We start from the raw sequence: 230,686 nt of genomic DNA, 5'->3' as shown, positions 1-230,686 counted from the left end.
TGAACAGATCGCGCAGGCGCCGCGCCCGCGCCAGGGCGAGGCTCACGCCGGCGCCGCGAAGGCTCTCGTCGCGCCGCGGCAGCCAGCGCAGGCCCAGCAGCACCAGCACGGTGGTGACGATCTCGACCACCAGCTGCGTCAGCGCCAGATCGGGCGCGGAGAACCAGAGGAAGGTGATGCAGACGCACAGCCCCGTCGCGCCCAGCAGCGTGAGCGCGGCCAGCCGGTGGTACTTGGCCTGCCATGCGGCGGTGACGGCGCAGATGCTGCCCAGCACCCAGAGCAGCACGAAGGTGGGCGAGAGCGCCAGCGTGCCCCGGTCGCCCAGCTGCAGCCCTTGCGTCCAGAGCGGCATGGTGCCGGCTGCGAGCGAGGCCAGCACCAGCCAGAGCATCTGCCACTGCAGCCGCTGGGTGGACAGGAGCTGGCGGCCGGCGCGGCCCGCCTGCGTGAGCAGGGCCATGGCGCCTTCGAAGATCCGCTGGCCGCTGATGCGGTGCATGAGCGGCGGCGCATCCACGTGGCCGGCCTTGCGCTGCCAGCGCAGCAGCAGGTAGAGCGCGATGCCGCCCGCCATGGCGATGATGCTCATCACCAGCGGCGTGTTGAAGCCGTGCCAGATGGCCAGGCTGTATTCGGGCAGCTTGCCCCCCACCACCGGCAGCGCGGCGGCGGCGAGGTACTTGCCTACCGACCAGGAGGGGAAGATGCCGACCACCAGGCAGGCCAGCACCAGCAGCTCGACCGGCACGCGCATCCAGTGCGGCGGCTCGTGCGGCTCGCGGGGCAGGTCGGTGGCGCGCGGGCCCCAGAACACATCGACGATGAAGCGCAGCGAATAGGCCACGCTGAACACGCCGGCGATGGTGGCCGCGATGGGCAGGGCCATGGAGACGAAGGGCGAGGCGTTGATGTAGACCGTCTCTGCGAAGAACATTTCCTTGGACAGGAAACCGTTGAGCAGCGGCACGCCGGCCATCGACGCGCTGGCCACCATCGCCAGCGTGGCCGTCACCGGCATCATGGTGCGCAGGCCCGAGAGCCGGCGGATGTCGCGCGTGCCCGATTCATGGTCCACGATGCCCGCTGCCATGAAGAGCGAGGCCTTGAAGGTCGCGTGGTTCATGATGTGGAAGACGGCGGCCACGGCCGCCAGCGGGCTGTTGAGCCCGAGCAGCAGCGTGATCAGGCCCAGGTGCGAGATGGTGGAGTAGGCCAGCAGGCCCTTGAGGTCATGCTGGAACATGGCCGCGTAGCCGCCCACCAGCAGCGTGCACATGCCGGCGCCGCCCACCAGCCAGAACCAGGGCTCGGTATCGCCCAGCACCGGCCAGAAGCGCGCCAGCAGGAAGACGCCGGCCTTCACCATCGTCGCCGAATGCAGGTAGGCCGAGACCGGCGTGGGCGCGGCCATGGCGTTGGGCAGCCAGAATTGGAACGGGAACTGCGCGCTCTTGGTGAGCGCGCCCAGCAGCACCAGCACCAGGGCCGTGAGGTAGAGCGGATGGTGGCGCACCTGCTCGGCGGCGGCCAGCACGTGGTCCAGGTCGTAGCTGCCCACGATGTGGCCGATCACCAGCATGCCGGCCAGCATGCACAGGCCGCCGGTGCCGGTCACCGTGAGCGCCATGCGCGCGCCGCGGCGGGCGTCCTTGCGGTGGTGCCAGTAGCCGATCAGCAGGAACGAGAAAAGGCTCGTCAGCTCCCAGAAGAAGGCGAGCTGGATGATGTTGCCCGAGAGCACGACGCCCGTCATGGCGCCCATGAAGGCCATGAAGAACGAGAAGAAGCGCGGCACCGGGTCGGCCGCCGACATGTAGTAGCGCGCGTAGAGCACCACCAGCGAGCCGATGCCCAGCACCAGCATGCAGAACATCCAGGCGAAGCCATCCATGCGGATGACGAGGTTCAGCCCCAGCGAGGGCAGCCAGGTGATCTCCTGCCGCAGCACCCCGCCCGCGGCGACATCGGGAAAGCACAGTGCCACCTGCACGGTGCAGAACACCGCGATCGCACCGGCGAGCGTCGATTCGGCATTGCGGGCATTGGCGGGCAGCAGGGCGGCCAGCACACTGCCCAGGAACGGCAGAAGGACGAGGAGGATGAGTGGCATGTGCGTTCCATTCTACGGGCACGCATTTCGGGCCGCTATGAAAACCTGAGCGGCAGACGGCCATTGGCCGCGGGTTGGCGGGGCACTGGAGGGGTCGTGTCGGACAGTGCCTGGAAGCGTCGTCGGCGCCTGGCCTACGGCGGTGGCGAGTGCGGCGCGGAGCGGTCCGAACCCGGTGCGGGCTCTGTGTTGGGCGTGTGGCCCGGGGCTGGGCGAGCGTCTGCGAAGCCCTCGCCGTTGACCGTCAGGCCCTCTGCCGAGAGCTTCCTGGCCGTGCCCGTGCCGATGCCCGGCACGCGGGCGATGAGATCGTTCCAGTCCTTGAAGGCCGCGCTGCGGCGGGCGGCCAGGATGCGCGCCGACGTGGCCGGCCCGATGCCCCGGACGCTGTCGAGCTGCGCCTCGGTGGCGAGGTTGGCCTCCACCGGCGCCGCCCCGTGGACGGCGGCAGCCCAGCACCAGAGGATTGCAGCGGCAAGCGTCTTGGGGTGCATGGCGGCCTTTCTTCCTCGCTTCGGTTCAGGCGGTCCGGGCTCTCGGCGGGGCTGTGCGGAGCTTAGATCGTGAACACGTTCTTACAGCTCTTCCACCCGGCGGGCCGGGTAGCTGTCCCAGCTCTGGCACCCCGGGCACTGCCAGAAGTGCTGGCGTGCCTCGAAGCCGCAGGCGGCGCAGCGGTAGCGCGTGAGCGGCTTGGTGGCGGCGTCGAGCGCGCGCTGCACCTGGGGGTGGAATTCCTCATGGTCGAAGCGCTCGTTCGCCAGCCACTTCGCGGCGGCGACCAGCGAGGGCTCGGTTTCCAGGTGGCGCACATACCATTCGCGGGCGGGGCCCTGCGGGCCGGCGGCGGCCGTGTCCAGCGCGACGATGCCTTCGAGCAGGTCGAGCGAATGGCTTTGCTCGTAGTGGCGCAGCAGCAGGGCGCGCACCTCGGCCGCACGGCCCGTGGCGCCGGCCAGCTCCACCAGCAGCGGCGCTGCCAGCGGCAGGGCGATGGGGGCGTCGTCCGCCAGCTGCAGCAGCGTGGCCAGCGCGCCGGCGGCGTCGCCCCGGCGCTGCAGCAGCCGGGCCAGTTCGATGCGGGCGCGGGGGGCCGCGGGGGCTGCGGCGATCGCTTCTTCGAGCTGCCGCTGCGCGGCGGCCAGATCGCCCTGGGCCGCGTGCGTCAGGGCCTGCTCGCACAGGTAATGCGCCTGGCGCGGGCCGAAATCGCCCTGGTGCGAGCCCTGCATCTTGCTGGCGATGGCGGCGGCCTGGGGCCAGTCGCGCGAGCGCTCGTAGATCGCCAGCAGGGCCAGGCGCGCCTGGTTCTCGAACGGCGTGTCTTCGAGGCGCCGCAGGGCGTCTTCGGCCCGGTCGAGCAGCCCGGCCTTGAGGAAGTCCAGCGCCAGCGCGTGCTGGGCGCGCTCGCGGTCGGCCCGGCTCAGGTCGCCGCGCGAGAGCAGGTGCTCGTGCACCCGCACGGCGCGGTTGTATTCGCCCCGGCGCCGGAAGAGGTTGCCCAGCGCGAAGTGCAGCTCGGAAGTGTCGGGGTCGTTCTGGACGGCCTCGATGAAGGCGTCGATGGCCTGGTCCTGCTGCTCGTTAAGCAGGTAGTTCAGGCCCTTGAAGTACGCCTTGGGCGCGCGGCGGTTCTCTTCGCGCAGCTGGCGCAGGTCGAAACGCGATGCCAGCCAGCCCAGCCCGAAGGCGAGGGGAAAGCCGAGCAATATCCAGCTGAGATCAAATTCCATGGAACGGGGGCTGTGGCGTGGTGAGGGGGGAGGCGGGTGCGTAGGCGCCGGCGGGCGGTGCGCTCAGGTCTTCGGCCGCCGGGGAGGCCGCGGCGGGCGCCTGTGGCTGCGCGGCCACCGCCTTGCGCGCTGCGCTGCGGTGCTTCCACCAGCGCGGCACCATGCCGAGCACGCCCACCACCAGTCCGGCAGCGAAGGCTGTGAGCACCACCAGCACCATCGGCGCGCGCCACTGCGTGCCGAAGAAGAAGTGCACGGTGGCGTCCTGCTGGTTGTTCAGCGCGAAGGCGAAGAGCGTAAAAAAAATGGCTGCCTTGAGCAGCCACAGAAGGTATTTCATGTGTCTCCCCGGTGGAGGGGGCATTCTACGGTCAGCACCCTGGCCCGGGGCGGGCGGGGTGCAGTGCGCGGCCTGGGGCCGGGATCACCAGCGGTGCCAGGGCTTGGAGGCCCTGGGCGCTCGTCCTGTCTGCGCAGCCAGCTATCTTTTCGATAGCGTGACGGTCAGCTGCCGGCGGCGTCTTTGAGCTCGGCGGTGCGCTGATCGACCGCTTCGCGCAGAGCCTTGCCCGGCTTGAAGTGCGGCACGCGCTTTTCGGGGATGGCGACGGCCTCGCCGCTGCGCGGATTGCGGCCCATGCGGGGCGGGCGGCGGTTGACCGAAAAGCTACCGAACCCGCGGATCTCGATGCGGTGGCCGCGCACCAGGGCATCGCCCACGGCGTCCAGGATGGTCTTGACGGCATGCTCGGCATCCCGCTGGGTGAGCTGGCCGAATCGTGCGGCCAGTTCTTCGACGAGGTCAGATCGGGTCATGGGAATGGAGGGCTTCTTTGCAGAACCGTCGGCAGTGCAGGATCTGCCAAAAAATACGGGCGCCCGAGGCGCCCGCTGCGGCCCGCCGACGCTGGGCGCCGGCGGGTTTGAGCCTGCTAGTGAGGCTGCTCCGGCTTACTTGTCGGAGTTGTTGTCCAGCTTGGCGCGCAGCAGGGCGCCCAGGCTGGTCGTACCGGCGCTTTCGCGGCTCGATTGCTGCGACAGGCTGGCCATGGCGCCTTGTTCGTCGGCCATGTCCTTTTGCTTGATCGACAGCTGGATGTTGCGGGTCTTGCGATCCACGTTCACCACCACGGCCGTGACTTCGTCGCCTTCCTTCAGCACGTTGCGGGCATCTTCCACGCGGTCGCGGGAGATTTCCGAAGCGCGCAGGTAGCCGACGATGTCTTCGCCCAGGTCGATTTCAGCGCCGCGGGCATCGACGGTCTTGACCTTGCCGGTCACCGTCTGGCCCTTGTCGTTCACCGTCACGAAGGTGGTGAACGGGTCGCCGTCGAGCTGCTTGATGCCCAGGGAGATGCGTTCGCGGTCCACGTCCACGGCCAGCACGATGGCTTCGACTTCCTGGCCCTTCTTGTAGTTGCGCACGGCGGCTTCGCCGGGCTCGTTCCAGGACAGGTCGGACAGGTGAACCAGGCCGTCGATGCCGGCAGCCAGACCCACGAACACGCCGAAGTCGGTGATCGACTTGATCGGGCCCTTCACGCGGTCGCCGCGCTTGGTGTTCTGGGCGAACTCTTGCCACGGGTTGGCCTTGCACTGCTTCATGCCCAGGCTGATACGGCGCTTGTCTTCGTCGATCTCGAGGACCATGACTTCGACTTCGTCACCCAGCGACACGAGCTTGGAAGGAGCGATGTTCTTGTTCGTCCAGTCCATTTCGGACACGTGGACCAGGCCTTCGATGCCGGGTTCCAGTTCCACGAACGCGCCGTAGTCGGCGATGTTCGTGACCTTGCCGAACAGGCGGGTGCCTTGGGGGTAGCGGCGCGAGACGCCCATCCAGGGATCGTCGCCCATTTGCTTCAGACCCAGCGAGACACGGTTCTTCTCGGTGTCGAACTTCAGGATCTTGGCCGTGATTTCCTGGCCAGCCGTCACCACTTCGGAGGGGTGACGCACGCGGCGCCATGCCATGTCGGTGATGTGCAGCAGGCCGTCGATGCCGCCCAGGTCCACGAACGCACCGTATTCGGTGATGTTCTTGACCACGCCTTGGACGATGGAGCCTTCCTTGAGGGTTTCCATCAGCTTGGCGCGCTCTTCGCCCATGGAGGCTTCCACCACGGCGCGGCGGCTCAGCACCACGTTGTTGCGCTTGCGGTCGAGCTTGATGACCTTGAATTCCAGGGTCTTGTTCTCGTAGGGGGTCAGGTCCTTGATCGGACGGGTGTCGATCAGGGAGCCGGGCAGGAAGGCGCGGATGCCGTTGACCAGCACCGTCAGGCCGCCCTTGACCTTGCCGCTGGTCGTGCCGGTGACGAATTCGCCGGATTCCAGGGCCTTTTCCAGCGCCAGCCAGGAGGCCAGACGCTTGGCGGTGTCACGCGACAGGATGGTGTCGCCGTAGCCGTTTTCGATGGAGCCGATGGCCACGGAGACGAAGTCGCCGACCTGGACTTCCACTTCGCCCTTGTCGTTCTTGAACTCTTCCAGCGGCACGTAGGCTTCGGACTTGAGGCCTGCGTTCACCACGACGAAGTTGTGCTCGACGCGCACGACTTCCGCGGTGATGACTTCGCCGGGGCGCATTTCGGTGCGCGACAACGACTCTTCAAAAAGGGCGGCAAAAGATTCAGACATGTATTTCCTAGAGCCGCAAACAGGTTTCCGGGAGCACCATTGCCACCGTTTCTAAGACTGCCTGCGGAGGTTTTGCGGCGGGGAGCCGCGGTTAGGTTGAAAACCACGGGGGCCGGGCGCGTATGGCGCGACGCCGGCTTGGTGGGCCTCGGTGCAGGGCGACGAGACCCTGCGGGTGCCGGCCTCAGTGCTGCGTTGCAGAAAAGGGCTGGCGCTCCTGCCACCAAGCGACCACCTGCTCGACGGCCTCGTCGATCGTCAGCAGGGAGTTGTCCAGCACCAGGGCATCCTGCGCGGGCTTGAGCGGCGCGACGCTGCGGGAACTGTCCCGGGCATCGCGCGCCTCCAAGTCGGCGCGAAGGTCGTCTATGTTAGCCGAAATTCCCTTTGAAATCAATTGTTTATGGCGGCGCTCGGCGCGGCAGGCGGCGCTGGCCGTCAGATAGACCTTGAGCGGGGCCTCGGGGAAGATCACCGTGCCCATGTCGCGGCCGTCCGCCACCAGGCCCGGCAGGCGCTGGAAGCTGTGCTGCAGCTCGACCAGCGCCTCGCGCACCTGGGGCAGGGCGGACACGCGCGAGGCGTTCATGCCGGCCTCTTCGGTGCGGATGGCATCGGTCACGTCGTCTTCGCCCAGCCAGATGCGGCCGGCCTCGAAGCGCACGGGCAGGGCGCGCGCCAGGGCGGCGATGCGCGCTTCGTGCCCGGCGTCGATCAGCAGGCCCGCCCGCGTGGCGGCCAGGGCGGTGATGCGGTACATGGCGCCCGAATCGAGGAAGCGGTAGCCCAGGCGTTCGGCCACGGCGGCGGCCACGGTGCCCTTGCCCGAGGCCGTGGGGCCGTCGATGCAGATCACCGGAATGCGGGCGGTGGGCGTCCGGGCGACCGAGAACAGGGCCTCGAAATAATCCGGGAAGGTCTTGGCGACGCACTGCGGATCGAGGATGCGCACGGGCAGCCCAGCCGGGTTGAACGCCGCGAGCGAAAAGCACATCGCCACGCGGTGGTCGTCGTAGGTGTGGATGCTGGCGGCGCGCCAGTCGGCCGGCGTGGCGAGCGGCGTCACGCGGATGAAGTCCGGGCCTTCTTCCACCGTGGCGCCCAGCTTGCGCAGCTCGGTGGCCATGGCGGCGATGCGGTCGGTTTCCTTCACGCGCCAGCTGGCGATGTTGCGCAGCGTGGTGGTGCCGTCGGCATAGAGCGCCATCACGGCCAGCGTCATGGCGGCGTCGGGGATGTGGTTGCAGTCCAGGTCGATGGCCTTGAGCGGCCAGGCGCCGCGGCGGATGCGCAGCCAGTTGGGGCCGCTTTCGACCTCTGCGCCCATGGCCTGGGCGGCTTCGACGAAGCGGATGTCGCCCTGGATCGAATCCCGGCCCACGCCCAGGACCTGCAGGCCTTCGGCCCCGTCAGCACCCGCCGCGAGCGCGCCCAGCGCGATGAAATAGCTGGCGGAGGAAGCATCCGCCTCGACGTGGATGCTGCCCGGCGAGCGGTACTTGCTGCCGGCGGGGATGGTGAAACGCTGCCACTGGTCGTGCCGCACGGCGATGCCGAAGCGCGCCAGCAGCTCCAGCGTGATGTGGATGTAGGGGCGCGAGATGAGTTCGCCCACTACGTCGATCACCACGTCCTGCGTGCGCGCCACCAGCGGCAGGGCCATGAGCAGGGCGGTCAGGAACTGGCTGGAGACGTCGCCGCGGACCTGGATGGGCTGGTCCAGCGCCAGGGCCGGAACGCCGTCCGCATGGGCGATGCGCAGCGGCGGAAAGCCGTCGTTGCCCAGGTAGTCGATGCGGCAGCCGAGCTGGCGCAGCGCGGCCACCAGGTCGCCGATGGGGCGCTCGTGCATGCGCGGCACGCCGGAGAGCTCGAATTCGCCGCCCAGCAGCGCCAGCGCCGCCGTCAGCGGGCGCATGGCCGTGCCGGCATTGCCCAGGAAGAGCTTCTGGGGCGACTGCGGCGCGCGCTCGCCCAGGCCGGTGATGCGCACCGTGCTGCCTGTCTGCTGCACGCCGCAGCCGATCTGGCGCAGGCCGTCCAGCATGACGCGGGTGTCGTCGGAGGCCAGCAGGTCGTGGACCTCGGTCGTGCCTTCGCTCAGCGCCGCCAGCAGCAGCACGCGGTTGGAAATGCTCTTGGAGCCCGGCAGCTGCACGCTGCCGGCCGCCGTGGCGAGAGGGGGGAGATCGAGAAAGGCGGTGGTGTACATCAGGAGACGGCTTTGTGCGTGCGCTGCGCGCCCATGCGCCAGTGGGCGCGGGTTTCGCTGGCCAGGGTGATGAGGTTTTCGATGGCCTGGCCGTCGCCTTGCTGGACGGCCTGCTCGAAGTCGGTCAGGGCCTGGCGGAAGTGGGCCGACTGCGCCAGCAGCTCGTCGCGGTTGGCCAGCAGGATGTCGCGCCACATCTTGGCGTCGCCGGCGGCGATGCGGGTGAAGTCGCGAAAGCCCGGGCCTGCGACCGAGAGGAAGGTCTCGCCCTCGGCCTGGGCCGTGATGCCGTTCATCATGGCGAAGGCCAGCATGTGGGGCAGGTGGCTGATGGCGGCGAAGGCGGTGTCGTGCGATTCGGGCGACATGCTCTGCACGCGGCAGCCCAGCGCGGTCCACACGCTCTCGGCCTTCTGCAGCTGCGCGGACAGGGTGCGCTCCGTCGGCGTCAGGATGACCTGCCGGCCTTGGTAGAGATCCGCATCGGCATATTCGACGCCCGAGACTTCGCGCCCCGTGACCGGGTGGGCCGGCACGAAGGAGCCGACCCGGTCGCGCAGGGCCTGGCGCGCGGCGTGCACCACGTCGGTCTTGGTGGAGCCCACGTCCATGACCAGCATCTGCGGCGTGACCAGGTGCTTGATCGCCTTGAGCGTGTCTTGCGTCGCGGCCACGGGCACGGCCAGCAGCACGATGTCGGCGCCGGCAGCGGCCAGCAGGGCGGAGGGCGCCTCGACGTCGATCACGCCCAGCTGCCGGGCCCGGTCGGTGGTGGAGGGCGACTTGCTGTAGCCCACCACGCGCTTGACCAGCCCGGCTTTCTTGAGCGCCAGCGCGAAGGAGCCGCCCATCAGCCCGCAGCCGATGAGGCCGAGCTGTTCAAACATGGCCGCCTCGCGTTTGCGGGCGGCCTGCGACTGCGCCCCGGCTCATGGCGCCACCGGATACGAGCCCAGCACCTTGTAGAACGCGCAGAGGCTGCGCAGCTCTTCCAGCGCACGGCCGACATGCGGCTGCGAGGGATGGCCGTCGAGGTCGATGTAGAAGTAGTACTCCCACTGGCCGGTGCGCGCCGGGCGCGATTCGAAGCGCGTCATCGACACGCCGTGCTTCTTGAGCGGCACCAGCAGGTCGTGCACCGCGCCGGGCTGGTTGGGCACGGAGATGACGAGGCTGGTGCAGTCCTTGCCGCTGGCCGGCGGCGTGGGCAGCGTGTGCGGCAGGCAGATGACGGCGAAGCGGGTGCGGTTGTAGGCGTCGTCCTGGATGGCGTGCGAGACGATGTGCAGGCCGAACTGCGAGGCGGCGCGCTCGCTGGCGATGCCGGCCCAGGCCGGGTTGGTGGCGGCCAGGCGCGCGCCCTCGGCATTGCTGGAGACCGGGCGGCGCTCGGCATGCGGCAGGTGCTTGGAGAGCCAGCTCTGGCACTGCGCCAGCGCTTGCGGATGGGCCAGCACGGCCTCGATGCCGTCGAGCGAGTTCGACTGGCGCAGCAGGTTGTGGCGCACCAGCAGGCTGACTTCGCCCACCACATGGCAGGGCGTGTGCAGGAAGAGGTCGAGCGAGCGCGTGACCACGCCCTCGACCGAGTTCTCCACGCCCACCACGCCGTACTGCGCGCTGCCGGCGGCCGTGGCGTGGAACACCTCGTCGAAGTTGGCGCAATACATCAGGTCGGCCGCGCCGCCGAAGAATTCGACGGCGGCCTGTTCGCAGAAGGTGCCTGCCGGGCCCAGCACGGCCACGCGCTGGGGCGCTTCGAGCGCCAGGCAGGCGGACATGATCTCGCGCCAGATGGCGGCCACGTGCGGGCCCTTGAGCGGGCCGGGGTTGGCGGTCTGGATCTTGTCGATGACCTGCGCCACGCGGTCGGGGCGGAAGAAGGGCGTGCCTTCGCGCTTCTTGACCTCGCCGACCTGCTCGGCCACCAGGGCGCGCTGGTTGAGCAGGGTGAGCAGTTGCTGGTCGATGTGGTCGATCTGCACGCGCAGGCTGGCGAGATCGGAGGAGGCTTGCGGGGTGGTGGACATCGGGTGTGTGTGGGGCGGCGTGAGCGGGCGGGTGGGGCGAGGCGCGGAGGCTTCAGGCGTGCTGCCGCTCGAATTCCTGCAGGTAGGCGATCAGTGCCTCGACGCCTTCCATCGGCATGGCGTTGTAGAGGCTGGCGCGCATGCCGCCCACGGACTTGTGGCCCTTGAGCTGCAGCAGGCCGCGCTGCTTGGCGCCGGCCAGGAAGGCGTCGTTGCGCGACTCGTCGCGCAGGAAGAAGGGAATGTTCATGCGCGAGCGCGCGTTCGCGGCCACCTTGTTCAGGTAGAGCTGCGACTGGTCGATGTAGCCGTAGAGCCGGTCGGCCTTGGCGATGTTGCGGCGCTCGATGGCGGCCACGCCGGTGGCGTCGCCCTCGCGCTGGCGCTTGAGCCACTGGAAGGTCAGGCCCGCGATGTAGATGCCCCAGGTCGGCGGGGTGTTGAACATCGACTGGTTGTCGGCCACGGTCTTGTAGTCGAAGGCGCTGGGGCAGGCGGGCAGGGCGTGGCCCAGCAGGTCCTCGCGCACGATGACCAGCGTGAGCCCGGCCGGGCCCAGGTTCTTCTGCGCGCCGCCGAAGGCCAGGCCCACGCGCGACCAATCGACCGGGCGCGATGCGACGTGCGAGGAGAAGTCGATGACCAGCGGCGCGTCGCTGCCCAGGGCCTTCAGGTCGGGCAGCTCGTGGAATTCGACGCCGTGGATGGTCTCGTTGCTGCACAGGTGCAGGTAGCTCGCGCCGCGGCTCAGCTGCCAGGTGGCGGGGTCGGGCAGGGTGGTGAAGCCGCTGGCTTCGCCGGAGGCCGCCACGTGCACTTCGGCCGCGTACTTGCGCGCTTCCTTCTGCGACTTCTGGCTCCAGCTGCCGGTCAGCACCATATCGACGGTGGCGGCGCGCGAGAGGTTCAGTGGCACGATGGCGTTCTCGGCCAGGCCGCCGCCCTGCATGAAGAGGATCTTGAATTCCGGCGGCACGGCGAGCAGCTCGCGCAGATCGGCCTCGGCCTGCTCGTAGATCGAGATGAATTCCTTGCCGCGGTGGCTCATCTCCATCACGCTCATGCCGCTGCCCTGCCAGTCGAGCATCTCCGCCGCAGCCTGCTGCAGCACTTCGACGGGAATGGCGGCCGGGCCGGCGGAGAAGTTGTAGGGGCGGTTCATGGTCGGTGCTTGCGAATGAAAATGGCCTGCAGCGCTTGATGCATCAGCGCTTGCAGCTATCAATAAAGTAGCGCTCTTCCGGCGGCGCCCTGTGGCGGGCGCTGCCGGTGCGGCGCGGGGCTCAGGCGTCTGCGGGCGGCGTGCCGGGCGTGCTGCCGCCTTCGGCATCGGCGTCGGCGTCGGTGTTCGTGTCGGCATCGGCTTCCGGCACGTTCGCGTCGTTCTCGACGATGCGCTGCAGGCCACCGAGCTTGGCGCCTTCGTCCAGCGCGATCAGCGTCACGCCCTGCGTGGCACGGCCCAGCTCGCGGATCTCGCTCACACGGGTGCGCACCAGCACGCCCTTGTCGGTGATGAGCATGATCTCGTCATCGGCATGCACCAGCGTGGCCGCGACGACCTTGCCGTTGCGCTCGCTCTGCTGGATGGCGATCATCCCCTTGGTGCCGCGGCCGTGGCGGGTGTATTCGACGATGCTGGTGCGCTTGCCGTAGCCGTTCTCGGTGGCGGTGAGCACGCTCTGCGTTTCGTCTTCGGCCACCAGCATGGCGATCACGCTCTGGCCTTCTTCCAGCGTCATGCCGCGCACGCCGCGCGCCGCACGGCCCAGCGGGCGCACGTCGTTCTCGTCGAAGCGCACGGCCTTGCCGCCGTCGGAGAACAGCATCACGTCGTGCTTGCCGTCGGTGAGCGCCGCGCCGATGAGGTAGTCGCCGTCATCCAGGTTCACGGCGATGATGCCGCCCTTGCGCGGGTTGCTGAACTCGTCCAGCGCCGTCTTCTTCACGGTGCCCATGCTGGTCGCCATGAACACGAAGCGGTCGGCCGGGAAGGTGCGCATGTCGCCCGTGAGCGGCAGCACCACGTTGATCTTCTCGCCTTCCTGCAGCGGGAACATGTTGACGATGGGGCGGCCGCGCGAGCCGCGCGAGCCGGCCGGCACTTCCCACACCTTCAGCCAGTAGAGGCGGCCGCGGTTGGAGAAGCACAGGATGTAGTCGTGCGTGTTGGCGATGAAGAGCTGGTCGATCCAGTCGTCTTCCTTGGTCGCCGTGGCCTGCTTGCCGCGTCCGCCGCGCTTCTGGGCGCGGTATTCCGACAGCGGCTGGCTCTTGATGTAGCCGGTGTGCGAGAGCGTCACCACCATGTCGGTGGGGGTGATCAGGTCTTCGGTGGAGAGGTCTTGCGCGCTGTACTCCACCACGCTGCGGCGGGCGCCCAGCTTGGACTGGCCGAACTCCTGCTTGATGTGGCCCAGCTCCTCGCCGATGATGACCGAGACGCGCTCGGGCTTGGCCAGGATGTCCAGCAGGTCTTCGATGACCGCCATGACGTCCTTGTATTCGGCCACGATCTTGTCCTGCTCCAGGCCGGTCAGGCGCTGCAGGCGCATCTGCAGGATTTCCTGGGCCTGGGTGTCGGAGAGGTGGTAGAGGCCATCCTGGCCCATGCCGTATTCGCGCTCCAGGCCTTCGGGGCGGTAGTCGTCCGCGCTCACCACGCCGCCGTCTTCGCGGGTGCGGGTGAGCATCTCGCGCACCAGCTTGCTGTCCCAGGCGCGGGCCATCAGCTCGGTCTTGGCGATGGGCGGCGTGGGCGATTCGCGGATGATGCGGATGAATTCGTCGATGTTGGCCAGCGCCACGGCCAGGCCTTCCAGCACGTGGCCGCGGTCGCGCGCCTTGCGCAGCTCGAACACCGTGCGGCGCGTCACCACTTCGCGGCGGTGCTGCAGGAAGACGACGATCAGGTCCTTCAGGTTGCAAAGGCGCGGCTGGCCGTTGACCAGCGCCACCATGTTCATGCCGAAGGTGTCCTGCAGCTGCGTCTGCTTGTAGAGGTTGTTCAGCACCACCTCGGGCACTTCGCCGCGCTTGAGCTCGATCACCAGGCGCATGCCCGACTTGTCGGACTCGTCCTGGATGTGGCTGATGCCTTCGATCTTTTTTTCATGCACCAGCTCGGCCATGCGCTCCTGCAGCGTCTTCTTGTTGACCTGATAGGGCAGCTCGTCCACGATGATGGCCTGGCGCTGGCCGCGGTCGATGTCCTCGAAGTGGCAGCGCGCGCGCATGATGACCTTGCCGCGCCCCGTGCGGTAGCCGTCCTTGACGCCGTTGATGCCGTAGATGATCCCGGCGGTGGGGAAGTCCGGCGCCGGAATGATCTCCATCAATTCGTCGATGGTCGCCTCCGGGTTGCGCAGCATGTGCAGGCAGGCGTCCACCACTTCATTCAGGTTGTGCGGCGGAATGTTGGTGGCCATGCCCACGGCGATGCCGGCCGAGCCGTTGACCAGCAGGTTGGGCAGCTTGCTGGGCAACACCAGCGGCTCTTTCTCGCTGCCGTCGTAGTTGGGGCCGAAATCGACGGTTTCCTTGTCGATGTCGCCCAGCATCTCGTGGGCGATCTTGGCGAGGCGGATTTCGGTATACCGCATGGCGGCCGCGTTGTCGCCATCGACCGAGCCGAAGTTGCCTTGTCCGTCCACCAGCATGTGGCGCAGGGAGAAGTCCTGCGCCATGCGGACGATGGTGTCGTACACCGCGCTGTCGCCGTGCGGGTGGTACTTGCCGATCACGTCGCCGACGATACGGGCGGACTTCTTGTAGGGCCGGTTCCAGTCGTTGTTCAGTTCGTGCATCGCGAACAGCACGCGGCGATGCACGGGCTTGAGGCCGTCGCGCGCATCCGGCAGCGCGCGGCCGACGATCACGCTCATGGCGTAATCGAGGTAGCTGCGCCGCATTTCTTCTTCTAGGCTGATGGGCAGGGTCTCTTTGGCGAACTGGGTCATGGCGGCTGGGGTGGCGACAGTAAAGATTCATTTTAGTTCCAAGCGTCTGTCGCGGCTTCGCAACATATCCGGCCCATTGCGCTTCTGTCCTACGGCACCCACCCGGTCGAACCCGCCTTTGGGTTGTTACGTATGGCACAATCAAATCAACGTTTTTAGTGATGGTCACTGACGACGTCCCTGATTCGCAGCGCGGCTGCGGCTTTTTCCCCAAGAGGAGAACCATGAAGAAACTGAACAAAGTGGCGATGTTGTTGGCCTCTGCCGTGATCGCGACCTCGGCTGGCGCTCAAGTGAAGGCAGCAGACGGCGGCAAGGTTGTCGACAACTGGCAAAACGGCAGCGGCGAGCTGGTGTGGAAGAACGGCACCAACGAACTGTGCTGGCGCGATGCCAACTGGACCCCCGCCACGGCCGCTGCTGGCTGCGACGGCGCTCTGGTTGTTCAGGCTGCTGCTCCCGCTCCTGCTCCTGCAGTCGCCCCCGCACCTGCTCCGGCACCGGCTCCCGCTCCTGCAGTGGCTTCCAAGGTCACCTACGCAGCTGACGCCTTCTTCGACTTCGACAAGTCCGTCCTGAAGCCCGAAGGCAAGGCCAAGCTGGACGACCTGGTCTCCAAGGTCAAGGGCATCAACCTGGAAGTCATCATCGCCGTGGGTCACACCGACTCCATCGGTACCGAGGCTTACAACCAGAAGCTGTCCGTGCGCCGCGCTGAAGCCGTGAAGGCTTACCTGGTGTCCAAGGGCATCGAAAAGAACCGCGTGTACACCGAAGGCAAGGGCGAGAAGCAGCCTATCGCCAGCAACAAGACCAAGGAAGGTCGCGCCAAGAACCGTCGCGTGGAAATCGAAGTGGTCGGCACCCGTGCCGCTGCCAAGTAATCGATATCCATTCGATCTGGAAAAAAGCCCCGGCAACGGGGCTTTTTTTATGCCCGCGTTTTTCTGATGGGACAATCCTGGCCATGAGCGAACATCTGAATGCAGACCCGGCCGAACTGGCCAAGTTTTCCGAATTGGCACACCGCTGGTGGGATGCAGAGAGCGAATTCAAGCCACTGCACCAGATCAATCCACTGCGTCTCGACTGGATCGACCAACTCGCGTCGCTGAACGGCAAGGCCGTGCTCGACGTGGGCTGTGGCGGCGGCATCCTGTCCGATTCCATGGCGCGGCGCGGCGCGGACGTGACGGGCATCGACCTGGCGACCAAGGCGCTGCGCGTTGCGCAGTTGCATGCGCTCGAAGCTGAAACACCGCGGATACAGTATCGTGAGATCAGCGTGGAGGCCCTTGCACAAGAGCGCCCCGCGTCCTTCGACATCGTGACCTGCATGGAAATGCTGGAGCACGTTCCCCAGCCCGAATCGGTGGTGCGGGCCTGTGCGCAACTCGTCAAGCCGGGCGGATGGGTCTTCTTCTCGACCATCAACCGCAATGCCAAGGCTTTCATGCTGGCCATCGTCGGTGCGGAATACGTGCTGAAGATGCTGCCCAAGGGCACGCACGAGTACGCCAAGTTCCTCAAGCCTCGCGAACTGGCCCTGGCTTGCAGGCAGTCCGGTCTGGATGTCTCGCAGACGCGAGGCCTGGAGCACAACCCGCTGACGGGTCGCTACTGGCTGAGTGATGACACCAGTGTGAACTATCTTTTCGCCACGCGGCGTCCGGCGCAATGAGTAAGCCAGCGTTCCAAGGGGTGCGTGCCGTGCTGTTCGATCTGGACGGCACCTTGGTGGATAGCGCGCCCGATCTGGGTGCCGCGGCCGACAAACTGCGCGTGGAGCGTGGCTTGCCTTCGCTGCCGCTGGAGCAATACCGGCCGCTCGCCGGGGCAGGGGCCCGGGGCATGCTCTCCGTGGCGTTCGGCATCACGCCCGAGCATCCTGATTTCGTGGAGCTGCGCGATGCGTTCTTCGCCAACTACGAAGCCTGCATCCTGGAGCGAACGGACGTCTTCCCGGGCATCGCGCAGATGATCGCGCAGATCGAAGAGCGTGGCTTGCCCTGGGGCATCGTCACCAACAAGGCCACGCGGTTCACGCAGCCGCTGATCCAGGCCATGCCGCTTCTGCGGGGTGCCGGCGCCGTGGTGAGCGGAGACACGACCCCCCATTCCAAGCCGCACCCGGAGCCGCTCCTGGAGGCCGCCCGCCGGCTCGGCGTGGAGCCCAGCAGCTGCATCTATGTGGGCGACGACGAGCGGGACATCGTGGCCGGCGAGGCCGCCGGCATGAAGACCGTGGCGGCCGTCTATGGCTATCTGGGGACGAAGACGCCTTCGGCCTGGGGCGCGGACGCGATGATTAATTCTCCGGACGAGCTCTTGAAATTGCTGGGGCCGGACTAAAATACGAACTCTGGGGCTGCCCTGGTTTCGACGTGGGTTCGGAATCGGTGTGGTGCATGTCGAGCTTGATTGGCGCTCGTAAATCTGCATTCAACAAACTAACTGCAAACGACGAACGTTTCGCACTCGCCGCTTAATACCGGTGAGCCTTGCAACAGCACGCTGATGGGCTGGGCAAGGGGGTCGCAAGACCTCCCGGCTGCAAGGTAATTCACGTCAGCTGGCTTCAAACCGGGTGCCTTGGTTGGGAGCAAGATTCAAGGGCACTGGCCTTTGTCATAGCGTGCGGCTGCGCGATGACCGAGGTGAGATCCAAATCAGACCGCTAAACATGTAGATCTGCCCGAAGAAGGCTTGCGGACGCGGGTTCAATTCCCGCCAGCTCCACCACCCAAGACACCGCCACACTCTGGTTTTTCCAGGCTGTGGCGGTTTTTCTTTGTGCGCCGCGTTCCGGCGCCGGCATGCCGAAGGCCGCCGGCCCTGGTCGCTACCGCTGCCTATCGCACCATGCAAGGCCGCTTGTTGTCGAACTTCCAGCCAGGCATCAGGTACTGCATGGCGATGCTGTCGTCGCGTGCGCCCAGGCCGTGCTGCAGGTAGAGCTGGTGCGCGCGTTCGACGGCGTCCATGTCCAGTTCCACGCCCAGCCCGGGACGGGTGGGCACCTGCACGTAGCCGCCCTCGATCTGGAGCGGGTTGCGCGTCAGGTGCTGGCCGTCCTGCCAGATCCAGTGCGTGTCGATGGCAGTGACCTGGCCGGGGGCGGCGGCGGCCACGTGGGTGAACATGGCCAGCGAGACGTCGAAATGGTTGTTGGAGTGCGAGCCCCAGGTGAGGCCCCAGGCCTGGCAGAGCTGGGCCACGCGCACCGAGCCGGCCATGGTCCAGAAGTGCGGGTCGGCCAGCGGAATGTCCACCGACTGCAGCGACAGGCTGTGGACCATCTCGCGCCAGTCGGTGGCGATCATGTTGGTGGCAGTGGGCAGACCCGTGGCGCGCCGGAATTCCGCCATGACCTCGCGGCCGGAGAACACGCCTTCGGCGCCGCAGGGGTCTTCGGCATAGGCCATCACGCCGTGCAGGTCGCGGGTCAGGCGGATGGCGTCTTTCAGCAGCCAGCCGCCGTTGGGGTCCAGCGTGACGCGCGCCTGCGGAAAGCGGTCGTGCAGCGCGCGGATGGCTTCGACTTCTTCCGCTCCGCGCAGCACGCCGCCCTTGAGCTTGAAGTCGGCAAAGCCGTAGCGGGCATGGGCGGCTTCCGCCAGGCGCACGATGGATTCGGGCGTCATGGCGGGTTCGTGGCGGATGCGCTGCCAGTCGTCGGCTGCGCCGGGTTCGCTGCGGTAGGGCAGGTCGGTGCGTTCGCGGTCGCCGATGAAGAAGAGATAGCCCAGCATCTGAACGGCATCGCGCTGCTGGCCTTCGCCCAGCAAGGCGGCCACCGGCACTTCCAGGTGCTGCCCGAGCAGGTCGAGCAGGGCGGATTCGGCGGCCGTGACAGCATGGATGGCCACGCGCAGATCGAAGGTCTGCAGGCCCCGACCGCCGCTGTCGCGGTCGGCGAAGCGCGCGCGCATGGCGTTCAGGATGGCGTGGTGCGCGCCGATGGGTTGCCCCACGATCAGCTCGCGCGCGTCTTCCAGCGTCTGGTGGATCTTCTCGCCGCCGGGCACCTCGCCCACGCCCGTGTGCCCCGCGCTGTCCGTGAGGATGAGCAGGTTGCGCGTGAAGAACGGGCCATGGGCGCCGCTCAGGTTGAGCAGCATGCTGTCATGGCCGGCGACCGGAACGACGCGCAGGCCGGTGATCTTGGGGGTGTGCGAGGGGCTGGAGGGCATGGGGTTGCGAAGAGAAGGAAAGAGCGCCAGGAGTGTGGGAGTTGAGCTGCGCCGGGCGTGCGTTGCAGGGCCCGCCCGGCGCAGCGCGCTTCATTGAGGGCCCAGCTTGTCGATGAGCGCCTTGAGCTGTTCCATCTCCGCGGGCTTCAGGTCGGAAAGCGGCGCGCGCACCGGGCCGGCATCATGGCCGACCAGCTTGGCGCCGGCCTTCACGATGCTCACGGCATAGCCCGGCGTGCGGTTGCGCAGTTCCAGATAGGGCATGAAGAATTCGCGCAGCAGGCGGTGCTGGGTGGCCTGGTCGTCGCTCGCGACGGCGTGATAGAAATCCATCGCCGTCTTGGGGATGAAGTTGAACACCGCCGACGAATACACCGGCGTGCCCATGGCCTTGTAGGCGGCGGCATAGACCTCGGCCGTGGGCAGGCCGCCCAGGTAGGCCACGCGGTCGCCCATCTTCATGTAGATGGAATTCATCGCCTCGATGTCGCCCACGCCGTCCTTGAAGCCCACCAGGTTGGCGTTGCGGTCGGCCAGGCGTGCGAGCGTGTCGGGCGTGAAGCGGCTCTGGCCGCGGTTGTAGACGATCACGCCGAAGTTCACGCTCTTGCAGACCGCCTCGACGTGGGCGGCAAGGCCTTCCTGGCCGGCTTCGGTCAGGTAGTGCGGCAGCAGCAGGATGCCGTGGGCGCCGGCTTTCTCGGCGGCCTGCGCGCACTGGATGGCGAAGCGCGTGGGGCCTCCGGCGCCCGCGATGATCGGCACCTTGCCGCGGCAGGTGTCCACTGCCGTCTGGATGATGGCGGGGTATTCGTCCGCCGTCAGCGAGAAGAATTCCCCCGTGCCACCGGCCGCGAAGAGCGCGCTGGCGCCATACGGGGCCAGCCATTCCAGGCGCTCGGCATACGAGCGGGCGTTGAAGTTGCCCTGCGCGTCGAAGTCGGTGACGGGAAAGGACAGCAGGCCGGAGCCCATGATGGTCTTGAGTTCTTGAGGTTGCATGGCGGTGTGGGAAGGGCTGGGTACGGGAAAGGGAAGGGATGCGTGGGGATGCGGCAGGGCGTGGGCTTTCAGTCCAGGCGGATGGCGGCGGCCTGCACCACGCCGGCCCAGCGCGCGCGTTCCTTGGCGAAGAAGCGGTCCTGCTCGGCGGGCGTCATGGTGACCACCTCGGCGCCCTGGCCGGCCAGGCGCGAGCGGATGTCGGCCGAGCGGATGACGCCGATCAGCGCCCGGTTCAGCTGCTGCACGATGGCCTCGGGCGTGCCCTTGGGCGCGAGGATGCCTTGCCAGGTGCCGGATTCGAAGCCGGCCACGCCTTGCTCGGCCAGCGTGGGCACGTCGCCGATCAGCGGCATGCGCGTGGCCTTGGAAACGCCCAGCACCTTGAGCTTGCCGCTCTGCACCTGGGGCAGGGTGGCCAGCATGCCGTTCATGAGGATCTGGGTCTGGCCGGCGACCGTGTCCTGGATGGCGGTGACGCCGCCCTTGTAGGGCACGTACTGCCAGCGGGCGCCGCTGGCGCGCTCCAGCGCCACGCCGGCCAGGTGGGGCGCGCTGCCGGTGGCCGTCACGGCGAAGTTCAGGTCTTCCTTGCGCGACAGCGCCACCAGCTCCTTCAGGTTGTTGGCCTTGACCGAAGGGTGCACCACCAGCAGGTGGGGCGAGTAAGCCAGCATGGTCACGCCGCGCAGGTCCTTGGAGGGATCGAACTGCAGCCTGGTATAGATGGACGGGCTGATCGCCAGCGCGCCCACATCGCACAGCAGCAGCGTGTAGCCGTCGGGCGCGGCCTTGGCGACGGCGTCCGCCCCGAGGTTGCCGTTGGCGCCGGGCTTGTTCTCGACGATGACCGGCTGCCGCAGCGCTTCCGACAGCGGCTGGCTGATCGAGCGCGCGATGATGTCCGAGCTGCCGCCGGGCGGGTAGGGCACGACCAGGCGGATGGGGCGGGAGGGCCACGCCGCCGGCTGTGCCATGGCGGCGGTGCCGCAGAGTAATGCGGACAGGCCGGCGAGCGCCAGACGACGGGTCAAAGTCATGGATGTCTTCTTCATTTGGGCTTGTTGTAGGTCATCATACAACTGATGAATTGAAGACGGCAAGGCAGTGAAATCCCGTAGCTGAGGGGTGGGTGGCCGTCGCAGGCGGCGATGCGTGGAGGGGCGGAAGGGGGCCCGATGCCGTGGGTGTGCGTCGCGCCCCGGCGCTGGAGATGGTTGATCGCCTTGTGCAGGCCTGGCTGGATTGCGCGGCGACGGCGCTACGACGCGATGCCGGGCCCGTGGATGGCTGCCGGTGCGCGGGCTGCGGCAGCCATTGCGCCCGTCGCCTCTGCGTTTGCTATTAAATCAAGAGCGCTATGCGCTTGATCCACCTGGGCCCCGGGCACTTTGGGCTCTTGATGCCGGAGAGGGAATGCGGTGCGGCGCATGCCCCGCAGCACTCGGTCGCCATGCCTGCTGCGGCGTGGGTGCGTGGGTGCGTGGGGCAGCGCGCTGCCCGCCGCCTTCAACCCGCCTTGGCCGCTTCCTGCGCCAGCCGCAGCCGCTCGCGGCTGTTGGTGAGGTGGATGCGCATGGCGGCGCGGGCCGATTCCGCATCCTGCCGGGCGATGGCCATGAAGATCTCTTCGTGCTCGCGGTTCACGCGCTGCAGGTAGGCGTCGCTCGCCGGCGCATTGCGGATGGCCGGGATGCGCGTGCGCGGGATGAGCGTGGTGCCCAGGTGATTCATGATGTCCGCGAAGTACGGATTGCCCGTGGCCTGTGCGATCTGCAGGTGGAAGCGGAAGTCGTGCGCCACGGCGTCGTCGCCCTCGGCCATGCTGCGCGCGAAGTCGTCGAGCGCGCTGCGCATCGCCGCCAGATGCTCGTCGGTGCGGCGCTGCGCCGCGAGGCCGGCCGATTCCGTCTCCAGGCTGATGCGCAGCTCCAGCACGGCGAGCACATCGACGGAGGCGGCGAGTTCCGATGCGTCGAGCCGGAACACGCCGCCCGCGCGGGGCGGCAGCACGAAGGTGCCGATGCCGTGGCGCGTTTCCACGAGGCCGGCGGCCTGCATCTTGGAGAGCGCCTCGCGCACCACGGTGCGGCTCACGTCGTGCACGCGCATCAGCTCGGTTTCGGTGGGCAGCTTGTCGCCGGGGTTGAGCACCCGGTCGCGGATCTGCGCGCAGACGTTTTCGACCAGCACGTTGGCCAGCCCGCGCACCCGCCGTGCCGGGGCCGGCGCGGCGTGGGGGCCGGCGGCGGCTTCAGGGGGAGATGCGGGTAATCCCGTTGGCGACGTGCTCATGGTCTGATGATAATCCCGTAGAAGTTGTACGACAACATATGACAAACCAGGCGTTTGAACCTTCCATGACCACTGTATCCCGCCTTCCCCGCATTCTGTTGACCGGCGCAGCCGGCGGCCTCGGCCGGGTGCTGCGCGAGCGGCTGCCGGCCTTTGCCGATGTGGTCCGCCTTTCCGACATCGCCGCCGTGGAGCCCGCCCGCAGCGCGGCCGAAGAAGTCGTGGCCTGCGATCTGGCCGACAAGGCCGCCGTCGATGCGCTGGTCGCGGGCTGCGACGCCATCGTGCATCTGGGCGGCGTGTCGGTGGAGCGGCCCTTCGAGCAGATCCTCGAAGCCAACATCAAGGGCGTGTTCCACATCTACGAGGCCGCCCGCCGCCATGGCGTGCGCCGCGTGGTGTTCGCCAGTTCCAACCATGTAATCGGCTTCTACCGGCAGGACGAGCGCATCGACGCGCTCTCGCCGCGCCGGCCCGATGGCTACTACGGCCTGTCCAAGTCCTTCGGCGAAGACATGGCGAGCTTCTACTTCGACCGCTACGGCATCGAGACCGTGAGCCTGCGCATCGGCTCCTCGTTCCCCGAGCCCAAGGACCGGCGCATGCTCCACACCTGGCTCAGCTTCGACGACCTGACGCAACTGGTGCAGAAGGCGCTCTTCACGCCGGGCGTGGGCCACACCGTGGTGTTCGGCGTATCGGACAACCCCGACGCCTGGTGGGACAACCATGCCGCCGAGCACCTGGGCTACGCGCCGCGCGACAGTTCCGAGCGCTTCCGCGCCCAGGTCGAGGCGCAGCCCGCGCCGGCCGCCGACGATCCGGTGGCCGTCTATCAGGGCGGCGCGTTCACGGCCCAGGGCCCGTTCGAATCCTGAGGCGGGCCATGCCGATACACGCTGCTCACTCTGCCGCCGAACTGGTGCTGGATGCGCGCTGCGCCACGGGCGAGAGCCCCGTCTGGCGCGCGGACGAACAGGCGCTCTACTGGGCCGACATTCCCGCAGGCGTGCTGCACCGCTGGTCTGCCAGTGCGGCAGATGCCGGCGCCGCCAGCCGCCACAGCCGCTGGCAGGCGCCCGAGATGCTGGCCTGCATGGCGGCGGTGCAGGGCGCCGCCCGCGATGCCGGTGAAGGGCAGGGCGCTGCCGCCCGCCGCTGGATCGCGGGGCTGGAAAGCGGGCTCTTCCTGCTGGAGGTGCCGCAGGGCGCATCGCCTGGCGCAGCGGGCGATGGTCACGGCTGCGGCGAATGCGAGCTGCTCGCCGCCCACCCGCTCGCCGCCGTGGCCCATGCCCGCCCCGGCATGCGCTTCAACGACGGCCGCTGCGACCGGCAGGGCCGCTTCATCGCCGGCACCATGCTGCAGGACATGAGCGCCGCCGCCCGCGTGGGCCGCGTCTATCGCTTCGGCCCGCAGGAGGCCGCGCAGGGCGCGCTGGCCGATCTGGCGCTGGGCGAACTGATCGTGCCCAACGGCATCGCCTTCAGCCCGGACGGCCGCACGATGTACCTCTCGGACTCGCACCCCGAGGTGCAGTCCATCTGGGCCTTCGATTACGACACCGACACCGGCACGCCCCACAACCGGCGCCTCTTCGTGGACATGCGGCCCTTGCCCGGCCGGCCCGACGGCGCCGCCGTCGATGCCGACGGCTGCTACTGGATCTGCGGCAACGACGCGGGCCTGGTGCACCGCTTCACGCCCGATGGCCGGCTGGACCGGTCCCTCGCCGTGCCGGTCAGGAAGCCCGCCATGTGCGCCTTCGGCGGCCCGGCGCTGGACACGCTCTACGTCACCTCCATCCGCCCCGCGGGCATCGATCTGTCCGACCAGCCGCTCGCGGGCGGCGTGTTCGCGCTGCGCCCCGGCGTGCAGGGCCTGCCGGAGCCGGCCTTCCGCTTCGCGGGCTGACGACGCGGCGCGCGGATTTCCTGCTTTCGACAACGACACGTTTCCTTCCCATTCCCAACCGACAAGACAGAGGCAGACAAACATGACGCAATCGACCTTCTTCAAGCGCACGCTGGCTGCGGTGGCGGCCGGCCTGATGGCCTTCGGCGCGGGCGCCACCGAGTTCCGCTCGGCCGACATCCACCCCGACGACTACCCCACCGTCACCGCCGTCAAGTTCATGGGCGAGCGGCTCAAGGAGCTTTCGGGCGGCAAGCACTCCATCAAGGTCTTCAACAACGGCGCTTTGGGCAACGAGAAGGACACCATCGAGCAGGCCAAGATCGGCGCGCTGCAGATGGTGCGCGTGAACATCGCGCCCATGAACAACATCTGCCCCGAGACGCAGGTGCCGACCATGCCCTTCCTCTTCCGCTCGGTCGATCACCTGCACAAGGTGCTGGACGGCCCGATCGGCGAAGAGATCCTCAAGAGCTGCGAGAAGCAGGGCTTCATCGGCCTGGCGTTCTACGACAGCGGCGCGCGCTCGATGTTCACCGCCAAGAAGCCGGTGCGCAGCCTGGCCGACATGAAGGGCCTGAAGGTGCGCGTGCAGCAGTCGGACCTGTGGGTGAGCATGATCGAGGCCATGGGCGCCAACGCCACGCCCATGCCCATGGGCGAGGTCTATACGGGCCTGAAGACCGGCCTGATCGACGCGGCCGAGAACAACTACCCGACCTACGAAAGCTCGCGCGCCTTCGAGGTCGCCAAGTACTACACCAAGACCGAGCATTCGATGGCGCCCGAGATGCTGCTCTTTTCCAAGCGCGCCTGGGACCGCCTCTCGCCCCAGGAGCAGGGCTGGATCCGCCAGGCGGCCAAGGAATCGGTGCCCTACATGCGCAAGCAGTGGGCCGAGCGCGAGATCAAGTCGCTGGCGGTCGTGAAGGCCGGCGGCGCCGAGATCATCGAGGTGGACAAGGCCCCGTTCCAGGCCGCGATGAAGCCGGTCTATGACAAGTTCATCACCGACGCGCGCCTCAAGGACCTGGTCAAGCGCGTGCAGGACACGAAGTGACCCGCCCCGCCATCTGCTCCTGAATCAATAGCTGAATGCGCCCTGCAAACGGGCGCTGCAGGCACTTTTCACCCTGAATCTTATGTACACAAGACTGTGTCGCGCGCTGGCGCGTGCGTGCATGTGGCTGGGCATCGTCGGCCTCGTTGCCGTGATCTGCGCGGTGAGCTGGCAGGTGTTCGGCCGCTACGTGCTCAACAACACGCCCACCTGGGCCGAAAGCCTGGCGCTGCTGCTGGTGCTCTACGTGACGATGTTCGGCGTGGCGGTGGGCGTGCGTGACGCCGGCCACATCGGGCTCGAATCCTTCCTGGTGCTGGCGCCCGACTGGCTCCGCCTGAAGATGGAATACCTCATCCACGCGCTGATCCTGGTCTTCGGCGCCGTCATGGCCTGGAGCTGCGCCTCGCTCGCCGAATCGGTGTGGAGCTACCGCCTGCCCACGCTGTGGATCTCGGAGGGCTGGAAATACGTGCCGGCCTCCATTGCGGGCGTGCTCATCGTGATGTTCTCCATCGAGCACATCATCGCGCTGGCCCAAGGCCGCGAAGTCGAGCCCGCCTGGGGCTGAAAGCGAGACACGCCATGACCATTCCACTTGTGATCCTGTGCCTGTCTTTCACGGCCTTCCTGCTGCTGGGCGTGCCGGTGGCCTTCTCCATCGGCCTCTCGGCCCTTGCCACGCTGCTCTACGAGGGCCTGCCGCTGGAAGTCGGCTTCCAGCAGATGACCTCCGGCATGGGCATCTTCTCGTTCCTCGCCATTCCGTTCTTCATCTTCGCGGGTGAGCTGATGCTGTACGGCGGCATCGCCGACCGCATCGTCAACTTCGCGCGCAACCTGGTGGGCCATGTGCGCGGCGGGCTGGGCATGTCGAACGTGGTGGCCTGCACGCTGTTCGGCGGCGTCTCCGGCTCGCCGGTGGCCGACGTGTCGGCCATGGGCGCGGTGATGATCCCGATGATGAAGAAGGAGGGCTACCACGCCGACTACGCCGTGAACGTGACCACGCACGCGGCCCTGGTCGGCGCGCTCATGCCCACCAGCCACAACCTCATCATCTATTCGCTCGCGGCGGGCGGCAAGGTGTCGATCGCGGCGCTGATCCTGGCGGCGCTGGTGCCGGCCCTGGTGCTCACCATCAGCAACCTGGCAGCGGCCTATCTGGTGGCCGTCAAGCGCGGCTATCCGGCCGGCACCTTCCCGGGCTGGCAGATCGTGGGGCGTTCCTTCGCGGCGGCGCTGCCGGGCCTCTTCATCGTGGTGCTGATCCTGGGCGGCATTCTCTCGGGCATCTTCACCGCCACCGAATCGGCGGCGGTGGCCGTGCTCTACGCGCTGGGGCTCACGATCTTCCTCTACCGCACCCTGACGTGGGAGCACTTCATCAAGGCGGCCTCCAAAGCGGTGCGCACCACGGGCGTGATCCTGCTGCTGATCGGCATCTCCAGCACCTTCGGCTATCTCATCAGCCTCTACGGCGTGGCCGAGCTGACGGGGCAGATGCTGTCGCAGGTGACCAGCACGCCGTGGGTGATCTTCCTGCTCATCAACATCATCCTCTTCGTGCTGGGCACCTTCCTGGACATGGCGGCCACCATCCTGCTGTGCACGCCCATCTTCCTGCCCATCGCGCAGCACTACGGCATGAGCTCGGTGCAGTTCGGCATCGTCATGCTCATCAACTGCGCACTGGGGCTGAACACGCCGCCCGTGGGCACCACCCAGTTCGTGGGCTGCGCCATCGGCGGGGTGTCTGTGGGCACGGTGATGCGCACCATCTGGCCGTTCTACGGCGCGCTGATCTTCGCGCTGGCGCTGGTCACCTTCGTGCCCTCGTTCTCGACCTGGCTGCCCAGCCTGTTCATGGTCGTGAAGTAAGGGGCAAGCGCCAGCCAGCCGGCGGGCACGGGCAGCCGGCAGACACCAACGACAACCGCAGGAGACACGACCACCATGCAACGCAGATCGCTTCTCGCCACCGCCGTGCTGGCCGCCATGGGCGCATCGTGGGGGCTGCCCGCCGCCGCGCAGGGCCAGTGGCCCACGGGCAAGGCCATCACCTACCTGGTGCCGTTCGCCGCGGGCGGCACCACCGATACGCTGGGCCGGCTCATCGCCCAGCGGCTGGGCACGGCCCTGGGCACGACCGTGGTGGTGGACAACAAGGGCGGGGCCGGGGGCAGCGTGGGCTCGGAGATCGCCGCGCGCGCCGCGCCCGATGGCTACACGCTGCTGGGCGGCACCATCAGCTCGCACGCCATCAACGTGAGCCTCTACCCCAAGCTGGGCTACGACCCCATCAAGTCGTTCGCCCCGGTCACGCTGATCGGCACCAACCCCGTGGTGCTGGTGGTGGCCGCCAGCAGTCCCTACAAGACGCTGCAGGACGTGCTGAACGCCGCCAAGGCGCGGCAGGGCGGGCTGTCATCGGCTTCGGCCGGCACCGGCACCTCGCAGCATCTGGCGCTGGAGCTGATGGGCTACAAGGCCGGCATCCGCTTCACCCATGTGCCCTACAAGGGCAGCGGCCCGGCCATCCAGGACGTGATCGGCGGGCAGGTGGACATGATGTTCGACACCACCGTGGTCGCGGCCCCGCACATCCAGAGCGGCAAGCTGCGTGCCATCGCCGTCACCTCGGCCAAGCGGCTCGCTTCCCTGCCCGACGTGCCCACGGTCGCCGAATCCGGCGTGCCCGGGCTGCAGGATTTCGAGGTCGTGTCCTGGCAGGCGATCTTCGTGCCCGCGGGCACGCCCGCGCCCATCGTCACGCGACTGCACGACGAGATCCGCAAGATCCTCGCCCAGCCCGAGATGCAGGCGCGGCTCAGGAGCTTCGGCATGGAACCGGCCGACATGACCACCGCGCAGATCGCGGCCTTCCAGAAGGCCGAGGTGGACAAGTGGGCGCAGGTCATCAAGGCGGCGAACATCAAGGCGGAGTGACGGGGCGGCGCCCCACGCGCGCCGCCATTGCATGAAAAAAGGCCCCGTCGGACGGGGCCTTGTCGTTGGTGGGCGCGGCGCGCCCCGGGGGGGGGCGCTCAGGCCGTGGTGGTCTGCACGCGCAGCGACGAGGCGTCGGTCGCCAGCGCGTTGAGCGAGCCGTCGCCGCCCATGCGGAAGTAGGCGGCCGGGCTGTTGGCCATCAGGATGTAGGCGCTCAGGCAACTGGCCGGCAGCGTCATCGTGCCGACGGCCTCGTCCTCGCTCATGTGGAAGGTCGCGGCGGGCAGGTCGGAGGCCAGCGTGAAGCCGATCAGCAGCACGGTGGCGCGCGTGGCCACGCGGTTGCCGATCACCTCGATGCAGCCCACGGCCTGGCGCAGCACGTAGTCCCGGTCCGAATAGGTGGCCTGCCCCGAGAGGGCGATGACGCGCACGCCCCGCACCTTGATGACCTCGCCACCATCCCAGGTAGGCGAGAGATCGAGCGGGGTGAATTGCTGGAGTAGCCCCTTCTGCTGCCGAGTTCTCTGTGGATAGTTTCCCATGGTGTTCGCATTCGTAGAGCCGACGGCTGGGTTCGCTGAGGGCGCGCCTGGTCGGCGGGTGGGCATGCGAGCGTTTGGCCAGCATGCCGTGAGGTGTTTCCGTGGAAAGTCAGAAATTGCAAAGTCGTGTGAGCGACTGCTAACGAGTCTCAGGGCGGCGACCGCCAGGCTCTGTGGGAACCGTCTTACAAAGGGGTCAGGGAAAGTTGATGGGGCGTAACGAGATGAGACAGTCTGTGACTTTCTTAAGAATGTTTCTGTAGCTGGCCGCCTGAATGGTGCGCTTTCGAGGGTTTCAGGGTATTCCTGCGCGGCGGAGTAGTGGGCACTCCCTAGAATCGATCGAAGAGAAACCAAGACGGGCGACACGCCCGAGGAGCCCCAGCTGTGCAAGAAGAATCCCATTCCGCCCCCGAGGCCTCCACCGCACAGCGCGTGATCAAGAAGTACCCGAACCGCCGGCTCTACGACACCTCTACCTCCACCTACATCACGCTGGCCGAGGTCAAGCAGCTGGTGATGGACGGCGAGTCGGTCTCGGTGCGCGACGCCAAGACCGGCGACGACCTCACGCGCAGCATCCTGCTGCAGATCATCCTGGAAGAGGAAGCCGGCGGCGCCCCGATGTTCACCGAGGCGGTCCTCGCCAACATCATCCGGTTCTACGGCCACGCCATGCAGGGCTTCATGGGCGCCTACCTCGAAAAGAACGTGCAGGCGTTCACCGAGATCCAGGCCCGCATGACCGAGCAGTCCCAGGCCATGACGCCCGAGATGTGGAGCAAATACATGCACCTGCAGTCGCCCATGCTCAAGGGCATGATGGGCACCTACGTGGAGCAGTCCCAGGCCGTCTTCGCGCAGGTCCAGGAACAGATGCAGAAGCAGACCGAACAGATGCTGGGGGCCTTCGGCATCAAGCGCTGAGCGTGCCTGGCGCGTGGCCCGGCACGTCCCGCAGCCCTGCTGCGGGCAGAACTGGGACAATAGCGGGATGAGCGAAGTACTCTCCCCCACGAAAACACCCAAAGTCGGGTTCGTCAGCCTGGGCTGCCCCAAGGCCCTGACCGATTCCGAACTCATCCTCACGCAACTGAGCGCCGAGGGCTACGAAACCTCCAAGACCTTCGAGGGTGCCGACCTCGTCATCGTCAACACCTGCGGCTTCATCGACGATGCCGTCCGGGAAAGCCTGGACACCATCGGCGAGGCGCTGGCCGAGAACGGCAAGGTGATCGTCACCGGCTGCCTGGGCGCGCGCTCGGGCGAGGGCGGCGGCAACCTGGTGCGCGAGATGCATCCCAGCGTGCTCGCCGTCACCGGCCCGCATGCCACGCAGGAGGTGATGGACGCCGTCCACCTGAACCTGCCCAAGCCGCACGACCCGTTCATCGACCTGGTGCCCGGCGGCTTCGGCGTGGCGGGCGTCAAGCTCACGCCCAAGCACTATGCGTATCTGAAGATCAGCGAGGGCTGCAACCACCGCTGCACCTTCTGCATCATCCCCTCGATGCGTGGCGACCTGGTCTCGCGCCCTGTGGGCGACGTGCTGAAGGAAGCCAAGGCCCTGTTCGAAGGCGGCGTCAAGGAGCTGCTGGTCATCAGCCAGGACACGTCCGCCTACGGCGTCGATGTGAAGTACCGCACCGGCTTCTGGGACGGCAAGCCCGTCAAGACGCGCATGCTGGAGCTGGTGCAGACGCTGGGCGAGATCGCCGAGCCCTACGGCGCCTGGGTGCGGCTGCACTACGTCTATCCCTACCCGAGCGTGGACGAGGTGGTCCCGCTCATGGCCACCGGCAAGGTGCTGCCGTACCTGGACGTGCCGCTGCAGCACAGCCACCCCGACGTGCTCAAGCGCATGAAGCGCCCGGCCAGCGGCGAGCGCAACCTGGAGCGCATCCAGCGCTGGCGCGAGGCCTGCCCGGAACTGGTCATCCGGAGCACCTTCATCGCCGGCTTTCCCGGCGAGACGGAGGAAGAATTCCAGCACCTGCTGGACTTCGTGCGCGAGGCGCAGATCGACCGTGCCGGCTGCTTCGCCTACAGCGACGTCAATGGCGCCGCCGCCAACGAGCTGCCCGGCATGCTGCCCATGGAAGTGCGCGAGGAGCGCCGCGCGCGCTTCATGGCCGTGGCCGAAGAAGTCTCCATCGCCCGCCTGCAGCGCCGCGTGGGCGCCACCATGCAGGTGCTGGTGGACCACGCTCCCGCCCTGGGCCGCAAGGGCGGCCGGGGCCGCAGCTATGCCGACGCGCCCGAGATCGACGGCGTGGTGCATCTGCTGCCGCCCGAGAAGATCAGCAAGCAGCTGAAGGTGGGCGAATTCACGCGGGCACGCGTGGTGGGCACCCAGGGGCACGACCTGGTCGCCGTTCCCGTCTGACGGCGGGGCCGGGCAGGGGGCTTGCGCAACGCCCCTGCCGGCTGGCTGATCGCCCGGCGCTGTCAAGCGCGCCGTGCCTATTGCGCACATAAGAATCGGCAGCCCCGCGCAGCGTTTCGGGCGCGGGAGGCGTGCCTATCATCAGGCATGTTCTTCCGCCTGCCCCGTACCGCCACCGCTCCCTTTTGCCCTTCCGAAGTCACCGGCAGCGTGACCATCGACCCCGGCCTGCCGCTGCACCGCAAGCTGCTGCGCTACGCCGGCCCGGGCCTGCTCGTTTCCGTGGGCTACATGGACCCGGGCAACTGGGCGACCGACATCGAAGCCGGTTCGCGCTTCGGCTACGGGCTGCTCTTCGTCGTGCTGCTGGCCAGCCTCGCTGCCATGCTGCTGCAGACGCTGTGCGTGCGCCTGGGGCTGGTCGCGCACAAGGACCTAGCCCAGCTGTGCCGCGAGCGCTATTCGCCCGCGGTGAACCGCTTTCTCTGGGCGGGGGCCGAGCTGGCCATCATCGCTTGCGACCTGGCCGAGGTGCTGGGCGGCGCGCTGGCGCTGCACCTGCTCTTCGGCGTGTCGATCCCCGTGGGCATCGGCATCACGGCCTTCGACACGCTGCTGGTGCTGGGCCTGCAGGGCGCGGGCTTCCGGCGCGTGGAGGCCATCGTGCTCGCGCTGGTCGCCACCATCGCCGGCTGCTTCGCGGTGGAGCTGTTCTTCTCGCAGCCCGTGTGGCCCGAGGTGGCGATGGGCTTCGTGCCCAGCCTGGAGCGGTTGCAGCAGCCCGGCGCGCTGTATCTGGCCATCGGCATCGTGGGTGCCACGGTCATGCCGCACAACCTCTACCTGCATTCGTCCATCGTGCAGACCCGCAAGGTGCCGGGCGGCGATGCCGGCCGGCGCGAAGCCATCCGCTTCTGCACGCTGGATGCGGTGATCTCGCTGTCGCTCGCGCTGCTGGTCAACGCGGCCATCATGGTGCTGGCGGCCAGCGCTTTCCACGGCCATGGCCGGCAGGACGTGGCCGACATCGCCGATGCCTACCAGCTCATCGAGCCGCTGGTGGGCAGCGCGCTGGCTGCGGCGCTCTTCGGCATCGCGCTGCTGGCCTCGGGCCAGAGCTCCACCTTCACCGGCACCATCGCCGGGCAGGTGGTGATGGAGGGCTTTCTCAACCTCAAGATTCCGTGCTGGCAGCGGCGCCTGATCACCCGCGTGCTGGCCCTGGTGCCGGCGTTGCTGGGCGTGTGGTGGCTGGGGGACGACGGCGTCGGCAAGATGCTGGTGCTCAGCCAGGTGGTGCTGAGCTTCCAGCTGCCCTTCGCGATGTGGCCGCTGCTGCGGTTCACCGAAGATCGCGCCCTGATGGGCGACTTCGCCAGCGGGCGGCTGGTGCGGGTGCTGGCCTGGGCGCTGTTCGCCGTGATCACGGTGGTCAACGTCTGGCTGGTGAGTTCGGTGCTGTCCGGCTGAGCCGGCATGGCGCAGGGCCGGGGCGGGCGGGCGCCGGAAAATTGCAGGCCGATGCCATGGCACGTCACACCGGGGCCTCAACCTGCGCTTTAATTCTGTTCTCTTCACTTCGGAACGCGCAGGGCAGTTCGGATCATCTTGCCTTGGCGGTTCTTCCCCCGATGTCTTCCTCCCCATCCCTGTCCACGGCAGCTTCCGCCAGCGAAGCCGCCCATTCCGCCGCGTCCTCGTCCAAGGCGGCCACCGTGCTGCGCGTGACGGGCGGCAACTTCATGGAAATGTTCGACTTCTTTCTGTTCGGCTTCTACGCCACGCAGATCGCCAAGGCGTTCTTCCCCTCGGGCGACGAGTTCGCGTCGCTGATGCTCACCTTCATGACCTTCGGCGCGGGCTTTCTGATGCGGCCGCTGGGCGCGATCTTCCTGGGCGCCTATGTGGACCGGGTGGGGCGCCGCAAGGGCCTGATCGTCACGCTGGCGCTGATGGCGATGGGCACGCTGCTCATCGCCTGCGTGCCCGGCCACGCCACCATCGGCCTGGCTGCGCCGCTGCTGGTGCTGGTGGGCCGGCTGCTGCAGGGGTTCTCGGCCGGCGTGGAGCTGGGCGGGGTGTCGGTCTATCTGTCCGAAATGGCCACGCCCGGCCACAAGGGCTTCTACGTGAGCTGGCAGTCGGCCAGCCAGCAGGTGGCGATCGTCGTCGCTGCGGCGCTGGGCTACTGGCTCAACGTGACCTTCATGCCGCAGGAGATCGCCGACTTCTACTGGCGCGTGCCGTTCTTCGTGGGCTGCCTGATCGTGCCGGTGCTGTTCGTCATCCGCCGCTCGCTGCAGGAGACCGAGGAGTTCAAGGCCCGCAAGCACCGCCCCTCCACGCGCGAGATCTTCCGCTCCATCCTCGCCAACTGGGGGCTGGTGATCGCCGGAATGATGATGGTGGCGATGACCACCGTGTCGTTCTACCTCATCACCGTGTACGCGCCCACCTTCGGCAAGAGCGTGCTGCACCTGAGCACCACCGACGCGCTGGTCGTCACGCTCTGCGTGGCGGTGTCCAACTTCTTCTGGCTGCCGGTGATGGGCGCGCTCTCCGACCGCGTGGGCCGCAAGCCGCTGCTGGTCGTCTTCACCGTGCTGACCGTCTTCACCGCCTACCCGGCGCTGAAGTGGCTGGTGGCCTCGCCGGGCTTCGGCCGCATGCTGGAGGTGGAGCTGTGGCTCTCCTTCCTCTACGCCAGCTACAACGGCGCCATGGTGGTGGCGCTGACCGAGGTCATGCCGGTGGACGTGCGCACCGTGGGCTTCTCGCTGGCCTACAGCCTCGCGACGGCGCTGTTCGGCGGCTTCACGCCGGCCGTGGCCACCGGCCTGATCGAATGGTCGGGCGACAAGGCCGCGCCGGGCTGGTGGATGACGGCCGCCGCGGCCTGCGGCCTCACGGCCACGCTCTGGCTCTATCGCCGCTCCGCGCAGCGCTGACGACGGAGCGTGCAGGGGGGCTGGCGAGGCCATCATCCGGCGTCCCGGTGATCGGCCTCTCCCGCCTTCCAGTAGCCCTTTGCGCTGACGCTGTGCCGCGGCAGCAGCCGCTCCTCGATGTAGTGCCGCTTCAGCGTGCGGACGGCGGCGGATTCGCCCGCCAGCCACACGTAGCCGGGGCCGGGCGGCAAGGGGCGGTGCAGCAGCGCCCTGGCGAGGCCCACACCCGGCTGCCCCCGCAGGCCATGTATCCATTCCAGCCGTAGCCCGGCCGGGCTGTCGATGGGCTGCCGGTCTTCGTCCGAAGGCACTTCCAGATAGGCCTTGGCCTTGATGCCCGCAGGCAGCCGGCTGGCGATGCTCTGGATGCCGGGCAGGGCGGTGGCGTCCCCGGCCAGCAGCACCCAGCTGGCATCGCCTGGCAGCAGGAAGCCGCCGCTGCGAGGGCCGGCGATGGCGAGCGTTTCCCCCGTGCGGGCCTGGGCCGCCCAGGTGGCGGCCGGGCCGGCATCCGCCCCTTCGCCGTGCATCACGAAGTCGATGTCGAGCGTGCCCTGGCGGTGGTCGATGCGGCGCAGCGTATAGGCGCGGCTCTCGCCGGAGGGCAGGAACACCTTGACCCAGGCTGCCGCGTCACTGGCGCCCTCGGCGTTCAGGAAAGCGGCGATCTCGCTGCCGCCCAGCGTGATGCGCTGCATATGGGGTGTGACCCGTTCGACGGCTTGCACCGTGCCCGTGGCACGCACCGTGCGGGGCTTCAGGGCGGTATCAACCATGATGGGCTCCATGGGCATGGGTGGCCTTGCGGGCCGGCGCCCGCAGCTGCAGCGCCACCAGCACCGACGATGCCACCGCCAGCGCGCCCACCAGGTACACCGAACCCAGGCCCCAGGCGCCCGCCACCGCGCCGAGGGCCGGCCCGGTCAGGCCCAGGGATATGTCCAGAAAGGCCACATAGGCGCCCATCGCCGCGCCGCGGCTTTGCGGCGGCGCGCGCCGCACCGCTTCCACGCCGAAGCCCGGAAAGGCGAGCGAGTAGCCGAAGCCGGTGAGCGCCGCGCCCGCATAGGCCACGGCCGCCGTGTCCGCGCCCCAGATCAGCAGCTGCCCCACGGCCTCGACCAGCACGCAGACCAGCGCCACGCGCGCGCCGCCCAGCTTGTCGGGCAGGTGGCCGAAGAAGAGGCGTGCGCCGATGAAGGCCAGGCCGAAGGCCGTGAACGCCAGCGATGCATTGCCCCAGCCGCGCTCGGCGAACAGCAGCGCGATGAAGGCGGTGATGACGCCGAAGCCCACGCTGGACAAGGCCAGCCCCAGGCCCGCGCTCCACACCTGGCCCAGCACCTTGTAGAACGGCGTGCGCCGCGCAGCCGTGGGCGCCACGGCCCGCACGCTGGCCACCAGCAGCAGGGACACGAGCGGCAGGATCACCGCCGCCACCGCAATCCCGGTGAAGCCCCAGCGGCCGTTCACGGCCACCCCCGCCGGTGCCCCGACGGCGTAGGCGCCGTACATGGCGATGCCGACCCAGGCCATGACCTTGCCCGCGTTCTGCGGGCCGGCCAGCCCCACGCCCCAGCTCAGGGCGCCGGTGACGACCAGGCTTTCGCCGCAGCCCAGCAGCACGCGCCCGAGCAGCAGCACCCACACCGATGCCGTGGGCGAGGCGACGAAGCCGAGCGACGCCAGATAGGCCACGCCCGAGGCCGAGGCCGCCAGCAGCCCCATGACCACGGCCCGCTTGGCGCCCTGGCTGTCGGCCACATGGCCGGCCCAGGCGCGCGAGAGCAGCGCCGCGGCGAACTGCGTGCCGATCACCAGGCCCACCACCAGCGTGCCCATGCCCAGCGCATCGTGCAGATGCAGCGGCAAGACCGGCAGCGGCAGCCCGATGGTGAGAAAACCGATGAATACCGCCAGCGTGATCGGCAGCAGCTTGAGAAAGACATTGACGGCGGGCGGCGTGTGCGAAGGCGACGCATGCGGGGCCGCCGCTGGGGTGCGATGAGGCATAGGGACTCTCCAGAACATGAGCATGGGCTCGATGTCTGCAAGAATATGAGCCATTGCTCGCGTTGAATACTCGTGTTCGGAGCCCCTCCATGCAGCCCCTGCCTCAACCCCGCCGCGTACCGCGCCAGGCCCGTTCGCGGGCGCTGGTCGAGGCCATTCTCGAAGCCACGGCTCGCGTTCTGACCGAGCAGGGCTACGCCGGAACCAACACCAATCTGGTGGCCGAGCGGGCCGGCGTGAGCGTCGGCTCGGTCTATCAGTACTTCCCCAACAAGGATTCGCTGGTCACCGCGCTGCACGAGCGCCATGCGGCGCAGATGCATGTCGCCATCGACGAGGTGCTGGCCGGCGCGCAGTCCGTTGGCCTGCGCGGCCACCTGGCTGCCATCGTCCATGCGCTGCTCAAGGCCCATCAGACGGCGCCCGAACTGCACCGGGTGCTGGAGAAGGAATTCCCGTTCTTCGACGCCCCGCGCGAAGACAGCCCCGCCGACCGCAGCATCCACCAGCGCATCCGCCAGTTGCTGCAGGACCATCGCGACGAGGTGCTGCCGCCGAACCTGGACCTGGCCGCCTGGATCGTGCTGCAGACCATGGAGTCGCTGATCCACGCAGCCGTCATTCCCCCCGGCGCGCCGCACCCGGTCGCCCAGGTGGAGCAGGCCATCGTGGACGTGCTGGCGGGCTACCTGTGCGGCGGGCCCGTGCCCCCGGCTGGCAGGGCACCGCGGTAGCGCACGGCTGAACCGTTCAGCGCCGGCAGGGTGCCAGCCGCCAGCCGAAGTTCATGCCCGCCACGGCGACCAGAATCGCGGCCGCGCCGCCGATCTGCACCGGCCCCAGCCAATGCCCGAAGGCCCAGGCATCGACCAGCACGGCGACGATGGGATAGATGAACGACAGCACGCCGACCGCAGACGTCGGCAGCTTCTGGATGGCGCTGTAGAGCAGGGTGGACATGAGGCCGGTGTGGATGAAGCCGATCACCACCAGCAGGGCCCACACGGCCGGCGCCGAGGCGCCCGCAGGCGCGCTGGCGAACGGCAGCAGCAGCACCGCGCCCACGCCGAGCTGGATCAAGGCGATCACGCGGGCCGGCACCTCGGGCATGGTCTTGGTGAGGGCTGCCGCCACGGCGTAGAAGAACGCCGCGGCCAGCGCGAGCCCGAAGCCGGCCAGGTAGGTCCGCGATGCCGTGCCGGACGCCGCCGTGCCGCCGAGGACGATCAGCACCAGCCCGGCGAATGCCAGGCCCAGCCATCCCGCCTGCGAGGCCGTCATTCTTTCGCCGAAGAACAGTGCGCCCAGCGCCGCCAGCATGAACGGCTGGACGTGGTAGCTCACGGTGGCGATCGCAATCGAGGCATGCGCGTAGGCGGCGAACAGCAGCGCCCAGCTGGCCGCCAGGGCCACTCCGCCCAGGGCGGCCAGCCCGGCCTGGCGAAGGCTGATGCGGGGGCCGCCTTGCTGCGGAAGCGCCAGGCAGATCGAGGCCAGCGCCAGCGCGCCGAACGCGCAGCGCCAGAACACGACCGCCGTGGCCGGCATGCCGGTCAGCAGCACGCACCAGCCCACGGTGCCGGCGATGGCCATGGCCGCGGCCATCTCCAGGGTGCCGGCAGTTCGTGGATGCATGGGCGGGCTTTCGGGCGTGTCGGTATGGTTCCGCGCAGGGAGGGGCGGAGCAGGCGGCTTCGTTCATCAAAAAGAACGAATGGACGATATGATGAATATTCTCCATTCGTTCGTCAAGTCGAACGATCGTTTGCTTTGATGGATTAACCGCATGCCGACTTCACCCCATCCCGCGCCCATCGACCTGCTGGCCGCCGCCCTGCGGCGCGAACGCGAGCGCCTGGGCCTGTCCGTGTCGGAGCTCGCCAAGCGCGCCCAAATCGCCAAATCGACGCTTTCGCAGCTGGAGGCCGGCAGTGGCAACCCGAGCCTGGAAACCCTCTGGGCGCTGGCGACGGCCCTGGGCGTGCAGGTGACGCGCCTGATCGCCGAGCCCCGCAGCCAGGTGCATGTGATCCGGGCCGGCGAAGGCGTGGCGCTGGCCTCCGAGCAGGCGAACTACGCGGCGACCCTGCTCGCCGTCTGCCCGGCGGGGCTGCAGCGCGACCTCTATCGCCTGTCGGTCCAGCCCGGCGCGCCGCGCACCTCGCAGAGCCACCTGCCGGGCACCGTCGAGCATGTGGTGCTCTGCAGCGGGCGGGCCCGCCTGGGGCCGGCCGGCCAGCTTGTGGAGCTGGCCCCGGGCGACTACGCCAGCTATGCGGCGGACGCGGCGCATGTGTTCGAGGCGCTCGAGGCGGACACCACCGCCGTCATGCTGATCGAGCACCCGTGAGGCACGCGCCTGCGCGGCCCCGGGCGAGAGGGCGAGATGGCGGGGCGGAGTCAGGCAAAGAAAAAGGCACCGGCCACGGATGGCGGGTGCCTTTTGCTGGGAAGCGATGCATGCGCGCCGTTCGGCGCGCCAGCCCGCTCAGACGCGCTTGCGGTATTCGCCCGTGCGGGTGTCGATTTCGATCTTGTCGCCCTGGGCCACGAACAGCGGCACGGCCACTTCGAAGCCGGTGGCGATCTTGGCGGGCTTGAGCACCTTGCCCGACGTGTCGCCCTTGACGGCCGGTTCCGTCCAGGTGATTTCGCGTTCGACGCTGGTGGGCAGTTCGACCGAGATGGCCTTGCCGTCGTAGAACACCACTTCGACGGCCATGCCGTCTTCCAGGTAGTTCAGTGCGTCGCCCATGTTTTCGGCTTCGACTTCGTACTGGTTGTATTCGGTGTCCATGCAGACGTACATCGGGTCGGCGAAGTACGAGTACGTGCATTCCTTCTTGTCGAGGATGACGTTGTCGATCTTGTCGTCGGCCTTGTAGACGTTTTCCGTGCCGAAGTTGCCGATCAGGCTCTTGAGCTTCATGCGGACCGTGGCGGCGCCGCGGCCACCGCGGGCGTATTCGGTCTTGAGGACGACCATCGGGTCCTTGCCGTGCATGATGACGTTGCCGGCGCGGATTTCTTGAGCGATTTTCATAGCAGATTGCTGGGGTTGGAGCCGCTCTACGTGCTGGAGCGCTCAGGAGCCCACCGTGTGGCGGGCCCGGCGCCAGCGCATGTTCCGCGGCGGGGTGCGCCGGCTGGGCACCCCCGGGTTCAGTCAGGAAGTGCGGCCTTCGATTGGCGCAAAGCCGTGCATTTTAGCTTTTTTCGGCTGTGAACCCGAGCAATTGCGTCAGGAGATCGCCTTGCGCCAGCAGCCGTGCGCGGGCGGCGCGGGCGCAGTCGCGCCACGCCGACAGCGTGGGCGCGTCGATCGCGGGCAACGGCTCGTGCGGCGTGAGGCCGTTCCAGACGGCGTGGAAACGGCGCAGCGACGCGGGGGCGCTCAGCCAGTCCAGAAAGGCCTGCAGCTTGGCGTGGTGGGCGTCGTCGTCCTGCGGGTAGATGTGCCAGACGAAGGCCTCGCCCGCCCAGAGGGCGCGCACCAGCGAATCCTCGCCGCGCACGCAGTTCAGGTCGCAGGCCCAGAGCATCTCGTCGAACTGCGGCTGGGGGCAGGGCGGCAGGTAGTGCGCGCGCAGGCCGGGGTGGCGGGCCTGCAGCGCCTGCACGGCGGCCGTCGCGCGGCCGGGCGTGACCAGGAGCTGCGCATCGCTGCGCGCAGCGAGCTGCGCCAGCAGGCCGGACAGGCCGGCGGGTTCGTAGCAAAAGAGCGAGACGGCCACATCCTGCGCGCCGATGCCGTGGCGCGCCCGCCAGCCGGCACGGTCGAAGGCGGCCTGGCGGGCGGCGAGGTCCGCCTCGCGCAGCAGCCCGCCCGTGCGGGGCGTGAAGCCGGGGTAGAAGAACCAGCGCGTGCAGCCCGCGCCTGGCCCGCTCGACAGCAGCGAGGGCAGGCGGTGGCTGCGCTCCACATAGCCCTCGGCCGACAGGTATTCGAGGTTGATCCACAAGGGTTTTCGGCCTGCAGCGATGGTGGAATGAGCGATGGATGCTGCGAAATCAGGAGCGATATCGCAGCCGAAGGCTTCGACCACCACATCGCCCGGGCCGTCTGCCGGCGCGTGCTGGGGCCAGGGCAGCACCTGCACGCCGGGGTGGCCGGCCGGCGCCATCCAGGCCAGGGCGCTGGCGTCGTCCGTCCAGAGGCGCACCCGCTCGCCCTGCGCGGCCAGCTGGCAGCACAGGCGCCAGCACACGCCGATGTCGCCGAAGTTGTCGATGACCTGGCAGAAGACGTCCCAGGTGCGGGGGAGGGTGGGTATGGCGTTCATTCTGTGGTGCTGGTTTCGGCCGGAGCCTGGGCGCGCAGGTGATCGACCAGCAGCCGCGCCACACTGGAAGGCGATTCGCCGGCCCGCACGCAGAGCGACAGGCGGCGCTCGGCCCAGGTTTCGTTCAGCGTGACGATGCGCACGGCCAGCGCGCCGCGGTAGAGCTGCGCGCTGCCGCGCGGCATGACGCCCACGCCCAGGCCTGCCGAAACCATCAGGCAGAGCGCGTCGTAGCCCGTGACCTGGATGCGCAGGCGCAGCGGCCGCTCCAGCTCGGCGGCGGCGCGCGTCAGCACGTGGTTGATGGCGCTGCCCGGGTGCATGCCGACGAAGTCGCAGTGCAGCGCATCGGCCAGCCGCACGCTGCGCCGGCGGGCCAGCGCATGGCCGGCGGGAACGACCAGCACCAGCTCGTCGCGGCGGTAGGGCAGCAGGGCCACGCGGTCGCCGTAGCTGCCGTGGTTGAGGATGCCCACGTCCGCCGCGTTCTCGGCCACCGACCGGGCCACGGCGGTGCTGATCTGTTCCTGCAGCTGCACCTGCACCTGCGGGTGCGCGGCCATGAAGCGCTGGAGCTCGGCCGGCAGGAACTGGGTGATGGCCGAGATGTTGGCCACCACCCGCACCTGCCCGCGCAGGCCGGCGCGGAAGTCGCGCATCTGCAGGGCGATGCCGTCCAGGTCGTTGAGCACGCCGCGCGCCAGGTCCAGCAGGGCGAAGGCGGCGGCGGTGGGTTCGGTGCCGCGATTGCTGCGGCTGAAGAGCTCCACCTGCAGCGCGGCCTCCAGCTCGGCCAGGCGCCGGCTGGCGGCCGAGGGCGCGATGTGCTCGCGCGCCGCGGCGCGGGCGATGGCGCTTTCTTCCATCACGGCGACGAAGAGGCGCAGGGAGACCGGGTCGAGCTTCATGGGCCGGGATGGTAGCGCCGCGGCGGGCCGCCATGCCGGTTTGCGATGGCAGCGTCGCGCATCAGCGTTTTGGCGCGGTGCCGGCCGGCGGCATCATGCATCGCCAGATGAAGATGCAGACACCCCGGACCCCATGACGACGATGCAAGACCACCCATCAGCGGCCAGCCGCTCCACCCCTGCGGCGCTGGCCGGCGTGCGCGTGATCGAGATGGGCCAGCTCATCGCCGGCCCGTTCTGCGGCAAGACGCTGGGCGAATTCGGCGCCGACATCATCAAGATCGAGGCCACCGGCAGCGGCGACCCGCTGCGCAATTGGCGCATGCTCAAGAACGGCACCTCCGTCTGGTGGCAGGTGCAGTCGCGCAACAAGCGCTCGGTGGCGCTGGATCTGCGGCTGCAGGAAGGGCAGGATATCGCCCGCCGGCTGATCGCCGAGGCCGACGTGCTGATCGAGAACTTCCGCCCCGGCACGCTGGAGGGCTGGGGCATGTCGCCCGAAGAGCTGCATGCGCTCAACCCGGGGCTCATCATTTTGCGCATCTCGGGCTACGGCCAGACGGGGCCATACCGCGACCTGCCGGGCTTCGGCGTGATCGGCGAGGCCATGGGCGGGCTGCGCCACCTCACGGGCGAGCCAGGACGCGTGCCGGTGCGCGTGGGCGTCTCCATCGGCGACACGCTGGCCGCGCTGCACGGCGCCATCGGCGTGCTGACGGCGCTCTACCACCGCAAGGCGAACGGCGGCCAGGGCCAGGTGATCGACGTGGCGCTGCACGAGGCCGTCTTCAACGTGATGGAGAGCCTGATCCCAGAATACAGCGCCTTCGGCGCGGTGCGCGATGCAGCGGGCAGCGCGCTGCCAGGCATCGCGCCCAGCAATGCCTACCCCTGCACCGACGGCTGGGTGCTGGTGGCGGGCAACGGCGACAGCATCTTCAAGCGGCTGATGGCCGCCATCGGCCGGCCCGATCTGGCCGATGCGCCCGATCTCGCCAGCAACGCCGGCCGCGTGGCCCGCGTGGGCGAGATCGACGCCGCCATCGGCGCCTGGACCGCCACGCGCACCGTGCAGGCCGTGATGGACGCTTTGGCCGCCGCCCGGGTGCCGGCCGGCAAGGTCTATACGGCGCGCGACATCGCCGAAGACCCGCACTACCGGGCGCGCGAGATGCTGCTCAGGCAGACCACCCGCGACGGCTACGAGGTGGAGGTGCCGGGCATCGTGCCCAAGCTCTCGGCCACGCCGGGCCGCATCCGCTCCAGCGCGCCGCACCTGGGCGACGATACCGACGCGGTGCTGGCCGAGGCGGGCCTCTCGCCCGAACAGATCGCGCTGCTGCGCAGCAAGGGGGTGATCCAATGAGCGCCGCAGTTCAGCCGCAGACGCAGACGGTGTGGGACGGCGCGGGCCGCCGCATCCACATGCAGGAAGTGGGCATGCGCGACGGCCTGCAGATGGAGGCCGTGTTCGTGCCCACGGACGACAAGATCGCGCTGGTCAACGCGCTCTCGGCCACGGGCCTCGCGAAGATCGAGGTCACCTCGTTCACCTCGCCCACGGCCATCCCCGCGCTCAAGGATGCGGAGATCGTGATGCGCGAGATCGAGCGCCGCCCCGGCGTGGCCTATGCCGCCCTGGTGCCCAACCAGCGCGGCGCCGAGCGCGCCATCGAATCGCGTGCCGACGAGCTGAACCTGGTGATGTCCGCCAGCGCCACGCACAACATGGCCAACCTGCGCATGAGCTGCGAGCAGTCCTTCGCCGCGCTGGCGCAGGTGGTGGCCACGGCGCAGGCGGCGGGCGTGGCGGTGAACGTGTCGCTCTCCTGCGTGTTCGGCTGCCCCTTCGAGGGCGACGTGGCCGAAGCCGCCGTGTTCGGCTGGGTGCAGCGCTTCGCCGATCTGGGCGTGGGCGGCATCACGCTCTGCGACACCACGGGCATGGCCCATCCGGCGCAGGTGGCGCGCATCACCCGCGCGGCGCGGGCGCGCTGGCCGGGCGTGGTGTTCACGCTGCACTTCCACAACACGCGCGGCATGGGGCTGGCCAACGTGCTGGCGGCCATCGACGCGGGCGCGGACCGGTTCGACGCCTCGCTCGGCGGGCTGGGCGGCTGCCCCTACGCGCCCGGTGCATCGGGCAACGTCTGCAGCGAAGAGGTCGTGCACGCCCTGCAGCTGATGGGCTACGACACCGGCGTGGACCTGCCCGCGCTGATGGCTGCGGCGGCCCGGCTGCCCGCGCTGATCGGGCACGACATTCCCAGCCAGATCGCCAAGGCGGGCGAGCGGCTGGCGCTGCACCCGGTGCCGGCGGATTTCGAGGCCATCCGCGCAAGGGCGCTGGCCCGCTGAAGCACGGTAGAACGCAGAAACCACACAACAAACCACGACAGGAGACAAGACATGCCGAAGAACCCCATCCACCCCCGAGCCACCCGCCGCCAGGCCTGCGCCGCACTGGGCGCGCTGCTGCTGGCGGCAGGCGCGGGCAGCGCCCTGGCCGATGCCGCCTATCCCACCAAGGCCATCACCCTGGTCGTGCCGCAGGCGGCTGGCGGCGCCAACGACGTCATCGCCCGCGTGGTGGCGCAGCGCCTCTCCGAGCAGATGGGCCAGCCCGTGATCGTGGACAACCGCCCCGGCGCGGGCGGCACGCTGGCCACCGCCGCCACGGCGCGGGCCAAGCACGACGGCTACACGCTGCTGCTGACGGCCGACAGCGCCCACGTCATCGGGCCGGCGCTCTACCGCAACCCGGGGTTCGATCCGGTCAAGGATTTCGAGCCTGTCGCGCCCGTGGCCACGGCGGGCTATGTGCTGGTGGCGAACCCGTCGTTCCCCGCCAACAACGTGGCCGAGCTGATCGCTCTGGCCAAGGCGCGGCCGGGGCAATACGCCATCGCCTCGGCCGGCAACGGCACGCTCAACCACCTGATCGGCGAGCAGCTGCAGAAGGCGGCGGGCATCCAGCTGCAGCACATTCCCTACAAGGGCTCGGCCGCTGCCGCGACCGACGTGGTGGGCGGGCAGGTGCCGCTGTCGGTGCAGAGCCTGCCCTCGTCCATCGCCTTCATCAAGGGCGGCAAGCTCAAGGTGCTGGGCGTGGTGAACGAGCGCCGCGTGGCGGCGCTGCCGGGCGTGCCCACCATCGGCGAGACGCTCAAGGGCTTCGGCCAGGCGCCCTGGTATGCGCTCTTCGCGCCGGCCGGCACGCCCGCGCCCATCGTCGCCCGCCTGCAGGCCGAAGTGGCCCGCGCGCTGGATCAGAAGGATGTGGTGGAGCGCCTCGCCAGCGTGGGCTGCGAGCCGTTCAAGGGCACTTCCGCCCAGCTGGCCGCGCTGGTGCAGTCCGACCTGCCCAAGTGGGCCCGCGTGGTGAAGGACACCGGCGCGACGCTGGACTGAGCCTGCGCCGCGCCCGCAGCGGGGCCGCCCCCTGGGCCCCGTTCCCGGACCAGAGAAGAAGAACGAACGACGAACGGCCACGCGCCGAGGAGACATTCGACATGACCCCCCATTCATCGCTGCCGATGCAGCGCCGCGCGCTGGCCGCTCTGGCCCTGTGCGCCGCGTGCGCGGCCCTCACGCCCCTGGCCTGGGCCCAGGCGCCGTACCCCTCGGCCCGCCCCGTGACGCTGGTGGTGCCCACCGCAGCGGGCGGCACGACCGACCTGTCGGCCCGCATGCTGGCGCAGGCCCTGGCGCCTGTGCTGGGCCAGTCCGTGGTGGTGGACAACAAGGGCGGCGGCAACGGCAACATCGCCGCTGCGGCCGTCAAGCGCGCCGAGCCCGACGGCTACACCTTGCTGATGCAGTACTCGGGCTACCACGTCATATCGCCCTTGCTGGCGCGGCAGAAGCAGTGGGACCAGGGCGACTTCCAGCCGGTGGCGGGCGTGATGTCCGCGCCGCAGATCATCGTGGTGCGCGACAGCCTGCCGGTGAAGACCCTGGCCGAGCTGATCGCCTACGCCCGTGCCAACCCCGGCAAGCTCAACTACGCCTCGTCGGGCAACGGCTCGCTGCAGCACGTGACGGGCGCCATGCTGGAGCAGCAGGGCGGCGTGAAGCTGATGCACGTGCCCTACAAGGGCACCGGCCCGGCGCTGCAGGACCTGCTGGGCGGGCAGGTGGACCTGACCTTCGGCACCGCGCCGCCGTTCATGCCGCACATCCAGTCGGGCCGGCTGCGCGTGCTGGCCGTGACGGGCAAGGAGCGGCTGCCCAGCCTGCCCGACGTGCCCACCACGGCCGAGGCCGGCTACCCCAAGGTGGATGCGACCTCATGGTTCGCGCTCTTCGCGCCGGCCGCCACGCCCCGGGCCGTGGTGGACAAGCTGGCGGCCGACGTGCGTGCCGTGGTGCAGAGCCCGGCCTTCCAGCAGAAGGCGCAGGAGCAGGGCGCCGCGGCCGACTATCTGGGCCCGCAGCAGCTGGGCGCGCGCGTCAAGGGCGATCTGGCCAATTGGGCCCAGGTGGTCAAGGCGGCGAACATCCAGGCGGAATAGGCGAGCGGCGGGCTGCGCCTTCCCAGGGCTTTCCCCGGCGGCCGCGTGCCGCATTTCAGGGCCTCCATGCACTGCATGGGGGCCTTTTTCGTTCTCGGCCGCACCAGCCGGGTGCGCTATAGAAATTGCTTTGAATGATTGAATTTTTTCTTTAATATGACGGTGTTGTAAATTCTTTATCAAATTGGCGCGCCGATCTTTCGCTCGGTTGCCAGACCTTCTTCCTCAGCCCATGTCCGTCCTTCCAGACCCTGCCGGCGACACCGTGTCCATCGCGATCCGCATCGGCCGTGCGCGTCCCACGCTGACGCGCTCGCACCAGCAGATGGCGGACTACGTGCTCGCGCATCCGCTGCAGGCCGCGACCATGCCCATCGACGAGCTGGCGGCGGCTGTGGGCGTGTCCATCGCCACGGCCAACCGCTTCGCGCGGGCCGTGGGGCTGGACGGCTACCCCATGCTGCGGGCCGAACTGGTCAAGGGCTTCGAGGCCATGCTGGCGCCCATCGAGAAGATGCGGATCAAGCTGGAAGAACCCGCCACCATCCGCGACGTGTTCGCCGCCGCGCTGGAAGAAAGCCAGCGCAACATCGCCGCCACGCGCGAGGCGCTGGACCCGGCCGCCTGCGAGGCCGCCGTGCAGGCCATCGTGGGCGCCAGGCGCATCTATCTGGCGGGCTTCGGCGCCAGCGGCTGGCTGGCCGGCCTGCTGCAGCGCGGGCTGGACGCGCACTGCGACAACGTCCACCTGCTCGCGGGCGTGGCCGGCGCTTCCTACGGCGGGCGGCTCCTGTCCCGCATGGGCCCGGACGACCTGCTCATCGCCATCACCTATCCGCGCTATGTGACCGACACCATCGTGCTGGCGCAGGGCGCCTTCGAGCGCGGCGTGCGCGTGCTGGCGCTGACCGACAGCAAGCAGTCGCCCCTGGTGCCGTTCGCCCATGGCTGCCTCTTCGCGCAGACCGAGAACCAGTACGCGGCCAACTCCGAATCGTCGGCGCTGGCGATGATCGAGGCGCTGTCGAGCGCCGTGGCCCACCAGTCGCAGGAGTCGGTCAAGACCGCCGCCCGCATGACGGAAACGGTGCTGCCCTGGCTGTACGAAGGCTCGCGCAGCCGGCTCGTGGCGCCGGCGGAACCCGCGCCGTCCACCGCATCAAAGGGATCTTCCAGCCGCTGATCCGTTGCTCCTTCACTGGGGCTGCCTGCCGGATCGCGCGCCTGCCGCCGGTCCGCTGGCTCCCCTTCATTTGAACTCCGTCTTCGGCATCCATCCGCCGCAGCCCCTCCCATTGCCTGCCGTTCCCGCTTCTTGACCGCATGACCGTTTTCGCCGCATCTTCCGCCGCCAGCGCTGCCAGCGCCGCTCCCGTGATCGCCATCCACGGCGGTGCGGGCACCCTGAGCCGTGCCCACATCAGCCCGGAGCAGGAGGGCGCCTACCACGACGCGCTGCAGCAGGTGCTGCTGGCCGGCCAGGCCGTGCTGGCCCAGGGCGGCACCGCGGTGGACGCCGTCTGCGAAGCCGTGCGCCTGATGGAGGAATGCCCGCTGTTCAACGCCGGCCATGGCGCCGTGTTCACGTCCGAAGCCACGCACGAGCTGGACGCGGCGCTGATGGACGGCGCGACGCTTGCCGCCGGCGCGGTGGCCGGCGTGGCGCATGTGCGAAACCCGGTGATGGCGGCCCGCGAGGTGATGCGCCAGGGCCAGCACGTGCTGATGGCCGGCGTGGGCGCCGAGCGCCTGGCCCGCGAGGCCGGCCTGCAGATGGTGGTGCCCGCGTATTTCTCCACCGCCGCGCGCCGCGCCCAGCTGCACGCCGCACGCGCCAGCCAGAGCGGCGCCGTGCTGGACCATGACGGCGCCGCCGCCCTGGCCCAGCGCCCGCTGGCCGAGGACCGCAAGATGGGCACGGTGGGCGCCGTGGCGCTGGACGCGCGCGGCCACCTGGCCGCCGCCACCTCCACCGGCGGCATGACCAACAAGCGCCCCGGCCGCGTGGGCGACAGCCCGCTGATCGGCGCCGGCACCTATGCCGACGACCGCACGGCGGCCGTCTCCTGCACCGGCCATGGCGAGAGCTTCATCCGCGTGGCGGCGGCGCACGATGTCTGCGCGCGCATGGCCTACGGCTGCCAGAGCCTGGCACAGGCCACCGACGACGTGGTGCACGGCGCGCTGGCCGCCATCGGCGGCACCGGCGGCCTGATCGCCGTGGACCGCCGCGGCAACGTCTGCCTGCCGTTCAACACCGAAGGCATGTACCGCGGCCTGGCCCGCGTGGGCGAGCAGCCCCAGACCTTCATCTACCGCTGACCGGCGGCCCCCTTTAGCCCCCTGCCGCGCACCACCACCGACCGTTTTCCTTTCACGGCCCCCATGAAATCCAACGCTTCGAAATCTCCCTCGACCCTCGTCCTGCCCGAGCAGCGCGTGCTGGCCGTGGATGACCTCACCATCCGCTTCGCCAATTCCGAGCGTACGGTGGATGCCGTGCGCAATCTCTCCTTCCACGTGGACCGGGGCGAGACCCTGGCCATCGTGGGCGAATCGGGTTCGGGCAAGTCCGTCACCTCGCTGGCGCTGATGCGGCTGGTGGAGCACGGCGGCGGCAAGATCATCGGCGGCTCGATGGCGCTGCGCCGCAGAAGCGGCCAGGTGCTGGACGTGGCCCGTGCCAATAACGCCGTGATGCGCGACGTGCGCGGCGCCGACGTGGCCATGATCTTCCAGGAGCCCATGACCTCGCTCAACCCGGTGTTCACCGCGGGCGAGCAGATCGCCGAATCCATCCGCGTGCACCAGGGCAAGGACCGCGCCGCCGCGCGCGCCGAGGCGCTGCGCATGCTGGAGCTGGTCCGCATCCCCGAGGCGCGCAACGTGCTGGACCGCTTCCCGCACCAGCTCTCGGGCGGCATGCGCCAGCGCGTGATGATCGCCATGGCGCTCTCGTGCAAGCCGCAGCTCTTGATCGCCGACGAGCCGACCACGGCGCTGGACGTGACCATCCAGGCGCAGATCCTGCAGCTCATCCGGCAGCTGCAGGACGAGATGCACATGGGCGTGATCTTCATCACCCACGACATGGGCGTGGTGGCCGAGGTGGCCGACCGCGTGCTGGTGATGTACCGCGGCGACAAGGTGGAAGAGGGCGCCGCCGACACCATCTTCGCCGCGCCGCAGCATGCCTACACCCGCGCGCTGCTCTCGGCCGTGCCCAAGCTGGGCGCCATGCAGGGCACCGATCTTCCGCGCCACTTCGAGCTGCTGCGCCCCGACGGCACCGTGGCCACGCCGACGGCGCTCGAATCCCGGCCCGCCGACACCCGCCCCGAAGGCGCGCAGCCCATCCTGCGCGTGAAGGACCTGGTCACGCGCTTCGACCTGCGCGCCGGCCTCTTCAACAGCGTGAAGCGCCGCGTGCATGCGGTGGAGCGCGTGAGCTTCGACCTCTACCCCGGCGAGACGCTGGCGCTGGTGGGCGAATCGGGCTGCGGCAAATCGACCACCGGCCGCTCGCTGCTGCGCCTGGTCGATAGCCAGAGCGGCGCCATCGAATTCGGCGGCCGCAACATCCTGGACCTGCCGACCTCCGAGGTGCAGGCTCTGCGCCGCGACATCCAGTTCATCTTCCAGGACCCGTTCGCGTCGCTGGACCCGCGCCTGACGGTGGGCTTCTCGATCATGGAGCCGCTGCTGGTGCACAAGGTCGGCACCCGCGCCGAGGCGCAGGCCCGCGTCGATTGGCTCATGGCCAAGGTGGGCCTGCCGCCCGAGCATGCGCAGCGCTACCCGCACGAATTCTCCGGCGGCCAGCGCCAGCGCATCGCCATCGCCCGGGCCCTGGCGCTCAACCCCAAGGTGGTGGTGGCCGACGAATCCGTCTCGGCGCTCGACGTCTCCATCCAGGCGCAGATCGTCAACCTGATGCTGGACCTGCAGCGCGAGCTGGGCGTGGCCTTCCTCTTCATCTCGCACGACATGGCCGTGGTCGAGCGCATCAGCCACCGCGTGGCGGTGATGTTCCTGGGCCAGATAGTGGAGATCGGCCCGCGCCGGGCGATCTTCGAGAACCCGCAGCACCCCTACACCAAGAAACTCATGGCGGCCGTGCCCATCGCCGATCCGGCGCGCCGCCACATCAAGCGCTCGCTGCTCGAAGGCGACATCCCCAGCCCGATCCGCGCCGTGGGCGACGAGCCGGCGGTGGAGCCGCTGGTGGCCGTGGGCCCGGGGCATTTCGTGGCCCGCCACTCCATCGCCAACCTGTACTGACTTGACGGCGGCGCCAGCGCCGCGGCCCTTTTCCCGTTCGCCTCTCCTTCCGCCTTTCTTTCCGTCGTTCCTTCCCTACCGGAGTCCACCATGAAGAAGACCCTCGCTTCCCGCCGCATCGCAGCCAGCCTGCTGGCCCTGGCAGCCCTGTCCGGCACCGGCGCCGCGCTGGCGTCCGGCAATGCCGTGCTGGCCATCTACCAGCAGCCCGAGACGCTGGACCCCTACAACACCAACACGACCATCACCACGGCCGTCACCAAGAGCTTCTACGAAGGCCTCTTCGCGTTCGACAAGGACATGAAGCTCAAGAACGTGCTGGCCGAGAGCTACGACGTGTCCAAGGACGGCCTGGTCTATACCTTCAAGCTGCGCCAGGGCGTGAAGTTCCACGACGGCACCGACTTCAACGCCGCCGCCGCCAAGGCCAACCTGGACCGCGTGATGGACCCGGCCAACCGCCTGCTGCGCGCCAACCAGTTCAACCGCGTGGCCAAGGTCGAGGCCGTGAATCCGCAGACCCTGCGCATCACGCTCAAGCAGCCCTTCGGCCCCTTCATCAACACGCTGGCCCATGCATCGGCCGCCATGATCTCGCCCACGGCGCTCAAGAAGTGGGGCAGCAAGGACATCGCCTTCCACCCGGTGGGCACGGGCCCGTTCGAGTTCGTGGAATGGAAGCAGACCGAAGCCATCGTGGGCAAGAAGTTCGCCGGCTACTGGCACAAGGGCTACCCCAAGATCGACCAGATCACCTGGAAGCCCGTGACGGAGAACAACACCCGCGCCGCCATGCTGCAGACGGGCGAGGCCGACTTCGCCTTCACGCTGCCCTATGAGCAGATCGCCACGCTGAAGAAGAGCGACAAGGTGGACGTGGTGACCGCGCCCTCCATCATCCAGCGCTTCCTGACGTTCAACACGCTGCAAAAGCCCTTCGACAACGTCAAGGTGCGCGAAGCCATCGGCTACGCCATCAACAAGGAAGCACTGTCCAAGGTGGCCTTCAACGGCTACGCCTTCCCGGCCCAGGGCTTCGTGCCGCAGGGCGTGGAATACGCGGTGAAGATGCAGCCGATTCCCTACAACGTGGCCAAGGCCAAGGAACTGCTGAAGGAAGCCGGCTACCCCAACGGTTTCGAATCGACGCTGTGGAGCCACTACAACAACACCACCAGCCAGAAGGTGATCCAGTTCCTGCAGCAGCAGCTGCAGCAGGTGGGCATCAAGGTGACGGTGGAGGCGCTGGAGCCCGGCAAGCGTGTCGAGCTGGTCGATGCCTGGCCCGATCCCAAGACCTCCAAGCTGCGCATGCACTACGTGGGCTGGTCGTCCTCCACGGGTGAGGCGGACTGGGCGCTGCGCCCGTTGTTCTCCACCGAATCGTGGGCGCCGAAGCTGGCGAACTACGCCTTCTACAGCAACCCGGTGTTCGACGACGCCGTCGCCAAGGCGCTGGTGACCACCGACAGCTCCGAGCGCGCCGCGCTCTACAAGACCGCGCAGGAACAGCTCGCCAAGGATCTGCCGCGCATCCCGCTGGTGACGGAAGAGGTGCTCTACGCCCATTCCAAGCGCCTCTCGGGCGTCTATGTGATGCCTGACGGCAACATCAACAGCGACGAGATCTCGCTGAAGTAAGCCCCTGCGGGCTCCCGCGCGCTGCGGGGGCCTGGTCCCGATTTCCGTTTCCCCCTCGCTGCGCACTGCAGCGCCGCATCCATGCTGAACTATTTCCTCAAACGACTGCTGGGGCTCCTTCCCACGCTGCTGATCGTGGCGGTACTGGTGTTCCTGTTCGTCCACATGCTGCCGGGCGACCCCGCGCGCCTGGCCGCCGGGGCCGACGCCGACGAGGCCACCGTGCAGGTGATGCGCCAGGAACTGGGCCTGGACAAGCCGCTGCCCGAGCAGTTCGTGCATTTCTTCGCCCGCATGGTGCAGGGGGATTTCGGCAACTCCATCCGCACCCGCCGGCCGGTGGCCGTCGAGATTGGCGAGCGCTTCATGCCCACGCTGCTGCTCACCGTCGCCGCCATGGCCTGGTCGGTGGTGCTGGGCATGGGCATCGGCATCCTGTCGGCCGTCTATCGCAACCGCTGGCCCGACCGGCTGGGCATGACGCTCGCGGTTTCTGGCATCTCGTTTCCGGCGTTCGCCCTGGGCATGACGCTCATGCAGGTGTTCTCGGTGCAGCTCGGCTGGCTGCCCACCGTGGGCGCCGACAGCTGGAAGCACTACATCCTGCCCTCGATCACGCTGGGCGCGGCGGTGGCCGCCGTCATGGCCCGCTTCACGCGCGCCTCCTTCGTCGAGGTGGTGCAGGAAGACTTCGTGCGCACCGCGCGCGCCAAGGGCCTCAACGAGCGCACCGTGGTGCTCAAGCACTGCCTGCGCAACGCGCTGATCCCGGTCATCACCATGATGGGCCTGCAGTTCGGCTTCCTGCTGGGCGGCTCCATCGTGGTGGAGGCGGTCTTCAACTGGCCCGGCCTCGGCCGCCTGCTGGTGGATTCCGTGACCATGCGCGACTACCCCGTCATCCAGACGCTGGTGCTGCTTTTCTCGCTGGAGTTCATCCTCATCAACCTGGTGGTGGACATGCTCTACGGCTTCATCAACCCGACCATCCGCTACAAGTGAAGCGGACGGACTGGAACCTTCCCACGGACGAAGACACGGTATGACCACGCCCTCCATTCCCACGCCGCCCGACGCCGCCCAGATGGCGGCCGCCTCGGTGGCCCCTGCCGCCGGCAACCCCTCCACGGTGCGCACGCCCTGGCGCGAGTTCTGGCGCAAGTTCAAGAAGCAGCATGTGGCCATGGCCGCGCTGGTCTTCGTCGTGCTGCTGGTCGCGGTGGCCGTGCTGGCCCCGGCCATCGTGCCGTTCGACGCGGAGAACTACTTCGACTACGACCGCCTGAACGACGGCCCCTCGGCCATGCACTGGTTCGGCGTAGATCCGCTGGGCCGCGACATCTTCAGCCGCATCCTGATGGGCGCGCGCATCTCGCTGGCGGCGGGCTTCCTGTCGGTGGCCATCGGCTGCCTGATCGGCACCACGCTGGGCCTGCTGGCCGGCTACTACGAAGGCTGGTGGGACCGCATCGTGATGCGCATCTCCGACGTGCTGTTCGCCTTCCCCGGCATCCTGCTCGCGCTGGGCGTGGTCGCCATCCTGGGCAGCAGCATGACCAACGTGGTGGTGGCCGTGGCGGTGTTCAGCGTGCCGGCCTTCGCGCGGCTGGTGCGCGGCAACACGCTGGTGCTCAAGCAGATGACCTACATCGAGTCGGCGCGCAGCATCGGCGCGTCGGACTGGACCATCATCGTGCGGCACATCCTGCCCGGCACCATCTCCTCCATCGTGGTGTATTTCACGATGCGCGTGGGCACCTCCATCATCACGGCGGCGAGTCTCTCCTTCCTGGGCATGGGCGCGCAGCCGCCCACGCCGGAGTGGGGCGCCATGCTCAACGAGGCGCGTGCCGACATGGTCAATGCGCCGCACGTGGCGCTGTTCCCCAGCCTCGCCATCTTCCTGACGGTGCTGGCCTTCAACCTGCTGGGTGACGGCCTGCGCGACGCGCTCGACCCCAAGATCGATCGCCAGTCATGACCGCCGCCGGACTGCCTGCTAATCTGCCGCCGCGCATCGGCCAGCTGGCCTGCGGTCCGCTGGACGCCATCACCGACGTGCCCGGCGTCACCGTGGGCCACGTGACGCTGGACGACGGGCCGGTGCAGACCGGCGTGACGGTGATCCACCCCCATGCGCTGGACCCGTACCGCCACAAGGTGCCGGCCGGCGCGGCCGTGATCAACGGCTTCGGCAAGAGCGTGGGCTTGGTGCAGCTGGAAGAGCTGGGCCAGCTGGAAACGCCCATCGCGCTCACCAACACCTTCTCCGTCAGCGCCGTGGCAGAGGCGCAGATCCGCGACTGCGTGCGCGCCAACCCCGAGACCGGGCGCGCGCTGCCCACCGTCAATCCGCTGGTGCTGGAGTGCAACGACGGCTACCTGAACGACATCCAGCGCATGGCCGTGGGCGAGGCCCACTACCGCGCCGCCAGCGATGCGGCCGGCCTGCAGGTGGCCCAAGGCGCGGTGGGGGCAGGGCGGGGCATGTCCAGCTTCCAGCTCAAGGGCGGCATCGGCACCGCGTCGCGCCGCGTGCCCCTGCAGGGCGGCGGCCACTGCACCGTGGGCGCGCTGGTGCTGGCCAATTTCGGCCGCCTGCCCAACCTGGTCTGGGCCGGTGAGCCGGTCGGCTCCTGGCTGGCCCCGGCGCTGGAGGCCGAGGAACGCGCCGCAGCTGCCGCAGCCGAGAAGGGCTCGATCATCATGGTGCTGGCCACCGACGCGCCGCTGGATGCGCGCCAGCTGCGCCGCCTGGCCGGGCGCGCCGCTGCGGGGCTGGCCCGCACCGGCTCGGTCTATGGCCATGGCAGCGGCGACATCGCGCTGGCCTTTTCCAGCGCCTACACCCTGCCGCATCTGCCCGACGAGCCCATGCCCGCCGTGGCGATGGTGCACGAGGGCCGGCTCGATGGCCTCTTCCAGGCCGCGGCCGACAGCGTGGAGCAGGCCATCGTCCACGCGCTCTGGCATGCGCAGCCGGTCACGGGCCGGGACGGGCACCACCGCCGCAGCCTGCGCCAGCTGCTCGATCTCGCCGCCTGACACCGGCCCCTTTTTTCTTTGCTCTTCCTCCTCTTCATCCATTCCCGCCCCCTGCGGTGCGTCCCATGAAAATCCTCATCTCCGTTGACATCGAAGGCGTGGCCGGCGTCTATCACCCCGAACAGGTGCGCCCCGGCAACCCTGAATACGAGCGTGCCCGGCGCCTCATGGCGGCCGAGGCGAACGCCGCCATCGAAGGCGCGTTCGAAGGCGGCGCGGCCGAGGTGTTCGTCAACGATTCGCACGGCGGCTTTCGCAACATGCCGCCGGAGCTGCTCGATCCGCGTGCCCAGGCCATCCAGGGCAAGCCGCGCTACCTGAGCATGGTGTCCGGCGTGGAGCTGGGCGTGCACGGCGTGTGCTTCATCGGCTATCACGCCCGTTCGCGGGCGCGGGGCATCCTGGCGCACACCATCAACAGCTTCGCCTTCGAGCGCATCTCCCTCAACGGGCGCGAGCTGGGCGAGGCGGGCATCTACGGCGCGCTGGCCGGGGCCTACGGGGTGCCTGTGATCGCCGCCTCAGGAGACGACGCCTTCATCGCGGAAACGCGCGACCTGTTTCCGCATGCGAGCTTCGTGCAGACCAAGCGCGCGACGGGCGCCGGCAGCGGCATCAGCCTCTCGCCCGAGCGAGCCTGCGCGGCCATCCGCGAAGGCGTGGCCCAGGCCGTGGCGCGTGCCGGCCAGGCCCGCCCGTTCTGCATCGACGGGCCCGTGACGGTCGTGCTGGAGGCGCAATCGGTGGCGCTGGCCGACCTGTTCTGCCAGTGGCCCACGCTGGAGCGCATCGCCCCCGACGCGCTGCGCTTCACCGCGCCCGACACCGAGTCGGCCGTGCGGATGATCAACTGCCTCTCGGCCATGTCCAGCATGCTGCGCTCCTGACACCATGACCTCTGCCTTGCTGAACACCAATGCCGGGGCGGTCGCCCCGGAAACGTCTTTCGCGCCGCCGGTGCGCACCAAGACCGTCGGCATCCTGGCGGGCATGGGGCCCGCGGCCGGCGTGGACTTCGCGCGGCTCTTCGTGCAAGCGTCCGAGCAGTGGCTGCGCGCGCACGGCCAGCCGGTGCGCGACCAGTCCTTTCCCGAACACTGGATCGCGCAGGTGCCGGTGGTGGACCGCACGCAGGCGCTGCGCGACCCCTGGGCGCCGCAGCCGCTCGAAGGCCTGGCCACCGCGCTGCAGCGCCTGGCCACGCTGGGCGCCAACGCCGCGGCCATGTCCTGCAACACCGCCCATGCCTGGCATGCGGCCTTGCAGGAACGCGTGCCGGCCCTGGAGCTGCTGCACATCGCGACCGAAACCGCCGCCGAGCTGCGGCGCCGGGGCATCGGCCGCGCAGCCCTGCTGGCCACGCAGGGCACCTATGCGATGGGGCTCTACGATGATGCGCTCGCCTCCCGCGGCATCGAATGCGTGCTGCCATCGGCCCAGGCGCGCGAGTGGCTGATGGAGGGCATCTACGACGGCGTGAAGGCCGGCGACCTGCCGCTCGCGCGCCGCCGCTTCGCCGACGTGGGGCTGCAGCTGAGGGCCGAGCACGGCGACCTGCCGCTCGTCATGGCCTGCACCGAAATCCCGCTGGCGATGCCGGACGCGCCCGAGGCCGAGGGCTGGACGCTGATCGACCCCTCCGAGATCCTGGCCACGGCGCTGGCCCGCCGCGCCTACGGCGACGCTGCCTGAGGCCCCAGGCCGGTGCGGCCGGCCTGTGTCACTGCCAAGCCAGGCCAGGCCGGGGCAAACACCCGCTGCGCTCGCGGGGCGCGGGCGCCGGCCACAATACGCGCATGTCCGATGTGCACTCCGATGAACTGCTCGCGCAGGTGGCCTCCTTGCCGCCGCTGCCGGGCGTGTACCGCTATTTCGACGCCCAGGGCGGCCTGCTCTACGTGGGCAAGGCCCGCAACCTGAAAAAGCGCGTCTCCAGCTATTTCACCAAGACCCATGGCGGCACGCGCATCGGCCACATGGTGGGCAAGATCGTGCGGCTGGAGACCACCGTGGTGCGCTCCGAGGCCGAAGCGCTGCTGCTGGAAAACAACCTCATCAAGTCGCTCAACCCGCGCTACAACATCCTGTTCCGCGACGACAAGAGCTACCCCTACCTGAAGATCACCGGCGTGGCAGCGCGCGACGGCAGCGGCGAGCAGCCGGGGCAGCTCTTTCCGCGCATGGCGTACTACCGGGGCGCGGTGGACAAGCGGCACCGCTATTTCGGTCCCTATCCCGGAGCCTGGGCCGTCAAGGAAACCATCCTGCTGCTGCAGAAGGTGTTCCGCCTGCGCACCTGCGAAGACACGGTGTTCGCCAACCGCACCCGGCCGTGCCTGCTCTACCAGATCAAGCGCTGCTCCGGCCCCTGCGTGGACCTGATCTCGCCCGAGGCCTACGCCAGCGACGTGCAGCATGCCGAGGCGATGCTGCGCGGCGAGACGCAGGAACTGCTGCAGGCGATGGAGGCGCGCATGCTGGAGCATTCGGGGCGGCTCGAATTCGAGCAGGCGGCCGATGTGCGCAACCAGATCACCGCGCTCTCGCGCGTGCTGCACCAGCAGTCCATCGAAACCACCTCCGACAAGGACGTGGACATCCTGGCCGTGAAGGTGCAGGGCGGCCGCGCCTGCGTGAACCTGGCCATGGTGCGCGGCGGCCGGCATCTGGGCGACCGCGCCTACTTCCCCGTGCATGTGGAAGACGCCGCGGCCATCTTCCAGGCCGAAGACGCGGCCGAGGCCCCTGTGGCCGCCGAGGCTCCTGAAGCCGCGGCAGGGGAGGGCGCGCCTGCTGCCGCTCCGCCGGCCCCGGCACGCCCCATCGAGGCCCAGGTGCTGGAAGCCTTCATCGCCCAGCACTACATCGCCGTGCCCGTGCCGCCCGTGCTGGTCACCAGCGAAGCCGTGGACCGCAGCCTGCTGGCGGCGCTCTCGGAGCAGGTCGGTGCGCGCATTTCCGCCGTCCACCAGCCGCGTGAGCAGCGCCGGGTCTGGCTGGAGATGGCGCAGAAGAACGCCGACATCCAGCTCGCGCGCCTGCTGGCGGAAGAGGGCTCGCAGCAGGCCCGCACCCGCGCGCTGGCCGAGGCGCTGGACCTGGAAGTGGAAGACCTGGCGACGCTCACCATCGAGTGCTTCGACATCTCGCACACGGCGGGCGAATCGACCCAGGCCTCGTGCGTGGTCTTCCATCACCACAAGATGCAGAGCAGCGAATACCGCCGCTACAAGATCGAAGGCATCACCGGCGGCGACGACTACGCCGCCATGCGCCAGGTGCTCACGCGGCGCTACAGCAAGGTGGCCGAAGCGCAGCGCGAGGCCGGCGGCGCCGAGCCCGCCGCAGGCCAAGCCCGGCTGCCCGATCTGGTGCTGATCGACGGCGGCAAGGGCCAGGTCAGCATGGCGCGCGAGGTGTTCACCGAGCTGGGGCTCGACCTGACCCGCATCGTCGGCGTGGAAAAGGGCGAGGGCCGCAAGGTCGGGCTGGAAGAACTGGTCTTCGCCGACGGCCGCGAGAAGGTCTATCTGGGGCGCGACTCCGCCGCTCTGATGCTGGTGGCGCAGATCCGCGACGAGGCCCACCGCTTCGCCATCACCGGCATGCGCGCCGCACGCGCCAAGGTGCGCGTGGGCGGCGGCCAGCTGGAGGAGATCAACGGCGTCGGCCCCAAGAAGCGGGCCCGGCTGCTGCAGCGCTTCGGTGGCGTGCGCGGCGTGGCAGCGGCCAGCGTGGAGGACCTGGCGACGGTGGACGGCATCTCGCGCGAGCTGGCCGAAGAGATATACCGCGCCCTGCGCTGACCGCCGCTGCGGCGGCCCGGCGCGTGACACAATCGCGCCCATGTTCCTGACCATCCCCACCATCATGACCTGGACGCGCATCGTCGCGATACCTTTGATCGTGGGGGTGTTCTACGCGCCGCTCGAGCCGGCCACGCGCAACCTCATCGCCACCGTCATGTTCGTGGTGTTCGCCGCCACCGACTGGCTCGACGGCTACCTGGCGCGCAAGCTCAACCAGACCTCGTCCTTCGGCGCCTTCCTCGATCCGGTGGCCGACAAGTTCTTGGTCTGCGCATCGCTGCTGGTGCTGGTGCATCTGCAGCGCGCCGACGTGTTCGTCGCCCTCATCATCATCGGCCGCGAGATCGCCATTTCCGCGCTGCGCGAATGGATGGCCCAGATCGGCGCCAGCAAGAGCGTGGCGGTGCACATGCTGGGCAAGGTCAAGACTACGGTGCAGATGGTGGCCATCCCCTTCCTGCTCTACGACGGCCGGCTCTTCGGCGTGGTCGATACCGGCCTCTGGGGCACGGGCCTCATCTGGGCGGCTGCCGTCCTCACCGTGTGGTCGATGGTGTACTACCTCCAGAAGGCGCTGCCCGAGATCCGCGCCCGCGTGAAGCGTTGAGAATGCGTTGACGATCCCCGGCGAAGAGCGTTGCAAGCGCGCAGCGGTGCTGCCTGTAACGGGGTGCAAATGCGACTAGAATCGCGTCCCACGCCACAGCTCTGCGCCTGTCTTCGTATTGACACCCGCAAACCCGATGGCTCTAATCTCAGCAGCCTGATTGCTGCTGCTGCCTTCACCTTCACCCGCCGTCATTTCCACCCGCCCAGGGGCGCGGGCGAAGGCCAGATTTTGCAAAAGACATTTACTCCACTCTTTTCCCGAGAGGCTTCTTGTGAATAAAACCGAATTGATTGAGCACATTGCAACCAACGCCGACATCTCCAAGGCGGCCGCAGCGCGCGCCCTGGAGTCCACGATCGAGGCGGTCAAGAAGACCCTGAAGAAGGGTGGCACGGTGTCGCTCGTCGGTTTCGGCACGTTCGCGGTCGGAAAAAGGGCCGCTCGTACCGGCCGCAATCCCCGCACCGGCGATACCATTAAGATCAAGGCTGCTAAAGTTCCAAAGTTCCGTCCAGGCAAGGCATTGAAAGATGCCCTGAACTGATGGGTAAGTTCAGGTGGGGTGCTTAGCTCAGTCGGTAGAGCGGCGCCCTTACAAGGCGTAGGTCGGCGGTTCGACCCCGTCAGCACCCACCACCATCCCTTAAAGGCGAACGAAAGTTCGCCTTTTCTTTTGCCGCATTGAAAGATCGATCATGTTCGAATCCATCCGCAAGCACTCCAAGATCGTGATGATCCTGCTGTTCTTGCTGATCATTCCGTCTTTTGTGCTCGTCGGCATCGACCACAACTACTTTTCCGAGAAAAGCCCCGTGGTCGCCAGCGTCGATGGCCACGACATCACTCAGGCCGAGTGGGACAACGCGCATCGCGCCGAGACCGACCGCATCCGTGCCCAGTCGCCTCAGATCGATGGCAAGCTGCTCGACACGCCCGCCGCGCGCTATGCCACGCTGGAGCGCATGGTGCGCGACCGCGTGCTGCAGGCCGCGGCCAAGAAGATGCATCTGGGCGTGAGCGATGCGCGTCTGGCGCAGGAGCTGCAAAGCATCCCCGCCATCGCCAGCCTGAAGCGCCCCGACGGCTCGCTGGATGCCGAGGCCTACCGCGCACTCGTCGGCGCCCAGGGCATGACGCCCGAGGGCTTCGAGAACCGCGTGCGCAACGACATCGCCGTCAACCAGGTCATGGGCTCGGTGATCTCGTCTTCGTTCAGCGGCAATGCCGAATCCAAGCTCGCCCTCGACGCGCTCTACCAGCGACGTGAGGTGCAGATCGCGCGCTTCACGCCCGCAGCGTTCGCGGCCAAGATCACGCCGACCGACAGCGAGCTCCAGGCCTACTACCAGGCGCACACCGCTCGCTTCCAGCAGCCCGAACAGGCCAGCGTCGAATACGTGGTGCTCGACCTCGACGCCGTTCGCGCCGGCATCACGCTGAGCGACAGCGACCTGCGCAGCTACTACCAGGAAAACCTGGCGCGCCTCGCCGGCAAGGAAGAGCGCCGCGCCAGCCACATCCTGATCAACGCACCCAAGGACGCGCCTGCGGCCGAGCGTGAAAAGGCCAAGGCCCGTGCCGAGGCGCTGCTGGCCGAGGTCCGCAAGAACCCGGCTTCGTTCGCCGCCATCGCCAAGAAGGAATCGCAAGACCCCGGCTCCGCCCCGTCCGGCGGCGACCTGGGCTTCTTCGGCCGCGGCGCCATGGTCAAGCCTTTCGAAGATGCGGTCTTCGCGATGAAGAAGGGCGACATCAGCGACGTGGTGACCAGCGATTTCGGCTACCACATCATCCAGCTGACCGACATCAAGGCACCGCGCCAGCCGAGCTTCGAGGAAATGCGCGCCTCGCTGGAGAACGAGGTCAAGCAGCAGCAGGCGCAGCGCAAGTTCGCCGAAGTCGCCGAGACCTTCGCCAACAGCGTGTACGAACAGCCCGACAGCCTCAAGCCCGTGGCCGACAAGCTCAAGCTGAAGATCCAGACCGCCACCGACGTGTCGCGCCTGCCCAAGCCCGGCGCCACCGGCCCGCTGGCGAACAGCCGCTTCCTCGAAGCCCTGTTCCAGCCGGATTCGCTGCAGAACAAGCGCAACACCGAAGCCGTCGAGATCGCGCCCAACACCATGGCCGCAGGCCGTATCACGGCCTACACGCCCGCACAGACCTTGCCCTTCGACAAGGTGCGCGATCAGGTGCGCGACATGTTCATCGCCGACAAGTCTGCCGAAATGGCGCGCAAGGAAGGCGAGACCCAGCTGGCCGCCTGGAAGGCCGCCCCTGCGACCGCCACCGGCCTGGGCGCGCCCATCACGATCGCCCGCGATCAGATGCAGGGCCAACCCCGCGCCCTGGTCGCCGCCGCGCTGCAGGCGCCGGCAGACCAGCTCCCGGCCTGGACGGGCGTGGACCTGGGCGCACAAGGCTATGCGATCGTGAAGATCGATCGCGTGATCGAGCGCACCGCCCCCGATGCCGCCACCACCCGGCAGCAACACCAGCAGTACCAGCAAGCCTGGGGCTCGGCGGAAGCACTGGCCTACTATGACCTGCTGAAGCAGCGCTTCAACGTCCGCATCAAGGCGCCGAAGCCGGCTGCGGAATGATTTCGGAAAGAATCGGATCAGCCCGAATTTTCGGGCTATAATTCAATTCTTCGGTGGCTGTAGCTCAGTTGGTAGAGTCCAGGATTGTGATTCCTGTCGTCGTGGGTTCGAGTCCCATCAGCCACCCCAGATAAATAAAGCCGCTACAGCTCTCAAAGTTGTAGCGGCTTTTCTGTTTGGTGCCCGCGGTTGGCATTCGTGCGGGAGGTACTCGCTCTGTGAGCGGCGCAACGACTCGCGCAAGTCGCTGAGGCCGAACCGCTTCGCCCACCCACCCACAAGCCTGCAGCAGCGCGCGCTGCTGGATAGCTCAGCGGATAGGCGCCAGCGCCAAAGGCGTTGCGCTGCCCGCCACGGAGTCCAGAGCCGTGGGCGCCTCGAGCAGTGCCTCATACAACGCGACGTACTGCTGAGCCGCATGATCCCACCCGAAATCCTGCTGCATGCCGCGCCGCTGCAGCGCCTGCCACGCCTGGGGTTGCCCCCATAGCTCCATCACCGCGTTCAGGGCGGCATCGAAGGCGGCCTGCGTTGCCTGGGGCATGACGAAGCCGGTTCCGGTGGTGGGCGATGCGGTGACGTCCGTGACGGTGTCCGCCAGTCCGCCCGTGGCGGTGACGACGGGCGGGGTGCCGTAGGCCTGGCTGTACATCTGGTTCAGGCCACAGGGCTCGAAGCGGGATGGCATCAGGAAGCAGTCCGCTCCGGCTTCGATCTGGTGTGCGAGCGCTTCGTCGAAGCCCAGCGTGACATGCACCTGCTGCGGGTAGGCCTGGGCCAGTTGCAGCAGCGATGCCTCCAGCTCCTGATCGCCCTTGCCCAGCACGACCAGCTGGGCGCCCTGGGCCAGCAGGCGCGGTGCGCCGGCCACCACCAGATCGACGCCCTTTTGCTGCGTGAGCCGCCCCACCAGGCCCAGCAGCGGCCGGTCGGTTTCCGCAAGGCCCGCACGTTGGCGCAGGGCCGAGCGGTTGCGGGTCTTGGCGGCGATGTCATCGGCGCTGTAGTTTGTCGCGATCAGCGGGTCGCTGCGCGGGTTCCATACCGAGGTGTCGATGCCGTTGAGCAGGCCGTGCAGGTGCTCGGCGCGGCTGCGCAGCACGCCGTCGAGGCCGAAGCCCAGTGCGGGCTGCTGGATCTCCTGGGCATAGGTGGGGCTGACGGTGGTCAGTGCGTCGGCCAGCTGCAGGCCGGCCTTGAGCATGGAGAGCTGGCCCCAGAACTCGGCCCCGCCCATGCCGCGGTAGGCCTCGGGCACGTCCAGCAGGTCGGCGGCGGACATGGGGAAGACGCCCTGGAAGGCCAGGTTGTGGATGGTCATCACGCTGCGGGCGGTGGGCGCGTGGCCGGCCTGCCGTGCGTGGTGCAGGTAGAGCGGCGCGAGCCCGCAGGGCCAGTCGTTGGCGTGCACGATGTCGGCCTGCCAGTCGAGCGGGCTGCGGTCGGTGGCCAGCGTCGCCGCCACATGCGAGAGCAGCCCGAACGGCAGCGCCGCGTGCGGTGCGGCGTCCGCGCCGGTGGGTCCGTAGGGCGAGCGCACGCTGGCGAAGGCCCATGGGCAAGAGAGCAAGAGGAAGCGGCCGCCGTCCGCCTGTTCGACCTGCAGCAGCTGCGCATCAGGCCAGCGCGCCGTCTGCGGCACCTGGATGACGCGCTGGACCGCACCGTCGATCGGCATGCCGCCGTAGGCGGGCATCAGCGTGAGGACGTCGTGGCCCAGCGCGCGCAGGGCGCGGGGCAGGGCGGCGGCGACGTCGCCCAGTCCGCCGGTCTTGACGAAGGGGGCGCACTCGGGGGTGACGAACAGGATTTTCATGCGTCGCTTTGTACCGGAATCAGCACGGCAAATGGCAGCCAAGGCAGCCGTGCCGTGCCGTCATTGCAACTTCCCAGCAGGGACGAAAGCGGCCAGGGTCGGTCCGTGCCGAAGGTTTCGCCGGTCAGCCAGTTGAGCCAGCGGCCCGGCTTCGCGAGCGCCGGATGGGCCTGGGCAATGTCGAGCGTTGCGCCGGCGACGGAGCCTGTGCCTTCTGCCGGTGGCTGCTGCGCCATCAACCGCGAGCTGACGACCACGCAGGCCTCGCCCTCGCGGATGCGGGCGAAGGCCAGGGCGCGGGCATCCGCGGCCTCGTCGCCGCCATCGATGGACAGAGGCAGGTAGGTCGAGTCGCGGAAGAGCGCCGGGAATCTCTGGCGCAGTTGCAGCAGGCGCCAGCTGACGAGCTGCTTGGCGGCATCGGGCATCTGCGCCCCGTCGCCCAGCACCTGCCGCCATTCGGCCGGCGTGGGGAAGCGGCCCTGGGCATACATCGACTGCACGGAGGCCAGCGAATCGGCGAGCGGCCCGAACTGCACCGGGCGGCGGTTGTCCGGGTCCACCAGCGAGAAGTTCCATACCTCGCAGCCCTGGTAGATGTCGGGCACGCCCGGCACGGTGAGCTTGAGCGCCAGCTGGCACAGGCTGTTGCGAAAGCCTTGCGGCGCCACGCGCTGCACGAAGTCTTCCAGCGTGCTGACGAAGCGCTCCGAAGACAGCGTCTTCTCGATGTATTGCGTCACCGCGCCTTCGTAGGCTTCGTTGGGGAAAAGCCAGTTGGTGGCGAGCTTGGCCTCGCGCATGGCCTTGACCATGTATTGCTGCAGGCGCTCGACCAGCGACTTGCGCTGCTCGGCCGTGGTGCGCTGCACCGGCCAGATGCCGACCATGGCCTGGCACAGGCTCCAGAGGTCATGCCGGCTGGGCGCGTCGATGCCATCCACCGTGTTGCCGAAGCGCTGGCCCAGCGCTTCCAGATCGTGCACCAGAGCCTTCCAGGCATGCGGCATTTCCGAGAGCACGTTGAGCCGGGCGCGCACGTCCTCCGATCGCTTGCTGTCGTGGGTGGAGGTGCCCAGCATGCTGTGCGGCAGGTAGCGCGCGCGCTGCTGGTTGGCCTGGTGGAACGCGGCCACCGAGAGACCGAAGCGGCGCGGCTCGGCGCCCACGTCGTTGAGCGACACCAGCCGGGTGTAGCGGTAGAAGAGCGTGTCTTCGATGGACTTGGCCATCACCGGAGCGGTGAACTGCTGCCAGCGGCGGATGAACTTCGCGCGCAGCTCGGGCCCGGCGCCTTCCTCGCCCAGCAGGATGGACTGCAGATAGGCCAGCACCCCGCCTTCGGAAGTGCCGATGCGGCGGCGCGCAGCGGCGATCGCCCAGGCGATGTGGCGGCGGTCCGCCTCGCTGGCCGGGCCCTTGCCGGGCACGATGTAGGTGCGATAGACGGGAAAGAATGCGGCCACCTCCACCAGCGCCAGCCGCAGCTGGTTGCGCGTGAAGTCGCACACGGCCCGGTCGGCGCGCGTGATGCGGCTGAGCGTATCGACCAGCCAGTTCAGGTCGCAGGCCAGCGCGCTCTGGATGATGAGCCGCTTGCATTCGTAGCCCGCTTCGTCGAAGGCCTGCGTGTCGCCGGTGAATTCCGCGTAGTGCGCGTCGAAGTCCGCCTGCGCTTCGGCCGCGATGAAGAGGCCCGTGACCAGGGTGCTGAAGCGATAGCCCGTGCCGCCATGCACGCGCCAGTCGGCGGGCAGCGGCTCGTGGTCGGCCATGATCTTCTCCACCAGCACGTAGAGCGCGCGCGGCTGGGCGACGCCTGCGGCCTGCTGCAGCGCCAGGTGGCGGCGCTGCAGCCGCTCGAAGTATTCGGCCGGGTCGGCCAGCCCGTCGGGGTGGTCGATGCGCAGGCCGGTGAGCTTGCCCTCGGCGGCCCAGCGCAGCGGCAGGGCATGCACTGCCTCGAACACCTCCGGGTCTTCCATGCGGATCGCCGCGAGCGAATTCACGTCGAAGAAGCGGCGGTAGTTGATGTCGTCGCCGGCCACGCGCCAGTCCGCCAGCCGGTAGGCCTGAGCGCCCAGCACGCGGTCGAGCACGTCGAAGCTCGCGGGCTCGCCCACCGTGCCGTTGATGCGGCCCAGGCAGGTGCCGATCCAGCCGGCCACCCAGCCATTCGCTACGGCCAGGCGTGCCAGCCTTTGCTGCAGCAGCGGTGCATCGCGCAGCCGGGCGGCGCGTTGGCCGGCATCGGGCGTGTCCTGCGGCGGCAGGGCGGCAAAGGCGTCGATCAGCGATTGCAGCTCGGCCACGGCGGAGGCTGCGATCTCCGGCCCCGGCACGGGCAGCGGAATCTGCCCCAGCAGGGCGCCATAGCAGCGCGGGTCCAGCGGAATGCCGCGCTCCCAGTACGCCAGATGCAGCTTGCCGGCCGCCTCCTCGAAGCGCACCTGCAGCTCGCCGGCTTCCAGCACCCGGCCGTAGTGGTCGCCCAGCACGGGCAGCAGCACCCGGTGGCCGGTCTGGGGCGTGGGCGGGTTCCATTCGATGTCGAACCGGGTGGCATGGGGCGATGCCTGGCCGTGCTCCAGCACGTCCTGCCACCAGCGGTTGGCGGCGTCGTCGATGCCCATGTGGTTGGGCACCGTGTCCAGCACGTGGCCCATGCCGCGTTCGGACAGGGCGGCGCACAGGGCCGTGTGATCGGCCTCGGTGCCGATCTCGGCATTCAGGCGGGACGGGTCCACCACGTCGTAGCCGTGCGTGCTGCCGCGCGCAGCCTGCAGGTAGGGCGAGGTGTAGAGGTGGCTGATGCCCAGCGCCTGCAGGTAGGGGACGATGGCGGTGGCGTCCTGGAACGTGAAGCCCGCATGCATCTGCACGCGGTAGGTGGCGAGCGGCACGTCGGCCGTTTCCAGGGGCGGCAGCTCAGGCTGGGCGGCGAGGGCTGGGCGCGCGCGCTGCGCGCGCACGGCCGTGGTGATGGCCACGAAGAACGGGTCGGCCGCCAGCTGTTCCAGCGGCGTGCCCATGCGGCGGCGCCAGTTGGGGTGCACGTCTTCCATCGTTCCGGGAACGTTGGGCTGGTGCAGCTGCCCGGTCAGGTCTTCGAGCTGCACGCCGACGAGTTGGCAGGGCGTCGTGGCGAGCAGCGCGTGCACGGCGGCGGCCAGTGCGGGCGTCATGGTCGGCGCCGAATGGGGATCGAGCGTCAATCCCTCGGGCAGCAGGCCGGCCGAGTCCAGCGCGGCCAGCAGCTGCGTGCGGCCTTGCGCGCGTGCGACCAGGGCCTGCACATGCGCATCGCCTTCGTTCAGCCAGCCCAGGCGGTGCTGGATGGCGATGTCGTCCGCGGCCCAGAAGCCCGTCAGCGTGGGCAGGTCGTGCGTGGTGACCACAGCCAGGGCTTGGCGGTGCCATTGCTCCGGCGGGCGGAATGCGCCGTCTGCCAAGCGCTCGAAGATCAGGGGGCGGTACGAGAGCACGTCGTGCTGCGCCATGGCGTCGCGCATGGCGGGCGCCACGTTGCCCAGGTCTTCGCCGATGACCATGCAGCGCAGACGGTGGCTCTCCACCCGCAGGACGGCGAGCTGCGCCTGCAGCGGGTAGTGCACATAGGTGCCGCCGTGCGCGCCTTGCCAGTACAGGCGCATGAGGCCCATGACGTGGTCCAGCCGCAGCGCGCCGCAGTGGCGCATGGCCGTGCCGATCAGGCGCCGCAGTGGCAGCAGCTCCGCATCCAGCAGCGCCACGGGGTTGACCGGGGGCAGGCCCCAGTCCTGGCCTTGCAGGCTCAGCGGATCGGGCGGGGCGCCCACGTTCATGCCGCGCGCATAGAGGCCGGGGTTCATCCAGGTCTCGGAGCCGCCGTCGCTGGAACCCACGGCCAGATCGCAGTAGAGGCCCATGGGCATGAGCGCACGGGCGCGGCCCGATGCCTGCGCCAGCTGTTCGTGGGCGATCCACTGCAGCCACATGCGATGGGCGACGGCGTCTGCATGTTCGGCCTGGAAGGCGTGGGCGCCCGCGCCGGCCGGGTCCTTCAAGGCTTCGGGCCAGGCGGGCCAGCCCCAGATGGCGGCGTCCTGCGCGCGCAGGTGCAGCTGGATCGCCTCGTAGAGCGCGTGCAGGCCCAGGGTACTGACGTGCTGGCGCGCGAAGGCCTCGAACGCGCGGCCGCGCTCCGTGCCCTGGCGCAGCTCCTGCGCCGAGAAGTGGGCCCAGAGCTGGGCGAGCGCAGCTTCCTTCAGTGCCGCCACCTCCTCGTAGCGCACCGTGTCGCTGGCCTGCACCTCGGCCAGCCGCTGCTGGAAGCCGGCGCTCTGGATCAGGTCCTGCGCGGGCTGGCACTGCGCCAGCTCGGGGACAGCCATCACGTCGATATGGAGCAGATTGAGCGCCAGCCGGCTGCTGGGCGCGTAGGGACTGGCCTGGTGCGTCGCATCAGGCCGCAGCGCGTGCAGGGGGCTGAGGCCGATGAAGGCTGCGCCCTGGGCGGCGGCGATGCCGGCGAGCGCCGCGAGGTCGGTGAAGTCGCCGATGCCCCAGCTGGTGGCCGAGCGCAGCGAATACATCTGCGCGGTCACGCCCCACCAGCGCTCGCCCGAGCGCAGCGCCTGCGCCATCCAGCACTGCGCGGGCGCCACGATCACCAGCCGGTGCGGCTCGCCACCGGCGTGCAGGCGGTAGTAGCCGGCGGGCAGGTCTGCAGGCAGCTGCGCCTCGTGGCCGTAGCCTTGGGCGATGGGGTGGGTGGTGTTGTCCTCGTCCGCGTGCAGGGACCAGGCGCAGTCGGCTGGAAAGCCCACTGTGGCGGCGTTGCCTTGATCGACCACGACGGGCTCGGGGTGGCGCGGCTGGGTGTGTTCGCCCATGGCCGTCAGGGCCTGGTCGAGCACGCTGTCATCGACCTGAACGTGATGGCCCCAGAAGTCGGCGTATTCGGTGGCGATGCCGGCTTGCGCCGCGCGTTGGGCCAGATCGGCGGTGGAGAGATGCATGGGGGCGGTCTGGGAGCGGCGTCGTTGCCGTCAAGGAGGATTCAGCAGGGTCCAGCGGGCAGACCAGGCGGGCCAGAGGCCTTCGTCGCCGCTGCCGCGGTGGTAGGAGAAGATGGCTTGCGCCTTGTGCTCCGTCGGCACGCCCGGGGCCGCCACCTCGATGGCCGCGCTGCCGAGGTTGACCTCCAGCTGCAGGCGGGCGCCGCCGGCGTAGCGCCACTGCACGCGCAGCGCCTGCGGGCCCGTGCGTTCGGCGGTGTGCCCGGCGCCTTGCAGCCGCTGCGCCAGGGGCATGAGCCACTCGCGCCGTGCCTGCAGCGCGCGGCGGACGAGATCGCTGCGCGCCTGGCCGGCGGGCGATGCGGCTTCGTCCCAGCGCAGCTGGCTGGCGTGCAGCGAGGAGATGTCGCAGGGGGCGGGCAATTCGCGGCCGGGCGGCACTTCGTGGCTGAACTCGCGCTGCCGGCCTTCGCGTACGGCCTGGCACAGGTCGCCTTCCCAGTTGGCGAAATAGAGGAACGGCGTGGAGGCGCCGAATTCATCACCCATGAACACCATGGGCACGGCCGGCGTCAGCAGCGACAGCAGCAGGGCCAGCTCCACCGCATCCGGCGAGGGCGCCAGGCTCGCCAGCCGCTCGCCGAAGGCCCGGTTGCCGATCTGGTCGTGGTTGCCCATGAACTGGACGAGCGCGCCCAGCGGCGCCGGCGGCGCGGTGCTGGGCTTTCCGTGCTGGAAGGCGAAGCCGTGCGTGAACACCTGGCCCAGCAGGGCGACGGGGTCGTCACCGAACTTGGCGTAATAGCCTTGCGTTTCCTGCGTGAGCGCGACATGGACGCTGTGGTGGAAGTCGTCGTTCCACTGGCCGTCGTAGAGGCCCGGCCGGGCGGTGGTGGCCAGGCGGCGGGCCTCGTTGCGCTCGTTTTCCAGCACCAGATGCAGCGGGCGGCCGCAGCGCGGGGCCAGCTCGCGCACGCGGGTGCTGAGCTCTTCCAGGATGTCGGGGCTGCTCTCGTCGGCGATGGCGTGGACGGCGTCGAGCCGCAGGCCGTCGGCGCGGAATTCCTGCAGCCAGTAGAGCGCGTTGTGGATGAAGAAGTCGCGCACCGTCTCGCTGCCTTGCCGGTCGAAGTTCAGCGCGGCGCCCCAGGGGCTCTGGTGGTCCTTGGAGAAGAAATGCGGGGCGTAGGCGTGCAGGTAGTTGCCGTCGGGCCCGAAGTGGTTGTAGACCACGTCGATGAAGACGCACAGGCCCAGGGCGTGCGCCGCGTCGATGAAGCGCTTGAGGTCGTCGGGCGAGCCGTAGGCCGGGTGCGGCGCGTACGGCAGCACGCCGTCGTAGCCCCAGCCCCATTCGCCCACGAAGGTGGCGAGCGGCATGAGCTCGATCGCCGTGAAGCCGAGCTCGGCCAGCCGGGGCAGGTGTTCCTGCGCCGCGGCATAGGTGCCCTCGGGCGTGAAGCTGCCCACATGCAGTTCGTAGAACACCAGCTCATGCCAGGGCCGGCCGGACCACTGCGTGCGCCATGGGAAGGCCTCGGGGGCGATCACTTCGCTCGGCTGGTGCGGGCCGCGCGGGTTGTAGCGCGATGCCGGATCCGGCGCGCGCAGCGTGCCGTCGATGCACCACTGGTAGCGCGTGCCCGGCGGGCATTGGGGCAGCTGCGCATGCCACCAGCCGCCGGACTCGCGCCGCGCCAGCACCCGGTGGGGCAGCTCGCCCTCGGCCGTGGCGCCGCCGTGCATGAGGGCGACTTCGCGGGCTGCCGGTGCCCACAGGGTGAAGAGCCGGCCACCTTCATGGGTCGGCGTCTCGCCGAAGGGCATGGGATGGCGTGGGCTCATGCGGCGTCCGGCAGGGTGTCGTCCTCGGCCGCGGGTGCGACGGGCGGGGCCGTGAAGACGGCCATCGAATGGGGCTGCAGCGTCCATTGGCCACCCGCGTCCGCCTGGGGTGCATCTGCGGCGCCGGCCGGGTGGATGCGGGTGTCGCGCGTGTCCAGCCGCAGCTGCCAGGCGCGGCCTTCAGGCTCTGCAGGCAGGGTGAAATGGGCTTCCTCGTTCGATGCATTGAACAGCAGCATCACCGAGTCTTCGCCCGCCATGCGGCTTTCCATCAAGGCGGACACGCAGCGCACGGCCGGGTCGTCCCATTCCTCGGCGCTCATGGGCAGGCCCCACACGCTCTTCCACTCCACCGTGACCAGGGCCGCTTCGCCGGCGCCATGGTGCGGCCATTCGCTGAGCCGCACCACGGGCAGCGAGTGCCGCAGCGCGATCAGCTCGGCGGTGAAGTGCTGCAGTTCCTGGGCGAAGGGCTCCTGCGCCCGCTGCCAGTCGTACCAGGAGATTTCGGAGTCCTGGCAGTAGCCGTTGTTGTTGCCGCCCTGCGTGCGGGCCAGCTCGTCGCCGCCCAAGAGCAAGGGCGTGCCGTGCGAGAGGAACAGGGTGGTTAGCAGGTTGCGCGTCTGCCGGGCGCGCAGGTCGATGATGGCCGGGTCGTCGCTATCGCCTTCGGCGCCGCAGTTCCAGCTGCGGTTGTGGTTCTCGCCGTCGTTGCCGCCTTCCTGGTTGGCCTCGTTGTGCTTTTCGTTGTAGCTGACGAGGTCGGCCAGGGTGAAGCCGTCGTGCACCGTCACCAGGTTGACGCTGGCCGTGGGCCGGCGGCGGCGCGGCTCCAGCATGTCGGCCGAGCCGCAGAGGCTGGCCGCCAGGCCCGGAAGGCTGGCGTCGGCCTGCGCCCAGTAGTCGCGCACCGCATCGCGGTAGCGGCCGTTCCATTCCATCCAGCCGGTGGGAAAACCGCCCAGCTGGTAGCCATCGGGCCCCAGGTCCCAGGGCTCGGCGATGAGCTTCACGCGCGAGAGCACCGGGTCCTGGGCGATGGCCGCGAAGAAGGGCGCGCGCCAGGTGTAGGCGCCTGCCGCATCGCGGCCCAGGGCGGAGGCCAGGTCGAACCGGAAGCCGTCCACATGCATTTCCGTGACCCAGTAGCGCAGGCTGTCGAGCACCAGGCGCAGGGCGGGCGCGTTGCTGGTGTCCACCGTGTTGCCGGTGCCGGTGTAGTCCACGTAGAAGCGCGCGGATTCCTCCGACAGGCGGTAATAGGCCGTGTTGTCGATGCCCTTCAGGCTCAGCGTGGGGCCCAGATGGTTGCCTTCGCCCGTGTGGTTGTAGACCACATCGAGGATCACTTCCAGGCCTTCGGCATGCAGCGCCTTGACCATGCGCTTGAACTCTTCCACGCCGCCGTCGGCGGCGCCGGGCGCGGCGTAGCGCGGGTCCGGCGCGAAGAAGGCCACGGTGTTGTAGCCCCAGTAGTTGGCCAGGCCCAGTTCCACCAGGCGCTGGTCGTCGATGAAGGCCTGCACCGGCAGCAGCTCCACGCTGGTCACGCCGATCTTCTTGAGGTGGGCGATGGCGGCCGGCGAGGCGAGGCCGGCATAGGTGCCGCGCTGTGCCTCGGGCACGTCCTGCAGCGTCTGCGTGAAGCCTTTGACGTGCACTTCGTAGAACACCGTGTCCTCTGCCGGCACGCGCGGGGGCTGGTCGTCGCCCCAGTCGAACCTGGAGCGCACCACCACGGCCTTGGGCGCGGTCGCGCCGTTGTCCACGTCGCCTGGCACCAGGTCTTCGTCGTCCTGGCCTACTGCGTAGCCGAACTGGTCGATGCTGCCGACGATCTTGCGGTCCAGCGCCCGGGCATAGGGGTCGATCAGCAGCTTGGCCGGGTTGCAGCGCTTGCCGGCCTCGGGCTCATAGGGGCCATGGACGCGCAGGCCGTAGCGCTGGCCGGGCTTGAGGCCCGGCACGTAGCCGTGCCAGACATCGTCCGTCAGGGCCGGCAGGGTGATGCGCTGGATTTCGCGGTCGCCGTCGGCATAGAGGCAGACCTCCACGCGGTCGGCCACGCTGGAATACACGGCGAAATTCACGCCGTTGCGGTCGGGCGAGGCTCCCAGGGGCCAGGGCTCACCGCGTTCCACGGTGTACTGGGCCGCGCGGGCGCGGCGGCCGCTTTTGCTGGCGGCCGTGGCAGCTCCGGTGTCGGTGCGCATCATCATCATCATCAGGCGATCAGTTCGGCGTCGGCCGGGCAGGCGGGGATGGAGGTCGGCAGCGGCAGGCGGCCGGGCTCCACGCCTTCGGCGGCGGCATCGCGGCGCTTGATGGGGAAATAGCAGCGGGGCACGACGACGATGCCGCTGGGCGTGACCGGGAAGCGTTTGCGGTCGGCTTCCAGATCGAAGCCGATGCGTTCGCCGGGCGGAATGTCGTTGTCCTGGTCGATGATGGCGCGGCGCACGTGGGCGCCGTGGCCGATGCGCGATCGCTCCATCACGATGCAGTGCTCCAGCCGCGCGTTGCGCTCGACCAGCACCGAGCGGCGCAGCATGGCGTGGTCCAGCATGGCGCCGTCCACGATGCTGCCGGAGCCGACCACCGAGCGGTGGATCACGCCTTCCTCGATCTGTGCCGACTCGGCCTGGTCGGGGCTGGCGTAGATGGGCCACTGGCGGTTGGTCATGCGAAAGCGCGGCGTGGCGCCCAGGGTATCGAAGTGGGCGTCGAAATACGCGTCGATGGTGCCCACGTCACGCCAGTAGGCGTGTTCCTCGTAGGGCTCGGTACCGGGGATCTCGTTGGTCGTGAAGTCGTAGGCCATCAGGCGGTGGGACTTGAGCATCGTCGGCAGGATGTCGCGGCCGAAGTCGCTGTGGCCGGTGGCGTGCGCCTTCTTGAGTTCTTCCAGCAGCACGTCGGCATTGAAGAGGTAGTTGCCCATGGAGGCGAGCGCATGCGTGCTGCTGCCCGGCATGGGTTCGGTGGTGGCGGGTTTCTCGACGAAATCGCGGATGCGGTGGTTCGCGTCGATGTCCACGATGCCGAACTGGTTGCTCTGCGACAGCGGCACCGGCAGGGTGGCCACGCTCACATGGGCGTTGTTGGCGATGTGGAAGTCCACCATCTGGCGCACGTCCATGCGGTAGATGTGATCGGCGCCGAACACGGCCACGATGTCGGGCTGGAAGGACTCGATCAGGTGGATGTTCTGGTAGACCGAATCGGCCGTGCCCTGGAACCACTCGGGGCCGTTGCGCATCTGCGGCGGCACCACGGTCACGAAGTGCTCGGGGATGAAGCGCGTCATGGTCCAGGACTGGCGGATGTGCTCGATCAGCGACTGCGACTTGTACTGCACCAGCAGGTAGATCGAGTAGATCTCGGAATTGACGAGGTTGGAGAGCACGAAGTCCACGATGCGGTGCTTGCCGTTGAACGGAACGGCAGGCTTGCAGCGCTCGGCGGTCAGGGGGTACAGGCGAGATCCCTCGCCTCCGGCCATCACGATGGCGAGAACATTGCGTGTGCGAGACATGGCGAAACTCCTGTGAGATCAGGCCCGGACGGGACGGTTAGACAATAAAAGCGTGGCAAGGGGCGGCACCGTGAGAGTGACGCTCCAGGATTCGTGGGACAGAGGCTCAGCCGGCACGCCGCCGGCATTGCCCATGCCGCTGCCGCCGTAGCAGGTAGCGTCGCTGTTGAGCAGCTCGTGCCAGTGGCCTCCCGCCGGCACCTGGACCTGCTGGCCGTGGAAGGGGCGGGGCGTGAGGTTGTGGACGGCCAGCACGATCTCGCCGCCGTGCTGGCGCAGGAAGGCGAGCACCGTCGCATCGGGCTGGGAGAGCTGGGCCCAGCGGAAGGCCGAGCGGTCGAAGTCGGTGGCGTGCAGCGCCGGCAGGGCGCGGTAGATGTGGTTCAGGTCCGCCACCCAGCGCGCTACGCCCTGGTGGCCGGATTTCGCCCAGAGGTGCCAGTCGAGCGTGCGCTCGTGGTGCCATTCCTCGACTTGCGCGAACTCGCCGCCCATGAAGAGCAGCTTCTTGCCGGGGTGCGACCACATCATTCCGTAGAGCGTGCGCAGGCCGGCGAAGCGCTGCCATTCGTCGCCCGGCTGGCGCATGAGCAAGCTGTGCTTGCCATAGACGACTTCGTCGTGCGAGAGCGCCAGCACGAAGTTCTCGTCGAAGGCGTAGGCCGCGGAGAAGCGGATGTCGTCGCCGTGCCAGGCGCGGTGGATGTGCTGGCGCTCCATGTAGCGCAGCGTGTCGTTCATCCAGCCCATGTTCCACTTCATGCCGAAGCCCAGGCCGCCGTCGTGCACGGGGCGCGAGACGCCGCTCCACGAGGTGGACTCTTCCGCGATGACGTGCACGTCGGGGAATGCGGCATACACCGCCGTGTTCAGATCCTGCAGGAAACGCACGGCCTCCCAGTTCTGGTTGCCGCCGTCCGCGTTCGGAATCCATTCGCCGGGCTTGCGGGAGAAGTCCAGGTACAGCATGGACGACACGGCATCCACGCGGATCGCGTCGAAGTGGTACTTCTCCAGCCAGAAGAGCGCATTGCCGATCAGGAAGTCGCGCACCTCGTAGCGGCCGTAGTTGAAGATCAGGCTGTTCCACTCGGGGTGGAAGCCGCGGCGCGGGTCTTCGTGCTCGTAGAGCGCCGTGCCGTCGAAGCGGGCGAGGCCGTGGGCGTCGGAAGGAAAGTGCGATGCCACCCAGTCCACCACCACGCCGATGCCGTGCTGGTGCAGCGTGTCCACCAGCGCCATCAGGTCCTGCGGCTCGCCGTAGCGCGCCGTAGGGGAGAAGTACCCGGTGGTCTGGTAGCCCCAGGAGCCGTAGAAGGGGTGTTCCGTCACCGGCATGAGCTCCACATGCGTGAAGCCCATGGTTTCGCAGTGGGCCGCCAGGCGGCGGGCGACTTCGCGGTAGTTCAGGAAGCTGCCGTCTTCGTGCCGCTGCCAGGAGCCCAGATGGACTTCATAGATCGATATGGCCGAATCCTGGCTCTGGCGCCTCGCGCGCGACTGCATCCAGGCCTGGTCGTTCCAGGCGTAGTCCAGGTGCCAGATCTGCGAGGCTGTGCCCGGGGCGAGTTCGGAGCGGGTGGCGTAGGGGTCGGCCTTGTCGAGGGACTGCCCGTCGGCCGTGTGGATGCGGTACTTGTAGAAGTCGCCGTGGCGGGCGCCCGCGACCTGAGTGGTCCAGCGGCCCGAGCCGTCGGCCAGCCGCTCCATGGGTTGCGGCTGCCAGCGGCTGAAGGAGCCGATCACATCGACGTGGGCGGCGTTGGGCGCCCAGACGGTGAACGCCGTGCCTTCGGGGGCCGGGTGCGCGCCCAGGCTTTCGAATTGGCGCAAGTGGGATGGGACACCGCCGGAGGCGGGTGTCTGCGAGGAGGGGCGGTGTGGTTGGGCCAACATAGATGCTGAATCGCATCCTCTGTTGCAGCGCACAACTCCCCTGCAAGATCGTGCCGCCACGCTCCGTAGGTGCCGGACTACGGTGCCGGAGACTGCCCAGTTCCGTCAGCAGAATGACAGTGATGGCGCGGCTAGAAACTCCCTGCGCGGCTCTGCGGCGCACCCCTGACGCGGGTGCTTCAGTCTGCGGCAAAGCGCCGGCTGGGCCCGGCGCCTCGGCTCTTCACCACTCGGCGAAGCTGCCGTCCTTGTGGCGCCACACGGGGTTGCGCCAGCGGTGGCCCTGCTGGGCGCGTTCGCGCACATAGTCTTCGTTGACCTCGATGCCCAGGCCCGGGCCGCGCGGGATGGCGACCATGCCGTCCTCGTAGGCGAAGACCTCTGGATTGGAGACGTAGTCCATCAGGTCGTTTTCCTGGTTGTAGTGGATGCCCAGGCTCTGCTCCTGGATGAAGGCGTTGTAGCAGACGGCATCGATCTGCAGGTTGGCCGCCAGGGCGATGGGGCCGAGCGGGCAGTGCAGCGCCAGGGCCACGTCGTAGGCCTCGGCCATCGAGGCGATCTTGCGCGTTTCGGTGATGCCGCCGGAGTGCGACGGGTCGGGCTGGATGATGTCGGCGTAGCCCTCCTGCAGCACGCGCTTGAAGTCCCAGCGCGAATAGAGCCGCTCGCCCAGCGCGATGGGGGTGGAGGAGATGCGCGCGATCTCTTTCAGCGCCTCGTGGTGCTCGCTGAGCACGGGCTCCTCGATGAACATGAGCTTGTAGGGCTCCAGCTCCTTGATGAGCACCTTGGCCATGGGCCGGTGGACGCGGCCGTGGAAGTCCACGCCGATGCCCACGTGGGGCCCCACGGCCTCACGCACGGCGGCCACGTTCTGCAGGCAGCGCTCGACCTTGTCGAAGCTGTCCACGAACTGCATCTCTTCGGTGCCGTTCATCTTCACGGCGGTGAAGCCCCGGTCCACCGCATCGCGGGCCTGGCGGGCGGTCTCGGCCGGGCGGTCGCCGCCGATCCAGCTATAGACGCGGATCTTGTCGCGCACGTTGCCGCCCAGCAGGTCGGACACGGGAACGCCCAGGGCCTTGCCCTTGATGTCCCAGAGCGCCTGGTCGATGCCGGCCAGCGCGCTCATGTGCACGCCGCCGCCGCGGTAGAAGCCGCCGCGGTAGAGCACCGTCCAGTGGTCTTCGATGTTGCGCGGGTCCTTGCCGATCAGGTAGTCGGCCAGTTCCGCCACGGCTGCGGCCACGGTTTCGGCGCGGCCTTCGAGCACGGGCTCGCCCCAGCCGACGATGCCTTCGTCGGTCTCGATCTTCAGAAAGCACCAGCGCGGTGGCACCAGGAACGTGGTCAGTCGGGTGATCTTCATGGCGGGGAAAGGGAAGGGGAAAGGGAAGGTGTCAGGAAACGGAGGCTGCGGTGGAGGGCAGCGGCGCGGGCGCCGCTGCTGCGGCCTGCCCGCAGGTGCGGGCCATGCCGTAGGCGTCGTGCCAGGCCTGGATGAAGGCCACGGCCTTGCGGGCCACGTCGGCGGCGCTGTTGCCGGGGCGGTAGAGGGCCGAGCCCAGGCCGAAGCCGCTGGCGCCGGCGGCGGCATAGGCCGCGATGCTTTCGGGCGCGATGCCGCCCACGGGCGCCAGCGCCACGCCGGGCGGGATCACGGCGCGCCAGGCTTTCAGCACGGCCGGGGGCAGGGCCTCGGCCGGAAAGAGCTTGAGCAGGCTGGCACCGGCGGCGAGCGCCGCATAGGCCTCGGTCAGCGTGGCTACGCCGGGCGCGCAGGCCAGGCCCGCGGCGCGGGCGGCGCGGATCACGGCCGGGTCGCTGTGAGGCATGACGATGATCTGCCCGCCGGCCTCGGCCACGTCGGCGCAGTCCTGGGCCGACAGCACGGTGCCCGCGCCCACCACGCAGTCGGCGGGCAGGGCGCCCCGCAGTGCGCGGATGCTGGCCAGCGGCTCGGGCGAGTTGAGCGGCACCTCGATGATGCGGAAGCCCGCGTCGTAGAGGGCCTGGCCGACGGGCTCGGCCTCATGGGGCTGGATGCCGCGCAGGATGGCGATGAGGCCGCAGCGCTGCATGGCGTGGAACAGGGTGTGGTCGATGGTGGTCATGCGGCAAGGCTCTCTGCGGATGAAGGTTGCGGCGCGCCCGGCACCAGCAGGCCGGCGGCCTGGGCGATCTGCCAGAGCCCGGTGGGCGTGGCCTGGGCGGCGATGGCGGGCTCGGCGAAGCCCTGCAGCCGCAGGGCGAGGGCGTAGCGGCGGCACAGGTCCGGCTCGCCGCAGAGCAGCGGCTGGACGGGCGCTGTGCCACCAGTGCCACCGGGCGGATGCACGCGGGCGAGGGCGGCGATCTCGTGGCCGATGAGCAGGCCCGAGAGGTAGTCGGCCTGGGCGCTGGCGGGCAGAACGCCGGTGAGGCCCAGCGTGCGCGTGCTGAAGATGTGCGAGAGCAGGCCCAGGCCGGCATCGCTGCCGCTCGCCACCTGCAGGCCGCGCACGAAGGCTGCTTCGTCCTGCGCTCCTGGTGCTGCGGCTGCGGCCATGGTCTTGCCCAGGATGGTGTGGCCGCGCAGGGCGGCGAAGACCTCGCCGGTCATGAAGGTGTGGAAGCCCTCGATGCCGCCGCGCTGCGCCACCACCCACTTGCTGTGGGAGCCGGGCAGTCCGACCAGCCAGGGGCCGGCGTCTTCTGCGAGCCGCAGGGCCAGCACGCCCAGCACCTGGGTTTCCTCGCCGCGCATCACGTTGGGCAATTCGCCGGGCTGCAGCAGGCCGGGCACGATGTGCAGCGGCTGGCCGCTGGGGCGCTCCACGCGGGTGAGGCCCTGGGCCAGCGCGTCTAGCGAGGTGGGGGTGTGCAGGTAGCGCGCCTCGCGCCAGCCCTGGGCGCTGCCGACCATGCCGCAGGCCAGCAGGGGCAGGGCGGGGTCGGCGGCGAGCCAGTCGCCGCAGGTGTCCTGCAGGGCGCGCTCGAAGGCGGCTTCGGGGCTGGTGTCGGCGCCGGCCGGCGCCGGGGGCAGATGCATGATGCCCCAGGGGCGGTGGCGCAGTTCCAGCACGCGGGCCCCGTCGCCCAGGCGGTAGGCGCGCAGCGAGCTGGTGCCCCAGTCGAGCGCGACGAGGCGGGTGCCCTGGAGGTCGGCGGCGGAGTCGTTCATGGCTTGCAGCTCAGCGGGCCCAGCGCAGCACCAGCGGATCGAGCCGGCGAGCGATGTCAATCAAACCGCGCCGCACCTCGGGGTGCATGGGCGGGAACGGGTGGCGGCCGGCCTCGCAGGCGATCACGCCGCCAGCCTTCATGAGCGCCTTGGCCGTGAGGATGCCGCCCTGGCGGTTCTCGTGGTTGATGAGCGGCAGCCAGCGCTGGTAGAGCGCGAAGGCCTGGTCCATGTCGCCCTGGCGGTGGGCCTCGATGATGGGGCGGATGCCGTCCGGGAAGGCGCCGCCCGTCATGGCGCCGGTGGCGCCCGCGTCCAGGTCGGCCAGCAGGGTGATGGCCTCCTCGCCGTCCCAGGGGCCTTCGATGGCGTCGCCGCCCAGGCGGATCAGCTCGCGCAGCTTGCTGGCGGCGCCGGGGGTCTCGATCTTGAAGTAGGCCAGGTGCTCGATCTCCTGCGCCATGCGGGCCAGGAACGGGGCCGAGAGCACCGTGCCGCTGGCCGGCGCGTCCTGCACCATGATGGGAATGTCGATGGCGTCGGACACGCGGGCGTAGAACTCGTGGATCTGTGCCTCGGGCACGCGGAAGGTGGCGCCGTGGTAGGGCGGCATCACCATCACCATGGCGGCGCCCATGTCCTGCGCGGCGCGGCTGCGCTCGGCGCACACGCGGGTGCCGTAGTGGGTGGTGGTGACGATCACCGGCACCCGGCCGGCGACATGCTCCAGCGAGGTCCGCGTGAGCGTCTCGCGCTCCGCGTCCGACAGCGAGAACTGCTCGGAGAAGTTGGCCAGGATGCACAGGCCGTCCACGCCGGCATCGATCATGAAATCCAGGCAGCGCTTCTGGCTCTCCAGGTCGAGGCTGCCGTCTTCGTGGAAGGTGGTCGGCACGACCGGGAAGATGCCGCGGTAGCGGGGATTTTGGGCAGAGTGTGGTGCTGGCATAGGTTCACAAATTCATGGGTTGCTCAGGTCTGCTGCGCGCCTTGCTGTGAGCGCAGGCGGCGCCACTGGCGCGGCCCGAAGCCAGGGCAGCCGAGCAAGGGCCGCCCCGCAGCGAGGGCTGCGTCCCCCTGCCCGCAACGCGCAGCGTTGCGAGAGCGGGGGGAAGGCGCATAGCGCCGCAGGGGGGTGTTCATCTCAACTTGCAGCAATGCGAGAGCGGGGGGGAAGGCGCGCAGCGCCTCAGGGGGGTGTTCATCAGTGCGAGTGGCGTGGCACGGCGGCGCCCCGGCAGCCGACCAGGAAGTCGAAGTCGCAGCCCTCGTCGGCCTGCAGCACGTGATCGACGTAGAGGCGCTGGTAGCCGCCGCGCCCGCCGTGGTCGGTGGCGGCCAGCTCGGCCAGGCGCGCGGCCAGTTCCTCGTCGCTGATGTCCAGGTGCAGGCGGCCGTTCTCGCAGTCCAGCTCGATGAAGTCGCCGTCGCGCACGGCGGCCAGCGGGCCGCCCGCGGCCGCTTCGGGCGCCACATGCAGCACCACGGTGCCGTAGGCGGTGCCGCTCATGCGGGCGTCGGAGATGCGGACCATGTCCTTCACGCCGCGCCGCAGGAGCTTGGGCGGCAGGCCCATGTTGCCCACCTCGGCCATGCCGGGGTAGCCCTTGGGGCCGCAGTTCTTCATGACCATCACGCAGCTGGCGTCGATGTCCAGGTCTTCATCGACGATGCGTTCCTTGTAGTGCTCCAGGTTCTCGAACACCACGGCGCGGCCCCGGTGCTTGAGCAGTTCGGGCGTGGCGGCCGAGGGCTTGAGCACCGCGCCGCGCGGCGCCAGGTTGCCGCGCAGGATGCAGATGCCGCCATCCGCGATCAGCGGGTTGTCGAGCGGGCGGATGACTTCGTCGTTGTACTGGGGGGCCTCGCGCACGTTGTCCCAGAGGCTCTTGCCGTTCACGGTGAGCGCATCGGGGTGCGGCAGCAGGCCGTTCTCGCCCAGGCGGCGCAGCACGGCGGGCAGGCCGCCGGCGTAGTAGAACTCTTCCATCAGGAAGCGGCCCGAAGGCTGCAGGTCCACCAGCGTGGGCGTGCCGCGGCCGATGCGCGTCCAGTCTTCGAGTTCCAGTTCTACGCCGATGCGCCCTGCGATGGCCTTGAGGTGGATCACCGCATTGGTCGAGCCGCCGATGGCCGCGTTGGTGCGGATGGCGTTCTCGAACGCGCCGCGCGTGAGGATCTTCGACAGCGTGAGCCCTTCGTGCGCCATCTCCACGATGCGCCGGCCCGACATGTGGGCCAGCACGTAGCGGCGCGCATCCACCGCCGGAATGGCCGCGTTGTGCGGCAGCGAGGTGCCCAGCGATTCGGCCATGCAGGCCATGGTGCTGGCCGTGCCCATGGTGTTGCAGGTGCCGGCCGAGCGCGACATGCCGGCCTCGGCCGCGAAGAACTGGTGCTCGTTGATCTCGCCGGCCTTGAGCGATTCGTGCAGGCGCCACACGGCGGTGCCCGAGCCGATGTCCTTGCCGTCGAGCTTGCCGTTGAGCATGGGCCCGCCCGTCACCACGATGGCCGGCACGTCGCAGCTGGCTGCGCCCATCAGCAGGGCCGGCGTGGTCTTGTCGCAGCCCGTGAGCAGCACCACCGCGTCGATGGGGTTGCCGCGGATGGCTTCCTCCACGTCCATGCTCGCCAGGTTGCGCGTGAGCATGGCCGTGGGCCGCAGGTTGGATTCGCCGTTGGAGAACACCGGGAACTCGACCGGAAAGCCGCCGGCTTCGTAGATGCCGCGCTTGACGTGCTCGGCGATCTTGCGGAAGTGCGCGTTGCAGGGCGTGAGCTCGGACCAGGTGTTGCAGATGCCGATGATCGGGCGGCCGTCGAATTCATGGTCCGGAATGCCCTGGTTCTTCATCCAGCTGCGGTACATGAAGCCGTTCTTGTCGGCCGTGCCGAACCATTCGGTGGAGCGGAGTTTGCGCGGTGGATTGGTCATCGTGAAAGGCTCGAAGGGTAAAGGGGGCGGGTCAGAAGGAAGAGGAGGAAAGGGTGGTCAGTGCCGGCGCGCCGGGCGGCGCGTGAGCAGGCGCTGCAGCAGGCAGAAGACGAACAGCAGCACTCCGACGGCGATGCGCGTCCACCACGAGCTGAGCGTGCCGTCGAAGGAGATGAGGGTCTGGATGATTCCGAGCATCAGCACGCCGAACAGCGTGCCCGCCACGTAGCCCACGCCGCCCGTGAGCAGCGTGCCGCCGATGACGACGGCGGCGATGGCGTCCAGTTCCATGCCCACCGCATGCAGGCCGTAGCCCGAGAGCATGTAGAAGGTGAACACCACGCCCGCGAGCGCCGAGCAAAAGCCCGACAAGGTATAGACCCCCACCAGCGTGGAGCGCACCGGCAGGCCCATGAGCAAGGCCGAGGCCTCGCTGCCGCCCACGGCATAGACGGCGCGGCCGAACGGCGTGCAGTGCGCGATGAAGATCCCGGCCAGCACCACGGCGATGGCGATCAGCGCGCCCAGCGAGAGCGAGGCGGTCTCGGTGATCTGCAGGCGCCACTGGGCCAGCTCCGAGTAGCCTTCGTGCGTGATGCTGATCGAGTCGATGCTGATGACATAGCACAGGCCCCGCGCCAGGAACATGCCGGCCAGCGTGACGATGAATGGCTGCAGGCGGAAGCGCTCGATCAGAAAGCCCATGAACGCGCCGAAGCAGGTGCCCATGAGCAGCACCACCGGCACGGCGGCCAGCGGGCTCCAGCCGTGGTGCTCGACCAGGGCGGCGAACACCATGGTGGTCAGCGCGACCACGGCGCCCACCGAAAGATCGATGCCGCCCGAGAGGATCACGAAGGTCATGCCCACCGCGACGATGATGAGGAAGGCGTTGTCGATCAGCAGGTTGAGGAACACCTGGGCCGAGAAGAAGCCCGTATAGCGCACCGAACCCAGCGTGGCCATGGCCACGAAGAGCGCGATGGTGGCGGCCAGCGGCAGGTACTTGGCGTTCAGGCGCGGGCGGCTCGCGGCGGTGGCGGCGCTGCCGGCGGTGGCCGGGGTCATGACGGCGCTCATGGCAGGGGCCTCCGGGCGGCGGCAGGGGGGCGCGCCAGCATGCCCACCTGGGCGCGGAATTCCGGCGACTGCAGCAGCATGACGACGAAGACCACCACGGCTTTCACCACCAGGTTCACCTCGGGCGGCACGCCCAGCGAATAGATGGCGTAGGTCAGCGTCTGGATGATGAGCGCGCCGATCACGCTGCCGGCCAGGCTGAAGCGCCCACCCGTGAGCGCGGTGCCGCCCAGCGTCACCGCGAGGATCGCATCCAGCTCCATCAGCTGGCCGGCGTTGTTGCCGTCGGCGCTCTTCACGTTGGAGCTGATGAGCAGGCCCGCGATGCCCGCGCACACGCCGCAGAACACGTAGGCCGCCATGATGAGCCGGCCCGCCTGCACGCCCGCCACGCGCGCGGCCGTGGGGTTGACGCCCACCGCCTGGATGAAAAGGCCCAGCGCCGTGCGCGTGATGGCGAGATACAGCAGCGCGAACACGGCGGCCACCACGAAGAGCGAGAACGGCAGCCCGGCCAGGTAGCCCCCGCCGATGAAGAAGTAGGGCGCGTAGTAGATGGTGATGATCTGCCCGTCGGTGATGAGCTGGGCGATGCCCCGGCCCGCCACCATCAGGATCAGCGTGGCGATGATGGGCTGCATGCCCACCTTGGCCACCAGCACGCCGTTCCAGATGCCGCACAGCAGCGCGACGCCGACCGCGCCCAGCAGGGCCACCGGCAACGGAAAACGGCTTTCGGTGGCCGACACCGACCCGCCGATCAGCCAGGCCGCCACGGCCGCGGCGATGGCCACGGTGGCGCCCACCGAGATGTCGATGCCGCGCGTGGCGATCACCATGGTCATGCCCAGCGACACCAGCACCAGCGGCGCGGCGCGGTTGAGGATGTCGATCAGGCTGCCGTAGAGATGCCCGTCGCGCCATTCGACGTGCAGGAAGCCCGGATTGAAGGCCGTGTTGACGGCCAGCAGGAGCAGCAGCGTGATCACCGGCCAGGCGAGGCGGTGGCGCAGCAGTGCGGCGGGGCCGAAGGGGGCGGGACTGCGTTCAGGCATGGGCGTGGTCCGCGATCAGTTGATAGACGTCGTCTTCGCTGCTGCCGGCGGGCAGCTCGCCCACCTTGCGGCGGTCGCGCAGCACCACGATGCGGTGGGCCACGCGCACCACCTCGCTCATCTCCGACGAGATGAAGAGCACGGCCATGCCGGCCTGCGCCAGGCGCAGGATCTGGTCCATGATTTCCTGCTTGGCCGCCACGTCGATGCCGCGCGTGGGTTCGTCGAGAATCAACAGGCGCGGCTCGGTCGCCAGCCAGCGCGCCAGGATGGCCTTCTGCTGGTTGCCGCCCGACAGCAGGCCGATGGGCGTCTCGATGCTGGCGGTCTTGATGCCCAGCAGCTGCACGTAGCGCTCGGCCAGCGCAGTCTGCTCGGCGCGGGAGAGAAAGCGCGTCAGGCCCATGCGCGCCTGCAGCGCGAGGGCGATGTTCTCGCGCACCGAGAGTTCGGCCACGATGCCGTCGGTCTTGCGCTCTTCGGGGCACAGGGCCAGGCCCTGCCGGATGGCGTCCATGGGGTTGGAGAAGGCCACCGTCTGGCCGTCCACGCGCAGCAGGCCGCGGTCGGGCTGCTCCAGCCCGAAGAGCAGGCGCGCCAGCTCCGTGCGGCCCGCTCCCAGCAGGCCGGCCAGGCCCACGACCTCGCCCGGGCGGATCTGCAGGTCCAGCGGCTGCAGCTGGCCGGTCTGGCCCAGGCCCTCGGCCTGCAGCAGCGCGGGGGCTTGCGTGCCGGTGCCTTGCGCCGCCGGAGTCTGCTCCGCATGCGCGCCCAGCTCGCGGCCCAGCATGGCGGCGATCAGCGCCTGCGGGCCCAGGTCCTTCGCCGCCCATTCGCCCACCCAGGTGCCGTTGCGCAGCACGGTGATGCGGTCCGACACCGCATAGACCTGGTTCAGGAAGTGGGTGACGAAGACGATGGCCAGGCCCTCGCCGCGCAGGCGGCGCAGCACCTCGAAGAGCTTGCGGACTTCGTCGTCGTCCAGGCTCGACGTGGGCTCGTCCAGGATCAGCACGCGCGCATCGATGCTCAGCGCCCGCGCGATCGCCACCAGCTGCTGCACGGCCACGGGGTAGTCCGAGAGCAGCCGCGTCACGTCGATGTCGAGGCCAATGCGCGCGACCAGCTCGCGCGCGCGCTGCTGCATCTGCGCCCAGTCGATGCGAAAGCCTTGCGCCAGCCCGTGGCGCGGATAGCGGCCCGCGAAGATGTTCTCGGCCACCGAGAGGTTGGGGCAGAGGTTGACCTCCTGATAGACCGTGCTGATGCCCAGGCGCTGCGCAGCCAGGGGCGAATCGGGCCACACCGGCTCGCCGGCCAGGCGCATCTCGCCGCCGCTGGCCTTGAGCACGCCCGTGAGCACTTTGATGAGCGTGGACTTGCCCGCGCCGTTCTGCCCCATGAGCGCGTGGATCTCGCCGGGGTAGAGCCGCAGCTGCACGTCCTGCAGCACCGGCACGCCGGCGAACTGCTTGCGGATGCCCGCCAGTTCCAGCACGGGCGCGGCTGCGGCGGTGGATCGCGTGGTCGAGGTCATGGCGGCGGGTCAGGGCGGGTCAGGCCTTGTTCTTGTGATAGACGTCCACCAGCACGGCGGCGAGGAGCACCACGCCCTTGATGACCTGCTGGTAGTCGATGCCGATGCCCAGGATGGACATGCCGTTGTTCATCACGCCCATGATGAAAGCGCCGATCACCGCGCCCATGACCTTGCCCACGCCGCCCGAGGCCGAGGCCCCGCCGATGAAGCAGGCGGCGATCACGTCCAGCTCGAAGCCGAGGCCCGCCTTGGGCGTGGCCGTGTTGAGCCGCGCCGCGAACACCAGGCCGGCGAGCGCCGCCAGCACGCCCATGTTGACGAAGGCGTAGAACGACAGGCGCTCGGTCTTGATGCCCGAGAGCTTGGCGGCCTTTTCGTTGCCGCCCATGGCGTAGATGCGCCGGCCGATGGTGGTGCGGCTGGTGATGAAGTCGAACAGCACGATCAGCAGCGCCATCACGATCAGCACGTTGGGCAGGCCCTTGTACGAGGCCAGCAGGTAGCTGAAATAGATCAGCAGCGCCGCGAACACCGCGTTGCGCACGACGAAGAAGGCCGCGGGCTCGACCTGCACGCCGTGGCGCACGCGGTTGGCCCGGGAGCGGATGCCGGCCACCACCAGGGCGGCGGCCACGGCCACGCCCAGCAGCAGCGAGGTCACCTTGAGGCCCTGCATGCTGAAGAGGTCCGGGATGAAGCCCGAGCTCAGGCGCTGGAACGAGTCGGGGAACGGCCCTACCGACTGGCCGGCCAGCAGCGCCAGCGCCAGGCCCTTGAACACCAGCATGCCGGCCAGCGTGACGATGAAGGACGGGATGCGCGAGAACGCCACGAACCAGCCCTGCAGCCCGCCGATGAGGCCGCCGCACAGCAGGCAGACCAGCGTGGCCGGCACGAAATGCCAGCCGTGCTGCACCATGAGCACGGCCGCCAGCGCGCCGATGAAGCCGCTGACCGAGCCCACCGACAGGTCGATGTGGCCGGCCACGATCACCAGCAGCATGCCCAGCGCCATGATGACGATGTAGCTGTTCTGCAGCAGCAGGTTGGTGAGGTTGAGCGGCTCCATCAGGGTGCCGTCGGTCATGTACTGGAAGAAGGCCATGATGGCCACCAGCGTGATGAGCATGCCGTACTCGCGCAGGTGGTGGCGCGCGTGCTCCAGCGGCGAGCGGCCGGCGCGCGCCGGCGCGGCTGCGGCGGTGGCCGCAGGGGCGGCCGAATGCACGGGAGAGGTGGGAGTCGTGGAGGAGGTCATGGAAGGCATTTCAGTGGGCTTTCACGATGGCGCGCATGATCTTTTCCTGCGATGCCTCGGCGGTGGGCATCTCGGCGACGAAGCGGCCTTCGTTCATCACGTAGAGACGGTCGGTGATGCCCAGCAGCTCGGGCATCTCCGAGGAGATGACGATCACGCACTTGCCTTCGGCGGCGAGCTGCGCGATCAGGGTGTAGATCTCGTACTTGGCGCCCACGTCGATGCCGCGCGTGGGCTCGTCTAGGATGAGCACCTCGGGGCGGGTGAAGAGCCACTTGCCCAGCACCACCTTCTGCTGGTTGCCGCCCGAGAGGTTGAGCGTCTTCTGGTCCACGCCCGAAGAGCGGATGCGCAGGCGCTCGCGGAAGCCCTGGGCCACCGCGTATTCCTCGCCGGCGTCGATCACGCCGGCCTGGGAGACGCCGCCCAGGTGGGCCAGCGAGATGTTGAACTGGATGTCCTCGCTCAGCACCAGGCCGTTGCCCTTGCGGTCTTCGGTCACGTAGGCGAGGCCCTGGCGCACGGCTTTTTCCACGGTGCCCACGTCGATGGGCTGGCCGTTCAGCCGCACTTCGCCGCTGATGCGCTGGCCCCAGGAACGGCCGAAGAGGCTCATGGCCAGCTCGGTGCGGCCCGCGCCCATCAGGCCGGCGATGCCGACGATCTCGCCGCGGCGCACCTCCAGGTCGATGCCCTTGAGGAAGGGCGCCTCGGGCCGCTGCGGGTGGTAGGCCTGCCAGCCGCGCACCTCGAAGGCCACCGGGCCGATGTCGGGCGTGCGCTGCGGGTAGCGGTCGGCCATCTCGCGGCCGACCATGGCCTGGATCACGCGGTCTTCGCTGACCGGCACGCTGCGGCAGTCCATGGTCTCCACCGTGCTGCCGTCGCGCAGCACGGTGATGGAGTCGGCCACGCGGGAGATTTCGTTGAGCTTGTGCGAGATCAGGATGCAGGTGATGCCCTGGCTCTTGAGCTCCAGCAGCAGATCGAGCAGCGCCTGGCTGTCGTTCTCGTTCAGGCTGGCGGTGGGCTCGTCCAGGATCAGCAGGCGAACGTGGCGCGACAGCGCCTTGGCGATTTCCACCAGCTGCTGCTTGCCCACGCCCAGCTGGCCCACCAGGGTCTCGGGGGATTCGGCCAGGCCCACCTTCTGCAGGAGCGCCTGCGTCCTGCCGTGTGCCTCCATCCAGTCGATGACGCCGTGCCGGGCGGTTTCGTTGCCCAGGAAGATGTTCTCGGCGATGGAGAGCAGCGGCACCAGGGCCAGTTCCTGGTGAATGATGATGATGCCGAGGTGCTCGCTGTCGCGGATGCCTGAAAAGCGCCGTTCCTCGCCGTCGAACACGATCTCGCCGCTGTAGCTGCCGTGCGGATAGACGCCGGAGAGCACTTTCATCAGCGTGGATTTGCCCGCGCCGTTCTCGCCCACGATGGCGTGGATCTCGCCGGCCTGCACGCGCAGGTTCACGCGGTCCAGGGCCACCACCCCGGGGAAGGTCTTGCGGATGTTCCGCATTTCAAGAAGCATGGTCTTGCCGTCCGATGGACATCGCTGAAGGTAAATCGTCGGGGCGGCCTGATGCAGCGGCGGCGCTCCCCGGCTGGAGGGCGCCACGGCCTGCTGCACCACGCCTGAGGGCGCCACCCCTTCTGAAAAGGGTGGCGCTCCGGCCCGTTACTTGATCTGCGATTCCTTGTAGTAGCCGCTGTCCACCAGGACCTTCTTCCAGTTTGACTGGTCGACCAGCACCGGCTTGAGCAGGTACGAGGGCACGACCTTCACGCCGTTGTTGTACGTCTTGGTGTCGTTGATCTCGGGCTGCTTGCCCGTGAGCACGGCGTCCACCATGTTGGCGGCGACCTTGGCGAGCTCGCGCGTGTCCTTGAACACGGTGGAGTACTGCTCGCCCTTCAGGATGGACTTGACCGAGGGCACCTCGGCGTCCTGCCCGGTGACGATGGGGCAGGGCTGCTGGGCCGTGCAATAGCCCACGCCCTTGAGGGACGAGAGGATGCCGATGGAGATGCCGTCATACGGCGAGAGCACGGCGTCCAGCTTGTCCTTGCCGTAGTAGGCCGACAGCAGGTTGTCCATGCGGGCCTGGGCGGTTGCGCCGTCCCAGCGCAGCGTGCCGACCTTGTTCATGCCGGTCTGCTTGCTGCGCACCACCAGCTTGCCGCTGTCGATGTAGGGCTGCAGCACGCTCATGGCGCCGTCGTAGAAGAAGAAGGCGTTGTTGTCGTCGGGCGAGCCGCCGAAGAGTTCGATGTTGAACGGGCCCTTGCCCTGCTTGAGGCCCAGCTTGTCCACGATGGACTGGGCCTGCAGCACGCCGACCTGGAAGTTGTCGAAGGTGGCGTAGTAGTCCACGTTCTTCGAGCCCTTGATGAGTCGGTCGTAGGCGATGACCTTCACGCCCTTGTCGGCCGCGTTCTGCAGCACGCGCGAGAGCGTGGTGCCGTCGATGGAGGCGATCACCAGCACCTTGGCGCCCTTGGTGACCATGTTCTCGATCTGGGCGAGCTGGTTGGGGATGTCGTCGTCGGCGTACTGCAGGTCGGTCTTGTAGCCGCGCTCCTTGAGCACCTTGACCATGTTGTCGCCGTCCGCGATCCAGCGGGCCGAGGACTTGGTGGGCATGGAAATGCCGATGCTGCCCTTGTCCTGTGCCTGGGCCAGCGGCAGGGTGCCGAGTGCGGCCAGGGCGAGGGTGGCGGCGGCGGTTTTCAGAAAGAAGCGTTTCACGTCATGTCTCCTGGTTTTTATGGGTGTGATGGGTCTCGGGAACGGAAAATTTGGGCCTTTGGGGGGCCCGGGTCGCCTTCGGCGTCAGTACTTGCGCTTGGGGAACTCCTGTGCGGCGGTCTCCATGGGGAAGATGCCTTCTTCGGTCACGATGCGCTTGGGCACCGGCTTGCCGGCCTTGATGTCCTTGACGGCGGCCATGAGCTGCGGGCCCAGCAGCGGGCTGCATTCCACCGTGACGTTGAGCTTGCCGGCCATCATGGCCTCGAAGGCGCCCTTGACGGCATCGATGGAGATGATGGTGATGTCCTTGCCGGGCTTCATGCCGGCTTCCTCGATGGCCTGGATCGCGCCGATGGCCATGTCGTCGTTGTGCGCGTAGAGCACGTTGATCTTCTTGCCTTCGGCCTTGAGGAAGGCTTCCATCACCTCCTTGCCCTTGGCGCGGGTGAAGTCGCCGGTCTGCGAACGGATGATCTTGAACTTCGGGTCGGCCTTGATGATTTCCTCGAAGCCCTTCTTGCGGTCGATGGCCGGGGCCGAGCCCACCGTGCCCTGCAGCTCGACGATGTTCACGTCGCCCTTGCCGTCCTTCATCTTCTCGACCAGCCAGCGGCCGGCCTTGCGGCCTTCTTCCACGAAGTCCGAGCCCATGAAGGTGACGTAGAGGGACGGGTCCTTGGTGTTCACGGCGCGGTCGGTGAGCACCACCGGGATCTTGGCGGCCTTGGCCTCGCGCAGCACCGGCTCCCAGCCGGATTCGACCACCGGAGAGAACGCGATCACGTCCACGCGCTGGGCGATGAAGGAGCGGATGGCCTTGATCTGGTTCTCCTGCTTCTGCTGCGCGTCGGAGAACTTGAGCTCGATGCCGGCCTCCTTGGCGGCCGACTTGATCGACTCGGTGTTGGCGGTGCGCCATTCGCTCTCGGCCCCCACCTGGCTGAAGCCCAGCACGATGGGTTTCTGCGCCCAGGCGCCGTGCGGCAGCAGCGCCGCCAGCGGGGCGCAGGCCAGCCCTGCGGCGAGGGTGCGTCGGTTCAGTTGCGTCATCTTGTCTCCTGTCTTTTTTGGTGGTTGGGATGATCGGGATCGGCGAACGACTGCAGTGAAAACTTCCTCAGGCCAGCATGTAGCCCGTCTTGACCGTGGTGTAGAACTCGGCGGCGTGGCTGCCCTGCTCGCGCGGACCGTAGCTGGAATCCTTGCGCCCGCCGAAGGGCACGTGGAAGTCCACGCCCGCCGTGGGCAGGTTCACCATGGTCATGCCCACTTGGGCGTGGCGCTTGAAATGCATGGCGCGCTTGAGCGACGTGGTGCAGATGCCGGCACACAGGCCGAAGGGCGTGTCGTTGGCCAGCGCCAGCGCGTGTTCGTAGCTGTCGGCGCGCAGCACGCAGGCCACGGGGCCGAAGATCTCCTCGCGGGCGATACGGTGCTCGGGCCGCGCGAGGAAGAGGGCGGGGCTCATGTAGTGGCCGGGCGTGGCGAGCTCCAGGCGTTCGCCTCCGAAGACGTGCTCCGCGCCTTCCTTGCGGGCGATGGCGATGTGCTCCAGGTTCTGCGCCAGCTGCGTCTCGTCCACCACCGGCCCCATCTCGGTGGCGCGCTCCAGCGCGTGGCCCACCTTCAGGGTGGCGAGCCGCTGGCGCAGCCGGGCCACGAAGGCGTCGTGCACGCCGGCTTCGACGATGAAGCGGCTGGAGGCCGTGCAGCGCTGGCCCGTGGAGAAATAGCCGCCCTGCAGCGCGCAATCGACGGCCTGTTCCAGGTCGGCATCGGCCAGCACCACCAGCGGGTTCTTGCCGCCCATCTCCAGCTGCACCCGGGCGCGGCGGGCCGTGGCGGCCTGCAGCACGCGGGTGCCGGTGGCGACGGAGCCGGTGAAGCTCACCGCGTTGACCAGCGGGTGATCGACCAGGGTCTGCCCGGCCTCGCGGCCGCTGCCCATGATGAGGTTGAAGGCACCGGCCGGCAGGCCGCTGCGGCTGATGATCTCGGACAGCGCCCAGCCGCAGGTGGGCACGCTCTCGGCCGGCTTGAACACCACGGTGTTGCCGTAGGCCAGGGCCGGGGCGATCTTCCAGGCCGGAATGGCGAAGGGGAAGTTCCAGGGCGCGATGATGCCCACCACGCCCACGGGCTCGCGGGTCACGTCCACCTGCACGCCCTGGCGCACCGAGGCGTGCAGTTCGCCGGGAATGCGCAGCGCCTCGCCGGCGAAGAACTTGAAGATCTGCCCGCTGCGCGCCACCTCGGCCACGGCCTCGGGCAGGGTCTTGCCCTCTTCACGGGCCAGCAGCTTGCCCAGTTCGTCCTTGCGGGCCAGCAGTTCGGAGCCGATCAGGTCCAGCACGTCGGCACGGCGCTGCGGGTTGCTGTGGCTCCACGAGGCCAGCGCGTCGCTCGCGGCCCGCACGGCCTGTTCGGTCTGGTTGCGGTCGGCCCGGGCATGCTCGGCCACGACCTCGCGGGTGTCCGAGGGGTTGATGCTCACGCCGGTGGTCGTACCGATCTCCCAGCGGCCATTGATGAGATGGCGCGGGTTCTGCTGCATGTCACCGAGCTTCATGGGAGGTCAGGGCTGTAGGAGGAGGGCGTTCGGGAAGTGCAGCGACTCTAGGTTCGATTTGAATATCAATCCAATCGTTTTTTGAACAAAATAGATATCTATCCCGGCATTCTGGAAAACCCCATGAGCACTTACAACCACTGGTTCATCCGCGCGCGCCTCAAGACGCGGCAGCTTCTGCTGCTGGTGGCGCTGGCGGAAGAGGGCAACATCCACCGCGCGGCGCAGGTGCTCAGCATGACCCAGCCCGCCGCCTCCAAGCTGCTCAAGGACCTGGAGGACGTGCTGGAGGTCTCCCTCTTCGAGCGCCTGCCGCGCGGCATGCGCCCCACCTGGTACGGCGAGACCATGATCCGCCACGCCCGCATGGCATTGGCCAACCTGAACCAGGCGCACGACGAGATCCACGCGCTGAAGACGGGGCATTACGGGCAGGTGGGCATCGGAGCCATCACCTCGCCCGGGGTCAACCTGCTGCCGGCGGCGGTGGCCCTGGTCAAGCAGGAGCACCCCAGCCTGCGCATCTCGCTGGACATCGAAACCAGCCCGGTGCTGCTGGAGCGGCTGGAGCAGGGCCGGCTCGACATCGTGGTCGGGCGGCTCTTCGCGGAGCACGACAAGAGCCAGCTGCGCTACGAGCCGCTCACCGAGGAGCCGGTGTGCGCCATCACACGGCCAGGCCATCCGCTCTCCAGCCTGAGCGGGCTGAGCTTGCGCGACGTGCTGGCGGCCGGCTGGATCGTGCCGCCCGCGGGCAGCGTGCTGCGGCACCGGTTCGACCTGATGTTCCGCCAGGACGGGCTGGCGCCGCCGGTCGATACGGTGGAGACCTCGTCGCTGCTGTTCATGACGCGCATGCTCCAGCAAAGCGACATGGTCGCGGTGGTGGGGGCCGACGTGGCGCACTACTACGCCGCGCACGGCATGGTGGCGGTGCTGCCCCTGCCCATGCCCTGCCACATGGATGCCTTCGGCCTCATCACGCGCACCGACCGCCTGCTGTCCCCCGCCGCCAAGGTCATGCTCAAGGCGCTCAAGCAGATCAGCTTCGTGCAGTACGGCATCCGCCTGGAAACCGACTGACGCGGGGCGGGTGCCGGTGCGGTGGCTTAGACCCAGCCCGCATCCACCTTGAATTCCTGTGCAGTGCACATCGCCGCGTCGTCGGACGCGAGGAAGAGCACCATGCGGGCGATGTCGTGCGGGCGCAGCTTGTCGGGCAGGCACTGGTTGCGCGCCAGTTCCTCTTCGCCCTTGGCGTCGAGCCAGAGCTTGATCTGCCGCTCGGTCATCACCCAGCCCGGCGAGACGGTGTTGATGCGGATGCGGTCGCGCCCCAGCGTGCGGGCCAGGCCGCGCGTGAGGCCGTTCACCGACGACTTGGCGATCGCATAGCAGGGATAGCCTTCGCCCTTGCCCTGCCAGCCGGTCGAGCCCAGGTTGATGACCGAGCCGCCGCCCAGCTTGCGCATGCCGGGCACGGCGGCCTGGATGGCGAAGAAGGCCGGCCGCTCGTTGATGGCGATGCGTTCGTCGTAGTAGTCGGGCGTGACGGATTCGAGCGTGTGCCGGTCGTCGCTGGCCACGTTGTTCACCAGTACCGAGAAGTCGCCCAGCTCGGCGGCCGCATCGGCCATGCAGGCTCGCAGCGCGCCGATGTCGCGCACGTCGCAGACCCGCCACCAGGGGCGCGGCAGGCCGGCCGCCGCCAGCTGCTGCGCCAGCTGCTCGCTGGCCTGTTCCGCGACATCGACGAACGCCACCCGCGCGCCTTGCTCGGCAAAGGCCGACACGATCGCCGCGCCGATGCCGCTGCCGCCGCCGGTGACGAACACCGAACGGCCCTGCAGGCTGGGAAAGAGCGAGGTGCCCTGGGTGAGGGGGTGGGTTGCGCTGGAATTTGTCATATCAATATTGCAATCAATCAATGATAAAAATAAACATTAACAGCATCAATTGGCGTTGATAACATCGCCCGAGTCAAGGGGCACACCCCCGATAGAGGCCTCGCAGCACCCGGAGACAAGCCGTGAATTCCAGCCAGCCCCTGCGCGCCGCGCCATCCTCCACCCAGCCCGCCACCAGGCCGTCCGCCGGGCCAGTCCAGTGCCTCCAGAACCTCGGTTGCGAGCTGGGCGAAGGCGTGGTGTGGTCCGAGCGGCAGCAGGCGCTGTACTGGGTGGACATCCTCGCGCGCCGCCTGTATCGCTGGGATCTGTCCGCCGCCGAGCCCCGGCACTGGGACTTCGCCGAAGAGATATCCGCCCTGTCGGAACGCGCCAGGGCGCCCGGCCTGCTGGTCGCGCTGCGCCGCGGTTTCGCGCTCTTCGATCCCGATGCGGATGCCGAGCCGCGCTATCTGCACCAACCCGAGCCCGAGCGCGAGGGCAACCGCTTCAACGACGGCAAGTGCGATGTCCAGGGCCGCTTCTGGGCGGGCAGCATGGACTTCGCCTGCGAGGCGCCCACGGGCGCGCTCTATCGCCATGATGCCGACGGCGGCTGCACCCGGCACGACGACGGGTTCGCCGTGACCAACGGCCCTGCGTGGTCCGGCGGCGGCATGTTCTTCAACGACACCGTGCAGGGGCTCACCTACCGCTACGACTTCGACGCGGCCACCGGCCGGCTGTCGAACCGGACGCTCTGGAAGCGCTGGGCGCCCGAAGACGGCGTGCCCGACGGCATGACGACGGATGCCGACGGCCGCCTGTGGATCGCCCACTGGGGCGGCGCCTGCGTCACCTGCCACGATCCGGCCAGCGCCGAAGAGCTGGCGCGCATCGATCTGCCGGTGAGCCAGGTCACGAACTGCGCCTTCGGCGGGCTTGGCCTGCGCACGCTGTTCATCACCTCGGCGCGCGTGGGGCTCACGCCCGCGCAGCTGCAGGCCGAACCGCTGGCCGGCGCGCTGTTCGCGGTGCCGCTGGATGTCGCCGGCCAGCCGGCCCACCTGTTCGGCGGCTGACGCGTTGGCCCGACTGCCGGCCTGCCAGCTACAACGCGCGCAGTCCCGTCGCCGGCCCCCCGATCACATCACTCACCCCCTCAACCCAAGGAGCCGCCATGGCCGAGCCTTCCCATCCCATCGTCTGGCTGCACCACGCCGGCCAGCATCTGGGGCTGGTGCCCACGCTGGGCGGCAGCGTCGCCGCCTGGCAGATCGACGACCCGCGCAGCCCCCGCGGCCGGCTGGACCTGTGGCGGCCGTGGAGCGGCGCCACGCCCGACCTCTACCAGCTCGCGTCCTTCGCCATGGTGCCGTGGTCCAACCGCATCAGCGGCGGCGGCTTCACGCATGCCGGGCAGTTCCACGCCATGCAGCCCAATCGCGCCGGGGAGGCTTATCCGATCCATGGCGACGGCTGGCTGCAGCCCTGGAGCTTGCGCCAGGCGGGCGACGATACCGTGGAGATGTCGCTGGAGTCGTCGTGCTTCGACGGCAACCCCTACGACTATGCCTGCCTGCAGAGCTTCCGGCTGGTGGAGGGCGGGCTGGACCAATCCGTTGAGGTGACGCATCGCGGCGCCGAGCCGCTGCCCTATGGACTGGGCCTGCATCCCTGGTTCCCGCGCACGCTCGGCACCCGCATTTCGGCGCCGGTCCGGGGTGTCTGGCTGAGTGGCGACGACCCCTTGCCCACCGAGCTGACCGATCAGTTCCCGCCGGGCTGGGATCTGAATGCCGGCGTCTCCGCCCAGGGCGACCTGATCGACAACGCCTATGTGGGCTGGGGCGGAACGGCGTGCATCGAGTGGCCGGAATGGGGCTGGCAGCTGACTGCGCAGATGCCCGACTTCGCGCAGGAGGGGGGCGAGGACCAGCATTTCTGCCTGATCTACCGTCCGCCCGCAGGCCCGGCCTTCTGCTTCGAGCCGATCACGCAGCCGATCGACGCCTTCCATCAGCCGGGCATGCCGGGGCTGCGCGTGCTGGCGCAGGGCGAGACCTTGAAGCTGCGCGTGCAGTGGCGTTTCAGCCGGATGGGGTGAGCAACCCGCAGGCGAGGAGGGCGGCGGCCTCGCCGCCGATTCCGGTTTTCACGCTCCGGTTTTCACGCGGTCGTTTCGCGCGCGGGGCCTGCCAATTCCACGCGGTTGCGCCCGCCCGCCTTGGCCTGGTAGAGCGCGCCATCGGCACGGGTCAGCAGGTCGTGCAGCGTGAGCGGCGTCGCCGCATGGCAGACCGCAACGCCGAAGCTGGCGGTCAGGCGCGGCAGGGGCTGCAAGCGCAAGGCTCTGACCGCCTCTTCCGGTTCGGCGATCGCCTCGACCCGGGCCCGCAGCCGCTCCGCGGCCAGCGCTGCCTGGCGCGCGTCGGTGTCGGGCAGCAGGGCCGCGAATTCCTCGCCGCCGATGCGCCCGAGGATGTCGCCTTCGCGCAGGCCGGCCAGCAGTTCGACCGCCACGGTGGCGAGCGCCCGGTCGCCCTGCGCATGGCCGAAGCGGTCGTTGATCTGCTTGAAGTGATCGATGTCGATCATCAGCACGGCGGTGGGCCGTCCGGCCGCCGCGTTGCGGGCCAGCATGGTGGAGCCATGCTCCATGAAGGAGCCGCGCCGCAGCACGCCCGTCAGATGGTCGTGGCGGGCCATGTGGTCCAGCCGGCGCAGCAGATCGTTGCGCGCGCCGTTGACGATGGCCACCGCCATCGGGCCCAGGGCGATCAGCGCGATGCCCAGCCGGGCCGACTGCACGGAATTCATGTAGAGCAGCTTGCCCTCCGGCAGCACCATCAGGCTGGCCGCGATGGAGAACAGCTGGATGACGCTCAGCAGCGCGGTCAGCGCCAGCGTGGGAAAGACGGCGTAGCGCAGGGCGCACCAGATCAGGGCCGGCACCGGCAGCGCCAGCACGCCGGGGCCGCCGACCAGGATGGCGATCACCAGGGAGAGGGCCAGCGAGATCACCGGCAGCACGGTAGGCCAGTCCCAGCGGAGGGTGCGCACACGGCGCGCCAGCAGATGCCAGGACAGGTGGTGCGTGCGGGGCGCGGCCAGCATCACCGGCAGCAGCAGGATGTAGAGCGCCAGGTCGCCATTGAACCAGTCCACCAGCCCGGCCAGCAGGCTGCGGCCGAACAGCGCGGGGCTGGCGGCGCCGCCCACGATGGCGCCGGCCGTGGCGCTGGCAAGGCACACGATGAGCACCGAGAGGATGGTCCTGGGCTGCCTCAGGTTGCGGACGTTGGGCGGCAGAACACGCGAGGCCACGAGGTAGCCGGCGGCCACGCCCGCCATGTTGGCCGTGTTCAGCCACAAGGTCATGGGCAGGCTGGTTCCCGCCAGCAGGTCGGCCCCCAGAAAGCCCGCATAGGCACCCAGCCATCCTGCCGGCGATGCGCGTTCCGGGTGGCGCAGCAGCATGCCCAGCAGCACCGCGTTCGCAGGCCAGAACAGCGACAGCGGCCCGAGCAGCCGGGTCATGAGCGCCGCGAGGAGCGCGCAGGGCACGACGACGGCGGCGGCCCAGCAGAAGTCCCGCAGGGCCCGCACCCCTGCCGAGGCCAGCGTGAGCGAGCGTCCGGAAGGGGCTTCTTCGGTGGGATGCATCAGGAAAGACCTGCGGAATGCAGTGCGCTGGGCAGATCGGGGCCGGTCAAAAGGGGCGGTCCGCACGGGGGCGGGGTAGGGGCTGCAAGGGGGTGTCGGCGCGGGCGGCGGCTCGGCAGGGCTCCGCGCTGGTCTGCCGCCTGCGAAGCCGCGTGGCGGCAGGCGTAAGGACGGGAGTCTACCAACGCTTGTTACAATATGTCAATGTCCCAGAGGTTTTCCGCGCTATGGCTTTGGCTGGCCTTGCTGTCTGCGTTCGGCCACGATGTGCTGCCCGCAGTGCATCAGCACGCCCATCTGCGCGCCTACGAAGCCTCCGTCGCCGTTGCGGCCGACCTGCTGGACGAATCCTCCGAGCCATCGCCCCAGTCCCCGGCGGATGCCAAGGCTGATGACTGCGCCATCTGCGCGCATTTCGCCAGCCTGTGCCCGTCTCTGCGGGCCGAGGCGAGCGTGGCACCCGCCCTGCGCCAGGCGCCATCGGCGCTGCCGCGGGGGCTGGCGCTCGTGCCCTTGCCCGAGCCGGCGTGGCTGCTCGCTGCGCCGCGCGCTCCGCCTGTTCTCTCCGCGTTCGCTTAGATAGGCCGCCCCGCGCCCTGGCGCTGGCGGTGGAATCGACGGGTGTGCGCCCTGGCAGGGGCGCGGCCTGCGGCTGTGCCTGATCCCGGGTCACGGCATGGGTTTGCGCCCTGTCGGACGCCAGCCCGCGATTCCATCGCCCCCACCGTGCGGGCGCATGGCCTCTTTCTTCTCCGCGTGCGCAGTCCTCGCCGTCTTGGCGAGCTGCGGCGCGGCCCGGCAACGCCCGACCGGCGCTTCCCGGGTGTTTGAACCATGCGGACCATGAGTCCGCGGAGAGATTCGTGTTGTTTTCCCCCAAAGTGCTGCCCCTCGCGGTGGCGTCCCCCTTCCTCTGCCTCGCTGCGGCTGCCCAGACGGCCGGCGATTCCGTTTCCACCCTGGGCGAAGTGTCCGTGCGCACCGGCAACAGCGGCCCGCTGGCGCCCAATACCTTGCTGACCTCGGTCGATATCCTGGGCGCCGACAAGATCGAGAACCAGAACGTGTCCAACAGCTGGGAGCTGATCGGCCAGCTGCCCGGCATCCAGCTGACCGAAACCCGCATGGGTGCGGAGTCCGGCAAGGCCACGTTCCGCGCCTTCAACGGCGAGGGCTACATCAACGGCATCAAGGTGCTGATCGATGGCATTCCCAGCAACGTCAACAGCGGCAACCAGCGCTTCATCGACATGATCTTCCCGCTGGAGATCGACTACATCGAGGTGGTGCGCGGCACGAACGACCCGCGCTACGGCCTGCACAACATCGGCGGCAACATCAACTTCGGCACCCGCCAGGGCGGTGACTACACGGAAGGCCGCTTCACCTACGGCAGCGACGCCACGCGCGAAGTGCAGCTGGCGCTGGGCCGCGAATCGGGCGGCTTCGCGCAGAACTACTTCCTCGCCAAGCAGGAATCCAACGGCTACCGGCAGAACGCCCATTCGGACAAGTATTCGCTGGGCGGCAAGTGGTTCCTGACCTCGGACAGCGGCGCGGTCAAGGGCGGCATCGTGGCGCGCCTCTATTCCCACAAGGCCGAGGAGCCGGGCTTCCTGACGGCGGCCGAGCTGGCCCGTGACCGCCACCAGTCGCCCGCCAAGAACGCCAACGACGGCGACGACCGTGACATGCGCCACCTGAGCGCCCACCTGGACTGGCAGATCGACCCGAGCCTGTTCCTCAGCAACAAGCTCTATCTGAACCGCTACGAAGACGACCGCCGCATCACCTTCACCGACAGCCAGGCCGCGAGCCTGAACAACCTGCCCCGGCAGGTGCGCCGCTGGGACGAGACCCAGCACGGCCTGATGAGCACGCTGACCTGGCGCGCGAACAAGGCGGTGTCGGTCGATGGCGGCATCAATGTGGAACGCCAGCGCAACACCTACGAGCGCTACCGCTATCCCTATGCCGTGCCGACCAACTTCGACGTGCCCGGCGCCGTTTCCAACAACGACCACTACACGCTCAACAACGTGGGCGCCTACGTGCAGGCCGTGGTGCAGGCCACCGACCGGCTCAAGCTGGTGCCGGGCATCCGCACCGACCGCTTCACCGGCCACACCGTGCTCAACACCGGCGCGCAGGGTTCGCTGCAGGACTACGGCTGGATCAACCAGCCCAAGTTCAGCATGGTGTATGCCGCCACGGACAAGGTCAGCGTCTATGGGAACTGGGGCCGTACCTTCCAGATCCTGACCGGCTCGCGCGCGCCGGCCTACATCACCTCGCCGACGCAGCCGCGCTTCGCGCCCTCCATGAACACGGGCAAGGAACTGGGCGTGAAGTTCACGCCCAGCCCGGGCACCGAGATGCGCGCCGCCATCTGGCAGCAGGACGCCACGGACGAAGTCGCCAACATGCCCGCCACCGGCACCACCGTGGGCCTGGGGCAGACCCGCCGCCGTGGCGTGGACCTGCAGGCATCGACCAGGATCGACGGCCGCTGGCAGCTGTGGGCCTCGCATTCCTGGCAGGAAGCCAAGGTGGTGAGCGCCTTCGCCAGCGATGGCACGTCGCTGGCCGGCAAGGAGGTGTTCTCCACGCCGCGCCACATTTCGAACGTGGGCGTTGAATACCACGCCACGCCCGAGCTGCGCCTGGGCCTGCAAGGCCGCGCGCAGGGCAGCTACTACATCGACAGCCTGAACGCCAAGGGCAAGTACGGCGCCTTCGTGCTGTTCGACGCCAACGTGCGCTACGCGCTGACCAAGACGGTGAGCCTGGACCTGCAGGTCAAGAACCTGGCTGGCCGCAAGTACGTCTATGCCTGGGACGACACCTTCTTCTGGCCCGCTGGCAGCACCCAGCCCATGTTCGCGCCCGGCCCCGGCCGCGCGTTCTACGTCTCGCTGAACTTCAAGATGTAGCCGCAGTGCGCCCCGCCCGCCATTGCGGCGGGCAGGGTGCCATCCGCATCAGAAGGTGTGCATGACGCCGGCCGTGAAGCCGGTCGCCGTGCTCTTGTTGGCCGCGCCCTGGTAGCCGCCGCGCCAGTGGGTGCGGTCCAGTTCGGCGTACAGCCGGCTGCGGCGCGACAGCTTGTATTCGGCGAACAGGATGGCGCGGGTGTAGCCGTCATCGCGCAGCCCGCTGCGTTCGCGTTCCAGGCGATATACCGAAGCCGTCAGATCGATGGCCGATGTGGCAGCCCAGGTGCCGCCGGCGGAATGCACACGTTGCACCGTGCGCGCCGTGCCAGAGGTCTCGGCCTGGCTGCGGCCGGTGTTGGCGGCGAGCCTGATGCTGCCGAACTGGTAGGCGACGCCCACCGTGGCCGCGTCCAGGGCCAGGCCCGCTGGCGACTTGAAGTTCTGGTAAGCCCCCGACACCGTCAGGCCTTGCGCCGCGTAGGCCAGGCCGGCACCGCGGGATGACTGCGGGTTGGCGCCGGCGGCGTTCTCGCCGAAGCCGTACATGGCGCGTGCGGTCACCGGGCCGAAGCGTCCGACGTACTTAAGCGAGTTGTCGAGGCGGTAGGAGCCGCTGTTCGCGCCTGCCGAGCCGTATTCGATACCCAGGCCGTGGCTGCTGAGGGCGGTGGTCGCGATGTTCGGGTTGAAGGACGCGAAGCGCATGCCGACCGGGTCCACTGGGCTGATGGCATCGGCCAGCAGATTGGTCTGGCGGCCCGCGGTGACCGTGCCCCAGCCGCCGGCCAGGCCGACGATGGCCGCGCGGTCGAAGAACCTGGTGCCGTTGGCCTGCGTGCCGGTGTCGAGGTTCAGCCCGGTTTCGAGGTTGAACACGGCGTGCAGCCCGCCGCCCAGATCCTCGCGGCCGCGCAGGCCGAAGCGGCTGGTGTTGTCCACGCCGCTCGACAGACCCGTGGCCGAGGAGGGGCTGGGCGCATGGGCCGCTGTCATGCCGGAGGTCCGGCGGATGCCGAGATCGGCGATGCCGTAGAGAGTGAGGCTGGTCTGCGCCGATGCCAGGATCGGTGCGCAGGCGGCCGCGATCGACGCGATGCGCTGGAGTTTCATGCGGTGCTTTCGGACGTGGCTGCGCAGGGCCAGGCCGCGCCGGATGTCTGGCGCTGCGGCCCGCGCAAGCGGTTATGGAGAGTGAGGGGGGCAGCAGCGCATGCCCGCCAGACGGCCCAGGGCGATCGGCGGACGATGCGCGCGGAATCAACGGGCCGCGGCGGGCTCCATGCCGGTGCTGCGCACGATGGAGGCGGCAGCCGGCGCGGCCAGGAAGCGGATCAGCTGGCGTGCGGCCTCCGGCTCCGGTGCGCCGGTCGCAACGCCGGCCGAGAAGAACACGCGCTGCTGCACTTCGTCCGGCAGCGGGCCCACGAAGTCCAGTTCCTTGAAGGGCAGCAGTTCGCTCACCTGCTGGAAGCCGATCTCCGCATCGCCGCGCAGCACGACGGCGCCGACCCGTTCGCTGTAGATCTTCTTCGCCTTGTCCTTGATCTGCTCGGCCACGCCCAGGCGCTGGAACAGTTCGGTGGAGAGGTAGGTGCCGCTGGCGCTGGCCGAATAGGCGATCGACCTGGCGTTCAGCAGGGTCTGCCGGAGGGCGTCCACGGTGCTGATGTCCGGCCGCGGCGTGCCCTTGCGCACGCTCATGCCGATCATCGAGCGCGCGAGGTCCACGCGGCTGCCCGCCTGCACCTTGCCCTGCTCGATCAGCTGGTCCAGCGCCGAATCGGCCAGGATCACCACGTCGAACTGCTCGCCGCGCGCCATGCGGCTGGGGATCGAGTCCGGCGCATTGCCGATGGAGGCGCCGCGCGCCGTGGTGACCTTGTTGCCCGTGGCCTGCTCGTAGATCGGCACGAGCTGGTCGTAGGCGGCCGAGAAGCCGCCGGAGGTCACGACGCGGATTTCCGCGGCCTGCACGGCTGCGGGCGCCACCGCGCCCAAGGCCAGGCCGAGCGTGAGGGCCGCGCCCAGCAGCGCGCCCAGGGTGCGGCGGCGCAGGCCGGTGGCGGGCAGGGAGGGCGAAAGGGTGTCGGGCATGGTTTGTCTCCGTTATGGTTGTTTGTGATCCGTTGCCTGCGCGTCAGTCCGCGGTGATGTGGCGCTCGCGGATGATTCGGGCCCACTTCTCGTTCTCCGCCGCGATGAACTTGCCCAGCTCTTCGCGGCTTCCGGGCGCGGCCGTCTGGCCGTGCTTGAGCAGGTTCTCGCGCACGTCGGGCGAATTCAGCACCTTCACGAGCTCGGTATTCCAGCGGTCCAGCAGCGCCTTGGGCGTCTTGCCGGGTGCCATGAAGGCGTACCAGTTGGTGGCGTTGAAGCCGGGGTAGGTCTCGGCGACGGTCGGCACGTTGGGCAGGTAGGCCGGGCGGGTCAGTCCGGTCGTGGCCAAGGCCACCAGCTTGCCCGATTGCAGGTGCGGCAGCGCGGTGGGCGGCGCGGCGTAGAACGAGGTGACGCGCTCTCCCAGCACGTCCTGCAGGGCCGGCGCGCCGCCCTTGTAGGGCACATGGACGGTGTTGATCTTGGCGATGTCGTTGAGTAGCTCGCCGGCCAGGTGGGCGGCCGAGCCCGGGCCGGTGGAGGCGAAGTCCAGCTTGCCCGGCTCGCGCTTGGCGCGGGCCACGTATTCGCCCAGCGTCTTGATGCCGGTGCCGGCCGGCACCACCAGCACGTTGGGGAAGGTCACGCCCATGGTGATGGGAGCCAGGTCCTTGAGCGGGTCGTAGCCGACCTTCATGAAGTGGGGCGAGATGCTGAGCGGCCCGATGGAGCCGAAGAGCAGCATGGAGCCGTCGGTGGGGCCCTTGGCGACCTGGGCATGGGCCAGGTTGCCACCGGCGCCGGGCTTGTTGTCCACCACCACGGTCTGGCCGATGTTCTCTCCGAGCTTCTTGGCGATCACCCGCGCGGCGATGTCGGCGGAGCCGCCCGCCGCGAAGCCCACCACCAGGGTCACCGGCTTCTTGGGGGGAAAGTCCTGGGCGCTCGCGGCTGTAGAGATGAGGGACAGGCCGGCCGCGAGTGCGGCGGCCAGGGTCAGTGTGCGTCTTTGCATGTTGTCTCCTTGTGTGGTTGCAGCCGGCTGGCTCAGCGAAAGGTGGCCATCCTAGGCAGTCCGTAATATTCTGTGAATTGCAATTTAAAGAGGCACTGTTGCATGCGGCGCATCAAATTCGACATGGGAGAGCTGATGGCATTCGTGGTCACGGCCGAGAAGCAGAGCTTCCGGCTGGCTGCTGATGCGTTGTTCGTGTCGCCCTCCGCGCTCAGCCGGCGGGTCGAGCGGCTGGAAGCCGCCGTGGGCGCCCCGCTGCTGGCGCGCACCACACGCCACGTCGAGCTGACCTCCGTGGGGCACGACTTCCTGCGGGAGGCGCAGGCCGCGCTGGCGGGCCTGGACGATGCGGTGCAGCGCGTGGGCGACCAGCTCCAGCGCCGCCGGGGGCGGATCGCCATCGCGTGCATCCCGTCGGTGGCTGCGAATCTTCTGCCCCCGGTGCTGCGTGACTTCGCCGCCGGCGAGCCCGAGGTGCAGGTGCATCTGATGGAAGACAGCGCCCAGCAGGTGCTGGACGCCGTGCTACGGGGCGATGTGGACTTCGGCCTGGGCTTCACGGGCAGCCAGGAGCCCGCGCTGCGGTTCGAGGCCCTGATGCGCGAGCGCTATGTGCTGGCCATGCCGAGAAGCCATCCGTGGGCGGCGCGCGAGGCCGTCGGCTGGCCGGAGCTTGCCGGGCAGCGGCTGGTGTCGGTCTCCCACCAGAGCGGCAACCGCCTGCTGCTGGACCAGGCCGTGGCGGAACTCCCCGAGAAGCCCCTGGCCTGGCACGAATGCAACCACCTGGCCGGCGCGCTGTCGCTGGTGGAGGCCGGGCTGGGGCTCGCGGCCATTCCCCAACTGGCGCTGCGGCCCACCCATCCTGAGATCTGCAGCGTGCCGCTCATCGACCCCGCCGTGTGGCGCACCCTGGGCCTGCTGCAGCGCCGCGACCGCGTGCTGGGGCCCATGGCAGAGGCTTTGCGGCAGCGGCTGCTGCAGGGGCACGGGCTGGCCTGACGCAAGGGCTCCCCAGCCATCAGGCCGCCTGGGCTTGGTTTTGGTGATGGAGCGCGTTCTACGGCCCGCGCCATTGGGCATGCCGCACGCCGAGCTGCAGCTGCTGGATGCGGCGGTGGATGGTGGAGCGGCTCACGCCGAGCTGGCGCGCCGCCTCGGAGACATTGCCCTGGCACTGCGCCAGCAACTGCTCCAGCGCCTGCGCGGCGGGCTCGCCGGTGTCGTCGGCCGGGGCGGTGCAGGGTGGGGCGCGGTGCAGCGCATCGGGCAAATGATCGGGCTCGATGCTGCCGTCGCCATCCTGCCCGCACAGGGCGGCGGCGTAGCGCAGCGCGTTGTGCAGCTCGCGCAGGTTGCCGGGCCAGGCGTGCGCGGCCAGCGCGGCGCGGGCGGCGTCGCCCAGGTGCAGATGGCTGCCCAGGGTGGCCAGCATCTGGTCGGCAATGGTCTGCAGGTCGCTGCGCTGGCGCAGCGCGGGCAGGTGCAGTTCGGCGGCGTTGAGGCGGTAGAGCAGGTCTTCGCGGAAGCTGCCGCGCCGCACCAGCTCGGCCAGCGGCCGGTGCGAGGCTGAGATGAAGCGCACGTCCACGGCCCGTGGCGCGCGGGCGCCCAGCGGGGTGATTTCGGATTCGGACAGCACCCGCAGCAGCTTGGCCTGCAGGGCCAGCGGCATGTCGCCGATCTCGTCGAGAAACAGCGTGCCTTCATGGGCCGCGGCGATCAGGCCTTCGCGGCCTTTGGCGGTTCCGCCGGTCCAGGTGCCGGGCAGGTAGCCGAACAGCTCGCTTTCCAGCAGGGCCTCGGGAATGGCGGCGCAGTTGATGGCGATGAAGGCGCCGCTGCGGCCGCTGGCGGCATGGAGTGCGCGGGCCAGGTATTCCTTGCCTGCGCCGGTTTCGCCTTGCACCAGGATGGGCAAATCCTGCGGCGCGAGCCGCGCTGCCTTGTGCAGCAGCTTGTGCAGCGTGGCATCGCCCGTGTCCAGCGCCTGCAGCGCGGCCGGCAGCGGGGGCTGCTGCGGTGGTGTCTGTGCGGCCTGCGTGCGCAGGCCGCGCGTCACGCGCTGCGGTTCCATGGCGTGGGCAAAAAGGATGCTGCCGTCGCGGGCGCGGATGATGCGCTCCTGCGCCGGGCGGTTGCGGCGCAGCTCGGGCAGGTGGCGCAGGTCCACGTCGAAGAAGCGCTGCAGCGGCTGGCCGATGAGCTTCTGGCGCTGGCGCCAGTCCAGCTGCGCGGCGGCGGCCAGCAGGCGCGCGCCAGCGTGGGTCATGCCGCGGATGCGGCCCCGGGCATCGACGCTGATGGAGGCGTCGGGATCGACATCGAGGAAATCGGGCGACTGCGCCAGGCGCACCACCCAGTCCTGGCCCGACTGCGCCATCAGATTGGCGTGCTCCACGCGCCGCGCCGCGGCCATGACGAGGTTGAGCGCCAGGTTCTGGCTGGCCCGCGCGGCGGGAGCGCGCAGCAGCGACAGGTCCAGCACCGCAGCGAGTTCGCCGCGCATGTCGTAGATGGGGGCCGCGGTGCAGGACAGGCCGGTGTGCGTGAAGTCGAAATGGTCGCTCTGGTGCACGGTCAGCGCTTCGCCGGTTTCAAGGCAGGCCCCCACGGCCGAGGTGCCGGAGTGCTCTTCGCGCCACTGCGCGCCCAGATACAGGCCTGCGCGGCGCAGGTCGCCAGCGTCGGCCTCGTGACCCAGGAAGTCCACAGCCACGCCGTGCGGGTCGGCCAGCAGCAGCACGTAGTCCAGGCCCTTGAGTTGCTGGTAGAGCCGCTCCAGCGCATGGCGGGCGATGTGGATCAGCGGCTCGGACTCTTCGCGGTGCGCGCGCAATTCGCCATCGGGAACGATGTGCGCTTCGCTGGTCCGTGCGGGGTCGAGCCGGTGATGGTCGATGCAGCGGCGCCAGCTGCGCAGCACGGCGCGGTCGCGCTCTTGCCCGTTGATCGGATAGCCCTGGCCGAAGGCTTCGATTTCCTGGATGTGGGAGGCGTAGGACTGCAGGGTCATGGTCTGGAACCGATGCGGCTTTGAACGTGCCGCCAGGCATTGTGTGCCCCGTGCCACGCAGCGCCCATCGAGGTTTACCCACTGCCTCTGCTGCGCTGCAGCAAGTGTCGCGCGACAGGTGTCGCACGGTGCATCGCCTGTCGCGTACAGGTGCCGTGAGCAGCGGGGCGCGGGGCAGAGGGTTTGTACGCAGGCCTCGCACGCAAGCCCTTGATTTGCATGGCACGGCTTGCCGCCGGGCGGGCATGGCATAGCGATTGCCTCAGAGCCATTGCCCGGAAGAAAAACCAGCGGGCATGACCACCATCAAGGAGACAAAAATGACCGATACGACGGCTGCCGCCCGTGTACAGGCGCTGCTCGACTCACTCAACCGTGCCTTGGCCGACCGCGATTTCGCGGCCGCCAGCGGCCTGTTCGCAGACGAATGCTATTGGCGCGACCTGGTGCTGCTGACCTGGAACATCAAGACCATGGAAGGGCAGGCGCAGATCGCCGACATGCTGGCCGCGCAGCTGGACGCAGCGGCGCCCGTGCACTTCTCGTTGGACGAGCGCGAGGCCGTGGAGGATGCCGATGGCGTGCTGTCCGCCTGGATTGTGATCGACACGCGGCATGCGCGCGGCGGCGGCCATATCCGCATCAAGGATGGCCGCATCTGGACCCTGCTCACGGCCGCCCAGGAACTGAAGGGGCACGAGGAACCCATGGGCACGCGCCGCCCGATGGGGGCCGAACATGGCATCCGGCGCGGCCGCCAGACCTGGCTGGAGCGCCGCCAGCAGGAGGCCGAGGAACTGGGCCGCGAGAAGCAGCCGTTCGTGCTGGTCATCGGCGGAGGGCAGGGCGGCATCGCGCTGGGCGCGCGGCTGCGCCAGCTGGGCGTATCGCACATCGTCATCGACCGCCAGGCGCGCCCTGGCGACCAATGGCGCAACCGCTACAAGTCGCTGTGCCTGCACGACCCGGTCTGGTACGACCATCTGCCGTACATGCCGTTCCCGGACAACTGGCCCGTGTTCGCGCCCAAGGACAAGATCGGCGACTGGCTGGAGATGTACACCAAGGTGATGGAGGTGAACTACTGGCCTTCCACCAACTGCCTGAACGCCCGCTTCGACGAAGACAAGCAGGAGTGGGAAGTCACCGTGGAGCGCGATGGCGAGACGCTGGTGCTGCGCCCCAAGCACGTGGTGTTCGCCACGGGCATGTCGGGCAAGGCCAACGTGCCCAAGATCAAGGGCCAGGACGTCTTCCAGGGCGAGCAGCAGCACTCGTCCCAGCACCACGGCCCGGACAGCTATGCCGGCAAGAAGGTGGTGGTGATCGGCGCCAACAACTCCGCGCACGACATCTGCGCGGCTCTCTGGGAGCACGGCGCGGATGTGACCATGGTGCAGCGTTCGTCCACGCACATCGTGCGCTCCAATTCGCTGATGGAGATCGGCCTGGGCGATCTGTATTCGGAGCGCGCCGTGGCCAGCGGCGTGACGACCAAGAAGGCCGACCTGATCTTCGCCTCGCTGCCCTACCGCATCATGGCCGACTTCCAGGTGCCGGTGTACGACCGCATCCGCGAGCGCGATGCGGATTTCTACCGCCAGCTGGAGGCGACGGGCTTCATGCTGGACTTCGGCGACGACGGCTCGGGCCTCTTCATGAAGTACCTGCGCCGCGCATCGGGCTACTACATCGACGTGGGGGCCTGCGATCTGGTGATCGACGGCAGCATCAAGCTGCAGGCGGGCAAGGAGATCAGCCATCTGTCGGAAAACGCCGTGGTGCTCGAGGACGGCACCGAGCTGCCGGCCGATCTGGTGGTCTATGCGACCGGCTACGGCTCCATGAACGGCTGGGTGGCCGACCTGATCAGCCAGGAGGTGGCGGACAAGGTGGGCAAGGTTTGGGGGCTGGGCTCGGACACGACCAAGGACCCTGGTCCCTGGGAGGGCGAGCAGCGCAACATGTGGAAGCCCACGCAGCAGGAGGCCCTGTGGTTCCACGGCGGCAACCTGCACCAGTCGCGCCATTACTCGCTCTACCTGGCGCTGCAGCTCAAGGCCCGGCAGGAAGGCCTGCCCGTGCAGGTCTATGGCCTGCAGCAGGTCCACCACCTGCGCTGAAGCGCCTCCCCCTTTGTCCATCCAACGCAAGGAGACATCATTCATGCAACCAACCTCTCTCTCCCTGGCCGGAAAAACGGCCGTCGTGACGGGCGGCGCGCGCGGCATCGGCAAAGGCATCGTGCTGGAACTGGCCCGGGCCGGTGCCGACGTGCTCATCGCTGACCTGCTGGAGGACGCCATGCAGTCCACCGCCGCCGAAGTGCGGGCACTGGGCCGCCGCGCCCTGACCCGCCGCGTCGATGTGACCGACGCTGCGCAGGTTCAGGCGATGGTGGACCAGGCGGTGTCCGAGCTGGGGGGCCTGGACATCCTGGTCAACTGCGCGGGCGTCATCAGCATCCATCCGGTGGCGGAGCTGTCGGAGCGGGACTGGGACTTCGTCATGGACGTCAACGCCAAGGGCACCTTCCTCGGCTGCCGCGCTGCGCTGGGGCCGATGCGGGCCAGGCGCTCGGGGCGCATCATCAATGTGGCGTCGATCGCCGGCAAGGAAGGGTTTCCCAACCTCGCGCACTACAGCGCGTCCAAGTTCGCCGTGGTGGGATTTACCAATGCCCTGGCCAAGGAAGTGGCGCAGGAGGGCATCACGGTCAACGCCATCTGCCCCGGCATCGTGCGCACCTACATGTGGGACCGCCTGTCGGACGAGTGGAAGAACGAGGGCGAATCCGTGGAGGACTCCTGGGCCCGCCACCAGCTGACGCTCATCCCGCAAGGCCGCGCGCAGACGCCCCAGGACATGGGCCGGCTGGCGCTGTTCTTCGCCACCATGGACAACGTCACCGGGCAGTCGGTGAATGTCGATGGCGGCTTCACCTTTCACTGACCTGGAGAGATCGAATCATGAAAGCAGCACGTTTCCACAACCGTGGCGATATCCGTATCGAGGACATCCCCGAACCCGTGGTGGAGCCCGGCACGGTGGGCATCGAAGTGGCCTGGTGCGGCATCTGCGGCACCGATCTGCACGAGTTCATGGAGGGGCCGATCTTCATCCCGCCCTGCGGCCACCCGCATCCCATCTCGGGCGAATCCGCACCCATCACCATGGGGCACGAGTTCTCGGGCGTGGTCTATGCCGTGGGCGAGGGCGTCGATGACATCGAAGTCGGCCAGCACGTCGTGGTGGAGCCCTACATCGTGGCCGACGACGTGCCCACGGGCCCGGGCGACAACTACCACCTGTCCAAGAACATGAACTTCATCGGCCTGGGCGGCCGTGGGGGCGGGCTCTCCGAGCGGATCGCCGTCAAGCGCCGCTGGGTGCACCCGATCTCCGACGCCATTCCGCTGGACCAGGCCGCATTGATCGAGCCGCTGTCCGTGGGCCACCACGCCTACACCCGCAGCGGCGCCAAGGCGGGCGATGTGGCGCTGGTCGGCGGCGCGGGCCCCATCGGCCTGCTGCTGTCAGCCATCCTGAAGGCCAAAGGCCTCAAGGTCATCGTCACCGAGCTGAGCGCCAAGCGCAAGCAGAAGGCCCGCGAATCCGGCGTGGCCGACCACATCCTCGACCCGTCCGAAGTGGACGTGACGGCCGAGGTGATGAAGCTCACCGGCGACAAGGGCGTGGACGTGGCCTTCGAATGCTCCAGCGTCAACAAGGTGCTCGACACGCTGGTGGCCGCGACGAAGTCCACCGGCGTGGTGGTGATCGTGTCCATCTGGAGCCACCCGGCCACCGTCAACGTGCACAGCGTGGTCATGAAGGAGCTGGACGTGCGCGGCACCATTGCCTACTGCAACGACCACCAGGAAACCATCAAGCTGGTCGAGGAGGGCAAGATCAACCTGGAGCCCTTCATCACCCAGCGCATCCAGCTGGATGACCTGGTGGCGCAGGGCTTCGACACGCTGATCCACAACAACGAGTCGGCGGTGAAGATCATCGTGCAGCCGCGGCTGAAGTAGGCGCGGGCAGATGTCTCTGCTGCAGGGGCTGCAGCAGGGGCGTCGTGTTGCGTTCGGACATCGCTTGTCGGGTGCGAACTGGGATGCATCGCTGCTCCACAAGCCGCAAGGTCACTGGAAGTCTCACCTTGAGCCCCGCGCTCTGTACATGGAGCATGGCGCTGCGGAGCAAGCCGTGCACAGATGAGCGGTGGAGCTCGTCGCTCGACACTGTGTAGCCGATACACCAATAGAATGAATTCCGGCAACCGCGCGTTTGCGTGTGCCGACAACTCCACGAACACCATGTACGCCGCTGCCTGGCCTCCTCTGGCCAACCATTGATCATTTGCAGAGATGCCGCCGCTTGCGCGGCTGCTCGCTGCATAGCGCCTACCCATTTCCCTGTGGTGTAGGCAGATCGGTCTCGGCTGCCGAAGGTGCAACCTTCTCGCGCCCGGCAAGCCGTGCCTCATGGTTTGTTCTCGGAGTTCTCATGTCCGTTTTCAATGCGATGGCCGCCCGCGCCATCCCCTGGATTCCCCGCACCCTGGTGCGCAAGATCTCGCGCCGCTACATCGCTGGCGCCACGTTGGATGAAGCTCTTGAGCGTGTTCGATTTCTGAACGCCAACGGCTTTTCTGCGACGCTCGACGTGCTCGGCGAGGCTGCCTCGTCGTTTGCACAGGCCCGGCGCGCCACTGACGACACCCTGCGCGTGCTTGATGCCGTGCATGCCGGTGCGTTGCGATCGACGCTGTCGATCAAACCGAGCGCCTTTGGCCTCTTGCTCGATGTGGAGCGCTGCCAAGCGCTGCTGGAAGAGATGCTGTCAACGGCTGGCCGGCTCGGCATTGCTGTCTGCTTTGACATGGAGGATGTGACCTGCACGCAGCGCGAGATCGACCTGTTCTTGGCTCTAAAGGCCCACCACCCGAACGTTGAGCTCGCGCTTCAGGCGTACCTGCTCCGCACCCCTGGCGATCTCGGTCGTGTGTTGCCTTTTTGCAGCCGTGTGCGGATCTGCAAGGGCATCTACCGGGAGGCGCCAGAGCATCTCGTCGAGGGAGCGGATCGTGATCGCGTGGCGATCAATACGCATTTCCTCGCCCACATCGCTCGCTGCTTCACGGCTGGCGTCTTCGTGGCCGTCGCGACGCATGATGCCGCGCTGATCGCTCAAGTGATTGCGCTGGCACGCAAGACCGATACCAACCCGGCGGCATTCGAATTCCAGATGCTGCTGGGTGTGTGCGAGCCGCTGCGTGACTCGCTGCGCCAGCAGGGGTTCGCGGTGCGCATCTACGTGCCCTTCGGCGCAGACTGGTATGGCTACAGCGTGCGGCGCTTGAGGGAGAACCCACGCATCGCAGGGCATGTCGCCAGAGCCCTGCTGGACTTTTGATCGCACGCGCATACGAGTGGAGTGCTGCGCAGTCGCCCCCCACGGCGGCTGCGCAGAGTGCATGGCGCTGAACAGTTCAAGCCTGCGGCCAACAACGGGGGCGCGTGGCGGCGACGCTTTGCCCAGCGAGGCGCCGATGTCCGCCGTCGGGGGTCACCGCTTGCGATGCTGTGTCGAACTGCTCGGCTGTATGAAAAGGCGGCGCTGTGGCGGCCGAACATACAAGCGCTGTGACTTGCCGCTTCAAGAGGCCGCTGATCAGCGGCCACCTTATCTGTCCGCGTTGGGCCGTGTTTCCTGTGGTGCGGTGGGAGCATGGCGAGGGCTCTGGCCTGCGCCATTTCCTAGACGGTAAAGCGGCTAGCCACCAAAGAAAAAACCCAAGTGAACTGAATCACTTGGGTTTTATTTTTTGGCGGAGAGGGCGGGATTCGAACCCGCGGTGGGGATTAGCCCACACACGCTTTCCAGGCGTGCGACTTAAACCGCTCATCCACCTCTCCTAAGCCCTCAAGTATAGCAGTGCTTTACCGCGGTTTCGGAAAAAGTGGCCTGCGATCCGCGAATTCGTGGGTTCAGGGGGTGCGCTGGCTGCTGGCTTGCACCATCTTCATGGCCGAGCCGATGAGGGCGGAGACCTCGGTCATGTTGCTGGGCACGATGAGGGTAGTGGTGGCGTCCGCTGCGACGCGGCTGTAGGCGTCCACGGCGCGTTCGGCGACCTTGAGCTGCACGGCCTGTTCGCCACCGGGCTGGCGGATGGCGGCGGCCACGCGTTCGATGGCCTGGGCGGTGGCTTCGGCCACGGCGGTGATGGAGGCGGCTTCGCCCTGGGCGTTGTTGATCTGGGCCTGCTTTTCGCCTTCGGAGCGGGCGATGAAGGCTTCGCGTTCGCCGGTGGCGATGTTGATCTGCTCCTGGCGGCGGCCTTCGGAGGCCGCGATGAGGGCGCGCTTTTCACGCTCCGCGGTGATCTGCGCCTGCATGGAGCGCAGGATCTCGGCGGGCGGAGTGAGATCTTTGATCTCGTAGCGCAGCACCTTCACGCCCCAGTTGAGGGCCGCTTCGTCGATGGCCGAGACGATCTGGGCGTTGATCATGTCGCGTTCTTCGAAGGTCTTGTCCAGCTCCAGCTTGCCGATCACGCTGCGCAGAGAGGTCTGCGCCAGCTGGGTGACGGCCATGATGTAGTTGCTGGAGCCGTAGCTCGCGCGCATGGGGTCGGTCACCTGGAAGTAGAGGATGCCGTCCACCTGCAGCTGCGTGTTGTCGCGCGTGATGCAGACCTGGCTGGGCACGTCCAGCGGGATTTCCTTCAGGCTGTGCTTGTAGGCGACGCGGTCGATGAAGGGCACGAGGAAGTTGAGCCCCGGCGTGAGCGTGCCGGCGTACTTGCCCAGCCGCTCCTTGACCCAGGCGTTCTGCTGGGGCACGACTTTCACCGACCGGGCGATGAACACGGCGGCGATCACGAAGATGACGATGGCGATTTCCATGGAACCCTTTCGTTGGCCCGGGCGGGCTGGAGAGCCCGTGGGCGCGGCTGGCAAACAAACAAGAAAGAAAGAAGAAAAGAAAGCGAAAAAGAGCCGGGCGCCGTTTCGCGCGGGGCGGTGGGCAGAGGCTGCCGCTAGGCCGGGTCCACCAGCAGCCGGCTGCCGATGACTTCGACCACCCGGTGCAAGCCCGGGGCCGGCGCCGCGCCGGGGCCCGCCACCACGGTCCACTGCGCGCCGCGGTAGCGTACCTGCGCGGTGCCGTCGGGGTTCCAGGCATCGACCTGCACCGTTGCGCCCACGTCCTGGTTCACGTCGCTGTTGCGTGCCGCGGGCTGGCCGGCGGGATGGCGGCGGCGCACCAGGTGGCAGGTCACGATGGCAGCGGAGCCCACCAGGGCCGCGGCGAGCAGTTGCGCCGAGGTGGATGCGCCCACGTGGGCCGCGGCAGCGCCCGCCACCATGCCCAGGGCGAGCATCAGCAGATAGAAGGTGCCTGTGAGCAGTTCGGCGATCACGGCGCCTCCGGCTACCAGCCACCAGAGTGTCGATTCCTCCATCATGTCCCTCCTTGGAGCCATCGTCATGAGGACGGGCCTGGCGAATTGTGGGACAAAAGCCTGTGCGCTTCAAAAGGCTGACATTGATATTCTTTACACTGCGCGGCTGTTTCGTTTTTTGGCCCGATTGCCCGGAGGCTGCGCATGAAGTTTCGCTTTCCTATCGTCATCATCGACGAGGATTACCGCTCTGAGAACACGTCAGGATTGGGCATTCGCGCCCTGGCGCACGCCATCGAGGCCGAGGGCTTCGAAGTGCTGGGCGTGACCAGCTACGGTGATCTGACCCAGTTCGCGCAGCAGCAAAGCCGCGCCAGCGCATTCATCCTGTCGATCGACGACGAGGAGTTCACGCTGGGCTCGGGGCTCGACCCCATCGTGCTCAGCCTGCGCAACTTCATCGCCGAAGTGCGCCGCAAGAACACCGAAGTGCCGATCTACGTGCATGGCGAGACCAAGACGGCGCGCCACTTGCCCAACGACATCCTGCGCGAGCTGCACGGCTTCATCCACATGTTCGAGGACACGCCCGAGTTCGTGGCCAAGCACATCATCCGCGAGGCCAAGAGCTACCTGGAGAGCGTGCAGCCGCCGTTCTTCAAGGCGCTGCTGGACTATGCCGAGGACGGTTCCTATTCCTGGCACTGCCCGGGCCACTCCGGCGGCGTGGCCTTCCTCAAGAGCCCCGTGGGCCAGATGTTCCACCAGTTCTTCGGCGAGAACATGCTGCGCGCCGACGTGTGCAACGCCGTGGAAGAGCTGGGCCAGCTGCTGGACCACAACGGCGCCATCGGCGAGAGCGAGCGCAACGCGGCGCGCATCTTCAATGCCGACCACTGCTTCTTCGTCACCAACGGCACCAGCACGTCCAACAAGATGGTGTGGCACCACACGGTGGCGCCGGGTGACGTGGTGGTGGTGGACCGCAACTGCCACAAGTCCATCCTGCACTCGATCATCATGACCGGGGCGATCCCCGTGTTCCTGAAGCCGACGCGCAACCACTTCGGCATCATCGGCCCGATCCCCAAGAGCGAGTTCGAGCGCGACGCGATCGAGGCGAAGATCCGCGCCAACCCGCTGCTCAAGGGCGTGGATGCGGCCGCCGTGAAGCCGCGCGTGCTGACCATCACGCAATCGACCTACGACGGCGTGCTCTACAACACCGAGACCATCAAGTCGATGATGGACGGCTACGTCGAGAACCTGCATTTCGACGAGGCCTGGCTGCCGCACGCGGCCTTCCATCCGTTCTACGGCAGCTATCACGCCATGGGCAAGAAGCGCGCGCGCCCGAAGCACTCGGTGGTCTATGCGACGCAGTCCATCCACAAGCTGCTGGCCGGCATCAGCCAGGCCAGCCACGTGCTGGTGCAGGATTCGCAGACCGTGAAGCTTGACCGCCCGCTGTTCAACGAGGCGTATCTGATGCACACCTCGACCAGCCCGCAGTACAGCATCATCGCCAGCTGCGACGTGGCCGCTGCCATGATGGAGCCGCCCGGCGGCACCGCGCTGGTGGAAGAGAGCCTGCTGGAAGCGCTGGACTTCCGCCGCGCCATGCGCAAGGTGGAGGAAGAGTTCGGCAAGGACGACTGGTGGTTCAAGGTCTGGGGCCCGGACAAGCTGGCCGACGAAGGCGTGGGCCGTGCGGAAGACTGGATCATCCGCAGCGACGGCAAGGGCAAGAAGAGCGCCAGCAAGTGGCACGGCTTCGGCCAGATGGCCGACGGCTTCAACATGCTGGACCCGATCAAGTCCACCATCGTCACGCCGGGCCTGAACCTGGACGGCAAGTTCGATGTCACCGGCATTCCCGCCTCCATCGTGACCAAGTACCTGGCCGAGCACGGCGTGGTGGTCGAGAAGACCGGCCTCTACAGCTTCTTCATCATGTTCACCATCGGCATCACCAAGGGCCGCTGGAACACGCTGCTGACGGCGCTGCAGCAGTTCAAGGACGACTACGAGAAGAACCAGCCCATGTGGCGCATCCTTCCGGAGTTCTGCCAGCAGCACAAGCGCTACGAGCGCATGGGCCTGAAGGACCTGTGCCAGCACGTGCACGAGCTCTACGCCAAGTACGACATCGCCCGCCTGACGACGGAGATGTACCTGTCGGACCTGACGCCCGCGATGAAGCCGAGCGACGCCTACGCCCACATCGCCCAGCGCAAGACCGAGCGCGTGGAGATCGACAACCTCGAAGGCCGCATCACCACCAGCCTGATCACGCCGTACCCGCCTGGCATCCCGCTGCTGATCCCGGGAGAAGTCTTCAACAAGAAGATCGTGGACTACCTCAAGTTCTCGCGCGAGTTCTCCAAGCTCTCGCCGGGCTTCGAGACCGACATCCACGGCCTGGTGGAGATCGAGGACGAGAGCGGCGTGGTGCGCTACTACGCGGACTGCGTGGCCCAGACCGAGCAGCCCAAGCCGGGCCGCCGCGGCACCAAGAAGGATGCGCCCAGCGCCGAGAGCATCGTGCAGGTGGGCAGCGACGGGCCTTTCGGCCGCAACGTCTGATCCTCCGCTGATCGCGCGCTCTTTCTCCCCTGGCTGGCTGGCTGACGCCGGCGGGCGGGTGGAAGGGGCGGGCGAATGCATCGGGCCCGGCTGCGCTGGCAGCCGGGCTTTTTTCATGGCGCGGGGCCTTCGCCGGCGAGCCTAATCGCTGTAGGACGGCGGCGCCGCCTTCTGTCTGCGGGGGCGCCGCACCCCGCCGGGAACGCAAGCCGAAACAGGCTACAGCCCTTGTCTTGATTGCACCTTGTGCTATCAAAAGAGTAGTTTTCCGGCGGCCGTCGAGGCCGGGCCGGGTGCGCCAGCCTTCCTTATCATGGCCGTTGGGCGTCGCTCTGGGCGGCGCGTCTCTCTTGTCTTTCACATCCCCGAAAGGAATGGCATGGACCACTACCAGATCGCACTCATCGTCGGCAGCCTGCGCAAGGATTCCATCAACCGCAAGCTGGCCCACGCTCTCACCCGCCTGGCGCCGGCCGACTTCTCGTTCACCGAGATCCGCATCGACGATCTGCCGCTCTACAACCAGGACGACGACAGCCACCAGGCCGCGTCCGTGCTGCGGCTCAAGTCCGAGGTGGCGGCAGCGCAAGGGCTGCTGTTCGTCTCGCCCGAATACAACCGCTCGATTCCCGGCGTGCTCAAGAACGCCATCGACCATGGCTCGCGGCCTTACGGGCAGAGCGTCTGGGGTGGCAAACCTGCCGGGGTGCTGGGCGCTTCGATGGGCGCGATCGGCACGGCCCTGGCACAGCAGCATCTGCGCAACGTGCTCGCGTACCTGGACGTTCCCACGCTCGGCCAGCCGGAGGCCTTCATCCACTACAAGGACGGCCTCATCGACGAGGAAGGCAACGTGGGCGAGGGCAGCCGCAAGTTCCTGCAGACCTGGATGGACAAGTACGTGGCCTGGGTCAAGACGCACAACAACGCGGGCGACCACCGTCCTGCGGCCTGAGGGCGGAGCCCGTGCGCCCGGGAAGGCGCAGGGCTCCCCAAGCAAAAAGAGCCGGCATTGCCGGCTCTTTGTCGTTGGGCATCTCGCCCGCAAGGGCCCGCAAGGTGGAGGCAGGCGCAGGTACCTGGCGCTGCCTTCGCTGCCTTCTTCGCTGGCTCAGGCCGCCTTGGCGACGGACTGGGCCACGTGGGCCTTGATGTCGCTCTCGGCGCTCGCCAGGGCGGCGCTCTTCGCATCCGGGCCCATGGCCACGCCCTCGGCGCGCACGAAGCGCACGTCGGTGATGCCGAAGAAGCCGAAGATGGTCTGCAGGTAGCTTTCCTGGTGTTCCAGGGCGCGGCCGCCTTCGCTGGTCGAATAGACACCGCCGCGGGTGGAGGCGACGATCACGGTCTTGCCCTTGGCCAGGCCTTCAGGGCCGTTGGCGGTGTAGCGGAAGGTGCGGCCCGGCTGGGCGAGGCGGTCGATCCAGGCCTTGAGCTGCGTGGGGATGCCGAAGTTGTAGAAGGGCGCGCCCACCACGATCACGTCGGCAGCCAGGAACTGGCTCACCAGGCGTTCGGAGACGGCGTTTTCGCGTTGCTGGGCTTCCGTCAGGCCTTCGGTCTGGCCGGTGCGCGGTGCCATGGCGTCGAGCGTGAAGTGGCCGGGGGCGTCGGCCACCAGGTCCAGATACTGCACTTGGGTGCCGGGATGCGCGGCCACCCAGGCGGCGACGGTGCTGGCGGTGAGCTGGCGCGAAACGGAGGCGCCGCCCGTGATGGCGGAGTCGATGTGAAGCAGTTGCATGGTTTTCTCCTTAAAGCCTCGCCAATACGTTTGGCGTTGGATAGATTGTGCTGGTGAATGTAGTCATTGATAAGTCATGGCACATGCGATAGATTGTCCTGTTGCTGGAACAATCTGCGGCCTGTGCTGCCAAAACCCGGGGGAGTGAACCATGCAGGATCTCAATGACATGCTGTACTTCGCCGAAGTGGTGGAGCGCGGCGGCTTCGCGGCGGCAGGGCGGGCGCTGGGCATCCCCAAGTCCCGGCTCTCGCGGCGGGTGTCCGATCTGGAGGCGCATCTGGGTGTGCGGCTGCTGCACCGCACGACCCGCAAGCTGTCTCTCACCGACGTGGGCGAGGCCTACTTGCGGCACTGCCAGGCCATGCGCGACTCGGCCCAGGCAGCGGCCGATACCGTGGCCCAGGTGCAGACCGAACCACGCGGCACCGTGCGGGTGACCTGCCCGGTGACGCTCGCGCAAAGCGTGCTGGGCGAGCTGATGCCCCGGTTCCTGGAGCGCAATCCGCTGGTGCGGGTGGAGATGCAGGTCACCAACCGCGTCGTCAATCTGGTGGAGGAGGGCGTGGACGTGGCGCTGCGCGTGCGTGCCACGGTGGACGACAGCGGCAGCATGATCGTCAAGCGGCTGGACGAGGGCGCCCAGGTGCTGGTCGCCAGCCCTGCCTTGCTGGCCCGGCAGGGCGTGCCGGCCACGCTGGCGGATCTGCCCGTGCTCGACAGCCTGGCGATGTCCGCCGCCGAGGGCCGCACCACGCTGCGGCTGATCGGGCCCGACGGGCGGGAGGATGCGGTGCAGCTCAGCCCGCGCTATGTGGCCGACGATCTGCTGACCCTCAAGTTCGCCGTGCTGGCCGGAACGGGCATGTGCTGGCTCCCCGACTACATGTGCCATGCCGAGCTGGCCGATGGCAGGCTGGTGCGGGTGCTGCCCGACTGGTCCGCGCCCCCGAGCGTGGTGCACGCGGTGTTTCCCTCGCGCCGGGGGCTGTCGCCGGCCGTGCGGCGCTTTCTGGATTTCCTGGGCGAGGCCGTGCCGGGGCATACGGCATGCCCGGACGAGCCGCACTGAGATCGTGAACACGTTCTGAGGGCGCGTCGAGGCGGAGCGGCGGCTTCGGGGAAATTCGCTTACACCGGAATTGTGACGATTTGATGCATATTGATGAGTATGATTCGCATACCATGAATTTTTACATCTGTACTCAGCAGTTCACCATTTGAGCTGACCTGTCTCCCTCCGGGTTCCGTGCATGCCTTCGCGTGCATCCAGCGGTGGGCGCAGCGTAGTACCCATCCGCATGAAATCCCTTTGCACCGCTCCAGCCGGAGCCTATGAATCGGCGCCCCAGGCGTCTCCCCGTCACTTCTTCTGCTTCGTCGTCGCCCTCTGGCTGGCGATCGGCTTCTTCGCCGTGCCTGTGCTGCCTGCCAGGGCGGCCTGGGAGAACGGGTGGATCGAAAACCTCCAGCTCGCCATCCTGGTCGGCGGCGGGGTCATCGCCCTGGGCCGTGCCGTCGCCTCCTGGCGGCAGGGGGCGGGGCCTGATGTGGTGGCCCTGGCCGTCTGCCTGGTGCCGGTGTGGCTGCTGCTCGCCGCCCGCGAATTGAGCTGGGGCGCGGCGCTGCTGCCGCCACTGAGCATTGGGGCCGATGGCCCCGAATATTCCTCATCGGTGCTCTGGTACAAGCCCGCGGTGGCGCCGGTCGCTGTGGCCCTGCTGGTCGGGGCTGGCTGTCTCTTTGCCTGGTTCCGGGCCGAGCGGCTGGTGTGGGCCGTGCTGCGCGCCGGGCATTTCCCCTGGATCGAGCTGTGCCTGGGAATGGCCGCCGCCTTGCTCAGCACCTATGGCGAAGGGCATCTGCTGGGCATGCACGTGTCTCCCCACTGGGGCCACAACGCCGCCGTGCTCGAAGAATGGGCCGAAGTCGCGGCCTATATGGCGCTGGTACTGGCGCAGTGGCAGGTGCTGGGCTGGGCGCCGCGTAGTGCGGCGGCTTTGGCGCGCGGCGCTCGCGGTGGCGGGCATCGCCGGAACGCCCGGTGATGCGGGTTGCCGCGGCTTTTAATAGACGATTTATCTATTAATTCACAACGATATATTCGTTTGGGTTGGAAGGGCCGGCCCGCAGAATCATTCCATCTTGCCTCCGCCCAAGGAATGAACGCATGGCCCCGACCGTCTTCTCCCGCTCTGTTGTTCCATGCGCCTCTCCCTGCGCCGCCGGGCTGGGGCTGGTGCCGGTGGCCGAAGGCTTTGCGGCGTCTGGCGCCTGCGGGAGCTGTCCGCGATGAGCGCCGCTGCAACCTCCATCGTCGTGGTGCCCGGCTGGCGTGACTCGGGCGAGGGGCACTGGCAGACGCTCTGGACGCAGCGCCTGCCCTCGGTGATCCGCGTCGTGCAGGACGACTGGATCACGCCGACACGCGCCGCCTGGGTGAAGACGCTCGAAGCCACCATCCTGGCCGCACCGCACCCCGTCGTGGTAGTGGCGCACAGCCTGGGGTGCATCGCCGCGACCCATATCGGCCCGGAGGCCGCTGCGCGCGTGCACGGCGCGCTGTTCGTCGCGCCGGCGGACCCGGAGCGCCGGGCGGTGCTGAGCGATTTCGCGCCCGTGCCCCATGGCGCCCTGCCTTACCGCAGCATCCTGGTGGCGAGCAGCAACGACCCTTATTGCCCCGTGCGCCTGGCAGGGGCCTATGCGCGCTCCTGGGGCAGCGAATTCGTGCGCCTGCAGAACGCCGGCCACATCAACGTCGAGTCCGGCCACGGCGACTGGCCGCTCGGCTGGGCCCTGCTGCAGTCGCTGGTGGGCGAAGAGGCTACGGCCGAGGCTGGTGTGGCTGCAGCGGCTGCGACTGCGGCTACCTCGGCGTCCGAGCCGCTGCGCACTGCGGCCTGATCTCCGCCCGGAGTGCGGCTGGCGGGCAGCTGGCCCACGGCTTATGCTGCAAATCGATTAATAAACAAAAATATATTCTTTTGCGTTTTAAGCGGTGCTACCCACAATGCACGTTACTTCCAGCAACGTGGGTGACACAAGACATGCAATCGAAGAACCGGCTCAAGACCCTCATCGCCACCGTGGCACTGGCCGCCAGCGGCCTTGCCGCAGCGCAGACGCCCACGCTGCTCAATGTCTCCTACGACGTGGCGCGCGAGTTCTACAAGGACTACAACCCGGCCTTCGTCGCCCACTACAAGAAGACGACCGGCAAGGACGTCAAGATCGACCAGGCCCACGGCGGCTCCAGCGCCCAGGCGCGGGCCGTGAACGACGGGCTGGATGCCGACGTGGTCACCTTCAACACCACGACGGACATCGACTTCCTCGCGCAGAACGGCGTGGTCGCCAAGGACTGGGCCAAGAAATTCCCCTACGACGCCTCGCCCACCACGTCCACCATGCTGTTCCTGGTGCGCAAGGGCAATCCCAAGCACATCAAGGACTGGGACGACCTCGTCAAGCCGGGCGTGCAGGTCGTGGTGGTCAACCCCAAGACGGGCGGCAACGGCCGCTACGCCTATCTGGGCGCCTGGGGCTCGGTGCGCGAAAAGGGCGGCACCGACGCGCAGGCCGCCGAGTTCGTGGGCAAGCTCTACAAGAACGTGCCGGTGCTGGGCAAGGGCGGGCGTGACGCCACCAGCATCTTCCTGCAGCGCAACACGGGCGACGTGCTGATCACCTTCGAATCCGAAGTGCTCTCCATCGAGCGCGAATTCGGCAAGGGCCGCGTCGATGCCGTCTATCCCTCCACCAGCATCCTGGCCGAGAACCCCGTGGCCGTGGTGGAGCGCACCGTGGCCAAGAAGGGCACGGGCGAGCTGGCCAAGGCCTATCTGGACTACCTCTATTCCGACGAGGGCCAGGAGATCGCCGCCCGCCACGCGCTGCGCCCGCGCTCGGAGGCAGTGCTGAAGAAGCACGCCGACCTGTTCAAGCCGGTCAAGCTGTTCACGGTGGGCAAGTACTTCGGCTCGCTGGGCGAGGCGCAGAAGGTCCACTTCAACGACGGCGGCCAGTTCGACAAGCTCTACGCCCCCGGCGCCAAGTAAGCAGTCCGCCATGTCTTCCGCGATTTCCGCCGTGCCCCCGGGTGGGGCCGGGGCAGGGCGCGCACGCCGTTCCAAGCGCGTGCTGCCGGGCTTCGGGCTCACTCTGGGCTACACGCTCTTCTACCTGAGCATCATCGTGCTCGTTCCCCTGTCGGCGCTGCTGTTCAAGACCTTCACGCTGACCTGGGACCAGTTCTGGGTCGCCGTGAGCGCGCCGCGCGTGCTGGCTTCCTACCGCCTGACCTTCGGCGCGTCGCTGATCGCCGCGCTGGTCAACCTGGTGTTCGGCCTGCTGATCGCCTGGGTGCTGGTGCGCTACAGCTTTCCGGGCAAGAAGATCGTCGATGCGCTGGTCGATCTGCCCTTCGCGCTGCCCACGGCCGTGGCGGGCATCTCGCTCACCGCGCTGCTGGCCGGCAACGGCTGGCTCGGCCAGTACCTGGAGCCGCTGGGCATCCAGCTCGCCTTCAAGCCGGCGGGCGTGGTCATCGCGCTGATCTTCATCGGGCTGCCCTTCGTGGTGCGCACGGTGCAGCCCGTGCTCGAAGACACCGAAAAGGAACTGGAAGAGGCCGCGACCAGCCTGGGCGCGACCCGCTGGCAGACCTTCACGCGGGTGATCCTGCCTTCCATCACGCCCGCGCTGATGACCGGCTTCGCCATGGCCTTCGCCCGGGCGATCGGTGAATACGGCTCGGTCATCTTCATCGCCGGCAACATGCCCATGGTGTCCGAGATCACGCCGCTCATCATCATCGGCAAGCTGGAGCAGTACGACTACGCGGGGGCCACGGCGGTCGCGGTGGTGATGCTGGCCATCTCCTTCGTGCTGCTGCTGGTCATCAACGCGCTGCAGGCCTGGCAGCGCAAGAACTCATGATGTCCCCCCTGAGTCGCTTCGCGCCTTCCCCCCGAGGGGGACGCAGCCGGTGGCCGGGCAAAGCCCGTTCCACGGCTGCCCTGGCCTGTGCCGCACCTGCAACGGCTGCCCTGCGCTTTGGAAAGTCCCTATGAACCATCATCCGACACGTGCTGTCCGCCGCGCGCAGTCCGGCACGACCGAGGCGCCCTGGGTGCGCTGGACGCTGCTGGGCATCGCCCTGGTCTTCCTGGTGCTCTTTCTGGTGCTGCCGCTCGCGGCGGTGTTCGTCGAGGCCTTCTCCAAGGGCGCCGATGCCTACTTCGCCAGCCTGCGCGACCCGGATGCCTGGTCCGCCATCCAGCTCACGCTCATCACGGCGCTGATCTCGGTGCCGCTGAACCTCGTGTTCGGCGTGGCGGCGGCCTGGGCCATCGCCAAGTACGAGTTCAAGGGCAAGGCCTTCCTTACCACGCTGGTGGATCTGCCGTTCTCCGTCTCGCCCGTGGTGGCGGGGCTGATGTACGTGCTGGTCTTCGGCGCCAACGGCTGGTTCGGCCCCTGGCTGCAGGCGAACGACATCAAGATCATCTTCGCCGTGCCCGGCATCGTGCTGGCGACCGTGTTCGTCACTTTCCCGTTCATCGCCCGCGAGCTGATCCCGCTGATGCAGGCGCAGGGCAACGACGAGGAACAGGCCGCCATCGTGCTGGGCGCCACCGGCTGGCAGACCTTCTGGAAGGTGACGCTGCCCAACATCAAGTGGGGGCTGCTCTACGGCGTCATCCTGTGCAACGCGCGCGCCATGGGCGAATTCGGGGCGGTGTCGGTGGTCTCGGGCCATATCCGGGGGCAGACCAACACCATCCCGCTGCACGTGGAAATCCTCTACAACGAATACCAGTCGGCGGCGGCCTTCGCGGCGGCATCGCTGCTGGCCCTGCTGGCCCTGGTCACGCTGGCCATCAAGTCGGTCGCCGAATGGCAGAGCGAACGCGAACGCAAGGCCGCGGCCAACCTGCCCCCGGAGCGGCCCACGCCGCTGCCGGGCCCACGCTGAAAGCCATTGATCTATGAGCATCGAAATCCGCAACATCAGCAAGCAGTTCGGCGACTTCCAGGCGCTGCGCGACGTGAGCCTCGACATCCAATCGGGCGAACTCATCGCGCTGCTCGGGCCCTCGGGCTGCGGCAAGACCACGCTCTTGCGCATCATCGCCGGGCTGGAAACGCCCGACGTGGGCAGCATCCACTTCAGCGGCGAAGACACGACCGACGTGCACGTGCGCGAGCGCAACGTGGGCTTCGTGTTCCAGCACTACGCGCTGTTCCGCCACATGACGGTGTTCGAGAACGTGGCCTTCGGCCTGCGCGTCAAGCCGCGCAGCCAGCGCCCGAGCGAGGCCCAGATCAGGCAGAAGGTGACCGACCTGCTCAAGCTGGTGCAGCTCGACTGGCTGGCCGAGCGCTATCCGTCGCAGCTCTCGGGCGGGCAGCGCCAGCGCATCGCCCTGGCGCGCGCGCTGGCCGTGGAGCCCAAGGTGCTGCTGCTGGACGAGCCCTTCGGCGCGCTGGACGCCAAGGTGCGCAAGGAACTGCGCCGCTGGCTGCGCCGCCTGCACGACGAGCTGCACGTGACCTCGATCTTCGTCACGCACGACCAGGAAGAGGCGCTGGAGGTGGCCGACCGCGTGGTCGTCATCAACCAGGGCCGGATCGAGCAGAGCGGCTCCCCGCAGGAAGTGTGGGACCAGCCCGCCAGCCCGTTCGTCTATGGCTTCCTGGGCGACGTGAACCTGTTCAAGGGCCGCGCGCACGAGGGGCTGGTGCATGTCGAGGGCATGCAGATCGATTCGCCCGAACATGCCCAGGCGCAGAACGCCAACGCCTTCGCCTACGTGCGCCCGCACGACCTGGACGTGCGCCGCTACACGCCCGGCGAGGGGCTGGACGCGCAGGGCCGGCCGCAGGGCATCGTGGCGCAGCTTTCGCGTGCCATCGTGGTCGGGCCCATCGCGCGGCTGGAACTAATCGCCGAGCCCGGCGACAAACCAGCGGACAATGCAGCCCCCGACGCCGTGATCGAAGCGCAGATTCCTGCGACCGAATACCGCGAGATGGGGTTCAAGGAGGGCGAAACGCTGGTGGTCACGCCGCGCCGCGCCCGCGTGTTTCTGGACCAAGCCGCCGGCATCTGACGCTTCCCTCCCGCTGGGCGGGCGGCACCGGGCCCGCCCGGCGGCCCGCACAACAGAGGGAACTTCGAGATGGTTTTGAATGCTTTCGACCGCGCACCGCGCCGTGTGCTGGCGCTGGTGGCGGCGGCCTGCGTGGCCATGCTGGCGTTCGGCATGTACCTGCAGCACGTGGTGGGCCTGGAGCCGTGCCCGATGTGCATCGTGCAGCGCTATGCTCTTATTTTGGTAGCGTTCTGCGCAGGCGTGGCAAGCGCCAGAGGGCAAAAAGGCTGGCAACTCGGCTGGGGCGTGCTGGCCCTGCTGTCGGCCGGCTTCGGCGCCTTCGTGGCGGCGCGCCAGAGCTGGCTGCAGTGGTATCCGCCCGAGATCGCCACCTGCGGGCGCGACTTCTACGGAATGATCGAGCATTTCCCGATCGGCCGCGCGATTCCCATGATCTTCCGCGGCTCGGGCGACTGCACTGTGGTGGACTGGACCTTCCTGGGCGGCTCCATCGCCAACTGGTCGTTCATCTGCTTCGTCGCCATGGCCATCGTGCTGCTGGCGCTGCTCGTGCGCCGCAGCCGCCGCTGACGAGATCCAGCGAACGATTCAGCCACCCAGCCAGGGCGCCTTCGGGCGCCCTGGCCGTTTCTAGCGGGGGGCGAACACCACCGGCGCGTCGCCCTCGCGCCAGGCCGGGTACTTGCCCATTACCGCATCGAAGAGCGGCAGCGCCTGCCAGCCGGCCAGCCACTGGCGGGTGCGGGGCCAGGCGCCGGCCTCCCAGCGCGCCGCATCGATGCCCGCGAACTGCCGCACGAAGGGCGCGACGGCCATGTCCGCCAGCGTGGCGTGGCTGCCGAAGAGCCAGGCCTGCGTGCCCAGGCGCGCCTCCAGCGCCTGCATGACCCAGCCGTCCGCGGTGGCCCAGGCGGCGGCGTGCCCGGGCGTGCCGGCCTCCTCGCCGGGATAGCGGCTGGGGTACTTGCAGCGGTCCAGCGCCTGCTTGAAGCTGCCGTCGCATTCGGCGATGAGCGCGAGCATGGCCTGCAGGTCTTCGCCGGTGGAAGGCTGCAGCCAGCCGCCCGGGTCGCTGCGCTGCAGCGCCCAGCGCATGATGTCCAGGCTCTGGTCGATGACCTTGGCGCCGCCTTCTTCGGGCAGCACCAGCACCGGCACCGTGCCCTTGGGCGATGCGGCCAGCAGCGCGGCGGGCTTGTCGCGCAGAACGATTTCGCGCAGCTCGCAGGCCTGGCCGCTGGCCGCCAGCGCCAGCCGGGCGCGCATGGCGTAGGGGCAGCGGCGGAAGGAATAGAGCACCGGCAGATGGGCGGGCAGGGCGGGGGCTGGGGCGGCTTCCCGCGCCGACTGCGACGGTTGCGACGGTTGCGACGGTTGTGCCGAGGGCAGCCGCGCGCCGATGTGCTCCTGCCCACGCTCGGCGGCCAGCCGCATCTGCCGCTCGCGCTCGCGCAGGGCCTGCAGCTGCTCGGGCGTGCGGCTGCCATGGCAGTGCGGGCAGCTCACGCCGGTTTCGTAGAGGGGCGATGCCAGCTCCTCCGCGCCCAGCGGCATGCGGCAGGAGCGGCAGAGCTGGTGGTGGCCGGGGGCCAGCCCGTGGCCGACCGACACGCGCTCGTCGAACACGAAACAGTCGCCATGCCAGCGGCTCTCGGTGGGCGGCACCGTTTCCAGGTATTTGAGGATGCCGCCTTCCAGGTGATAGACCTCGCCGAAGCCCTGGGAGCGCAGTAGCGCGGTGGATTTCTCGCAGCGGATGCCGCCCGTGCAGAACATCGCCACCCGGGGCTGGCCCGCCAGCAGGCCGCCCGGCTGGCGCTCGGCCTCCACCCAGGCCGGGAACTCGGTGAAGGTGCGCGTGCCCGGGTTCACCGCGCGCTCGAAGCTGCCGATGCCGATCTCGTAGTCGTTGCGCACATCGATCACCACCACCTCGGGGTCGTCGATGAGCGCGTTCCAGTCCTCGGGCTTCACATAGGTGCCGGCATGCAGCTCAGGCTGCAGGCCGGGCACGCCCAGGGTGACGATCTCGCGCTTGAGCCGCACGCGCATGCGGTAGAACGGCTGCCGGTCGCCCAGCGCCTCCTTGTGCCGCAGCGGCGCCAGCCGGGCATCGCTGCGCAGCCAGGCCAGCACGGCCTGCACGCCCTCGGGGCTGCCGGCGATGGTGCCGTTGATGCCTTCGGGCGCCAGCAGCAGCATGCCGCGCACGCCGTGCGCCTCGCACAGCGCCTGCAGCGGCTCCCGCAGCGCGGCGTAGTCGGGCAGATCGACGAACAGGTACAGGGCGGCGGTGAGGACGGCGGAAGAGGGCTGCGCGCTCGGCGAGATGGGCGTGGTGGGCATGGGGCGGCGATGATACCGGGCGGCTCCTTGGCGCTCCTCGCGTGGCCCGGCAGTCGGCATCGTCAGGCCGGTGCCGCGCAGGCCGCCAGCAGCCAGTCGCGGAAGGCCTGCATGGCCGGGCCCGGCGTGCGCGAATGCAGCCGCGTGAGCCAGTAGGCGCCGATGGCGATTTCGGTCTGGGCGAAGGGCTGCACCAGCCGGCCCTGCTGCAGCTCGCGCGTGAAGAGGCGCACGGGCAGCAGCGCCACGCCTGCGCCCTGGGCGGCGGCTTCCGCCAGCGCCAGCGAGGTATCGAAGACCATGCCGCGCAGCAGCGGGCAGGGCAGGCCGGCGGCGGCGAACCAGGCGGGCCATTCGTCCGGCCGATAGGAGCGCAGCAGCGGTTCGCGGGCCAGGTCGCCGGGCGTGCGCAGCCGCGAGGCGACGGCCGGCGCGCACAGGGGCGAGAGCGGCGCCTCCAGCAGCCGGTCGGCCGCCGTGCCATGCCAGGCGCCGTCGCCGAAGCGGATGGCGTAGTCCAGCCCTTCGGCCGCCAGATCGACGCGGTTGTTGTGCGTGTGCAGGCGCAGGTCCACGAACGGGCAGGCCTGCTGGAAGTCCCGCAGGCGCGGCAGCAGCCAGCCCACGGCGAAGGTGCCCACGGCCCCTACGGTCAGCACCTCGCGGGGGCGGCGGTCATCGAACTGCTCCAGCGCCTGGGCGATGCGGCCGAAGGCATCCACGAGCGCGGGCAGCAGGGCCTGGCCCTCGTCGGTGAGCGCGAGGCCCCGGGGCAGCCGGCGAAAGAGCGGCTTGCCCAGGCGGTCTTCCAGATTGCGGATGTGCTGGCTGACCGCCGTCTGGGTCACGTTCAGCTCCTCAGCCGCCCGGGTCAGGTTCAGGTGCCGGGCCGCTACCTCGAACGCGCGCAGGGCATTGAGCGGAAGGTGCATGGGGGAGGGGTGTGGTGATGGAGTCCCAGGTTTTTCGATGGGGTGGCTGTGATTATTGGCGATGGTGCGCAAGCCTGGCAGCCCGTATCGTTCGAGCCTGTCTTCATAAAGAAGGGGTTGTTGCATGCAAAGAAGAGAGTTTTCCTTGGGGCTGATGGGTGTCTGGAGTCTGCTGGGGCCTGCGGCCTTGGCGGGCACGGCAACGACCGCAGCACCGGATGCCGCCGCCTGGCGCAGCGGCATGCAGGCGCTGGAAGCCACGCTGCAGGGCGCCCGCCTGGGCGTGGCCGTGCTCGACACCGCCACGGGCCGCGCGTGGGGCTGGCGCGAGGACGAGCGCTTTCCCATGGCCAGCACCTTCAAGATGGCGCTGGCGGGCTGGATGCTGGCGCTGGTCGATCAGGGCAGGGAATCGCTCGCGCAGCGCGTGCATTTCGAGCGCGAGGCGCTGGTGCCGTATTCGCCCGCCACCGAAAAGCATGCGGGCCCAGGCGCAGACGGCATGACCGTGGGCGAACTCTGCGAGGCCGCCGTCACGCTGAGCGACAACACCGCCGCCAACCTGCTGCTGGCGCGCCACGGCGGGCCGGCGGGCTACACCGCCTTCCTGCGCTCCGTGGGCGACGAGGTGACGCGGCTGGACCGCACCGAGCCCGCGCTGAACGAGGCCCTGCCGGGCGATCCGCGCGACACGACCACGCCGGCGGCCATGGGCCGCACGCTGCAGCGCCTCGCGCTGGGCGATGCGCTCTCGGCCGCATCGCGCGCGCAGCTCATGGCCTGGCTGGTGGGCAACAAGACGGGGGACCGGCGCCTGCGCGCGGGCGTGCCGGGCTGGCGGGTGGGCGACAAGACGGGCACGGGCGCCCTGGGCTCGTCCAACGACATCGGCGTGCTGTGGCCGCCGGGCGGCGCGGCGCCGCTGGTGGTGGCCTGCTACATGACGGGCGGCGCGCCCGCTGCGCCTGCGGTGCGCGATGCGGCCATCGCCCAGGTGGCGCGGCAGGCGGCGGCCCTGCGCGCCGGTGGCGCTACAGGTTCTTGACCAGCACCTGGCTCTTGCGGTCCCAGTTGTATTTCTTCTTGCGGGCCTCGGGCAGCCAGTCCGGGTCCACCGGCTGGAAGCCGCGCTTGATGAACCAGTGCATGGTGCGCGTGGTGAGCACGAAGATGCTTTTCAGGCCCATGATGCGGGCGCGCTGCTCGATGCGCTTGAGCAGCTTCTCGCCGTCGCCCGTGCCCTGGCTCTGCGGCGACACGGTGACGGCGGCCATCTCGGCCGTGCCGGCTTCGGGGTAGGGGTAGAGCGCCGCGCAGCCGAAGATCACGCCGTCGTGCTCGATGATGGTGTAGTTGGCCACGTCGCGCTCGATCTCGGTGCGGTCGCGCTTGACCAGCGTGCCGTCCTTCTCGAAGGGCTCGATCAGCTGCAGGATGCCGCCCACGTCGTCGGGCGTGGCCTCGCGCAGCTCTTCGAGCTTCTCATCGACGATCATGGTGCCGATGCCGTCGTGCACGTAGATCTCCAGCAGCAGCGAGCCATCCACCGCGAAGGGGATGATGTGGCTGCGCTCCACGCCGCCTTCGCAGGCCTTCACGCAGTGCTGCAGGTAGAAGGTCGTGTCGGTGGGGTGCTGGGCGGAGGGCAGGGTGGCGACCATGCGGCGCGCCAGGTCCAGCGGCAGTTCGGTGTCGATGGGGTTGTCTTCGCTCTCGGGGGCCTGCGGGTCGGTGCGGATGCCGGGGATCTCTGAGACGAACACCAGCTTGTCGGCCTTGAGCGCGATGGCGACCGAGGTGGCGACCTCTTCCATGTTCAGGTTGAAGGCTTCGCCCGTGGGCGAGAAGCCGAAGGGCGAGAGCAGCACCAGCGCGTCCATGTCCAGCGAGCGGCGGATGCCGGCCGTGTCCACCTTGCGCACCAGCCCGGAATGCTTGAAGTCCACGCCATCGACGATGCCCACCGGCCGGGCGGTGATGAAGTTGCCCGAGATCACCCGCACGGTGGAGCCCGCCATGGGCGTGTTGGGCAGGCCCTGGCTGAAGGCGGCCTCGATCTCGTAGCGCAGTTGGCCCGCCGCCTCCTGCGCGCAGTCGAGCGCCACCGAGTCGGTCACGCGGATGCCGTGCGAATAGCGGGGCTCGTGCCCCTTGGCCAGCAGCTGCTCGTTCACCTGCGGGCGAAAGCCGTGCACCAGCACGATCTTCACGCCCATGGCCTGGATCATGGCCAGGTCCTGCGCGATGGACTGCAGCTTGCCGGCCGCGATGGCCTCGCCCGGCAGGCCGATCACGAAGGTCTGGTGCCGGAACTTGTGGATGTACGGCGCGACCGAGCGGAACCAGGGAACGAAGGTGAAGTTGAAGACGGCGGACAGGGCAGACATGGCGGCGTGCGGCAGGGGCGGTGGAGGGCGGGCAGGGCGAAGGCCGGAATGATAGTGGCTCGCCTCCGCCCTGCGGGCCCGCCCGCGCCCTGCGCAACGCGTGTTTTTCCCACCCGTTACCGCTCAGCGCGATCGGCCCCGTTTTCGGCAGGGCCGATCGCGGCGCTCAGAACGTGTTCACGATCTCAGGACTTGCAGCTGAAGCTGTCCGCGCTCTCCACGTCGCCCGAGCCGTTGTAGCGCGCCACCAGCGGATAGGGGCACAGGGGCCGCGTGCGTCCGGCGCTCCAGCTGGCGGGCACTTCGGGGTTGGGCACGTTGGCGCTCGCGCCGCGCGCCTTGGCGATCACGCGGTCGGGCGCCTGGCCTTTCTCGACCCAGTTGACCAGCGCCGTCACCATGTCGAACTGGTCGGTGGACGGGCCGTTGGCGCAGTGGTTCATGCCCGGCACGAGGTAGAGGCGCGCATAGCCTGCGGCGCGGCCCAGCTCGGCCTGCTGCAGCCGGTCGTACCAGCGGGCGGTGTCGGCGGCGCTGAACACGCCGTCGGCCGTGCCGTGATAGACCATCAGCTTGCCGCCCCGGTTGCGCAGGGTGGAGAGCTTGGTCTCGTCCGGCGGCGTCATGAACGACCAGCCCGACTCGGTGTAGGTCGCGTCGGTGGCGAAGAGCTTGCCGTAGTCGCGGTCCAGGTCGTAGGCCAGTGCGATCTGCCCAGGCGGCGTGGCGAGGAAGGTGGCGACCGGCATGGGCGGCGTGTTGAAGACCAGCGACACCGAGCCCGGATCGAGGTTCTGCGCGATGAAGTAGTGCCAGAGCGCGAAGTCCTTGCCGGCCACGCCCGGGTCGAACCAGGTGTTGGAATAGGCGGGCGTGCCGTCGGCCAGGCGCGGGCCGGCGAAGATGCGCTGCAGCGTGTTCTTCTGCGCGGGCGTCAGGCATGCGCCGGTGCGCGCGCCGGTGCAGGTGGGTACGTCGGCCTGGATGTCGAACGCGCTCTGGCAGGCGGCCACGTCGGAGACGATGCCGTCCTTGACGCCGTCCAGCGCATCGCACTTGGCGGTGATGCTGGCAGCCACGGTGCTGTATTCGGCCGGCGTCACGGCGGTGGAGATGTCCACCTGGCCGTTGGCGCCGTTGCTGGCGATGCTGGCGTACTGCTTCACCTTCCAGAGCTGGGCGCTGGCGGCCTTGGGCAGGTGAAAGCCTGGGTTGCCGGCCAGCACGCCGTCGTAGTCCTGTGCGTAGCGCGCCGCCGTCACCATGGCATGGCGGCCGCCGTTGGAGCAGCCGGCGAAGTAGGAGCGGTCGGGCGCCTTGCCGTAGGCCGCCTGGATCACGCTGCGCGCCATGGGCGTGAGCTTGCCCACGGCCTGGTAGCCGTAGTCCAGCCGCGCCTGCGGGTCGGCGCCGAAGAAGGGCGTGGGCTGCGGGTGGCCGGCGTCGGAGCTGAGCACCGCGAAGCCCATGGCCAGCGCGGTCGTGGTCGGGCCGCCGCCGCCGATGGCGCCGGTGGCGGGCACCACGGAGCCGTCGAGCCCGCCGTTGCCCTGGTGGAAGAAGCGGCCATTCCAGTCGCGCGGCAGGCGCATTTCGAAGCCGATGGCGTAGCGGTTGCCGTCCACCGGGCTGATGCGTTCGTTCATCTGGCCCTGCACCAGGCAGTGCTCGGGCAGCGCGGGCGGGCCGTTGCTGCCATCGCTGGCGGCCACGGTGGCGACCGAGGTGATGCGGGTGTTGGGGAGCGCCAGCGTCGCCAGGCTGCTGCAGGTGGCGAGCTTGGCTGGAGTGGCGGCAGCCAGCTGCGGCGGGCCGTCGTCGCCACCGCCGCAGCCTGCGAGGCCGATGGCCGCGCTCAGCGTGGCGGCGGCGGCAAGCCAGCCGTTGGACGGGCGCCGTGGCGCCGGGCTGAAGGACGTGTGCATGGGGTGTCTCCTCCGGCCCGCGCTCGGCGCAGGCCGACTCAAAGGGTGTCGTTATGTGTCGTTATGGGAAAGGCGCCGGCCCGCGTGCAGCCCGGGCCGGCGCCGGCGGCCGGCGCCGCGCGGGTGCGTGCGCAGGTCGGCCGCAGGGCGGTGCTCAGGATTCGGCGGTGAAGCCGATCTGCTTGACGATGGGCGCCCAGCGCTTGAACTCTTCGTGCGTCATGGCGTCGAGCTCGGCCGGCGTGGAGCCGCCCGCGATCAGGCCGAAGGTCGCCAGGTTCTCGATCACCGCCTTGTCCTGCAGCGCCTTGTTGATGGCGACGCTGGCCGCTTCCACCACCGGGGCGGGCGTGCGGGCCGGGGCGTAGAAGCCATACCACTCGTCGAACTTGATGTAGTCGAAGCCTTGCTCGGAGAAGGTCGGCACGTTGGGCGTGAACGGCGTGCGCTTGGGGCCGGAGGTGGCCAGGATGCGCAGCTTGCCGGTCTTGGCCTGGGGCAGGAAGTCGCCGACCGGCGTGATCATGGCTGCGATCTGCCCGCCCACCGTGTCGGTCACGCCCGGGATGGAGCCGCGGTAGGGCACATGCCGCAGGTCGATGCCGCTGTTCTTGGAGAGCAGCGCGCCGATGAAGTGCGGAATGGAGCCGGCCGCGGGCGAGCCGTAGCTCGCATCCTTGGGGTTGGCCTTGGCCCAGGCCAGGAAGTCGGCCACGGTCTTCACGTTGGCCGGCACCGCGGGGCCCACGGCCAGCGCGTGCGAGAGGGTGGCGCCCAGGGAGACGGGCACCAGATCCTCGAACGGCTTGTAGCTGAGCTTGGGGTAGATGCCCGGGAAGACGGTGAGCACCGAGTGCGGCGTGAGCAGCAGCGTGCCGCCGTCCGGCGCGGCGGACTTGACGGTCTCCACCGCGATGCGGCCGCCCGCGCCGCTCTTGTTGTCCACGATGCCGGCGGTCTTCACGTAGCCGCCCGCAGGCAGGCGGTCGGCCACGCGGCGGGCCATCACGTCGGCCGTGCCGCCGGGCGGGAAGCCCACCACCACGCGGGCGGTGTCCAGCGTCTGCGCGAACGCGGCGAAGGGAGACAGGGCCCCGAGGGCGGTGATGGAGCCGAGGGTCTGGACGAACTGGCGTCGATTGGTCATGGCGATGATCCTGGAGAGGGAAGGGGCCGGGGCCTCAGAACGCATGGCGCACGCCCACGTTGAAGCCGGTCTGCGAGGCGCCGGCGGCCGGGTTGCTGCCGGCCGCGCCGCCGCTGACCGAGACGGCGGCCAGGCGGTCGTTGCGGATGTGGCCGATCTGGGTGTAGACGGCGGTGCGCTTGGAGAGCGCGTAGGTCAGGCGGGCGACGAGCATCTGCGAGTCGAAGTCGTTGACCGACTTGTAGTTGATGCGCAGGTACTGGCCGTCCAGCGTCAGGTTGCCGGTGAGCGGGTAGGAGGCGCCGACGAACCAGAGGTCGCTGCGCGGCTTGACTGCGTCGCCGTCGTTGTCGCGGCGGATCAGGCCCGCGCCGATCTTGCCGCCCGCGACCTTCACGTAGCCGTTCACGGCCAGGCGCGTGTCGGTCTTGCCGCTGCTGTTGAGGTTGCCGAAGACCAGGTCGGTGGCCGAGGTGGTGTTGCGGCCGTTCTGCTGGTCGTAGGCCAGGGCGGCGCCCCAGGTGGGCGCGTCGTACTTGACCAGGGCGGACCACTGGCGGCAGGCCTTCTTGTCGGTGGCGCTCTCGCCGGCGCAATTGGTGCCGACGGGGCTGGGCCCGGCGTTGACCGTGTCACGGCCGAAGCTGTATTCGGCGCCCACCGTGAAGCCGCTGAAGGTGCCGCGGTAGCCCAGCGAGTTGTCGGCGCGGGAATTGGGGATGTAGCTGTCGAGCGAGCCTGCCGCATACACGGCCGGGCCGATCACGTCGGCGTCCAGCATCGAGTAGTACAGCATCGAATACTGGCGGCCGGCCGTCACCGTGCCCCAGGGGCCCTGCAGGCCGATGATCGACTGGCGGCCGAAGCCGCGGCCGCCCTGGCCCAGCGTGCCCTGGTCGGGAGCGAAGCCCATTTCCAGCGCGAAGATGGCCTTGAGCCCGCCGCCCAGGTCCTCGCTGCCGCGAAAGCCCAGGCGCGAAGGCAGGGTGCCGGTGTTGCTGGGCATGCGGTTGAGGCCGTCGCCGCCCGCGCCCACGTTGGTGACATGCTCCACGCCCACGTCGATCAGACCGTAGATATTGACGCTGGAGCCGCCGGCTGGCGGGGTCTGCGCATGCGCGGCCAGGGCGGCCGTGGTGCCGATCAGGGCGGCGCACCAGTGGTGGCGGGTGCTGCGTTGCTTCTTCATCGTCGTCTTCGTGTTCATGGATGTCTCCTTCCAATCGCCCGTACGCGGGCCGTCCATGGCGCTGGAACCCAGCGATGGGGCGCGTGCAGGTCGCTCTGCTCTCTGGTCGTTGATGCCGTCCGATCGGTGCGGCATGTGCTGGGGGCACTCGGTGGGGCGGCAGCCGGGCTGGGGGCTGCGCGCTGCGGGATGGCTGCCGGCCGGGCCACGGCCTGCGCGCGACGGAAGGCGGATCGCTTCCATGCAGTGGCGGCGCAGGGCGGGAACCTTCGCGGGCGAAGGCGCGGCGGGAGCGATCATCTCGACTTGTGTCTCCGTGGTTCCGGTCCGGGCGGCGGGAGGCCCGGAAGCGGTGCAGCCTGTTTGCAAAGGTTATCGTTAGTCAGGCTATCGGATAAAGTCTATAACTAGTTGTTGATCTGGATGAATTGGTAGAAGCTCTAGGTATGGCAGGCGCCAAACGGATGCATGGCTGGCGCAGGCCTGGCGCCAGGGCCTGCGCTGTGCGTCTGCACCGGGCCGGCAACCGGGGCAGCGCGGGCCCCGTGCCCCTGCCGGCGGGGCCATGCGCTGCGGATCGCACGGCAGCGGCGGCGGGCTCGGATAATGCAGCCCTTCATGAACGAATCCGCGCCTTCCCACCTTCCGCCCGCCGCGCCCGCGCTGCGCATCGAATTCCCCGAATCCCTGCCCGTTTCGGGCAAGCGCGACGAGATCATGGCCGCCCTGCGGCAGCACCAGGTCATCATCGTGTGCGGCGAAACCGGCTCCGGCAAGACCACCCAGCTGCCCAAGATCGCGCTGGCCCTGGGCCGCGGCCGGTGCAATGCCCGCCCGGGCGAGAAAGGCCAGCTCATCGGCCACACCCAGCCGCGCCGCATCGCGGCCAGCAGCGTGGCCAAGCGCATCGCCGAGGAGCTGAAGACGCCGCTGGGCGAGGTGGTGGGCTACAAGGTGCGCTTCCAGGACCGGCTCTCCAAGGGCGCCTCGGTCAAACTGATGACCGACGGCATCCTGCTGGCCGAAACGCAGACCGACCCGCTGCTCAAGGCCTACGACACCCTCATCATCGACGAGGCCCACGAGCGCAGCCTGAACATCGACTTCCTGCTGGGCTACCTGCGCCAGATCCTGCCGCGCCGGCCGGACCTGAAGATCGTCGTCACCTCGGCCACCATCGACGCGGATCGGTTCGCCAAGCACTTCGAATCGGCCAAGGGGCCGGCTCCCGTGATCTACGTCTCCGGGCGCACCTTTCCGGTGGAGCAGCGCTACCGGCCCTTCGAGGACAGCCGCGACTACGGCCTGAACGAAGCCATCGCCGACGGCGTGGACGAGCTCTGGGCCGGCAATGCGGGCGGCGACATCCTGATCTTCCTGCCCGGCGAACGCGAGATCCGCGAGGCCGCCGACCATCTGCGCAAGCACCTCGCCCACCAGCCCGTGATGCGCAATGCCGAGGTGCTGCCGCTCTTCGCCCGCCTGTCGCAGGCCGAGCAGGACCGCATCTTCGAGGGTCACACCGGCCGGCGCATCGTGCTGGCCACCAACGTGGCCGAGACCTCGCTCACCGTGCCGGGCATCCGCTACGTCATCGACGCAGGCACGGCGCGGGTCAAGCGCTACAGCTTCCGTAGCAAGGTGGAGCAGCTGCTGATCGAGCCGGTGAGCCAGGCGGCGGCCAACCAGCGCGCCGGCCGTTGCGGCCGGGTGGCCAACGGCATCTGCATCCGCCTCTACGACGAGGCGGACTTCAACAGCCGCCCGCGCTTCACCGACCCGGAAATCCTGCGCTCGTCGCTGGCCGGCGTCATCCTGCGCATGAAGTCGCTGCACCTGGGCGACGTGGCGCAGTTCCCGTTCATCGAGGCGCCTTCGGGCCGCGCCATCGCCGACGGCTACCAGCTGCTGGGCGAACTGGGCGCGGTGGATGACGCCAACGAGCTCACGCCCATGGGCGTGGAGCTGTCGCGCCTGCCGCTGGACCCGCGCGTGGGCCGCATGATCCTGGAGGCGCGCGAGCGCCAGGCGCTGGAGGAGGTGCTGGTCATCGCCTCGGCCCTGTCGGTGCAGGACGTGCGCGACCGGCCGCTGGAAGCGCAGCAGCAGGCCGACCAGGCGCATGCCAAGTTCGACGACGAGAAGAGCGAGTTCAGCGGCTACCTCAAGCTCTGGAAGTGGATCAACGAGGCGCGCGGCGGTGCGCCCAGCCTGCCGTCGGCCCGGGCGCAGAAAGAAGCTGCCCAGCGCGCCGCCCGGCAGGGCACGCGCGCCCAGGCCAGCCTGCCGGTGGCCCAGCGCCTGACGGCTGTGCACGAGCCCGCCGATACGGCGGCGGCGGCCTCGGCGGCGGAGCAGCCCACCCACAAGCTCAGCAACCGCCAGTACGAATCGCTGCTGCGGCAGAACTTCATCAGCATCCGCCGCCTGCGCGAGTGGCGCGACATCCACACCCAGCTGCTCACGGTGGTGACCGAGCACCGCTGGAAGCTCAACACCAGCCCCGCCGGCTACGAGCAGATCCACCTCTCGATGCTCGCGGGCCTGCTGGGCAACGTGGGCGCCAAGAGCGACGAGGAAGACTGGTACCTGGGCGCGCGCGGCATCAAGTTCTACAAGCACCCGGGCGCCCACCTGAACAAGAAGCCCGGGCGCTGGATCGTCGCGGCCGAGCTGGTCGAGACCACGCGGCTCTTCGGCCGCGGCATCGCCGCCATCGAGCCGCAATGGGTCGAGCAGATCGGCGGCCACCTGCTCAAGAAACAGCTGCTGGACCCGCACTGGGAGAAGAAGGCCGCGCAGGTCTCGGCGCTGGAGCGGGCCACGCTTTACGGCCTGGTCATCTACAACAACCGGCGCGTCAACTTCGGCAAGGTCGATCCGCATGCCGCGCGCGAGATCTTCATCCGCGAGGCGCTGGTGGGCGGGCAGTGGGAGACGCGCCTGCCGTTCCTCGCCGCCAACCAGAAGCTCATCGCCAAGGTGGAAGAGCTGGAGCACAAGTCGCGCCGGCAGGACGTGCTGGTGGATGACGAGCTGATCTACGCCTTCTACGACCAGCAGCTGCCGGCCGACATCTGCACCGGCGCGGGCTTCGAGGCCTGGTATGGCGAGGCCTCGCGCCAGAATCCGGACCTGCTCAAGCTCACCCGCGAAGAGCTGATGCGGCACGAGGCCGCCGGCATCACCAGCAACGCCTTCCCGAAGACCGTGCGCCTGGGCGGCGTGGACTGCGCCGCGAGCTACCTGCACGAGCCCGGCGACGCGCGCGACGGCCTGACCGTCACGGTGCCGCTCTTCGTGCTCAACCAGGTCAGCGACGAGCGCTGCGAATGGCTGGTGCCCGGCATGCTGCAGGCCAAGATCCAGGCCCTGCTGAAAAGCCTGCCGCAGCGCCCGCGCAGCCGCTTCGTGCCGCTGCCCGAGAGCGCGGCGCGCATCGCCGAGCTGTTCAGCGCCCCCGAGCGCTTCGGCCAGGGCAGCCTGACCGATGCGCTGCTCAAGCAGGTGCGTGATGAGACCTCGCTCGACGTGAAGCGCGCGGACTTCAAGCTCGACATGCTGAGCCCGCACCTGTTCATGAACTTCCGCGTCGTCGACGAGCATGGCCGCCAGCTGGGCCATGGCCGCAACCTGGGCGCGCTCAAGGCCGAATGGGGCGCCAAGGCGCGCGGCGCCTTCCAGGCGCTGGCCGGGCTGAAGCTGGGCCAGGGTGCGGGGAAAAAAGAGCCCGCAGCCCAGGACCAGCCTGTGCAGTCAGCTATCAAAAACGAAGCAAGGCGGGGCGCGGGTGCCCCGGCACCGGCAGCGGCCCCTGCCGCACCGGCGGTGCCCGCGGGCCAGCGCTACACCGCCTGGACCTTCGGCGAGCTGCCCGAGCTGATGGAGATCCGCAAGGGCGGCCAGACGCTGATCGGCTTTCCGGCCCTGATCGACGGCGGCGATGCCGTCAGCATCGAGGTGTTCGACGAACCCGAGGTGGCAGCGGCCAGGCACCGCGCGGGCCTGCGGCGCCTGTTCGCGCTGCAGATCAAGGACGCGCTCAAGTACCTGGAAAAGAACATCCCCGACCTGCAGAAGATGGCCGTGGCCTACATGCCGCTGGGCACGCAGGAAGAGCTGCGCAGCCAGATCCTCGACATCGCCCTGGACCGCGCCTTCCTGCAGGACCCGCTGCCCACCCACGAGGCCGACTTCAAGCGCCGCGTGGACGAAGGCCGGGGCCGCCTGACGCTCATCGCCAACGAGGTGGCGCGCCTGGCCGGCACCATCCTGGTCGAATACGCCGCCGCCGTGCGCAAGATCAAGGACACCAAGAACGCGCCCGAGGCCACGCAGGACGCCCAGCAGCAGCTGCAGCGCCTGATGCCCAAGCAGTTCATCGCTGCCGCGCCCTGGGCGCAGCTGGCGCACTTTCCGCGCTACCTCAAGGCCATCACGCTGCGGCTGGATAAATACCGTGCCGACCCGGCACGCGATGCCTCCCGCCTGGCGGAGCTGCGCCCGCAGGAGCAGCGCTACTGGCGTCTGGTGGCCGAACGCAAAGGCCAGGTCGATGCGCGCATGCAGGAGCTGCGCTGGCTGCTGGAGGAGCTGCGCGTGAGCTTCTTCGCGCAGGAGCTGCGCACGCCCCAGCCGGTGAGCGTGAAGCGGCTGGACAAGCTCTGGGCGCAGATCAATACGTGAGGTGTCGGGTTGACTGGGCGGGCGCGGGCGCCTTGCGGCCGGCTCAGGGTGCGGTCCTCGCATCTTGAACCGCCAGAGCTTCGCATCCCGCCACTGTGATGCTGTGGGGTTGGGTGGGCTGGCGCCGGCCACGCCTTCATGGCCGGTGCAGTGGCGCGCAGGGGTGGTTACAGCGCCAGCCGGGCTTCCGAGGCGGCCAGCCGGTCCAGCTCGGCGCACACGTCGGCCATGCGGCCGGAGATCACCAGCCGTGCCGGATCGCCCACCTGCACTCGGCGCAGCACCCGCAGCAGAGGGCGGGGCGCTGCGCTGCGGGTCTTGCTGGCGGCGTCTGCGGCGACCGAGGCACCGGCAGGGTGGAAGCGGTCCGCATTGGCCGCTGGAGCCGCGAAGGCCAGGGCTGCGGGTGCATTCATCCACGGCATCGCTGCAGGCCGGGGCGCAGGGGCTGGCGCGGCATCGGCAGGCATGACGGAGGCAGTCGGTGCGGCGGATGGCCGCTTGATTCCTCCAGCGAGCCGGCGCCTGGACGGGCGGGGGACGACGTAGGGCTTGAGTGCGCCCGTGGATGTGGCTAGCGCCACGGCGGTGCCTGCGGAAGCGGTTGCCGCCGCCGTCCAGGCCGGGAGCTGCCCTGCGGTGTGCTGGCTTGCAGGCGGCTGCGTGGCGTCAGGCGCGGCCGTGGCGGGAGCGGCGGCGGCGGGCCGCGCGGCATCGGCCGTTTGCGGCAGCGGCAGGCTCTTGTGGCGGGCAGGGCCACCCAGGAACTGGGTCAGCGCCTTGACGGGCTGCGACAGCGAAGTGAGGGCGATCAGGGCAATTCCCATGTGAAAACTCCATCGTGGTTCGTGCCGCGCACTGCGCCGGCGGGATCTGCATTCGGTGGACGAGGACGAGGCCGACTGCCTTGCTGTGGGTCGATCCGCTGCGTGCATTGCGCGCCTTGCGTCGATCGATGGGCCCTTCGCTCCGTCCGTCACACCATGCGTTCGATCTGCCGGCTTCGTGCGGGGGCACGGAGGGTTGAACACAGGCAGGATTGCCATTGGGCGACTCGCCGCAGGGTTGGCCTGTAGGGCTGGGCGGCGCAGCGCTGTGCGCTGCACTCCCACACTACGGCCAGACGCCCGCCACCTGCGGCGCGCCGTGCGCCGTCACATCAGCATGGTGTTGCGGATGAGTCCGACGGCGAGGCCTTCGATTTCGAAGGGCTCGCCGGGCTGGACGGTGATGACGGGGTAATCGGGGTTCTCCGGCAGCAGTTCGATGCCGCTGCCGGTGCGGCGCAGCCGCTTGACGGTGACGTCGTCACCCAGCCGGGCGACGATGATCTGGCCGTTGCGGGCCTCGCGCGTGGCCTGCACGGCCAGCAGGTCGCCGTCCATGATGCCGGCGTCGCGCATGGACATGCCGCGCACCTTGAGCAGGTAGTCGGGCTTGTGCTGGAACAGGCTGCCTTCCACGCTGTAGGTCTGGTCCACGTGTTCCTGGGCGAGAATCGGCGAGCCTGCAGCCACGCGGCCGATGAGCGGCAGCATGAGCTGCGAGAGGCCGGGAATGGGCAGATGGAACTGCGTGCCGCGTGCCGCGTTGATGGAGCGCACGGTGTCGCTGCGCAGGCGGATGCCGCGCGAGGTGCCGCTGACCAGTTCGATCACGCCCTTGCGGGCCAGGGCCTGCAAGTGTTCTTCGGCCGCGTTGGCGGACTTGAACCCGAGTTCCGCGGCGATTTCGGCCCGGGTGGGCGGTGCGCCGGTGCGCGAGATGGCGGTCTGGATGAGATCCAGGATCTGCTGCTGGCGGGCGGTGAGCTTGGGGCTATCGAGCATGGCGAGGTTCCAGTGCGAAGCGGTGACCGGAAGACCGGCGGGACTGTTTTTTAATCCAGTAACTGTATTTTTGACCAGTTTTTTGAAGGATGCAAGTGGGCGCTAGAAAAATGGTGGTGCTGGGCACGGGCGGCACGATTGCCGGAACGGCCAGCGATGGGGCGGACAACATCGGCTACAAGGCCGGGCAGGTGGGCGTGCAGCAATTGCTGGGCGCCGTGCCGGGCCTGGCGCGGGTGGCCGGCGGCGAGCTGGTCGCCGAACAGGTCGCGCAGCTGGACAGCAAGGACATGGATTTCGGCGTCTGGCTGCGGCTGGCGCAGCGCTGCCAGGCGCATCTGGCGGACCCGCAGGTGCAGGGCATCGTCATCACGCACGGCACCGACACGCTGGAGGAAACCGCCTGGTTCCTGCGGCTGGTGCTGGAGGCTTCCAAGCCGGTGGTGCTGACCTGCGCGATGCGCCCGGCCACGGCGCTGGCGCCCGATGGCCCGCAGAACCTGCTCGACGCCTTCGCAGTCGCGGCGACGCCGGGTGCGCGCGGCGTGGTGGCGGTGGCGGCCGGCGTGCTGCACGGCGCCGCGCAGGTGCGCAAGGTGCATCCCTACCGCGTGGATGCGTTCGACTCGGGCGATGCCGGCCCGCTGGGCTGGGTGGAGGAGGGCCGGGTGCGCCTGGCCCGCGACTGGCCCGATGCGGCGGCGGTCTACCCTGGCGCGTTGGCCTGGCTGGCCGAGCCGGCCGCGGCCTGGCCGCGCGTGGAGGTTGTGATGAGCCATGCCGGCGCCAGCGGCCGTCTGGTGGATCTGCTGGTGGCTGATGGAATCGATGGGCTGGCCGTGGCCGCCACGGGCAACGGCACGCTGCACCAGGATCTGGAGGCCGCCTTGCTGCGGGCCCAGGCGGCGGGCGTGCGGGTGCGCGTGACCTCGCGCTGCGCCCTGGGCCGGGTGCTGCCGCGCCCCGGGGATGCGCTGGTGGCCGACGAGGCGGGCCTGGGTGCGGTGAAGCTGCGCGTCTCCCTGCTGCTGGAACTGCTGGCAGCGCGGAAGGGCTGATCGCTCACCGGCGGGATCGCCCCATGCAAAACGCCCCGCAGTGCGGGGCGTTTTTCTTGGGCGCCTTCAGCCCGTCAACGGGGCTGAAGGAAGCCGGGAGCCTGTCAGTGGGAGAGCGCCTGCAGCGCGCGCTGCGTGATCTCTTCCACCGTGCCCGTGCCGCTGATGGCGCGGTACTTGGGGGCGTTGTCGGCATCTTGCCGGGCCCAGGTGGAGTAGTAATCGACCAGCGGACGGGTCTGGGCGCTGTACACCTCGAGGCGCTTCTTGACGGTCTCTTCCTTGTCGTCCTCGCGCTGGATCAGGTCTTCGCCCGTCACGTCGTCCTTGCCGTCGACCTTGGGCGGGTTGAACTTGACGTGGTAGGTGCGGCCGCTGGCCGGGTGCGAGCGGCGGCCGCTCATGCGTTCGATGATGGCATCGAAGGGCACGTCGATCTCCAGCACGTAGTCGAGCTTCACGCCGGCGGACTTCATCGCGTCGGCCTGCGGGATGGTGCGAGGGAAGCCGTCGAACAGGAAGCCTTGCGCGCAGTCGGGCTGGGCGATGCGTTCCTTCACCAGATTGATGATGAGGTCGTCGCTGACCAGCTGGCCGGCATCCATGACGGCCTTGGCCTGCAGACCCAGCGGCGTGCCGGCCTTGACGGCTGCGCGCAGCATGTCGCCGGTGGAGATCTGCGGAATGCCGTATTGCTTGCAGATGAACGCGGCCTGGGTGCCCTTTCCTGCGCCGGGCGCGCCCAAAAGAATCAGCTTCATGGATGTCCTCTCAATGTTGAATTTGGCTGGCAACCGGCCGCAGGCGGGCGTGCGCCAGCCGGGTGCAATCATTGCGGGCGAGGATAGCACGCGATAACTGCACCAAACTGACGCGTCATCGGCACGACGCAAGCGGCTGCTAGCGGTGCCGCGGCAGGCGCGGCGCCGGTGTTCTTCAGCCCAGCAGCGTGCGCACGCGCTCCAGGTCGGCCGGCGTGTCCACGCCCGGGCCCGGCGAGGCATCGGTCACATGCACCGCGATGCGGTGGCCGTGCCAGAGCGCGCGCAGCTGTTCCAGCGCCTCGAGCCGTTCGGTGGGCGCGGGCGGTAGCTGCGGAAATTCGCGCAGGAAGCCGGCGCGGTAGCTGTAGAGACCGATGTGGCGCAGCGGCGCATGGCCGGCCTGCACCGCTTCGGCGGTCTTCCACCAGGCGGTGCCGGCGGCATGGTCGCGGGCGTGCGGAATGGGCGCGCGGCTGAAGTAGTGCGCCAGGCCCCGGCCGTCCAGCACCACCTTCACCACGTTGGGGTTGAGGTAGTCCTCCACCGTGTCGATGGGGTGGGCGGCCGTGCCCATGCGGGCGTCGGGTCGGGCGGGCAGCAGGCCGGCCACGGCGTCGATCAGGGCCGGGTCGATGAGCGGCTCGTCGCCCTGCACGTTGACCACGATGTCGTCGCCGGCCAGGCCCAGCAGCTCGCAGGCTTCGGCCAGCCGGTCGCTGCCGCTGGCGTGGTCGGGGCGGGTCAGCACGGCCTGCACGCCGTGGCGGCTGCAGGCATCGAGGATGCGCTGGTCATCGGCGGCCACCACGACGCGGCGGGCGCCGCTCTGCGCGGCGCGCTGCGCCACGCGCACCACCATGGGCAGGCCGGCGATGTCGGCCAGGGGCTTGTCCGGCAGGCGGCTGGAGGCCAGGCGCGCCGGGATCAGCACGGTGAATTCGGGCGCGGCCTGGCTCATGCGGCCTCGATTTCCTCGTCGGTCAGCGTGCGGGCCTCGTTTTCGAGCAGCACGGGAATGCCGTCGCGCACCGGATAGGCCAGGCGGGCGCTGCGCGAGACCAGTTCCTGGCGTTCGCGGTCGAAGGAAAGAGGCCCTTTGGTGACGGGGCAGACCAGCAGTTCGAGCAGTTTGGAGTCCATGGCTTGGGGCCGCGCGGGGCGGAAGGGGTTATGGGGTCGGGAAAAGGGCGGCGGGTCGGCAGGCCGCGCCTCGCGCAGGAGGCCGTGCGGCGCTGTCCGGGTCAGCCGGATGCCGCCGATGATAGCGACGCGGCCTGCGCCCGGGCGAGCCGGGCATCCAGCAGCGCGAAGAACGCGGCCGGCAGCTGCACCGCGAGCGGCACGGCCAGCGCCTGGGGGTGGCGGGCCCAGAGCTTGACGGCGTCTTTCTCGGTGCAGATCAGCGTCTGGCCCGCGTCGCTGGCGGGCTGCCAGCTATCGAAATCATAGTGGTCGGGCAGGCCTTCGGTGCGGGCCAGGGTCAGGCCTTGGCCGCGGAGCATCTGGAAGAAGTCGTGCGGCCGGGCGATGGCCGCCACCGCATGCAGCGGCTGGCCGCGCAGCGAGGCGAGCGGCACGCGGCTGCCGTCGGCACGCACGGCTTCGGCGGCCAGCCCGCGCTGCAGCGGGAAGGCCGGGGCCGTGGTGCCTGCGGGGCAGGGGCCGGCGTGCAGCACGGCGTCCACGGGCCGGGGCCAGGGTTCGCGCAGCGGGCCGGCGGGCAGCAGCCAGCCGTTGCCCACGCCTTCGTCGTTGAACACGCACAGCTCGATGTCGCGGGCGAGAGCCAGGTGCTGCAGCCCGTCGTCGCAGACGATGACGTCGATGCCCGGGCAGGCGTCCAGCAGCGCCTGGGCCGCCTCGGCGCGCCTGGCCGCGACGAAGACCGGCGCACCCGTGCTGCGGGCCAGCAGCGCGGGTTCGTCGCCGACCTCTGCAGCCGTGCTGTGCGGCAGCACGGCGCGGCAGTCGCTGGTGCTGCGCCCGTAGCCGCGCGAGACGATGCCCGGCTGCCACCCATGCGCCTGCAGATGGCGCACCACGGCCTGCGTGACCGGGGTCTTGCCCGCGCCGCCGGCGATCACGTTGCCCACCACCACGACCGGCACCGCGGCCCGATAGCTGCCCAGCAGCCCGGCGGCATAGAGCGCGCGGCGCGCGGCCGTCAGCCCGCCGTAGAGCCAGGCGATAGGCAGCAGGCAGCAGGCCACGGGGCCGCGCCGCGACCAGGCTTTGTGCAGCGTGGCGGCCATGAGGGGCGTTGTGCGAGGGAGAAGAGGAGCGGGTTCGGCCGCGCGCTAGCGTGCGGCGGCCTTGCCGGAAGACTGGGTGGCGAAGGTGATCTGCGAGAGGCCCACGCGCCGCGCGGCCTCCATCACGGTGACCACCGACTGGTGGGGGGACGAGGCGTCGGCGCTGATGATGACGATGCTGTCCTTGCCGGTGGCCGATGCCGCCGCCTGCAGGGCGCGGGCCACGCCTTCGACGGCCTTGCCCTCCACGGCGGCCTTGTTGATGGCGTAGCGGCCGTCGGCGGACACCGAGACGATGATCTCCCGCGGCCGGTCGCGCTGCTGTTCGGCGTCGGCCACCGGCAGGGTCAGCTGCAGCTCGGTGAACTTGCTGTAGGTGGTGGACAGCATCAGGAAGATGAGGATCACCAGCAGCACGTCGATGAACGGGATCAGGTTGATCTCGGGCGCATCCTGGGTGCGGGGGCGGAAGTTCATGGCGTGCGGCAGGCGGGCGAGGGGGGGCTCGGGCGGGGCGCTGGCTTACTTGCGCAGCCGGTTGAGGTGGCGCAGGAACTGCTCGGCCGCCAGCTCCAGCGTCAGCAGGTAGGCATCGACGCGGCTGCGGAAATAGCGCCAGAAGATCAGCGTGGGAATGGCCACGATCAGTCCGAAGGCGGTGTTGTAGAGCGCGATGGAGATGCCGTGCGCCAGCTGCGCCGGGTTGCCCCCGCCCATGGCCTGGCTGGCGGTGCCCGCACCGGCCTGCGAGCCGAAGATGTCGATCATGCCGATGACGGTGCCCAGCAGGCCCAGCAGCGGCGCGGCCGAGGCGATGGTCGCCAACGCGTTCAGGTACTTCTCCAGGCGGTGCGCGACGGCGCGGCCGGCGCCTTCCATGGCGGAGCGCAGATCGGCCTCGGTGCTCTGCGGCTGGCTGTTGAGCGTGCGCAGGCCGGTGGCCAGCACCTCGCCCAGGGCGGAGTTCTGCGCCAGCTGGTTGACCACGTCGGGCGTGGGCACGGCGCGGGCCGAGACGGCGATGGCTTCGTCCAGCAGTTTCGGGGGGGCGACCCGGCTCGTGCGCAGCGCGGTGAAGCGCTCCAGCACCAGCGCCAGGGCGAGCACGGAACAGGCTATCAAGGGCCAGATGGGCCAGCCTGCGGCTTGTATGATCGACAGCAATTCTCTCTCCGCGCAGATGAAATCCGGCCGGCGATTATGGCCCAGCCGGTACGGCCCGGGCGGGCCGCACGGCAGCCCGCACCGCGCATTCCACGTCTGCGCCGCGATCTCCACTCACCCACAAAATCTGTGGATAACTTTGTGGGCAACCTGCCTTTTGCACCGTGCCAGACGGCGCCAATCCACGGGTTTGACACTTTGATGAAAAAACGCGCAGTGAAAAACGCATGTAAATCAATGGCTTGGCCGAATTTGCTGGCTCTGCGGGCCATCGCGCCTTCCGGGTGTGATATGGCTGCCGCTGCCCTGCTTCTGTGGACTAATGCGACGGCCCAACTCCCCGCCAGGCCGCGCCACGCCGATGTTTGAGCGCCCGGACCCAAGCGCGGCGCCGCGAATCTGGGAGGTCGGCGCGCTGTGCCGCGCCATTGCTGACGCGCTGGAGGCGCGCTTCAACCCGGTGGCCGTGCGCGGCGAGATCACGGGATTTTCGCGCGCGGCCAGCGGGCACTGCTACTTCACGCTGAAGGATGCGAACGGGCAGGTGCGCTGCGCCATGTTCCGCCGCTCGGCCGGGCTGCTGGACTTCGCCCCGCGCGACGGCGAGCTGGTCGAGGTGCGCGGCCGGCTGGGCGTCTATGAGGCGCGCGGCGACCTGCAGCTCATCGTCGAGAGCATGCAGCGCGCAGGGCAGGGCGCGCTCTTCGAGCAGTTCATGCGGATCAAGGCCCGGCTGGAGGCCGAAGGGCTGTTCGATGGCGCCCGCAAGCGCGCCCTGCCGCTCATGCCGCGCGGCATCGGCCTGGTCACCTCGGCCGGTGCGGCGGCGCTGCACGACGTGGTCACGGCCCTGCGCCGGCGCGTGCCGCACATTCCGGTGGTGCTGGCGCCGGCCCTGGTCCAGGGCGCCCAGGCGCCCGCGTCGATCTGCGCCGCGCTATCGAAACTGTATCGGCATGCCGAGCTGGCGAGCGGGCCGCTGGGCGATGCGGGCGCCGGCGGCGAGGGCGGGCAGCCGGTGCCCATCGACGTGATCCTCCTGGTGCGCGGCGGCGGCTCCATCGAAGACCTCTGGGCCTTCAACGACGAGCAGCTGGCCCGCACCATCGTGCAGAGCCCGGTGCCGCTGGTGAGCGGCGTGGGGCACGAGACCGACTTCACCATCGCCGACTTCTGCGCCGACCTGCGCGCGCCCACGCCCACGGCGGCGGCCGAGTTGGTGTCGCAGCCGCGCGCCGTGTGGCTGGGCGCGCTCGACCTGCTGGGCGAGCGCCTGCAGGACGCCGTGCAGCGGCAGATGGACCTGCGCCACCAGCGGCTGGACATGGCCGGCCAGCGGCTGGGCCGGCCCTCGGGCCTGGTCGGCCGCCAGCAGCTGCAGCTCGCCCGGCAGGCGCAGCGGCTGCGGCATGCGGTGCTATTGAAATTGCAGCGCATGACCCAGGAAAATCAAGCGCTGCAGGCCCGTTTGCCCACGGCGGTGGAGCGGCGCCTGCAGGCCCAGTCCGACCGCCTGGAGCGCGCTGCGCTGCGCCTGCAGCTGCTGGACCCCCGGCTGGTGCTGCAGCGCGGCTATGCGCTGCTGACCGATGCCGATGGCCAGCCCGTGACGCGGCCGGCCCAGGTGCGCCCTGGGGACGCGCTGGTGGGCCGGCTGGCCGAAGGCGAGATCGACCTCACCGTGGCCCAGCGCCGGCTGCTGTAGGGGTCGCCAGGGGCCTTCCGGGGCCTTGAAGGGCGCCGCCGCTGCCCGCAAGGTCGCTCGGCTGGCCTACAGCGAGGCTCCCCGTTTCCTTCCTACAATCACGCGTCGCCTGGAGCCGCGAGGCTCCCGGGCGCACACCGGCACCTTCCCAGGAGGTCGCCCTCGAATTCCAACCAACCCACGAAGGACTCACCATGGAACATACCCTGCCGCCGCTGCCTTACGCCATCGACGCCCTGGCTCCCCACTACAGCCAGGAAACGCTGGAATACCACCACGGCAAGCACCACAACGCGTACGTGGTGAACCTGAACAACCTGCAAAAGGGCACCGAATTCGAGAGCATGTCTCTCGAAGAGATCATCAAGAAGTCCAGCGGCGGCATCTACAACAACGCTGCCCAGATCTGGAACCACACCTTCTTCTGGAACTGCATGGCCCCCCAAGGCGGCGGCGAGCCCACCGGCGCGCTGGCCGATGCCATCAAGGCCAAGTGGGGCAGCTACGCCGCCTTCAAGGAAGCCTTCGTCAAGAGCGCCGTGGGCAACTTCGGCTCCGGCTGGACCTGGCTGGTCAAGAAGGCCGACGGCAGCGTGGACATCGTGAACACGGGCGCCGCCGGCACCCCCCTGACCACGGCCGACAAGGCCCTGCTGACGGTGGACGTCTGGGAACACGCCTACTACATCGACTACCGCAACCTGCGCCCCAAGTTCGTCGAAACCTTCCTCGACAAGCTGGTCAACTGGAAGTTCGCCGAAGCCAACTTCGCCTGATCGGCGCGCGTGCGGCCTGCGGGGGAGGTTTCTTCCCCGCAATAGCGGCAAGCCACAAGCACAAAGGCCTGCAAGCATCGCGCTTGCAGGCCTTTTTTTTGGGGGGTGCAGGGCAGGGGGGCAAGGCGCCAGCACGCCGGGCGGCCCCCGCCAACAAGCAGGCCCTGGCGGCTGGGGAGCCGTCAGGGCCTGCTTGATCCGATGGATTCGATCGATGGGCATCAGCCCGTCACCCGTGGGTGCGGGGCCGATGCAGTGGCCGCGAAGGCTCAGCGGCCGTAGCCGCCACCGCCGCCGCCGCGCGGGCCGCCACGGCCACCGCCACGGTTGCCGCCGCCGCCGTAGCCGCCGCCACCACCGCCGCCATAGCCACCGCCGTTGCCGCCACGGAAGCCGCCACCGCCACGGCGGCCGCTGCCGGCCATGCTGTCCACGCTGGTGCGCATCGGGTCGGGCTGGCCGCCGCCGGTGCCGCCGCCGTGGCGCGATGCGCCCAGGTTCACGCCGGCCTGGGTGACCAGGTGGGCGTTCTCACGGCGAGGCTGGCTGTCGTCGAAGCGGGGGGCTCCGCCGCCACCACCACCACCACTGCGCGGGGCGCTGCGGCCGGGCTGGGCTGCGGGGCCGCGGGGGCCTGCGCCGCCGCCGGCACGCGGGCCGCCATGGCGGCCGCCGTTGCCGCCGCCACCATTGCCGCCGCCGTTCTTGGCGCCGCCGGCGGAGCGTTGACCGCCGCCGCCACCACCGCCTGCAGGCTTGCCGCCGCGGTCACCGCCGCCGCCCTGGCCCTGGCCGGCCTTGTTGGTGCGGATGCGTTCCATCATCTCGCTGCGGGCGGCCTTGGCGGCTGCCTGCATGACTTCGCGGCTCGGCGGCTTGCCGGCGCCGCCCCAGATGGTCTGGCGGCCCATGGCGATGGGCTCGGCCTTCTCGCCGGCTTCGGGGCCGAAGCCGTCGAGCACCTGCACCGGGATCTCCTGCTTGGTGAAGCGCTCGATCTCCATCATGAAGCCTTCTTCGTCCATGCAGACCAGGCTCACGGCCTCGCCGCTGGCGCCGGCACGGCCCGTGCGGCCGATGCGGTGGACGTAGTCTTCGGGGACGTTCGGGATCTCGTAGTTGACGACGTGCGGCAGCTCGTCGATGTCGATGCCGCGCGCCGCGATGTCGGTGGCCACCAGGGCGCGGATCTCGCCGCTCTTGAAGCCGGCCAGGGCCTGGGTGCGGGCGCTCTGGCTCTTGTTGCCGTGCAGCGCCATGGCCATGACGCCGTTCTTGGTGAGGAATTCGGCCACGTTGTTGGCGCCGAACTTGGTGCGGGTGAAGACCAGCACCTGGCTCCAGTTGTGTTCCTGGATGATGTGCAGCAGCACCTGCTTCTTCTTGCCGCGGCCCACGGGGTGGATCACCTGGGTGATGCGCTGCACCGTGGTGTTGCGCGGCGTGACCTGGATGCTCTGCGGGTTCTTCAGCAGCGTGCCGGCCAGCTCGCGGATCTCGTCGCTGAAGGTGGCCGAGAACAGCAGGCTCTGCTTGTCCTTGGGCACCAGCGCCAGGATCTTCTTCACGTCGTGGATGAAGCCCATGTCCAGCATGCGGTCGGCTTCGTCGAGCACCAGGATCTCGACCGTGGACAGGTCGAGGAAGCCCTGCTGCTGCAGGTCCAGCAGGCGGCCGGGCGTGGCCACCAGCACGTCGATGCCGCGCTTGATGCGGTCGATCTGCGGGTTCATGCCCACGCCGCCGAAGACGACGGTGGAGCTGATGTCGAGGTACTTGCCGTAGGCGCGCACGGACTCTTCGACCTGGGCCGCGAGTTCACGCGTGGGCGTCAGCACCAGGGCGCGAACGCCCTTGCCACCGAAGCGGCTCTTGGGCGCGGTGCCTTGGGCGAGGCGGTTCAGCAGGGGCAGGGTGAAAGCTGCGGTCTTGCCGGTGCCGGTCTGCGCGCCGGCCAGCAGATCGTGGCCTTGCAGCACGGCGGGAATGGCCTGTGCCTGGATGGGCGTCGGCGTTTCGTAGCCCTGTTCACGCACGGCCTTCAGGATCTCTGGGGCCAGATTCAGTTCGTCAAAGTTCATTCAAGGAGGCGCCCTGTCCAGGGCACTTGGGGCATCGGCCTGACGCGAACCCGTGGGGCTGCGGCCAGTATTAGGCAGATGATTCTTCAGGATCGGGAGCGAGAAGGCGCCGCAAGGCGGCCTTCGGATCCCCAGCAGGTTGCTGAGTCCGCCGGTCACTGGAGCCGGCGGCTGAGTGGTGATTGTGGCATGAGTTGCCGCACATGTGTCCCATGTCGCTTTTCGGGCGATGCTGCGGCCTCCCCCGCGGGCTGCGGGGGCTAGACTGGGGGCTCTGTCTGCTGCTCCGTTGCCCGCGTCTTCCTGCCATGCCTTCCGCCTCTCTTCCGACTCCCGCCGCAGGTCCGCTGCGCCTTGCCATCGTCCACATGGAGGGCGTCGTCTGGGCGGGCGAGGTGCGCGTGGCCACGGTGCCGGGCGCCGAGGGCTCCTTCGGCGTGCTGAGCGGCCACACGCCGCTGCTCAGCCGCCTGCGCGAAGGCTTCGTGCATTGCGAGACGCCGGAAGGCGAGCGCGTTTCGGTGTTCGTCTCGGGCGGCTACGTCGAGGTGCAGCCCGGCGGCGTCACCGTGCTGGCCGACACCGCCGTGCGCTCGGCCGACCTGGACGCGGCCCGCGCCGAGGCCGCGCGCCAGCAGGCCGCGAGCCAGTTGCACCAGGCGCTGGGCGAGATCGACCACGCGAAGATCCAGGCCGAGCTGATGGCCTCCGCCGCGCACTGGGCGCACGAGCTGCGCGGGCGCTCCCGGCCCTGATCCGCGCCTGCAGAGGGCGGTCAAGTGCGGTCCAGGGCGGTCGCGGGCGGCGCCGGGCCAAAGCATCCGATAATCGCGGGTTGAACCGCGTCTCGCACGGCGCATGCCCGGCACCCCGCCGTGCCTGCCGCGCCGGCAGCGCCGCCCCCATTCCAAGGAAAGAAAGCCAATGGCCCAGTACGTTTATTCGATGAACCGCGTCAGCAAGACCGTGCCCCCGAAGCGGCAGATCTTGAAGGACATCTCGCTCTCCTTCTTCCCCGGCGCCAAGATCGGCGTGCTGGGCCTGAACGGCTCGGGCAAGTCCACGCTGCTGAAGATCATGGCCGGCGTCGACAAGGAGATCGAGGGCGAAGCCATCCCCATGCCGGGCCTGAAGATCGGCTATCTGCCGCAGGAGCCGCAGCTCAACCCCGACCACACCGTGCGCGAGAGCGTGGAAGAGGCCATGGGCGAAGTCTTCGCCGCCAAGGCCAAGCTCGAAGAGGTGTACGCCGCCTATGCCGAGCCCGACGCCGACTTCGACGCGCTGGCCGCCGAGCAGGCCCGCCTGGAAGCCATCATCGCCACGGCCGGCACCGACTCCGAGCACCAGCTGGAAATCGCCGCCGACGCCCTGCGCCTGCCGCCCTGGGAAGCCACGGTGGGCGTGCTCTCCGGCGGTGAAAAGCGCCGTATCGCGCTGTGCCGCCTGCTGCTGTCCAAGCCCGACATGCTGCTGCTCGACGAACCCACCAACCACTTGGACGCCGAGTCCGTGGACTGGCTGGAGCAGTTCCTGCACCGCTTCTCCGGCACCGTGGTGGCCATCACCCACGATCGCTACTTCCTCGACAACGCGGCCGAGTGGATTCTCGAACTCGACCGCGGCCACGGCATTCCGTACAAGGGCAACTACAGCACCTGGCTGGACCAGAAGCAGGCCCGCCTCGAATCCGAGCAAAAGGGCGAGGAAGCCCGCGCCAAGGCCCTGAAGAAGGAACTGGAGTGGGTGCGCCAGAACGCCAAGGGCCGCCAGGCCAAGTCCAAGGCGCGTATCGCCCGCTTCGAGGAGCTGAGCGATTTCGAATACCAGAAGCGCAACGAAACGCAGGAAATCTTCATTCCCGTGGCCGACCGCCTGGGCACCCAGGTCATCGAATTCAAGGGCGTGACCAAGTCCTTCGGCGACCGCGTGCTGATCGACAACCTGTCGATGAACATCCCGGCCGGCGCCATCGTCGGCATCATCGGCCCGAACGGGGCCGGCAAGTCCACGCTGTTCAAGCTGATCGCCGGCCGCGAGCAGCCCGACAGCGGCGAAGTGGTGATCGGCGCCACCGTCAAGATGGCCTACGTGGACCAGAACCGCGATGCCCTCTCCGACGAGAAGACCGTCTGGGAAGACATCTCGGGCGGCCTGGACATCATCAACATCGGCAAGTTCCAGATGGCCAGCCGCGCCTATGCGGGCCGCTTCAACTTCAACGGCGGCGACCAGCAGAAGAAGGTGGGCAGCCTCTCGGGCGGTGAACGCGGCCGGCTGCACCTGGCCAAGACGCTGATCGCGGGCGGCAACGTGCTGCTGCTGGACGAACCCTCGAACGACCTGGACGTGGAAACCCTGCGCGCCCTGGAAGACGCGCTGCTGGAATACGCCGGCACCGTGCTGGTCATCAGCCATGACCGCTGGTTCCTCGACCGTATCGCCACCCACATCCTGGCCGCCGAAGGCGACAGCCAGTGGGTGTTCTTCGACGGCAACTACCAGGAATACGAAGCCGACAAGAAGAAGCGCCTGGGCGAAGAGGGCGCCAAGCCCAAGCGCATGCGCTACAAGGCGCTCAAGTAAGCGTCAAGCTCCAGCGCAGGCCGGCGATCCGCCCGCCTGCCGCCTTGGAAAAAAGCCTCCATCCCTGGCCAGGGGATGGAGGCTTTTTGCTATTGATTCAGTAGCGCTATGCCCGGGTATATCAAGCGCTGTGGGCGGTTTCGATGCCTGGATCGGCAGCAGCCGCCTGCATCAGCCCTGTGCAGGCCGCAGCTTGCGCCGCACCAGATGGATGTGGTTGCGCAGCGCGTACAGCTCCTCGGCATAGGAGAGCGGCACGCTCACCTTCTCGACCTGCGCCTCCAGCCGGTCCAGCTGCGTGCGCAGCGCCTCGGGCGTGCTCTGGCCGGTTTCCATCTCGTCCTCGATCTCGCGCAGCCGGCCGTACCAGCGGAACACGCGCGAGCGCACGCGGAACTGGTAGAGCGGCGGCACGATGCGCGAGAGCGGCAGCATGGCCGCCAGCAGCACGCCCAGCACCAGCCACATGCGCTCGATCAGGTTGGCGAGCCAGAACGGCAGGTAGCGCTGCAGCAGCGGCGGCGAGCCGTTGATGGCGCGGTCGCCCTCGGCCGCGATGGGCAGCTCGCTGTGGCGGGTGTTGGGAAAGTCCCGCGCCCGGTTGAACCAGCCCGCGCCGCCGTGCAGCGTCTGCGCGGCCTGCGCGAAGAGCTGCAGCAGCGCCGGGTGCGTGCCGTCGCGGGCCAGCAGCGAGGTGGTGGAGGCCACCAGCCGCACGTCCGACGGCGGCACGTTGGCGGCCAGATCGACCACGCCGCGCGGCAGCGTGACGGGCGTGAGGAAGGGAAAGCGCCGGCCGTAGGCCTCGTTCTGCGGAAAGTCCATCAGCCGCACGCCGGGCGTCTGCAGCAGCATCTGCACCATCAGCGATTCGGGTGCGGACGCGAACACCAGCGCATCCAGCCGGCCGGCGAGGAAGTCCACCGTCGCGGGCGTCTGGCCCAGCTGGGTGCGGTGCACGCGGGCCGGGTCCACGCGGTTGGCCTCCAGCAGCTTGTCCATCAGCGTGGGCACGCCGCTGCCCGGTGTGCCCACGTTCACGCGCAGGCCGCGCAGCTGCGCCAGGCTGGTCAGCCGGCCACTCTCGGTGACGCGGCGGGCCGCATCTTCGCGGTAGAAGAGCCAGATGGGTTCGACGAACAGGCTGCCCAGCGATTCCAGCTCCTCGGCGTCGCCGGGCTGCAGCTCGCCGGTGCCGCCCTGCACGAAGGCGAGGTCGGCCGCGCCGTCGCGCAGCAGCTGCAGGTTGGCCGACGAGCCCTCGCTTTCCAGCAGCACCACGTCGATGCCATCGGCCGCCAGGGCCTTGCGGTAGCGCTGGCCGAATTCGGCATAGGCGCTCTGTGCGGGCCCGGTGGCCAGGGTCACGCGGCGCGGCGGGTTGGGCTGCAGCCACCAGTAGGCCAGCGCCACCAGGCCCACGGCCAGGAAGGCGAGCGGCCCGGCCGAGAGCAGCAGGTCGCGCACGTTCAGCAAGGCGGTGCGCAGGCGCCGGGCGGCGGTGCGCGATCGCGCGGCCAGCAGGTTCATGGCCGGCCTCCGGCCAGATCGGCGGCGCCCGGCAGGTGCAGGCCCTGCGCGGTGGTGATGCCTTGCGCGGCCCAGACGGCGCGCAGCGTGGCGCGGGCCGTGACCTCGGCCGCCAGGGTGCAGAGCACCATCATGCCCAGCGTGCGGCCGGCGAGGCCCGTGCCCAGGGCGAACAGCGTGTCGCCGTCCGACAGGGTGTGCACGGGGTTGATGGCGCGGGCCAGCCCGTCGTGCGCGCACACCGCCAGCCGGCGGGCCTGTGCCTTGGTGATGGCCGCATCGGTCGCCACCACGCCGATGGTGGTGTTGGTGCCGGCCAGCAGGCTCTGCGGCGCGTCGCCGGCCAGCAGGGCGCGGCGCGTGTCGTGCAGCCGCAGGCCATCGGCCGTGCGGGCGCCGGCCACGGGGCGGCCGGTGTCCGGGTCCACCACGTCGCCCGCCGCGTTGCAGGCCACCAGCGCTCCCACGGTCACGCCCTCCACGGTGATCGAGGCGCTGCCGATGCCGCCCTTCATGGCCCGGTCCATGCCGAAGAGCTTGCCCACCGCGGCGCCCGCGCCCGCGCCGACGTTGCCTTCGGCCGGGTCTTCGCGCGAGGCGGCAGAGCAGGCGGCGTAGCCCGCGGCGGCATCGGGGCGGATGCGCGCATCGCCCACGGTCAGGTCGAACAGCACGGCCGCCGGCACCAGCGGAATGCGGGCCACGCCCACGTCCAGGCCGATGCCGCGCTCTTCCAGCCAGCGCACCGCGCCGCTGGCCGCATCCAGCCCGAAGGCGCTGCCGCCGGCCAGCATCACGGCATGGATGCGCTCGACCAGGTGCGTGGGCTCCAGCAGATCGGTCTCGCGCGTGCCGGGCGCTGCGCCGCGCACGTCCACGCCGGCCACCGCGCCCTCGCGGGCGATGACCACGCTGCAGCCGGTGGGCCGGCGCGTGTCGGTGCAGTGGCCGACCTCGATGCCGGCGACGCGGGTGATGGAGCCGGCGTCGCCGGCAGGGGGCAGGGAATGCGAGGGCAGGGGCATGTCAGATGTGGGTGGGTGCGTGGGCGGGGCGCCACCATAGCGCAGGCCAGCGGTCAGCCGGCGCCGGATGCGCGCCGGAACCCGTCCGGCGACACGCCGTGCCAGCGCTTGAAGGCCTGCGAGAAGGCCGAAAGGTCGGAGTAGCCCATGCGCTCGGCGACTTCGGTCAGCGACAGCTGCGCCTCTCCCACCAGCGCGGCGGCGGCGGCGGCCTGTGCCTCTTGCGTGAGCTGCCGGAACGAGGTGCCTTCCTCCTGAAGCCGGCGCTTGAGCGTGCGTTCGCTGGTGCCGAGCAGGCCGGCGATGCGGTGCAGGCTGGGCAGCAGCCCCGGCGGCATCGCGGCCAGCTGGTGCCGGACCATGGCCGTGGACCCGACGTCCATGCGCCTGTCGTCCATGAGCTTCTGGCACATGCGTTCGCACAGGGCGGCGGTGGCCGCATCGGCCTGAGGCAGCGGCTTGGCCATCCAAGCCCGGTCGAAGGCGATGACGTATTCGCGCGCCTTGAAGTCGGGCACCGCGCCCAGGATGCCGTGCTGCATCTCCGGCGGGACCACGCCGGCGCGCCCCGGCACGGCCTTGAGCGCCACCCGGCGCAGTTGCAGGCCGTCGCCCGCCACCTGCGCTATCAGCATGGCGGCAGCGGCCAGGTCGCGTTCGACCAGCAGCCGCGAGAGGCCGCTGGCCAGCGCGGGTTCGTTGAAATGCACTTCCACCTCGTCGGGCAGCACCCGCATGCTGATGGCCGAGCAAGCGTAGGTCAGGGGCAGGAATCGCATGGCCGTCTCCAGCGCCACGCCCACCGTGGGGCTGCTGAGCAGGCCGTAGCCCCAGAGCCCGAAATTGCCCAGCCGGTAGCGCAGGCCCAGCTGCAGGCCGAGCCCCGGCGGATGCCCGAGCAGGCGCGACAGGTTGCGTGCCACCCGAAGCTCCTGCTCGGGCTCCAGCTCGGCATCAGGCTCGGCGATCAACGACGCATCGATGGCGCTGCCCTCGAGCAAGGCGGCGTCGGCCAATCCCTGTTCGCGGCCGTACTCCAGCAGCAGGCGGGCGCCGGTGACGCCTCGCCGGAACATCAGAAAGCTCATCCAGACTTACCCTCAATGCCTTTCGGTTGGCCCGAATTCTAAAGTGGCTGGCCTCACTGCGCCTTGTGGGGCGCCGGCCCGGATTTGATGATGGGGCTCATTCATTCAAACCAACGACATGGAGACAAGGATGAGCCAGAGAATTCCCCCCGGACAAATGCAGCGCCGCATGCTGACCATCGGCATGCTGATCGACCATGCCGAACGCAACCACGGCGGCACCGAGATCGTCAGCCGCCGCGTGGAAGGCGACATCCACCGCAGCAACTGGACCCAGGTCGCGGCCCGGGCGCGGCGCGTGGCGCGCTGGCTCGATGCCTCGGGCGTGGAACCCGGCGACCGCGTCTCCACCATCGCCTGGAACGGCTATCGGCACCTGGAGCTGTACTTCGGCGTGTCGGCCTCGGGCCGCATCCTGCACACCGTCAATCCGCGCCTGGCGCCGCAGCAGATCGCCTGGATGCTGGGCGACGCCGGCAGCCGGGTGGTGTGCTTCGACACGACCTTCGCGCCGCTGGTCGAGGCCGTCAAGCCCCATTGCCCAGGCGTCGCCCAGTGGGTGGAGCTGGCGGGCAACGGCCGCCCCGACGACTACGAAACCCTGATCGGCGCGCAAAGCGATGCGCCGCTCGACTGGCCCGCGCTGGACGAGGAAGCCGCCAGCAGCCTCTGCTACACCAGCGGCACCACGGGCAACCCCAAGGGCGTTCTCTACAGCCACCGCTCCTCCGTGCTGCATGCCTACGGCGTCGCGCTGCCCGACTCGCTGGGCCTGTCGGCGCGCAACAGCGTGATGCCCGTGGTGCCCATGTTCCACGTCAATGCCTGGGGCGTGCCCTACGCGGCGGCGCTTACGGGGTGCAAGCTGGTGTTTCCCGGGCCGCGGCTCGATGGCGCATCGGTCCATGAGCTGATGGAGGCCGAGGCGGTCGATATCTCGCCCGGCGTGCCCACGGTCTGGCAGATGCTGCTCGACCATGTCGAGCGCCATGCGCTGCGGTTCGGCAGCCTGCGGCGCCTGGTCGTCGGCGGAGCGGCCTGCCCGCCGGCGCTGATCCGCGCCTTCCAGGGCCGCCACGGCGTCGAGGTCATCCATGCCTGGGGCATGACGGAACTCTCGCCCCTGGGCACGGTGAACCAGCCCAAGCGGTCGCAGGCCGGGCTGGACGACGGCGCACGGGTTGCGTTGCAGGCCAAGCAGGGCCGGGCGGTGTGCGGCGTGGAGATGCGGCTGGTGGACGCGAACGGCGCCGATCTGCCGTTCGACGGCCGCAGCCAGGGCGAGCTGCTGGTGCGCGGGCCGTGGGTCGTGGAGCGCTACTTCAACCATGAGCGCCCGGCCACCGAGGACGGCTGGTTCCGCACGGGCGACGTCGCCTGCATCGACGCCGAGGGCTTCATGCAGATCACCGACCGGGCCAAGGATCTGATCAAGTCCGGCGGCGAATGGATCAGCTCCATCGACGTGGAAAACGCCGCGCTCGAGCATCCGGCGGTGGCCATGGCCGCCTGCATCGGCGTGCCCGATCCCAAATGGGACGAGCGTCCCCTGCTGTTGGCCGTGCTGCGACCGGGCGCCGAAGTCAGCGGCGACGCATTGCGCGGTTTCCTCGCGGGCAGGCTGCCGAAGTGGCAGGTGCCCGATGCGGTGGAGTTCGTCGATGCGCTGCCCATCGGCCCCACCGGCAAGATCGCCAAGCAGCCGCTGCGCGAGCGCTTCGCCGCGCGCCGCTCCGATGCCGCCGCCGTGGCGGCGTGAGGAGGCCGCCATGCAGATGAACCCCGCCCATTCCGCCGCCCAGCTGGCCGGCCTGCTGGCCCTGCAGCGCGCGGCCTTCGGCAAGGAGCCCATGCCTGCCTGGCCGGTGCGTGCCGACCGGCTGCGCCGCCTGCTGGCGCTCACCCATACCTACGAGCAGCGCTTCATCGCCGCCATCGACGCCGACTTCGGCGGCCGCAGCGTGCACGAGAGCCAGCTGGCCGAGCTGTTCGTGGTGCGCGCCGGCATCCGCCACGCGCTGCGCCACCTGCGCGGCTGGATGCGGCCGCGCCGCGTGCCCACGCAGCTGCACTTCCTGCCGGGCGGCAACCGCCTGCTGCCGCAGCCGCTGGGCGTGGTCGGCGTGGTCTCGCCCTGGAACTACCCGCTGCAGCTGGCGCTGGGGCCGGCGCTGGCCGCGCTGGCGGCGGGCAACCGGGTGCTGATCAAGCCGTCGGAGTTCACGCCGCGCTTCGCGGCCGAGCTGGCCCAGGCTGTGGCCGATGCGTTCGACCCGTCGGAGATGGCCGTGGTCACGGGCGATGCGGATGTGGGCCGCGCCTTCGTGGAGCTGCCCTTCGACCACCTGTTCTTCACCGGCTCCACGGCGGTCGGGCGGCTGGTGGCCCAGGCCGCGGCGAAGAACCTGGTGCCGGTGACGCTGGAGCTGGGCGGCAAGTCGCCCGCCATCCTCGACGCCAGCTGCGACCTGCGCGAGGCCCTGCCGCGCATCGCCTTCGGCAAGCTGCTCAATGCCGGGCAGACCTGCATCGCGCCCGACTACCTGCTGGTGCCGGCCGGGCAGGGCGAGGCGGTGGCACAGGGCCTGGCCGCTGCCATGGGCCGGCTCTACCCCCGGCTGCGCGACAACCCGGACTACACCGCCGTCGTGAGCGAGCGCCACCGCCAGCGCCTGCTGGTGCTGCTGGACGATGCCCGTGCGCAGGGCGCGCGCATCGTCGAAGTGAACCCCGCGCACGAAGACTTCGGCACCGGCACGCGCAAGCTGCCGCCCACCCTGGTGCTGGGCGCCACGCCCGGCATGCGCCTGATGCAGGAAGAGATCTTCGGGCCGGTGCTGCCCATCGTGGAGGTGGCCGGCACCGACGCGGCCATCGCCCATGTGCGGGCGGGCGATCCGCCGCTGGCGCTCTACTGGTTCGGGCGCGACCGGGCCGCTTGCGAGCGGGTCTTGAACGAGACCCTGGCCGGTGGCGTCACCGTCAACGACTGCCTGTGGCATCTGGTCCAGGAGCACCAGCCCTTCGGCGGCGTGGGCGCGAGCGGGCAGGGCGCCTACCACGGCCGCTGGGGCTTCGATCGGCTGAGCCACCTCAAGCCGGTCTTCCGTCAGGCGCGGCTGAACGGCAGCGGCCTGTTCCATCCGCCCTACGGCAAGACCTTCGAGCGCCTGCTCGGGCTGCTGGAGCGGCTGACCTGAAGTGACGACAAAGGAGACAGGAAAATGAGCGACATCTTCGATTTCGTGGTGGTGGGTGGCGGCTCCGGCGGCTGCGTGCTGGGCGGGCGGCTGACGGAAGACCCTGCCAACAGCGTCTGCCTGCTGGAGGCCGGCGGCCGGGGCGACGACATGCTCATCCGCATGCCGGCGGGCGCGGTGGCGATGATCCCCACGCACCTGAACAACTGGGCCTTCGAGACCGTGCCCCAGCCCGGCCTGGGCGGGCGCCGGGGCTACCAGCCGCGCGGGCGCACGCTGGGCGGCTCCTCGGCGATCAACGCCATGGTCTATATCCGCGGCCATCGCAGCGACTACGACGACTGGGCGCGCATGGGCGCCGCGGGCTGGTCCTACGACGAGGTGCTGCCGTACTTCCGCCTCTCCGAGCACAACGAGAGCATCCACGATGCCTGGCACGGCAGCGAAGGGCCGCTCTGGGTGGCCGACCCGCGCACCGACAACCCCCTGCACGCCGACTTCCTCGACGCCGGGCGGCAGGCCGGCCATGCGGTGAACGCCGACTTCAACGGCGCCGAGCAGGAGGGCGTGGGCGTCTATCAGCTCACGCAAAAGCACGGCGAGCGCTGCAGCGCGGCCCGCGCCTACCTGCTGCCGCACCTGGGGCGGCGCCAGAACCTGGAGGTCCGCACCCATGCGCGCGCCTTGCGCGTGCTGTTCGACGGCCGCCGCGCCGTGGGCGTCGAATACCTGCAGGACGGCGTGGTGCGCCGCGTGCACGCCCGGCGCGAGGTGATCCTGGCCACCGGCGCGCTGCAGACGCCGCAGCTGCTGATGCTCTCGGGCGTGGGCCCGCTGCATGCCCTGTCCGCGCACGGCCTGCCGATGGTGATGCACCTGCCCGGCGTCGGGCAGAACCTGCAGGACCATCCGGACTTCGTCTTCGGCTACCAGGTGGACACCACCGCCGCGATGGGCGTGTCGGCCAGGGGCGGCCTGCGCATGGCCCGCGAGGCGCTGCGCTACCGGCGCGAGCGGCGCGGCATGCTGACCTCCAACTTCGCCGAATGCGGCGGCTTCCTGCGCTCGCGTCCCGACGCCGAGCGGCCGGACCTGCAGCTGCACTTCGTCGTCGCCATGGTGGACAACCATGCCCGGCGCTTCCACGGCGGCCATGGCCTCTCGTGCCACGTCTGCCTGCTGCGCCCGCGCAGCCGGGGCAGCGTGGCCCTGGCCAGCCGCGACCCGCTGGCCGCGCCGCTGATCGACCCGGCCTTCTACGCCGACGGGCAGGACCTGGAAGACATGGTGCGGGGCTTTCGCATCACGCAGAAGATCATGCAGGCGCCCGCCATGGCGCGCTGGCTGCGCCGCGACATGTTCACGCAGGGCGTGGAGACGGACGAACAGATCCGCGCCGTGCTGCGCGCGCGCACCGACACCGTCTATCACCCCGTCGGCACCTGCCGCATGGGCGAGGACGAGAACGCGGTGGTCGATCCACAGCTGCGCGTGCGCGGGCTGGACCGGCTGCGCATCGTCGATGCCTCGGTGATGCCGACGCTGATCGGCGGCAACACCAATGCGCCCACGATCATGATCGCCGAGAAGGCGGTGGATCTCATCCTCGGCCGCCAGCGCATCGCGCCGGAGCAGGCCGCATCTCCCCTGACCGCACCGGAGGCCGACCATGCGCTCGCCTGAACCCGCCATCACCGCCTATCGCTTCCTCATCATCGGCACCGGCTTCGCCGGCCTGGGCATGGCCATCGCGCTGCGCAAGGCCGGCATCGAAGACTTCGCCCTCCTGGAAAAGGCCGGCGACGTGGGCGGCGTCTGGCGCGACAACGCCTACCCCGGCGCCGCCTGCGACGTGCCCTCGCACCTGTATTCGTTCTCCTTCGAGCCCAACCCGCGCTGGAGCCGTGTGTTCGCGCCGCAGCAGGAGATCCTGGAGTACCTGCGCCACTGCGCCCGCCGCTACGACCTGCTGCGCCATGTGCGCCTGCAGAGCGAAGTCGCCTCCGCCGCGTGGGACGAGGCCGGCCAGCGCTGGCTGGTGCAACTGCAGGACGGCCAGCGGCTGGCAGCGCAGTTCCTGGTCAGCGGCACGGGCCAGCTCAGCCGGCCGGCGCTGCCGGCCATCGCCGGCATCGAGAGCTTCGCCGGCCCCAGCTTCCATTCGGCGCGCTGGGACCAGGGCGTTGACCTGGCCGGGAAGCGCGTGGCCGTGATCGGCACCGGCGCATCGGCCATCCAGTTCGTGCCGGCCATCGCCGGCCGGGTGCAGGAGCTGCATGTGTTCCAGCGCTCGCCCAGCTACATGATGCCGCGCCCCGACCGGGCCTACGGCGGGCTGGAGAAGGCGCTGTTCCGCTTCGTGCCCGGCGCCATGCGCCTGCACCGCGCCTGGATCTACGCCAAGTACGAATCGCGGGCCTTGGCCTTCACGCGCTTCAAGGGGCTGATGCAGTGGGCCGTGGGCCGGCCGTTCCGCAAGATGCTGGGGCGGCAGGTGCCCGATGCGGCGCTGCGCGAAACCCTCACGCCCGACTACCCCATCGGCTGCAAGCGCATCCTGCTGTCGAGCGACTACCTGGCGACCATGGCGCGCAGCAACGTGCATGTGCAGACCGGCGCCATCGACCGGGTGGAGCCGGAAGGCGTCCGCACCCGCGACGGCCGGCTGCACCGCGCCGACGTGATCGTCTATGGCACGGGCTTCGCGGCGACGCAGTTCCTCTCGCCCATGAAGATCACCGGGCGCGGCGGCCTGGACCTGAACGCCGCCTGGCAGCGCGGCGCGGCGGCCTACCTGGGCATCACCGTGCCGGGCTTTCCCAACTTCTTCATGCTCTACGGCCCCAACACCAACCTGGGCCACAACTCGATCGTGTACATGATCGAGAGCCAGATCGCCCACGTCATGCGCTGCGTGGGCGCCATGGAGCGGGCGGGTGCGGCCACCATCGAGCCCGATGCGCAGCGCTTCGAGCGCTACAACCGCCACATCCAGCAGCGCCTGCGGCAGACCGTCTGGAACGGCTGCAAGAGCTGGTACGTGGATGCCAACGGCCACAACAGCACCAACTGGCCGGGCTTCACGCTGAGCTACCGGATGGCCACGCGCTGGTCGGGCCTGAATGCCTACCGGATGCAGAGCGCCCAGGCGGGCGCCGACGCCACGCGCATCGCGCCTGCGCCGGGCGCGGCCGAAGCGCTGCCTGCCGGGTTCCTGCGCGGCTTCCTGCGGCTGGGCTTCAAGAGCCTCATCGGCCCGCCCTTCGGCGCCGGCTGGCAGCGTGCGGTGGTGGGCCTGCTGTCGCCGTTCATGCCGGGCGTGCGCGGCACCCTGAGCTACCAGGAGCGCTGGGGCGGCGTGCCGGTGCAGATCGTCGCGCCCACTGCGGGCGAGGGACGCACGCATGTGCTCTACCTGCACGGCGGCGCGTTTTGCCTGGGCAGCCCGCGCACGCACCGCAGCATCACCACCCGGCTGGCCCTGGCGGCCGGTGCCGTGGTGGCCGTGCCCGACTACCGCCTCGCGCCCGAGCACCCGTACCCCGCCGCCCTGGACGACGCCCGCGCCTGCTACCAGGCCCTGCTGGAGCGCGGCGTGGCGCCCGAACGCATCGTGCTCGCCGGCGATTCGGCCGGGGGCGCGCTGGTCATGGCGCTGCTGCTGTCGCTCAGGCGCTCAGGCCAGCCGCTGCCGGCCGGTGCATTGCTGATCTCGCCCGTGACCGACCCGGCGCTACAGGGCGCGAGCCTCGCCACCCGGCGCGCGGCGGACCCGATGATCCGCGAAGGCTGGCTGCGCCAGGGGCTGGGCTGGTATGCGGCGCCGGCCGGCGCGGCGGAACACCGTCCGCTGCAGGCCGATCTCTCGGGCCTGCCTCCGGTGATGATCCAGGTTGGCGAGCGGGAAGTGCTGCTGGACGATTCGCTGAGGCTGGCGGCCCGGCTGGAGCAGGCCGGCGTCGAATGCCGCCTGCAGGTCTGGCAGGGGCGCTGGCATGTGTTCCACCTGCAGTCGGCCTGGCTGCGCTCGGCGGCGCAGGCCATCGATGCGCTGGGCGCGTTCGCAAACCAGCTGGTGCAGAGCGCGGCGGGCCGCGAAGCGGCCATCGCCTCGGCACGCAGTGCGGCGGCAGCGAAGACGAAGGCCGCGAGCCCGGAGGCGGTGGCTACGCCGTGAAGGAACGGAGGAGGGACGTCAGAACGTGAAAACGTTCTCAGGCGATGACCCACACCTTGCGCACCGTCTCGATGGTGCGCCAGGTGCCCACGTAGCCGGGCTTCATGATGAAGCAGTCGCCGGCCTTGTAGATCTTGGGCTCGTGGCCGCGCTCGGTGATCTCCACCACGCCGGAGAGGATCAGGCAGAACTCCCAGGTCTCGCCCTTGATGGAGTGGTTCACGCCGGGCGTGGCTTCCCAGACGCCGGCACGCACGGCGCCGTCCTTGGCGCTGTCGATGTCCCAGTTGCGGCAGACGATGTCGCCTTCGATCACGCGGTCGGCCGGCGGACGGTATTCGCGGGCTTCGCCGAGTTGGTCGAAGTTGAAGGTGACGAGCAGATCGGACATGGGTTGGGCTCCAGCGGCGCAAGGGTTGTTTCGGATGCACCGATGCTAGAAGCGCAGGCCGCCCGCGTGGTGCGGAAGTGGCGGCCCCGTTCAGCGGCAAATGCGCTATGGGGCCGGCGCTTCAGCGCAATCTGCCGGCGGCCGGCGCATCGCCCCTTGTGACCTCATCCAGACGGGAGACGTATGGACGCACCCGCGTTGTTCAGGTTGGTTCCTGCATGCAGTGGATGCACATGCCATGCCGGGCATTGCCGCAGAACTCCGCGACGTGGCGCAGAAGCGTCCGCGGATGCACGCCGAATTCATGCGCGACCTGCAGCGTCGTCCAGCCGTGCACCCGGCGCAGGGTGCATGCTCGCTGGCATTGCTGCGGCGTCAGCGAGGGGGGTCGCCCCAGACGCGTACCTTGGCTGCGTGCCGCATGCATGCCGGCACGCGTACGTTCGCTGATCAGTGAGCGTTCGAACTCGGCCAGTGCGGCCATCATGTGGAACAACAGTCGACCTCCAGAAGAATGGGTGTCGATGGCCTCGGTGAGAGATTGGAAGCTCACCTCCCTATGGCCTAGCTGCTCCATCAGCTTGACCAGGTGGGTCAGCGAACGACCCAGCCGGTCCAGTCGCCACACTACCAGCTTGCCCCCGGGCTTGAGCTGGCGCAGCGCCCGGTCCAGACCTGGGCGCGATGTGCGCTGGCCCGAAACTCCATGGTCCGTGTAAATATGCTGGCAACCAATGGCCTCAAGAGCCTGTATTTGCAAGTTGAGGCTCTGGTCTTCTGTCGATACGCGCGCATAGCCGATCAGCATGATGGTTGCCTTTTATTTCTTTTGGTATTTCCTCTCCATGAGCGCACGCGCAGGCATGGTGCCTGTTTTGAAGCCATTTCTGTTGCTGGGTGAAAGGGGCTGACACAACGCTGGAACGCGTTTCCGGTCGGTCGCAGCGGTGGAGGCATGGCGGGGACGCGAGGCCAGCCAGCCGCGGCAACGACGCGAAAACTGCTCTGTGGGCCGGTTGGGGCAGGACAGCGAAAAACGGCATCCCTGATAGTCGTTCCCGTCGGCCAAGCCATCGGCACGGCTCGCCGGGGGCCTCTTTCGACGCCTCCTGTGCGGTGCTGTGTCGCAGCGAAGTGCGCAGCTCCCGGATTGCGGGCTCGAGTTTGATGGAGGTGCGGTCGTTGGACACGACCTCGCCGCCCGCACCGATCAGCGAAGCCAGGGGAGCCCCCCAGTCCTTGTTCACCTCGAACCAGTTCGCGGAGGTTCTCGAACGGACCTCGTCGTCGCTCCCCGCTCTGCTTCAGCACCTCGCCCACGCTCTCTGCGGCGGCCCGTGTGAACTGCGTCCATCGACCCACCATCGAGGCCGATGGTGTCCGCGGGCCATGCTGAATAAGCGTGCAGCGGCGCCAGTGGGCGGCAGGTGCCGCTCCCATACCATTCCTGCAGCAGTGTCGATGCATCATGGCGTGATTTCCATCATCATGGTTTCAGTCAGTTGTCGTGCTTGCATCGCCTGGACTCCACCTTGTGGGCCCTGGGCGGACGCTGGGATTTCGAGAAGGCATCGCGGTGAGGTGAATGTCTTCGCCTATTCGTCGGTCTGAGCGGACATTGCTTCGCGTGTTCTCTGAAGACCAGACCGTTTCGGGAAGGGGGCTGGCGCAGCCTTCTCAGGGCCCGCCATGCTTTTCACTCAACACATCCAGCGAATGGGTACATTCTGAAAAGATCCCGACAAACTGAGCATGACCAATGCATGACCAAGGCGGTCAGGGGGGCTTCAGCGACAGACCCTGCTGAACAGCTGAGAGAGCGGAGCCGGCACGCGTGCGGCCAGCGCTTCGCGATACGATTCGGTGACCATCACGGGGCAGCGGCGGGCGAGTGAGCGTGATCTTTTCACCTCTGCGTTCCACTCGGCACGCTGATGCTCACCCCCTCGCTGGCGCAGCAAATAGCCCGCCCGGAACAGGCGCACCTCCGGCGCCTCCTCCGAGTAGTCCAGCACATGCGCAAACAGCATTTCCAGCACAGGATCTTCGAATCCGGGAAGCGCGGTCTCCAGCAAGAGCCACCCTAGATCCACCGCGATCAGCAGCCCTTCAATGCCCAGGGACTGTCCGCTCTCCCAGACTTGTCGCAAGCATTCGATCGCACGGAATCGATCTCCATGTGCCAGAGCCACGGCGGCCTGCCGCCGCTCCATGCAACCTGCCGTAGGGGGGATGATCAGAGCGCTGACAAGCTGAGCGGCCTCATGGAGATGTCGCAGCTCAATGGCCAGGAAAACCATTTCGGCCTTGGCCATCTGGATATACAGGCTGTTTGAACCAGCCGCTGCCAGCGTGAAAGCCCGCAGTCTCTCCAGCGCTGCGGCGCTCTCTCCCGCACACCACTCCATCTGCGCCCGCAGGAAATGCAGCAAGCCTTTTTGTGCCCTCTGCAGGTCTCGTTGAGCAGCCACATTGTTGGCTGTGGCGGTTGCCTCGTGATACAGCCCAGCTTCAATCAGCAGCGACACTTCCATCAGCTGGGTCCAGTGCAGGCTCGAACGATCCCCGATTCGAACCCACAGGGACACACTCTTGCGCACTGCCTTGATGGCCCGCTCGTACTCGCGCTGGTAATGATGCTCGGCTGCCTGCGACCGGAATGCACGTGCCTTGTACTCCAGCACATCCGTGCGCTGGGCCAGATCGAAGGCACGCTTGGAGGCCTCGCTGGCGCGGTACGGAAAATCCATGCCGCGCAGCAGTGCTGCATGGATCAGCCAAGCTCGTGCCTTGATCTCGAGTTGTCCGAGCTGCTCTGCTTCTTCAACCCCCTGTTCTCCAAGGCTCAAGGCCGTGGTGATGTCCAGTTGCCGGCCTGCCGCTCGCGCGGCCTTGCCCAAGATATCGGGGCGAAGCGTCTGCGCCCCTGGCACCTGCGCCGACAGGCGCAATGCATCATCAAAGAAGGCCCGTGCTTCGGCGACCCGGTCCGCTTCAAAGGCGCCCTGCGCGCGCAGTGACAGGAGTTCGACGCGCGTCAGCGACCGCTCAGGCAGGGCAGGATCTGCCAAGGCGAGGTCCGCACGCTCGATGGCTTCAAGATGCCCCCCTGACTGAATCAACAAGCGCACATGCAGCAGGCGCACCGAAAGTGTCTCGGGGAGGTGCAATCGGCAACTCTCCAACAGGGACAGCGCGCGGCCGGGGGAGCCCGCCTGCCTGAGCGAGACGACTATGGCCAACTGTTCCAGCCAGAAACTGTCCACATGCGCCGGCTCGTCTAGGACGCGCTCGCCAGTCAAGGTTTGGGCCATGCGCCGCGCCAGTCGGATGACGTCTCCACCGTGCTCCTCGAAAGTCAGGATCCCGGGCGCCTTCATCCCACGCCAAGCGCGCAGCACGAACACCTGTCCATGCCAGGAGAGCTCGGACCGCACGACATCCACGACCCCGAGGCGGGGACCAAGCGGGGCATGCGTGCCGCTGTCATGGAGCTCAATGCAACTGGCGATCTGGGCTTCGGTGGCAAGCACTGGCCTGAAACCGCCCATGTCTTCTATCCACTGCTGGATGAGGCCTGCCAGCCCTGCGCTCACCCAGGACAGGGCGGGATTGCCCGTGCGATCCTGAACCGGCAGCAGAGCCAATCGCGGCCCGCTGACCACTGCGCACGCTGTCGTGTCAGGATCGTCCTCCTTCGTGGAACCGCGCTCGCTGACCTCTGCGTCAAAAAGATATCCGAGTCGGGGCACGGTCCGGAGCAGCCGGGGCGCTCTGGCGTCATCGAGCAGCGCTCGGCGCGCCTTCATCACGGCACGCGCGACGACAGTCTCGGTCACAAAGCTGGTACGCCAGATCGCAGGCAGGAGTTCCGCCTTGGATACAACGCGACGCGGACGCTTCGCCAGGAAGCTCACCAGATCAAACACGAGAGGCTGCAAATCGACCTGTACACCGTTGCGCAAAAGCACCCGGCGATCTGTATCGACAAGAAAGCCCTCAAACGCTAATTTCGCCATCGAAAAAGACTCGTTTCAAGGAAGAAGCTCTGCGTGGGTTGCTGCCGGTTTCTAGGACTGGACTGCACCCCGCATCTGCGGACACCAGATCACTCTTGATTTAGAACGTGTTCCCGATCTCCCAGGGGTCGCGCAGCGGTGTGGGCGGGATGGGATGCAAGGCGTGGTGCGCAGTGGATAGCACGGCTATCCACAAGCGCCGCAACGCCGCAGACCGCCCGCCGACGTCGCTGCCCTTCGGGTTGGAGCGAAATCGGGCGATCGGACGCCCCGGCTGCTTGCATGGGCATGAGCCCATGCGGCGCATCCGAAGCATCCACTCATCCCGATTGCGCTCCAACGCGATCCCCTGCGAGATCGTGAACACGTTCTTAGAGAATCTCTACGTTGCTGGAATTCATGCGGCGATTGGTATTTCAGGGCACGGCGAGGATGATGCTCGTTTTGCGAAAGGTCTGCAGAGCGCGCATGAGTGTGCTGATGCGCGGAACCCGTGGAGGGGCGAGGCAGCTGAACTCGCTTCTTCTTGGCTCATGTGCATGTGGGTTCAGATCGGCCGTCGATCTGGCCTGTCTGGTGCTCTGCGGGCGCACTCATGCCATGGCCCCCAGCAATTTGCACCGCACCAGCCAGAGATTGGCTAACGCAAACAGCGGGCGCAACTGCGCGGTGTTCTTGGCCAGCCCTCGGTAGCACAGCTTGGCGCGACCGAACTGGCGCTTGCGCGCGCGGCACGGGTGTTCATGGGTGCTCGAAGGCGAGTTCGAGGTTCTGGATGGTCATGTGCGCATTTGGCTTGCGCATGGATGCGATGGGCGCGCGCTTCATCGTTTTGAAGAGCGATGCGGCCAGCTTGGTGGCGAATCGGCTGAGAAACACTGCCTGATCGGCGAAACCATGGCCGTCCGACTTCTGGGGCCCTTCAATTCCGCAGCGATTGCGCCCGGGGTTGAATGCCGGTGCATCGGGTTCCTGTTCACTTGATCGCCTTCAGCCGCGCGAGCCCGCGTTGCACCGTGCGCGGATGTACTTTCAGTTCGCCAGCAATCTCACGCAACGTCTTTTGGCCGCGTTTGAGTTGTAGGCTGACCTCGATCAGCTGCCGCTGCGTCAGCAGCGGTCTGCGTCCGATGCTGCGCCCGGCCGCGCGAGCCGCCTCCATGCCGGCCCGGGTGCGCTCGCTGATCAGGGTGCGCTCGAACTCCGCCAGCGCCGCCATCATGTGGAACACCAATCTCCCGCCGGAGGAGCGAGTGTTGATGTGCTCGGTGATGGAGTGGAAGGAGACCTTGCGTCGTCCCAGTGTTTCCAGCAGCCACACCAGGTGCGGCAGCGAGCGGCCCAGCCGGTCCAGCCTCCACACGGCCAGCGTGTCGCCGGGTTTGAGCCGTGCCAGCGCCCGATCCAGTCCGGGGCGCGAGTTGACCGCGCCAGAAATGCCGTGGTCGGAATAGATCTTGTCGCAGCCTAAGTGCTGCAGTGCTTGGATTTGCAGATCCAGACACTGGTCTTCAGTAGAAACCCGTGCGTAGCCAATCATCAAAGCGGAAACCATCCCTGGAAGTTGGGGCGCTTCCCCGACTGGCTTGTTGCCGGCCAGCCACAGAGGTCATCTTCCCTCTTTTGGAACGCGCCCTGAGTTGACAGAACGGGTCCCTATCGCCATGGGGGGGCTATCGGGGGCCAAAGCCCTGTAACTCCCCAGTAATCTGTGTATGCGGTCGGATGGTCACACAACCGACCCATTTTGTACTTAACCAGCACATTCGGCCAGCACAACCATCTCGTGAGCCGTCGTGGCTTGCTGGCTGGTCCTCGGGAGGGAGCACTTGCCGGTGACGGCCCAGGGGGCGTTGCCACAGCCCCGATGGCGGCCTACGCCCTTGTCGATCTGCACAACCGCGATCACTTGGCGGTGGTGTATGGCGAAGACTTCGCCGCAGCTGCGTTGCGCGCCCTGCAATGGCGCCTGCATCTGTGGGGTGGCTCGGTTGCTACCGTGGACCATCGCCGGTTCCTCGTGGCATTGCCCCCGCTGGCCGATCAAGCCGCGGCGGCGCGTGAGGCGAGTGCTTTGCCCGACGCGCGGATCGAGGCATGGCAGCAGGCCTTGTTTGCCCAGCCTTTCGCCAGCCAGGGGCGCCGTGCCTTGCTGGTGGTCAGTGTCGATCGGGTCCAGTTGCCGGCGCATGACTACCTGGACGGCCGTCTGCCGCACCTGCAGGAGTTCGAAGGCCAGGGCATGGGTGTTCCCGCCTTGCCTTCCCTGCCGTGCGGCTGGGTGGGGCGCCTGGCCTACGAAGCCGACATGGAAGCGGCGCTGGCTTTCCATCGGGCCCTGACGCAGGGGCGGGTGCAGCTGGCGCTGCAGCCCGTCGTTTCCGCTGGGGCGTCGGGGCGTGCGTCCGGGGATGACGTGCTCTACCAGGAGGCCTTGCTGCGCGTGGCCGCGTGCGCCGGTGAACCCGACATGTCGGCATGCGAACTGGTACCTGCGCTGGAGCGCCTGGGGCTGGTGCGGCTGCTGGACTGGGTGGTGCTGGATGCCGTCGTCGGCCAGCTGGAAGCGGATCCGTCGCTGCGGCTGGGGTGCAACCTGTCCGCGCAAAGCCTGGTGCCGGGCACCGGGAGCTGGGGCGGCATCTTCGATCGCCTGCGCAAGGCGCGCTCGGTCGCAGCGCGCCTGACCCTGGAGATCACCGAAACCGCGCCCCTGCCCGACTTCGGGCAGGCCGTGGAGCTGGTGAAGGCCATGCGGCAGATGGGCTGCCAGATCGCCATTGACGACTTCGGGGCCGGCTATACCCGGCTGGACTTCGTGTGCGCCGTTGCACCGCAGGTGATCAAGCTCTGCGGCGGGCTGGTGCGCGCCGCTTCCGGCAGCCGTACCGCCGCTGACTACCTGCAGCACTTGGCGGCGTTGGCCGGAACGCTGTCACCGCTGGTCGTGGCCGAAGGGGTGGGCTCGCAGGACGAGGTGCTGGCGGCCAGCCTGGCGGGCGTGCCCTGGCTGCAGGGCCGTGCGGTGGCGCCAGTCACCGTGGGCCAGCCGAGCATTCAGCTGATCCTGCCCGTGGGCATGGAGCAGCCATGAAGCCGCTGTCCCTCGGTCTACGCCACGCTGCAGCGGTGCTGCTCGCGCGCTGGCTGCCCGAGTGGATGCGTGTGCCGTCGGTCGTGCTGCCCGTGCTGGCCTGGCTGAACCCGCATGCGGTGGCGCAGGTCGGCGACGAGCCCGTGCAATGGGCGCAGCGCGTGTCGCTGCTGCTGCAAAAGCAGCTGCTGCGCCTGCCGAGCGAGCAGTCCGCATCGCGCGGCGAAAGCCAGGCGCTGGAGCACTACGGCGCAGGCGTAGCCCTCGGCTTCTACGCCTTGCCCCCCCATTTCGACGACCCCCACCTCTCCATGTCACCAGTGCCCGGGTCGCGCTGGAGCGCGGCGCAGCTGCGCCGCGTCCGGCTCATCGGCTTCTCACACGGCGCCTGCGTGCGCGAGTACGCCGGCTACCTGCGTTCCCCGCCAGGCGGGCACAGCGCCCCCCATCACTCCGCCACCGCACAAGCAATTCGCAACATCGAAGGAAACATGCAATGAACAAGATCTACCGCACTGTGTGGAGTCGCTCGCGCTGCCAGCTTGTGGTCGCCTCTGAAATAGCGTGCCATCGCGGAAGCGGCAATGGTGAAGGCGGCGGCACGCTGGACTTGCGCAAGTCCGGCGGCGGCACGGGCGCTTCGGCTGCGTATGGCCGCGCAGGCATGGCGCTGCGCCCGATCGCGGCGGCGCTATCGCTGGGCCTGATCTTCGGGGCAGGCCCCGCCGTAGCGGAAGTTGCCTTGGATGCCGGTGCTGTTGCTTCCGATGTGGGCGCTGTCGCTATAGGTCAGCGGGCCAAGGCATCCGGCAACAGCTCGCTTGCCCTGGGTGTCGATTCTGCAGCTTCTGATACGGGCGCTACGAGCATTGGCCTCCGTGCCAAGGCTTCCGGAAATAGCGCCATTGCCTTCGGGTCGGATTCTGCCGCCGCAGGGGTCGGAGCTATCGGCATAGGGGTGAAAGCCAACGCGGCCTTCGATACCGCTATTGCCTTGGGAAGCGACGCAGGCGCTTCCGCTATTTCCTCCATCGCCATTGGGACTCGTTCCGTCGCGTCCAATGCCAGCACCATCGCTATAGGTCCCCGTTCCCAAGCCTCTGGCAATGGCGCTACGGCCTTGGGCGCCGATTCCGCAGCTTCTGCTGACAACGCCATCGCTTTAGGTGCTCGCTCCAAAGCGTCGTTCTCCGGTGCTACCGCCGTAGGGACGGATGCCACATCCTTGGATGTCAATGCCGTCGCCCTGGGTGCCCGCTCCAAAGCTTCAGGTAATGGCGCCATCGCATTTGGGGCCGAAGGGAATTCCGCAGGCATTGGTGCCATTGCCATTGGCATACGAGCCAGTTCTTCCGGAAATAGCGCCATTGCCTTCGGCTCAGATTCTGTCGCTAAGGGGATCGGAGCCCTCAGCATGGGTCTGAGAGCCAACTCGTCCGTCGATAACGCCATGGCCTTGGGGACCCAATCCACAGCTTCCGGTGATGGTGCTATCGCCTTGGGGTCGAACTCTCGGGCGACAGGAACTTGGGGCGTAGCGATCGGTACAAGTGCAACGAGCAATGGATTCCGTTCGTCAGCCATCGGTGCATTTTCCAGCGCCGATGGCGACTATGCGCAGGCGCTGGGACAGTTCTCGAATGCCTCGGGTGCGGTGGCCACAGCCGTGGGCCGCAACACCCAGGCCACCGGGTTTGGGTCGGTTGCGCTCGGTTCTAGCGATAACACCCTTCTTGGCGGTAGCGGTGGCGCTGCCAACGCATCCGGAGCGAATGCCATCGCCATTGGTGGGAAGTCCAGGGGGCAGGCGGATAACGCTTCGGCGATCGGCTTCGGTGCAGTGGCAGGTGGCCTCAATGCCTTTGCAGGCGGCGCCAATTCCAGCGCCCAGGGGGCGTCTTCAGTGGCACTGGGCGATGGCGCCCTGGCCGAAACGGCGCAGTCGGTCGCGATCGGCAAATCGGCCACGGCCAAGGGTGGAAAGGCCGTATCGATCGGTGCAGGCAATGTCGCCGATGGCGATGGCGCCGTGGCGATCGGCGATCCGAACATTGTTGCGGGCGCAGGTGCTGTAGCGCTGGGCAAGGACAACACCGTTAACGGCGATGGAGCGGTGGCGATCGGGAACACCAACAATGCCCAAGGGCAGGGCTCGATCGCGCTCGGCATCCGGTCTTCGACGAGCAGTGCCGGCAGCGTAGCCCTGGGCGATACGGCAGCCGCCAAGGCGACCAATTCCATGGCCCTCGGCTCCGGCGCTGTCGCCAACAACGCGAACGACGTGGCGCTGGGCGCCGGCTCGGCAACCAGCGCAGCCGCGCCGACTGCATCGGTCACCATCAATGGCACCAGCTACAACTTCGCGGGAGCGAGTCCGTCGAGTGTCGTGAGCATTGGCTCTGCGGGCAATGAAAGGCAGCTGAAGAATGTCGCGGCTGGTGCATTGTCCGCAGCGTCTACCGACGCGGTGAATGGCTCGCAGCTGTTCGCGACCAATCAGGCCCTTTCCATCGCTGGCGGGAAAATCGACGCCCTTGGTACGTCGGCGGCCAGCGTGATCGGCGACAGCGCGACTTACAACAGTACGACGGGCACCCTGGCGATTGGCAACAACATCGGCGGCACGGGCCAGGGCACGATCGGCGCAGCCATCGGAACCGCCAACACGACGGCAAACACGGCCCTTGCCACGGCCAACAAGGGTTTCAATGTGCAGGCCAACGGCGACACCGCCACCCAGGTCAAGCCGGGTGACACGGTGCAGTTCAAGGATGGCCAGAACATCAAGGTCACGCGCACGGGCACGGACATCACGGTGGCGACGGCCGACGATCTGAAGGCGACGTCCATCGCGACCGGCAACGCCAAGCTGGACACCAATGGCCTGGCGATCACCAACGGCCCGAGCGTTCTGGCCTCCGGCATCGATGCGGGTGGCAAGAAGATCACGAACGTGGCCAATGGCGACCTGTCCGCCGCATCCAAGGACGCGGTCAACGGATCGCAGCTGTTCGCAACCAATCAGGCAATGGGTGGCTTGGGCTCCCGAGTGGATCAACTGGGCACCTCGACGGCCGGCACGCTGGGCGGCAACGCCGCCTATGACGCGACGACCGGCAAGGTCACGGTGAGCAATGTCGGCGGCACGGGCAAGAACACCGTCAACGACGCGATCGCCGCAGTGCAACAGACGGCCAATACCGGCTGGAACGTGCAGGCCAACGGCGACACCGCCACCCAGGTCAAGCCGGGCGACACGGTGCAGTTCAAGGATGGCAAGAACATCAAGGTGACCCACAACGGAGCGGACATCACGGTGGCGACGGCCGACGATCTGAATGCGACGTCCATCACCACTGGAAACAGCAAACTCGACACCAATGGCCTGACGATTGCCAACGGCCCCAGCGTGCTGGCTTCGGGCATCAATGCGGGCTTGAAGACGATCACCAATGTGGCTTCCGGGGCTGTGACAGCGAGTTCCACCGATGCGGTCAACGGCTCGCAGCTCTTTGCAACCGGAAACAGCATGCGGGGTGTCCTGGGGGGCAACGCTACCTACGCCAATGGCAGCTTGACGATGTCGAACATCGGCAACACCGGCCAGAGCACCATCCACGGCGCAATCAACAACGTCAACAACACCGCCAACAACGCCGCTACGCAAGCCACGGGTGCAAACACCACCGCCAACGCTGCCCTGTCCACAGCCAATACTGCGATCGCAACGGCCAACCTGGGCTGGAACATTCAGACAAACGGGGATACGCCCTCGAATGTGGCTCCTGGTACGACGGTCGAGCTCATCAATGGCCAGAACATCAAGGTGACGCGCAACGGTACGGGTGTGACGATTGCGACAGCCGATGATATTGCTGCGATAAGCGTGACGACCGGCAATGCGAAGCTGGATACGACGGGCCTCACGATCACGAACGGCCCGAGCGTGCTGGCTTCCGGTATCGATGCGGGTGGCAAGAAGATCACCAACGTTGCTAGCGGCGACCTGTCCGCCGCATCCAAGGATGCGGTCAATGGATCGCAGCTGTTCACGACCAATCAGGCACTTAACGGCATGGGCTCCCGAGTGGATCAACTGGGCACCTCGACGGCCGGCACGCTGGGCGGCAACGCCGCCTATGACCCGGCCACGGGCAATGTCACGGTGAGCAACGTCGGCGGCACGGGCAAAGACACCGTCAACGACGCGATCGCCTCGGTGCAACAGACCGCTAACGCGGGCTGGAATGTCCAGGCCAATGGCGATGCTGCGACGCAGGTCAAGCCGGGCGACACGGTGCAGTTCAAGGACGGGCAGAACATCAAGATCACGCGCACGGGCACGGACATCACCGTTGCCACGGCCGATGACCTGAAGGCCACCTCGATCACCACGGGCAATGCGAAGCTGGATACGACCGGCCTCACGATCGCGAACGGCCCGAGCGTGCTGGCTTCTGGCATCGATGCCGGCGGCAAGACGATCACGAACGTGACCAATGGCGACCTCTCCACTGCGTCCAAGGACGCGGTGAACGGTAATCAGCTGTTTGCCACCAATACCAACGTGACGAATCTTCAGGGCGACGTGACCAACCTCACCAACAACGTGAAGAATGGAACGACGGGCGTGGTGCAGCGGACAACGACGGCTGACACGACGGTTTTGACGGCTGCGGGCGCCACTTCGGCGGCTCCTGGCAATGCCCAGAAGCTGACGAACCTTGCGGCAGGCACGGTTGCATCCGGCTCGACGGATGCGGTCAACGGCGGCCAGTTGTTCGCCAGCAATTCAAGCATCGCCGGCAATCTCGGCGGTGGTGCCACCGTCAACCCAAACGGAACGATCAGCGCGCCGACATATACGATTCAAGGCAAAAATTACAGCAACGTGGGCTCGGCCTTTGATGGGGTCAATGGCAGTCTGACGACGCTGAATACGCAGATCACGAACATCAATGGTGGTGGTGGCATCAAATACTTCCATGCCAACTCGTCACTCACCGATAGCAATGCAGGTGGTGTTAACAGCATTGCGGTTGGACCCGTAGCGGTTGCGACCGGCGAAAGCAGCATGGCGACCGGCAACAAGGCCGCAGCAATTGGGGCCTCCAGCACAGCAGTTGGTGATAGTGCCAAGGCATCAGCCGATAATGCAATGGCAATCGGTGCGGCAAGTACGGCCTCTGGAGCTAGTTCTATTTCCATGGGGCGGCAATCAGTCGCTAATGAGGTCAACTCAATCGCAATCGGAACTCAGGCGCAGGCCCTTTGGGCTGGTGCTGTGAGCATTGGTGGCAATGCCGATGCGATGGCAACGCGTGCAACTGCCGTCGGTTCGCAAGCGAAGGCTTTTGCCGTTAACTCGACTGCTATCGGTGGGTTGAGCAGGGCGATCGGCGAAAGGTCTACTGCTATTGGATGGCAAGCGGGTGCTGGCGGCATTTCGGCTACAGCCATGGGCGACACGGCGCGTGCCAAGGGTGACAATTCGGTTGCCATCGGCACGAGTGCAAGTGCGGAGACGGCGGAAGCCGTGTCTATTGGTAACAACGCCGTCGCCAAAGGTGGAAAGTCGGTTTCCATCGGTTCTGGCAATACTGCCAACGGCGATGGCGCCGTTGCTATCGGAGATCCGAACACAGCGGGTACGGCCTCAGTCGCTATGGGGCGTGATAACTCGGCCAATGGCAATAGCGGTTTTTCGGGCGCAGTTGCCTTGGGTGACAAAAACACGGCGAGCGGGCTTGGTGCCGTGGCTCTGGGTAGCAATAACTCGGCTATCGGCGTTGGTTCAGTGGCTATCGGTGCAGACAGCATCGCTGGCAACAGTTCGGTTGCGATTGGTAGTCGAGCCAATGCGGGCTCTGTCCTTAGTATCGCCGTGGGCCAGGGCGCGTCAGCCTCTCTTAACAACTCCGTGGCCATTGGCGCTGATTCGACCACCGCCAATGCTGCAACACGTGAAAACGGCGTAACCCTCAACGGTAACAATTTCAGCTTCGCAGGCAACACGCCTGCCGGTGTTCTCAGCGTGGGCGCTGCTGGTGCTGAAAGACAGATCAAGAACGTCGCTGCGGGCGCATTGTCTGCGACATCGACGGATGGCGTGAATGGCTCGCAATTGTTTGCGACCAATCAGGCGCTGACCTCGGTCAGTACGAAGGTCGATACGCTCGGCACATCGACGGCAAGCTCAATCGGTGGCAATGCATCTTATGACAGCACGACGGGTACGCTGACGGCTGGCACCAACATCGGTGGCACCGGTCAGACCACCATCGCCGGTGCGATTGGTTCGGCGAACACAACGGCCAATACGGCTCTTGATACAGCCAACAAGGGCTGGAACGTGCAGGCCAATGGCGACGCTGCGACGCAGGTCAAGCCAGGTGACACGGTGCAGTTCAAGGATGGTCAGAACATCAAGGTGACGCGCAGCGGAAATGACGTGACGGTTGCGACGGCAGACGATATCGACGCCACAAGCGTGACGACGGGCAATGCCAAGCTCGACACCAACGGTCTGACAATTGCGAATGGTCCAAGTATCCTGGCGTCCGGCATTGATGCAGGCTCCAAGAGGATCATCAATGTTGCTGCGGGCGATATCTCGACAGCCTCCTCGACGGATGCCGTGAATGGCGGGCAGCTGTTTACGACCAACCAGAATGTCACGAATCTCTTCAACAGCGTGGCGAATGGCGCGGCAGGCGTGGTGCAGCGGACGACGACTGCTGACGAGACTGTGTTGACCACGATGGGTGGTACAGCCGCCGCTCCTGGCAATGCCCAGAAGCTGACGAATCTTGCGGCTGGAACTGTTGCCTCCGGCTCGACGGATGCAGTGAATGGCAGCCAACTGTTTGCCACATCGACCAGCGTTGCCAATGTTATCGGTGGCTCGACTATCAATGCCGACGGCACAATCACAGGCCCAAGCGACATTGGTGGTACGGGAAAGACAACCGTCAACAATGCCATCGCTGCGGTGAACAGCACGGCCAACAAGGGCTTCAACGTGCAGGCCAATGGCGACACTGCAACGCAGGTTGCGCCCGGCGCCACGGTGCAGTTCAAGGATGGCCAGAACATCAAGGTAACGCGCATTGGTTCCGATATCACGGTCGCTACGGCCGATGACTTGACGGCGACGTCCATCACCACGGGTAACAGCAAGCTCGACACCAATGGTCTGACGATTACCAATGGCCCGAGCATGCGGGCTTCGGGCATCGATGCGGGCTCGAAGAAGATCACCAACGTGGCTGATGGCGACCTGTCCGCCACGTCCAAGGACGCGGTGAACGGCTCCCAGCTGTTCGCGACCAATCAGGTAGTTGCTGGCCTGGGCACGCGGGGTGACCAGCTTGGAACCTCGACGGCCACGGTGCTGGGCGGCAATGCAGCTTATGACCCGGCCACCGGCAAGGTCACGGTGAGCAATGTCGGCGGCACGGGCAAGGACACCGTCAACGACGCGATCGCCGCAGTGCAACAGACCGCTAACGCGGGCTGGAATGTGCAGGCCAATGGCGACGCTGCGACACAGGTCAAGCCGGGCGAAACGGTGCAGTTCAAGGACGGGCAGAACATCAAGGTCACGCGCACGGGCGCGGACATCACCGTGGCCACGGCCGACGATCTGAAGGCGACGTCCATCACAACCGGCAACGTCAAGCTGGACACCAATGGCCTGGCGATCACCAACGGCCCGAGCGTGCTGGCGTCCGGCATCGATGCCGGCGACAAGACGATCACGAACGTGGCCAACGGCGACCTCTCCGCTGCGTCCAAGGATGCAGTGACTGGCTCGCAGCTGTTCACGACCAATCAGGCGATCACTGGCCTGGGCGCGCGGGGTGACCAGCTTGGAACCTCGACTGCCACGGTGCTGGGCGGCAATGCGGCCTATGACTCGACTACGGGCAAGGTCGGTATGAGCAATGTCGGCGGCACGGGCAAGGACACCGTCAACGACGCGATCGCTTCGGTGCAGCAGACGGCCAACGCTGGTTGGAACGTGCAGGCCAATGGCGATGCTGCGACGCAGGTGCAGCCGGGCAGTACCGTCCAGTTCAAGGATGGCCAGAACATCAAGGTCACGCGCACGGGCACGGACATCACCGTGGCCACTGCCGACGATCTGAAGGCGACGTCCATCACGACCGGTAACGCCAAGCTGGACACCAATGGCCTGGCCATTGCGAACGGACCCAGTGTTCTCGCCTCCGGCATTGATGCCGGCGACAAGAAGATCACTAACGTGGCCAATGGTGACCTGTCCGCTGCGTCCAAGGACGCGGTGAATGGTAATCAGCTGTTTGCCACCAACCAGGCGATCACGGGCCTGGGCGGGCGGAGCGACCAGCTCGGCAGTTCGACGGCCAGCACGCTGGGCGGCAACGCCGCCTATGACGCGACGACCGGCAGGGTCACGGTGAGCAATGTCGGCGGCACCGGCAAGGACACCGTCAACGACGCGATCGCTTCGGTGCAACAGACCGCTAACGCGGGCTGGAATGTCCAGGCCAATGGCGATGCTGCGACGCAGGTCAAGCCGGGCGACACGGTGCAGTTCAAGGATGGCCAGAACATCAAGGTCACGCGCACGGGCACGGACATCACGGTGGCCACGGCCGATGATCTGAAGGCGACGTCCATCACGACCGGCAACGCCAAGCTGGACACCAATGGCCTGGCCATTGCGAACGGACCCAGTGTTCTCGCCTCCGGCATTGATGCCGGCGGCAAGAAGATCACGAACGTGGCCAACGGCGACCTCTCCGCTGCGTCCAAGGATGCGGTGACTGGCTCGCAGCTGTTCGCCACCAATCAGGCGATCACGGGCCTGGGCGGGCGGAGCGACCAGCTCGGCAGCTCGACGGCCAGCACGCTGGGCGGCAACGCCGCCTATGACGCGACGACCGGCAAGGTCACGGTGAGCAATGTCGGCGGCACGGGCAAGGACACCGTCAACGACGCGATCGCTTCGGTGCAACAGACCGCTAACGCGGGCTGGAATGTCCAGGCCAATGGCGATGCTGCGACGCAGGTCAAGCCGGGTGACACGGTGCAGTTCAAGTATGGGCAGAACATAAAAATCACGCGCACGGGCACGGACATCACCGTGGCCACGGCCGATGATCTGAAGGCGACGTCCATCACTACGGGCAATGTGAAGCTGGATACGACCGGTCTCACGATCACGAACGGTCCCAGCGTGCTGGCCTCCGGTATCGATGCCGGTGACAAGAAGATCACCAACGTGGCCAACGGCGACCTCTCCGCTGCGTCCAAGGACGCGGTGAACGGCAGCCAACTGTTCACGACCAACCAGACGGTCAATGACGTTGCCTCGAACACCAGCCAGTACCTGGGCGGTGGTGCGGACGTGAAGAACGGCAAGGCGCCGAGCTATTCGATCGGTGGTTCGATCTACAACAACGTCGGTGATGTGTTCTCGGCGATCGACGGCGGTTCGTCGGGGGTGGTGCAACGCACGAGCACTCTGGACGAAACGGTGCTGACGGCCAAGGGTGGCACTGCGGCTAATCCAGGCAATGCCCAGCGCCTGACCAATCTGGCCGCAGGTGCGGTGTCATCGTCCTCGACGGATGCAGTGAACGGTTCGCAGCTGTTTGCGGTGGATCAGAAGGCCGGTGCGGGCTGGAACATTTCTGCTCAGGGCAGCAACAGCACCAATGTGGCGCCAGGCGCTACCGTGGATCTGAAGAACAGCGACGGAAATATCGTGGTGCGCAAGACCGCGTCCGGCAATGACGTCACCTTCGACCTGTCCAAGGTGCTGACGCTGGACAGCTTGACGATGGGCAATACCTTCATTGACACCGCTGGTGTGAAGGTCGGCAGCGACGTGGTGCTGGGAAGCACGGGCCTCGTCATTGCCAACGGGCCCAGCGTGACCCGTGCTGGCGTGGATGCTGGCGGCATGAGGATCGTCAACGTAGCGGCCGGTTCGGCCGCCACCGATGCGGTCAACGTCAGCCAGTTGCAGGCAGCGGTGTCCAGCGGGCGGACGCGCTACTACGGCGCCAACGACGGTGGCACGCAAGGCGGCAACAGCAACGGCGATGGAGCGACTGGCAGCCAGGCTCTGGCCGCAGGGGTCGGGGCAACGGCCTCCGGCGCGGGTGCCTCGGCGGTGGGCGCTGCGGCCTCGGCCTCGGGTGCAGGCGCTGTCGCGCTGGGCCGCAATGCCAGCGCCCGGGCCGATGGCAGCGTGGCGGTTGGCGATGGCGCCAGCGATGGCGGCCGCGGTGCGGAGCGCTATACCGGCACGTACTCGGGAGTGCAGAACGACACGGCGGGCACGGTTTCGATCGGTAATGCCAGCGCCGGCCAGATCCGCACGCTGAGCAATGTGGCCGATGCCCGGGAGGCCACGGATGCGGTCAATCTGCGCCAGCTCGACGGCGCGGTGCGGCAGGCCAACGTCTATACGGACAGCCGCGTGCAGCAGGTGAGCCAGCAGACGGTGCAGAACACGACCAACGTGCAGAACCTGCGCGACGGCAAGGACGGGCTCTTCCAGGTCAACAACACTGACGGCAAGGCCAAGCCCTCGGCGACCGGCAGCAATGCCGCCGCCGGCGGAAGCGGTGCGGTGGCCTCGGGTGACCGTAGCCTGGCGCTGGGCACCGATGCGCAGGCGACTGCGAACAACGCCGTGGCGCTGGGAAGCGGCGCTGTGGCCGACCGGGCCAACAGCGTGTCGGTCGGTGCGGCGGGCCGTGAGCGGCAGGTCACCAATGTGGCGGCGGGTTCGGCCGACACGGATGCGGTCAACGTGAGCCAGCTCCGGTCGTCGCAGCAGGGAATGGTGCGCTACGACACGAACCCCGATGGCACCAGCAACTACAGCCGGATCACCATGGGTAACGGCCAGGGGCCGGCCACGATCTCCAACGTGGCGCCCGGCGTGGCGGGCACCGATGCCGTCAACGTGGACCAGCTGAACCAGGGTCTGGCCGAACAGCGTGCCTATACGGACCGTGCGGTGAACACGGTGCGGCGCGAGGCCAATGCCGGCATCGCAGCGGCGATCGCCACGGCCAATCTGCCGCAGGCGTACGCGCCGGGCAGGGGGATGACGTCGGTGGCCATCGGCACCTATGGCGGGCAGTCGGCGCTCGCGGTCGGCGCCTCGGTGCTCTCGGACAGCGGACGCTGGATCTTCAAGTTCAGCGGGTCGGCGACCACCCGGGGCAGCGTGGGCGTAGGCGGCGGCGTGGGCTTCGCCTGGTGAGGGCCTGAGGGCGCCGAGCCGGCGTGATCGCCTCGGGGCCGGAGATCCCCTTCGCTCCTTGGGACAGGGGCTTCTCCACCGCCTTCTCGCGGCTCCGCAACCCGCCCCCCCTGCCGGGGGCGGACATCAAGTATCAAAGGAATTCATCATGAAAGAACAGAGCAGGTCGATGCTGCGCGCCGCAAAGACGGTGGCCGTCACCGCCACGGTCTTGCTGCTCGCGGCATGCGGAACCCTGAGCCAGGGCATCAGCCAGGATGGCGCTCAGGCGCAGCAATTGTTGTGGCCGGCGCCGCAGGACACCAACGGGCTTCATTCTCAAGGGACCTATCCGACGCCGCAGGCCATCGCCTCGATCCACCCCGGCATGAACAAGTCGCAGCTGCAGGCGCTGATCGGCCCGCCGCACTTCGGCGAAGCCTATGGGACGCGGGAATGGGACTATCTCTTCCACCTGCGTCTGCCTGGACAGAGTGGTTTCCTGGTCTGCCAGTTGAAGCTGCTGTATGGCGAGGATGGCACGGTGGGCAGCCAGCACTGGCGGCCGGCCAGCTGCGCGCCGCAGGAGCCAGCGGCCCCGGTGGCGGCTGCCCCAGCCGCTGCACCGGCTCCAGCGCCCTTGCCGGCACTGATCAACGAGCCGGCCGCGCCCGCCGAACCGGAGCGCCGCACGCTGCGTGCCAGTGCGCTGTTCCGCTTCAACGGTTCTTCCGTGGCGGACATCCTGCCCGAAGGCCAGCGCGAGCTGCAGGCGCTGTCGGCGCTGCTGCTGGACCCGCAGCGCCGCCTGGCGTCGGTGCGGGTGCTGGCCCATACCGACCGGCTGGGCACCGCGGCCTACAACCAGGCACTGTCGCAGCAGCGGGCTGCCAGCGTCGCCGAATACCTGCGCCAGCGCGGAGTGGACCCGGCGCGGATCGCTGCGGTCGGCCTGGGCGCCGGCGATCCGGTCAGCGTGGGTTGCGAGAAGAAAGCCAAAGCGTCGCGCCAAGCGCTGATCGACTGCCTGGCGCCTGACCGGCGCGTGGTGTTCGAGATCCGCTGGCAGCCTGCCGCAGCGTGACGGCAGGGGCGCTGCGCGGCCCGCCCGTATTCCTATTCCTGATGACAACGATAAAGAACGAAAGCGAAGCAATGCAATATTCCCATTCTTTTCCCCCCGCCCCAGGCTCTCGCCAGCGGCGCAACAGCCCCTGGTGGCTCTTGGCCTGTGTGCTTCTGGCGCTGACGGCGGCGCATGCCAGCCCTGCGCTGGCCCAGAACCGGTCGGCGGAAGTGCCAGCGTTGGCAAGGCAGGGCGCTGTGGCTGCCACGCCAGGGGCCGCTGCTGATGTGGCCGCCGCTGCGGGGGCCAGCACCGAGCGTTACCAGGAATGGCTCATCAGCTGCGAAGGGCCCGCCAACGGCCGCTATTGCACGCTTGAACAGGATCTGCGCCGCCGCGAGGACAACCGCCGGCTGGTGCTGCTCGAGGTCAAGCCCGAGAGCATGGACAGCGCGCTCGTTGGGCTGACGCTGCCCTTGGGGCTCGATCTGCGCTCGGGGTTGGCGCTGCAGATCGACGATGGACCCATGGTGCAGGGCGTGCCCTATCGCACCTGCCTGCAGCAAGGATGCCTGGTGTCCATGCGTTTCGATCAGGGGACTCTGGAAGGCATGCGCACGGGCAAGGTGCTCAAGGTGCGGACTGGTGTGGCGTCGGGCGGCGTGGCGGACTTCCAGCTGCCGCTGGCCGGCTTCGCTCAGGCCTATGTGCGCATGGCGGCCTTGGCGGCTACGGCCTCGGCAAGTCCCGCAGTCTCGGCCCGGCGTCCCTGACAGTCACCGTCCCCATCCACATTCCAGGCCTCCTTCGGGGCATGACATTTCAGGAGAAGCACCATGGTGTTGAGCAAACGATTGGGAGCCGAGTGCCTGGGCACGTTCTGGCTCGTGCTGGGAGGCTGCGGCAGCGCGTTGCTGGCGGCGCATACAGGCGGGGCCGACGATCCGGCAGGCATCGGATTGCTGGGGGTTTCGCTGGCCTTCGGCCTGGCGCTCCTGAGCGGCATCTGTGCCTTCGGCCCCATTTCTGGGGGCATTTCAATCCGGCGGTGACCTTGGGTCTGTGGGCCGGTGGGCGCTTCCAGACGCGCGACGTGCTGCCCTACTGGCTGGCACAGGTGGTCGGCGGCTTGCTGGCCGGGGCCCTGCTATGGCATTTCATGGATGAGCCACTGTCGATGGCATGGCTGGCCGGTGGCAGCGTGACTGAGGCGCTGCACCCGATGCAGGCGGGGGCGTTCGCCAGCAATGGCTACGGCGTGTTGTCGCCGGGGGGCTACCCGATGTCCATGGCTTTCCTGTGCGAAGCATTGATGACTGCGATGTTCGTGGTCGTGATCATGGGGGCGACGCACTGGAATGCCCCGGCGGCAATGGCGCCGGTGGCGATCGGCCTGGCGCTCACGCTGATCCACTTGGTCAGCATTCCCATTACCAATACCTCGGTGAACCCTGCGCGCTCAACGGCGGTAGCGCTGTTCGCCGGCAGCGCGGCGGTGCAGCAGCTGTGGCTGTTCTGGCTTGCGCCGCTGATCGGCGGGCTTGGCGGAGGCCTGCTGTATCGCTGGCTGGGCGAGAAGTGATCCGAAGCCCCGTCTTTTGCCACCACGGTTGAGAGCGGGGCGCCGCATCGCCAGACAGGTCTGGATATCTGGCGACGACCCGGGGCGGATGCACCGTCTGGGTCAACGGTGTTCATAGCCAGCCTGATCAAGCGGCAGGGCCCGTTCGCCGGCGCTTCAGCGCAATCTGCCGGCGGCCGGTGCATCGCCCGCGGTGGGCTGGATGCGGCGGGCCACCAGGCCTTCGCGGGTGCGCTCGGCCACGAAGCGCACGCGCTGGCCGGGCGCGAGATTCAGGCCCTCCACCGGCTCGCGCACGCGGAACACCATGGTCATGGGCGCCATGCCCAGGTTCCTGATCTCGCCATGGCGCAGGGTCAGGCGGGCGGTGGCCGCGTCCCAGCGCACGACCTCGCCTTCGCTGGCCTCGGGGTCCGTGCCGGCGGCTGCGGCGCCGTCGCTTGGGGGCGCGTCTTGCGGGCCGTGGCCGGCATGGGCGTCCTGGGCCGGCGGGGCGCCGTTGCCGCCTTCGTCCTGGCGGTTGCCGGGGTAGTGCTGGAACACGCTGGTGCTGCCGTCGCGGGACACCAGCAGCACGTCGAAGGCATCGCGCCGGCCGCCGTAGAGGGCGCCGTCCATGCCGGGCGAGCCCACCGGCATGCCGGGCACGGCCAGGCCCAGGGCCTGGGGTTTTTCTCGCAGCAGGCGCCTCACGTCGGCGGCGGGCACATGGCCTTCGATGACGTAGCCGCCCACCAGCGCGGTGTGGCAGGAGCCGAGCTTGGCGGGCAGGCCCAGGCGCTGGCGCACCGCGGTGTTGCCCATGTCGTGCACGCCGACGCGAAAGCCCGCCGCCTGCATGTGGGCCACCCAGTCCTTGCAGCAGCCGCAGTTCGGGTCTTTCCAGACTTCCATGTCGGCCGGCAGGTTGGCGGTGGAGGTGGTGGCGGGCGCGGCGGCCCGGGCCAGCACCGGCAGGGCGCTGGCGGCGGCCAGGGCGATGGCGTGCCGCAGCCAGGCGCGGCGGGGGGCGTGTGGGTGGTTCATGGTGACGGTTCCTTATGAATGAAAAAGGCCTCCAGCGCTTGCAGATGCTGCGCAGGTAGCTATGGTTTTGATAGTCAATGGCCGCCGTGCCCGGAATGGCCGGCCGGCCCCGTGCCGGGCTTGCGCACGCGCGGCGCGCCTTCGCCCGCACCGGGCGGCGGCAGGCCGGCGGGCCGCTGCTCGGCGGGCAGCGCGGCGGGCCCGCCCGTCCATTCCCAGGCGCGGGTGCCGGGCGGCTGGGCGTAGTCGCCGGGGTCGCGCCAGTCGCTGCGCGCCAGGCCCTCGCGCACCTTGAGCACGCTGAACATGCCGCCCATCTCCAGCGGGCCGAAGGGGCCCTGGCCGGCCATCATGGGCAGGGTGTTGCCCGGCAGGGGCATTTCCATGGCGCCCATGTCGCCCATGCCGCGCTCGCCCATGGCCATGTAGTCGGGCACGATGCGGCGGATCTTCTCCACCAGGTCGGCCTGCTGCACGCCGATGAGGTTGGGCACGGCGTGGCCCATGGGGCCCATGGTGTGGTGGCTCTTGTGGCAATGCACGGCCCAGTCGCCGGGCTCGTCGGCGATGAATTCGATCTGCCGCATCTGGCCCACTGCCACGTCGGTGGTGACCTCGGGCCAGCGGGCGCTCTTGGGCACCGGGCCGCCGTCGGTGCCGGTCACCTCGAATTCATGGCCGTGGATGTGGATGGGGTGGTTGGTCATGGTGAGGTTGCCCACGCGCAGCCGCACCCGGTCGCCGCGCCGGGCGACGAAGGGGTCGATGCCGGGGAACACGCGGCTGTTCCAGGCCCAGATGTTGAAGTCGGTCATCTCGTTGATGCGCGGCGTGCGCGTGCCGGGATCGACGGCGAAGGCGTTCAGCAGGAAGGCGTAGTCGCGGTCCACGGCGGCGATGTGCGGGTGCGCGCCCTTCGGGTGGGTGATCCACAGGCCCATCAGGCCCATGGCCATCTGCACCATTTCGTCGGCATGCGGGTGGTACATGAAGGTGCCGGCCCGGCGCGCCGTGAATTCATAGACGAAGGTCTTGCCGGGCGCGATGGCCGGCTGGTTCAGGCCCGCCACGCCGTCCATGCCGCTCGGCAGCCGCTGGCCGTGCCAGTGCACGCTGGTGTGCTCGGGCAGCCGGTTGGTCACGAAGAGGCGTACCCGGTCGCCCTCGACCACCTCGATGGTGGGGCCGGGGCTCTGGCCGTTGTAGCCCCAGAGGTTGACGGCGAAGCCGGGCGCGAATTCGCGCACCACGGGCTCGGCGACGAGGTGGAATTCCTTGACCCCGGCGTTCATGCGCCAGGGCAGGCTCCAGCCGTTGAGGGTGACGACCGGCTGGAAGGGGCGGCCCGTGGGCGGCGGCGGGGGCACGGCGGTGCCGGCGCCCTCCTGCAGGGCGGGTTCGGGCAGCGCGGCCAGCGCGCTGCGGCCCACGGCGGCACCGGCCACGGCCGTGGCGGCGCCGGTGGCGGCGAAGAAATTGCGGCGGTTCATGTCAGTGGCCTGCGGACGAGGAAGAGGTGGAGGGTGCGGACAGTGCAGCCGCGAGGGTTCCGGCGCTGGCGATGGCACCGGGGCCGGGCGAGCCGGCGGTGATGGCGAACTGCAGGTCGGCATCGGCCAGCCAGAAGTCGCGCTGCGCCTGGGTGGCCTGGGCGACGGCGGCGGTGCTGGCGCGGGCTTCGGCCAGCAGGTCCCACACGCTGGCGAGCATGCCGTTGTAGCGCAGCAGGGTCTCTTCCTGGATGGCGCGCTGCAGCGGCACCACGGCATCGGCCTGCTGGCGGGCCAGCTCCCACGCGGTGCGGTAGGCCAGCCAGCGGGTGCGGACTTCGCTGCGCGCGCCCAGGGCCGTGTGCTGCAGTTCGGCGGCGCTTTGCTGCGTGAGGGCGCGCGCGCGGGCGCTGGCGGCGCCGCCCCAGTCGAAGAGGGGCAGAGGCAGGGCCAGTTCCCAGCCGCGCTGCACGTCGCGCTGCATGTCGCTCTGGGCGGCGGCGTCGCGGCTGGTGGTGGTGTTGCGCTGGTAGCGCAGGCCGATGTCGCCGAACACGCTGGCGATGCCGCTCGTGCCCTGCTGGTCGGCCGTGCGTTCCAGCGCCAGGCGGGCGGCCTGCACGTCGAGCCGCTCGCGCAGTGCGCGGGCCTCGATGCCGTCCGCCGCCAGGGGCTGGGCGGGCAGTTCGGGCAGGCGGCCCGCCAGCGTGAACTGCGCCGAGGCGCCCCAGAGGCCCAGGGCGCGGGCCAGTTCCTCGTGCGCCGTGGCGGCGGCCAGGCGCGCCTGCGCCAGCCGGGCGCCGCTGCCGGCCAGCGCGGCCTGCTCGCGGGCTTCCTGCAGGCGGCTCCAGTGGCCGACGCGGGCCATGCGCCGGGCCAGCTCGGCGCCGACTTCGGCCGCTTCGTGCATGCGCTCGTGCGCCGCCAGCACCTGCTGCGCGGCCACGGCGGTGATCCAGGCGCGGCGGGCCTCGGTGGCGCGCCGGGCCACCTCTTCGGCGGCCGAGAGCGTGGCCTGCTGCAGCGCCTGGGCCTGCCAGCGCGCGCGCCAGGGCAGGGTGACGAGATCGATCAGGCCGAAGGAGAGGCTGCGTTCGATCTCGCGCTCATGCCCGTTCACCAGCCGGCCGATGCCCAGGCGCGGGTTGGGCAGCGTGAGGGCGCGCACGCGGTCGGCGTCCTGCACGCCCAGCTGCGCCAGCCGTGCCTGCAGGCCCGGGTGGTTCAGCAGGGCGATGCGCACGGCGGTGTCGGCGGTGAGCGGCTCGGCCAGCCAGCGCTGGATGGCGGCCTGCGCCTCGGCCTGGGCTGCCGCATCCGCTGCGGGCAGCGCGGGCGCATCGACGCCGGCCGTGCGGCCTTGCGCGAGCGCCTGCACCTCGGAGCGCAGGCCGTCGGGAGACACGCTGGCGCAGCCGGCGAGCAGCGTGGCCGACAAGGTGAGCGCCGCCGCCGCTGCGGCGGTGCGGGAGCCGCGGTGGGGACGCGGGCTCATGGCCGGGCCTCCGCGCCGTGGCCGTGGTGGCTGTGCGAGCCCGCTGATGCGGACGGTGCAGTGGGCGATGCAGCCGGACTGGGGTGGTCGCCGTGGCCTTCATGGCCGTTGGCACCTGTGGTGACAGCCTGATTGGCGGCCCGCCAGTCGGCCGGGGGCGCATCCAGGCCCGCTGCCACATGGGGCAGTGGGGGCAGGGCGAGCGGCGCTGTGGCTGCGGCCGGATCGGCGGCGGGCGCCAGGCCCTGGGCCTGCGCCCCGCGCGGCGGCAGCGCAGCCAAGGCCAAGAGAACGAAGAGGCAAAGAGCGGCGGGAAGACGTGGCAAGGCGCGCATGGGCATCTCCTGAAGCGGTGGACGGGACAAGGCGAAGTGCGTGCGCTACGCACCGGCACCCGCCCCGGGCGGCGGATGCGGCACATCGCGGACGCACCAAGGGCGTCGGCTTCAGGAAATGGGCGGCTTGATGGGCAGCGCCGCGCCGGCGCTGGCAAAGCGCGTGGCGGCAGCGGTCATGCGGCCGGCGTGGCGGGCCGCAGGGGGCGTGGCGCCCACGGCGGGCGCCAGCAGGGCCGTGTGGCAGATCTCGCAATCTGCACAGGCCGCGTGGGATGGGGTGGAGGGATCGCCGCCGTGGCCCGGCCCGCAATCGTGAGCGGCGGGTAAGGCGATGTCGCCATGGCAGGGCGTGGCGGAAGAGGCATGCGCCAAGCTGTCGGCGCCGTGTTCTTCATGAGCCGCGTGGAGTGCGCCGTCATGCGCCGCCGTGGCGCCGTGGGCATGGCTTGCGGCCATCTGCACCACGGCTGCCGGCCCCTGTGGCAGCGCCATGCCGGCGGCCATGGCCGGGCCGGCGAGCCCGCGCAGGGCCGTGAGCACGATCAACAGCAGCAGGAGGCGAAAGCGGGAGCGCATGGTGGCCAGATGATACGCAATGCCCGGCGCTCAGAACGTGTTCACGATCTCAGACCGCCGTGTAGCGCCCCGGCCGGTGGTTGAGCGCCAGCACCAGGTTGAGCGCCACCGCGCCCACGATGGAATAGGCCACGCGCAGCGGCTCCACCGTGAGCAGGGCCAGCAGCACGATGCAGCAGTCGATGCCCATCTGCACCTTGCCGGCGCGCCAGCCGTAGCGGTCCTGCAGGTAGAGGGCCAGGATGCCCACGCCGCCCAGGCTGCAGCGGTGGCGGAACAGCACCAGAAAGCCCGTGCCGGTGATGAGCCCGCCCGCGATGGCGGCATAGAGCGGCTGCAGCTGCGCGAACTGCAGGAAGTGCGGCTGCAGCGTGGTCAGCACCGACAGCAGCAGCACGGCGGCGAAGGTCTTGAATGTGAAGCTGCGCCCCATCTTGCGCCAGGCCAGCCAGTAGAAGGGCAGGTTCAGCACGAAGAAGAGCGCGCCGAAGCCCACGCCCGTGGCGTAGTGCGCCAGAAAAGCCAGCCCGGCCGTGCCGCCCGTGAGCAGGCCGGCGCCGGTGAAGAAGGCCACGCCGATCGAGATCAGCAGCACGCCGGTGAAGAGCGCGAGCGCGTCCTCCGGCGCGGAATGGGGGACGGCGGGGGACGGTGCGGTGGCGGTGCGGCTCATGGTGCAAAAAAAGGGGCTGCTGGCGGGGCCGGCGCTGCCGATGCCGCACCGTTCGCGCGCCCGGCCTCGCTCGGGAGGAAGGCTGCGATTCTAGGGAAAACCATGAGGCTTTCGGGCGGCCTTAGAACGTGTTTACGATCTCCCATGGGTCGCGCAGCTACGTCGGCGGGATGGGATGCAAGGCGCGGTGCGCAGTGGATAGCACGGCTATCCACAAGCGCCGCAACGCCGCAGACCGCCCGCCGACGTAGCTGCCCTTCGGGTTGGAGCGCAATCGGGCGATTGAACGCCCCGGCTGCTTGCATGGACACGAGTCCATGCGGCGCATCCGAGGCATCCACTCATCCCGATTGCGTTCCAACGCGATCCCCTGCGAGATCGTAAACACGTTCTTAGTGCCACCCCGCCGCTGCGATGCCGGCTGCCGTCACTCGCCGTGCGGCTTACATCCTCGCTCTCCCCTTCAAGAGCTCCTGCTAGATCGACCGCCCACCGGCCCCCAGAAATGCCAAGGGCGCGGGACCGTGAAGTCCCGCGCCCTTGTCGCTTGGGGCCGAGGCCGGCGTGTGCCAGCCGTCTTGGCCCGATCGATCAGTTCCCGATCAGGCCAGATTGGCGCTGTCGCGGCTGATGCCGCCGGTCTGGCTGAAGCCGCCGTCCACATACATGATCTCGGCCGTCACGCCGCTGGCGAGGTCCGACAGCAGGAAGGCCGCGGCATTGCCCACGTCCTCGATGGTCACGTTGCGGCGCAGGGGCGAGGCGTCGGCCACGGTGCCCAGCAGCTTGCCGAAGTCCTTGATGCCGCTGGCGGCCAGGGTCTTGATCGGGCCGGCGCTGATGCCGTTGGCGCGCATGCCCTTGGGGCCCAGCGATTCGGCCAGGTAGCGCACGCTGGCTTCCAGGCTGGCCTTGGCCAGGCCCATGGTGTTGTAGTTGGGCACGGCGCGCAGGGCACCCAGGTAGCTCAGGGTGAGCACGGCGGCCTTGTCGTTCAGGTAGGGCAGGGCGGCCTTGGCCATGGCGGGGAAGCTGTAGGCGCTGATGTCGTGCGCGATGCGGAACGATTCGCGCGACAGGCCTTCGAGGAAGTCGCCGGCGATGGCTTCACGCGGCGCGAAGCCGATGCTGTGCACGAAGCCGTCGAACTTCGGCCAGGTGGCCGACAGGTCGGCGAACATGCGCTCGATCTGCTCGTCGCTCGCCACGTCGCAGTCGAAGATCAGCTTGGAGTCGAACTCGGCGGCGAAGTCGGTGATGCGGTCCTTGAAGCGCTCGCCCACGTAGCTGAAGGCCAGCTCGGCGCCTTGCGCGTGGCATGCCTTGGCGATGCCGTAGGCGATGGAGCGGTTGGACAAAACGCCCGTGATGAGCAGCTTCTTGCCGGTCAGGAAACCCATTTGTAGTTCTCTCCAGTGGAAATGCGGTAGGGAGGGCGGCCGGATGGGCCGGCGGGCCATAGGCCCTGCCAGCGCGGGCCTGCCGCCGCCGTGGTGCAGAATTGTCGCATGCGGTTCTTGGCGATCTGTCTGCTCTGGGGAAGCTCTCTGTGTGCCGTGCCGGCCTGGGCCGCGCATGGCTATGCGCTGTGGGGCGACCTCAAGTACCCCGCCGGCTTCGCGCACTTCGGCTATGTGAACCCCGACGCGCCCAAGGGCGGCGAGCTGCGCATGGTGAGCAACCTGCGCTACTCCACCTTCGACAAGTACAACCCCTTCACGATGAAGGGCTCGCCGCCGGCCTATCTCTCGACCCTGCTGTTCGACACGCTGCTGGCCGGCTCCATGGACGAGACCGCCTCCGGCTACGGCCTGCTGGCCGAAGACGTCGAAGTGCCGCCCGACCACCTGAGCGCCACCTTCCGCATGCGGCCCGAGGCGCGCTTTCACGACGGCAGCCCGGTCGAGGCCGCCGACGTCAAGTACACCTACGAAACGCTGACCGGCCCCTACGCATCGCCCAGCTACGCAACCCTGCTGCAGGACGTGGCGGGCGTCGATGTGCTGGACCGGCGCACGGTGCGCTTTCGCTTCAAGCAGTCCAACCGCGAGCTGCCGCTCACGGTGGGCAGCCTGCCCATCTTCAGCCGCGCCTGGGGGCGCGATGCGAGCGGCAAGACCAAACGCTTCGACGAGATCGTGATCGACACGCCCATCGGCAGCGGCCCCTACCGCATCGGGCCGGTGGCCTTCGGGCGCGACATCACCTACGTGCGCGACCCCCAGTATTGGGGGCGCGACCTGAACGTGAACCGGGGCGAATACAACTTCGACCGCATCACGGTCAAGATCTACAAGGACAACACCGCCCGGCTGGAGGCGCTGAAGGCCGGCGAGTTCGACTTCATGACCGTCTATTCGGCGGGCGACTGGGCGCGCCGCATCGACGGCAAGCTCTTCAAGCAGGGCGTGCTGGTCAAGAAGGAACTCAAGCACCAGCTGCCGGCGGGCTTCCAGAGCTACGTGCTCAACACGCGCCGGCCGCTGCTGAAGGACGTGCGCGTGCGCGAGGCGCTGGGCCTGGCGCTGGACTACGACTGGATGAACCGCCAGATGTTCTACGGCGGCTATCCGCGCGTGACCGACCTCTTCGGCAACACCGACTGCCAGGCCACCGGTACGCCCGGGCCCGAGGAGCTGAAGCTGCTCGAACCCTGGCGCGGCAAGGTGCCCGACGCGGTGTTCGGCCCCATGTACCAGCCGCCCACGACCGAAGGCGAGGGCCATTCGCTGCGCGACAACCTGCGCCGCGCCCGCCAGCTGCTGGCCGATGCCGGATGGACCTACCGTGACGGCGCGCTGCGCAACGCCCAGGGCCAGCCCATGGTGCTCGAATACCTGGACAGCAAGGAAGTCGGCGCGCGCACCGTCACGCCCTGGATGCGCAACCTCGAAAAGCTGGGCATCACGCAGCGCTTTTCATCGGTGGACTTCGCGCTCTACCTGCAGCGCATGGATAAATACGACTTCGACATCATCACGCTCAACTACCCCGGCACCTACAACCCGGGCCAGGACATGCAGGAGCTCTTCGGCAGCCAGCGCGCCGACGTGGAAGGCGCCAGCAACCATGCGGGCGTGAAGAGCCCGGCCGTCGATGCGCTGGTGAAGGCGCTGACCCGTGCCGATTCCAAGGCCGATCTGCTGCCCGCCTGCCGGGCGCTGGACCGCGTCATCATGCACAGCCACTACCTCATTCCGCAGTGGTTCCTGTCGTCGCACCGCGTCGTCTACAACCAGCAGCGCCTGGCCTACCGCGCGCCCATGCCGCCTTACGCGCGGGCCGAGGAATGGGCCATGTCCACCTGGTGGAGCCGGTGAGAGATCACCCCCCTGAGGCGCTGCGCGCCATCCCCCCGCTCTCGCCGTGCTGCGCACGGCGGGCAGGGGGACGACACCGGTGGCCTGGCGAAGCCAGTTCCACGGTGTCCGCTGGCATGGCCTGCTCCGCGGCCATCGGATGTGTAGCGCCGCGCCGGTTTCGTAGGGCTGGGCGGCTCGCAGCGCTGTGGAGCACTCAGAACGTGAACACGTTCTCAAGCCTGAAATCCCCTGACTGACTGCATGCTCGCCTATATCGCCAAACGTCTCCTGTTGATGCTGCCCACTTTGCTGGGCGTGCTGCTGCTGACCTTCGTGGTGATCCAGTTCGTGCCGGGCGGCCCGGTGGAGCAGTACCTGGCCGAGGCGCGCACCGCCGCCGGCAAGGGCGGCGGCGGGCTCGAATCGGGCGGCATGAACTACCGCGGCGACCAGGGCGTGGACCCTAAACGGCTGGAGCAGATCAAGGCGCTCTACGGCTTCGACAAGCCGGCGCACGAGCGCTTCTGGCAGATGCTGGGCCAGTTCGCCCGCTTCGATCTGGGCCGCAGCTTCTTCCAGAACAAGAGCGTGTGGGAGCTGGTCAAGGAAAAGCTGCCCGTCTCCATCAGCCTGGGCCTCTGGACCTTCTTCATCAGCTATCTGGTGGCCGTGCCGCTGGGCGTGGCCAAGGCGGTGCGCGCCGGCTCGCGCTTCGATCTGGTGACCACGCTGATCATCCTGGTGGGCTATGCCATTCCCGGCTTCGTGCTGGGCGTGGCGCTGCTGGTCATCTTCGGCGGGCAGCTGCAATGGTTCCCGCTGCGGGGGCTGACCTCGTCCAACTGGGACCAGCTGGGCTGGGGTGCGCGCATCGCGGATTACCTGTGGCACATCACCCTCCCCGTGACGGCCATGGTGGCGGGCAGCTTCGCGGTGACGGCCATGCTGACCAAGAACGCCTTCCTGGAGGAGATCCGCAAGCAGTACGTGCTGACGGCGCGGGCCAAGGGGCTTTCGGAGCGGCAGGTGCTCTGGAAGCACGTCTTCCGCAACGCGCTGATCCCCATCGTCACGGGCTTTCCGGCGGCCTTCATCGGCGCCTTCTTCACCGGCTCGCTGCTGATCGAGACCCTGTTCTCGCTCGATGGCCTGGGCCTGCTGAGCTATGAGAGCGTGATCCGCCGCGACTACCCCGTGGTGCTGGGCACGCTCTATCTCTTCACGCTGATCGGGCTGGTCACCAAGCTCGTGAGCGACCTGTGCTACGTGTGGGTGGACCCGCGCGTGAAGTTCGACTGAGCCCCCCATGAGCGCGACGCCGCCGTCCCCCATCCCCGCAACGCCCCCCGCGTCGCCTGCACCCTCGCTGTCGCCCTCGCGCCGGGCCTGGCTGCGCTTCAAGCGCAACCGGCTGGGCTTCTGGAGCCTCATCGTCTTCTGTGTGCTGGTGGCCATCAGCCTGGGCGCGGAGCTGGTCAGCAACGACCGGCCGCTCATCGTGCGCTACGAAGGGCAGACCTATTTCCCGATCTTCAAGACCTACCCCGAAACCACCTTCGGCGGCGACTTCGACACGCCCACCGACTACCTGGACCCCTACATCCAGCAGCGGCTGCGCTCGGGCGGCAACTGGGCGCTCTACACGCTCAATCCCTACGGTCCCAACACCATCAACTACTTCGCCAAGTCGCCCAACCCCTCGGCGCCCACGGCCGATAACTGGCTGGGCACCGACGACCGGGGCCGCGACATGGTGGCGCAGCTGCTCTACGGCTTCCGCGTGAGCGTGCTGTTCGGCCTGGCGCTCACCTTCACCGGCACGGTGCTGGGCCTGCTCACGGGCGCCATCCAGGGCTTCTTCGGCGGCAGGACGGACCTGGCCTTCCAGCGCTTCATCGAGATCTGGGGCTCCATGCCGGAGCTGTACCTGCTCATCATCTTCAGCGCGCTGTTCTCGCCCAGCCTCGCGCTGCTGCTGATCCTGCTGAGCCTCTTCGGCTGGATGGGCCTGTCGGACTACGTGCGCGCCGAATTCCTGCGCAACCGCCAGCTCGACTACGTGAAGGCCGCGCGCGCCCTGGGCGTGCCCAACCGGCAGATCATCTGGCGCCACATCCTGCCCAACAGCCTGACGCCGGTGGTCACCTTCCTGCCGTTCCGCATGAGCGCGGCCATCCTCTCGCTCACCTCGCTGGACTTCCTCGGCCTGGGCGTTCCGGCCGGCACGCCCAGCCTGGGCGAGCTGCTGAGCCAGGGCAAGAACAACATCGACGCATGGTGGATCTCGCTCAGCACCTTCGCCGTGCTGGTCGGCACGCTGCTGCTGCTCACCTTCATGGGCGACGCGCTGCGCGACGCCCTCGACCCCCGCAAGGCCGACCGATGACGACGACGACCGACGACCCGCACACCCCCGCTGCGGCGCAGGCCGCGCCCGGTTCCGCCGAGCCGCTGCTGCGCGTGCAGGACCTGCGTGTGCGCTTCGGCGCCAAGGAGGTCGTGCATGGCGTGAGCTTTCACATCGGCGCGGGCGAGAAGCTGGCCCTGGTGGGCGAATCGGGCTCGGGCAAGACCATCACCGCGCTGTCGCTGCTGCGGCTGGCGGGCGAGGCCGAAGTCGGCGGCCGGGCCCTGATGGGCGGGCGCGACCTGCTGGCTCTCACGGAGCGCGAGCTGCGCGGCGTGCGCGGCGGCGACATCGCCATGGTGTTCCAGGAACCCATGACGGCACTGAACCCGCTCATGGCCGTGGGCGACCAGGTGGCCGAAGTGTTGGAGCTGAAACAGGCGCTGACCCGCGCCCAATCAGCGCAGGCAGCTATCGAGTTGATAGCGAGTACCGGCATTCCCGATCCGGCGCGGCGCGCACGCTCCTTTCCGCACCAGCTCTCGGGCGGGCAGCGCCAGCGCGCCATGATCGCCATGGCTCTCGCCAGCCGGCCGCGCCTGCTGCTGGCCGACGAGCCCACCACCGCGCTGGACGTGACGCTGCGCGGCCAGATCCTCGATCTGCTGTCCGACCTGCAGCGGCAGACCGGCATGGCGGTGCTGCTGATCACGCACGACCTGAACCTCGTGCGCCGCTTTGCCGACCGCGTGGCGGTGATGGAGCACGGCACGCTGGTGGAAGAGGGCGCCGTCGCCGAGGTGTTCGATGCGCCGCGCCACGCCTACACCCGGCGCCTGATCGGCAGCGTGCCGGTGCGCGATGTGGACGAATCCCCCGCGCCTGCCGGCGCCGTGCCGGCCGCGGAGGCGCAGGGCCTGCGCGTGGCCTATGCCACGCCGCTGCCGGGCCTGCGCGGCTGGTTCCGGCGCGGCGAGTTCGTGGCCGTGCAGGGGGCGGATTTCCGCCTGGCGCCGGGCTGCACCCTGGGCGTGGTGGGCGAATCGGGCTCGGGCAAGTCCACGCTGGCGCAGGCCCTGTTGGGTCTCTTGCCGCACCAGGGGCGCCTGGCCATTGAAGGGCAGGGCTGGCAGCTGCCGGCGCAGCGCAACACGCCGGCCAACCAGGCGCTGCGCCGCCGCGTGCAGGTGGTGTTCCAGGACCCGTTCTCGTCGCTCTCGCCGCGCCTCACGGTGGAAGAGATCGTGGGCGAGGGCCTGCACGTGCACGAACCCGGCCTGCCGCTGCCCGAACGCCGCGCCCGCGTGCAGGCCGCGCTGGCCGACGTGGGCCTGGGCGAGGCGCAGTTCCCCGGCCTGCTGGCGCGCTATCCGCATGAATTCTCGGGCGGCCAGCGCCAGCGCCTGGCCATCGCCCGCGCCCTCATCGTGCAGCCGCAGCTGCTGGTGCTGGACGAGCCCACCAGCGCGCTCGACGTCACCATCCAGCAGCAGGTGCTGGCGCTGCTGCAGCGGCTGCAGAAGGAGCGGGGCCTGTCCTACCTGCTCATCACGCACGACGTGGCCGTGATCCGCGCCATGGCGCATGAGGTGATGGTGATGCAGGAGGGCCGTGTGCTGGAAGCCGGCCCGGTCGCGCAGGTGCTGGATGCGCCGCAGCACCCCTACACGCGCAAGCTCGTCACGGCGGCAGGACTGGAGCCCGGGGCCGCAGCGGCGGGCTGAAAAGGCTCAGGCGTAGGTATCGACGTTCGCGCCCAGGCCCTGGGCGGCTGCGGCTGCTTTCTTGCTGGCGGCCTGGCCGTCCTTGGCCGCTGCGGCGGCGGTGTCGTTCGTGCCGGCGTTCTGCTGCTGGCGTTCGATCTGTTCCTGTTGCTGCTGCCGCTGGACCGCCGCGATCTGCGCCTGCACCGCCTGGATCTGCGCCTGCAGCAGGCGCGTCTTCTGCTCGCGCGCCTTGGCGTTCATGGTGGTGTCGCTGCTGGTCTGCTTGAGTTCTTCCGTCAGGTCGCTCAACTGCTTTTGCAGCGCGGCGGTGTCGCTGGAGCCGCCGGAGGCTCCGCCCTTGGACGCCGGCGCGACGGCTGCGGTGGAGGAAGTGCGGGATATTTGCATGCCGGCATTATCGGCGTCCGGCCTGGCGACTGAAGCCCAGGCCGCGCCCCGTGCCGCCAGGTGGCAAGATCCGCCATCGCCTGCCCGAATAGTCCCCCAAGGAGACCCATGCCTTCCGAGAACGATGCCCTGTTCCCCGGCTTTGCCGCGCACGACCTCACGGTCGCCCCTGGCGTGCAGATCCACGCCGCCGTGGGCGGCAGCGGCCCGGCCTTGCTGGTGCTGCACGGCCACCCGCAGACGCACGCCATCTGGCACAAGGTCGCGCCCACGCTGGCACGCCACTTCACCCTGGTGCTGGCCGATCTGCGCGGCTATGGCGATTCCTCCAAGCCCGCGGGCGAGGCCGACCACGCCAACTACAGCAAGCGCACCATGGCCGCCGACATGCTGGCCGTGATGCGCGCGCTGGGCCACGAGCGCTTTGCCGTGCTGGCCCACGACCGGGGCGCCCGCGTGGCCCACCGGCTGGCGGCCGACCACCCGCAGGCGGTGCGCCGCCTGGCGCTGCTGGACATCGCGCCCACGCTGGCCATGTACGAGCAGACCGACGAGCGCTTCGCCCGCGCCTACTGGCACTGGTTCTTCCTGATCCAGCGCCAGCCGCTGCCCGAGCGGCTGCTCGAAGCCGACCCCGCCGCCTATCTGCGCGACGTGATGGGCGGGCGCAGCGCGGGGCTGGCGCCGTTCGACCCGCGGGCCATGGCCGAATACGTGCGCTGCCTGTCGCTGCCGGGCGCAGCCCACGGCCTGTGCGAGGACTACCGCGCCGCCGCCGGCATCGATCTGGAGCACGACCGCGCCGACCGCGATGCGGGCCGCCGGCTGGAGATGCCGCTGATGGTGCTCTGGGGGCGCGACGGCGTGATCGAGCGCTGCTTCGACGCCCTGGCCGAATGGCGCCGCGTGGCGAACGACGTGCGCGGCATGTCGCTGCCCTGCGGCCATTACGTGGCCGAGGAGGCGCCCGATGCCTTGCTGGCCGCCGTGCTGCCCTTCCTGCAGGAAGGCCTGGAAGACGCGCCCGCCGCTGCCTGACGGTTTTTCCATTGAAAAGAGCGCGTAGCCCTTGCAGATCAAGGGCTGCGCGCTCTTTTTTTAATAGCGGATGCCCTTTGGGGCACAGATCGAACCGCACCGCTTGCCGCCGAGGGGCGGGCGCGAGCGGTGCGATCCCGCTTTCGTCAGACGCCGATGGCGCCGCCGTCCTTGCGCTGGATGACCACGGTGGAGGAGCGCGGTCGCACTTTGCCCGAGGGCGCTGCGGTCGCGTCTTCGCTGTCGTAGGCGGGCCAGTTCACCGGGTGCTGCACGTTCAGGAAGATGGTCTTGTAGTCGGGCGTGAAGGCGAAGCCGGTGATCTCGGCCTCGTTGGGGCCGACGAAGAAGCGGCGCAGGTCGCCCTGGTTGCCGTTGTTGATCACCGGGCCGCTGCCGGGCGTGGCCGGCATCGAGGGCGGGATCACGGCCAGCATCTGGTCGTTGGTGGACTTGGCCACCGCGTTGTTGCGGCCGCCGTCGATGCCGTTGTCCGTCTGCACCCAGAGGATGCCGCGGCCGTCGAAGCTCAGGCCGTCCGGGCTGGCCAGCTGGTTGAGCGCGGTCAGGCCCGAGCGGTTGGTGTCCGCGTCGGCGCCGGCGTCGGAGCCAAAGACGAAGATTTCCCACTGGAAGACGTTGCTGTCCGCCTGGTCGCGCCAGCGCACGATGTGGCCGTTGACGTTGTTCAGGCGCGGGTTGGCCGGGTTGGTGCCGCGCGAGGCGTTGCGCGAGGTGTTGTTGGTGAGCGTGACGTACACCTCGCCGCTGGTGGGGTGGGCGGCGGTCCACTCGGGGCGGTCCATGGGCGTGGCGCCCACGAAGTCGGCGGCACCGCGCGTGTTCAGCAGGATCTGGTCGATGCTGCCGAACTCTTCCTTCAGCGTGCGGCCGGCGGCGTTCTTGGTGCCTTCGGCCAGCGCCAGCCATTCGCCCTTGCCGCTGGCGTCGAAGCGCGCCACGTACAGCGTGCCCTGGTCCAGGTACTTGGCGCCCACGGCCAGGCGGTCGGTGCGGTCGGCGTCCTTGGGGTCCCACACGGCGGTGGAGACGAACTTGTAGAGGTACTCGAAGCGCGAGTCGTCGCCGCTGTAGAACGACAGCGGCTTGCCGGCCACGGGCGGCGCGTAGGCCGAGCCTTCGTGGGCGAAGCGGCCCATGGCGGTGCGCTTGGTGGCGATGCTGCTCGGGTCGTAGGGGTCGATCTCCACCAGGTAGCCGAAGCCGTTGGCCTCGTTGCGCCAGTCCTGCGTGGCGTCGGCGCCCGTGGCGGTGATGTTGAAGCGGGCGAATTCACCGATCTGCTCGCTCGTGTCGCCGGCGGCCGTCTCCCACAGGTAGCGGCCCTTGGCGGCCTGGATGCCCACGCGCTTCTGGTCGCGCGTCTGCGTGCCGGTGTTGACGAAGCAGGCGGCCCAGTTCTCTTCGGCCGTGATGTAGGTGCCCCAGGGCGTGAAGCCGTTGCCGCAGTTGTTGTTGGTGCCGCGCGTCTGCCGGCCGTTGGGCGAGAAGGGCGTGCGCACCGAGGCCGTGCCGCCCACGGGGCCTGCCAGCGCCATCGGCGTGGCGGCGGTGAAGCGGCGGTTGTAGCGCGAGTTCTTCACGATGGACCAGCGGCCCGACTGCAGGCGGATGTGCAGGATGGACACGCCGTGGGCGTTGATCTCCTTGCGCACTTCTTCGGCCGGGCGCTTGCCGTTCACCTGCGTGGGGCCGGCCGGGTGCAGCGCGGTCTCGTCGATGTATTCGTGGTTGACGGCGAGCAGCCCTTCGGTGGACGAGCCCTGCAGCGGGAAGTAGTGCATGCCGTCGTGGTGCATGCCGGTGGAGTGCAGCAGGTCGTTGGAGGTGTTGTTGCCGTCGCGGCTCCAGGGCTGGGCGATGTCGTCGAACGGCGTGCCCCAGGCGCCCAGCACCTGCGCGACGTAGCCGGCCGGCACCACGCAGGCGTCGGTCATGGAGGTGGGCAGCGACTGGAATCCCAGCGCCAGCTTGGGCGCTTCGGGCGTGCCGCCGCCGGTGCCACCGCCACCACCCGTGCCGGGCTGGGCTGCGGGGCTGTCGCCATCGCCGCCGCCGCAGGCGCTCAGTGCGGCGCCGGTCATGGCGGCGAGGGCCGCGCCCAGGCTGCCACGCGCCAGCGTGCGGCGCGAGAGGGACTTTTCCAGGATGGCGCTGAAGGGCTCGTTGGCGCTGATGTTGCGGACGGCGGAATCGGACGTGGATTTGCTCATGGGGCCTTCTAGAAGTGGATGCAAAGTGATGCTCAGCGCCAGTGCGGGGCAGGGTCTGCCCGCAGTGGCGAGTGATCAGGAAGCGCTGGGCAGTCTAGAAATCAGGCGATGACAAAAACGTGTCACATACCCCTGATCGGCGTCCCTCTTTGCGGTGGCCTTCAGCCCTGCGGACGCTGCTCCATCACCTGCGCATAGAGCGCCTGCGCGGCCGGCGAGAGGCCCCGGTCGCGCCGCCGCACGAGGTAGATCTGGCGGGTGAGGCCGGGCAGCGCCAGCGGCCGGGTGACCAGGCCGGGCTGCTCGAAGTGGAAGAGGGCCAGGGTGGGCACCACGCTGATGCCCAGGCCCGCGCGCACCATGCCCATCACGGTGGCGAGCTGCTCGACTTCCATCAGCGTGCGCATGGCCTGCGGATGGAAGGCGGCTTCCAGGTACTGCCGCACGCTGCTGTGGCGCGCCAGATGCACGAAGGGCCAGGCTGCCAGGTCGGCCGGCGTGAGCACTGCGGCGCTGTGTGTGCGTGCGCTTCGTCCGCTTCGCCCGATGCCGGCGGCCAGTGGGTGGTCGCTGCGGCAGACCAGGTGGAAGCCGTCGGTGCAGAAGGGCTCCGCGCACAGCTCGGGCGTGTCGGCGCGGATGGCGGCCAGGGCGAAGTCCGCAGCCCCGGCCGCCACGCGTTCGATGCAGGGTTCGGAGAGCACGTCGGCGATGTCCAGCTCGATGCCCGGGTGCTGGGCGCGGTAGCGGGCCAGCACCTCCGGCAGCCAGCCTGCCGCCAGCGAGGGCAGCAGCGCGATCGCCACGCGGCCGCGCTGCAGCGTCGCCGCATCGCGCACGCCGGCCAGGGCCGCGTCCACCTCGGCTCGGATGCGGCGGGCCGCGGCCATGAAGTTCTCGCCCTCGGGCGTGAGTTCGACATGGCGCGTGCTGCGGTCGAAGAGCCGCAGGCCCAGGCCGTCTTCCAGCGAGCGCACCAGCGCGCTGAAGGCCGGCTGCGACAGGTGGCACTGCGCCGCCGCCCGCGTGAAGTTGCGCTGCGCGGCCAGCGCGAGAAAGGCATCGATCTGGCGGGTGGAAAGGTTCATGGCATTTCCCTGGCTTGAATTCATCGGATTCACAGATGAATCCATCGTGATTATCGATTTCTCAAAGTTCTGCCGCCTGCCTACAGTGGCTCCATGCGCGAGCGATCCCGCCCCACGGCGCCTTGAAACCACCCCCTTTCCTCCTTCCGAAGCTGCATGTCCACGGCCGACCTTCCTCCCCTGCTCATCGGCTGCGCCGCCGGCTTTTCGGGCGACCGCACCGACGCTGCTGCACCGGTCGTGCAGGCGCTCATCGCCAGCGGCCTGCCCGCGGTCCTGATCTTCGAAACCCTGGCCGAACGCACGCTGGCGCTCGCCCAGCTGGCGCGCCGCAGCCAGCCCGAGGGCGGCTATGAGCCGCTTCTGGACGAGCTGCTGCGCCCGGTGCTGGCGCAGTGCCTGGCGCACGGCGTGCGCATCGTGAGTAACTTCGGCGCGGCCAATCCGCTGAGCGCGGCCCGGCGCATCCGCGAGCTGGCGCAGGAGCTCGGCACCCGCGTCCCGCGCATCGCGATCGTCCAGGGCGACGACCTGAGCGGCCCCGCGCATCGCGAACTGCTGCGGCAGGCCCTGGGCGATGGCCTGCCGGACGAGCCCATCGTGAGCGCCAATGCCTACATCGGCGCGCAATCCATCGCCGATGCGCTGGGCGCAGGCGCCGACTTGGTGGTCTGCGGGCGGGTGGCCGACCCCTCCCTGGTGCTGGGGCCGGCGCTGGCGCATTTCGGCTGGGCGGTGGACGACTGGGACCGCCTGGCCCGCGCCACCATGGCCGGGCATCTGCTGGAATGCGGCGCGCAGGTCACGGGCGGCTATTTCGCCGATCCGGGCTACAAGGAGGTGCCGGACCTGGCCCATCTGGGCTACCCCATCGCCCGCATCGAAGCCGACGGCCACTGCACGATCACCAAGCCGCCCGGCACCGGCGGGCGCATCGACGAGCGCACGGTCAAGGAGCAGTTGCTCTACGAACTGCACGACCCGGCCGCCTACCTCACGCCCGACGTGGTGGCCGACATCACGCAGGCCCGCGTCGCGCAGACGGGGCCGGACAGCGTGCGCCTCAGCGGCGTGCGGGGCCACGCGCGGCCGGACCACCTCAAGGTGAATGTCTGCTTCGAGGCCGGCTGGTTCGCCGAAGGCGAGATCTCCTATGCCGGCCCGCGCGCCGGGGCCCGGGCCCGGCTGGCGGGCGAAGTGCTGCGCGCCCGGCTGGCAGGCGTGGCGTCCCTGCGCATCGACCTCATCGGCGTGGCCAGCGTGTTCGGCGACGACGCCAGCCAGTGGTTCGACGGCTCGGGAGCGCAGGCGCCCGGCGGCGACGCCCGCGACGTGCGCCTGCGCGTGGCCTGGCAGCACCGCGACCACGCGACTGCCCAGCGCCTGGTGCGCGAAGTGACGGCGCTCTACTGCTGTGGCCCGGCCGGCGGCGGCGGGGTGCGTACGGCCATGCGCCCACGGCTGGGCACCGTCTCATGCCTGGTGCCGCGCGAAGCCGTCGCCACGGGCTATGACTGGCTGGACGCGCCGGCCGCAGAACCCGCCACGCCGGCACGAGGAGCCACAGCATGACCCACCGATCCGAATCCGCCGCCGTGCCGCTCTACCGCCTGGCCCACAGCCGCACGGGCGACAAGGGCAACCGCTCCAACATCAGCGTGATCGCCTGGCATCCGGCCCTCTGGGACGTGCTGGTGGCGCAGGTGACCGAGGCCGCCGTGGCACGCCACTTCGCGGCGCGCAGGCCCAAGGCGGTGGCGCGCTACCTGCTACCGAACCTGCACGCGATGAACTTCGTCATCGACGACGTGCTGGACGGCGGCGTGAACGATGCGCTCAACCTCGACAGCCACGGCAAGGCACTGTCATTCCGGCTGCTGGAGCTGTCCGTCGAGGTTCCGGCGGACCTGATCGGGCACCTGGCCGGCACGGACTGACTGCCACGCCGCTTTCCCTTGCTTTTCATTCCATTAAATCAATACCCAGGAGACCACATGAGCATGAACGCAGCCCCATCCGCCAAGGTCCACTTCACCCGGGGCACCCACCGGCGGCGCGTGCTGGCCACCGCCGCAGCCGCTGCCGTGCTGGGCCTTTCGGTGGCGGCCGGTGCACGGGCACAGGTACCGGCCTATCCGTCCAAGCCCATCACCTTCGTCGTGCCCTTCGCGGCGGGCAGTGCCACAGACCAGCTGGCCCGTGCACTCGGCCAGTCGATCAGCAGCGACACACGGCAGCCCGTGGTGGTGGACAACCGCGGCGGCGCCAGCGGCATGATCGCGGCGCAGTTCGTGGCCAAGGCGCAGCCCGACGGCTACACGGTGCTCATCACCACCAACACCACGCAGGCGGCGAACGAGCATCTCTACAAGAAGCCCGGCTACGACGCGGTGAAGGACTTCGCCCCGGTCACCGGCCTGGGCAAGGGCGGCCAGGTGCTGGTGGTGAATACCGCCTCTCCCTATCGCAGCGTGGCGGACCTGCTGGCCGCCGCCAGGAAGCAGCCCGGCAAGCTGAGCTTCGGCAGCGGCAGCTCGTCCAGCCGCGTGGCCGGCGAAATGCTCAAGCAGCTGGCGGGCGTGGACCTGCTGCATGTGCCCTACAAGAGCAACCCGCTCGCCATCACCGACCTGCTGGGCGGCCAGATCGACCTGATGATCACCGACACCTCCACCGGCGTGCCGCAGATCAAGGCCGGCAAGCTGCGCGCGCTGGGCTACTCCACGCACAAGCGCAGCAGCCAGCTGCCGGACGTGCCGACGCTCGATGAGGCGGGTGTGAAGGGCTACGACATGGGCTACTGGTTCGCCGCCTATCTGCCTGCAGGCACGCCGGCGCCGGTGGTGGCGCGGCTCAACGAGCTGCTGACGACCGCCACCCGCAGCGCGCCGGCCAAGGCCTTCTACGACATGGCCGGCTCCGAGGCCTGGACCACCACGCCCGACGAACTCGCCCGCTTCCAGGCGGCCGAGGCCCGCAAGTGGGGTCAGGTGATCAAGGCCGCAGGCATCGAGCCCGAGTGAGCGGTGGGCGGCAGGGCTGGGTGGGTATGAGGGGCTCGCCCGACCCTTCATGTACCGAAAGATGCGTCAGCCCAGGTAGTGCCTGTGCCGTGCGCTATGATTTGTATAGCGTGGTGGGTTTTGATCCGCCGGCTTTGAATCGGGCCCGCAGCCCGCACGCGTTCAGCAGGCGCTCTCGTCAATGCCCGCGTCGGCCATTCCGCTGTCGCCGAACACCCGGAACTGGCGCCGGCCCGCCCGCTTGGCGACGTACATGGCCGCGTCCGCGTTGCGCGACAGGGCCTCGAAGTCCTCCCCGTGCTGCGGGTAGAGCGCGATGCCGCCGCTCAGGTGGATCTGCCGTTGCTGGCCCTCCAGCTCGAAGGGTTCGGCGCAGGCCGCCTGCAGCTTGCCGGCCACCACCAGCGCCTGCCGGGCATCATCCAGATTGGGCAGCAGCACGATGAACTCGTCGCCGCCCTGGCGGCATACGGTGTCGGACTGGCGCACGGCGCCCTGGAAGCGGTGGGCCATCTGCACCAGCAGCGCGTCGCCGGCATCGTGGCCGAGGGTGTCGTTCACCTGCTTGAAGCCGTCCAGGTCGATGTAGATCAGCGCCATGCAGTGGCGCTCCCGCTTGGCGCGGGCGATGGCCTGCTGCGCGCGGTCCTGCAGCAGCAGGCGGTTGGGCAGGTCGGTCAGCGCGTCGTACTGCGCCAGATGCGCCATGCGCCGCGACAGCGCCATGGCCTCGGTCACATCGCGCAGCACCATGACGGCGCCCGTGACCTTGCCCTCGACGTCCGTGATCGGGCTGGCGGACTGTTCGACCTCGATCTCCTCGCCGTTGCGCCGGCGCAGCACCACGCCGCGCTGCACCAGCTGGTTGGTGCCCTCGGCCAGGGCGCGCTGCACGGGGCTGGCGTCGTCGGGGTGGCCCGAGGGCATCTGCAGCGGGGCGACGTGGTTCACGTGCTGGCCGGACGCATCGAACGCCTGCCAGCCGGTCATCACTTCGGCTACCGGGTTGAGATAGACGATGTGGCCTTCGGCATCGGTGCAGATCACGGCGTCGCCGATGGCCTGCAGCGTGAGGCGCACCAGTTCCTTTTCCTCGAACAGCATGTCCTCCATGTGCTTGCGCTCGGTCAGGTCGTCGATCTGCACGAAGAAGCCCTTGATCTCGCCGTCTTGCACGTCGGGGATGTACGAGACCACGCCGTAGCGCGTCTCGCCGGAGGGCATGCGCAGCGTGCGTTCGAAGACCTGGCGATGGCCCTCCAGCGCCTGCTGCACGTAGGGCTGGACCTGCGCGAAGATGCGCGGGCCGGCGACCTCGTCCATGCGGCGCGCGCGCAGCTGTTCGGCGCTCAGGCCCGACCAGGAAAGATAGGCCTGGTTGGCATAGCGGTTGCGCAGCTTGCTGTCCCAGTAGGCGACCATCGAGGGCAGGTTGTGCAGGATGGTGCTCAGGTCGTGTTCGACCTGGCGGAGCTGCCCGCCGATGGTCTGCCGCATGCGCAGCTCGCGCACGAAGAGCCAGGCCAGTCCCATGCTGGCGAACACCAGCAGCGCGGCCAGCCCGCCCCAGACCAGGGCGCTCCGGCGCCACTGCGCGAGGATGGTGTCCACCGGCTGCGCCAGTCCCACGACGAGCGGATAGTTCTTCACGCGCTGGAAGACGTGCATGCGCTCGATGCCGTCGGTGAGTCCGATGTCCGTGAAGGTCCCCTGGGCAGCCGTGGCCGAGCGGCGCAGCTGGGCGTAGCTCATCGTGAAGGTGCCGACGGCGGCGTCGTCGCGCGGTGCATCGGCCAGCACCATGCCGTCTTCCCGCCACAGGGTGGCGAGGCTGGCCGTGCCCATGTTCGCCGAGGCGAGCAGCTTGTCGAGGTAGTCCACCTGCATGGTGCCGAGCACCACGCCCGCGAAGCTGCCGTCCTTGTGGAAGTAGGCGCGGCTGAACGGAATCATCAGGCTGCCGTTCGACAGCCTGCTGTGCAGCGGCGTGCCGATGAAGAGCCCCTGGACCGCCCCCTGCCGGTGCACCTGGAAATACTCCCGGTCGGCGAAGTTGCCCTTGCGGGGTGTGTCGGAGAGCGAATCCAGGATGATGTGGCCTGCCTGGTCCAGCACCAGGGTGGCACCCATGCCCTCCATGTGCAGCGACCGGTCGAAGATCAGCGCGCGGCGCGTGGCCAGCGGCAGCGTCCTGACGTCGTCGCGGTGCATGCTGTCCACGATGCCGTCCAGCGACTCGCTGATGCTGTCGATGGTCCGGCCGATGTTCTGCTCGATCGTATGCGCCAGGTTGGCGTTGGTCTGGCGGGCATGGTCCCACTGCTCCTCGCGCAGCGTCAGCAGCGCGCGCGCGAAGAGCGCAGCGATGGCCAGCGAAAGAACCAGGGCCAGCAGGGCGTAGCGGCGGGGCGAAAGTGGACGCATCTCAAGTCAGCGGCATGCAGTGCCGGCGGCGAGGTGGCAAGGCACTCGCCAGGGGCAGGGCCAGACATCGCCGGGCAGGCCAGGGCGGGAGCCCAGCCTGCCGGCTGGCAGTGTCGGTATCAACGGCCCGTGTAGCCTCCGCCTCCGCCCGTGCGCTGCGGCGCGAACAGGTCCCAGGTGGCGATGAAGAGCGCGGCGACCGCGGGGCCGATCACGAAGCCGGTCAGCCCGAACAGCGACATGCCGCCCAGCGTGGAGATCAGCACGACGTAGTCGGGCATCTTGGTGTCCTTGCCCACCAGGATCGGGCGCAGCATGTTGTCCACGAGGCCGATCACCAGCACGCAGAAGGCGGTCAGCACGCTGCCTTGCACCAGGGCGCCGGTGGCGAAGAAGTAGATCGCCACCGGGCCCCAGATCAGGCCGGCGCCCACGGCGGGCAGCAGCGAGAGGAAGGCCATCAGCACACCCCAGAGCACCGGGCCCTGGATGCCCAGGATCCAGAAGATCAGCCCGCCCAGCGCGCCCTGCACGGCGGCCACCACGATGTTGCCCTTGACGGTGGCGCGGATCACGGTGGTGAACTTGCTGGTCAGCTGGCGCTTGTGGCCTTCGTCGAGCGGGATCGCGTCGCCGATGCGCTGGGCGAGCGACGCGCCGTCCCGCAGCAGGAAGAAGAGCAGGTACAGCATGATGCCCAGGCTCACCACGAACTGCAGCGTGTTCTGGCCCACGTCGAAGGCCCGGGTGGCCAGCGCCTGGCCGGCCTGCATGCCGACCGAGGAGATGCGCTTTTGCAGCTCGTCCATGGACGTCAGGTTGAAGCGTTCCAGCAAGGAGATGGCCCAGCGGGGCAGGGCGTCCAGCACCTGCTGGGCGTAGGCGCCCAGATTCACCTGGCCGGACTTCAGCTTCTCATAGATCAGGCCGGCTTCCTGCACCAGGGAGATGCTCAGCAGCGTCATGGGCAGGATCACCACCACCAGGCTCATCAGCAGCGTGGCGAGCGCCGCCGTGTTCGGGCGCCCGGGCATGCGGCGCAGCAGGCGCCTGTAGAGCGGCGTGAACAGAATGGCGAGCACCATGCCCCAGAAAACCGCCCCGTAGAACGGCCAAAGGATCGCGAAGAAGGCCAGCGTGACGGCGATCAGCAGCAGCAGCAGCGTGCGGTTTTGGAGAGTGGAAGGGGTCATGGAGCCATACCGTGGAACTGCTGCAAATGTAAGCGAGGCGGGCAGACCCTTGCCAGGCGTTGCGCATCTTTGAAGAATCTACACAGGGCTCTCCAGGGGTTCGGTGGCACAATACGCCTTGCTACCCCCGGCCCTTCCCAGCCACTGTCGCATCCGCCAATCGGTTCAGCCGTGTCGCGGAAGGTTTACCAACCAGCTAAAGCTTTCCAGAGGAAAGCAGAGGTCAGCGGAACATGAGCGATACGACGTCCGTCTATCAAGCCTACCAAGGCAACACCTACCTCTTCGGCGGCAATGCGCCCTATGTCGAAGAGATGTATGAAAACTACCTGGCGAACCCCGGTAGCGTCCCCGACACCTGGCGCGAATACTTCGACGCCCTGCAGCATGTGCCTGCCGCCGACGGCAGCAATGCCCGAGACGTCCCCCACCTGCCTGTCATCAACGCCTTCGCCGAGCGCGCCAAGCAGGGCGGCACCAAGGTCGTGGTGGCCACCGGCGCCGATTCGGAGCTGGGCCGCAAGCGCACCGCCGTCCAGCAGCTGATCGCCGCCTACCGCAACGTGGGCCAGCGCTGGGCCGACCTCGATCCGCTCAAGCGCACCGAGCGTCCCGCCATCCCCGAACTGGAACCGTCGTTCTACGAATTCACCGACGCCGACCAGGAGACCGTGTTCAACATCAGCAACACGTTCTTCGGCAAGGAGTCGATGCCCCTGCGCGAGCTGATCAACGCGCTGCGCGAGACCTACTGCGGCACCATCGGCGTCGAGTACATGTACGCCTCCGACCAGAATCAGAAGCGCTGGTGGCAGGAAAAGCTGGAAACCATCCGCAGCAAGGCCCATTTCGGCCCTGAGAAGAAGAAGCACATCCTCGACCGCCTGACGGCCGCCGAAGGCCTGGAACGCTTCCTCCACACCAAGTACGTCGGCCAGAAGCGCTTCTCGCTCGAAGGCGGCGAAAGCTTCATCGCCGCCATGGACGAGCTGATCCAGCAGGCCGGCGCCAAGGGCGTGCAGGAAATCGTCATCGGCATGGCCCACCGTGGCCGCCTGAACGTGCTGGTGAACACGCTGGGCAAGATGCCCAAGGACCTGTTCGCCGAGTTCGACCACACCGCGCCCGAAGACCTGCCTTCCGGCGACGTGAAGTACCACCAGGGCTTCAGCTCCGACGTGACCACCGTCGGCGGCCCGGTCCACCTGTCGCTGGCCTTCAACCCCTCGCACCTCGAAATCGTGAACCCCGTGGTCGAAGGCTCCGTGCGCGCCCGCATGGACCGCCGCGGCGACCCGCACGGCAAGCAGGTGCTGCCCGTGCTCGTGCACGGCGACGCGGCCTTCGCCGGCCAGGGCGTGAACCAGGAAACCCTGGCGCTGGCCCAGACCCGTGGCTATTCCACGGGCGGCACGGTCCACATCATCATCAACAACCAGATCGGCTTCACCACCTCCGATCCGCGCGACGCACGCTCCACGCTGTATTGCACCGACATCGTCAAGATGGTCGAGTCGCCCGTGGTGCACGTGAACGGCGACGATCCCGAAGCCGTGGTGCTCGCCACCCAGCTGGCCCTCGAATTCCGCATGGAATTCCAGAAGGACGTGGTCGTGGACATCATCTGCTTCCGCAAGCTGGGCCACAACGAGCAGGACACCCCCGCGCTCACCCAGCCGCTGATGTACAAGAAGATCGGCGCCCACCCCGGCACGCGCAAGCTCTACGCCGACAAGCTGGCCACGCAAGGCCTGGGCGAGTCCCTGGGCGACGACATGGTCAAGGCCTACCGCGCCGCCATGGAAGCGGGCAAGCACACGGTCGATCCGGTGCTGACCAACTTCAAGAGCAAGTACGCCGTGGACTGGAGCCCCTTCCTGGGCAAGAAGTGGACCGACGCCGGCGACACGGCCATTCCGCTCGCCGAGTGGAAGCGCCTCTCCGAGAAGATCACCACCATCCCCGAAAGCGTCACGCCGCACCAGCTGGTCAAGAAGGTGTATGACGACCGCGCCGCCATGGGCCGTGGCGACGTGCCCGTGGACTGGGGCATGGGCGAGCACATGGCTTTCGCCTCGCTCGTGGCCAGCGGCTTCCCGGTGCGCCTGTCGGGCGAAGACTGCGGCCGCGGCACGTTCACGCACCGCCATGCCGTGATCCATGACCAGAAGCGCGAGAAGTGGGACACCGGCACCTACGTGCCCCTGCAGAACGTGAGCGAGAACCAGGCTCCGTTCGTCGTGATCGACTCCATCCTGTCCGAAGAGGCAGTGCTGGGCTTCGAATACGGCTACGCCTCCAACGACCCCAACACGCTGGTGATCTGGGAAGCCCAGTTCGGCGACTTCGCCAACGGCGCGCAGGTCGTGATCGACCAGTTCATCGCCTCCGGCGAAGTCAAGTGGGGCCGCGTCAACGGCATCACGCTGATGCTGCCGCACGGCTACGAAGGCCAGGGCCCCGAGCACAGCTCGGCCCGCCTGGAGCGCTTCATGCAGCTGGCGGCCGACGCCAACATGCAGATCGTGCAGCCCACCACGGCCAGCCAGATCTTCCACGTGCTGCGCCGCCAGATGGTCCGCCACCTGCGCAAGCCGCTGATCATCATGACGCCCAAGTCGCTGCTGCGTAACAAGGACGCGACCTCGCCGCTGTCCGAGTTCACCAAGGGCAGCTTCCAGACGGTGATCCCGGAGCAGAACGAGGCCATCAACAAGAAGGCCGACAAGGTCAAGCGCGTGATCGCCTGCTCGGGCAAGGTCTATTACGACCTGGTCAAGAAGCGCGAGGAAAAGCAGGCCGACGACGTCGCCATCCTGCGTGTGGAACAGCTCTATCCGTTCCCGCACAAGGCCTTCGCCGCCGAACTGAAGAAGTACCCGCACGCGACGGATCTGGTCTGGTGCCAGGACGAGCCGCAGAACCAGGGCGCCTGGTTCTTCGTGCAGCACTACATCCACGAGAACATGCTCGAAGGCCAGAAGCTCGGCTACGCCGGCCGCGCGGCATCGGCATCGCCGGCCGTGGGCTACTCGCACCTGCACCAGGAGCAACAGAAGGCGCTGGTCGAGGCCGCGTTCGCCAAGCTCAAGGGCTTCGTGCTGACCAAGTAAGCCGATTCGGCAGCCCCACCGTTCTCACAAGACACTGCAAACGAAAGAATTCAAATGGCTATCGTAGAAGTCAAGGTTCCCCAACTGTCCGAATCCGTGGCTGAAGCCACGATGCTCACCTGGAAGAAGAAGGCCGGCGAAGCCGTCGCGGTCGACGAGATCCTGATCGAGATCGAGACCGACAAGGTCGTGCTGGAAGTGCCCGCGCCTTCCGCCGGCGTGCTGGCCGAGATCGTGGTGGGTGACGGCGGCACGGTCGTGTCCGACCAGCTCATCGCCAAGATCGACACCGAAGGCAAGGCCGGCGCCGCCGCCCCTGCCGCTGCTCCTGCTGCAGCTGCCGCACCGGCGCCTGCCGCCGCTGCACCCGCCGCCGGCGGCTCCAAGGGCGACGTGGCCATGCCCGCCGCCGCCAAGCTGCTGGCCGACAACAACCTGTCGGTCGCTTCCGTGTCCGGCACCGGCAAGGACGGCCGCGTGACCAAGGGCGACGTGCTGGCGGCCGTGGCCGGCGGTGCCAAGCCTTCGGCTGCGCCCAGCGCCATCCCCACGGGCGTGCCCACCAAGGCGCTGCCCCAGGTCGCCGCTCCGGCCCGCAAGGAAGAACTGGGCGAGCGCCCCGAACAGCGCGTGCCCATGAGCCGCCTGCGTGCCCGCGTGGCCGAGCGCCTGCTGCAGTCGCAATCGACCAACGCCATCCTGACCACGTTCAACGAAGTGAACATGGCCCCGGTGATGGACCTGCGCAAGAAGTTCCAGGACGCCTTCACCAAGGAGCACGGCACCAAGCTGGGCTTCATGTCCTTCTTCGTCAAGGCCGCCGTGCACGCCCTGAAGAAGTACCCCGTGCTGAACGCTTCGGTGGACGGCAACGACATCGTCTACCACGGCTACTTCGACATCGGTATCGCCGTGGGCTCGCCCCGCGGTCTGGTGGTGCCCATCCTGCGCAATGCAGACCAGATGAGCTTCGCCGACATCGAGAAGAAGATCGCCGAGTTCGGCAAGAAGGCGGCCGAAGGCAAGCTGGGCATCGAAGAGATGACCGGCGGCACCTTCTCCATCTCCAACGGCGGCACCTTCGGCTCGATGATGTCCACCCCCATCATCAACCCGCCCCAGTCGGCCATCCTGGGCGTTCACGCCACCAAGGACCGCGCCGTGGTCGAGAACGGCCAAGTGGTCGTGCGCCCGATGAACTATCTGGCCATGTCCTATGACCACCGCATCATCGACGGCCGCGAAGCTGTGCTGGGCCTGGTCGCCATGAAGGATGCGCTGGAAGATCCGTCGCGCCTGCTGTTCGACATCTGATCGATGCCGAGTTGGCTGTTCGCCCACATCAAGGCGGTGGCGCGTTGCGCCACGCCAGTGATGGTTGTGCTATCTGCGCATGCGGCTTCGCAGGGCGAGCAGATTGTTCAGTCCTTGTTGGAGTGTTCTCCGAAGTACTTCGCCGAAGTTCGGACGTCAGCGGCGATTTCGTCGGCAGGGTACACATTCACTCCCAAGGGTCGCTTGGTCGTTCCCAATTCCCGTGATGAACTTGGTTCGGGTTACCGAGTCATGGGGAAGCGCTCAATTGAGCTGGGTGGACTCACCGTTGTCGGCATGTACGACTTGCACCGCAAGGCAAACACCTTTGAAATGCTTGATTGGGGGCTTCTGGTAAGGGGTGATCCGGCCTCTTTAGTTCAGATACTCAACGACCTGCTACCGGCTGAACGGGCCCTTGAGAGTGACAAGCTTCTTGGCTTTGCCCGCGTAGACAGGACAACGATCAAGACTTGGCCTACGTGGAGTACGCAAAAGCCACTACCGACCCCTAGGCCGGTGGAGTTCGGTGATCTGGAACTGGTCGCGGAAGTCACAGTGGCTGATGAAGATATTCCTAACGTATCTCGGATCGGTTGCTCGCTGCAAGGCGTGTTCCCTCCTTTCGTACTTCGACAAAGACGCCCTGATATTGATTAATTGCGCACTCGCGCTGAATGGAATTTTGTAATGTCTAAACAATTCGACGTGATCGTCATCGGTGGCGGCCCCGGCGGCTACATCGCCGCCATCCGTGCGGCCCAGCTGGGCTTCAACGTGGCCTGCATCGACGAGTGGAAGAACGACAAGGGCGGCCCCGCGCTGGGCGGCACCTGCACCAACGTGGGCTGCATCCCCTCCAAGGCGCTGCTGCAGTCCTCGGAGCATTTCGAGCAGGCCAACCATCACTTCGCCGACCACGGCATCTCCGTCACCGGCCTGTCGATGGACGTGGCCAAGATGGTCGGCCGCAAGGACAGCGTCGTGAAGCAGAACAACGACGGCATCCAGTACCTGTTCAAGAAGAACAAGGTCACCTTCTTCCACGGCCGCGGCTCGTTCGTGAAGGCGGCCGACGGCGGCTACGAGATCCAGGTCGCCGGCAAGGACACCGAGACGCTGACCGGCAAGCAGATCATCGTGGCCACGGGCTCCAACGCCCGCGCGCTGCCCGGCACGCCGTTCGATGAAGAGAACATCCTCTCCAACGACGGCGCGCTGCGCATCGGCACCGTGCCGAAGAAGCTGGGCCTGATCGGCTCCGGCGTGATCGGCCTGGAAATGGGTTCCGTCTGGCGCCGCCTGGGCTCCGAAGTGACGGTGCTCGAAGGCCTGCCGACCTTCCTGGGCGCGGTGGACGAGCAGATCGCCAAGGAAGCCAAGAAGGCTTTCGACAAGCAAGGCCTGAAGATCGAGCTGGGCGTGAAGGTCGGCGAAATCAAGTCCGGCAAGTCGGGCGTGAACGTGGCCTACACCAACGCCAAGGGCGAAGCCGTGTCGCTGGACGTGGACAAGCTCATCGTCTCCATCGGCCGCGTGCCCAACACCATCGGCCTGAACGCCGAAGCCGTGGGCCTGCAGCTGGACGAGCGCGGCGCGATCGTCGTCGATGGCGACTGCAAGACCAACCTGCCCGGCGTGTGGGCCGTGGGTGACGTGGTGCGCGGCCCGATGCTGGCGCACAAGGCCGAGGAAGAGGGCGTGGCGGTGGCAGAGCGCATCGCCGGCCAGCACGGCCACGTGAACTTCAACACCATCCCCTGGGTGATCTACACCAACCCGGAAATCGCGTGGGTAGGCCGCACCGAGCAGCAGCTCAAGGCCGATGGCGTGAAGTACAAGGCCGGCACCTTCCCGTTCCTGGCCAACGGCCGCGCGCGCGCGCTGGGCGACACGACCGGCATGGTCAAGTTCCTGGCCGACGCGGCGACGGACGAGATCCTGGGTGTCCACATCGTCGGCCCGATGGCCAGCGAGCTGATCGCCGAGGCCGTGGTGGCCATGGAGTTCAAGGCCAGCGCCGAAGACATCGCGCGCATCTGCCACGCCCACCCGTCCCTGAGCGAAGCCACCAAGGAAGCCGCCCTGGCGGTGGACAAGCGCACGCTCAACTTCTGAGGCCGGTCAGTGCGGCAGGCCCCGGGCCTGGCGCGCCGGTCTTTTCGTGATTTGAGCCAAATCAGCTGCGAGCGCTTGAAATACAAGCGCTCGCAGCTATTGTTTTTATAGCATCGGGGCGCGCATGAAAGTCAGGCAGGCATATGAGGCGGAACTCGCCGCCAAGGGGTATCGCAGCGATCCGGCGCAGCTGCGCGCGGTGGACGCCCTGCAGCGCTGTGCCGACGAGTGGACGGAGTACAAGGAGCGCCGCTCCAATGCCCTGAAGAAGCTCATCCACCGCCCGCCGGTGCCGCGTGGCGTGTACATGTACGGCGGCGTGGGGCGCGGCAAGAGCTTCCTGATGGATTGCTTCTTCAACGCCGTGCCCATCGAGCGCAAGGTGCGGCTGCACTTCCACGAATTCATGCGCGAGGTCCATCGCGAACTCGCCGACCTGCAAGGCACCGTGAACCCGCTCGACGTGCTGGGCGCGCGCATCTCCAAGCGCTTCAAGCTCATCTGCTTCGACGAATTCCATGTGGCCGACATCACCGACGCGATGATCCTGCACCGGCTGCTGCAGTCGCTGTTCGACAGCGGCGTCGGCATGGTCACCACGTCCAACTTCAAGCCCGACGACCTGTACCCGGACGGCCTGCACCGGGACCGCATCCTGCCTGCCATCGCGCTGCTCAACGAGCGCATGGAGGTGGTCAACGTCGATAACGGCACCGACTACCGGCGCCGCACGCTGGAGCTGGTACGGCTCTACCACACGCCCCTGGGCCCCGAGGCCGACGCCGCCATGTCCGAAGCCTTCGACCAGCTGGCCGAGGTGGCGGACGAAAGCCCCGTGCTGCACATCGAGGCGCGGGAGATCCGCGCGCGCCGCAAGGCCGGCGGCGTGGTGTGGTTCGACTTCCGGGAACTGTGCGGCGGCCCGCGCTCTCAGAACGATTACCTGGAGATCGCCACGCAGTTCCACACGGTGCTGCTCTCCGACGTGCCCTACATGCCCGTGGCCATGGCCTCGCCGGCGCGCCGGTTCACGTGGCTGATCGACGTGCTCTACGATCGCCGGGTGAAGCTCATCCTCTCGGCCGCCGTGCCGCCCGAGCAGCTCTACACCGAAGGCCCGCTGGCGCACGAGTTCCCGCGCACCGTCTCGCGGCTCAACGAGATGCAATCCAAGGAATTCCTCGCGCTGGAGCGGCGCCTGGTCGATACCGGACTGACCTGATGACGAAAAAGACTCTGCCCCTGAATCCGATCGCCGCCGCGCTGCGCTCTGTGGCGCCTGCGGTGCTGGTGCTCGCGCTGGGCATGGCGTCCGTGGCTGCCTCGGCGCAGACCGCAGCGCCTGCGCCTGCCGGGGCGGATGCCTCCGCTGTCACCGCTACTGCCACCGCCACTGCTGCCGCCACGGTGCAGGAGGCGCGGGAGCGCGAACGCGCCGAGATCAAGCAGCAGCGGCAGGCGCTGCAGGATCGGCTGCAGCAGAGCGAAAAGCAGTGCTATCAGCAGTTCGTCGTCGAGAGCTGCCTGCTGCGCGTCAGGGCCGAGGAGCGTGAAGCCGAGCGGCCCCTGAGGGCGCGGGAGATCGAGCTCAACGACCAGGAGCGCCAGGAAAAGGCCGCCGCCCGCCGCCAGGCGGTGCAGGAAAACCAGCAGCGCCAGCAGGCCCGCGAGGCGGCGGCTGCGGCCCGGCCCAAGCCCGCCGCCCGCCCGCCGGCGGATACCGACGCCAAGGCGCAGGAAGCCCGCCAGCGTGCCGAGCAGCAGCGCGCGCGCCAGGCGAACCATGCGGCGGACGAGGCCCGGCGCCAGAGCGAGGAGCCCTCGCGCATCGCCGAGTCGCGTGCCCGCTACGAAGCCAAGCAGAAGGCAGCGCAGGAGCGCCGCGCCAACTACGAGAAGTCGCGCGCCGAGGCGGCGGCCTCCGGGCGCAAGCAGGCTGCGCCGCTGCCGCCGCCCGAGCGGCCGGCGTCTGCCGCGCAGTGAACGATGTGGCCGCCGCCTCAGCCGCGCGCCGCGAGCGACGGCTGCGCCGGCAGGGGCGCCTCGATCTTCACCACGATCAGCGAGAGATTGTCGCCGGTGCCGCGCGCACGCGTGCGCGCCTTGTGGATGAGCAGCTCCGAGGCCTCGCGCGGGGTCAGGGTGGCGAGTGCTTCCGCCAGCTCAGGGGGGGAGAAGTAGTGCCAGAGCCCGTCGGTGCAGTTCAGCAGCACGTCGCCCGGCTTCAGCTGGCTGATGCAGTGCGTGGCGACCGGCGGATCGCGCTCCATGCCCAGGCATCCGACGAGCACGTTGGCGCGCGGGTGCATGCTGGCCTCGGCCTCGCAGATCTCGCCGCGGTCCACCAGCAGCTGCACATAGGAATGGTCCCGCGTGCGCCGCAGCAGCTTGCCGTGCTGGAAGTGGTAGATGCGCGAATCGCCGGAGTGCGCCCAGTGGCAGTCGCCGCCCGGGTTGATCAGAAAGGCCGCGAAGGTGCTGTGCGGCTCCTGCTCGGCGGCGATGGCCGTGAGCCGGATCACCAGGTGGGCCTCTTTCGCCAGGCTGTCCAGCAGCGCGGCGGCGTCGTCGGTTTCCGGCGAATAGCGCTCGAACAGCTGCTGGGCCGTCAGCATGACCTGGTCGGCCGCCTTGCGTCCGCCGCTGCGACCGCCCATGCCGTCGGCCACCACGCCCAGCACGCAGCCGTGAAAGCGCGGATGGGGCAGCAGCGCGACCTGGTCCTGCTGGTACTCCCGGTCCCCCTTGTGCGTTCCTGTGGAAGCGCTGAGGCGGTAGGCGGTGGTCATAGGGGCGGGGGGCTGCGGGAGGGCCGGCGATTCGAGGGAGGCCGCATTATCCGCGGGGCGCAGCGGCCTGCGTGCGACGCCGCCGTCTTTTCTCGCCATCCGCCCAGGCCCTGCCGCTCCGCGAGGCGCCCATGCTGCTGAGCCCGCTCGCAGCCCTGGTCGATGCCGCCTTCGCGCCCGAAGGCACGCTGGCCCGGGGCCTGCCGCACTTCCACCCCCGTGCTGCGCAGGCCGACATGGCCCAGGCCGTGGCCCAGACCATCGACACGGGCGGCGCCCTGGTGGTGGAGGCTGGTACCGGCGTGGGCAAGACCTTCGCGTATCTGGTCCCGGCCCTGCTCAGTGGCGAGCGGGTGCTGATCTCCACCGCCACCAAGTCGCTGCAGGACCAGCTCTTCGCGCGCGACCTGCCGCGGCTGCTGGAGGTGCTGGCCCTGCCGCTGAAGGCCGCGCTGCTCAAAGGGCGCTCCAGCTATCTGTGCCTGCACCGCATGGAGCAGGCCCGCCAGGATGGCCTCGCGGGCGAGCGCGCCCTGCAGCGCGTGCTGGCCCGCGTCGAGGTCTGGGCCCAGGGCACCCGCACCGGCGATCTGGCCGAACTGCCCGGGCTGGACGAGAAGTCGCCCGTGATCCCGCTCGTCACCTCGACGCGGGAGAACTGCCTGGGCTCCGCCTGCCCGCGCTTTCGCGAGTGCCACGTCAATCTGGCGCGGCGCGAGGCGCTGGCGGCGGACGTGGTCGTCATCAACCACCATCTCTTCTTCGCCGATCTGGCGGTGCGAGAGTCCGGCATGGCGGAGCTGCTGCCCTCGGTGCGGGTGGCGGTTTTCGACGAGGCGCACCAGCTCAATGCGACCGGGGTGCAGTTCCTCGGCGTGCAGTTCAGCACTGGCCAGCTGCACGACCTAGCGCGCGATCTGCTGCAGGTGGGCCTGCAGCATGCGCGCGGCTGGGTGGACTGGCCGGAACTAGCCCAGGCCTTGCGCCAGGGCGCCGACGGGCTGCGGGCGACGGTGGCTGGCGGGGGCGCCGCGGGCGGCGGCGGTGCCGCGTCGGGCACGCGCCTTTCCTTGGCCGGCGAAGCGCCTGAAGGGGCCGATCCTCGGACCTGGGGCGCTACGCTGCAGGCGCTGGAATGGGCGCTGCGGCGCGTGCTCGAAGGCCTGGACACGGTCGCCGACCGGGCACCCGATTTCGCCCGCCTGCACGAGCGCGCCGTGCTGGCCATGGAGCGCCTGGCGCACTGGGCCCAGCCATGCCCGCCGGAGGCCACGCGCTGGGCCGATGCCGGCCTGCACCTGCGCCTGGTGGAGTCGCCGCTGGACATCGCGCCGCGCCTGGCGCCGCTATGGTCGGCGCCCAAGGCGGAAGAGGGCGCCTGGGACGAGCCGGAGGACGGAAGCGGTGACGGCGTACAGCAGTCCCCCGCGCCCGGCGCCTCTGCAGCGCTGGGCGAGCGCGGCCGCGCCTGGATCTTCACCTCGGCCACGCTGGGCACGGACGAGGCCCTCAGCTGGTTCACCGAGCCTTGCGGGCTGCAGGAGGCGCGCATCCTGCGGGTCGGCAGCCCGTTCGACTACGCCACGCAGGCGGCGCTCTATGTGCCGCCACACTTGCCGTCGCCGGCCGATCCGCGCCACACCGACAGCCTGGCCCGCTGGGTGGGCGACGCCGTGCAGCGGCTGGGCGGCCGCACCCTGGTGCTCACCACCACGCTCAAGGCCTTGCGCGGCATCGGCGCAGCCTTGCAGCAGCGCTTTGCCGCCAGCGCAGCCATCGAGGTGCTGGTGCAGGGCCAGGGCACCAAGCGCGAACTCATGGAGCGCTTCCGCAACGAGTCATCCAGCCAGCACAGCGCCTGGGACGAAGACGGCGCAGCGCCCGGCCAGGGCCGCGTGCTGGTGGCCTCGGCCTCGTTCTGGGAAGGGTTCGACGTGCCGGGCAGCGCCCTGCAACTGGTGGTGATCGACAAGCTGCCGTTTCCGCCGCCCGGCGATCCGCTGGTGGACGCGCGGGGGCAGCAGCTGGAGCGCACCGGGCGCAGCGCGTTCCGGGACTTCGCCCTGCCGGAAGCCGCCGTGGCACTCAAGCAGGGGGCCGGCCGGCTGATCCGCAGCGAGACCGATACCGGAGTGCTGGTGGTGGCCGATACGCGCCTCGTCACCATGGGCTACGGCAAGCGGCTGCTGCGTGCGCTGCCGCCGATGCGCCGGATCGAGACGCAGGAAGCGTTCGATCAGGCGCTGGATGCGCTGCTGCTTACCAGAACTTCCACCACGGATTGACCTTGGCCTTGGGGCCCTGGGTCAGCATCTGGCTGTTGGGGTAGGAGGCCTGCATCACGCGGGTCGCGTCGTCGCGCAGTTGGGTCATGCCCAGCGCATCGTAGGACTTGATCAGGATGTAGAGCGCTTCTTCGAGCGCGGGCACGTCCTTGTACTCGGCCAGCGCGTTCTGGGCGCGGCCGATGGCGGCCACGTAGGCGCCGCGGCTGTAGTAGTAGCGCGCCACGTGGACTTCGTACTGCGCCAGCGAGTTCACGATGTAGGTCATGCGCTGGCGTGCATCGGGCGTGTAGCGCGAATCGGGAAAGCGCGTGACCAGTTCGCGGAACGACTCGAAGGAATCCTTGGCGGCCTTCTGGTCGCGCTCGGACAGGTCCTGGCGCGACACCCAGGAAAAGAGGCCCAGGTTGTCGTTGAAGTTGACCAGGCCCTTCAGGTAGAGCGCGTAGTCGTAGGCGGGGCTGGCCGGGTGCAGCTTCAGGAAGCGGTCCAGCGTGGCGATGGCCTGGGCCTTTTCGCCGCCCTTGTACTGGGCATAGGCCTTGTCGAGCTGGGCCTGCTGCGCCAGCGGCGTGCCGGCGGCGCGGCCTTCGAGCTTCTCGAGCAGGGGCACGGCCTTGTCGTAGGCGCCGCCGTTGAGTTCGTCGCGCGCTTCCGAATAGATCTTGTCGGTGGTCCAGCCGGCGGTCTTGTCTTCCGTCGTGGTGGAGCAGCCCGCCAGCAGGCCGGCGGCCAGCAGGGCGGACACAAAGGGAGCGGACATACGCGACATGGATGCGGCTTTCTGGCAGGAAGAGGGAGTCGTCGTCATGGGCTGGCGCCCGTTGGGGCGCCGTCCGGCCGGGCGAAGCACCCGTCGCACGCCGCCCAGGCGCGGAAACGGGCCATTGTAGCGATGCGGCGGGCGCGGCGCGGGCCGGCCGGCGCAGCCATGCGGCCGGGCGGGATTCACGGCCTTTCTACAATGCCGGGATGTTTGTTCATCTGCGCCTGCACACCGAATTTTCCGTCGTTGACGGTACCAACCGCATCGACGAGGTCGCCAAGGCGGCTGCCAAGGACGGCCAGCCCGCCCTGGCCATCACCGATCTGAACAACTTGTTCGGAGCCATCAAGTTCTACAAGGAAACCCGCGGCAAGGGCGTCAAGCCGGTGCTGGGGGCCGAGATCAACGTGGCCCCGCCCGGCGGCGCCGTGGGCCGCATGGTGGTGCTGGTGCAGGACAAGCAGGGCTACCTGAACCTGTCCGAGCTGCTGGCGCGCGCCTGGACGCGCAACATCGTCAAGAACGTGCCGGTCTGCACCTGGGAATGGCTGCAGGAACTGAACGCCGGCCTCATCCTGCTGGCCGGTGCGCAGGCCGGCCCGGTGGGGCAGGCGCTGATGCGCGGCGACGACGCCGGCGCGGCCGACCTGGCGCTGGAGCTGGCCGGCATGTTCCCGCACCGCTTCTACATGGAGATCCAGCGCGCCGGGCGGGTGGACGACGAAGCCCACGTGATCGCCGCCGTGCAGCTGGCGGCGCGGCTCAACCTGCCGGCGGTGGCCACGCACCCGGTGCAGTTCGCCACGGCGGACGACTACGAAGCCCACGAGGCGCGCATCTGCATCGCCGAGGGCGAGATCCTGGCCAACCAGCGCCGGGTGCGCAAGTTCACGCGCGAGCAGTACTTCAAGTCCAGCGCCCAGATGGAGGCGCTTTTTGCCGACGTGCCCTCGGCCATCGCCAACACGGTGGAGATCGCCAAGCGCTGCAACCTGACGCTGGTGCTGGGCAAGCCACGCCTGCCGGACTTTCCCACGCCCAACGGCATGCCGATCGACGAGTACTTCCGGTATGCGTCGTTCGAGGGGCTGGAGGAGCGCCTGCTGCAGCTTTTCCCCAAGGAGGCCGAGCGCGACAAGCAGCGCCCGCGCTACGTGGAGCGGCTGGAGTTCGAGCTGGGCACCATCCTGAAGATGGGTTTCCCGGGCTACTTCCTCATCGTGGGCGACTTCATCCAGTGGGCCAAGCAGAACGGCTGCCCGGTGGGGCCGGGCCGGGGGTCGGGCGCCGGCTCGCTCGTGGCCTATGCGCTCAAGATCACCGACCTGGACCCGCTCCAGTACAACCTGCTGTTCGAGCGCTTCCTGAACCCCGAGCGGGTGTCCATGCCCGACTTCGACATCGACTTCTGCCAGTCCAACCGCGACCGGGTGATCGACTACGTCAAGGACAAGTACGGCAAGAACGCCGTGAGCCAGATCGCCACCTTCGGCACGCTGGCGGCCAAGGCCGCCATCCGCGACGTGGGCCGGGTGATGGACATGAGCTACACCTTCTGCGACGGCATCTCCAAGCTGGTGCCCGGCAAGCCCGGCATGTCCTACACCCTGGCCTATCCGCCCGAGGTGAAGAAGGAGGGCGACAAGAACAACTATGCGCTCGAGCTCGAGCCCATGCTGTACGAGCGCGTGCGCAAGGAAGAAGACGTCAAGACCATCATCGAGATGGCCCAGAAGCTCGAAGGCATGACCCGCAACATCGGTATGCACGCCGGGGGCGTGCTGATCGCCCCGGGCAAGCTGACCGACTTCTGCCCGCTCTACCAGCAGCCGGGCAGCGAATCGGCCGTGAGCCAGTACGACAAGGACGACGTGGAGGCCATCGGCCTCGTGAAGTTCGACTTCCTGGGCCTGGCCACGCTGACCATCCTGGAGATCGCCCGCGAGTTCATCATCAAGCGCCACAAGGGCCAGGAGAACTTCGCGTTCGAGAACATCCCGCTCGACGACGCGCCCACCTACCGGCTCTTCTCCGACGGCAAGACGGAAGCCGTGTTCCAGTTTGAAAGCCGCGGCATGCAGGGCATGCTGAAAGAGGCCCGCCCGAGCCGGCTGGAAGACCTGATCGCCCTGAATGCGCTCTACCGCCCGGGGCCGATGGACCTGATCCCCACCTTCGTGAACCGCAAGCACGGCAAGGAGCCGGTGGAATATCCCCACCCCCTGGTCGAGCCGGTGCTGGCCGAAACCTACGGGATCATGGTCTATCAGGAACAGGTGATGCAGACCGCCCAGGTGCTGGGCGGCTACAGCCTGGGCGGCGCCGACATGCTGCGCCGGGCGATGGGCAAGAAGAAGGCCGAGGAGATGGCCGAGCACCGCGAGATCTTCCGCAAGGGCGCGGCCGAGAAGGGCATCGGCCAGGACAAGGCCGACGAGGTGTTCGACCTGATGGAGAAGTTCGCGGGCTACGGCTTCAACAAGTCGCACGCCGCCGCGTATTCCCTGCTGGCCTACCACACGGGCTGGCTCAAGGTGCACTACACGGCCGAGTTCTTCTGCGCCAACATGACGGTGGAAATGGACGACACCGACAAGCTCAAGGTGCTGTTCGAGGACGCGGTCAAGAACTTCGGCATGACCTTCGAGCCGCCGGACGTGAACCGCGGCATGTACCGCTTCGAGCCGGTCACCGACAAGGTCATCCGCTACGGCCTGGGCGCCATCAAGGGCACGGGGCAGCAGGCCATCGAAGCGATCATCGCCGCGCGCGAGGGCCGGGGCGAGGGGCCTCAGGGCAGCACGGTGGGGCCGTTCAAGAGCCTCTTCGACTTCTGCGTGCGCGTGGACCGCTCGCGCATCAACAAGCGCACCGTCGATGCACTGATCAAGGCCGGCGCCTTCGACGCGCTGCAGCTCAACCGTGCCGCGCTGTCGGCCTCGCTCGACCGGGCCTTCGAATTCGCCGCCGCCACGCATGCCAACGCCAACCAGGGCGGCCTCTTCGACATGATGGGCGACGACGCCCACGGCTCCAGCACGCAGGAGCCCGATCTGGTGGACGTGCGGCCCTGGGGCATCAAGGAACGCCTGACCCAGGAAAAGACGGCCATCGGCTACTACCTCTCGGGCCACCTCTTCGACGAGGTGGAAAAGGAAGTGCGCCGCTTCGTGCGCACCCCCATCGAAGAGCTGGGCGACAGCCGCGAACCGCAGACGCTGGCCGGCATCGTGAGCGACCTGCGGGTCATCAACGGCTCGCGCGGCAAGCTGGCGCTGTTCAAGCTGGACGACAAGTCCGCCACCATCGAGGCCTCGGCCGACGAAGGCGTGCTCAACGCCAACCGCGAGGTGCTCAAGGACGATGAATTCGTCGTCATCAGCGGGCGGCTGCAGCTCGACCATTTCAGCGGCGGGCTGCGGGTGAAGGTGCAGCAGGCCTACGACCTGGCTGCTGCCCGCGCCAAGTACGGGCGCTACCTGCAGGTCTCGGTGGGAGACGTGGTGCCCGACGTGGCGCGGCTGGTGCGCGAGTTCCCGGCCAAGCGCGAGGAAACCGAGCATGGCGAGACCCTGGTGCACGGCCTGCGCGTGCGCATGAACCTGTGCTGCAAGGCCGAGCAGGGCGCCGCCACGGCGGAACTGCAGCTGGGCGAGGCCAGCCGGTTCTTCCCGTCCGACGCGGCCCTGGCCGCCTGGAGCGCCCAGGCCGGCAGCGGCGCGGTGTCGGTCATTTACGACGCAGGCTGACCGCTTGAAAAAAGTGTGCCAGGCACCAAGTCCAACAGGACACGCTGGCGAGCTTGCATCGCTAGAATGAATTCATGGCCACGAAACCACCTTCCCAGACACCGATCACCCCGACCCGCGCACCCGCCCGGGACGATGGCGGCTCGGTGGTGCTGGAGCGGCGTACGCAGCGCACGCAGCCGCCCCAGATGTACCAGGTGCTGATGCTGAACGACGACTACACCCCCATGGAGTTCGTGATCGTCGTGCTGCAGGAGTTCTTCGGCAAGGATCGGGAGTCCGCGACCCAGATCATGCTCAAGATCCATCTGGACGGCAAAGGCGTATGCGGGGTGTATTCCCGCGACGTCGCCGCGACCAAGGTCGAGCAGGTCCTTGAAGCCGCCCACAAGGCAGGCCACCCGCTGCAATGCGTGAGTGAGCCTGTTGAATAAACGGTTTTCCAGCCCGATCTACAGTTATCTTTTACCCGCAAGCACAAAGGAGTTCACATGATTGCCCAGGAACTGGAAGTCAGCTTGCACATGGCCTTTGTCGAGGCCCGCCAGCAACGCCACGAGTTCATCACCGTGGAGCATCTGCTGCTGGCGCTGCTGGATAACCCCAGCGCAGCCGAAGTGCTGCGCGCATGCTCGGCCAACATCGACGACCTGCGCGCGTCGCTGGCCAACTTCATCAAGGACAACACTCCGCAGGTGGCCGGCACCGACGAGGTGGACACGCAGCCCACGCTGGGTTTCCAGCGCGTGATCCAGCGCGCCATCATGCATGTGCAGTCCACCGGCAACGGCAAGAAGGAAGTGACCGGCGCGAACGTGCTGGTCGCCATCTTCGGCGAGAAGGATTCGCACGCCGTCTATTACCTGCACCAGCAGGGCGTGACGCGCCTGGACGTGGTGAACTTCATCGCCCACGGCATCAAGAAGGGCGAGCCGCCGGAGCCCGCCAAGGCCGAGAACCCCTCCGAATCCGAAGAGGGCGGTGGCGGCGAGCGCAACGAGAAGGCCTCGCCGCTGGAGCAGTACACCCAGAACCTCAACCAGGCAGCCAAGGACGGCAAGATCGATCCGCTGATCGGCCGCCACTACGAGGTCGAGCGCACGATCCAGATCCTCTGCCGCCGCCGCAAGAACAACCCGCTGCTGGTGGGTGAAGCCGGCGTGGGCAAGACAGCGATCGCCGAGGGCCTGGCCTGGCGCATCACGCAGAACGACGTGCCCGAGATCCTGGCCGAAGCCGTCGTCTATTCGCTCGACATGGGCGCGCTGCTGGCCGGCACCAAGTACCGCGGCGACTTCGAGCAGCGCCTGAAGGGCGTGCTCAAGTCGCTCAAGGACCGGCCCAACGCCATCCTGTTCATCGACGAGATCCACACGCTGATCGGCGCCGGCGCGGCCTCGGGCGGCACGCTGGACGCGTCCAACCTGCTCAAGCCGGCGCTCTCCAGCGGCCAGCTCAAGTGCATCGGCGCGACCACCTTCACCGAGTACCGCGGCATCTTCGAGAAGGACGCGGCCCTGTCGCGGCGCTTCCAGAAGGTCGATGTGGTCGAGCCGACCGTGGCCGAGACGGTGGACATCCTCAAGGGCCTCAAGAGCCGCTTCGAGGAACATCACAGCGTGAAGTACGCCGCTGCGGCGCTGCAGGCTGCGGCCGAGCTGTCGGCCAAGTACATCAACGACCGCCACCTGCCCGACAAGGCCATCGACGTCATCGACGAAGCCGGCGCCGCGCAGCGCATCCAGGTCGCCAGCAAGCGCAAGAAGACCATCGGCAAGGCCGAGATCGAGGAAATCGTCGCCAAGATCGCCCGCATTCCGCCCGCGAACGTGTCGAACGACGACCGCAGCAAGCTGCAGACCATCGAGCGCGACCTGAAGAGCGTGGTGTTCGGCCAAGACAAGGCGCTGGAAGTGCTGGCCTCTGCCGTCAAGATGGCGCGCTCGGGCCTGGGCAAGGGCGACAAGCCGATCGGCTCGTTCCTGTTCAGCGGCCCCACCGGCGTCGGCAAAACCGAAGCCGCCAAGCAGCTGGCCTACATCATGGGCATCGAGCTGATCCGCTTCGACATGTCCGAGTACATGGAGCGCCATGCGGTCAGCCGCCTGATCGGCGCGCCTCCGGGCTACGTCGGCTTCGACCAGGGCGGCCTGCTCACCGAAGCCATCACGAAGAAGCCGCACGCGGTGCTGCTGCTCGACGAGATCGAGAAGGCGCACCCGGACATCTTCAACGTGCTGCTGCAGGTGATGGACCATGGCACGCTGACGGACAACAACGGGCGCAAGGCCGACTTCCGCAACGTCATCATCATCATGACGACGAACGCGGGTGCCGAGACCATGAACAAGGCGACCATCGGCTTCACCAACCCGCGCGTGGCGGGCGACGAGATGGCCGACATCAAGCGCCTGTTCACCCCTGAGTTCCGCAACCGGCTCGACGCCATCGTCAACTTCAAGGCGCTGGACGAGCAGGTCATCCTGCGGGTGGTGGACAAGTTCCTGCTGCAGCTGGAAACCCAGCTGTCCGAGAAGAAGGTTGAAGTCACCTTCACCGACCAGTTGCGCAAGCACCTGGCCAAGAAGGGCTTCGATCCGCTGATGGGCGCCCGGCCGATGCAGCGCCTGATCCAGGACATGATCCGCCGCGCGCTGGCCGACGAACTGCTGTTCGGCCGCCTGACCGAAGGTGGCCGCCTGACGGTCGATATCGAGACCGCCACCGACGACAAGGGCGTGGAAACGGCCGAGGTGAAGCTGGACATCCAGCCGCTGCCCAAGCGTGACCGCTCCGCCAAGTCGGAGCCCACGGAGCCGGAAGAAGCCACGGCCGACTGATCGGTCCGTTGAGCGGCCCAAGGTGCCGGCTTCGGCCGGCGCACCCCAAGAAAAAACCCGCATGCCCTCGGCCTGCGGGTTTTTCTCTTGTGCCCTCATGCCCCGATGGTCGAGGGCCGGGGCAGAAGCGCGGGCTTAGAACGTGTTTACGATCTCGCAGAGGATCGCGTTGGAACGCAATCGGGATGAGTGGATGCCTCGGATGCGCCGCATGGGCTGGTGTCCATGCAAGCAGCCGGGGCGTTCAATCGCCCGATTTCGCTCCAACCCGAAGGGCAGCTACGTCGGCGGGCGGTCTGCGGCGTTGCGGCGCTTGTGGATAGCCGTGCTATCCACTGCGCACCGCGCCTTGCATCCCATCCCGCCGACATAGCTGCGCGACCCCTGGGAGATCGTAAACACGTTCTTAGAGCCTGTTTACGATCTTTTCAGAGCCGACAATTGCTTGGTGAAAAGAAAGCCCTACCCAAGCGACATGAGCAG

173 protein-coding genes, 3 tRNA genes, 1 other RNA gene and 2 pseudogenes (1 of these 179 cut by a window edge) are annotated in these 230,686 nt (G+C 68.5%); 90 read left to right on the top strand and 89 right to left on the bottom strand.

The genetic code is table 11. The features are described 5' to 3' along the window. From BM070_RS00880 to gyrA, 11 genes are all read right to left on the bottom strand, one after another. Positions 1–2,113, bottom strand: the 5' portion of a protein-coding gene (locus BM070_RS00880) for a monovalent cation/H+ antiporter subunit A (protein WP_092936669.1). 863 nt of this gene lie to the left of the window's left edge; only the first 2,113 of its 2,976 coding nucleotides appear in the window; its start codon is at positions 2,111–2,113; its stop codon lies beyond the left edge, outside the window. 134 nt (positions 2,114–2,247) lie between these two features. Next, complete coding sequence (locus tag BM070_RS00875; RefSeq protein WP_092936667.1) at positions 2,248–2,607, bottom strand: ComEA family DNA-binding protein; 360 nt, start codon at positions 2,605–2,607, stop codon at positions 2,248–2,250. Between the two features lie 81 nt (positions 2,608–2,688). After that, a complete protein-coding gene (gene lapB, locus BM070_RS00870) occupies positions 2,689–3,846 on the bottom strand; it encodes a lipopolysaccharide assembly protein LapB (RefSeq protein WP_092936665.1) in 1,158 nt (385 codons plus the stop codon). Then, on the bottom strand, positions 3,836–4,186 hold the full coding sequence (locus BM070_RS00865; RefSeq protein ID WP_092936663.1) for a LapA family protein: 351 nt from the start codon (positions 4,184–4,186) through the stop codon (positions 3,836–3,838). Before BM070_RS00865 ends, lapB begins: the two co-directional genes overlap by 11 nt. Before the next feature lie 164 nt (positions 4,187–4,350). Continuing rightward, positions 4,351–4,662 carry an integration host factor subunit beta gene (locus tag BM070_RS00860; RefSeq protein ID WP_092936661.1) on the bottom strand — a complete coding sequence of 104 codons (312 nt, stop codon included), beginning with the start codon at positions 4,660–4,662 and terminating at the stop codon, positions 4,351–4,353. 135 nt (positions 4,663–4,797) lie between these two features. Continuing rightward, positions 4,798–6,486 (bottom strand): 30S ribosomal protein S1, encoded by a 1,689-nt coding sequence (rpsA, locus tag BM070_RS00855; RefSeq protein WP_092936659.1) that lies wholly within the window; start codon positions 6,484–6,486, stop codon positions 4,798–4,800. Between the two features lie 184 nt (positions 6,487–6,670). After that, positions 6,671–8,698, bottom strand: coding sequence for a bifunctional 3-phosphoshikimate 1-carboxyvinyltransferase/cytidylate kinase (locus tag BM070_RS00850; RefSeq protein ID WP_092936657.1), 2,028 nt, complete (start codon positions 8,696–8,698; stop codon positions 6,671–6,673). Further along, positions 8,698–9,585, bottom strand: a complete 888-nt coding sequence (locus BM070_RS00845) for a prephenate dehydrogenase (protein ID WP_092936655.1) — start codon at positions 9,583–9,585, stop codon at positions 8,698–8,700. Before BM070_RS00845 ends, BM070_RS00850 begins: the two co-directional genes overlap by 1 nt. A 42-nt stretch (positions 9,586–9,627) precedes the next feature. Next, complete coding sequence (pheA, locus tag BM070_RS00840) at positions 9,628–10,728, bottom strand: prephenate dehydratase (RefSeq protein WP_092936653.1); 1,101 nt, start codon at positions 10,726–10,728, stop codon at positions 9,628–9,630. A 52-nt stretch (positions 10,729–10,780) separates the two neighbouring features. Further along, on the bottom strand, positions 10,781–11,890 hold the full coding sequence (serC, locus tag BM070_RS00835) for a 3-phosphoserine/phosphohydroxythreonine transaminase (RefSeq protein ID WP_092936651.1): 1,110 nt from the start codon (positions 11,888–11,890) through the stop codon (positions 10,781–10,783). 121 nt (positions 11,891–12,011) lie between these two features. After that, on the bottom strand, positions 12,012–14,687 hold the full coding sequence (gene gyrA / locus BM070_RS00830; RefSeq protein ID WP_092936649.1) for a DNA gyrase subunit A: 2,676 nt from the start codon (positions 14,685–14,687) through the stop codon (positions 12,012–12,014). Between the two features lie 224 nt (positions 14,688–14,911). Between gyrA and ompA the strand changes: the two genes are divergently transcribed. The 4 genes from ompA (at position 14,912) to ssrA (ending at position 17,429) form a co-directional block, all read left to right on the top strand. Beyond that, entirely contained in the window at positions 14,912–15,571 is a 660-nt protein-coding gene (gene ompA / locus BM070_RS00825; RefSeq protein ID WP_092936647.1) for an outer membrane protein OmpA, read from the top strand. Between the two features lie 83 nt (positions 15,572–15,654). Then, positions 15,655–16,368, top strand: coding sequence for a bifunctional 2-polyprenyl-6-hydroxyphenol methylase/3-demethylubiquinol 3-O-methyltransferase UbiG (gene ubiG, locus BM070_RS00820; protein WP_092936645.1), 714 nt, complete (start codon positions 15,655–15,657; stop codon positions 16,366–16,368). Beyond that, positions 16,365–17,039: a phosphoglycolate phosphatase gene (gene gph, locus BM070_RS00815; protein WP_092936643.1), complete on the top strand. Its 675-nt coding sequence runs from the start codon at positions 16,365–16,367 to the stop codon at positions 17,037–17,039. The genes ubiG and gph overlap by 4 nt, the downstream gene beginning before the upstream one ends. A 12-nt stretch (positions 17,040–17,051) precedes the next feature. Next, positions 17,052–17,429, top strand: a transfer-messenger RNA (tmRNA) gene (gene ssrA / locus BM070_RS00810). A 110-nt stretch (positions 17,430–17,539) separates the two neighbouring features. On the opposite strand, the gene gudD is transcribed toward ssrA, so the two are convergent. The 4 genes from gudD to BM070_RS00790 all read right to left on the bottom strand — a co-directional run bounded on the left by gudD (position 17,540) and on the right by BM070_RS00790 (position 22,177). Continuing rightward, the gene (gene gudD, locus BM070_RS00805; protein WP_092936641.1) at positions 17,540–18,880 is read right to left on the bottom strand and encodes a glucarate dehydratase; all 1,341 of its coding nucleotides are present in this window, start codon (positions 18,878–18,880) and stop codon (positions 17,540–17,542) included. A gap of 90 nt (positions 18,881–18,970) precedes the next feature. Then, positions 18,971–19,882, bottom strand: coding sequence for a 5-dehydro-4-deoxyglucarate dehydratase (gene kdgD / locus BM070_RS00800; protein WP_092936639.1), 912 nt, complete (start codon positions 19,880–19,882; stop codon positions 18,971–18,973). Between the two features lie 68 nt (positions 19,883–19,950). After that, a complete protein-coding gene (locus BM070_RS00795; RefSeq protein WP_092937276.1) occupies positions 19,951–20,922 on the bottom strand; it encodes a Bug family tripartite tricarboxylate transporter substrate binding protein in 972 nt (323 codons plus the stop codon). 469 nt (positions 20,923–21,391) lie between these two features. After that, a complete protein-coding gene (locus BM070_RS00790; RefSeq protein WP_092936637.1) occupies positions 21,392–22,177 on the bottom strand; it encodes a FadR/GntR family transcriptional regulator in 786 nt (261 codons plus the stop codon). Positions 22,178–22,242: 65 nt separating this feature from the next. Here BM070_RS00790 and BM070_RS00785 point away from each other — a divergent pair, with 65 nt between their 5' ends. From BM070_RS00785 to BM070_RS00760, 6 genes are all read left to right on the top strand, one after another. Beyond that, complete coding sequence (locus tag BM070_RS00785; protein ID WP_092936635.1) at positions 22,243–23,055, top strand: NAD-dependent epimerase/dehydratase family protein; 813 nt, start codon at positions 22,243–22,245, stop codon at positions 23,053–23,055. Between the two features lie 8 nt (positions 23,056–23,063). After that, positions 23,064–24,092, top strand: a complete 1,029-nt coding sequence (locus tag BM070_RS00780) for an SMP-30/gluconolactonase/LRE family protein (RefSeq protein ID WP_092936633.1) — start codon at positions 23,064–23,066, stop codon at positions 24,090–24,092. A gap of 82 nt (positions 24,093–24,174) precedes the next feature. Next, entirely contained in the window at positions 24,175–25,152 is a 978-nt protein-coding gene (locus BM070_RS00775) for a TRAP transporter substrate-binding protein (protein WP_092936631.1), read from the top strand. 82 nt (positions 25,153–25,234) lie between these two features. Continuing rightward, positions 25,235–25,723 carry a TRAP transporter small permease gene (locus BM070_RS00770; RefSeq protein WP_092936629.1) on the top strand — a complete coding sequence of 163 codons (489 nt, stop codon included), beginning with the start codon at positions 25,235–25,237 and terminating at the stop codon, positions 25,721–25,723. Between the two features lie 14 nt (positions 25,724–25,737). Continuing rightward, positions 25,738–27,033 carry a TRAP transporter large permease gene (locus tag BM070_RS00765; RefSeq protein WP_092936627.1) on the top strand — a complete coding sequence of 432 codons (1,296 nt, stop codon included), beginning with the start codon at positions 25,738–25,740 and terminating at the stop codon, positions 27,031–27,033. Between the two features lie 75 nt (positions 27,034–27,108). Next, the gene (locus BM070_RS00760; protein ID WP_092936625.1) at positions 27,109–28,101 is read left to right on the top strand and encodes a Bug family tripartite tricarboxylate transporter substrate binding protein; all 993 of its coding nucleotides are present in this window, start codon (positions 27,109–27,111) and stop codon (positions 28,099–28,101) included. Positions 28,102–28,199: 98 nt separating this feature from the next. Here the strand turns inward: BM070_RS00760 and BM070_RS00755 are convergent, their stop codons facing one another. Further along, positions 28,200–28,649, bottom strand: coding sequence for a hypothetical protein (locus tag BM070_RS00755; RefSeq protein ID WP_139222750.1), 450 nt, complete (start codon positions 28,647–28,649; stop codon positions 28,200–28,202). 387 nt (positions 28,650–29,036) lie between these two features. On the opposite strand from BM070_RS00755, the gene phaR reads away from it, so the two are divergent. The 4 genes from phaR (at position 29,037) to BM070_RS00735 (ending at position 33,983) form a co-directional block, all read left to right on the top strand. Then, positions 29,037–29,576: a polyhydroxyalkanoate synthesis repressor PhaR gene (gene phaR, locus BM070_RS00750; protein ID WP_092936621.1), complete on the top strand. Its 540-nt coding sequence runs from the start codon at positions 29,037–29,039 to the stop codon at positions 29,574–29,576. Positions 29,577–29,643: 67 nt separating this feature from the next. Next, positions 29,644–31,035 (top strand): 30S ribosomal protein S12 methylthiotransferase RimO, encoded by a 1,392-nt coding sequence (gene rimO / locus BM070_RS00745; protein WP_092936619.1) that lies wholly within the window; start codon positions 29,644–29,646, stop codon positions 31,033–31,035. Between the two features lie 147 nt (positions 31,036–31,182). Then, positions 31,183–32,505 carry an Nramp family divalent metal transporter gene (locus BM070_RS00740; protein WP_092936617.1) on the top strand — a complete coding sequence of 441 codons (1,323 nt, stop codon included), beginning with the start codon at positions 31,183–31,185 and terminating at the stop codon, positions 32,503–32,505. Positions 32,506–32,666: 161 nt separating this feature from the next. After that, on the top strand, positions 32,667–33,983 hold the full coding sequence (locus tag BM070_RS00735) for an MFS transporter (RefSeq protein WP_092936615.1): 1,317 nt from the start codon (positions 32,667–32,669) through the stop codon (positions 33,981–33,983). 32 nt (positions 33,984–34,015) lie between these two features. Here BM070_RS00735 and BM070_RS00730 read toward each other — a convergent pair whose 3' ends face one another. Next, a complete protein-coding gene (locus BM070_RS00730; protein WP_092937274.1) occupies positions 34,016–34,759 on the bottom strand; it encodes a siderophore-interacting protein in 744 nt (247 codons plus the stop codon). After that, a complete protein-coding gene (locus tag BM070_RS00725; protein ID WP_092936613.1) occupies positions 34,752–35,996 on the bottom strand; it encodes an arabinose transporter in 1,245 nt (414 codons plus the stop codon). Before BM070_RS00725 ends, BM070_RS00730 begins: the two co-directional genes overlap by 8 nt. Before the next feature lie 89 nt (positions 35,997–36,085). Here BM070_RS00725 and BM070_RS00720 point away from each other — a divergent pair, with 89 nt between their 5' ends. Then, positions 36,086–36,730 carry a TetR/AcrR family transcriptional regulator gene (locus BM070_RS00720; protein ID WP_092936611.1) on the top strand — a complete coding sequence of 215 codons (645 nt, stop codon included), beginning with the start codon at positions 36,086–36,088 and terminating at the stop codon, positions 36,728–36,730. A gap of 16 nt (positions 36,731–36,746) precedes the next feature. Here the strand turns inward: BM070_RS00720 and BM070_RS00715 are convergent, their stop codons facing one another. Further along, positions 36,747–37,631 carry a DMT family transporter gene (locus BM070_RS00715; protein ID WP_092936609.1) on the bottom strand — a complete coding sequence of 295 codons (885 nt, stop codon included), beginning with the start codon at positions 37,629–37,631 and terminating at the stop codon, positions 36,747–36,749. 151 nt (positions 37,632–37,782) lie between these two features. On the opposite strand from BM070_RS00715, the gene BM070_RS00710 reads away from it, so the two are divergent. Then, positions 37,783–38,346 carry a helix-turn-helix domain-containing protein gene (locus tag BM070_RS00710; protein ID WP_092936607.1) on the top strand — a complete coding sequence of 188 codons (564 nt, stop codon included), beginning with the start codon at positions 37,783–37,785 and terminating at the stop codon, positions 38,344–38,346. Positions 38,347–38,484: 138 nt separating this feature from the next. Here BM070_RS00710 and efp read toward each other — a convergent pair whose 3' ends face one another. The 3 genes from efp to BM070_RS00695 form a co-directional block, all read right to left on the bottom strand. Beyond that, a complete protein-coding gene (efp, locus tag BM070_RS00705) occupies positions 38,485–39,039 on the bottom strand; it encodes an elongation factor P (protein WP_092936605.1) in 555 nt (184 codons plus the stop codon). 163 nt (positions 39,040–39,202) lie between these two features. Next, entirely contained in the window at positions 39,203–40,279 is a 1,077-nt protein-coding gene (gene earP / locus BM070_RS00700) for an elongation factor P maturation arginine rhamnosyltransferase EarP (protein WP_092936603.1), read from the bottom strand. Then, the gene (locus tag BM070_RS00695; RefSeq protein WP_092936601.1) at positions 40,276–41,187 is read right to left on the bottom strand and encodes a LysR family transcriptional regulator; all 912 of its coding nucleotides are present in this window, start codon (positions 41,185–41,187) and stop codon (positions 40,276–40,278) included. The genes earP and BM070_RS00695 overlap by 4 nt, the downstream gene beginning before the upstream one ends. A gap of 133 nt (positions 41,188–41,320) precedes the next feature. On the opposite strand from BM070_RS00695, the gene BM070_RS00690 reads away from it, so the two are divergent. From BM070_RS00690 to BM070_RS00600, 19 genes are all read left to right on the top strand, one after another. After that, the gene (locus BM070_RS00690) at positions 41,321–42,553 is read left to right on the top strand and encodes a CaiB/BaiF CoA transferase family protein (protein ID WP_245785062.1); all 1,233 of its coding nucleotides are present in this window, start codon (positions 41,321–41,323) and stop codon (positions 42,551–42,553) included. Then, the gene (locus tag BM070_RS00685) at positions 42,550–43,545 is read left to right on the top strand and encodes a hydroxymethylglutaryl-CoA lyase (protein WP_092936599.1); all 996 of its coding nucleotides are present in this window, start codon (positions 42,550–42,552) and stop codon (positions 43,543–43,545) included. The genes BM070_RS00690 and BM070_RS00685 overlap by 4 nt, the downstream gene beginning before the upstream one ends. A 51-nt stretch (positions 43,546–43,596) precedes the next feature. Next, positions 43,597–44,598 carry a tripartite tricarboxylate transporter substrate binding protein gene (locus tag BM070_RS00680; RefSeq protein ID WP_092936597.1) on the top strand — a complete coding sequence of 334 codons (1,002 nt, stop codon included), beginning with the start codon at positions 43,597–43,599 and terminating at the stop codon, positions 44,596–44,598. A 125-nt stretch (positions 44,599–44,723) separates the two neighbouring features. Then, a complete protein-coding gene (locus BM070_RS00675; RefSeq protein WP_092936595.1) occupies positions 44,724–45,701 on the top strand; it encodes a Bug family tripartite tricarboxylate transporter substrate binding protein in 978 nt (325 codons plus the stop codon). A 232-nt stretch (positions 45,702–45,933) separates the two neighbouring features. After that, positions 45,934–46,884, top strand: coding sequence for a MurR/RpiR family transcriptional regulator (locus tag BM070_RS00670; protein WP_092936593.1), 951 nt, complete (start codon positions 45,934–45,936; stop codon positions 46,882–46,884). A 140-nt stretch (positions 46,885–47,024) separates the two neighbouring features. After that, entirely contained in the window at positions 47,025–48,023 is a 999-nt protein-coding gene (locus tag BM070_RS00665; protein ID WP_092936591.1) for an isoaspartyl peptidase/L-asparaginase family protein, read from the top strand. Positions 48,024–48,086: 63 nt separating this feature from the next. Beyond that, complete coding sequence (locus tag BM070_RS00660; RefSeq protein WP_092936589.1) at positions 48,087–49,982, top strand: dipeptide ABC transporter ATP-binding protein; 1,896 nt, start codon at positions 48,087–48,089, stop codon at positions 49,980–49,982. A gap of 90 nt (positions 49,983–50,072) precedes the next feature. Next, entirely contained in the window at positions 50,073–51,623 is a 1,551-nt protein-coding gene (gene gsiB, locus BM070_RS00655; RefSeq protein ID WP_092936587.1) for a glutathione ABC transporter substrate-binding protein GsiB, read from the top strand. 81 nt (positions 51,624–51,704) lie between these two features. Continuing rightward, entirely contained in the window at positions 51,705–52,625 is a 921-nt protein-coding gene (gene gsiC / locus BM070_RS00650; RefSeq protein ID WP_092936585.1) for a glutathione ABC transporter permease GsiC, read from the top strand. A 40-nt stretch (positions 52,626–52,665) separates the two neighbouring features. Then, positions 52,666–53,604 carry a glutathione ABC transporter permease GsiD gene (gsiD, locus tag BM070_RS00645; protein ID WP_092936583.1) on the top strand — a complete coding sequence of 313 codons (939 nt, stop codon included), beginning with the start codon at positions 52,666–52,668 and terminating at the stop codon, positions 53,602–53,604. Then, positions 53,601–54,668, top strand: coding sequence for a DmpA family aminopeptidase (locus BM070_RS00640; protein ID WP_092936581.1), 1,068 nt, complete (start codon positions 53,601–53,603; stop codon positions 54,666–54,668). The genes gsiD and BM070_RS00640 overlap by 4 nt, the downstream gene beginning before the upstream one ends. A 65-nt stretch (positions 54,669–54,733) precedes the next feature. After that, entirely contained in the window at positions 54,734–55,555 is an 822-nt protein-coding gene (locus BM070_RS00635; protein WP_092936579.1) for a M55 family metallopeptidase, read from the top strand. Between the two features lie 4 nt (positions 55,556–55,559). Further along, a complete protein-coding gene (locus tag BM070_RS00630) occupies positions 55,560–56,360 on the top strand; it encodes an aspartate/glutamate racemase family protein (RefSeq protein WP_092936577.1) in 801 nt (266 codons plus the stop codon). 104 nt (positions 56,361–56,464) lie between these two features. Then, the gene (gene uvrC, locus BM070_RS00625; protein ID WP_092936575.1) at positions 56,465–58,474 is read left to right on the top strand and encodes an excinuclease ABC subunit UvrC; all 2,010 of its coding nucleotides are present in this window, start codon (positions 56,465–56,467) and stop codon (positions 58,472–58,474) included. Between the two features lie 40 nt (positions 58,475–58,514). Then, complete coding sequence (gene pgsA, locus BM070_RS00620) at positions 58,515–59,084, top strand: CDP-diacylglycerol--glycerol-3-phosphate 3-phosphatidyltransferase (RefSeq protein ID WP_092936573.1); 570 nt, start codon at positions 58,515–58,517, stop codon at positions 59,082–59,084. A 274-nt stretch (positions 59,085–59,358) separates the two neighbouring features. Then, on the top strand, positions 59,359–59,631 hold the full coding sequence (locus BM070_RS00615; RefSeq protein ID WP_056164954.1) for an HU family DNA-binding protein: 273 nt from the start codon (positions 59,359–59,361) through the stop codon (positions 59,629–59,631). A 16-nt stretch (positions 59,632–59,647) separates the two neighbouring features. Next, a tRNA-Val gene (locus BM070_RS00610) sits at positions 59,648–59,723 on the top strand. 59 nt (positions 59,724–59,782) lie between these two features. Then, on the top strand, positions 59,783–61,690 hold the full coding sequence (locus tag BM070_RS00605; protein WP_092936571.1) for a SurA N-terminal domain-containing protein: 1,908 nt from the start codon (positions 59,783–59,785) through the stop codon (positions 61,688–61,690). A gap of 53 nt (positions 61,691–61,743) precedes the next feature. Continuing rightward, positions 61,744–61,819: transfer RNA gene (locus tag BM070_RS00600), tRNA-His, on the top strand. Positions 61,820–62,000: 181 nt separating this feature from the next. Here the strand turns inward: BM070_RS00600 and glgA are convergent. The 19 genes from glgA to BM070_RS00505 all read right to left on the bottom strand — a co-directional run bounded on the left by glgA (position 62,001) and on the right by BM070_RS00505 (position 92,137). Continuing rightward, a complete protein-coding gene (glgA, locus tag BM070_RS00595; protein ID WP_092936569.1) occupies positions 62,001–63,506 on the bottom strand; it encodes a glycogen synthase GlgA in 1,506 nt (501 codons plus the stop codon). Further along, a complete protein-coding gene (gene treY / locus BM070_RS00590) occupies positions 63,503–68,506 on the bottom strand; it encodes a malto-oligosyltrehalose synthase (RefSeq protein ID WP_092936567.1) in 5,004 nt (1,667 codons plus the stop codon). Before treY ends, glgA begins: the two co-directional genes overlap by 4 nt. Positions 68,507–68,536: 30 nt before the next feature. Further along, entirely contained in the window at positions 68,537–70,351 is a 1,815-nt protein-coding gene (treZ, locus tag BM070_RS00585) for a malto-oligosyltrehalose trehalohydrolase (RefSeq protein WP_092936565.1), read from the bottom strand. Next, a complete protein-coding gene (gene glgX, locus BM070_RS00580; RefSeq protein WP_245785060.1) occupies positions 70,348–72,576 on the bottom strand; it encodes a glycogen debranching protein GlgX in 2,229 nt (742 codons plus the stop codon). Before glgX ends, treZ begins: the two co-directional genes overlap by 4 nt. Then, positions 72,576–73,886 (bottom strand): glucose-1-phosphate adenylyltransferase, encoded by a 1,311-nt coding sequence (locus BM070_RS00575; RefSeq protein WP_353615598.1) that lies wholly within the window; start codon positions 73,884–73,886, stop codon positions 72,576–72,578. The genes glgX and BM070_RS00575 overlap by 1 nt, the downstream gene beginning before the upstream one ends. Before the next feature lie 18 nt (positions 73,887–73,904). Further along, on the bottom strand, positions 73,905–75,719 hold the full coding sequence (glgB, locus tag BM070_RS00570; RefSeq protein WP_245785059.1) for a 1,4-alpha-glucan branching protein GlgB: 1,815 nt from the start codon (positions 75,717–75,719) through the stop codon (positions 73,905–73,907). Positions 75,720–76,005: 286 nt separating this feature from the next. Further along, the gene (gene dgoD / locus BM070_RS00565) at positions 76,006–77,154 is read right to left on the bottom strand and encodes a galactonate dehydratase (RefSeq protein ID WP_092936561.1); all 1,149 of its coding nucleotides are present in this window, start codon (positions 77,152–77,154) and stop codon (positions 76,006–76,008) included. 31 nt (positions 77,155–77,185) lie between these two features. Next, on the bottom strand, positions 77,186–77,899 hold the full coding sequence (locus tag BM070_RS00560; protein ID WP_092936559.1) for a 2-dehydro-3-deoxy-6-phosphogalactonate aldolase: 714 nt from the start codon (positions 77,897–77,899) through the stop codon (positions 77,186–77,188). Next, positions 77,896–78,948, bottom strand: coding sequence for a 2-dehydro-3-deoxygalactonokinase (locus BM070_RS00555; RefSeq protein WP_092936558.1), 1,053 nt, complete (start codon positions 78,946–78,948; stop codon positions 77,896–77,898). Before BM070_RS00555 ends, BM070_RS00560 begins: the two co-directional genes overlap by 4 nt. Before the next feature lie 10 nt (positions 78,949–78,958). Then, a complete protein-coding gene (locus BM070_RS00550) occupies positions 78,959–79,897 on the bottom strand; it encodes a dihydrodipicolinate synthase family protein (RefSeq protein ID WP_092936556.1) in 939 nt (312 codons plus the stop codon). Positions 79,898–80,152: 255 nt separating this feature from the next. Beyond that, complete coding sequence (locus tag BM070_RS00545; protein ID WP_092936554.1) at positions 80,153–81,886, bottom strand: IlvD/Edd family dehydratase; 1,734 nt, start codon at positions 81,884–81,886, stop codon at positions 80,153–80,155. A gap of 57 nt (positions 81,887–81,943) precedes the next feature. Then, positions 81,944–82,966 (bottom strand): galactofuranose ABC transporter, permease protein YjfF, encoded by a 1,023-nt coding sequence (gene yjfF, locus BM070_RS00540; RefSeq protein ID WP_092936552.1) that lies wholly within the window; start codon positions 82,964–82,966, stop codon positions 81,944–81,946. After that, positions 82,963–84,021, bottom strand: coding sequence for an ABC transporter permease (locus BM070_RS00535; protein ID WP_092936550.1), 1,059 nt, complete (start codon positions 84,019–84,021; stop codon positions 82,963–82,965). Before BM070_RS00535 ends, yjfF begins: the two co-directional genes overlap by 4 nt. Next, positions 84,014–85,558 (bottom strand): sugar ABC transporter ATP-binding protein, encoded by a 1,545-nt coding sequence (locus tag BM070_RS00530; protein WP_092936548.1) that lies wholly within the window; start codon positions 85,556–85,558, stop codon positions 84,014–84,016. Before BM070_RS00530 ends, BM070_RS00535 begins: the two co-directional genes overlap by 8 nt. A 19-nt stretch (positions 85,559–85,577) precedes the next feature. Then, positions 85,578–86,828: a multiple monosaccharide ABC transporter permease gene (mmsB, locus tag BM070_RS00525; protein ID WP_092936546.1), complete on the bottom strand. Its 1,251-nt coding sequence runs from the start codon at positions 86,826–86,828 to the stop codon at positions 85,578–85,580. Between the two features lies 1 nt (position 86,829). Continuing rightward, positions 86,830–88,347: a multiple monosaccharide ABC transporter ATP-binding protein gene (gene mmsA / locus BM070_RS00520; protein ID WP_092936544.1), complete on the bottom strand. Its 1,518-nt coding sequence runs from the start codon at positions 88,345–88,347 to the stop codon at positions 86,830–86,832. Positions 88,348–88,494: 147 nt separating this feature from the next. After that, positions 88,495–89,565 (bottom strand): multiple monosaccharide ABC transporter substrate-binding protein, encoded by a 1,071-nt coding sequence (gene chvE / locus BM070_RS00515; protein WP_092936542.1) that lies wholly within the window; start codon positions 89,563–89,565, stop codon positions 88,495–88,497. Between the two features lie 84 nt (positions 89,566–89,649). Beyond that, entirely contained in the window at positions 89,650–90,618 is a 969-nt protein-coding gene (locus BM070_RS00510) for an ABC transporter substrate-binding protein (protein ID WP_092936540.1), read from the bottom strand. Between the two features lie 67 nt (positions 90,619–90,685). Next, entirely contained in the window at positions 90,686–92,137 is a 1,452-nt protein-coding gene (locus tag BM070_RS00505) for an aldehyde dehydrogenase family protein (protein WP_092936538.1), read from the bottom strand. Positions 92,138–92,260: 123 nt separating this feature from the next. On the opposite strand from BM070_RS00505, the gene BM070_RS00500 reads away from it, so the two are divergent. After that, positions 92,261–93,220, top strand: coding sequence for a LysR family transcriptional regulator (locus tag BM070_RS00500; RefSeq protein ID WP_092936536.1), 960 nt, complete (start codon positions 92,261–92,263; stop codon positions 93,218–93,220). A gap of 26 nt (positions 93,221–93,246) precedes the next feature. Here BM070_RS00500 and BM070_RS00495 read toward each other — a convergent pair whose 3' ends face one another. Continuing rightward, positions 93,247–94,044 (bottom strand): SDR family NAD(P)-dependent oxidoreductase, encoded by a 798-nt coding sequence (locus tag BM070_RS00495; protein ID WP_092936534.1) that lies wholly within the window; start codon positions 94,042–94,044, stop codon positions 93,247–93,249. 122 nt (positions 94,045–94,166) lie between these two features. Between BM070_RS00495 and BM070_RS00490 the strand changes: the two genes are divergently transcribed. After that, the gene (locus tag BM070_RS00490; protein ID WP_092936532.1) at positions 94,167–95,105 is read left to right on the top strand and encodes an SMP-30/gluconolactonase/LRE family protein; all 939 of its coding nucleotides are present in this window, start codon (positions 94,167–94,169) and stop codon (positions 95,103–95,105) included. A gap of 98 nt (positions 95,106–95,203) precedes the next feature. After that, positions 95,204–96,130, top strand: a complete 927-nt coding sequence (locus tag BM070_RS00485; protein WP_092936530.1) for an aldose 1-epimerase — start codon at positions 95,204–95,206, stop codon at positions 96,128–96,130. 62 nt (positions 96,131–96,192) lie between these two features. Here BM070_RS00485 and BM070_RS00480 read toward each other — a convergent pair whose 3' ends face one another. Beyond that, on the bottom strand, positions 96,193–97,689 hold the full coding sequence (locus tag BM070_RS00480) for a GGDEF domain-containing protein (RefSeq protein WP_092936528.1): 1,497 nt from the start codon (positions 97,687–97,689) through the stop codon (positions 96,193–96,195). 243 nt (positions 97,690–97,932) lie between these two features. On the opposite strand from BM070_RS00480, the gene BM070_RS00475 reads away from it, so the two are divergent. Both BM070_RS00475 and BM070_RS00470 read left to right on the top strand, forming a co-directional pair. Beyond that, on the top strand, positions 97,933–98,268 hold the full coding sequence (locus BM070_RS00475; protein ID WP_245785058.1) for a hypothetical protein: 336 nt from the start codon (positions 97,933–97,935) through the stop codon (positions 98,266–98,268). A gap of 287 nt (positions 98,269–98,555) precedes the next feature. Continuing rightward, on the top strand, positions 98,556–100,622 hold the full coding sequence (locus BM070_RS00470) for a TonB-dependent receptor (RefSeq protein ID WP_217648922.1): 2,067 nt from the start codon (positions 98,556–98,558) through the stop codon (positions 100,620–100,622). A gap of 48 nt (positions 100,623–100,670) precedes the next feature. On the opposite strand, the gene BM070_RS00465 is transcribed toward BM070_RS00470, so the two are convergent. The 3 genes from BM070_RS00465 to BM070_RS00455 all read right to left on the bottom strand — a co-directional run bounded on the left by BM070_RS00465 (position 100,671) and on the right by BM070_RS00455 (position 103,737). Then, on the bottom strand, positions 100,671–101,735 hold the full coding sequence (locus tag BM070_RS00465; protein WP_092936522.1) for a porin: 1,065 nt from the start codon (positions 101,733–101,735) through the stop codon (positions 100,671–100,673). A 147-nt stretch (positions 101,736–101,882) separates the two neighbouring features. Then, positions 101,883–102,719, bottom strand: a complete 837-nt coding sequence (locus BM070_RS00460) for a substrate-binding domain-containing protein (protein ID WP_092936520.1) — start codon at positions 102,717–102,719, stop codon at positions 101,883–101,885. 43 nt (positions 102,720–102,762) lie between these two features. Then, positions 102,763–103,737 carry a Bug family tripartite tricarboxylate transporter substrate binding protein gene (locus tag BM070_RS00455; protein WP_092936518.1) on the bottom strand — a complete coding sequence of 325 codons (975 nt, stop codon included), beginning with the start codon at positions 103,735–103,737 and terminating at the stop codon, positions 102,763–102,765. A 102-nt stretch (positions 103,738–103,839) separates the two neighbouring features. On the opposite strand from BM070_RS00455, the gene BM070_RS00450 reads away from it, so the two are divergent. Beyond that, positions 103,840–104,739, top strand: coding sequence for a LysR family transcriptional regulator (locus BM070_RS00450; RefSeq protein WP_092936516.1), 900 nt, complete (start codon positions 103,840–103,842; stop codon positions 104,737–104,739). A gap of 58 nt (positions 104,740–104,797) precedes the next feature. Here BM070_RS00450 and BM070_RS00445 read toward each other — a convergent pair whose 3' ends face one another. Then, positions 104,798–106,753: a sigma-54-dependent Fis family transcriptional regulator gene (locus tag BM070_RS00445; protein WP_092936514.1), complete on the bottom strand. Its 1,956-nt coding sequence runs from the start codon at positions 106,751–106,753 to the stop codon at positions 104,798–104,800. Positions 106,754–107,073: 320 nt separating this feature from the next. On the opposite strand from BM070_RS00445, the gene BM070_RS00440 reads away from it, so the two are divergent. From BM070_RS00440 to BM070_RS00425, 4 genes are all read left to right on the top strand, one after another. Then, the gene (locus tag BM070_RS00440) at positions 107,074–108,876 is read left to right on the top strand and encodes an NAD(P)/FAD-dependent oxidoreductase (protein ID WP_092937269.1); all 1,803 of its coding nucleotides are present in this window, start codon (positions 107,074–107,076) and stop codon (positions 108,874–108,876) included. Between the two features lie 43 nt (positions 108,877–108,919). Then, positions 108,920–109,705 carry an SDR family NAD(P)-dependent oxidoreductase gene (locus tag BM070_RS00435; protein ID WP_092936512.1) on the top strand — a complete coding sequence of 262 codons (786 nt, stop codon included), beginning with the start codon at positions 108,920–108,922 and terminating at the stop codon, positions 109,703–109,705. A 17-nt stretch (positions 109,706–109,722) separates the two neighbouring features. Beyond that, on the top strand, positions 109,723–110,790 hold the full coding sequence (locus tag BM070_RS00430) for a 2,3-butanediol dehydrogenase (RefSeq protein ID WP_092936510.1): 1,068 nt from the start codon (positions 109,723–109,725) through the stop codon (positions 110,788–110,790). 475 nt (positions 110,791–111,265) lie between these two features. Further along, positions 111,266–112,174: a proline dehydrogenase family protein gene (locus tag BM070_RS00425; protein ID WP_092936508.1), complete on the top strand. Its 909-nt coding sequence runs from the start codon at positions 111,266–111,268 to the stop codon at positions 112,172–112,174. A 413-nt stretch (positions 112,175–112,587) separates the two neighbouring features. On the opposite strand, the gene BM070_RS00420 is transcribed toward BM070_RS00425, so the two are convergent. The 3 genes from BM070_RS00420 to BM070_RS00410 form a co-directional block, all read right to left on the bottom strand. Continuing rightward, a tRNA-Ser gene (locus tag BM070_RS00420) sits at positions 112,588–112,677 on the bottom strand. 72 nt (positions 112,678–112,749) lie between these two features. Continuing rightward, positions 112,750–113,670, bottom strand: coding sequence for an SPFH domain-containing protein (locus BM070_RS00415; protein ID WP_092936506.1), 921 nt, complete (start codon positions 113,668–113,670; stop codon positions 112,750–112,752). 134 nt (positions 113,671–113,804) lie between these two features. Then, the gene (locus BM070_RS00410; protein WP_092937267.1) at positions 113,805–114,230 is read right to left on the bottom strand and encodes an NfeD family protein; all 426 of its coding nucleotides are present in this window, start codon (positions 114,228–114,230) and stop codon (positions 113,805–113,807) included. A 144-nt stretch (positions 114,231–114,374) separates the two neighbouring features. Here BM070_RS00410 and BM070_RS00405 point away from each other — a divergent pair, with 144 nt between their 5' ends. Both BM070_RS00405 and BM070_RS00400 read left to right on the top strand, forming a co-directional pair. Beyond that, complete coding sequence (locus BM070_RS00405; RefSeq protein WP_092936504.1) at positions 114,375–116,756, top strand: arginine/lysine/ornithine decarboxylase; 2,382 nt, start codon at positions 114,375–114,377, stop codon at positions 116,754–116,756. A gap of 379 nt (positions 116,757–117,135) precedes the next feature. Next, on the top strand, positions 117,136–117,711 hold the full coding sequence (locus BM070_RS00400; protein ID WP_092936502.1) for an NADPH-dependent FMN reductase: 576 nt from the start codon (positions 117,136–117,138) through the stop codon (positions 117,709–117,711). 156 nt (positions 117,712–117,867) lie between these two features. On the opposite strand, the gene BM070_RS00395 is transcribed toward BM070_RS00400, so the two are convergent. Then, positions 117,868–118,500: an FMN-dependent NADH-azoreductase gene (locus BM070_RS00395; RefSeq protein WP_092936500.1), complete on the bottom strand. Its 633-nt coding sequence runs from the start codon at positions 118,498–118,500 to the stop codon at positions 117,868–117,870. 151 nt (positions 118,501–118,651) lie between these two features. Here BM070_RS00395 and BM070_RS00390 point away from each other — a divergent pair, with 151 nt between their 5' ends. The 8 genes from BM070_RS00390 to BM070_RS00355 all read left to right on the top strand — a co-directional run bounded on the left by BM070_RS00390 (position 118,652) and on the right by BM070_RS00355 (position 126,191). Next, the gene (locus tag BM070_RS00390) at positions 118,652–119,572 is read left to right on the top strand and encodes a LysR substrate-binding domain-containing protein (RefSeq protein ID WP_092936498.1); all 921 of its coding nucleotides are present in this window, start codon (positions 118,652–118,654) and stop codon (positions 119,570–119,572) included. Between the two features lie 229 nt (positions 119,573–119,801). Then, on the top strand, positions 119,802–120,548 hold the full coding sequence (locus BM070_RS00385) for a hypothetical protein (RefSeq protein ID WP_092936496.1): 747 nt from the start codon (positions 119,802–119,804) through the stop codon (positions 120,546–120,548). Positions 120,549–120,792: 244 nt separating this feature from the next. After that, entirely contained in the window at positions 120,793–121,407 is a 615-nt protein-coding gene (locus tag BM070_RS00380) for an RBBP9/YdeN family alpha/beta hydrolase (RefSeq protein WP_092936494.1), read from the top strand. A 143-nt stretch (positions 121,408–121,550) separates the two neighbouring features. After that, positions 121,551–122,561 (top strand): sulfate ABC transporter substrate-binding protein, encoded by a 1,011-nt coding sequence (locus BM070_RS00375; RefSeq protein ID WP_092936492.1) that lies wholly within the window; start codon positions 121,551–121,553, stop codon positions 122,559–122,561. A 10-nt stretch (positions 122,562–122,571) separates the two neighbouring features. Continuing rightward, the gene (gene cysT / locus BM070_RS00370; RefSeq protein ID WP_092936490.1) at positions 122,572–123,441 is read left to right on the top strand and encodes a sulfate ABC transporter permease subunit CysT; all 870 of its coding nucleotides are present in this window, start codon (positions 122,572–122,574) and stop codon (positions 123,439–123,441) included. Positions 123,442–123,571: 130 nt separating this feature from the next. Beyond that, positions 123,572–124,480 carry a sulfate ABC transporter permease subunit CysW gene (gene cysW, locus BM070_RS00365; protein ID WP_092936488.1) on the top strand — a complete coding sequence of 303 codons (909 nt, stop codon included), beginning with the start codon at positions 123,572–123,574 and terminating at the stop codon, positions 124,478–124,480. A 13-nt stretch (positions 124,481–124,493) separates the two neighbouring features. Then, on the top strand, positions 124,494–125,618 hold the full coding sequence (locus BM070_RS00360) for a sulfate/molybdate ABC transporter ATP-binding protein (protein WP_092936486.1): 1,125 nt from the start codon (positions 124,494–124,496) through the stop codon (positions 125,616–125,618). A 69-nt stretch (positions 125,619–125,687) separates the two neighbouring features. After that, positions 125,688–126,191, top strand: coding sequence for a disulfide bond formation protein B (locus BM070_RS00355; RefSeq protein ID WP_092936484.1), 504 nt, complete (start codon positions 125,688–125,690; stop codon positions 126,189–126,191). 60 nt (positions 126,192–126,251) lie between these two features. On the opposite strand, the gene trhO is transcribed toward BM070_RS00355, so the two are convergent. Next, positions 126,252–127,967, bottom strand: coding sequence for an oxygen-dependent tRNA uridine(34) hydroxylase TrhO (gene trhO / locus BM070_RS25310; protein WP_092936482.1), 1,716 nt, complete (start codon positions 127,965–127,967; stop codon positions 126,252–126,254). 62 nt (positions 127,968–128,029) lie between these two features. Beyond that, positions 128,030–128,899 (bottom strand): LysR family transcriptional regulator, encoded by an 870-nt coding sequence (locus BM070_RS00345; protein WP_092936480.1) that lies wholly within the window; start codon positions 128,897–128,899, stop codon positions 128,030–128,032. 154 nt (positions 128,900–129,053) lie between these two features. On the opposite strand from BM070_RS00345, the gene bla reads away from it, so the two are divergent. After that, on the top strand, positions 129,054–129,944 hold the full coding sequence (gene bla / locus BM070_RS00340) for a class A beta-lactamase (RefSeq protein WP_245785073.1): 891 nt from the start codon (positions 129,054–129,056) through the stop codon (positions 129,942–129,944). Here the strand turns inward: bla and argA are convergent. The 4 genes from argA to BM070_RS00320 all read right to left on the bottom strand — a co-directional run bounded on the left by argA (position 129,931) and on the right by BM070_RS00320 (position 135,547). Continuing rightward, positions 129,931–131,277 carry an amino-acid N-acetyltransferase gene (gene argA / locus BM070_RS00335; RefSeq protein WP_092937265.1) on the bottom strand — a complete coding sequence of 449 codons (1,347 nt, stop codon included), beginning with the start codon at positions 131,275–131,277 and terminating at the stop codon, positions 129,931–129,933. The genes bla and argA overlap by 14 nt on opposite strands. A 194-nt stretch (positions 131,278–131,471) precedes the next feature. Next, positions 131,472–133,211, bottom strand: a complete 1,740-nt coding sequence (locus tag BM070_RS00330) for a tannase/feruloyl esterase family alpha/beta hydrolase (protein WP_092936476.1) — start codon at positions 133,209–133,211, stop codon at positions 131,472–131,474. A 154-nt stretch (positions 133,212–133,365) separates the two neighbouring features. Beyond that, complete coding sequence (locus tag BM070_RS00325) at positions 133,366–134,358, bottom strand: Bug family tripartite tricarboxylate transporter substrate binding protein (protein WP_092936474.1); 993 nt, start codon at positions 134,356–134,358, stop codon at positions 133,366–133,368. Between the two features lie 34 nt (positions 134,359–134,392). Continuing rightward, positions 134,393–135,547, bottom strand: a complete 1,155-nt coding sequence (locus BM070_RS00320; protein WP_092937263.1) for a porin — start codon at positions 135,545–135,547, stop codon at positions 134,393–134,395. 618 nt (positions 135,548–136,165) lie between these two features. On the opposite strand from BM070_RS00320, the gene hrpA reads away from it, so the two are divergent. Next, on the top strand, positions 136,166–140,233 hold the full coding sequence (gene hrpA, locus BM070_RS00315; protein ID WP_092937261.1) for an ATP-dependent RNA helicase HrpA: 4,068 nt from the start codon (positions 136,166–136,168) through the stop codon (positions 140,231–140,233). A gap of 167 nt (positions 140,234–140,400) precedes the next feature. On the opposite strand, the gene BM070_RS25055 is transcribed toward hrpA, so the two are convergent. Both BM070_RS25055 and lexA read right to left on the bottom strand, forming a co-directional pair. After that, positions 140,401–141,060 carry a hypothetical protein gene (locus tag BM070_RS25055; RefSeq protein WP_175518384.1) on the bottom strand — a complete coding sequence of 220 codons (660 nt, stop codon included), beginning with the start codon at positions 141,058–141,060 and terminating at the stop codon, positions 140,401–140,403. A gap of 327 nt (positions 141,061–141,387) precedes the next feature. After that, positions 141,388–142,062, bottom strand: a complete 675-nt coding sequence (gene lexA, locus BM070_RS00305; RefSeq protein ID WP_092936470.1) for a transcriptional repressor LexA — start codon at positions 142,060–142,062, stop codon at positions 141,388–141,390. Positions 142,063–142,151: 89 nt separating this feature from the next. Between lexA and BM070_RS00300 the strand changes: the two genes are divergently transcribed. Further along, a complete protein-coding gene (locus BM070_RS00300; protein ID WP_092936468.1) occupies positions 142,152–143,120 on the top strand; it encodes an asparaginase in 969 nt (322 codons plus the stop codon). A 104-nt stretch (positions 143,121–143,224) separates the two neighbouring features. Here the strand turns inward: BM070_RS00300 and adk are convergent, their stop codons facing one another. The 6 genes from adk to BM070_RS00270 form a co-directional block, all read right to left on the bottom strand. Then, complete coding sequence (gene adk / locus BM070_RS00295; protein WP_092936466.1) at positions 143,225–143,881, bottom strand: adenylate kinase; 657 nt, start codon at positions 143,879–143,881, stop codon at positions 143,225–143,227. A gap of 175 nt (positions 143,882–144,056) precedes the next feature. Beyond that, positions 144,057–144,842 (bottom strand): 3-deoxy-manno-octulosonate cytidylyltransferase, encoded by a 786-nt coding sequence (gene kdsB / locus BM070_RS00290; protein WP_092936464.1) that lies wholly within the window; start codon positions 144,840–144,842, stop codon positions 144,057–144,059. Next, positions 144,839–145,024, bottom strand: coding sequence for a Trm112 family protein (locus BM070_RS00285; RefSeq protein ID WP_092936462.1), 186 nt, complete (start codon positions 145,022–145,024; stop codon positions 144,839–144,841). The genes kdsB and BM070_RS00285 overlap by 4 nt, the downstream gene beginning before the upstream one ends. Positions 145,025–145,125: 101 nt before the next feature. After that, complete coding sequence (gene lpxK, locus BM070_RS00280; RefSeq protein ID WP_092936460.1) at positions 145,126–146,136, bottom strand: tetraacyldisaccharide 4'-kinase; 1,011 nt, start codon at positions 146,134–146,136, stop codon at positions 145,126–145,128. Between the two features lie 45 nt (positions 146,137–146,181). Beyond that, entirely contained in the window at positions 146,182–146,613 is a 432-nt protein-coding gene (locus BM070_RS00275) for an ExbD/TolR family protein (protein WP_092936458.1), read from the bottom strand. Between the two features lie 45 nt (positions 146,614–146,658). Next, entirely contained in the window at positions 146,659–147,300 is a 642-nt protein-coding gene (locus BM070_RS00270; protein WP_092936456.1) for a MotA/TolQ/ExbB proton channel family protein, read from the bottom strand. 361 nt (positions 147,301–147,661) lie between these two features. Here BM070_RS00270 and xseA point away from each other — a divergent pair, with 361 nt between their 5' ends. Together xseA and BM070_RS00260 are read left to right on the top strand one after the other, a co-directional pair. Next, the gene (xseA, locus tag BM070_RS00265; protein ID WP_092936454.1) at positions 147,662–149,005 is read left to right on the top strand and encodes an exodeoxyribonuclease VII large subunit; all 1,344 of its coding nucleotides are present in this window, start codon (positions 147,662–147,664) and stop codon (positions 149,003–149,005) included. Between the two features lie 194 nt (positions 149,006–149,199). Further along, positions 149,200–149,781, top strand: coding sequence for a superoxide dismutase (locus BM070_RS00260; protein WP_092936452.1), 582 nt, complete (start codon positions 149,200–149,202; stop codon positions 149,779–149,781). Positions 149,782–150,050: 269 nt separating this feature from the next. Here the strand turns inward: BM070_RS00260 and BM070_RS00255 are convergent, their stop codons facing one another. Further along, positions 150,051–151,862: a DEAD/DEAH box helicase gene (locus tag BM070_RS00255; protein WP_092936450.1), complete on the bottom strand. Its 1,812-nt coding sequence runs from the start codon at positions 151,860–151,862 to the stop codon at positions 150,051–150,053. Between the two features lie 308 nt (positions 151,863–152,170). Here BM070_RS00255 and atpC point away from each other — a divergent pair, with 308 nt between their 5' ends. Both atpC and ettA read left to right on the top strand, forming a co-directional pair. After that, complete coding sequence (atpC, locus tag BM070_RS00250; protein ID WP_175518383.1) at positions 152,171–152,617, top strand: ATP synthase F1 subunit epsilon; 447 nt, start codon at positions 152,171–152,173, stop codon at positions 152,615–152,617. A 169-nt stretch (positions 152,618–152,786) separates the two neighbouring features. Continuing rightward, complete coding sequence (ettA, locus tag BM070_RS00245; protein WP_092936446.1) at positions 152,787–154,448, top strand: energy-dependent translational throttle protein EttA; 1,662 nt, start codon at positions 152,787–152,789, stop codon at positions 154,446–154,448. A 171-nt stretch (positions 154,449–154,619) separates the two neighbouring features. Here the strand turns inward: ettA and BM070_RS00240 are convergent, their stop codons facing one another. Genes BM070_RS00240 through BM070_RS00230 form a run of 3 tightly spaced genes read right to left on the bottom strand, consistent with a single transcriptional unit; the run spans position 154,620 to position 158,079 of the window. Continuing rightward, on the bottom strand, positions 154,620–155,978 hold the full coding sequence (locus BM070_RS00240; protein WP_092936445.1) for a TAXI family TRAP transporter solute-binding subunit: 1,359 nt from the start codon (positions 155,976–155,978) through the stop codon (positions 154,620–154,622). After that, positions 155,975–157,003: a P1 family peptidase gene (locus BM070_RS00235; protein ID WP_092936443.1), complete on the bottom strand. Its 1,029-nt coding sequence runs from the start codon at positions 157,001–157,003 to the stop codon at positions 155,975–155,977. The genes BM070_RS00240 and BM070_RS00235 overlap by 4 nt, the downstream gene beginning before the upstream one ends. A 53-nt stretch (positions 157,004–157,056) precedes the next feature. Then, the gene (locus BM070_RS00230) at positions 157,057–158,079 is read right to left on the bottom strand and encodes an AraC family transcriptional regulator (RefSeq protein ID WP_245785056.1); all 1,023 of its coding nucleotides are present in this window, start codon (positions 158,077–158,079) and stop codon (positions 157,057–157,059) included. Positions 158,080–158,221: 142 nt separating this feature from the next. Between BM070_RS00230 and BM070_RS00225 the strand changes: the two genes are divergently transcribed. From BM070_RS00225 to BM070_RS00210, 4 genes are read left to right on the top strand one after another with little or no spacing between them, the layout of a single operon-like run. Further along, positions 158,222–159,850: a long-chain-fatty-acid--CoA ligase gene (locus BM070_RS00225; protein WP_092936439.1), complete on the top strand. Its 1,629-nt coding sequence runs from the start codon at positions 158,222–158,224 to the stop codon at positions 159,848–159,850. Positions 159,851–159,866: 16 nt separating this feature from the next. Further along, positions 159,867–161,291 (top strand): coniferyl aldehyde dehydrogenase, encoded by a 1,425-nt coding sequence (locus BM070_RS00220; RefSeq protein ID WP_217648924.1) that lies wholly within the window; start codon positions 159,867–159,869, stop codon positions 161,289–161,291. Between the two features lie 24 nt (positions 161,292–161,315). Further along, positions 161,316–162,974, top strand: a complete 1,659-nt coding sequence (locus tag BM070_RS00215; protein WP_092936435.1) for a GMC family oxidoreductase — start codon at positions 161,316–161,318, stop codon at positions 162,972–162,974. After that, positions 162,961–165,468 (top strand): flavin-containing monooxygenase, encoded by a 2,508-nt coding sequence (locus BM070_RS00210; protein ID WP_092936433.1) that lies wholly within the window; start codon positions 162,961–162,963, stop codon positions 165,466–165,468. The genes BM070_RS00215 and BM070_RS00210 overlap by 14 nt, the downstream gene beginning before the upstream one ends. Positions 165,469–165,505: 37 nt before the next feature. Here the strand turns inward: BM070_RS00210 and BM070_RS00205 are convergent, their stop codons facing one another. From BM070_RS00205 to BM070_RS00190, 6 genes and pseudogenes are all read right to left on the bottom strand, one after another. Continuing rightward, complete coding sequence (locus BM070_RS00205) at positions 165,506–165,859, bottom strand: cupin domain-containing protein (RefSeq protein ID WP_092936431.1); 354 nt, start codon at positions 165,857–165,859, stop codon at positions 165,506–165,508. Between the two features lie 202 nt (positions 165,860–166,061). Next, positions 166,062–166,667, bottom strand: coding sequence for a recombinase family protein (locus BM070_RS00200; protein WP_092936429.1), 606 nt, complete (start codon positions 166,665–166,667; stop codon positions 166,062–166,064). Between the two features lie 979 nt (positions 166,668–167,646). Continuing rightward, positions 167,647–169,878 carry a winged helix-turn-helix domain-containing protein gene (locus tag BM070_RS00195; RefSeq protein ID WP_092936427.1) on the bottom strand — a complete coding sequence of 744 codons (2,232 nt, stop codon included), beginning with the start codon at positions 169,876–169,878 and terminating at the stop codon, positions 167,647–167,649. Between the two features lie 593 nt (positions 169,879–170,471). Continuing rightward, positions 170,472–170,621 (bottom strand): annotated as a pseudogene (locus BM070_RS23970) (IS5/IS1182 family transposase); the annotation flags it as partial. Next, entirely contained in the window at positions 170,620–170,757 is a 138-nt protein-coding gene (locus BM070_RS24725) for a hypothetical protein (RefSeq protein ID WP_175518382.1), read from the bottom strand. The gene BM070_RS24725 and the pseudogene BM070_RS23970, both read right to left, overlap by 2 nt. 97 nt (positions 170,758–170,854) lie before the next feature. Beyond that, the gene (locus tag BM070_RS00190) at positions 170,855–171,421 is read right to left on the bottom strand and encodes a recombinase family protein (RefSeq protein WP_092937259.1); all 567 of its coding nucleotides are present in this window, start codon (positions 171,419–171,421) and stop codon (positions 170,855–170,857) included. Between the two features lie 204 nt (positions 171,422–171,625). Between BM070_RS00190 and BM070_RS00185 the strand changes: the two genes are divergently transcribed. The 6 genes and pseudogenes from BM070_RS00185 to aqpZ all read left to right on the top strand — a co-directional run bounded on the left by BM070_RS00185 (position 171,626) and on the right by aqpZ (position 186,868). Continuing rightward, positions 171,626–172,972 (top strand): EAL domain-containing protein, encoded by a 1,347-nt coding sequence (locus BM070_RS00185; protein WP_139222748.1) that lies wholly within the window; start codon positions 171,626–171,628, stop codon positions 172,970–172,972. Continuing rightward, on the top strand, positions 172,969–173,472 hold the full coding sequence (locus tag BM070_RS24720) for a hypothetical protein (RefSeq protein WP_175518381.1): 504 nt from the start codon (positions 172,969–172,971) through the stop codon (positions 173,470–173,472). Before BM070_RS00185 ends, BM070_RS24720 begins: the two co-directional genes overlap by 4 nt. Next, entirely contained in the window at positions 173,469–184,241 is a 10,773-nt protein-coding gene (locus BM070_RS00180) for an ESPR-type extended signal peptide-containing protein (RefSeq protein WP_175518380.1), read from the top strand. Before BM070_RS24720 ends, BM070_RS00180 begins: the two co-directional genes overlap by 4 nt. 148 nt (positions 184,242–184,389) lie before the next feature. After that, positions 184,390–185,304, top strand: coding sequence for an OmpA family protein (locus tag BM070_RS00175; protein ID WP_092936421.1), 915 nt, complete (start codon positions 184,390–184,392; stop codon positions 185,302–185,304). 239 nt (positions 185,305–185,543) lie between these two features. Then, positions 185,544–186,059 carry an invasion associated locus B family protein gene (locus BM070_RS00170; RefSeq protein ID WP_175518379.1) on the top strand — a complete coding sequence of 172 codons (516 nt, stop codon included), beginning with the start codon at positions 185,544–185,546 and terminating at the stop codon, positions 186,057–186,059. A 63-nt stretch (positions 186,060–186,122) separates the two neighbouring features. After that, positions 186,123–186,868: pseudogene (aqpZ, locus tag BM070_RS00165) on the top strand (aquaporin Z). 156 nt (positions 186,869–187,024) lie between these two features. On the opposite strand, the gene BM070_RS00160 reads toward aqpZ, so the two are convergent. The 7 genes from BM070_RS00160 to fabI form a co-directional block, all read right to left on the bottom strand. After that, the gene (locus tag BM070_RS00160) at positions 187,025–187,894 is read right to left on the bottom strand and encodes a DUF411 domain-containing protein (RefSeq protein ID WP_092936417.1); all 870 of its coding nucleotides are present in this window, start codon (positions 187,892–187,894) and stop codon (positions 187,025–187,027) included. 74 nt (positions 187,895–187,968) lie between these two features. Next, positions 187,969–189,384, bottom strand: coding sequence for a multicopper oxidase family protein (locus BM070_RS00155; RefSeq protein ID WP_092936415.1), 1,416 nt, complete (start codon positions 189,382–189,384; stop codon positions 187,969–187,971). 1 nt (position 189,385) lies between these two features. Continuing rightward, the gene (locus BM070_RS00150; RefSeq protein WP_092936413.1) at positions 189,386–190,879 is read right to left on the bottom strand and encodes a TolC family protein; all 1,494 of its coding nucleotides are present in this window, start codon (positions 190,877–190,879) and stop codon (positions 189,386–189,388) included. Further along, positions 190,876–191,214 carry a hypothetical protein gene (locus BM070_RS23965; RefSeq protein WP_139222747.1) on the bottom strand — a complete coding sequence of 113 codons (339 nt, stop codon included), beginning with the start codon at positions 191,212–191,214 and terminating at the stop codon, positions 190,876–190,878. The genes BM070_RS00150 and BM070_RS23965 overlap by 4 nt, the downstream gene beginning before the upstream one ends. Before the next feature lie 111 nt (positions 191,215–191,325). Beyond that, positions 191,326–191,793, bottom strand: coding sequence for a hypothetical protein (locus BM070_RS00145; RefSeq protein WP_092936412.1), 468 nt, complete (start codon positions 191,791–191,793; stop codon positions 191,326–191,328). Positions 191,794–191,842: 49 nt separating this feature from the next. Next, positions 191,843–192,466, bottom strand: coding sequence for a YitT family protein (locus tag BM070_RS00140; RefSeq protein WP_092936411.1), 624 nt, complete (start codon positions 192,464–192,466; stop codon positions 191,843–191,845). Between the two features lie 602 nt (positions 192,467–193,068). Next, complete coding sequence (gene fabI, locus BM070_RS00130) at positions 193,069–193,866, bottom strand: enoyl-ACP reductase FabI (protein WP_092936409.1); 798 nt, start codon at positions 193,864–193,866, stop codon at positions 193,069–193,071. 108 nt (positions 193,867–193,974) lie between these two features. On the opposite strand from fabI, the gene BM070_RS00125 reads away from it, so the two are divergent. The 4 genes from BM070_RS00125 (at position 193,975) to BM070_RS00110 (ending at position 199,839) form a co-directional block, all read left to right on the top strand. Then, positions 193,975–195,786: an extracellular solute-binding protein gene (locus BM070_RS00125; protein WP_092936408.1), complete on the top strand. Its 1,812-nt coding sequence runs from the start codon at positions 193,975–193,977 to the stop codon at positions 195,784–195,786. Between the two features lie 243 nt (positions 195,787–196,029). Next, on the top strand, positions 196,030–197,067 hold the full coding sequence (locus BM070_RS00120) for a microcin C ABC transporter permease YejB (RefSeq protein ID WP_092936407.1): 1,038 nt from the start codon (positions 196,030–196,032) through the stop codon (positions 197,065–197,067). Between the two features lie 7 nt (positions 197,068–197,074). Then, positions 197,075–198,154, top strand: coding sequence for an ABC transporter permease (locus BM070_RS00115; protein ID WP_092936406.1), 1,080 nt, complete (start codon positions 197,075–197,077; stop codon positions 198,152–198,154). Then, positions 198,151–199,839, top strand: coding sequence for an ABC transporter ATP-binding protein (locus BM070_RS00110; RefSeq protein WP_092936405.1), 1,689 nt, complete (start codon positions 198,151–198,153; stop codon positions 199,837–199,839). Before BM070_RS00115 ends, BM070_RS00110 begins: the two co-directional genes overlap by 4 nt. A 6-nt stretch (positions 199,840–199,845) precedes the next feature. Here BM070_RS00110 and BM070_RS00105 read toward each other — a convergent pair whose 3' ends face one another. Next, on the bottom strand, positions 199,846–200,229 hold the full coding sequence (locus BM070_RS00105) for a FlxA-like family protein (protein ID WP_092936403.1): 384 nt from the start codon (positions 200,227–200,229) through the stop codon (positions 199,846–199,848). 108 nt (positions 200,230–200,337) lie between these two features. On the opposite strand from BM070_RS00105, the gene BM070_RS00100 reads away from it, so the two are divergent. After that, a complete protein-coding gene (locus tag BM070_RS00100; RefSeq protein WP_092936401.1) occupies positions 200,338–201,267 on the top strand; it encodes an alpha/beta fold hydrolase in 930 nt (309 codons plus the stop codon). Between the two features lie 146 nt (positions 201,268–201,413). On the opposite strand, the gene BM070_RS00095 is transcribed toward BM070_RS00100, so the two are convergent. Both BM070_RS00095 and BM070_RS00090 read right to left on the bottom strand, forming a co-directional pair. Then, on the bottom strand, positions 201,414–203,501 hold the full coding sequence (locus BM070_RS00095; RefSeq protein ID WP_092936399.1) for a PhoX family protein: 2,088 nt from the start codon (positions 203,499–203,501) through the stop codon (positions 201,414–201,416). Between the two features lie 161 nt (positions 203,502–203,662). Beyond that, positions 203,663–204,589: a LysR family transcriptional regulator gene (locus BM070_RS00090; RefSeq protein ID WP_092936397.1), complete on the bottom strand. Its 927-nt coding sequence runs from the start codon at positions 204,587–204,589 to the stop codon at positions 203,663–203,665. A gap of 156 nt (positions 204,590–204,745) precedes the next feature. Between BM070_RS00090 and BM070_RS00085 the strand changes: the two genes are divergently transcribed. Genes BM070_RS00085 through BM070_RS00075 form a run of 3 tightly spaced genes read left to right on the top strand, consistent with a single transcriptional unit; the run spans position 204,746 to position 207,612 of the window. Next, the gene (locus BM070_RS00085; RefSeq protein WP_092936395.1) at positions 204,746–206,161 is read left to right on the top strand and encodes an acyclic terpene utilization AtuA family protein; all 1,416 of its coding nucleotides are present in this window, start codon (positions 204,746–204,748) and stop codon (positions 206,159–206,161) included. Next, entirely contained in the window at positions 206,158–206,526 is a 369-nt protein-coding gene (locus tag BM070_RS00080) for an AtuA-related protein (RefSeq protein WP_092936393.1), read from the top strand. Before BM070_RS00085 ends, BM070_RS00080 begins: the two co-directional genes overlap by 4 nt. A 57-nt stretch (positions 206,527–206,583) precedes the next feature. Next, positions 206,584–207,612 (top strand): Bug family tripartite tricarboxylate transporter substrate binding protein, encoded by a 1,029-nt coding sequence (locus tag BM070_RS00075; RefSeq protein ID WP_245785054.1) that lies wholly within the window; start codon positions 206,584–206,586, stop codon positions 207,610–207,612. A 162-nt stretch (positions 207,613–207,774) separates the two neighbouring features. Here BM070_RS00075 and BM070_RS00070 read toward each other — a convergent pair whose 3' ends face one another. Together BM070_RS00070 and BM070_RS00065 are read right to left on the bottom strand one after the other, a co-directional pair. After that, positions 207,775–210,036 carry a diguanylate cyclase domain-containing protein gene (locus BM070_RS00070; RefSeq protein ID WP_092936391.1) on the bottom strand — a complete coding sequence of 754 codons (2,262 nt, stop codon included), beginning with the start codon at positions 210,034–210,036 and terminating at the stop codon, positions 207,775–207,777. Between the two features lie 119 nt (positions 210,037–210,155). Beyond that, positions 210,156–211,229 carry an AI-2E family transporter gene (locus BM070_RS00065; RefSeq protein WP_092936389.1) on the bottom strand — a complete coding sequence of 358 codons (1,074 nt, stop codon included), beginning with the start codon at positions 211,227–211,229 and terminating at the stop codon, positions 210,156–210,158. Between the two features lie 233 nt (positions 211,230–211,462). Here BM070_RS00065 and BM070_RS00060 point away from each other — a divergent pair, with 233 nt between their 5' ends. The 6 genes from BM070_RS00060 (at position 211,463) to BM070_RS00040 (ending at position 219,757) form a co-directional block, all read left to right on the top strand. Beyond that, complete coding sequence (locus tag BM070_RS00060; protein WP_092936387.1) at positions 211,463–214,342, top strand: 2-oxoglutarate dehydrogenase E1 component; 2,880 nt, start codon at positions 211,463–211,465, stop codon at positions 214,340–214,342. 54 nt (positions 214,343–214,396) lie between these two features. Further along, complete coding sequence (gene odhB / locus BM070_RS00055) at positions 214,397–215,656, top strand: 2-oxoglutarate dehydrogenase complex dihydrolipoyllysine-residue succinyltransferase (protein WP_092936385.1); 1,260 nt, start codon at positions 214,397–214,399, stop codon at positions 215,654–215,656. A 3-nt stretch (positions 215,657–215,659) separates the two neighbouring features. Then, positions 215,660–216,316, top strand: a complete 657-nt coding sequence (locus BM070_RS23955) for a hypothetical protein (RefSeq protein WP_139222745.1) — start codon at positions 215,660–215,662, stop codon at positions 216,314–216,316. Between the two features lie 30 nt (positions 216,317–216,346). Further along, on the top strand, positions 216,347–217,774 hold the full coding sequence (lpdA, locus tag BM070_RS00050) for a dihydrolipoyl dehydrogenase (RefSeq protein ID WP_092936383.1): 1,428 nt from the start codon (positions 216,347–216,349) through the stop codon (positions 217,772–217,774). A 124-nt stretch (positions 217,775–217,898) separates the two neighbouring features. Beyond that, entirely contained in the window at positions 217,899–218,996 is a 1,098-nt protein-coding gene (zapE, locus tag BM070_RS00045; RefSeq protein ID WP_092936381.1) for a cell division protein ZapE, read from the top strand. Continuing rightward, the gene (locus BM070_RS00040) at positions 218,996–219,757 is read left to right on the top strand and encodes a hypothetical protein (RefSeq protein WP_092936379.1); all 762 of its coding nucleotides are present in this window, start codon (positions 218,996–218,998) and stop codon (positions 219,755–219,757) included. Before zapE ends, BM070_RS00040 begins: the two co-directional genes overlap by 1 nt. Before the next feature lie 17 nt (positions 219,758–219,774). Here the strand turns inward: BM070_RS00040 and BM070_RS00035 are convergent, their stop codons facing one another. Further along, the gene (locus BM070_RS00035; RefSeq protein WP_092936377.1) at positions 219,775–220,563 is read right to left on the bottom strand and encodes a PP2C family protein-serine/threonine phosphatase; all 789 of its coding nucleotides are present in this window, start codon (positions 220,561–220,563) and stop codon (positions 219,775–219,777) included. 131 nt (positions 220,564–220,694) lie between these two features. Here BM070_RS00035 and BM070_RS00030 point away from each other — a divergent pair, with 131 nt between their 5' ends. After that, positions 220,695–222,848: an ATP-dependent DNA helicase gene (locus BM070_RS00030; RefSeq protein ID WP_245785053.1), complete on the top strand. Its 2,154-nt coding sequence runs from the start codon at positions 220,695–220,697 to the stop codon at positions 222,846–222,848. Here BM070_RS00030 and BM070_RS00025 read toward each other — a convergent pair. Continuing rightward, positions 222,823–223,620 (bottom strand): outer membrane protein assembly factor BamD, encoded by a 798-nt coding sequence (locus BM070_RS00025; RefSeq protein ID WP_092936375.1) that lies wholly within the window; start codon positions 223,618–223,620, stop codon positions 222,823–222,825. The genes BM070_RS00030 and BM070_RS00025 overlap by 26 nt on opposite strands. Before the next feature lie 200 nt (positions 223,621–223,820). Here BM070_RS00025 and dnaE point away from each other — a divergent pair, with 200 nt between their 5' ends. The 3 genes from dnaE (at position 223,821) to clpA (ending at position 230,203) form a co-directional block, all read left to right on the top strand. Next, the gene (gene dnaE / locus BM070_RS00020) at positions 223,821–227,363 is read left to right on the top strand and encodes a DNA polymerase III subunit alpha (protein ID WP_092936373.1); all 3,543 of its coding nucleotides are present in this window, start codon (positions 223,821–223,823) and stop codon (positions 227,361–227,363) included. 74 nt (positions 227,364–227,437) lie between these two features. Continuing rightward, a complete protein-coding gene (clpS, locus tag BM070_RS00015) occupies positions 227,438–227,797 on the top strand; it encodes an ATP-dependent Clp protease adapter ClpS (RefSeq protein ID WP_092936371.1) in 360 nt (119 codons plus the stop codon). 57 nt (positions 227,798–227,854) lie between these two features. Then, positions 227,855–230,203 carry an ATP-dependent Clp protease ATP-binding subunit ClpA gene (gene clpA, locus BM070_RS00010; protein ID WP_092936369.1) on the top strand — a complete coding sequence of 783 codons (2,349 nt, stop codon included), beginning with the start codon at positions 227,855–227,857 and terminating at the stop codon, positions 230,201–230,203. Positions 230,204–230,686: the final 483 nt, after the last annotated feature.

Source organism: Paracidovorax wautersii (assembly GCF_900113035.1).
Classification (GTDB): domain Bacteria; phylum Pseudomonadota; class Gammaproteobacteria; order Burkholderiales; family Burkholderiaceae_C; genus Paracidovorax; species Paracidovorax wautersii.
This window is presented reverse-complemented; position numbering and strand designations above follow the sequence as displayed.

Excerpts from the sequence above, each read along its gene's own strand:
- BM070_RS00875 (WP_092936667.1), bottom strand. The coding sequence starts at position 2,607 with ATGCACCCCAAGACGCTTGCCGCTGCAATCCTCTGGTGCTGGGCTGCC.
- lapB (WP_092936665.1), bottom strand. The coding sequence starts at position 3,846 with ATGGAATTTGATCTCAGCTGGATATTGCTCGGCTTTCCCCTCGCCTTC.
- BM070_RS00865 (WP_092936663.1), bottom strand. The coding sequence starts at position 4,186 with ATGAAATACCTTCTGTGGCTGCTCAAGGCAGCCATTTTTTTTACGCTC.
- BM070_RS00860 (WP_092936661.1), bottom strand. The coding sequence starts at position 4,662 with ATGACCCGATCTGACCTCGTCGAAGAACTGGCCGCACGATTCGGCCAG.
- rpsA (WP_092936659.1), bottom strand. The coding sequence starts at position 6,486 with ATGTCTGAATCTTTTGCCGCCCTTTTTGAAGAGTCGTTGTCGCGCACC.
- BM070_RS00850 (WP_092936657.1), bottom strand. The coding sequence starts at position 8,698 with ATGTACACCACCGCCTTTCTCGATCTCCCCCCTCTCGCCACGGCGGCC.
- BM070_RS00845 (WP_092936655.1), bottom strand. The coding sequence starts at position 9,585 with ATGTTTGAACAGCTCGGCCTCATCGGCTGCGGGCTGATGGGCGGCTCC.
- pheA (WP_092936653.1), bottom strand. The coding sequence starts at position 10,728 with ATGTCCACCACCCCGCAAGCCTCCTCCGATCTCGCCAGCCTGCGCGTG.
- serC (WP_092936651.1), bottom strand. The coding sequence starts at position 11,890 with ATGAACCGCCCCTACAACTTCTCCGCCGGCCCGGCCGCCATTCCCGTC.
- gyrA (WP_092936649.1), bottom strand. The coding sequence starts at position 14,687 with ATGACCCAGTTCGCCAAAGAGACCCTGCCCATCAGCCTAGAAGAAGAA.
- ompA (WP_092936647.1), top strand. The coding sequence starts at position 14,912 with ATGAAGAAACTGAACAAAGTGGCGATGTTGTTGGCCTCTGCCGTGATC.
- ubiG (WP_092936645.1), top strand. The coding sequence starts at position 15,655 with ATGAGCGAACATCTGAATGCAGACCCGGCCGAACTGGCCAAGTTTTCC.
- gph (WP_092936643.1), top strand. The coding sequence starts at position 16,365 with ATGAGTAAGCCAGCGTTCCAAGGGGTGCGTGCCGTGCTGTTCGATCTG.
- gudD (WP_092936641.1), bottom strand. The coding sequence starts at position 18,880 with ATGCCCTCCAGCCCCTCGCACACCCCCAAGATCACCGGCCTGCGCGTC.
- kdgD (WP_092936639.1), bottom strand. The coding sequence starts at position 19,882 with ATGCAACCTCAAGAACTCAAGACCATCATGGGCTCCGGCCTGCTGTCC.
- BM070_RS00795 (WP_092937276.1), bottom strand. The coding sequence starts at position 20,922 with ATGACTTTGACCCGTCGTCTGGCGCTCGCCGGCCTGTCCGCATTACTC.
- BM070_RS00790 (WP_092936637.1), bottom strand. The coding sequence starts at position 22,177 with ATGAGCACGTCGCCAACGGGATTACCCGCATCTCCCCCTGAAGCCGCC.
- BM070_RS00785 (WP_092936635.1), top strand. The coding sequence starts at position 22,243 with ATGACCACTGTATCCCGCCTTCCCCGCATTCTGTTGACCGGCGCAGCC.
- BM070_RS00780 (WP_092936633.1), top strand. The coding sequence starts at position 23,064 with ATGCCGATACACGCTGCTCACTCTGCCGCCGAACTGGTGCTGGATGCG.
- BM070_RS00775 (WP_092936631.1), top strand. The coding sequence starts at position 24,175 with ATGACGCAATCGACCTTCTTCAAGCGCACGCTGGCTGCGGTGGCGGCC.
- BM070_RS00770 (WP_092936629.1), top strand. The coding sequence starts at position 25,235 with ATGTACACAAGACTGTGTCGCGCGCTGGCGCGTGCGTGCATGTGGCTG.
- BM070_RS00765 (WP_092936627.1), top strand. The coding sequence starts at position 25,738 with ATGACCATTCCACTTGTGATCCTGTGCCTGTCTTTCACGGCCTTCCTG.
- BM070_RS00760 (WP_092936625.1), top strand. The coding sequence starts at position 27,109 with ATGCAACGCAGATCGCTTCTCGCCACCGCCGTGCTGGCCGCCATGGGC.
- BM070_RS00755 (WP_139222750.1), bottom strand. The coding sequence starts at position 28,649 with ATGGGAAACTATCCACAGAGAACTCGGCAGCAGAAGGGGCTACTCCAG.
- rimO (WP_092936619.1), top strand. The coding sequence starts at position 29,644 with ATGAGCGAAGTACTCTCCCCCACGAAAACACCCAAAGTCGGGTTCGTC.
- BM070_RS00740 (WP_092936617.1), top strand. The coding sequence starts at position 31,183 with ATGTTCTTCCGCCTGCCCCGTACCGCCACCGCTCCCTTTTGCCCTTCC.
- BM070_RS00735 (WP_092936615.1), top strand. The coding sequence starts at position 32,667 with ATGTCTTCCTCCCCATCCCTGTCCACGGCAGCTTCCGCCAGCGAAGCC.
- BM070_RS00730 (WP_092937274.1), bottom strand. The coding sequence starts at position 34,759 with ATGGTTGATACCGCCCTGAAGCCCCGCACGGTGCGTGCCACGGGCACG.
- BM070_RS00725 (WP_092936613.1), bottom strand. The coding sequence starts at position 35,996 with ATGCCTCATCGCACCCCAGCGGCGGCCCCGCATGCGTCGCCTTCGCAC.
- BM070_RS00720 (WP_092936611.1), top strand. The coding sequence starts at position 36,086 with ATGCAGCCCCTGCCTCAACCCCGCCGCGTACCGCGCCAGGCCCGTTCG.
- BM070_RS00715 (WP_092936609.1), bottom strand. The coding sequence starts at position 37,631 with ATGCATCCACGAACTGCCGGCACCCTGGAGATGGCCGCGGCCATGGCC.
- BM070_RS00710 (WP_092936607.1), top strand. The coding sequence starts at position 37,783 with ATGCCGACTTCACCCCATCCCGCGCCCATCGACCTGCTGGCCGCCGCC.
- efp (WP_092936605.1), bottom strand. The coding sequence starts at position 39,039 with ATGAAAATCGCTCAAGAAATCCGCGCCGGCAACGTCATCATGCACGGC.
- earP (WP_092936603.1), bottom strand. The coding sequence starts at position 40,279 with ATGAACGCCATACCCACCCTCCCCCGCACCTGGGACGTCTTCTGCCAG.
- BM070_RS00695 (WP_092936601.1), bottom strand. The coding sequence starts at position 41,187 with ATGAAGCTCGACCCGGTCTCCCTGCGCCTCTTCGTCGCCGTGATGGAA.
- BM070_RS00690 (WP_245785062.1), top strand. The coding sequence starts at position 41,321 with ATGACGACGATGCAAGACCACCCATCAGCGGCCAGCCGCTCCACCCCT.
- BM070_RS00685 (WP_092936599.1), top strand. The coding sequence starts at position 42,550 with ATGAGCGCCGCAGTTCAGCCGCAGACGCAGACGGTGTGGGACGGCGCG.
- BM070_RS00680 (WP_092936597.1), top strand. The coding sequence starts at position 43,597 with ATGCCGAAGAACCCCATCCACCCCCGAGCCACCCGCCGCCAGGCCTGC.
- BM070_RS00675 (WP_092936595.1), top strand. The coding sequence starts at position 44,724 with ATGCAGCGCCGCGCGCTGGCCGCTCTGGCCCTGTGCGCCGCGTGCGCG.
- BM070_RS00670 (WP_092936593.1), top strand. The coding sequence starts at position 45,934 with ATGTCCGTCCTTCCAGACCCTGCCGGCGACACCGTGTCCATCGCGATC.
- BM070_RS00665 (WP_092936591.1), top strand. The coding sequence starts at position 47,025 with ATGACCGTTTTCGCCGCATCTTCCGCCGCCAGCGCTGCCAGCGCCGCT.
- BM070_RS00660 (WP_092936589.1), top strand. The coding sequence starts at position 48,087 with ATGAAATCCAACGCTTCGAAATCTCCCTCGACCCTCGTCCTGCCCGAG.
- gsiB (WP_092936587.1), top strand. The coding sequence starts at position 50,073 with ATGAAGAAGACCCTCGCTTCCCGCCGCATCGCAGCCAGCCTGCTGGCC.
- gsiC (WP_092936585.1), top strand. The coding sequence starts at position 51,705 with ATGCTGAACTATTTCCTCAAACGACTGCTGGGGCTCCTTCCCACGCTG.
- gsiD (WP_092936583.1), top strand. The coding sequence starts at position 52,666 with ATGACCACGCCCTCCATTCCCACGCCGCCCGACGCCGCCCAGATGGCG.
- BM070_RS00640 (WP_092936581.1), top strand. The coding sequence starts at position 53,601 with ATGACCGCCGCCGGACTGCCTGCTAATCTGCCGCCGCGCATCGGCCAG.
- BM070_RS00635 (WP_092936579.1), top strand. The coding sequence starts at position 54,734 with ATGAAAATCCTCATCTCCGTTGACATCGAAGGCGTGGCCGGCGTCTAT.
- BM070_RS00630 (WP_092936577.1), top strand. The coding sequence starts at position 55,560 with ATGACCTCTGCCTTGCTGAACACCAATGCCGGGGCGGTCGCCCCGGAA.
- uvrC (WP_092936575.1), top strand. The coding sequence starts at position 56,465 with ATGTCCGATGTGCACTCCGATGAACTGCTCGCGCAGGTGGCCTCCTTG.
- pgsA (WP_092936573.1), top strand. The coding sequence starts at position 58,515 with ATGTTCCTGACCATCCCCACCATCATGACCTGGACGCGCATCGTCGCG.
- BM070_RS00605 (WP_092936571.1), top strand. The coding sequence starts at position 59,783 with ATGTTCGAATCCATCCGCAAGCACTCCAAGATCGTGATGATCCTGCTG.
- glgA (WP_092936569.1), bottom strand. The coding sequence starts at position 63,506 with ATGAAAATCCTGTTCGTCACCCCCGAGTGCGCCCCCTTCGTCAAGACC.
- treY (WP_092936567.1), bottom strand. The coding sequence starts at position 68,506 with ATGCATCTCTCCACCGCCGATCTGGCCCAACGCGCGGCGCAAGCCGGC.
- treZ (WP_092936565.1), bottom strand. The coding sequence starts at position 70,351 with ATGAGCCCACGCCATCCCATGCCCTTCGGCGAGACGCCGACCCATGAA.
- glgX (WP_245785060.1), bottom strand. The coding sequence starts at position 72,576 with ATGATGATGATGATGCGCACCGACACCGGAGCTGCCACGGCCGCCAGC.
- BM070_RS00575 (WP_353615598.1), bottom strand. The coding sequence starts at position 73,886 with ATGTCTCGCACACGCAATGTTCTCGCCATCGTGATGGCCGGAGGCGAG.
- dgoD (WP_092936561.1), bottom strand. The coding sequence starts at position 77,154 with ATGAAGATCACCCGACTGACCACGTTCCTGGTGCCACCGCGCTGGTGC.
- BM070_RS00560 (WP_092936559.1), bottom strand. The coding sequence starts at position 77,899 with ATGACCACCATCGACCACACCCTGTTCCACGCCATGCAGCGCTGCGGC.
- BM070_RS00555 (WP_092936558.1), bottom strand. The coding sequence starts at position 78,948 with ATGAACGACTCCGCCGCCGACCTCCAGGGCACCCGCCTCGTCGCGCTC.
- BM070_RS00550 (WP_092936556.1), bottom strand. The coding sequence starts at position 79,897 with ATGCCAGCACCACACTCTGCCCAAAATCCCCGCTACCGCGGCATCTTC.
- BM070_RS00545 (WP_092936554.1), bottom strand. The coding sequence starts at position 81,886 with ATGACCAATCCACCGCGCAAACTCCGCTCCACCGAATGGTTCGGCACG.
- yjfF (WP_092936552.1), bottom strand. The coding sequence starts at position 82,966 with ATGAGCGCCGTCATGACCCCGGCCACCGCCGGCAGCGCCGCCACCGCC.
- BM070_RS00535 (WP_092936550.1), bottom strand. The coding sequence starts at position 84,021 with ATGCCTGAACGCAGTCCCGCCCCCTTCGGCCCCGCCGCACTGCTGCGC.
- BM070_RS00530 (WP_092936548.1), bottom strand. The coding sequence starts at position 85,558 with ATGACCTCGACCACGCGATCCACCGCCGCAGCCGCGCCCGTGCTGGAA.
- mmsB (WP_092936546.1), bottom strand. The coding sequence starts at position 86,828 with ATGCCTTCCATGACCTCCTCCACGACTCCCACCTCTCCCGTGCATTCG.
- mmsA (WP_092936544.1), bottom strand. The coding sequence starts at position 88,347 with ATGCTTCTTGAAATGCGGAACATCCGCAAGACCTTCCCCGGGGTGGTG.
- BM070_RS00510 (WP_092936540.1), bottom strand. The coding sequence starts at position 90,618 with ATGACGCAACTGAACCGACGCACCCTCGCCGCAGGGCTGGCCTGCGCC.
- BM070_RS00505 (WP_092936538.1), bottom strand. The coding sequence starts at position 92,137 with ATGAAGCTCGGTGACATGCAGCAGAACCCGCGCCATCTCATCAATGGC.
- BM070_RS00500 (WP_092936536.1), top strand. The coding sequence starts at position 92,261 with ATGAGCACTTACAACCACTGGTTCATCCGCGCGCGCCTCAAGACGCGG.
- BM070_RS00495 (WP_092936534.1), bottom strand. The coding sequence starts at position 94,044 with ATGACAAATTCCAGCGCAACCCACCCCCTCACCCAGGGCACCTCGCTC.
- BM070_RS00485 (WP_092936530.1), top strand. The coding sequence starts at position 95,204 with ATGGCCGAGCCTTCCCATCCCATCGTCTGGCTGCACCACGCCGGCCAG.
- BM070_RS00480 (WP_092936528.1), bottom strand. The coding sequence starts at position 97,689 with ATGCATCCCACCGAAGAAGCCCCTTCCGGACGCTCGCTCACGCTGGCC.
- BM070_RS00465 (WP_092936522.1), bottom strand. The coding sequence starts at position 101,735 with ATGAAACTCCAGCGCATCGCGTCGATCGCGGCCGCCTGCGCACCGATC.
- BM070_RS00460 (WP_092936520.1), bottom strand. The coding sequence starts at position 102,719 with ATGCCCGACACCCTTTCGCCCTCCCTGCCCGCCACCGGCCTGCGCCGC.
- BM070_RS00455 (WP_092936518.1), bottom strand. The coding sequence starts at position 103,737 with ATGCAAAGACGCACACTGACCCTGGCCGCCGCACTCGCGGCCGGCCTG.
- BM070_RS00450 (WP_092936516.1), top strand. The coding sequence starts at position 103,840 with ATGCGGCGCATCAAATTCGACATGGGAGAGCTGATGGCATTCGTGGTC.
- BM070_RS00445 (WP_092936514.1), bottom strand. The coding sequence starts at position 106,753 with ATGACCCTGCAGTCCTACGCCTCCCACATCCAGGAAATCGAAGCCTTC.
- BM070_RS00440 (WP_092937269.1), top strand. The coding sequence starts at position 107,074 with ATGACCGATACGACGGCTGCCGCCCGTGTACAGGCGCTGCTCGACTCA.
- BM070_RS00435 (WP_092936512.1), top strand. The coding sequence starts at position 108,920 with ATGCAACCAACCTCTCTCTCCCTGGCCGGAAAAACGGCCGTCGTGACG.
- BM070_RS00430 (WP_092936510.1), top strand. The coding sequence starts at position 109,723 with ATGAAAGCAGCACGTTTCCACAACCGTGGCGATATCCGTATCGAGGAC.
- BM070_RS00425 (WP_092936508.1), top strand. The coding sequence starts at position 111,266 with ATGTCCGTTTTCAATGCGATGGCCGCCCGCGCCATCCCCTGGATTCCC.
- BM070_RS00415 (WP_092936506.1), bottom strand. The coding sequence starts at position 113,670 with ATGGAAATCGCCATCGTCATCTTCGTGATCGCCGCCGTGTTCATCGCC.
- BM070_RS00410 (WP_092937267.1), bottom strand. The coding sequence starts at position 114,230 with ATGGAGGAATCGACACTCTGGTGGCTGGTAGCCGGAGGCGCCGTGATC.
- BM070_RS00405 (WP_092936504.1), top strand. The coding sequence starts at position 114,375 with ATGAAGTTTCGCTTTCCTATCGTCATCATCGACGAGGATTACCGCTCT.
- BM070_RS00400 (WP_092936502.1), top strand. The coding sequence starts at position 117,136 with ATGGACCACTACCAGATCGCACTCATCGTCGGCAGCCTGCGCAAGGAT.
- BM070_RS00395 (WP_092936500.1), bottom strand. The coding sequence starts at position 118,500 with ATGCAACTGCTTCACATCGACTCCGCCATCACGGGCGGCGCCTCCGTT.
- BM070_RS00390 (WP_092936498.1), top strand. The coding sequence starts at position 118,652 with ATGCAGGATCTCAATGACATGCTGTACTTCGCCGAAGTGGTGGAGCGC.
- BM070_RS00385 (WP_092936496.1), top strand. The coding sequence starts at position 119,802 with ATGAAATCCCTTTGCACCGCTCCAGCCGGAGCCTATGAATCGGCGCCC.
- BM070_RS00380 (WP_092936494.1), top strand. The coding sequence starts at position 120,793 with ATGAGCGCCGCTGCAACCTCCATCGTCGTGGTGCCCGGCTGGCGTGAC.
- BM070_RS00375 (WP_092936492.1), top strand. The coding sequence starts at position 121,551 with ATGCAATCGAAGAACCGGCTCAAGACCCTCATCGCCACCGTGGCACTG.
- cysT (WP_092936490.1), top strand. The coding sequence starts at position 122,572 with ATGTCTTCCGCGATTTCCGCCGTGCCCCCGGGTGGGGCCGGGGCAGGG.
- cysW (WP_092936488.1), top strand. The coding sequence starts at position 123,572 with ATGAACCATCATCCGACACGTGCTGTCCGCCGCGCGCAGTCCGGCACG.
- BM070_RS00360 (WP_092936486.1), top strand. The coding sequence starts at position 124,494 with ATGAGCATCGAAATCCGCAACATCAGCAAGCAGTTCGGCGACTTCCAG.
- BM070_RS00355 (WP_092936484.1), top strand. The coding sequence starts at position 125,688 with ATGGTTTTGAATGCTTTCGACCGCGCACCGCGCCGTGTGCTGGCGCTG.
- trhO (WP_092936482.1), bottom strand. The coding sequence starts at position 127,967 with ATGCCCACCACGCCCATCTCGCCGAGCGCGCAGCCCTCTTCCGCCGTC.
- BM070_RS00345 (WP_092936480.1), bottom strand. The coding sequence starts at position 128,899 with ATGCACCTTCCGCTCAATGCCCTGCGCGCGTTCGAGGTAGCGGCCCGG.
- bla (WP_245785073.1), top strand. The coding sequence starts at position 129,054 with ATGGGTGTCTGGAGTCTGCTGGGGCCTGCGGCCTTGGCGGGCACGGCA.
- BM070_RS00330 (WP_092936476.1), bottom strand. The coding sequence starts at position 133,211 with ATGCACACGTCCTTCAGCCCGGCGCCACGGCGCCCGTCCAACGGCTGG.
- BM070_RS00325 (WP_092936474.1), bottom strand. The coding sequence starts at position 134,358 with ATGACCAATCGACGCCAGTTCGTCCAGACCCTCGGCTCCATCACCGCC.
- BM070_RS00320 (WP_092937263.1), bottom strand. The coding sequence starts at position 135,547 with ATGAAGAAGCAACGCAGCACCCGCCACCACTGGTGCGCCGCCCTGATC.
- hrpA (WP_092937261.1), top strand. The coding sequence starts at position 136,166 with ATGAACGAATCCGCGCCTTCCCACCTTCCGCCCGCCGCGCCCGCGCTG.
- BM070_RS25055 (WP_175518384.1), bottom strand. The coding sequence starts at position 141,060 with ATGGGAATTGCCCTGATCGCCCTCACTTCGCTGTCGCAGCCCGTCAAG.
- lexA (WP_092936470.1), bottom strand. The coding sequence starts at position 142,062 with ATGCTCGATAGCCCCAAGCTCACCGCCCGCCAGCAGCAGATCCTGGAT.
- BM070_RS00300 (WP_092936468.1), top strand. The coding sequence starts at position 142,152 with ATGCAAGTGGGCGCTAGAAAAATGGTGGTGCTGGGCACGGGCGGCACG.
- adk (WP_092936466.1), bottom strand. The coding sequence starts at position 143,881 with ATGAAGCTGATTCTTTTGGGCGCGCCCGGCGCAGGAAAGGGCACCCAG.
- kdsB (WP_092936464.1), bottom strand. The coding sequence starts at position 144,842 with ATGAGCCAGGCCGCGCCCGAATTCACCGTGCTGATCCCGGCGCGCCTG.
- BM070_RS00285 (WP_092936462.1), bottom strand. The coding sequence starts at position 145,024 with ATGGACTCCAAACTGCTCGAACTGCTGGTCTGCCCCGTCACCAAAGGG.
- lpxK (WP_092936460.1), bottom strand. The coding sequence starts at position 146,136 with ATGGCCGCCACGCTGCACAAAGCCTGGTCGCGGCGCGGCCCCGTGGCC.
- BM070_RS00275 (WP_092936458.1), bottom strand. The coding sequence starts at position 146,613 with ATGAACTTCCGCCCCCGCACCCAGGATGCGCCCGAGATCAACCTGATC.
- xseA (WP_092936454.1), top strand. The coding sequence starts at position 147,662 with ATGTTTGAGCGCCCGGACCCAAGCGCGGCGCCGCGAATCTGGGAGGTC.
- BM070_RS00260 (WP_092936452.1), top strand. The coding sequence starts at position 149,200 with ATGGAACATACCCTGCCGCCGCTGCCTTACGCCATCGACGCCCTGGCT.
- BM070_RS00255 (WP_092936450.1), bottom strand. The coding sequence starts at position 151,862 with ATGAACTTTGACGAACTGAATCTGGCCCCAGAGATCCTGAAGGCCGTG.
- atpC (WP_175518383.1), top strand. The coding sequence starts at position 152,171 with ATGCCTTCCGCCTCTCTTCCGACTCCCGCCGCAGGTCCGCTGCGCCTT.
- ettA (WP_092936446.1), top strand. The coding sequence starts at position 152,787 with ATGGCCCAGTACGTTTATTCGATGAACCGCGTCAGCAAGACCGTGCCC.
- BM070_RS00240 (WP_092936445.1), bottom strand. The coding sequence starts at position 155,978 with ATGAACCTGCTGGCCGCGCGATCGCGCACCGCCGCCCGGCGCCTGCGC.
- BM070_RS00235 (WP_092936443.1), bottom strand. The coding sequence starts at position 157,003 with ATGCCCCTGCCCTCGCATTCCCTGCCCCCTGCCGGCGACGCCGGCTCC.
- BM070_RS00230 (WP_245785056.1), bottom strand. The coding sequence starts at position 158,079 with ATGTTCCGGCGAGGCGTCACCGGCGCCCGCCTGCTGCTGGAGTACGGC.
- BM070_RS00225 (WP_092936439.1), top strand. The coding sequence starts at position 158,222 with ATGAGCCAGAGAATTCCCCCCGGACAAATGCAGCGCCGCATGCTGACC.
- BM070_RS00220 (WP_217648924.1), top strand. The coding sequence starts at position 159,867 with ATGAACCCCGCCCATTCCGCCGCCCAGCTGGCCGGCCTGCTGGCCCTG.
- BM070_RS00215 (WP_092936435.1), top strand. The coding sequence starts at position 161,316 with ATGAGCGACATCTTCGATTTCGTGGTGGTGGGTGGCGGCTCCGGCGGC.
- BM070_RS00210 (WP_092936433.1), top strand. The coding sequence starts at position 162,961 with ATGCGCTCGCCTGAACCCGCCATCACCGCCTATCGCTTCCTCATCATC.
- BM070_RS00205 (WP_092936431.1), bottom strand. The coding sequence starts at position 165,859 with ATGTCCGATCTGCTCGTCACCTTCAACTTCGACCAACTCGGCGAAGCC.
- BM070_RS00200 (WP_092936429.1), bottom strand. The coding sequence starts at position 166,667 with ATGCTGATCGGCTATGCGCGCGTATCGACAGAAGACCAGAGCCTCAAC.
- BM070_RS00195 (WP_092936427.1), bottom strand. The coding sequence starts at position 169,878 with ATGGCGAAATTAGCGTTTGAGGGCTTTCTTGTCGATACAGATCGCCGG.
- BM070_RS24720 (WP_175518381.1), top strand. The coding sequence starts at position 172,969 with ATGAAGCCGCTGTCCCTCGGTCTACGCCACGCTGCAGCGGTGCTGCTC.
- BM070_RS00180 (WP_175518380.1), top strand. The coding sequence starts at position 173,469 with ATGAACAAGATCTACCGCACTGTGTGGAGTCGCTCGCGCTGCCAGCTT.
- BM070_RS00175 (WP_092936421.1), top strand. The coding sequence starts at position 184,390 with ATGAAAGAACAGAGCAGGTCGATGCTGCGCGCCGCAAAGACGGTGGCC.
- BM070_RS00160 (WP_092936417.1), bottom strand. The coding sequence starts at position 187,894 with ATGAACCACCCACACGCCCCCCGCCGCGCCTGGCTGCGGCACGCCATC.
- BM070_RS00155 (WP_092936415.1), bottom strand. The coding sequence starts at position 189,384 with ATGAACCGCCGCAATTTCTTCGCCGCCACCGGCGCCGCCACGGCCGTG.
- BM070_RS00150 (WP_092936413.1), bottom strand. The coding sequence starts at position 190,879 with ATGAGCCCGCGTCCCCACCGCGGCTCCCGCACCGCCGCAGCGGCGGCG.
- BM070_RS23965 (WP_139222747.1), bottom strand. The coding sequence starts at position 191,214 with ATGCGCGCCTTGCCACGTCTTCCCGCCGCTCTTTGCCTCTTCGTTCTC.
- BM070_RS00145 (WP_092936412.1), bottom strand. The coding sequence starts at position 191,793 with ATGCGCTCCCGCTTTCGCCTCCTGCTGCTGTTGATCGTGCTCACGGCC.
- BM070_RS00140 (WP_092936411.1), bottom strand. The coding sequence starts at position 192,466 with ATGAGCCGCACCGCCACCGCACCGTCCCCCGCCGTCCCCCATTCCGCG.
- fabI (WP_092936409.1), bottom strand. The coding sequence starts at position 193,866 with ATGGGTTTCCTGACCGGCAAGAAGCTGCTCATCACGGGCGTTTTGTCC.
- BM070_RS00125 (WP_092936408.1), top strand. The coding sequence starts at position 193,975 with ATGCGGTTCTTGGCGATCTGTCTGCTCTGGGGAAGCTCTCTGTGTGCC.
- BM070_RS00120 (WP_092936407.1), top strand. The coding sequence starts at position 196,030 with ATGCTCGCCTATATCGCCAAACGTCTCCTGTTGATGCTGCCCACTTTG.
- BM070_RS00115 (WP_092936406.1), top strand. The coding sequence starts at position 197,075 with ATGAGCGCGACGCCGCCGTCCCCCATCCCCGCAACGCCCCCCGCGTCG.
- BM070_RS00110 (WP_092936405.1), top strand. The coding sequence starts at position 198,151 with ATGACGACGACGACCGACGACCCGCACACCCCCGCTGCGGCGCAGGCC.
- BM070_RS00105 (WP_092936403.1), bottom strand. The coding sequence starts at position 200,229 with ATGCAAATATCCCGCACTTCCTCCACCGCAGCCGTCGCGCCGGCGTCC.
- BM070_RS00100 (WP_092936401.1), top strand. The coding sequence starts at position 200,338 with ATGCCTTCCGAGAACGATGCCCTGTTCCCCGGCTTTGCCGCGCACGAC.
- BM070_RS00095 (WP_092936399.1), bottom strand. The coding sequence starts at position 203,501 with ATGAGCAAATCCACGTCCGATTCCGCCGTCCGCAACATCAGCGCCAAC.
- BM070_RS00090 (WP_092936397.1), bottom strand. The coding sequence starts at position 204,589 with ATGAACCTTTCCACCCGCCAGATCGATGCCTTTCTCGCGCTGGCCGCG.
- BM070_RS00085 (WP_092936395.1), top strand. The coding sequence starts at position 204,746 with ATGTCCACGGCCGACCTTCCTCCCCTGCTCATCGGCTGCGCCGCCGGC.
- BM070_RS00080 (WP_092936393.1), top strand. The coding sequence starts at position 206,158 with ATGACCCACCGATCCGAATCCGCCGCCGTGCCGCTCTACCGCCTGGCC.
- BM070_RS00075 (WP_245785054.1), top strand. The coding sequence starts at position 206,584 with ATGAGCATGAACGCAGCCCCATCCGCCAAGGTCCACTTCACCCGGGGC.
- BM070_RS00070 (WP_092936391.1), bottom strand. The coding sequence starts at position 210,036 with ATGCGTCCACTTTCGCCCCGCCGCTACGCCCTGCTGGCCCTGGTTCTT.
- BM070_RS00065 (WP_092936389.1), bottom strand. The coding sequence starts at position 211,229 with ATGACCCCTTCCACTCTCCAAAACCGCACGCTGCTGCTGCTGCTGATC.
- BM070_RS00060 (WP_092936387.1), top strand. The coding sequence starts at position 211,463 with ATGAGCGATACGACGTCCGTCTATCAAGCCTACCAAGGCAACACCTAC.
- odhB (WP_092936385.1), top strand. The coding sequence starts at position 214,397 with ATGGCTATCGTAGAAGTCAAGGTTCCCCAACTGTCCGAATCCGTGGCT.
- BM070_RS23955 (WP_139222745.1), top strand. The coding sequence starts at position 215,660 with ATGCCGAGTTGGCTGTTCGCCCACATCAAGGCGGTGGCGCGTTGCGCC.
- lpdA (WP_092936383.1), top strand. The coding sequence starts at position 216,347 with ATGTCTAAACAATTCGACGTGATCGTCATCGGTGGCGGCCCCGGCGGC.
- zapE (WP_092936381.1), top strand. The coding sequence starts at position 217,899 with ATGAAAGTCAGGCAGGCATATGAGGCGGAACTCGCCGCCAAGGGGTAT.
- BM070_RS00040 (WP_092936379.1), top strand. The coding sequence starts at position 218,996 with ATGACGAAAAAGACTCTGCCCCTGAATCCGATCGCCGCCGCGCTGCGC.
- BM070_RS00035 (WP_092936377.1), bottom strand. The coding sequence starts at position 220,563 with ATGACCACCGCCTACCGCCTCAGCGCTTCCACAGGAACGCACAAGGGG.
- BM070_RS00030 (WP_245785053.1), top strand. The coding sequence starts at position 220,695 with ATGCTGCTGAGCCCGCTCGCAGCCCTGGTCGATGCCGCCTTCGCGCCC.
- BM070_RS00025 (WP_092936375.1), bottom strand. The coding sequence starts at position 223,620 with ATGTCGCGTATGTCCGCTCCCTTTGTGTCCGCCCTGCTGGCCGCCGGC.
- dnaE (WP_092936373.1), top strand. The coding sequence starts at position 223,821 with ATGTTTGTTCATCTGCGCCTGCACACCGAATTTTCCGTCGTTGACGGT.
- clpS (WP_092936371.1), top strand. The coding sequence starts at position 227,438 with ATGGCCACGAAACCACCTTCCCAGACACCGATCACCCCGACCCGCGCA.
- clpA (WP_092936369.1), top strand. The coding sequence starts at position 227,855 with ATGATTGCCCAGGAACTGGAAGTCAGCTTGCACATGGCCTTTGTCGAG.